The sequence below is a fragment of the Woronichinia naegeliana WA131 genome (genome assembly GCA_025370055.1).
Taxonomy (GTDB): Bacteria; Cyanobacteriota; Cyanobacteriia; order Cyanobacteriales; family Microcystaceae; genus Woronichinia; species Woronichinia naegeliana.
In genome coordinates, this window is record CP073041.1 from 2,133,847 (window position 1) to 2,364,532 (window position 230,686).

213 protein-coding genes, 1 tRNA gene, 35 pseudogenes and 1 riboswitch (2 of these 250 running past the window's edge) are annotated in these 230,686 nt (G+C 40.2%); of the genes and pseudogenes, 125 read left to right on the forward strand and 124 right to left on the reverse strand.

Going from position 1 to position 230,686, the window contains the following annotated elements:
• The 3 genes from psb28 to KA717_10920 all read left to right on the forward strand — a co-directional run.
• Nucleotides 1–335, forward strand: partial view of a photosystem II reaction center protein Psb28 gene (psb28, locus tag KA717_10910; protein UXE63122.1) — the 3' portion only. Its footprint begins 1 nt before the window's first position; only the last 335 of its 336 coding nucleotides appear in the window; only part of the start codon is in view: it crosses the left edge, with 2 bases visible at nucleotides 1–2; it ends in the stop codon at nucleotides 333–335.
• 153 nt (nucleotides 336–488) lie between these two features.
• Nucleotides 489–1,541, forward strand: coding sequence for a uroporphyrinogen decarboxylase (gene hemE / locus KA717_10915; GenBank protein UXE63123.1), 1,053 nt, complete (start codon nucleotides 489–491; stop codon nucleotides 1,539–1,541).
• A 330-nt stretch (nucleotides 1,542–1,871) separates the two neighbouring features.
• A complete protein-coding gene (locus tag KA717_10920) occupies nucleotides 1,872–2,411 on the forward strand; it encodes a hypothetical protein (protein UXE63124.1) in 540 nt (179 codons plus the stop codon).
• Between the two features lie 789 nt (nucleotides 2,412–3,200).
• On the opposite strand, the gene KA717_10925 is transcribed toward KA717_10920, so the two are convergent.
• Entirely contained in the window at nucleotides 3,201–3,383 is a 183-nt protein-coding gene (locus KA717_10925; GenBank protein ID UXE63125.1) for a ssl1498 family light-harvesting-like protein, read from the reverse strand.
• Nucleotides 3,384–3,889: 506 nt separating this feature from the next.
• Here KA717_10925 and rseP point away from each other — a divergent pair.
• Complete coding sequence (gene rseP / locus KA717_10930; GenBank protein UXE63126.1) at nucleotides 3,890–4,963, forward strand: RIP metalloprotease RseP; 1,074 nt, start codon at nucleotides 3,890–3,892, stop codon at nucleotides 4,961–4,963.
• A 2-nt stretch (nucleotides 4,964–4,965) separates the two neighbouring features.
• Entirely contained in the window at nucleotides 4,966–5,631 is a 666-nt protein-coding gene (gene nth / locus KA717_10935) for an endonuclease III (protein ID UXE63127.1), read from the forward strand.
• Between the two features lie 19 nt (nucleotides 5,632–5,650).
• Here nth and KA717_10940 read toward each other — a convergent pair.
• Nucleotides 5,651–6,932 (reverse strand): annotated as a pseudogene (locus tag KA717_10940) (ISKra4 family transposase).
• A 118-nt stretch (nucleotides 6,933–7,050) separates the two neighbouring features.
• On the reverse strand, nucleotides 7,051–7,491 hold the full coding sequence (locus tag KA717_10945; protein UXE63128.1) for a pentapeptide repeat-containing protein: 441 nt from the start codon (nucleotides 7,489–7,491) through the stop codon (nucleotides 7,051–7,053).
• Between the two features lie 410 nt (nucleotides 7,492–7,901).
• Here KA717_10945 and KA717_10950 point away from each other — a divergent pair, with 410 nt between their 5' ends.
• On the forward strand, nucleotides 7,902–9,170 hold the full coding sequence (locus KA717_10950; GenBank protein ID UXE63129.1) for an ammonium transporter: 1,269 nt from the start codon (nucleotides 7,902–7,904) through the stop codon (nucleotides 9,168–9,170).
• A gap of 159 nt (nucleotides 9,171–9,329) precedes the next feature.
• Here the strand turns inward: KA717_10950 and nrdR are convergent, their stop codons facing one another.
• Nucleotides 9,330–9,854: a transcriptional regulator NrdR gene (gene nrdR, locus KA717_10955; protein UXE63130.1), complete on the reverse strand. Its 525-nt coding sequence runs from the start codon at nucleotides 9,852–9,854 to the stop codon at nucleotides 9,330–9,332.
• Between the two features lie 202 nt (nucleotides 9,855–10,056).
• Entirely contained in the window at nucleotides 10,057–10,152 is a 96-nt protein-coding gene (locus KA717_10960) for a photosystem II reaction center protein T (GenBank protein ID UXE63131.1), read from the reverse strand.
• A 227-nt stretch (nucleotides 10,153–10,379) separates the two neighbouring features.
• Here KA717_10960 and purF point away from each other — a divergent pair, with 227 nt between their 5' ends.
• The 6 genes from purF (at nucleotide 10,380) to KA717_10990 (ending at nucleotide 15,731) form a co-directional block, all read left to right on the forward strand.
• Complete coding sequence (purF, locus tag KA717_10965) at nucleotides 10,380–11,870, forward strand: amidophosphoribosyltransferase (protein UXE63132.1); 1,491 nt, start codon at nucleotides 10,380–10,382, stop codon at nucleotides 11,868–11,870.
• Between the two features lie 153 nt (nucleotides 11,871–12,023).
• Complete coding sequence (locus tag KA717_10970; protein UXE63133.1) at nucleotides 12,024–12,653, forward strand: TIGR00266 family protein; 630 nt, start codon at nucleotides 12,024–12,026, stop codon at nucleotides 12,651–12,653.
• Nucleotides 12,654–12,662: 9 nt separating this feature from the next.
• A complete protein-coding gene (locus KA717_10975; GenBank protein UXE63134.1) occupies nucleotides 12,663–13,367 on the forward strand; it encodes a TIGR00266 family protein in 705 nt (234 codons plus the stop codon).
• A 27-nt stretch (nucleotides 13,368–13,394) separates the two neighbouring features.
• Nucleotides 13,395–14,177, forward strand: coding sequence for a TIGR00266 family protein (locus tag KA717_10980; protein ID UXE63135.1), 783 nt, complete (start codon nucleotides 13,395–13,397; stop codon nucleotides 14,175–14,177).
• Between the two features lie 210 nt (nucleotides 14,178–14,387).
• On the forward strand, nucleotides 14,388–14,963 hold the full coding sequence (locus tag KA717_10985) for an IS1634 family transposase (protein ID UXE63136.1): 576 nt from the start codon (nucleotides 14,388–14,390) through the stop codon (nucleotides 14,961–14,963).
• Between the two features lie 219 nt (nucleotides 14,964–15,182).
• Nucleotides 15,183–15,731 carry a phycobiliprotein lyase gene (locus tag KA717_10990; GenBank protein UXE63137.1) on the forward strand — a complete coding sequence of 183 codons (549 nt, stop codon included), beginning with the start codon at nucleotides 15,183–15,185 and terminating at the stop codon, nucleotides 15,729–15,731.
• A gap of 267 nt (nucleotides 15,732–15,998) precedes the next feature.
• Here KA717_10990 and KA717_10995 read toward each other — a convergent pair whose 3' ends face one another.
• The 6 genes from KA717_10995 to KA717_11020 all read right to left on the reverse strand — a co-directional run bounded on the left by KA717_10995 (nucleotide 15,999) and on the right by KA717_11020 (nucleotide 21,618).
• On the reverse strand, nucleotides 15,999–16,412 hold the full coding sequence (locus KA717_10995) for a F0F1 ATP synthase subunit epsilon (protein ID UXE63138.1): 414 nt from the start codon (nucleotides 16,410–16,412) through the stop codon (nucleotides 15,999–16,001).
• A gap of 163 nt (nucleotides 16,413–16,575) precedes the next feature.
• Entirely contained in the window at nucleotides 16,576–18,024 is a 1,449-nt protein-coding gene (atpD, locus tag KA717_11000) for a F0F1 ATP synthase subunit beta (GenBank protein ID UXE63139.1), read from the reverse strand.
• 250 nt (nucleotides 18,025–18,274) lie between these two features.
• The gene (locus KA717_11005) at nucleotides 18,275–19,039 is read right to left on the reverse strand and encodes a Stp1/IreP family PP2C-type Ser/Thr phosphatase (protein ID UXE63140.1); all 765 of its coding nucleotides are present in this window, start codon (nucleotides 19,037–19,039) and stop codon (nucleotides 18,275–18,277) included.
• Nucleotides 19,040–19,084: 45 nt separating this feature from the next.
• Nucleotides 19,085–20,848, reverse strand: a complete 1,764-nt coding sequence (locus KA717_11010; protein ID UXE63141.1) for an AarF/ABC1/UbiB kinase family protein — start codon at nucleotides 20,846–20,848, stop codon at nucleotides 19,085–19,087.
• 114 nt (nucleotides 20,849–20,962) lie between these two features.
• Nucleotides 20,963–21,280, reverse strand: a complete 318-nt coding sequence (locus KA717_11015; protein ID UXE63142.1) for a hypothetical protein — start codon at nucleotides 21,278–21,280, stop codon at nucleotides 20,963–20,965.
• Nucleotides 21,281–21,378: 98 nt separating this feature from the next.
• Nucleotides 21,379–21,618, reverse strand: a complete 240-nt coding sequence (locus KA717_11020; GenBank protein ID UXE63143.1) for a hypothetical protein — start codon at nucleotides 21,616–21,618, stop codon at nucleotides 21,379–21,381.
• 1,478 nt (nucleotides 21,619–23,096) lie between these two features.
• Here KA717_11020 and KA717_11025 point away from each other — a divergent pair.
• A pseudogene (locus KA717_11025) lies at nucleotides 23,097–24,434 on the forward strand (IS5 family transposase).
• A 310-nt stretch (nucleotides 24,435–24,744) separates the two neighbouring features.
• Nucleotides 24,745–25,035 (forward strand): transposase, encoded by a 291-nt coding sequence (locus KA717_11030; GenBank protein ID UXE64624.1) that lies wholly within the window; start codon nucleotides 24,745–24,747, stop codon nucleotides 25,033–25,035.
• Between the two features lie 724 nt (nucleotides 25,036–25,759).
• On the opposite strand, the gene KA717_11035 is transcribed toward KA717_11030, so the two are convergent.
• The 4 genes from KA717_11035 to KA717_11050 all read right to left on the reverse strand — a co-directional run bounded on the left by KA717_11035 (nucleotide 25,760) and on the right by KA717_11050 (nucleotide 28,768).
• Nucleotides 25,760–26,806: a DMT family transporter gene (locus tag KA717_11035; GenBank protein ID UXE63144.1), complete on the reverse strand. Its 1,047-nt coding sequence runs from the start codon at nucleotides 26,804–26,806 to the stop codon at nucleotides 25,760–25,762.
• 33 nt (nucleotides 26,807–26,839) lie between these two features.
• Nucleotides 26,840–27,544 carry a DUF4079 domain-containing protein gene (locus KA717_11040; protein UXE63145.1) on the reverse strand — a complete coding sequence of 235 codons (705 nt, stop codon included), beginning with the start codon at nucleotides 27,542–27,544 and terminating at the stop codon, nucleotides 26,840–26,842.
• A 50-nt stretch (nucleotides 27,545–27,594) separates the two neighbouring features.
• Nucleotides 27,595–28,251, reverse strand: coding sequence for an AhpC/TSA family protein (locus KA717_11045; protein UXE63146.1), 657 nt, complete (start codon nucleotides 28,249–28,251; stop codon nucleotides 27,595–27,597).
• A gap of 85 nt (nucleotides 28,252–28,336) precedes the next feature.
• Nucleotides 28,337–28,768, reverse strand: a complete 432-nt coding sequence (locus KA717_11050; protein UXE63147.1) for a hypothetical protein — start codon at nucleotides 28,766–28,768, stop codon at nucleotides 28,337–28,339.
• A 67-nt stretch (nucleotides 28,769–28,835) separates the two neighbouring features.
• Between KA717_11050 and KA717_11055 the strand changes: the two genes are divergently transcribed.
• From KA717_11055 to KA717_11075, 5 genes and pseudogenes are all read left to right on the forward strand, one after another.
• Complete coding sequence (locus KA717_11055) at nucleotides 28,836–29,642, forward strand: LysR family transcriptional regulator (GenBank protein ID UXE63148.1); 807 nt, start codon at nucleotides 28,836–28,838, stop codon at nucleotides 29,640–29,642.
• A gap of 112 nt (nucleotides 29,643–29,754) precedes the next feature.
• Nucleotides 29,755–31,092, forward strand: a pseudogene (locus KA717_11060) (IS5 family transposase).
• Nucleotides 31,093–31,703: 611 nt separating this feature from the next.
• Entirely contained in the window at nucleotides 31,704–32,117 is a 414-nt protein-coding gene (locus KA717_11065) for a hypothetical protein (GenBank protein ID UXE63149.1), read from the forward strand.
• A gap of 113 nt (nucleotides 32,118–32,230) precedes the next feature.
• Entirely contained in the window at nucleotides 32,231–32,482 is a 252-nt protein-coding gene (locus KA717_11070) for a hypothetical protein (protein ID UXE63150.1), read from the forward strand.
• A 14-nt stretch (nucleotides 32,483–32,496) separates the two neighbouring features.
• The gene (locus KA717_11075; protein ID UXE63151.1) at nucleotides 32,497–33,588 is read left to right on the forward strand and encodes an alpha/beta fold hydrolase; all 1,092 of its coding nucleotides are present in this window, start codon (nucleotides 32,497–32,499) and stop codon (nucleotides 33,586–33,588) included.
• 297 nt (nucleotides 33,589–33,885) lie between these two features.
• Here KA717_11075 and KA717_11080 read toward each other — a convergent pair whose 3' ends face one another.
• The 4 genes from KA717_11080 to KA717_11095 form a co-directional block, all read right to left on the reverse strand.
• The gene (locus KA717_11080; GenBank protein ID UXE63152.1) at nucleotides 33,886–34,848 is read right to left on the reverse strand and encodes a DUF3616 domain-containing protein; all 963 of its coding nucleotides are present in this window, start codon (nucleotides 34,846–34,848) and stop codon (nucleotides 33,886–33,888) included.
• Between the two features lie 35 nt (nucleotides 34,849–34,883).
• Entirely contained in the window at nucleotides 34,884–35,264 is a 381-nt protein-coding gene (locus tag KA717_11085; protein ID UXE63153.1) for a DUF1304 domain-containing protein, read from the reverse strand.
• Nucleotides 35,265–35,276: 12 nt separating this feature from the next.
• Nucleotides 35,277–35,558, reverse strand: a complete 282-nt coding sequence (locus KA717_11090; protein ID UXE63154.1) for a hypothetical protein — start codon at nucleotides 35,556–35,558, stop codon at nucleotides 35,277–35,279.
• A gap of 89 nt (nucleotides 35,559–35,647) precedes the next feature.
• Entirely contained in the window at nucleotides 35,648–35,833 is a 186-nt protein-coding gene (locus KA717_11095) for a hypothetical protein (GenBank protein ID UXE63155.1), read from the reverse strand.
• Nucleotides 35,834–36,127: 294 nt separating this feature from the next.
• On the opposite strand from KA717_11095, the gene KA717_11100 reads away from it, so the two are divergent.
• The 5 genes from KA717_11100 to KA717_11120 all read left to right on the forward strand — a co-directional run bounded on the left by KA717_11100 (nucleotide 36,128) and on the right by KA717_11120 (nucleotide 43,269).
• Complete coding sequence (locus tag KA717_11100; GenBank protein UXE63156.1) at nucleotides 36,128–36,943, forward strand: transglycosylase SLT domain-containing protein; 816 nt, start codon at nucleotides 36,128–36,130, stop codon at nucleotides 36,941–36,943.
• Nucleotides 36,944–37,018: 75 nt separating this feature from the next.
• Nucleotides 37,019–38,326 carry a family 10 glycosylhydrolase gene (locus tag KA717_11105; GenBank protein ID UXE63157.1) on the forward strand — a complete coding sequence of 436 codons (1,308 nt, stop codon included), beginning with the start codon at nucleotides 37,019–37,021 and terminating at the stop codon, nucleotides 38,324–38,326.
• Between the two features lie 33 nt (nucleotides 38,327–38,359).
• Nucleotides 38,360–39,157, forward strand: coding sequence for a DUF2272 domain-containing protein (locus KA717_11110; GenBank protein ID UXE63158.1), 798 nt, complete (start codon nucleotides 38,360–38,362; stop codon nucleotides 39,155–39,157).
• Between the two features lie 12 nt (nucleotides 39,158–39,169).
• Nucleotides 39,170–40,498, forward strand: a complete 1,329-nt coding sequence (locus KA717_11115) for a hypothetical protein (GenBank protein UXE63159.1) — start codon at nucleotides 39,170–39,172, stop codon at nucleotides 40,496–40,498.
• Nucleotides 40,499–40,527: 29 nt separating this feature from the next.
• On the forward strand, nucleotides 40,528–43,269 hold the full coding sequence (locus KA717_11120) for a bifunctional acetate--CoA ligase family protein/GNAT family N-acetyltransferase (GenBank protein ID UXE63160.1): 2,742 nt from the start codon (nucleotides 40,528–40,530) through the stop codon (nucleotides 43,267–43,269).
• 40 nt (nucleotides 43,270–43,309) lie between these two features.
• Here KA717_11120 and KA717_11125 read toward each other — a convergent pair whose 3' ends face one another.
• The 6 genes from KA717_11125 to KA717_11150 all read right to left on the reverse strand — a co-directional run bounded on the left by KA717_11125 (nucleotide 43,310) and on the right by KA717_11150 (nucleotide 49,790).
• Nucleotides 43,310–46,480, reverse strand: coding sequence for a hypothetical protein (locus tag KA717_11125; GenBank protein UXE63161.1), 3,171 nt, complete (start codon nucleotides 46,478–46,480; stop codon nucleotides 43,310–43,312).
• 80 nt (nucleotides 46,481–46,560) lie between these two features.
• Nucleotides 46,561–46,884 (reverse strand): hypothetical protein, encoded by a 324-nt coding sequence (locus KA717_11130; protein UXE63162.1) that lies wholly within the window; start codon nucleotides 46,882–46,884, stop codon nucleotides 46,561–46,563.
• 127 nt (nucleotides 46,885–47,011) lie between these two features.
• The gene (gene rpsD, locus KA717_11135) at nucleotides 47,012–47,620 is read right to left on the reverse strand and encodes a 30S ribosomal protein S4 (GenBank protein UXE63163.1); all 609 of its coding nucleotides are present in this window, start codon (nucleotides 47,618–47,620) and stop codon (nucleotides 47,012–47,014) included.
• Between the two features lie 62 nt (nucleotides 47,621–47,682).
• Nucleotides 47,683–48,456: an ABC transporter ATP-binding protein gene (locus KA717_11140; GenBank protein UXE64625.1), complete on the reverse strand. Its 774-nt coding sequence runs from the start codon at nucleotides 48,454–48,456 to the stop codon at nucleotides 47,683–47,685.
• A 424-nt stretch (nucleotides 48,457–48,880) separates the two neighbouring features.
• On the reverse strand, nucleotides 48,881–49,501 hold the full coding sequence (locus tag KA717_11145) for an AEC family transporter (GenBank protein ID UXE63164.1): 621 nt from the start codon (nucleotides 49,499–49,501) through the stop codon (nucleotides 48,881–48,883).
• Nucleotides 49,392–49,790, reverse strand: a complete 399-nt coding sequence (locus KA717_11150) for a hypothetical protein (protein ID UXE63165.1) — start codon at nucleotides 49,788–49,790, stop codon at nucleotides 49,392–49,394. The genes KA717_11145 and KA717_11150 overlap by 110 nt, the downstream gene beginning before the upstream one ends.
• A 100-nt stretch (nucleotides 49,791–49,890) precedes the next feature.
• Between KA717_11150 and purE the strand changes: the two genes are divergently transcribed.
• The 4 genes from purE to KA717_11170 all read left to right on the forward strand — a co-directional run bounded on the left by purE (nucleotide 49,891) and on the right by KA717_11170 (nucleotide 53,377).
• A complete protein-coding gene (purE, locus tag KA717_11155; GenBank protein UXE64626.1) occupies nucleotides 49,891–50,430 on the forward strand; it encodes a 5-(carboxyamino)imidazole ribonucleotide mutase in 540 nt (179 codons plus the stop codon).
• Between the two features lie 35 nt (nucleotides 50,431–50,465).
• On the forward strand, nucleotides 50,466–51,278 hold the full coding sequence (locus KA717_11160) for a tetratricopeptide repeat protein (GenBank protein UXE63166.1): 813 nt from the start codon (nucleotides 50,466–50,468) through the stop codon (nucleotides 51,276–51,278).
• Between the two features lie 79 nt (nucleotides 51,279–51,357).
• A complete protein-coding gene (locus KA717_11165) occupies nucleotides 51,358–51,909 on the forward strand; it encodes an NUDIX hydrolase (GenBank protein UXE63167.1) in 552 nt (183 codons plus the stop codon).
• A 19-nt stretch (nucleotides 51,910–51,928) separates the two neighbouring features.
• The gene (locus KA717_11170) at nucleotides 51,929–53,377 is read left to right on the forward strand and encodes a deoxyribodipyrimidine photo-lyase (protein UXE63168.1); all 1,449 of its coding nucleotides are present in this window, start codon (nucleotides 51,929–51,931) and stop codon (nucleotides 53,375–53,377) included.
• A gap of 597 nt (nucleotides 53,378–53,974) precedes the next feature.
• Here the strand turns inward: KA717_11170 and KA717_11175 are convergent.
• Nucleotides 53,975–54,235, reverse strand: coding sequence for a hypothetical protein (locus KA717_11175; GenBank protein UXE63169.1), 261 nt, complete (start codon nucleotides 54,233–54,235; stop codon nucleotides 53,975–53,977).
• Nucleotides 54,236–54,536: 301 nt separating this feature from the next.
• On the opposite strand from KA717_11175, the gene KA717_11180 reads away from it, so the two are divergent.
• The 11 genes and pseudogenes from KA717_11180 to KA717_11230 all read left to right on the forward strand — a co-directional run bounded on the left by KA717_11180 (nucleotide 54,537) and on the right by KA717_11230 (nucleotide 65,157).
• The gene (locus KA717_11180) at nucleotides 54,537–54,980 is read left to right on the forward strand and encodes an ostA-like family protein (GenBank protein UXE64627.1); all 444 of its coding nucleotides are present in this window, start codon (nucleotides 54,537–54,539) and stop codon (nucleotides 54,978–54,980) included.
• A 33-nt stretch (nucleotides 54,981–55,013) separates the two neighbouring features.
• Complete coding sequence (gene lptB / locus KA717_11185; GenBank protein ID UXE63170.1) at nucleotides 55,014–55,742, forward strand: LPS export ABC transporter ATP-binding protein; 729 nt, start codon at nucleotides 55,014–55,016, stop codon at nucleotides 55,740–55,742.
• 155 nt (nucleotides 55,743–55,897) lie between these two features.
• Entirely contained in the window at nucleotides 55,898–57,016 is a 1,119-nt protein-coding gene (locus tag KA717_11190) for an LptF/LptG family permease (GenBank protein ID UXE64628.1), read from the forward strand.
• A 347-nt stretch (nucleotides 57,017–57,363) separates the two neighbouring features.
• A pseudogene (locus KA717_11195) lies at nucleotides 57,364–58,377 on the forward strand (IS5 family transposase).
• Between the two features lie 75 nt (nucleotides 58,378–58,452).
• Nucleotides 58,453–59,741, forward strand: a pseudogene (locus KA717_11200) (ISKra4 family transposase).
• Between the two features lie 35 nt (nucleotides 59,742–59,776).
• A pseudogene (locus tag KA717_11205) lies at nucleotides 59,777–60,127 on the forward strand (transposase).
• Nucleotides 60,128–60,465: 338 nt separating this feature from the next.
• A complete protein-coding gene (locus tag KA717_11210) occupies nucleotides 60,466–60,618 on the forward strand; it encodes a hypothetical protein (protein UXE63171.1) in 153 nt (50 codons plus the stop codon).
• Nucleotides 60,619–61,074: 456 nt separating this feature from the next.
• Nucleotides 61,075–61,425: a translation initiation factor gene (locus tag KA717_11215; protein UXE63172.1), complete on the forward strand. Its 351-nt coding sequence runs from the start codon at nucleotides 61,075–61,077 to the stop codon at nucleotides 61,423–61,425.
• Between the two features lie 124 nt (nucleotides 61,426–61,549).
• Complete coding sequence (kaiC, locus tag KA717_11220) at nucleotides 61,550–63,070, forward strand: circadian clock protein KaiC (protein ID UXE63173.1); 1,521 nt, start codon at nucleotides 61,550–61,552, stop codon at nucleotides 63,068–63,070.
• 227 nt (nucleotides 63,071–63,297) lie between these two features.
• Nucleotides 63,298–63,735, forward strand: a complete 438-nt coding sequence (locus KA717_11225) for a DUF29 domain-containing protein (protein UXE64629.1) — start codon at nucleotides 63,298–63,300, stop codon at nucleotides 63,733–63,735.
• Between the two features lie 570 nt (nucleotides 63,736–64,305).
• Nucleotides 64,306–65,157 (forward strand): hypothetical protein, encoded by an 852-nt coding sequence (locus KA717_11230; GenBank protein ID UXE63174.1) that lies wholly within the window; start codon nucleotides 64,306–64,308, stop codon nucleotides 65,155–65,157.
• Nucleotides 65,158–65,232: 75 nt separating this feature from the next.
• On the opposite strand, the gene KA717_11235 is transcribed toward KA717_11230, so the two are convergent.
• A complete protein-coding gene (locus KA717_11235; GenBank protein ID UXE63175.1) occupies nucleotides 65,233–66,522 on the reverse strand; it encodes a glucose-1-phosphate adenylyltransferase in 1,290 nt (429 codons plus the stop codon).
• Nucleotides 66,523–66,754: 232 nt separating this feature from the next.
• On the opposite strand from KA717_11235, the gene KA717_11240 reads away from it, so the two are divergent.
• Nucleotides 66,755–68,314, forward strand: a complete 1,560-nt coding sequence (locus KA717_11240; GenBank protein ID UXE63176.1) for a collagen-like protein — start codon at nucleotides 66,755–66,757, stop codon at nucleotides 68,312–68,314.
• Between the two features lie 16 nt (nucleotides 68,315–68,330).
• Here KA717_11240 and KA717_11245 read toward each other — a convergent pair whose 3' ends face one another.
• Both KA717_11245 and KA717_11250 read right to left on the reverse strand, forming a co-directional pair.
• Nucleotides 68,331–69,551 (reverse strand): ABC transporter permease, encoded by a 1,221-nt coding sequence (locus KA717_11245; GenBank protein ID UXE63177.1) that lies wholly within the window; start codon nucleotides 69,549–69,551, stop codon nucleotides 68,331–68,333.
• Between the two features lie 43 nt (nucleotides 69,552–69,594).
• Complete coding sequence (locus KA717_11250) at nucleotides 69,595–71,073, reverse strand: efflux RND transporter periplasmic adaptor subunit (GenBank protein UXE63178.1); 1,479 nt, start codon at nucleotides 71,071–71,073, stop codon at nucleotides 69,595–69,597.
• Nucleotides 71,074–71,197: 124 nt separating this feature from the next.
• Here KA717_11250 and KA717_11255 point away from each other — a divergent pair, with 124 nt between their 5' ends.
• Both KA717_11255 and KA717_11260 read left to right on the forward strand, forming a co-directional pair.
• Nucleotides 71,198–72,661, forward strand: coding sequence for a folate/biopterin family MFS transporter (locus KA717_11255; GenBank protein ID UXE63179.1), 1,464 nt, complete (start codon nucleotides 71,198–71,200; stop codon nucleotides 72,659–72,661).
• Nucleotides 72,662–72,813: 152 nt separating this feature from the next.
• Nucleotides 72,814–74,181, forward strand: a complete 1,368-nt coding sequence (locus KA717_11260; protein ID UXE63180.1) for a 4Fe-4S dicluster domain-containing protein — start codon at nucleotides 72,814–72,816, stop codon at nucleotides 74,179–74,181.
• 331 nt (nucleotides 74,182–74,512) lie between these two features.
• Here KA717_11260 and KA717_11265 read toward each other — a convergent pair whose 3' ends face one another.
• On the reverse strand, nucleotides 74,513–75,097 hold the full coding sequence (locus KA717_11265; protein ID UXE63181.1) for a Uma2 family endonuclease: 585 nt from the start codon (nucleotides 75,095–75,097) through the stop codon (nucleotides 74,513–74,515).
• Between the two features lie 477 nt (nucleotides 75,098–75,574).
• Between KA717_11265 and KA717_11270 the strand changes: the two genes are divergently transcribed.
• A complete protein-coding gene (locus KA717_11270) occupies nucleotides 75,575–76,276 on the forward strand; it encodes an ion channel (protein ID UXE63182.1) in 702 nt (233 codons plus the stop codon).
• A gap of 111 nt (nucleotides 76,277–76,387) precedes the next feature.
• On the opposite strand, the gene KA717_11275 is transcribed toward KA717_11270, so the two are convergent.
• The 9 genes from KA717_11275 to thiC all read right to left on the reverse strand — a co-directional run bounded on the left by KA717_11275 (nucleotide 76,388) and on the right by thiC (nucleotide 83,447).
• Entirely contained in the window at nucleotides 76,388–77,248 is an 861-nt protein-coding gene (locus KA717_11275; protein ID UXE63183.1) for a DUF4435 domain-containing protein, read from the reverse strand.
• Nucleotides 77,220–78,572, reverse strand: a complete 1,353-nt coding sequence (locus KA717_11280) for an AAA family ATPase (GenBank protein ID UXE63184.1) — start codon at nucleotides 78,570–78,572, stop codon at nucleotides 77,220–77,222. The genes KA717_11275 and KA717_11280 overlap by 29 nt, the downstream gene beginning before the upstream one ends.
• A gap of 33 nt (nucleotides 78,573–78,605) precedes the next feature.
• The gene (locus KA717_11285; GenBank protein ID UXE63185.1) at nucleotides 78,606–78,947 is read right to left on the reverse strand and encodes a hypothetical protein; all 342 of its coding nucleotides are present in this window, start codon (nucleotides 78,945–78,947) and stop codon (nucleotides 78,606–78,608) included.
• Nucleotides 78,948–79,061: 114 nt separating this feature from the next.
• Nucleotides 79,062–79,394: a DUF5615 family PIN-like protein gene (locus tag KA717_11290; protein UXE63186.1), complete on the reverse strand. Its 333-nt coding sequence runs from the start codon at nucleotides 79,392–79,394 to the stop codon at nucleotides 79,062–79,064.
• Between the two features lie 18 nt (nucleotides 79,395–79,412).
• Nucleotides 79,413–79,724, reverse strand: coding sequence for a DUF433 domain-containing protein (locus KA717_11295; protein UXE63187.1), 312 nt, complete (start codon nucleotides 79,722–79,724; stop codon nucleotides 79,413–79,415).
• A 202-nt stretch (nucleotides 79,725–79,926) separates the two neighbouring features.
• The gene (locus KA717_11300) at nucleotides 79,927–81,282 is read right to left on the reverse strand and encodes a cold shock domain-containing protein (GenBank protein UXE63188.1); all 1,356 of its coding nucleotides are present in this window, start codon (nucleotides 81,280–81,282) and stop codon (nucleotides 79,927–79,929) included.
• A 213-nt stretch (nucleotides 81,283–81,495) separates the two neighbouring features.
• Nucleotides 81,496–81,795, reverse strand: a complete 300-nt coding sequence (locus tag KA717_11305; GenBank protein ID UXE63189.1) for a DUF2442 domain-containing protein — start codon at nucleotides 81,793–81,795, stop codon at nucleotides 81,496–81,498.
• Nucleotides 81,776–82,012, reverse strand: coding sequence for a DUF4160 domain-containing protein (locus tag KA717_11310; GenBank protein ID UXE63190.1), 237 nt, complete (start codon nucleotides 82,010–82,012; stop codon nucleotides 81,776–81,778). Before KA717_11310 ends, KA717_11305 begins: the two co-directional genes overlap by 20 nt.
• A gap of 55 nt (nucleotides 82,013–82,067) precedes the next feature.
• Nucleotides 82,068–83,447: a phosphomethylpyrimidine synthase gene (gene thiC / locus KA717_11315; GenBank protein UXE63191.1), complete on the reverse strand. Its 1,380-nt coding sequence runs from the start codon at nucleotides 83,445–83,447 to the stop codon at nucleotides 82,068–82,070.
• Nucleotides 83,448–83,455: 8 nt separating this feature from the next.
• A riboswitch (TPP riboswitch) is annotated at nucleotides 83,456–83,551 on the reverse strand.
• A gap of 219 nt (nucleotides 83,552–83,770) precedes the next feature.
• On the opposite strand from thiC, the gene KA717_11320 reads away from it, so the two are divergent.
• The 3 genes and pseudogenes from KA717_11320 (at nucleotide 83,771) to KA717_11330 (ending at nucleotide 85,855) form a co-directional block, all read left to right on the forward strand.
• Nucleotides 83,771–84,079 carry a hypothetical protein gene (locus tag KA717_11320; GenBank protein ID UXE63192.1) on the forward strand — a complete coding sequence of 103 codons (309 nt, stop codon included), beginning with the start codon at nucleotides 83,771–83,773 and terminating at the stop codon, nucleotides 84,077–84,079.
• 59 nt (nucleotides 84,080–84,138) lie between these two features.
• Nucleotides 84,139–85,420, forward strand: a pseudogene (locus tag KA717_11325) (ISKra4 family transposase).
• Nucleotides 85,421–85,474: 54 nt separating this feature from the next.
• On the forward strand, nucleotides 85,475–85,855 hold the full coding sequence (locus KA717_11330) for a hypothetical protein (protein UXE63193.1): 381 nt from the start codon (nucleotides 85,475–85,477) through the stop codon (nucleotides 85,853–85,855).
• Nucleotides 85,856–85,926: 71 nt separating this feature from the next.
• On the opposite strand, the gene KA717_11335 is transcribed toward KA717_11330, so the two are convergent.
• From KA717_11335 to KA717_11350, 4 genes are all read right to left on the reverse strand, one after another.
• Entirely contained in the window at nucleotides 85,927–86,409 is a 483-nt protein-coding gene (locus KA717_11335; GenBank protein ID UXE63194.1) for an MEKHLA domain-containing protein, read from the reverse strand.
• 80 nt (nucleotides 86,410–86,489) lie between these two features.
• Nucleotides 86,490–87,521, reverse strand: coding sequence for a tRNA dihydrouridine synthase DusB (gene dusB, locus KA717_11340; protein UXE63195.1), 1,032 nt, complete (start codon nucleotides 87,519–87,521; stop codon nucleotides 86,490–86,492).
• Between the two features lie 111 nt (nucleotides 87,522–87,632).
• The gene (locus KA717_11345) at nucleotides 87,633–88,379 is read right to left on the reverse strand and encodes a hypothetical protein (GenBank protein ID UXE63196.1); all 747 of its coding nucleotides are present in this window, start codon (nucleotides 88,377–88,379) and stop codon (nucleotides 87,633–87,635) included.
• 300 nt (nucleotides 88,380–88,679) lie between these two features.
• Entirely contained in the window at nucleotides 88,680–89,552 is an 873-nt protein-coding gene (locus KA717_11350; protein UXE63197.1) for a transposase, read from the reverse strand.
• Nucleotides 89,553–90,087: 535 nt separating this feature from the next.
• Here KA717_11350 and KA717_11355 point away from each other — a divergent pair.
• The 11 genes and pseudogenes from KA717_11355 to cofG all read left to right on the forward strand — a co-directional run bounded on the left by KA717_11355 (nucleotide 90,088) and on the right by cofG (nucleotide 99,265).
• Nucleotides 90,088–90,189 (forward strand): annotated as a pseudogene (locus KA717_11355) (IS5/IS1182 family transposase).
• Between the two features lie 147 nt (nucleotides 90,190–90,336).
• Nucleotides 90,337–91,332: an arsenosugar biosynthesis radical SAM protein ArsS gene (arsS, locus tag KA717_11360; GenBank protein UXE63198.1), complete on the forward strand. Its 996-nt coding sequence runs from the start codon at nucleotides 90,337–90,339 to the stop codon at nucleotides 91,330–91,332.
• A 49-nt stretch (nucleotides 91,333–91,381) separates the two neighbouring features.
• Nucleotides 91,382–92,014 (forward strand): TVP38/TMEM64 family protein, encoded by a 633-nt coding sequence (locus tag KA717_11365; protein UXE64630.1) that lies wholly within the window; start codon nucleotides 91,382–91,384, stop codon nucleotides 92,012–92,014.
• A 248-nt stretch (nucleotides 92,015–92,262) separates the two neighbouring features.
• Nucleotides 92,263–92,757 carry a transposase gene (locus KA717_11370; protein ID UXE63199.1) on the forward strand — a complete coding sequence of 165 codons (495 nt, stop codon included), beginning with the start codon at nucleotides 92,263–92,265 and terminating at the stop codon, nucleotides 92,755–92,757.
• 51 nt (nucleotides 92,758–92,808) lie between these two features.
• Nucleotides 92,809–93,852, forward strand: a pseudogene (locus KA717_11375) (IS630 family transposase).
• Between the two features lie 974 nt (nucleotides 93,853–94,826).
• Nucleotides 94,827–95,345: a phycocyanin subunit beta gene (locus KA717_11380; protein ID UXE63200.1), complete on the forward strand. Its 519-nt coding sequence runs from the start codon at nucleotides 94,827–94,829 to the stop codon at nucleotides 95,343–95,345.
• An 86-nt stretch (nucleotides 95,346–95,431) separates the two neighbouring features.
• Entirely contained in the window at nucleotides 95,432–95,923 is a 492-nt protein-coding gene (cpcA, locus tag KA717_11385) for a phycocyanin subunit alpha (protein UXE63201.1), read from the forward strand.
• A gap of 121 nt (nucleotides 95,924–96,044) precedes the next feature.
• On the forward strand, nucleotides 96,045–96,854 hold the full coding sequence (locus KA717_11390; protein UXE63202.1) for a phycobilisome linker polypeptide: 810 nt from the start codon (nucleotides 96,045–96,047) through the stop codon (nucleotides 96,852–96,854).
• Between the two features lie 47 nt (nucleotides 96,855–96,901).
• Nucleotides 96,902–97,777, forward strand: coding sequence for a phycobilisome linker polypeptide (locus KA717_11395; protein ID UXE63203.1), 876 nt, complete (start codon nucleotides 96,902–96,904; stop codon nucleotides 97,775–97,777).
• A 130-nt stretch (nucleotides 97,778–97,907) separates the two neighbouring features.
• Nucleotides 97,908–98,132: a phycobilisome linker polypeptide gene (locus KA717_11400; protein UXE63204.1), complete on the forward strand. Its 225-nt coding sequence runs from the start codon at nucleotides 97,908–97,910 to the stop codon at nucleotides 98,130–98,132.
• Between the two features lie 134 nt (nucleotides 98,133–98,266).
• Nucleotides 98,267–99,265 (forward strand): 7,8-didemethyl-8-hydroxy-5-deazariboflavin synthase subunit CofG, encoded by a 999-nt coding sequence (gene cofG, locus KA717_11405; GenBank protein UXE63205.1) that lies wholly within the window; start codon nucleotides 98,267–98,269, stop codon nucleotides 99,263–99,265.
• A gap of 21 nt (nucleotides 99,266–99,286) precedes the next feature.
• Here cofG and KA717_11410 read toward each other — a convergent pair whose 3' ends face one another.
• From KA717_11410 to KA717_11445, 8 genes are all read right to left on the reverse strand, one after another.
• The gene (locus tag KA717_11410) at nucleotides 99,287–101,422 is read right to left on the reverse strand and encodes a diguanylate cyclase (GenBank protein UXE63206.1); all 2,136 of its coding nucleotides are present in this window, start codon (nucleotides 101,420–101,422) and stop codon (nucleotides 99,287–99,289) included.
• 557 nt (nucleotides 101,423–101,979) lie between these two features.
• Complete coding sequence (locus tag KA717_11415) at nucleotides 101,980–102,201, reverse strand: hypothetical protein (protein ID UXE63207.1); 222 nt, start codon at nucleotides 102,199–102,201, stop codon at nucleotides 101,980–101,982.
• A gap of 166 nt (nucleotides 102,202–102,367) precedes the next feature.
• Entirely contained in the window at nucleotides 102,368–102,721 is a 354-nt protein-coding gene (locus KA717_11420) for a DUF5615 family PIN-like protein (GenBank protein UXE63208.1), read from the reverse strand.
• On the reverse strand, nucleotides 102,718–103,044 hold the full coding sequence (locus tag KA717_11425) for a DUF433 domain-containing protein (protein UXE63209.1): 327 nt from the start codon (nucleotides 103,042–103,044) through the stop codon (nucleotides 102,718–102,720). Before KA717_11425 ends, KA717_11420 begins: the two co-directional genes overlap by 4 nt.
• A gap of 175 nt (nucleotides 103,045–103,219) precedes the next feature.
• Nucleotides 103,220–103,459, reverse strand: a complete 240-nt coding sequence (locus KA717_11430; GenBank protein UXE63210.1) for a type II toxin-antitoxin system HicA family toxin — start codon at nucleotides 103,457–103,459, stop codon at nucleotides 103,220–103,222.
• On the reverse strand, nucleotides 103,459–103,680 hold the full coding sequence (locus KA717_11435; GenBank protein ID UXE63211.1) for a hypothetical protein: 222 nt from the start codon (nucleotides 103,678–103,680) through the stop codon (nucleotides 103,459–103,461). The genes KA717_11430 and KA717_11435 overlap by 1 nt, the downstream gene beginning before the upstream one ends.
• Nucleotides 103,681–103,895: 215 nt before the next feature.
• Nucleotides 103,896–104,846, reverse strand: a complete 951-nt coding sequence (locus KA717_11440; protein UXE63212.1) for a hypothetical protein — start codon at nucleotides 104,844–104,846, stop codon at nucleotides 103,896–103,898.
• Between the two features lie 69 nt (nucleotides 104,847–104,915).
• The gene (locus tag KA717_11445) at nucleotides 104,916–106,007 is read right to left on the reverse strand and encodes a DUF262 domain-containing protein (GenBank protein UXE63213.1); all 1,092 of its coding nucleotides are present in this window, start codon (nucleotides 106,005–106,007) and stop codon (nucleotides 104,916–104,918) included.
• 277 nt (nucleotides 106,008–106,284) lie between these two features.
• Here KA717_11445 and KA717_11450 point away from each other — a divergent pair, with 277 nt between their 5' ends.
• From KA717_11450 to KA717_11470, 5 genes are all read left to right on the forward strand, one after another.
• Nucleotides 106,285–110,316, forward strand: coding sequence for a magnesium chelatase subunit H (locus KA717_11450; protein UXE63214.1), 4,032 nt, complete (start codon nucleotides 106,285–106,287; stop codon nucleotides 110,314–110,316).
• Between the two features lie 119 nt (nucleotides 110,317–110,435).
• Complete coding sequence (locus KA717_11455) at nucleotides 110,436–110,753, forward strand: hypothetical protein (protein ID UXE63215.1); 318 nt, start codon at nucleotides 110,436–110,438, stop codon at nucleotides 110,751–110,753.
• A 319-nt stretch (nucleotides 110,754–111,072) separates the two neighbouring features.
• On the forward strand, nucleotides 111,073–112,209 hold the full coding sequence (locus tag KA717_11460; GenBank protein UXE63216.1) for a DUF262 domain-containing protein: 1,137 nt from the start codon (nucleotides 111,073–111,075) through the stop codon (nucleotides 112,207–112,209).
• Nucleotides 112,206–112,841 carry an MAE_28990/MAE_18760 family HEPN-like nuclease gene (locus KA717_11465; protein ID UXE63217.1) on the forward strand — a complete coding sequence of 212 codons (636 nt, stop codon included), beginning with the start codon at nucleotides 112,206–112,208 and terminating at the stop codon, nucleotides 112,839–112,841. Before KA717_11460 ends, KA717_11465 begins: the two co-directional genes overlap by 4 nt.
• A gap of 44 nt (nucleotides 112,842–112,885) precedes the next feature.
• Nucleotides 112,886–113,152 carry a hypothetical protein gene (locus KA717_11470; GenBank protein UXE63218.1) on the forward strand — a complete coding sequence of 89 codons (267 nt, stop codon included), beginning with the start codon at nucleotides 112,886–112,888 and terminating at the stop codon, nucleotides 113,150–113,152.
• 518 nt (nucleotides 113,153–113,670) lie between these two features.
• Here the strand turns inward: KA717_11470 and KA717_11475 are convergent.
• Nucleotides 113,671–115,074, reverse strand: a pseudogene (locus KA717_11475) (IS66 family transposase).
• 275 nt (nucleotides 115,075–115,349) lie between these two features.
• Here KA717_11475 and KA717_11480 point away from each other — a divergent pair.
• Nucleotides 115,350–115,556 carry a hypothetical protein gene (locus tag KA717_11480; protein ID UXE63219.1) on the forward strand — a complete coding sequence of 69 codons (207 nt, stop codon included), beginning with the start codon at nucleotides 115,350–115,352 and terminating at the stop codon, nucleotides 115,554–115,556.
• Between the two features lie 48 nt (nucleotides 115,557–115,604).
• Nucleotides 115,605–115,973 carry a PIN domain-containing protein gene (locus KA717_11485; GenBank protein ID UXE64631.1) on the forward strand — a complete coding sequence of 123 codons (369 nt, stop codon included), beginning with the start codon at nucleotides 115,605–115,607 and terminating at the stop codon, nucleotides 115,971–115,973.
• A gap of 90 nt (nucleotides 115,974–116,063) precedes the next feature.
• Here KA717_11485 and KA717_11490 read toward each other — a convergent pair whose 3' ends face one another.
• From KA717_11490 to KA717_11510, 5 genes are all read right to left on the reverse strand, one after another.
• The gene (locus tag KA717_11490; GenBank protein ID UXE63220.1) at nucleotides 116,064–116,384 is read right to left on the reverse strand and encodes a hypothetical protein; all 321 of its coding nucleotides are present in this window, start codon (nucleotides 116,382–116,384) and stop codon (nucleotides 116,064–116,066) included.
• Nucleotides 116,374–116,661 (reverse strand): hypothetical protein, encoded by a 288-nt coding sequence (locus tag KA717_11495; protein ID UXE63221.1) that lies wholly within the window; start codon nucleotides 116,659–116,661, stop codon nucleotides 116,374–116,376. Before KA717_11495 ends, KA717_11490 begins: the two co-directional genes overlap by 11 nt.
• A 190-nt stretch (nucleotides 116,662–116,851) precedes the next feature.
• Nucleotides 116,852–117,472 carry a DUF3782 domain-containing protein gene (locus KA717_11500; protein ID UXE63222.1) on the reverse strand — a complete coding sequence of 207 codons (621 nt, stop codon included), beginning with the start codon at nucleotides 117,470–117,472 and terminating at the stop codon, nucleotides 116,852–116,854.
• Between the two features lie 96 nt (nucleotides 117,473–117,568).
• Nucleotides 117,569–118,054 (reverse strand): hypothetical protein, encoded by a 486-nt coding sequence (locus KA717_11505; protein ID UXE63223.1) that lies wholly within the window; start codon nucleotides 118,052–118,054, stop codon nucleotides 117,569–117,571.
• Nucleotides 118,055–118,218: 164 nt separating this feature from the next.
• Nucleotides 118,219–118,458, reverse strand: coding sequence for a hypothetical protein (locus KA717_11510; protein UXE63224.1), 240 nt, complete (start codon nucleotides 118,456–118,458; stop codon nucleotides 118,219–118,221).
• 291 nt (nucleotides 118,459–118,749) lie between these two features.
• Between KA717_11510 and KA717_11515 the strand changes: the two are divergent.
• Nucleotides 118,750–119,627 (forward strand): annotated as a pseudogene (locus KA717_11515) (ISKra4 family transposase).
• Nucleotides 119,628–119,646: 19 nt separating this feature from the next.
• Here the strand turns inward: KA717_11515 and KA717_11520 are convergent.
• From KA717_11520 to KA717_11530, 3 genes are read right to left on the reverse strand one after another with little or no spacing between them, the layout of a single operon-like run.
• Nucleotides 119,647–120,819, reverse strand: a complete 1,173-nt coding sequence (locus KA717_11520) for an ISL3 family transposase (protein ID UXE63225.1) — start codon at nucleotides 120,817–120,819, stop codon at nucleotides 119,647–119,649.
• A 5-nt stretch (nucleotides 120,820–120,824) separates the two neighbouring features.
• Nucleotides 120,825–121,703, reverse strand: coding sequence for an ISKra4 family transposase (locus tag KA717_11525; protein UXE64632.1), 879 nt, complete (start codon nucleotides 121,701–121,703; stop codon nucleotides 120,825–120,827).
• Entirely contained in the window at nucleotides 121,691–121,933 is a 243-nt protein-coding gene (locus KA717_11530) for a hypothetical protein (protein ID UXE64946.1), read from the reverse strand. The genes KA717_11525 and KA717_11530 overlap by 13 nt, the downstream gene beginning before the upstream one ends.
• 119 nt (nucleotides 121,934–122,052) lie before the next feature.
• Here KA717_11530 and KA717_11535 point away from each other — a divergent pair.
• Nucleotides 122,053–122,253 (forward strand): annotated as a pseudogene (locus KA717_11535) (ISKra4 family transposase).
• Nucleotides 122,254–122,313: 60 nt separating this feature from the next.
• Nucleotides 122,314–122,931, forward strand: a pseudogene (locus KA717_11540) (transposase).
• On the opposite strand, the gene KA717_11545 reads toward KA717_11540, so the two are convergent.
• Both KA717_11545 and KA717_11550 read right to left on the reverse strand, forming a co-directional pair.
• The gene (locus KA717_11545) at nucleotides 122,898–123,989 is read right to left on the reverse strand and encodes an IS1 family transposase (GenBank protein UXE63226.1); all 1,092 of its coding nucleotides are present in this window, start codon (nucleotides 123,987–123,989) and stop codon (nucleotides 122,898–122,900) included. The pseudogene KA717_11540 and the gene KA717_11545 overlap by 34 nt on opposite strands.
• Before the next feature lie 147 nt (nucleotides 123,990–124,136).
• Nucleotides 124,137–124,985: pseudogene (locus tag KA717_11550) on the reverse strand (IS630 family transposase).
• A gap of 575 nt (nucleotides 124,986–125,560) precedes the next feature.
• On the opposite strand from KA717_11550, the gene KA717_11555 reads away from it, so the two are divergent.
• Nucleotides 125,561–126,493, forward strand: a complete 933-nt coding sequence (locus KA717_11555; GenBank protein UXE63227.1) for a hypothetical protein — start codon at nucleotides 125,561–125,563, stop codon at nucleotides 126,491–126,493.
• Nucleotides 126,494–126,773: 280 nt separating this feature from the next.
• Here KA717_11555 and KA717_11560 read toward each other — a convergent pair.
• Both KA717_11560 and wecB read right to left on the reverse strand, forming a co-directional pair.
• Nucleotides 126,774–126,847 (reverse strand) — tRNA-Val (locus tag KA717_11560).
• Between the two features lie 82 nt (nucleotides 126,848–126,929).
• Nucleotides 126,930–128,045, reverse strand: a complete 1,116-nt coding sequence (gene wecB, locus KA717_11565) for a UDP-N-acetylglucosamine 2-epimerase (non-hydrolyzing) (GenBank protein UXE63228.1) — start codon at nucleotides 128,043–128,045, stop codon at nucleotides 126,930–126,932.
• A 134-nt stretch (nucleotides 128,046–128,179) separates the two neighbouring features.
• Here wecB and KA717_11570 point away from each other — a divergent pair, with 134 nt between their 5' ends.
• The 3 genes from KA717_11570 to KA717_11580 all read left to right on the forward strand — a co-directional run bounded on the left by KA717_11570 (nucleotide 128,180) and on the right by KA717_11580 (nucleotide 131,125).
• Nucleotides 128,180–129,289, forward strand: coding sequence for a glycosyltransferase family 4 protein (locus KA717_11570; GenBank protein ID UXE63229.1), 1,110 nt, complete (start codon nucleotides 128,180–128,182; stop codon nucleotides 129,287–129,289).
• 44 nt (nucleotides 129,290–129,333) lie between these two features.
• Complete coding sequence (locus KA717_11575; GenBank protein UXE63230.1) at nucleotides 129,334–129,807, forward strand: TspO/MBR family protein; 474 nt, start codon at nucleotides 129,334–129,336, stop codon at nucleotides 129,805–129,807.
• Nucleotides 129,808–129,937: 130 nt separating this feature from the next.
• Complete coding sequence (locus KA717_11580; protein ID UXE63231.1) at nucleotides 129,938–131,125, forward strand: FtsW/RodA/SpoVE family cell cycle protein; 1,188 nt, start codon at nucleotides 129,938–129,940, stop codon at nucleotides 131,123–131,125.
• A gap of 65 nt (nucleotides 131,126–131,190) precedes the next feature.
• On the opposite strand, the pseudogene KA717_11585 reads toward KA717_11580, so the two are convergent.
• Nucleotides 131,191–131,613: pseudogene (locus KA717_11585) on the reverse strand (IS1595 family transposase).
• Nucleotides 131,586–131,876 (reverse strand): hypothetical protein, encoded by a 291-nt coding sequence (locus tag KA717_11590; protein UXE63232.1) that lies wholly within the window; start codon nucleotides 131,874–131,876, stop codon nucleotides 131,586–131,588. The pseudogene KA717_11585 and the gene KA717_11590 overlap by 28 nt, the downstream one beginning before the upstream one ends.
• Before the next feature lie 458 nt (nucleotides 131,877–132,334).
• On the opposite strand from KA717_11590, the gene KA717_11595 reads away from it, so the two are divergent.
• The 3 genes from KA717_11595 to lpxC all read left to right on the forward strand — a co-directional run bounded on the left by KA717_11595 (nucleotide 132,335) and on the right by lpxC (nucleotide 136,366).
• Entirely contained in the window at nucleotides 132,335–133,069 is a 735-nt protein-coding gene (locus KA717_11595; GenBank protein UXE63233.1) for a phosphoribosylaminoimidazolesuccinocarboxamide synthase, read from the forward strand.
• A 241-nt stretch (nucleotides 133,070–133,310) separates the two neighbouring features.
• Entirely contained in the window at nucleotides 133,311–135,524 is a 2,214-nt protein-coding gene (locus tag KA717_11600) for a BamA/TamA family outer membrane protein (protein ID UXE63234.1), read from the forward strand.
• 2 nt (nucleotides 135,525–135,526) lie between these two features.
• Nucleotides 135,527–136,366, forward strand: a complete 840-nt coding sequence (gene lpxC / locus KA717_11605) for a UDP-3-O-acyl-N-acetylglucosamine deacetylase (GenBank protein UXE63235.1) — start codon at nucleotides 135,527–135,529, stop codon at nucleotides 136,364–136,366.
• 29 nt (nucleotides 136,367–136,395) lie between these two features.
• Here lpxC and KA717_11610 read toward each other — a convergent pair whose 3' ends face one another.
• A complete protein-coding gene (locus KA717_11610) occupies nucleotides 136,396–137,727 on the reverse strand; it encodes an ATP-binding protein (protein UXE63236.1) in 1,332 nt (443 codons plus the stop codon).
• 346 nt (nucleotides 137,728–138,073) lie between these two features.
• On the opposite strand from KA717_11610, the gene KA717_11615 reads away from it, so the two are divergent.
• From KA717_11615 to KA717_11640, 6 genes are read left to right on the forward strand one after another with little or no spacing between them, the layout of a single operon-like run.
• Complete coding sequence (locus KA717_11615; GenBank protein ID UXE63237.1) at nucleotides 138,074–138,496, forward strand: hypothetical protein; 423 nt, start codon at nucleotides 138,074–138,076, stop codon at nucleotides 138,494–138,496.
• 31 nt (nucleotides 138,497–138,527) lie between these two features.
• On the forward strand, nucleotides 138,528–138,869 hold the full coding sequence (locus KA717_11620) for a hypothetical protein (GenBank protein UXE63238.1): 342 nt from the start codon (nucleotides 138,528–138,530) through the stop codon (nucleotides 138,867–138,869).
• 25 nt (nucleotides 138,870–138,894) lie between these two features.
• On the forward strand, nucleotides 138,895–139,527 hold the full coding sequence (locus KA717_11625) for a hypothetical protein (protein UXE63239.1): 633 nt from the start codon (nucleotides 138,895–138,897) through the stop codon (nucleotides 139,525–139,527).
• A gap of 18 nt (nucleotides 139,528–139,545) precedes the next feature.
• A complete protein-coding gene (locus tag KA717_11630; GenBank protein ID UXE63240.1) occupies nucleotides 139,546–139,983 on the forward strand; it encodes a hypothetical protein in 438 nt (145 codons plus the stop codon).
• A gap of 22 nt (nucleotides 139,984–140,005) precedes the next feature.
• A complete protein-coding gene (locus KA717_11635; protein UXE63241.1) occupies nucleotides 140,006–140,428 on the forward strand; it encodes a hypothetical protein in 423 nt (140 codons plus the stop codon).
• Nucleotides 140,422–141,486: an ATP-binding protein gene (locus KA717_11640; protein ID UXE63242.1), complete on the forward strand. Its 1,065-nt coding sequence runs from the start codon at nucleotides 140,422–140,424 to the stop codon at nucleotides 141,484–141,486. Before KA717_11635 ends, KA717_11640 begins: the two co-directional genes overlap by 7 nt.
• A 218-nt stretch (nucleotides 141,487–141,704) precedes the next feature.
• Here KA717_11640 and KA717_11645 read toward each other — a convergent pair whose 3' ends face one another.
• From KA717_11645 to KA717_11710, 14 genes are all read right to left on the reverse strand, one after another.
• Nucleotides 141,705–141,947, reverse strand: a complete 243-nt coding sequence (locus tag KA717_11645) for a type II toxin-antitoxin system HicB family antitoxin (GenBank protein UXE63243.1) — start codon at nucleotides 141,945–141,947, stop codon at nucleotides 141,705–141,707.
• The gene (locus tag KA717_11650; GenBank protein ID UXE63244.1) at nucleotides 141,947–142,183 is read right to left on the reverse strand and encodes a type II toxin-antitoxin system HicA family toxin; all 237 of its coding nucleotides are present in this window, start codon (nucleotides 142,181–142,183) and stop codon (nucleotides 141,947–141,949) included. The genes KA717_11645 and KA717_11650 overlap by 1 nt, the downstream gene beginning before the upstream one ends.
• Before the next feature lie 179 nt (nucleotides 142,184–142,362).
• Entirely contained in the window at nucleotides 142,363–142,785 is a 423-nt protein-coding gene (locus tag KA717_11655; protein ID UXE63245.1) for a putative toxin-antitoxin system toxin component, PIN family, read from the reverse strand.
• Nucleotides 142,785–143,063, reverse strand: a complete 279-nt coding sequence (locus KA717_11660; protein UXE63246.1) for a hypothetical protein — start codon at nucleotides 143,061–143,063, stop codon at nucleotides 142,785–142,787. Before KA717_11660 ends, KA717_11655 begins: the two co-directional genes overlap by 1 nt.
• Before the next feature lie 291 nt (nucleotides 143,064–143,354).
• Nucleotides 143,355–143,573, reverse strand: a complete 219-nt coding sequence (locus tag KA717_11665; GenBank protein UXE63247.1) for a hypothetical protein — start codon at nucleotides 143,571–143,573, stop codon at nucleotides 143,355–143,357.
• A 32-nt stretch (nucleotides 143,574–143,605) separates the two neighbouring features.
• Nucleotides 143,606–143,857, reverse strand: coding sequence for an AbrB/MazE/SpoVT family DNA-binding domain-containing protein (locus tag KA717_11670; GenBank protein UXE63248.1), 252 nt, complete (start codon nucleotides 143,855–143,857; stop codon nucleotides 143,606–143,608).
• A gap of 141 nt (nucleotides 143,858–143,998) precedes the next feature.
• Nucleotides 143,999–144,331, reverse strand: coding sequence for a DUF5615 family PIN-like protein (locus KA717_11675; protein UXE63249.1), 333 nt, complete (start codon nucleotides 144,329–144,331; stop codon nucleotides 143,999–144,001).
• Complete coding sequence (locus KA717_11680; GenBank protein UXE63250.1) at nucleotides 144,331–144,639, reverse strand: DUF433 domain-containing protein; 309 nt, start codon at nucleotides 144,637–144,639, stop codon at nucleotides 144,331–144,333. Before KA717_11680 ends, KA717_11675 begins: the two co-directional genes overlap by 1 nt.
• 170 nt (nucleotides 144,640–144,809) lie before the next feature.
• A complete protein-coding gene (locus KA717_11685; GenBank protein ID UXE63251.1) occupies nucleotides 144,810–145,235 on the reverse strand; it encodes a putative toxin-antitoxin system toxin component, PIN family in 426 nt (141 codons plus the stop codon).
• Nucleotides 145,236–145,315: 80 nt separating this feature from the next.
• Nucleotides 145,316–146,194 (reverse strand): ISKra4 family transposase, encoded by an 879-nt coding sequence (locus KA717_11690; protein ID UXE64633.1) that lies wholly within the window; start codon nucleotides 146,192–146,194, stop codon nucleotides 145,316–145,318.
• Complete coding sequence (locus KA717_11695) at nucleotides 146,182–146,424, reverse strand: hypothetical protein (GenBank protein UXE63252.1); 243 nt, start codon at nucleotides 146,422–146,424, stop codon at nucleotides 146,182–146,184. Before KA717_11695 ends, KA717_11690 begins: the two co-directional genes overlap by 13 nt.
• A 39-nt stretch (nucleotides 146,425–146,463) precedes the next feature.
• Nucleotides 146,464–146,652, reverse strand: a complete 189-nt coding sequence (locus KA717_11700) for a hypothetical protein (protein ID UXE63253.1) — start codon at nucleotides 146,650–146,652, stop codon at nucleotides 146,464–146,466.
• A 358-nt stretch (nucleotides 146,653–147,010) separates the two neighbouring features.
• On the reverse strand, nucleotides 147,011–147,547 hold the full coding sequence (locus tag KA717_11705; protein UXE63254.1) for a hypothetical protein: 537 nt from the start codon (nucleotides 147,545–147,547) through the stop codon (nucleotides 147,011–147,013).
• A 75-nt stretch (nucleotides 147,548–147,622) separates the two neighbouring features.
• On the reverse strand, nucleotides 147,623–147,859 hold the full coding sequence (locus KA717_11710) for a DUF4351 domain-containing protein (protein UXE63255.1): 237 nt from the start codon (nucleotides 147,857–147,859) through the stop codon (nucleotides 147,623–147,625).
• Nucleotides 147,860–147,975: 116 nt separating this feature from the next.
• Here KA717_11710 and KA717_11715 point away from each other — a divergent pair, with 116 nt between their 5' ends.
• Nucleotides 147,976–148,677, forward strand: coding sequence for a TMCO4 family protein (locus KA717_11715; protein ID UXE63256.1), 702 nt, complete (start codon nucleotides 147,976–147,978; stop codon nucleotides 148,675–148,677).
• A 142-nt stretch (nucleotides 148,678–148,819) separates the two neighbouring features.
• Here the strand turns inward: KA717_11715 and KA717_11720 are convergent, their stop codons facing one another.
• Both KA717_11720 and KA717_11725 read right to left on the reverse strand, forming a co-directional pair.
• The gene (locus KA717_11720) at nucleotides 148,820–149,044 is read right to left on the reverse strand and encodes a type II toxin-antitoxin system MqsA family antitoxin (protein ID UXE63257.1); all 225 of its coding nucleotides are present in this window, start codon (nucleotides 149,042–149,044) and stop codon (nucleotides 148,820–148,822) included.
• Between the two features lie 5 nt (nucleotides 149,045–149,049).
• The gene (locus KA717_11725) at nucleotides 149,050–149,331 is read right to left on the reverse strand and encodes a DUF4258 domain-containing protein (protein UXE63258.1); all 282 of its coding nucleotides are present in this window, start codon (nucleotides 149,329–149,331) and stop codon (nucleotides 149,050–149,052) included.
• Between the two features lie 265 nt (nucleotides 149,332–149,596).
• Here KA717_11725 and carB point away from each other — a divergent pair, with 265 nt between their 5' ends.
• Both carB and KA717_11735 read left to right on the forward strand, forming a co-directional pair.
• Nucleotides 149,597–152,839 (forward strand): carbamoyl-phosphate synthase large subunit, encoded by a 3,243-nt coding sequence (gene carB / locus KA717_11730; GenBank protein ID UXE63259.1) that lies wholly within the window; start codon nucleotides 149,597–149,599, stop codon nucleotides 152,837–152,839.
• A 747-nt stretch (nucleotides 152,840–153,586) separates the two neighbouring features.
• Nucleotides 153,587–154,204: a class I SAM-dependent methyltransferase gene (locus KA717_11735; protein UXE63260.1), complete on the forward strand. Its 618-nt coding sequence runs from the start codon at nucleotides 153,587–153,589 to the stop codon at nucleotides 154,202–154,204.
• Between the two features lie 32 nt (nucleotides 154,205–154,236).
• Here KA717_11735 and KA717_11740 read toward each other — a convergent pair whose 3' ends face one another.
• Nucleotides 154,237–155,316, reverse strand: coding sequence for an IS1 family transposase (locus KA717_11740; protein ID UXE63261.1), 1,080 nt, complete (start codon nucleotides 155,314–155,316; stop codon nucleotides 154,237–154,239).
• A gap of 296 nt (nucleotides 155,317–155,612) precedes the next feature.
• On the opposite strand from KA717_11740, the gene KA717_11745 reads away from it, so the two are divergent.
• Complete coding sequence (locus tag KA717_11745) at nucleotides 155,613–156,119, forward strand: alpha/beta fold hydrolase (GenBank protein UXE63262.1); 507 nt, start codon at nucleotides 155,613–155,615, stop codon at nucleotides 156,117–156,119.
• Here the strand turns inward: KA717_11745 and KA717_11750 are convergent.
• The gene (locus tag KA717_11750; protein ID UXE63263.1) at nucleotides 156,101–157,144 is read right to left on the reverse strand and encodes an IS630 family transposase; all 1,044 of its coding nucleotides are present in this window, start codon (nucleotides 157,142–157,144) and stop codon (nucleotides 156,101–156,103) included. The genes KA717_11745 and KA717_11750 overlap by 19 nt on opposite strands.
• 111 nt (nucleotides 157,145–157,255) lie before the next feature.
• Here KA717_11750 and KA717_11755 point away from each other — a divergent pair, with 111 nt between their 5' ends.
• The 4 genes and pseudogenes from KA717_11755 to KA717_11770 all read left to right on the forward strand — a co-directional run bounded on the left by KA717_11755 (nucleotide 157,256) and on the right by KA717_11770 (nucleotide 161,538).
• Nucleotides 157,256–157,588 (forward strand): alpha/beta hydrolase, encoded by a 333-nt coding sequence (locus tag KA717_11755; protein ID UXE63264.1) that lies wholly within the window; start codon nucleotides 157,256–157,258, stop codon nucleotides 157,586–157,588.
• Nucleotides 157,589–157,672: 84 nt separating this feature from the next.
• Nucleotides 157,673–158,404 (forward strand): caspase family protein, encoded by a 732-nt coding sequence (locus KA717_11760; protein UXE63265.1) that lies wholly within the window; start codon nucleotides 157,673–157,675, stop codon nucleotides 158,402–158,404.
• A 102-nt stretch (nucleotides 158,405–158,506) separates the two neighbouring features.
• Nucleotides 158,507–159,844: pseudogene (locus KA717_11765) on the forward strand (IS5 family transposase).
• Nucleotides 159,845–160,200: 356 nt separating this feature from the next.
• Nucleotides 160,201–161,538, forward strand: a pseudogene (locus tag KA717_11770) (IS5 family transposase).
• Between the two features lie 720 nt (nucleotides 161,539–162,258).
• Here the strand turns inward: KA717_11770 and KA717_11775 are convergent.
• From KA717_11775 to KA717_11785, 3 genes are read right to left on the reverse strand one after another with little or no spacing between them, the layout of a single operon-like run.
• Nucleotides 162,259–163,200, reverse strand: a complete 942-nt coding sequence (locus KA717_11775) for an IS1 family transposase (GenBank protein UXE63266.1) — start codon at nucleotides 163,198–163,200, stop codon at nucleotides 162,259–162,261.
• Nucleotides 163,197–164,351, reverse strand: coding sequence for an ISL3 family transposase (locus KA717_11780; protein ID UXE63267.1), 1,155 nt, complete (start codon nucleotides 164,349–164,351; stop codon nucleotides 163,197–163,199). The genes KA717_11775 and KA717_11780 overlap by 4 nt, the downstream gene beginning before the upstream one ends.
• Nucleotides 164,352–164,390: 39 nt before the next feature.
• Nucleotides 164,391–164,597, reverse strand: a complete 207-nt coding sequence (locus KA717_11785) for a hypothetical protein (protein ID UXE63268.1) — start codon at nucleotides 164,595–164,597, stop codon at nucleotides 164,391–164,393.
• 152 nt (nucleotides 164,598–164,749) lie between these two features.
• Between KA717_11785 and KA717_11790 the strand changes: the two genes are divergently transcribed.
• Nucleotides 164,750–165,373, forward strand: coding sequence for a hypothetical protein (locus tag KA717_11790; protein UXE63269.1), 624 nt, complete (start codon nucleotides 164,750–164,752; stop codon nucleotides 165,371–165,373).
• Here the strand turns inward: KA717_11790 and KA717_11795 are convergent.
• Nucleotides 165,309–166,377: pseudogene (locus tag KA717_11795) on the reverse strand (IS4 family transposase). The gene KA717_11790 and the pseudogene KA717_11795 overlap by 65 nt on opposite strands.
• Nucleotides 166,378–166,607: 230 nt before the next feature.
• Between KA717_11795 and KA717_11800 the strand changes: the two are divergent.
• The 5 genes and pseudogenes from KA717_11800 to KA717_11820 all read left to right on the forward strand — a co-directional run bounded on the left by KA717_11800 (nucleotide 166,608) and on the right by KA717_11820 (nucleotide 170,861).
• The gene (locus tag KA717_11800) at nucleotides 166,608–167,435 is read left to right on the forward strand and encodes a hypothetical protein (protein ID UXE63270.1); all 828 of its coding nucleotides are present in this window, start codon (nucleotides 166,608–166,610) and stop codon (nucleotides 167,433–167,435) included.
• Nucleotides 167,436–167,480: 45 nt separating this feature from the next.
• Nucleotides 167,481–167,837: a hypothetical protein gene (locus KA717_11805; protein UXE63271.1), complete on the forward strand. Its 357-nt coding sequence runs from the start codon at nucleotides 167,481–167,483 to the stop codon at nucleotides 167,835–167,837.
• Between the two features lie 222 nt (nucleotides 167,838–168,059).
• A pseudogene (locus KA717_11810) lies at nucleotides 168,060–169,016 on the forward strand (IS66 family transposase).
• An 89-nt stretch (nucleotides 169,017–169,105) separates the two neighbouring features.
• Nucleotides 169,106–170,387 (forward strand): annotated as a pseudogene (locus tag KA717_11815) (ISKra4 family transposase).
• Between the two features lie 15 nt (nucleotides 170,388–170,402).
• A pseudogene (locus KA717_11820) lies at nucleotides 170,403–170,861 on the forward strand (transposase).
• Here the strand turns inward: KA717_11820 and KA717_11825 are convergent.
• On the reverse strand, nucleotides 170,858–171,484 hold the full coding sequence (locus KA717_11825; protein UXE63272.1) for an IS630 family transposase: 627 nt from the start codon (nucleotides 171,482–171,484) through the stop codon (nucleotides 170,858–170,860). The pseudogene KA717_11820 and the gene KA717_11825 sit on opposite strands and share 4 nt — an antisense overlap.
• A gap of 218 nt (nucleotides 171,485–171,702) precedes the next feature.
• Nucleotides 171,703–172,605 (reverse strand): annotated as a pseudogene (locus KA717_11830) (IS5 family transposase).
• Nucleotides 172,606–172,722: 117 nt separating this feature from the next.
• On the opposite strand from KA717_11830, the gene KA717_11835 reads away from it, so the two are divergent.
• A complete protein-coding gene (locus KA717_11835) occupies nucleotides 172,723–174,048 on the forward strand; it encodes an IS4 family transposase (protein UXE64634.1) in 1,326 nt (441 codons plus the stop codon).
• Nucleotides 174,049–174,054: 6 nt separating this feature from the next.
• Here the strand turns inward: KA717_11835 and KA717_11840 are convergent.
• The 5 genes and pseudogenes from KA717_11840 to KA717_11860 all read right to left on the reverse strand — a co-directional run bounded on the left by KA717_11840 (nucleotide 174,055) and on the right by KA717_11860 (nucleotide 178,079).
• Nucleotides 174,055–174,519: pseudogene (locus KA717_11840) on the reverse strand (transposase).
• Nucleotides 174,520–175,494: 975 nt separating this feature from the next.
• Nucleotides 175,495–175,953 carry a hypothetical protein gene (locus KA717_11845; GenBank protein ID UXE63273.1) on the reverse strand — a complete coding sequence of 153 codons (459 nt, stop codon included), beginning with the start codon at nucleotides 175,951–175,953 and terminating at the stop codon, nucleotides 175,495–175,497.
• A 74-nt stretch (nucleotides 175,954–176,027) separates the two neighbouring features.
• Nucleotides 176,028–176,879, reverse strand: coding sequence for a KilA-N domain-containing protein (locus KA717_11850; GenBank protein ID UXE63274.1), 852 nt, complete (start codon nucleotides 176,877–176,879; stop codon nucleotides 176,028–176,030).
• A 3-nt stretch (nucleotides 176,880–176,882) separates the two neighbouring features.
• Nucleotides 176,883–177,200 carry a hypothetical protein gene (locus KA717_11855; GenBank protein ID UXE63275.1) on the reverse strand — a complete coding sequence of 106 codons (318 nt, stop codon included), beginning with the start codon at nucleotides 177,198–177,200 and terminating at the stop codon, nucleotides 176,883–176,885.
• Between the two features lie 252 nt (nucleotides 177,201–177,452).
• Nucleotides 177,453–178,079, reverse strand: coding sequence for a protein rep (locus tag KA717_11860; protein ID UXE63276.1), 627 nt, complete (start codon nucleotides 178,077–178,079; stop codon nucleotides 177,453–177,455).
• 164 nt (nucleotides 178,080–178,243) lie between these two features.
• Here KA717_11860 and KA717_11865 point away from each other — a divergent pair.
• Nucleotides 178,244–179,525, forward strand: a pseudogene (locus tag KA717_11865) (ISKra4 family transposase).
• 464 nt (nucleotides 179,526–179,989) lie between these two features.
• Here KA717_11865 and KA717_11870 read toward each other — a convergent pair.
• A pseudogene (locus KA717_11870) lies at nucleotides 179,990–181,327 on the reverse strand (IS5 family transposase).
• A 121-nt stretch (nucleotides 181,328–181,448) separates the two neighbouring features.
• A pseudogene (locus tag KA717_11875) lies at nucleotides 181,449–182,786 on the reverse strand (IS5 family transposase).
• Between the two features lie 132 nt (nucleotides 182,787–182,918).
• Here KA717_11875 and KA717_11880 point away from each other — a divergent pair.
• From KA717_11880 to KA717_11900, 5 genes are all read left to right on the forward strand, one after another.
• Nucleotides 182,919–183,134 (forward strand): hypothetical protein, encoded by a 216-nt coding sequence (locus tag KA717_11880; protein ID UXE63277.1) that lies wholly within the window; start codon nucleotides 182,919–182,921, stop codon nucleotides 183,132–183,134.
• Between the two features lie 143 nt (nucleotides 183,135–183,277).
• Nucleotides 183,278–183,754, forward strand: a complete 477-nt coding sequence (locus KA717_11885) for a hypothetical protein (protein ID UXE63278.1) — start codon at nucleotides 183,278–183,280, stop codon at nucleotides 183,752–183,754.
• 91 nt (nucleotides 183,755–183,845) lie between these two features.
• Nucleotides 183,846–185,126, forward strand: a complete 1,281-nt coding sequence (locus KA717_11890; GenBank protein UXE64635.1) for an ISKra4 family transposase — start codon at nucleotides 183,846–183,848, stop codon at nucleotides 185,124–185,126.
• Between the two features lie 165 nt (nucleotides 185,127–185,291).
• Nucleotides 185,292–186,335, forward strand: coding sequence for an IS630 family transposase (locus KA717_11895; GenBank protein UXE63279.1), 1,044 nt, complete (start codon nucleotides 185,292–185,294; stop codon nucleotides 186,333–186,335).
• Nucleotides 186,332–187,537 (forward strand): RNA-dependent DNA polymerase, encoded by a 1,206-nt coding sequence (locus tag KA717_11900; GenBank protein ID UXE63280.1) that lies wholly within the window; start codon nucleotides 186,332–186,334, stop codon nucleotides 187,535–187,537. Before KA717_11895 ends, KA717_11900 begins: the two co-directional genes overlap by 4 nt.
• A gap of 493 nt (nucleotides 187,538–188,030) precedes the next feature.
• Here KA717_11900 and KA717_11905 read toward each other — a convergent pair whose 3' ends face one another.
• The gene (locus KA717_11905; GenBank protein UXE63281.1) at nucleotides 188,031–188,591 is read right to left on the reverse strand and encodes a 5-formyltetrahydrofolate cyclo-ligase; all 561 of its coding nucleotides are present in this window, start codon (nucleotides 188,589–188,591) and stop codon (nucleotides 188,031–188,033) included.
• A gap of 88 nt (nucleotides 188,592–188,679) precedes the next feature.
• Between KA717_11905 and KA717_11910 the strand changes: the two genes are divergently transcribed.
• From KA717_11910 to KA717_11930, 5 genes are all read left to right on the forward strand, one after another.
• Nucleotides 188,680–189,318 carry a GerMN domain-containing protein gene (locus tag KA717_11910; protein ID UXE63282.1) on the forward strand — a complete coding sequence of 213 codons (639 nt, stop codon included), beginning with the start codon at nucleotides 188,680–188,682 and terminating at the stop codon, nucleotides 189,316–189,318.
• Nucleotides 189,319–189,650: 332 nt separating this feature from the next.
• Complete coding sequence (locus tag KA717_11915) at nucleotides 189,651–189,923, forward strand: muconolactone Delta-isomerase family protein (GenBank protein ID UXE63283.1); 273 nt, start codon at nucleotides 189,651–189,653, stop codon at nucleotides 189,921–189,923.
• A 234-nt stretch (nucleotides 189,924–190,157) separates the two neighbouring features.
• Nucleotides 190,158–191,051 (forward strand): IS110 family transposase, encoded by an 894-nt coding sequence (locus KA717_11920; protein UXE63284.1) that lies wholly within the window; start codon nucleotides 190,158–190,160, stop codon nucleotides 191,049–191,051.
• A gap of 76 nt (nucleotides 191,052–191,127) precedes the next feature.
• Nucleotides 191,128–192,255 carry an ISAs1 family transposase gene (locus tag KA717_11925; protein UXE63285.1) on the forward strand — a complete coding sequence of 376 codons (1,128 nt, stop codon included), beginning with the start codon at nucleotides 191,128–191,130 and terminating at the stop codon, nucleotides 192,253–192,255.
• Between the two features lie 525 nt (nucleotides 192,256–192,780).
• Nucleotides 192,781–194,250 carry an ATP-dependent DNA helicase gene (locus KA717_11930; GenBank protein UXE63286.1) on the forward strand — a complete coding sequence of 490 codons (1,470 nt, stop codon included), beginning with the start codon at nucleotides 192,781–192,783 and terminating at the stop codon, nucleotides 194,248–194,250.
• Nucleotides 194,251–195,315: 1,065 nt separating this feature from the next.
• On the opposite strand, the gene KA717_11935 is transcribed toward KA717_11930, so the two are convergent.
• The 8 genes and pseudogenes from KA717_11935 to KA717_11970 all read right to left on the reverse strand — a co-directional run bounded on the left by KA717_11935 (nucleotide 195,316) and on the right by KA717_11970 (nucleotide 203,327).
• Nucleotides 195,316–195,747, reverse strand: coding sequence for a hypothetical protein (locus tag KA717_11935; GenBank protein ID UXE63287.1), 432 nt, complete (start codon nucleotides 195,745–195,747; stop codon nucleotides 195,316–195,318).
• Nucleotides 195,748–195,842: 95 nt separating this feature from the next.
• Nucleotides 195,843–196,996, reverse strand: a pseudogene (locus KA717_11940) (ISL3 family transposase).
• A gap of 278 nt (nucleotides 196,997–197,274) precedes the next feature.
• On the reverse strand, nucleotides 197,275–198,084 hold the full coding sequence (locus KA717_11945) for an IS1 family transposase (GenBank protein UXE63288.1): 810 nt from the start codon (nucleotides 198,082–198,084) through the stop codon (nucleotides 197,275–197,277).
• 69 nt (nucleotides 198,085–198,153) lie between these two features.
• On the reverse strand, nucleotides 198,154–199,266 hold the full coding sequence (locus KA717_11950) for an IS630 family transposase (protein ID UXE64636.1): 1,113 nt from the start codon (nucleotides 199,264–199,266) through the stop codon (nucleotides 198,154–198,156).
• Between the two features lie 307 nt (nucleotides 199,267–199,573).
• Nucleotides 199,574–200,855: pseudogene (locus KA717_11955) on the reverse strand (ISKra4 family transposase).
• A 557-nt stretch (nucleotides 200,856–201,412) separates the two neighbouring features.
• Nucleotides 201,413–202,492 carry an IS1 family transposase gene (locus KA717_11960; GenBank protein UXE63289.1) on the reverse strand — a complete coding sequence of 360 codons (1,080 nt, stop codon included), beginning with the start codon at nucleotides 202,490–202,492 and terminating at the stop codon, nucleotides 201,413–201,415.
• An 86-nt stretch (nucleotides 202,493–202,578) separates the two neighbouring features.
• The gene (locus KA717_11965) at nucleotides 202,579–203,226 is read right to left on the reverse strand and encodes a hypothetical protein (GenBank protein UXE63290.1); all 648 of its coding nucleotides are present in this window, start codon (nucleotides 203,224–203,226) and stop codon (nucleotides 202,579–202,581) included.
• A complete protein-coding gene (locus KA717_11970; protein ID UXE63291.1) occupies nucleotides 203,193–203,327 on the reverse strand; it encodes a hypothetical protein in 135 nt (44 codons plus the stop codon). The genes KA717_11965 and KA717_11970 overlap by 34 nt, the downstream gene beginning before the upstream one ends.
• Before the next feature lie 151 nt (nucleotides 203,328–203,478).
• On the opposite strand from KA717_11970, the gene KA717_11975 reads away from it, so the two are divergent.
• The 3 genes and pseudogenes from KA717_11975 to KA717_11985 all read left to right on the forward strand — a co-directional run bounded on the left by KA717_11975 (nucleotide 203,479) and on the right by KA717_11985 (nucleotide 206,031).
• Nucleotides 203,479–203,595: a transposase family protein gene (locus KA717_11975; GenBank protein ID UXE63292.1), complete on the forward strand. Its 117-nt coding sequence runs from the start codon at nucleotides 203,479–203,481 to the stop codon at nucleotides 203,593–203,595.
• A 49-nt stretch (nucleotides 203,596–203,644) separates the two neighbouring features.
• A complete protein-coding gene (locus KA717_11980) occupies nucleotides 203,645–204,310 on the forward strand; it encodes a hypothetical protein (GenBank protein ID UXE63293.1) in 666 nt (221 codons plus the stop codon).
• Between the two features lie 383 nt (nucleotides 204,311–204,693).
• Nucleotides 204,694–206,031: pseudogene (locus tag KA717_11985) on the forward strand (IS5 family transposase).
• 228 nt (nucleotides 206,032–206,259) lie between these two features.
• On the opposite strand, the pseudogene KA717_11990 reads toward KA717_11985, so the two are convergent.
• Nucleotides 206,260–206,436, reverse strand: a pseudogene (locus KA717_11990) (ISAs1 family transposase).
• Nucleotides 206,437–206,497: 61 nt separating this feature from the next.
• On the opposite strand from KA717_11990, the gene KA717_11995 reads away from it, so the two are divergent.
• The 5 genes from KA717_11995 (at nucleotide 206,498) to KA717_12015 (ending at nucleotide 210,349) form a co-directional block, all read left to right on the forward strand.
• Nucleotides 206,498–206,740: a hypothetical protein gene (locus tag KA717_11995; protein ID UXE64947.1), complete on the forward strand. Its 243-nt coding sequence runs from the start codon at nucleotides 206,498–206,500 to the stop codon at nucleotides 206,738–206,740.
• Nucleotides 206,728–207,606: an ISKra4 family transposase gene (locus KA717_12000; GenBank protein UXE64637.1), complete on the forward strand. Its 879-nt coding sequence runs from the start codon at nucleotides 206,728–206,730 to the stop codon at nucleotides 207,604–207,606. Before KA717_11995 ends, KA717_12000 begins: the two co-directional genes overlap by 13 nt.
• Before the next feature lie 246 nt (nucleotides 207,607–207,852).
• Nucleotides 207,853–208,392 carry a hypothetical protein gene (locus KA717_12005; GenBank protein ID UXE63294.1) on the forward strand — a complete coding sequence of 180 codons (540 nt, stop codon included), beginning with the start codon at nucleotides 207,853–207,855 and terminating at the stop codon, nucleotides 208,390–208,392.
• Complete coding sequence (locus KA717_12010; GenBank protein ID UXE63295.1) at nucleotides 208,364–209,209, forward strand: hypothetical protein; 846 nt, start codon at nucleotides 208,364–208,366, stop codon at nucleotides 209,207–209,209. Before KA717_12005 ends, KA717_12010 begins: the two co-directional genes overlap by 29 nt.
• Before the next feature lie 96 nt (nucleotides 209,210–209,305).
• Entirely contained in the window at nucleotides 209,306–210,349 is a 1,044-nt protein-coding gene (locus KA717_12015) for an IS630 family transposase (protein ID UXE63296.1), read from the forward strand.
• Here the strand turns inward: KA717_12015 and KA717_12020 are convergent.
• Nucleotides 210,336–211,193 (reverse strand): ISAs1 family transposase, encoded by an 858-nt coding sequence (locus KA717_12020; GenBank protein ID UXE63297.1) that lies wholly within the window; start codon nucleotides 211,191–211,193, stop codon nucleotides 210,336–210,338. The two genes, KA717_12015 and KA717_12020, sit on opposite strands and share 14 nt — an antisense overlap.
• 121 nt (nucleotides 211,194–211,314) lie before the next feature.
• Nucleotides 211,315–212,316 (reverse strand): IS4 family transposase, encoded by a 1,002-nt coding sequence (locus KA717_12025; protein ID UXE63298.1) that lies wholly within the window; start codon nucleotides 212,314–212,316, stop codon nucleotides 211,315–211,317.
• On the opposite strand from KA717_12025, the pseudogene KA717_12030 reads away from it, so the two are divergent.
• Nucleotides 212,292–213,629, forward strand: a pseudogene (locus KA717_12030) (IS5 family transposase). The gene KA717_12025 and the pseudogene KA717_12030 sit on opposite strands and share 25 nt — an antisense overlap.
• A gap of 535 nt (nucleotides 213,630–214,164) precedes the next feature.
• On the opposite strand, the gene KA717_12035 reads toward KA717_12030, so the two are convergent.
• The 4 genes and pseudogenes from KA717_12035 to KA717_12050 form a co-directional block, all read right to left on the reverse strand.
• The gene (locus KA717_12035) at nucleotides 214,165–215,586 is read right to left on the reverse strand and encodes an IS1634 family transposase (protein UXE63299.1); all 1,422 of its coding nucleotides are present in this window, start codon (nucleotides 215,584–215,586) and stop codon (nucleotides 214,165–214,167) included.
• A gap of 216 nt (nucleotides 215,587–215,802) precedes the next feature.
• Nucleotides 215,803–217,084: pseudogene (locus KA717_12040) on the reverse strand (ISKra4 family transposase).
• A 264-nt stretch (nucleotides 217,085–217,348) separates the two neighbouring features.
• A pseudogene (locus KA717_12045) lies at nucleotides 217,349–217,492 on the reverse strand (ISAzo13 family transposase).
• A gap of 171 nt (nucleotides 217,493–217,663) precedes the next feature.
• Nucleotides 217,664–218,848: an NAD(P)H-quinone oxidoreductase subunit H gene (locus tag KA717_12050; GenBank protein ID UXE63300.1), complete on the reverse strand. Its 1,185-nt coding sequence runs from the start codon at nucleotides 218,846–218,848 to the stop codon at nucleotides 217,664–217,666.
• 204 nt (nucleotides 218,849–219,052) lie between these two features.
• Here KA717_12050 and KA717_12055 point away from each other — a divergent pair, with 204 nt between their 5' ends.
• From KA717_12055 to KA717_12070, 4 genes and pseudogenes are all read left to right on the forward strand, one after another.
• A complete protein-coding gene (locus tag KA717_12055; GenBank protein UXE63301.1) occupies nucleotides 219,053–220,264 on the forward strand; it encodes a M20 family metallopeptidase in 1,212 nt (403 codons plus the stop codon).
• Nucleotides 220,265–220,622: 358 nt separating this feature from the next.
• Nucleotides 220,623–221,960 (forward strand): annotated as a pseudogene (locus KA717_12060) (IS5 family transposase).
• A 237-nt stretch (nucleotides 221,961–222,197) separates the two neighbouring features.
• A pseudogene (locus tag KA717_12065) lies at nucleotides 222,198–222,347 on the forward strand (IS1 family transposase).
• Nucleotides 222,335–222,859, forward strand: coding sequence for a hypothetical protein (locus tag KA717_12070; protein ID UXE63302.1), 525 nt, complete (start codon nucleotides 222,335–222,337; stop codon nucleotides 222,857–222,859). The pseudogene KA717_12065 and the gene KA717_12070 overlap by 13 nt, the downstream one beginning before the upstream one ends.
• On the opposite strand, the gene KA717_12075 is transcribed toward KA717_12070, so the two are convergent.
• Complete coding sequence (locus KA717_12075; protein UXE63303.1) at nucleotides 222,843–223,127, reverse strand: hypothetical protein; 285 nt, start codon at nucleotides 223,125–223,127, stop codon at nucleotides 222,843–222,845. The two genes, KA717_12070 and KA717_12075, sit on opposite strands and share 17 nt — an antisense overlap.
• A 5-nt stretch (nucleotides 223,128–223,132) precedes the next feature.
• Here KA717_12075 and KA717_12080 point away from each other — a divergent pair, with 5 nt between their 5' ends.
• Entirely contained in the window at nucleotides 223,133–223,300 is a 168-nt protein-coding gene (locus tag KA717_12080; protein UXE63304.1) for a hypothetical protein, read from the forward strand.
• 47 nt (nucleotides 223,301–223,347) lie between these two features.
• Here the strand turns inward: KA717_12080 and KA717_12085 are convergent, their stop codons facing one another.
• The 4 genes from KA717_12085 to KA717_12100 all read right to left on the reverse strand — a co-directional run bounded on the left by KA717_12085 (nucleotide 223,348) and on the right by KA717_12100 (nucleotide 224,688).
• Nucleotides 223,348–223,773, reverse strand: a complete 426-nt coding sequence (locus KA717_12085) for a pilus assembly protein (GenBank protein ID UXE63305.1) — start codon at nucleotides 223,771–223,773, stop codon at nucleotides 223,348–223,350.
• Nucleotides 223,770–224,021, reverse strand: a complete 252-nt coding sequence (locus KA717_12090) for a DUF2281 domain-containing protein (GenBank protein UXE63306.1) — start codon at nucleotides 224,019–224,021, stop codon at nucleotides 223,770–223,772. The genes KA717_12085 and KA717_12090 overlap by 4 nt, the downstream gene beginning before the upstream one ends.
• Nucleotides 224,022–224,176: 155 nt before the next feature.
• On the reverse strand, nucleotides 224,177–224,437 hold the full coding sequence (locus KA717_12095; protein ID UXE63307.1) for a Txe/YoeB family addiction module toxin: 261 nt from the start codon (nucleotides 224,435–224,437) through the stop codon (nucleotides 224,177–224,179).
• Nucleotides 224,434–224,688 carry a type II toxin-antitoxin system prevent-host-death family antitoxin gene (locus KA717_12100; GenBank protein UXE63308.1) on the reverse strand — a complete coding sequence of 85 codons (255 nt, stop codon included), beginning with the start codon at nucleotides 224,686–224,688 and terminating at the stop codon, nucleotides 224,434–224,436. Before KA717_12100 ends, KA717_12095 begins: the two co-directional genes overlap by 4 nt.
• Before the next feature lie 275 nt (nucleotides 224,689–224,963).
• Here KA717_12100 and KA717_12105 point away from each other — a divergent pair, with 275 nt between their 5' ends.
• Both KA717_12105 and KA717_12110 read left to right on the forward strand, forming a co-directional pair.
• The gene (locus KA717_12105; GenBank protein UXE63309.1) at nucleotides 224,964–225,221 is read left to right on the forward strand and encodes a hypothetical protein; all 258 of its coding nucleotides are present in this window, start codon (nucleotides 224,964–224,966) and stop codon (nucleotides 225,219–225,221) included.
• On the forward strand, nucleotides 225,221–225,637 hold the full coding sequence (locus KA717_12110; GenBank protein UXE63310.1) for a PIN domain-containing protein: 417 nt from the start codon (nucleotides 225,221–225,223) through the stop codon (nucleotides 225,635–225,637). Before KA717_12105 ends, KA717_12110 begins: the two co-directional genes overlap by 1 nt.
• Before the next feature lie 68 nt (nucleotides 225,638–225,705).
• On the opposite strand, the gene KA717_12115 is transcribed toward KA717_12110, so the two are convergent.
• From KA717_12115 to KA717_12125, 3 genes are read right to left on the reverse strand one after another with little or no spacing between them, the layout of a single operon-like run.
• A complete protein-coding gene (locus KA717_12115) occupies nucleotides 225,706–226,038 on the reverse strand; it encodes a type II toxin-antitoxin system RelE/ParE family toxin (GenBank protein UXE63311.1) in 333 nt (110 codons plus the stop codon).
• Complete coding sequence (locus tag KA717_12120; protein UXE63312.1) at nucleotides 226,039–226,383, reverse strand: hypothetical protein; 345 nt, start codon at nucleotides 226,381–226,383, stop codon at nucleotides 226,039–226,041. It abuts the gene before it with no gap.
• Nucleotides 226,384–226,418: 35 nt separating this feature from the next.
• Nucleotides 226,419–226,577 (reverse strand): hypothetical protein, encoded by a 159-nt coding sequence (locus tag KA717_12125; GenBank protein UXE63313.1) that lies wholly within the window; start codon nucleotides 226,575–226,577, stop codon nucleotides 226,419–226,421.
• A 204-nt stretch (nucleotides 226,578–226,781) separates the two neighbouring features.
• Between KA717_12125 and KA717_12130 the strand changes: the two genes are divergently transcribed.
• The 3 genes from KA717_12130 (at nucleotide 226,782) to KA717_12140 (ending at nucleotide 228,613) form a co-directional block, all read left to right on the forward strand.
• Nucleotides 226,782–227,966 carry a hypothetical protein gene (locus KA717_12130; protein ID UXE63314.1) on the forward strand — a complete coding sequence of 395 codons (1,185 nt, stop codon included), beginning with the start codon at nucleotides 226,782–226,784 and terminating at the stop codon, nucleotides 227,964–227,966.
• Between the two features lie 73 nt (nucleotides 227,967–228,039).
• A complete protein-coding gene (locus KA717_12135) occupies nucleotides 228,040–228,261 on the forward strand; it encodes a hypothetical protein (GenBank protein UXE63315.1) in 222 nt (73 codons plus the stop codon).
• Nucleotides 228,254–228,613: a type II toxin-antitoxin system RelE/ParE family toxin gene (locus tag KA717_12140; protein UXE63316.1), complete on the forward strand. Its 360-nt coding sequence runs from the start codon at nucleotides 228,254–228,256 to the stop codon at nucleotides 228,611–228,613. Before KA717_12135 ends, KA717_12140 begins: the two co-directional genes overlap by 8 nt.
• 131 nt (nucleotides 228,614–228,744) lie before the next feature.
• Here the strand turns inward: KA717_12140 and KA717_12145 are convergent, their stop codons facing one another.
• Nucleotides 228,745–229,947 (reverse strand): transposase, encoded by a 1,203-nt coding sequence (locus KA717_12145; protein ID UXE63317.1) that lies wholly within the window; start codon nucleotides 229,945–229,947, stop codon nucleotides 228,745–228,747.
• A gap of 92 nt (nucleotides 229,948–230,039) precedes the next feature.
• Nucleotides 230,040–230,686 carry the 3' portion of an ISKra4 family transposase gene (locus KA717_12150; protein ID UXE63318.1) on the reverse strand. 268 nt of this gene lie beyond the right edge of the window, so only the last 647 of its 915 coding nucleotides appear in the window; its start codon lies beyond the right edge, outside the window — the gene reads right to left on this strand; it ends in the stop codon at nucleotides 230,040–230,042.

Genomic DNA, 230,686 nt, shown 5'->3' on the forward strand with positions numbered 1-230,686 from the left:
TGGCTGAAATTCAATTTTCTAAGGGGATTAAGGAAACCGTTGTTCCTGAAGTCCGTCTCACTCGCTCTCGTAATGGCCAAAGTGGCACAGCCCGTTTTTATTTTGATGCCCCTAAGATTCTTGACAGCGATCGCACCGATGAAATTACCGGCATCTATCTGATTGATGAAGAAGGGGAAATTGTCAGTCGGGAAGTTAAAGGAAAATTTATTAATGGTCGGGCCACTTCCATTGAAGCTATCCTCATCCTTAATTCTCAACCAGAATGGGATCGTTTTATGCGCTTTATGGAGCGTTATGGCCAGGAAAATGGACTGGAATTTACCCAAGCCTAGCGTTAATAGCGTTTAACTGTGGGTAGGGGCAACTTTTCTCTACTCACCCTGAAATTGAGGAAAGATCCAAAGAGTCAGATTTCTCAAATAGAGGGGAGAACGGCCAGATGATAAGCTTAAAAAAAGCATAATATACAACGATTTGGAGAGATAATGACCGACTCATCTCAAACCCCCTATCTTTTACGAGTAGCGCGTGGCGAAGTGGTAAAACGTCCTCCGGTTTGGATGATGCGCCAGGCAGGACGATACATGAAAGTTTATCGAGATTTACGGGATAAATACCCTAGTTTTCGGGAACGCTCCGAAAATCCCGAATTGGCCATCGAAATTTCCCTACAACCTTGGCGAGCTTTTCAGCCGGATGGGGTAATTATGTTCTCGGACATTCTAACGCCTTTGCCTGGAATTGGCATTCCTTTTGACATTATTGAGAGCAAAGGCCCGATTATTGATCCGCCTATTCGCAGTCAAGCACAGGTGGATAAACTCATTCCCTTTGATCCCGATCGCTCCTTACCCTTTATCAAAACCATTCTGAAAACCCTGCGTCAGGAAGTGGGTAATCAGTCAACGGTCTTAGGCTTTGTGGGTTCTCCCTGGACATTAGCTGCCTATGCGATCGAGGGCAAAAGTTCTAAAGATTATAAGGTCATCAAACAAATGGCCTTTTCTGAACCGGCTATTCTCCACAGTTTTCTGAGCAAAATTGCCGACGCGATCGCGGTTTATGTTCGTTATCAAATTGATTGTGGTGCTCAAGTAGTGCAACTATTTGATTCCTGGGCAGGTCAACTGAGTCCCCAGGATTATGATACTTTTGCCTTGCCCTATCAACAACAGGTCATTCGTCAAGTCAAAGCAACCCATCCCGACACACCGTTAATTCTCTATATCAGTGGCAGTGCCGGAGTTCTAGAAAGAATGGGTAAATCTGGTGTTGATATTGTCAGTGTGGATTGGACAGTGGATATGGCCGATGCTCGTCAACGGTTGGGCCAAGCCATGAAAGTTCAGGGCAATATTGATCCAGGTGTATTATTCGGTTCCCATGACTTTATTAAGGAACGGATTTTAGATACTATCCGTAAAGCAGGTACAGGCGGACATATTCTGAATCTAGGTCACGGTGTTTTAGTGGGTACACCAGAAGAGAATGTACGTTGCTTCTTTGAAACGGCCAAAAAAGCCGATCAATGGCTCTAAGGGACTTGTTCTTAAGTACTCACTCTATCCTGTACACACATCCACCTGTCACCCTTGTTTTGCCTCTCAGCCCTCCAACTTTGGAGATCAAGCCGGTAGTGTTCTGAATCTGTGGATAGATAGCTTTCTAATGGGCAAAGTGACTACGATTCAGAGGATCGATCCACAGGTTTATAACATCATCGAAAGCATCAACTAAACGAGTTTACGCCATTCCATGCTCCAACTCACATCAGGCATATTATGTTAATCGAGACTTTTTATCTTGCTTTTATATTGCAATCTTCTCACCCTCATTTTCCTTCTCCCAATTTTTTACCCTTAATATCGATGACGACCCAATCTCCCGCCCAGATTTCCTTTGAGGAAGCGATTAACCAAAGCCAAACTTTACTAGAACAAGTTGCTGATGGCCAGATCTCCGATGCCGACTTAACAGCCCAAATCACTGATTTAGTGCAAACTGAAAATGGAGCGAGGGGCTTTTTTGTAATATATTTAACCGCCGATCTCCCTTTAGCCGATCATCCTTCCCAAGGTTTAGTCAAAGCCCTACAATCCTCTCCTGATGTGGTGAGTGAGTTATTGGTTAAAAATTTGGCTATGTCCTCAGCAACAGCCATATCCCATGGTCGCAATCAAGATCAAGAGATGGCCGAGGGGTCTAAACAGGTTAGTCGTCGCACGATCGCCCTGATTCAAATGACGAATTTACCAGAGACAAGGGCTAAATTGCAGAGATTAAAAAGCACGATTCAAACAGGTCAAGGAGAATACCAAGCCTTTTTGGAACGTTGGGGTTACGATGCAGAACAAAAACAAGTCATTCTAGCGGCGATCGCGGCTTGTTCTGGCCCCAATCAAGATTAGAGTTTGCTAATATTGAACTAATTAAGTTGATCGTTGTTTTTCGACAGCTTTAAATAGGGCTTGCTGAATAAGTATAGAACCCTTGCCAGATAATGCTTTCAAGCATTTTAAAAACGATCAGGTGCAAGGTTATGGCCTTTGGAGGCTCAAAGCCCATGCACGTCGTTGGAAAACTGGGGGTTGAAATTGGAAACTACTCTCTGAAGTCACCATTTTTCGCCTCCTGTGGCATCTAGGTTAGTTTTGTGGACTTTTTCAGCAGACCCTACTTAGAAGTGAAAAACAGCAAAACAATGGAAACCATTCTTGTACAAGCCCAGACCCTAGTTTATACATTGCTAGGTTTGATGCCGACCTCCTATCAACCCATATTCCGTACCAATTAGAAGAAAATAAATAATTTAAAATTTACACGCTATATGCAGGCATCATTAGCCATCACAACACTAGATATAGACGGAGAAGGAAAGACTATAGTAGTGCGTTTATCCGTGCTTTTGTGCTACATAAAGAGGCGTACTTTTGTTGATCAGCAGATTGTGATTCCTGAAACCTTTGTGGGGAAGCACTTCTGCTAATCTAGACTTGTTCGTATTAATTAAAATTCTTGTTGCCAAGTACGGAATGTGGGTATCAACGCGATAGTTCTACCTGTAAATAATTCGTTGATAGATTATCCTGTGAAACGGTACGATAGGGCTTTCGAGCTCGCGTCAGATGTAATCAACGAAAATTTTACAGCAAGAAAAATTTGAGTGGAAATCGCATTGTCCCTAACCACTAACCGCTCTAGCTCACACTAGAACCCGATGCATAAAAGGCAACCACGATTAAACCACCCACCAACAAGAGGGTAATGACAGCCAGAATTAGATAATTGCGTTGTTCTTTTTGACTTAGAGGTTGGGCTTGGTAGATCTTGGGTTCTCTGGCAAAATTGTTCAACCGTCCATCGTCATCTTTATAAGACATCGATTAAAACTCCTGTTAATAAAAATTTATGATTGGCAGATATCGCCGCCTGAGTATTTTCGCTTATTCTGGATCGGATTGCAAACTGTTGTCCCAAGCCATTGACTGATTTAAGCTCGTTCTAAGCACAAGACTAGTACGGCTTTGCGATACAGTTCAAAAAAAGTACAGATAATTGAACAACACAAACAAAGAGGATGATCGCTGTTTAACTTTTCTAGATTGAGTCAGAGGCGATCACCTACGATTTGAGAATTGTGTAAAGAATTGTATATGCTTGTACTTTAATGTCAGATGTTTGGTGCTATGATTTTCAGGAGTCAGGCTTTTCTTTGAATAGATTAGTCATTGCTGTAAAATTTTCGTTGATTACATCTGACGCGAGCTCGAAAGCCTTATCGTACCGTTTCACAGGATAATCTATCAACGAATTATTTACAGGTAGAAATTTTTTGATAAATCCTACAATAGATCATCATTCCTTTAACGCTTCCCATCTTTAATCTATGTCAGTTTTAGCGGCGATCGCGGTTTTAGCTCTGTTAATTGTGGTTCATGAATTGGGGCATTTTGCCGCAGCCAGATTACAAAATATTCGGGTTAGTCGTTTTTCTCTCGGCTTTGGCCCCGTCTTGCTCAAATATCAGGGAGCAGAAACCGAATATGCGATTCGCGCCATTCCTCTGGGAGGCTACGTTGGTTTTCCCGATGATGATCCCGAAAGTGATCTACCCGCCGATGATCCTGATCTACTTCGCAACCGTCCCATTTTAGATCGGGCGATCGTGATTAGTGCCGGTGTCATTGCTAACCTGATTTTTGCTTACTTTTTGTTAGTGGGTCAGGTAACGACCGTTGGACTACAGGATTTACAACCCGGTTTACTCGTTCCCCATGTTGATCCCGCTTCAGCAGCGATCGCGGCAGGAATGAAACAGGGTGATATTATTCTCGGGCTAGAAGGTCAACCCCTACCACCCTATCCAGATGCCAGCAAGACCTTTGTGGAAACCATCAAAAATGCAGCCAATCAGCCTGTTAATTTAACCCTCAAACGGGACAATCAAGAAATTAACCTCACCCTAACCCCGATCGCCAGCGAAAATGGCCAGGGCAAAATTGGCGTTGCACTACTACCCAACCTTAAAATTCGTCGCGCTCAGAATATTGGAGAAGCTCTCGTGTATGGGGCTGATGCTTATCAGCGTATTGCCACTTTAACCGTTCAAGGCTTTTGGCAACTGATTAGTCACTTCCAAGAAAATGCCCAACAAGTGGCTGGCCCCATCAAAATTGTCGAATATGGAGCCACTATTGCCCGCAATGATCTCGGTAATCTTTTCCAATTTGCTGCCTTAATCAGTATCAATTTGGCCGTGATTAATATTTTGCCTTTACCAGCCCTAGATGGCGGTCAACTGGTCTTTTTATTGATTGAAGGACTTTTTGGCAAACCTCTACCCAATAAAATCCAAGAAGGCATTATGCAAACTGGATTAGTTCTACTTTTGGGTTTAGGAGTTGTGCTGATTGTTCGAGACACTCTTAATCTCGCCATTTTTCAGGAACTCTTCCAATAGCCATGGCCAGCCTTGTTCGTAAATTTGCCAGCCAGAAACAACGTACCTTAGAAATTCTCGTCATTCTGAAGCGACTCTATCCCAATGCCACCTGTAGCTTAAATTACGAAACTCCTGTTCAGCTTTTGGTGGCCACCATTCTTTCTGCCCAATGCACCGATGAGCGAGTAAATAAGGTGACACCAGAACTATTCAGACGTTTTCCTGATGCAGCAGCCCTAGCCTATGCTGATCGAGAAATTTTAGAAAGCCTAGTTCACTCAACAGGTTTTTATCGCAACAAAGCCAAGAATATTCAGGGAGCCTGTCGCAAAATTGTTGAGGAGTTTCAGGGAGAAGTCCCCCAACAAATGGAACTCCTTTTAACCTTGCCAGGGGTAGCTCGCAAAACAGCCAATGTCGTTCTAGCCCATGCCTTTGGCATCCTTCAGGGGGTAACTGTTGACACCCATGTCCGACGTTTAAGCCAACGATTAGGATTATCGGTCGAGACTGATCCTGTCAAAATTGAACGAGACCTAATGAAGCTTGTCCCCCAAGCGGATTGGGAAAATTTTTCCATCAGCATCATTTATCATGGTCGGGCGGTCTGCAATGCCCGTAACCCCAACTGTCCAGCCTGTTCTCTGAGCCACCTTTGTCCTTCTAAAAAAGGGTGCGACCTTTAGTTGATAAAAGCTGTTGTAATCAGGGTTCTACAGGGAACCCATATTGATCAAGTTTTGCCCAAAATTGACTCCATCGTTCCTTGGTCAATACCAAAGCTCGTAGGCTCAAAATAATTCCTGCTCCTTTTTCCTTCCATCGCATCCCTGAACAACATAATCGTTGTTTGACCAACGTCTTACAAGCTGCTTCCGTAACACCTGAACCAATCGGATACTTTTTCTCTATGTATTCAGCATAATCCATTTGATGCTGATGATTCTCGTAATAAGTAATCGCCGCTTGTAGTTTCTCGGTAAGATTCTTAGAATGACTTTTTTCTTCTTTGACTTCTTTCATCAGATTTAGCAGTTCTCCTGCTTTTCCTTTTTCATGCTTGAGTTCTCGACAATTTTCAGTCAACCATTCTTTTTGTTTTGACACGGTATTCGGATGCAACGCTTCTGCCAAGGCACCTAAGTAACCAGAGGCATGATAGAAATCTAATATCTGTTCTTCCGTTTGCTTTTCTAAAAACTTCCAATTTGATTCTGCCCCGTCTGCTATCCCGACCAATGTTGCCTCTGGATAACGGTTTTTCGCTCGCTCAATTTCTCTTTCTAATCTTTCTAGAAAACTCTTTTTTCCATACTCTGGTGCCGCACCTAGATAGATTGTATGTTGACGTTCGCCTTCACTATCGTATAGGGAAACGGTTCCCACCATTGCTTCACGGTAGCCATCCTCACACATCAGCATACAGGTTCCATCTAATCCTATTCCCACTGTTGCAATTTGGCTATCCTCCTTGGGCGGGGCATAACTCCACGCTTCTTCTTTTGCCTGTACCACACTTCCTACTGCTTCACTCAATCTTTGGATATAGGATAGCGCTACTTTTCTACCATGATTTTCTAATAAATCATTTTTCACCTCTTTGCCTGCCATCCCTGACATTTTTGAGGATACCTGTTTTGCCAATAATGGCGTTGATGTTATGATTATCCTTGCTTCTCTTTCTAAGGGGCAATACGTTTTTCCTCAAAGGTGAACGCTGATATACATGACGATTCACTATAACCTCACCATAAGGTGTTTGATATTCTTTCGGTTGCTCTCCCTTACTCTTCCAGATTTCTTCACCGATTTTTAAGGGTGAACCATCTGTATCTAAATATTTCAAGGCTTCTTTGCTGGCGATGCAACCTACTTCGTTTAAGCCTTTTTGAATATTTATTTCTGTATCCAACATTGAACGACTGAGTTCTAATGTTAGTTCTATTTTTATCTTTGAACCCTCTACATTAATTAGTTTTGCTGTCATCATTGTTTCCTCTTTGTCACTTTTCATCCCATGTTAACACTTTTCTTTTCCTTCATCAACTAAAGGTCACACCCCTAAAAAAGAAGCAAATTAGCGATTAGGACAATTAGAGTTGGGATTATTCTTCCTCGCCGCCACCAATGCCGATCCCTGTATTATAAACTTCCGCGTTTTTTATATTAATACCATCCATTAAGGCTCCTGTAACGTCAGCATCATACAGCTTGGCTTCTGCAAAATTCGCTTGTTTTAAGTTGGCTAAATTTAAACTGGCATTCGTTACCATCGCGCCCTGTAGATTTGCCTTTTGGAGATTTGCTCCAGTTAAATCGGCTCCTTCTAAATTAGCATTGGCTAAATCGGCCCCTTGTAATTTGGCATTACGTAAATCGGCCCCAATTAAGTGTGCGCCCCGTAGATTTGCCCCTTGGAGATCGCACCCCATACATTCTCCTGTCGTTAATAGCTGTTTCACCTGGGCGGGATTTTGAGCTTGAACGGTAGTTCCCCAAACTAAAGGGATAATGAGGATGAGACTAGCGATAAATGTAGATTTCATGACTTTCCTCCTCGCGCTCCTCACGCTTGCTAATTTCAGAATATCGGAAGAATAAGGGTTAGGACTTCACCCAACTGGGCTAACTTTTTTCATTACCTAGAAATTTCCGCACCTTCATCGTCCTTTGCGTTGCCAATTCTTTCCCTAAAAACGATGGGAAGTTAAGGCTTCTGTAGCACAAAACACAAAAAAACACCTTTGAATTTGTTGCAATGAAGTCTTTGCAAGCACTTATATTTCTTGACCTCAGATGGGGAGTGACAACTCGAATGAAAATATTTAAGCGGATAGGGATCTTGTGCTCTAGCTGCCTGGGGCTATATGTAGCATTGCCGATCGCCCAGGTTTTAGCAGAACCTACCATAGAAGAAAAATTAGCGAGTGCCCAGGTCGCAGCCGATACCTCATGGATGTTGATTTCTACGGCCTTAGTGTTATTAATGACGCCTGGTTTAGCTTTCTTCTACGGAGGCTTTGTTGCTAAACGTAATATGCTCAATACCCTAATGATGAGCTTTGTCATGATGGGGATTGTGGGTACAACCTGGGTACTTTGGGGCTATTCCCTTGCCTTTGATCCTGGCAATCCCATCATTGGTAGTTTTGATTGGGTCTTTCTGAATAATGTGGGGTTGGAAACAACAGATTACCTAAAAGGGTCGCTTCCAGAGGAAGTCTTAAGTTATGCACCCACTATTCCCCACGAAGCCTTCATGATGTTCCAGGGGATGTTTGCGATTATTACCCCGGCCTTGATTTCTGGGGCGATCGTTGAGCGAATTAGTTTTAAAGCTTTTGTTTTGTTTGTCACCATCTGGTCAACCTTTATTTATTCTCCCATGGCCCATATGGTTTGGGCAAAAGGGGGATTGTTAGGTCTGTTGGGTGGCATCAATGCCCTGGACTTTGCTGGCGGAACAGTTGTTCACATTGCCTCTGGCGTATCTGCCCTAGTAGCGGCGATTGTGGTTGGTCGTCGCAAAACCTATCCCGATCGCCTGTCCCCTCCCCACAATGTCCCCTTCATTCTCTTAGGAGTAGGTCTGCTCTGGTTTGGCTGGTTTGGTTTTAACGGTGGCAGTGCTTTGGCCTCTGGTGGCTTAGCTACGATCGCCTTTGTCACCACTAACACGTCTGCGGCTGCGGCAATGGTGATGTGGCTGATTCTAGAGCAGGTCTTAAGAGGGAAGCCTACAGCCGTTGGTGCGGGCACAGGAGCGGTTGCTGGCTTGGTAGGTATTACTCCTGCGGCTGGTTTTGTTACGCCAGTTTCTGCCATCCTCATTGGAGTGATTACCGCCACCTGTTGTTTCTTTGCTGTTAGCTATAAAGTCAAATTTGGTGTTGATGATAGTCTAGATACCTATCCCGTTCATGGTGTAGGGGGAACGGTTGGTGCCTTGTTAACTGGAGTTTTTGCCACAACGGCGGTTAATAGTGCTGGAAAAGACGGATTATTGTCTGGCAACCCTCAACAACTATTTATTCAATTAGCGGCGGTGCTGCTCACCTATGTTTTTGCGGGCGCGGGAACCTTTGTGATTCTCAAGATCGTTGACGCGCTGGTTGGTTTACGATTGAAACCAGAAGCGGAATTCCAAGGTATGGATATCAATGATCATGGAGAAGAGGCTTACGGAGAAGAATTTAGTGCCGGATTTGGTGGTGGCAGTCATTAATCATCTGCCTCTAGGCTACATTGTTCTCTAATCAGTTCTGCACTTTTAGCATTTTCCCTACCATGGAAATATCGAAGGTGCAGACTTTTTTTCTCTTAAGGAGTGGCGAAAATAGTTAAGACGATGAGTGTTAATGTCAAGACAAAAAACTGTCTTCTGTTAGGAAGAAAGAACCATTGAAGGCATTTCCTCCGTCCAGTCCTTGGACTCTTCTGAGATCTCTGCCACTTCTGGGATTTTTTGCAAGTGGTTCAAGGTTTCCATAAATTCAGCAATTCCCTGAAAACGCCCGTACACTGAAGCAAAACGAATATAGGCAACTTCATTTTCCTGGCGAAGATACTTTAAAACCAGTTTGCCAATTTCTTCACTAGTGGTTTCTCGTTTAGCACGTTGTTGGAGTTGGGCTTCAATTTCTTCCACGATCCGTTCTAAACGTTGGAGGGTGATGCCTGTTTTCTCACAAGCTCTAACCATGCCCCTTAAAAGTTTCGATTGGTCAAAAGATTCCCGTTTTCCATCCTGTTTAATCACAGTAATCGGGACAAATTCAACCCGTTCGTAGGTGGTGAATCGATGTTTACATTCTAGGCATTCACGACGACGGCGGATACTTTGTCCACCTTCACTAGAACGAGATTCTAGAACACGGCTGTTATGATGCTGACAGTAGGGGCATTGCATAATTCATATCCATAAAGGTTAGGATAGCCAATAGCAGCATTCCGATTTGAGTTATCTCCCAATACTGTCTAGGAGATTAAAAGATAACAAAAAAAGGAACTATACTGTGCATTTTAGCTTACTTTTGTTAAGTAAGTTACAACCAGATAGTCCTTTAATTGGGGGTTAATATTGGTTTTCTGAAAGGGGATTAACGCTGCGGCTATTTCTGAATCCGGGGAGGTTCCCGAAAAGCGATCGCAAAGAAGAGGACGGCTAAGGCCATCGTCAAGACCAGAATGTAAGCAACACTTTCCATGATTGAGAACGTCCTGAAAAAAATTACTCTAGAATTTCATATGTCCAGTCTATCAGACTATGGTGATCCCATTCAGCCGGAAATTGAGCAAAGTCAGTTTCGCTTTGCTGCTAAGATAGGTTAAAGAATTGTTAAGAAAACCTACTTCTGGTTTTAAAAAACTAAAAATTTACCCGTTTAGTCCTTTTAGCCCCCTATTCGCTTAACGAAGGAGTCCCATAACAAGGATGCTCGCCAATCAAACGGGAAACCCCGCCAGTCTGTTTGTTGACACTCTCGATCTCGATAAACCCGAAGAAGCCTGTGGTGTTTTTGGGATCTATGCCCCAGAAGAAGAAGTTGCAAAACTGACTTATTTTGGTCTTTATGCTCTCCAACATCGAGGACAGGAGTCTGCCGGTATTGCCGTTTTTGATCAAGAAGCGATTCATTGCCACAAGGATATGGGTTTGGTTTCCCAGGTATTTAAAGAAACTGTCCTGAAGGAGTTAGTCGGACAAATCGCGGTGGGTCATAATCGTTACTCCACCACTGGTTCTAGTCATCGAGTTAATGCTCAACCGGCCATTTTACAGACCAGATTAGGGGCTTTGGCCTTGGCCCATAATGGTAATCTGGTCAATACCGTCGAATTGCGAGCCGAATTAGTACGTCGGGGCTGTGATGATTTTATTACCACCACCGATTCAGAAATGATTGCGGTGGCGATCGCCCAGGAAGTGGATCAAGGAAATGATTGGCTAACGGCTGCTACCAATGCTTTTAAGCTCTGTTCTGGAGCCTATAGTTTAGTAATCGGTACATCGGTCGGTTTAATGGGAGCGAGGGATCCTAATGGTATTCGTCCGTTGGTGATTGGACAACTGATCAGCGAATCCGAAGAGGTTCCAGTGCGTTATGTTTTGGCTTCGGAAACCTGCGGGTTAGATATTATCGGAGCGGACTATGTGCGGGATGTGGAGCCAGGGGAACTAGTTTGGATTACGGAGCAGGGTTTAACGTCTCACATTTGGGCTGAAACACCGGCCAAAAAACTCTGCGTGTTTGAGATGATTTACTTTTCTCGTCCCGATAGCATCATGCATGATGAGACGCTATATACCTATCGGCTGCGGATTGGTCAGCAATTGGCCCAAGAATCTTTTGTAGATGCCGATCTGGTGATGGGGGTTCCTGATTCTGGTATTCCGGCGGCGATCGGTTTTTCCCAGGCTTCTGGTATTCCCTATGCAGAGGGTCTCATTAAAAATCGTTATGTGGGACGTACTTTTATTCAACCGACTCAGCACATGAGGGAATCGGGGATTCGGATGAAGCTTAACCCCTTAAAAGATGTGCTCAAGGGCAAACGAGTCATTATTGTCGATGATTCTATTGTACGAGGAACCACTAGCCGAAAAATCGTTAAGGCTCTGCGGGATGCAGGTGCTACCGAAGTCCATATGCGTATTTCTTCACCCCCTGTCACCCATCCCTGTTTCTATGGCATTGATACAGATAATCAAAATCAACTGATTGCTGCCACGAAATCAGTAGCCATGATTGCTCAACAAATTGGCGTTGACTCCCTAGCCTATCTTAGTCAAGAAGGTATGTTAAAAACGACGGGAGAAGATACCAGCCACTTCTGTTCAGCCTGTTTTAATGGACGTTATCCTATTACGATTCCAGATAATATCACGCGTTCTAAGTTAATCCTAGAAGAAGCCCCAGTGTAATTGAGGCGGTTTGGGGGGATTCTTTAAGAATCGTCGCAGCGGGGTTGGGATTTTGACAAAATTGTCGATAATAGAGCAGGATGACTTCCCTTATTCCTACTTTCCTCTAGATTCTTCGTGCAATATAAGGTTCGCTTTAGACCCGCCTTCTCCATGCTCTCGATCACTTTGCAGCCAGGTGAGAGAATAGCCACTGCGGTTGGCAACTTGGTAAGTATGGACGCGGGCATTGTCGTTAGTCAACAGATGGCAGGAGATCTGATTATTGCACTACTGCGCTGGTGTTTAGGCCCCAATCCGTTTTGGATGACGGTTTATCACAATCCCACCGAGGAGCCTTTAACCATCATCTTAAGTAAATCTTTGCCGGGTGACATTGTACGTCTAGATATCACCAAAAGTGCCCTCTGTTTACAACCCAATGTGCTTCTTGCCCATACTGGCGGCATTCGCCTGGGGATTCAGTGGCTTGGATGGTCTAGTTGGTTCGCTGGAGAAGGATTAGTGGGTCTAAAACTCTATGGCCGCGGTCGGGTTTTTATTGGTAGCTACGGTCGTTTTGCCCAATATCAAGTTTATCAACGTTTTATTGTTGAGCAGAGGCACTTGTTGGCCTATAGTTCTAAACTTCGTATTAAGGTCGATTTCCCCAAGGGATTGGTAGGTTCTAAACTCTCTGGAGAAGGAATAGTTAGTCAGTTACTAGGGGGAGGGATTGTCTATCTTCAATCTCACAGTCGCAGTGGCCTAACCCGATATTTGTTCACTAAATTTCGTTCCTAGGTTCTATCCATGAAAGTTGATATTTTACACCAACCCTCAATGGCGATCGCCCAGGTTTTCTTAAGCGAGGAAGAAGAACTTTTGGCTCAAGCAGGGGCCTTAATTGCCATCAAGGGAAATATTCAAATCCATACCATTTTACGTCGGGGAAGAGAAGGGAAGAGTGGAGAAAAAACAACATCGCGATCGCTATTTCTCAACAGTTTTAAAGCGGATGCCCAGGGAGGGGAATTATATCTGGCTCCATCCTTAATTGGTAGCTTAGGCATTTATACGATCTCTCAACATAAATTAGTGCTGCGTCTGAGTGCATATCTGGCCTCTAGCAAAACGTTAGAAATCTTTTTAGGTTTTCGAGATTTTAAAACGGATGCTAAGTCCAAATCTTCACTACAAACGGCTACTTGGTTAAATTTAGTCGGGGATGGAACCGTTATTGTGGCGGCCTTTGGCAAGATCTACGATATCGACTTGGAGGACGAGGGCGAATATATTATCAATATTGAACATATTGTTGCTTTTGAAAGTAGTCTTAAAGTTCGAGTTTTATCTCCACCCGTTCCTCTATGGCAATTCTGGCAACCAAAAGGTGAAATCCTTTGCCATTTCAAAGGCCAGGGAAAAATTATCTGTCAAAGTCATCGCCCCAGGGCCTTTGCCAAACAATTGGGGCAAGATTTGCATCTCAAAAATTTTAAGCTCTATCGTTCCTAATTTCTCTAGTTAATAAAAATTAAAATTATGGTAGATAATTTTGAAGAAAATTTAGTTAGAAATGTCAAAGAAAAACGAGAGAAAAAGCCAGAAATTCTCGAAGAATATGATATTGAATTCACGATTGATAATAGTTCTCTTTATGCTATTCTAGTAATTGGCTTAAAGCCCCATAAGACGGTTTTAGTAGAAGCCTCGGTACTGTCATCCATGGATGTACAAGTGACACTACTCACAAAACTTCAGGGGGGATTATTGCAGATTTTAGCGAATAGTTTGGGAACAGAACCTCTCTGCCTCAATCAATTTTCGGTAGATACCAAGCCCGGTCGGCTTTTTCTCTCTCCCAGTTTACCTGGAGATATTCACCACTATTATGTGACAGAAAAGCAAGGTATTCTCATCAAAGCTGCTTCTTTTCTTGCTTGTAAACCGACAGTACAAATTGATCCACGATTTCCGGGAATGCAAGATTTTTATAATGATGATTCTGATTTTCTTTTAAGGTTAGTAGGACAGGGAGATCTTTGGTTTAGTTGTTATGGGGGCTTTTTAGAGCTAACGATTACGGAAGATATAAGCCTTAATCCTGACTATATTGTTGCCTTTGAGGACACTTTACAATATGAGGTAAATGTCAATGAAGGGTTATCGACGGAAAAAATTAAGCTGGATTTTTGGGGCGGGCGCGGCCGACTCTGTCGTTTTAGAGGAGAAGGAAAAGTATGGATGCAGGCTCGTCAAGAAAATATGTTTCTCAATTTTATTCAACCGTTCCTACCCAATTTACGGGGTTTCCATATTAACTAATGGTTGTGGACAATATGAATAAAGAAACGGCGATTATCGGTAAGATAGTATATTTTATCACCTGTTAACTCATTAATTAGACTTAATTGAGAGCTAAAAGAACTAAGAAAATCTGATCAAAATGACCTGAAAATTCTCCCCCTATGAGGTATTTTACAATATATTGTCAGACATTATGCGCTTCAGAATTGAAGAGACCGTATCAGTCCAGTGGCGGTGCAGACCATTCCTTACTATGCAGGGGGAAGGCCGAAACAAGGAGCCGCCCCGCTCGGTTTTCACTACCGCTTAACGGGCCAATTAAGCCTTGATTCTTCTCGCCTTGAGGCAAGATCTCAACGGGCTGAAAGCTTTATTTTAGCTACTAATGTTCTTGATTCTCAGGCTTTGAGTCCCGACCAGATGTTGGCTGAATATAAGGCTCAACAAGTCATCGAGCGCGGCTTTCGCTTTCTTAAAAACCCTTTCTTTTTGGCCTCTGCTCTTTTTCTCAAGAATCCTCAACGCATTATGGCTTTGATGATGATTATGGTTGTCTCTTTATTGGTTTACACTTTGGTACAACGTCGCCTACGACTGGCTTTGGCTGCTTCCCATCAGACCATTCCTAATCAAAAAGACATATCTACCTCTACTCCCACTCTGCGTTGGGTCTTTCAGTCTTTTCTGTTTATCCGTTGGTTAGAGATTGATGGTATTCAGGCTATCGTTAATTTGACCTCTAACCACAAACATATTCTTTCTTTTCTTGGCTCTTCCTGTCAAAAATACTACTTTATCTCTTGAACTACCTGCGGAATGTGGGGTAAAGGTAGCGATCCTAACAGAATTCTTTGGCAATTCTTTCTAAAGTTTTGGCAATTTACTTCCCATGCTACCTTTTAGTACACAAGTTGCTGTCCATTATAATTTTCTATGCTACAGTAAACAAGGTGTAACAATTTGTTAAGTAAGCTTGACATTTTTAACTCAAAGTCCATTGCTGCAATTAAAATTGCCTACCCTATGAGCCTTAGTACTTTATCTATCTCATCTTTAGAGTCCTCAGCGATCGCCTTTTTTCGTCATAGTGTCGGATTCTGGCATTCTCAGCGACGTTATTACACCCTGAATCCCAAAATAGAAACCCAAACCGTAGAAAGCTTTATTCAAATTCAGTACTTAGAAGCCGGCTGTTCGGAATTACAGCATTTAGCCACCCTACACGAACTAGACGATGAACAAGCTTTGCTCGGCGGAACCTATGTCACCTGGGAAAGTGACTATACAGGAACTATTCGCAAACCTTCGGTCGGTTCTACCCTGTTTGGGATTAAAGACAATATTCTTTACCGCGATCGCGGCTTTGCAACGCCGAAACCCGTAACAGCGATCTACAATTTTACCAACCCCCAAACCATGCTCCTGAAAACAGAATATAGTGGCTCCGTTTTTGAAGAAGAACTCAAATTGATCGGCGACCAATACCGTACCCGCCAAACCCTTATTTCCCGTGCCGGTCAAGAACAAATGATTGGGCAATATCTAGAAAAACGCATTAGCGGAGTTAGCTAACTTTTTTAAACTGGCTTTCTTTGCCCCTCGTTGAACCGATCAAAATTGTGATATGACTTAGGCAAAATCAACACCAAAATAGTGAGGTTGACCATGACCCCTGACCAACTGTTAATGCTAATCGTTTTATTAGTTCCGGGTATCTTGCTTTCTGCCCTCGTCATGGGAAGTTTTGCCAAGGGAGGCTAATTCTCCTCCAATTTCCCCAAACGATAAAGGGGAGTTCAAATCTCCCCCTCGTGTCTTTGCTGCAATAACACAGTGAACTTAATTTGCAGAACCACCGGCGGCCTGCAAACGTGCCCTTGCCTTTTTAACAGACTGAGCCATTTGTAATTGTTTCGGTTTATCGCCACTGCGACCTGCCTCTTCAAACTTGGCTTGGGCTGCGCTGTATTCTGTCCGCGCCTTTTCTTGATCGATATTGTCTCCAATTTCTGCTGCATTGACGAGCACCTTGACTTCGTTGTTCTCAACTTCAGCAAAGCCACCCATAACAGCAATATTTTTCCAGTCTTTGCCTGGACGAACTCGCATCACACCAATATCTAACGCTGTTAGTAAAGGGGCGTGATTACTAAGAATTCCTAACTGTCCGGTAGTACTAGGTAGGATCACCTCTTGCACTACCTCGTCCCAAACCACTTTATCGGGGGCAATAACCCGTACTGTTAACGTCATTTTTCTATTAATGGATAATTGATAATTAACAATTAATAATTGATGAGCGATAATTGATAATTAACGAATGGATTTCTGACCATAACAAGAGTCCGACATAAACCCTATTTTTGTCAAATCAACTGTCAACTATCAACTATCAACTATCAACTATCAATTCAATCTAGCCTTTGAGTTTTTCAGCTTTGGCCTTAACTTCATCGATATTGCCAACCATATAGAAAGCCTGTTCAGGCAGACTATCTAATTCGCCAGCAAGAATCGATTTAAAACCATTGATCGTATCTGCCAAGGTGACATATTTACCAGGAGAACCGGTGAATACTTCCGCGACAAAGAAAGGTTGAGAAAGGAACCGTTCAATTTTCCGGGCCCGATCAACCGTTAAACGGTCTTCTTCAGACAATTCATCCAATCCTAAGATGGCGATGATATCCTGTAATTCCTTATAACGTTGCAGCGTAGATTGTACTGCACGAGCAATACCATAGTGCTCCCCTCCAACAATGCTGGGCTGAAGCATTGTACTGGTAGAATCTAGGGGATCAACGGCTGGATAGATCCCTTTGGCCGCTAAACCACGAGATAGCACTGTTGTTCCGTCTAGGTGAGCAAAGGTGGTGGCAGGAGCCGGATCAGTTAAGTCATCTGCTGGTACATAGACCGCTTGAATGGAGGTAATGGAACCTTCTTTCGTGGAGGTAATCCGCTCTTGTAAATCGCCAACGTCTGTACCCAGGGTGGGTTGGTATCCTACCGCAGAGGGCATCCGTCCTAATAGCGCAGATACTTCAGAACCCGCTTGTACAAAACGGAAAATATTATCAATGAAGAGTAATACGTCCTGTTTATTCACATCACGGAAATACTCTGCCATTGTTAGAGCCGATAAACCAACCCGCATTCTGGCTCCGGGGGGTTCGTTCATCTGACCATAAACGAGGGCAATTTTCGATTCTTCAGGATTTTCAGCGTTGATTACCTTGGATTCGATCATTTCGTTGTAGAGGTCATTTCCTTCACGGGTACGTTCCCCTACACCTCCAAATACCGAGACACCACCATGTTGAATGGCAATGTTATTGATCAATTCCATCATGATGACGGTTTTGCCCACACCTGCACCACCAAAGAGACCGATTTTGCCACCTTGACGATAGGGAGTTAACAGGTCAATTACCTTGATACCAGTTTCAAAAACTTTGGGTTTGGTTTCTAGATCTGTGAGTTTGGGAGCGGGGCGATGAATCGGGAAAGTTTCCGTGACATTCACAGGGCCCTTTTCATCAACGGGTTCACCGAGAACGTTGAAAATTCTGCCTAAAGTGGCTTTACCGACAGGAACGTTAATTGGTGCACCAGTGTCAACAATATCCATGCCTCGTACTAATCCGTCTGTAGTACTCATCGCTACGGCACGAACTTGATTGTCCCCTAAAAGCTGTTGTACTTCACAGGTGACGGAAACAGTCTGACCGGCGGAATTCTGGCCTTCAACTTTGAGGGCGTTATAAATGCGGGGCAGTTTACCACTGGGGAACCGGGCATCGACGACGGGCCCAATAATACGAGTAATTTTGCCAACGTTAGTTGCTTCTTGTACGGCTACCATGCTGATTGTCTAGGGAATTTACTTAAAATTAGACTACAGGACAACTGTTAAGTTTTAATGAAATTTGCCATCTAATAGATTACCATCTCTGGGGATCGGGATAGCGGTTAATCCTTGATTGTGAATAGTTAAGGTTATTAATCAAGACCACAATGACTTGATGGCTTAGGGATACAGCGCGATCGCTGTCGTTGAGACCCGACGGAAACCAAAATAAGTTAAGGTTGAAAAAACCTGCCTAGCAATCGTTCTAGCTTCCCTTTTCTGACCAAGGCCCATCCTGCGCGACGAGGACAATGGTGATATTGTCAGACCCACCTGCATTTTTGGCTTCTTCAATTAATTCGGCAGCGAGATCAGGGTGGGCTTTATCTAATTGTAAAATTTCAGCGATACTCTCATCGGAAACTTCTTCTGTTAAACCGTCGCTACAGAGCAAGAAAGTATCCTGGGGCTGAACCTCTAGGGGCGCAACTTCAACCTGATGCAGATCTCGTCTTCCTAAACATTGGAAAAGAACGTGCCGCCAGGGATGCACTTTAGCCTGTTCTCGATCAATATCTCCCATTTCCAAGGCCCTAGCAACCCAGGTGTGATCCTTTGTGACCTGGAAGAGTTTTTGATTCCGAAAACAATAGAGTCGAGAATCACCAACGTGGGCCCGCCAAGCACCATCGTGCCGAAAAGTAATCATCACAGCGGTTGTACCCATATCTCCCCGTTCAGGATGTTCTTCTTGATCAGCAATAATGGCCTTGTTAGCACTTAACAAAGCAGCTTCTAATAGTTCGGGGGAGGGAGTCTCTGATTCCCAATGCTCCTCTAAATAATCCTTAATAAATTCGGTGGCAATCTGACTGGCTTCCTGTCCCCCAGCATGACCGCCCATTCCATCCGCAACAATTAAAAAACGGGCTTCTGGCTCGTCAATATAAAAACTGTCCTGGTTAACAGAACGAACGAGTCCAACATCCGTCTGCCCGGTGAAACGACGGATGATCTTGGGTGAATTCACTTCCAACACTTGCTCAAATTAGGATTTTATTAGGGTGATTAGGCTCTAAAACATTCGGTCTTGACGTTCTATTCGTCTCATTAACTGCCAGAACGCCCAACCAGGCACTATTGCTATTAATAACACAACAACAGCAATCATGACATAGTGGTTTACAAACAATAGGGTTGCTGAAATCAGCAGGGTTGCAATCATAACCGTATAGTTGGTGCTTAATTGCATGGTGCTAATACGTCGCAGCAGACGTTCAGATTCACTAGAACGAACCCGAATGCGGAGATCACCTCGATCTAGTTTTTCAATGGTGTCTTCAATGCGTCGTGGTAGGCCAAAAGCCGTGCTACTGACTTGAACAGCTTGTCGTCCTAGCTCATCCATAAAGCTATTGGGGGAAGGGCCATTGGCATTGTTCATAATTTGTAGGGCAAAGGGTTGGGCAACCGCCATAAAATTAAAATCTGGGTCTAATCCTTTCCCGACTCCTTCGAGGGTAGAAAAGGCACGCATGACAAAGGTAAAGGTAGCTGGGAAACGAAAGGGTTGGCCATAGGCAATGTCGTAGAGATCCTCGCTGATTTGAGTGATGGATTGTTCCTCAAAGGGTTTATCCATGAAGTTATCCAGCAAAAACTGAATGGAGCGGCGAATGGGCCCCATGTCTTCTGATCGCACTAAGGCTCCTAGACCGACTAAGGACTCCATGATGCGATCGGCATTTTTTTCAGCGACCCCAAACAGGGTATCCATTAATTTTGTCTTAGTTTCAGGGGTAATCTCGCCCATCATGCCAAAGTCATAAAAAATCAGTGCCCCTTCCTCTGGACTCACGGCTAAGTTACCAGGGTGGGGATCGGCATGAAAAAAGCCACTGTTGAGGAGTTGATGGAGATAGGCCCTGGCTCCCAATTGGGCTAAGGTTTTACGGTCTAAGCCGGCCGCTTCTAAGGACTCGTAATGACTGATTTTAATGCCAGGTAAGTATTCTAATGTCAGAATTCGACTGGCGGTATATCGCCAATAAACCCTAGGCACTTTTACCCAATTTTCATTGCGAAAGTTACGACGAAAGGTATCGGCATTACGGCCTTCCCTCAGATAATCGGTTTCTTGCCAGAGGATTCGACAGCATTCTTCATAGATTCCTAGCCAATCGCGTCCTTTTCCCCATTTGGGGTGATTTTGGAAGTAATAGGCAATTTTTTTGAGGATGGCTAAATCGATCGTGAATAGTTTTTTTAATCCGGGACGTTGTACCTTGACCACCACTTCTTCGCCACTATGCAGTTGAGCTTTGTGGACTTGTCCTAAACTGGCGGCGGCGAGGGGAATGGGATCAAAGCTGTGAAAAAGGGTGTGTAGGGGTTTACCGAGTTCCTTTTCGATCAGGGCTGTGGTTTGTTCGTAACTAAAGGCTGGGACTTCATCTTGTAATTTGGAGAGTTCTGTAACGTATTCGGAGGGGAAGAGGTCGGAACGGGTAGAGAAAAGCTGACCGCATTTAATAAAGGTGGGCCCTAGGTTAAGTAAGCTTTCCCTAATCCAAATGGCTTGCTTTTGACGACGACGGGCTAATTTTTCTTCGCTATAGCCTCCTTCACGCTGATAACTCCATTGTTTACTGTTTAGCCAAAATTGGAATAGTAGGGTTAGAACAAACCGCCAAATGTCGAGGCGACGACGGGTGATGGAATAGTTTTCTTGATTCCAACGATATTGTTTTTCTGCTGCCAGGGAGGTTATACGTTTTGTTGACACAGTCGCAGAATGATAGGCAAGGGGTTGATCAACGTTACGAGATAGGGCAGACACAGGCTTTAGGGGATGAATTTTTTAGCAAGAAGGCGATCGCTGGGATGCGGTGATCGAGTCCGGCAATCTTTACAGTTAGTGCAGGAAGTCTTGGTACGGAGAATGAGGTTACGATTAGAGGATCGTTTCTCGGTAATTTTTCAATTCAGCTTTGAGACTGGCAATTTCGGCTCGTAATTTATCGAGGGTTTCTTGTAGGTCATCACTACTAACTAGACCATCCAGGGTGGCAATCATAGTACTACTCTGCTCTACCTCACGGGAGGCTCTTGCTTGCACTTCGACTATAAACTGACGGAGATGCTCCCGTTGCTCGGCATCAAACTTCCCCCATTCACTGAGGGCATTAGTCAAGTTGTCCTCAACTTTTTCCGTCAGAACTTCGGCAAAGGCTCGCCCTAAAAAAAAGGCATGAAGGACTGGATTCTGCATAACAGGAGACTTCTAAGTTTTTGTAACAAATTATAACGAAATTATAACTCGCTTCTAACCGGTTCTCATTAGATCGGGATGGATTGGGCTGGATTACTTTATGGGGCTGATGGCTTTTCGGGATTTGATCCAGGCCAATCGGGGCGGGGGGGAAAGGATTGTTCGGCGGGAATGGACTCTCCTTTGGCATTGACTGGTTGGGGCTGGCCAAAACGAATCGCGGCTCCAAAACCAATACCGGCAGAAAGGGCGATCGCACTAGTCATGAAGAGAAATTCGAGGAGCGATCGCAGAGACCGAAATTTTGATTGAGAACGGGCATTAGGTTTGGCAGTCATAGAAAAAATGGGTTTGAAACCCCGTCCTTCTAGGACGGCTTTACAAGGTGTTAGAATCGAGGTGCTGAATACGAAAACCAAGTGGTCGGCATCGCATCTTGAAAACTAGGCTTAGGGGGTTCTTGCTAGAAAGGCTTGGCAAGGTAAAAAGTCTAAGCAACAAGTACAAAAAGCATTTTGCTGAAACCATACTGTGGGACACACGGAATCGGGTTTCTGAAATGGGGTAAAAGTCTGTGGACTCTGTGTAAGACAGTACATGGTTTTTAAAACTGTGGTATGCGACGGTGAATGAAGCAGAAACCTAAATTGTGAGGTTTAGGAATCTTCGCCGTTCTACGGCGGAGAGGATGTCAAAGAAGACAGGGTAGTTCCCGCACCAGAAACGACAAGATTATCCTGAGAGTAGCCTAACTCCGTTGTCTTGCCAAGCCTTTCTCTCCAATAGCAGCAATTCTAAATTTGAAAACTAGGAAGAGTTGGCAGTGGGAAGAGGGTCAAACTGCTCAAGCATAAAATTAAGGAGGTGTTGCCAGGGCACTGGTATCGTCTGAGTAAATCCGCAAAAGGTTATAGTGTAAGGCTTAGAGGAAACGAAAAAATAATTAAAGATTGGACACAATCCCATTCTTATTATACTATTATTATTGTCATAATATCAAAGATAAGGGAAAAGAAAACAATGTCAACATTGAACAAAAGCTCGATGGAAGTCCTGAATAATCTAGGCTTATGCCCAGAGAAAGAAGAAGCCTTATTCCAGAAAAACTGTCCTCATTGCTAAGCGAAAAAGTAAAAATTCGGGTAGCAGCGTAAAATGGGACACCTTGCTCTGGGTCTTGCCTAGTGGAAATAGCTGTAAGGCTTACTCTATAGGACGAAAGCTAAAACCCTTTCAGGATAAGCTGTCCCGCCTTAAGTTGATACCCAAAAATTCATTTTCATTACCAAATCAAAGGTAACGGGGAACGTAAAATGTTTATCTGTCAGGAGTGTCGCTCCTATTTTGCTGAAACTCATGGTACGGTAATCGCAAGATTGAAAACTCCATTGAGTCAAATTATAAATGTATTAAAAGCTAGGATGGAGGGAATGGGGTTGAACGCCGCAGTTCGGGTACATGGCTATTCTAATCAAAATTTCCCCGCCGCAAGCGGGCGGGGTATGGAAGATGTTTTGCTCGTAAACCGACGGTTTCCAGTGCAACTTTAATTTTTTCGCTGCTTGCAGCGGGGAATTAAACCCAAGAGAGATTAAAGATATTCGTACCGACTTTTTGCATAAACTATCCACTCGGCTCATTCGTGAAAACCAAACGATTGTGCTAGAGGATTTAAACACATCGGGAATACTTAGGGCTTGCTGAAAAAAGCTGAAACCTTTACGGAGAAAAATAGTAGGCGAATTAAGAACCGCTAGAATGCACGAAAATAGGGTAGAATGCCTCAAAACCATTGCATTAAGAAGAGAGAAAGCAGATGTACCGAAAGCAACAGTACTCAATTGAAACACCAGAAAACTTGAAAAATCTGTTCGGCGGGCAGTTAGACGAAGAAAATCGTTGGATAGAAATGTCAAAAATGATTCTTTGGGAAGAATATGAGGAAGAATATGCAAAAAACTTCACAGAAAAAAAAGGAGCCCCAGCCAAATCATTTAGAATGGCATTAGGAGCATTAATTATCAAAGAAATTTCAGGAAAAAGTGACAGAGAAACAGTAGAACAAATAAAAGAGAACCCTTATTTACAGTACTTTATAGGAATGGAAAGCTATAGTAGCAAAGAAGCATTTAATGCGTCAATGATGGTTCATTTTCGTAAAAAAATAGGAATGGAATTAATAAATAAAATTAATAAAGAAATAGAAAAAAAAGCGACGGGTGTAGCGTCAGAAAAAAAAGAAAATGAAGGAAAGTTATTGTTAGATGCGACTTGTACACCAGCAGATATAAAATATCCAACGGATATAGGAATATTGAATGATGCCAGAGAAAAAACAGAAAAAATAATAGATAAGCTGTATGAAGAAATAAAAGAGAAAAGGAAAGAAAAGCCGAGGACTTATAGGGAAGTGGCAAGAAAAGAGTACTTAGCCATAGCAAAAAAACGTCGTGTGTCAAAAAAAGAAAGAAGAAAAGGAACAAAAAAACAACTAGGATATATAAAAAGAAACTTGTCTGATATAGAAAAAATGATAGAAGAGGGAGCAAAGTTAGAAAAACTAACGAAAAAAGAGCAAGAAGAGCTTGTAACGATAGGAAAAGTGTATGAGCAACAGTTAGAAATGTATGAAAAAAAGACAAATAAAGTAGAAAACAGAATTGTGAGTGTAAGCCAACCTCACGTGCGTCCAATAGTGCGTGGAAAAGCGGGAAAAGCAGTAGAGTTTGGAGCTAAAATATCGGCAAGTAATGTGAATGGCTTTGTCTTCTTAGACAAATTAAGTTGGGATAATTACAACGAATCGGGAGATTTACAAGCGCGAATAGAAGAATATAAAAGGGAAACAGGATGTTATCCGGAATCGGTTCATGTGGATAAAATCTATCGAACAAAAGCGAATCGAGCTTATTGTAAAGAAAGGGATATAAGAATGAGTGGTCCCCGATTGGGAAGACCGCCGAAAGAGGTGAGCAAAGAAAAAAAGAAAGAGGCACGCTCAGATGAAAGAGTGCGTAATGCCATTGAGGGTAAATTCGGACAGGGAAAGAGGAAATTTAGTCTTGGTCGAGTGATGGCCAAACTACCTGAGACCTCGGAAACGGTAATTGCGATGAACTTTTTGGTAATGAATCTTTCTACTCTACTTCAGAAGACAAAAAGTAAAAAGTTGTAGAGTCGTTTTTCTTGTGAAAAATGGTGTTAATTTTCCTCTCTTTTGTGAGGAGTAATTTGTGTTGACCTTTTTAGACAGAAAGGAACAATAGATTAAACAAAATCTGTATTTTGATTTGTTTCCATAAGGATAAGTTATCTATGCTTTTTCAGTCCATACTTCCCTAACCCACATTTCTTTCGTTTTTTGACTTTTTCAGCAAGCCCTACTTAAAAATCGCAAGTTATCTCGCGCTATTTCCGATTTAGGTTGGCGTAGTTTTAGGACTATGTTAGAAGCTAAGTCGGAAATGTATGGGCGTGATTTTAGGGTAATTTCTCGTTGGGAACCGACTTCACAACGCTGTTCAAGTTGTGGCCAAATTGGCGGAAAAAAAGAACTTTCTGTCAGGGAATGGACTTGTCTTTTTTGTGGGAAAACCCACGATAGAGATGTAAACGCCGCTAGAAACATCAAGGTCGCGGGAGGGCTTTCCGAGACTCAAAACGGACATGGAGGACGGCGTAAATCTAGTTTGCTAGTTGCTTCCGATGAAGTGTCAACCCACCTATTGCCTATTCAACTTAGTTTGTTTAGGTAGATAGGAATCTCCGTCGCTTCAGCGCGGTGAGGATGTCAACAAGTTTGCAAGAAACCTTGTTTTTATGCTTCGAGTGTTTTCCTCAAAACCCCTGAGAGGATTATGGCATTGACTTTCATTATGGCGTTGTGTTTGTTGGTGTACAGCTTGGGGCAACGTAAACTGAGACAGGCTCTGGCAGAGCAGGAGGAGACTGTGCCTAATCAGTTGGGAAAGCCGACTCAACCTCCGACTCTGCGTTGGATTTTTCAGACTTTGAGGGGGATTCATTGGGTTGTACTGGATAATTGTTCCCAAATTATCAATCTCACGCTTGAGCGAGAGAGGCTTTTCGGCTTTTTTGGGGCTACTACTTGTCAGTATTATCTTTTGTCATAGGTGCTTTTCTTATTTTCTTTGTTCTTCTTTTATGTACGGAATGTGGGTTTTAAGCATTTTCAAAAAGTTAAGCTCCAACCCGTTCAGAGTATAGCACTAGCTATCGATTTTCTTATATCAGCCAGTTTCGGACATAACGGCACTCTTTGGTATCGGATGTCCGATTTTCTTTTCTCCACTTACCCCCCTCGAGAACTTCCCACTGTCTAGTCATGAAAAGCAAGCTAAAAAACGGTTTCGCATATTATCAAAGTTCATAAATCCATAAGCTTGACGCTTGATTAGTTTAAGATAATTATTAATTCCTCAAAATTAATGCTCTCCAGAAAAAGCTTGATCTAATCAATTAAACCCCTCGAAATCCCATAAACATTTCCATTGCTTCACGGGGATTAATTTTTTCTAGCCTTGGAGTTTTATTAATTTGTGTTCGGTTGCCAATCAAACTTAAAATAAAGCCAATTAATAAAAAAATACCACCACAATATTGAGCAAAGGTGGGGATTTCTCTTAAAATCAAATAGGCCATAAAAATAGCCAGCATTGGGTTCAATAAATTGGCCATATTGAGTTCGGTAGAAGTTGCATTTTTTAGACCTGCTAACCAGCAAAGTTTACCCATAACGACAATCACGGCAGCATACAACAACATCCATTGCCAAAGAAAAGGGGATAACACATCCATAAAATGTTCTGGCCCGTATAGAATATTGGCTAATATAAAGAAAAGGATCGTGCCTAAAATATTTCTATAAATGGAGAAAATACCTAAGGGAATCGTTTGTAACTGCAATTTATTAGTAACACTAGAAATCGCACCAATCACAGCAGCGATCGCCACTAAAAGTTCTCCCGTTCCAATCTGAAAACCCGCGATCGCCGGATTTTGACCTAAACTTCCTAATAAAACCGTAACCACAATTCCAGCAAAGGAAATGAGAGACCCTGCCACTGTCCAATGATCAAGGCGAATTCCCAAAAACCAAACACTCAAAGCGAGGATTAAGAGGGGTTCAAGACGGCCAATTAAAACCACGTTAGTCACGTTTGCTTGTCCCAGGGCAGTAAACATTAATGCCGGAGCAATGCCCCCTGATAAAATACCTGTAACCGTTAAGCCAATCCAATCTTTACGAGGGATAGTTTTCAGTTTTTCGAGTTTCCAATCTTGATGAAAGATGAGAGACATTAATCCCAAAGCACAAAGATTTCCCACAAATAAAACATTGCAAAGGGAAATAGGATTTCTGCCATCAATCAAATGAGCTTGGCCAATTTCAACAATTTTACGGGTGAGGGAATTCGACGCTGCAAAGATCAAAACAGCAATACCAAGATAGGCTGGGTTGGGAAATTGCTTCAGAAATTCCTCTAGATGATTAGCAAATTTCATGATTTTTAATTTTTACCATCTCAAATAACAGATTTATTTAAATTGTAGACAGGTTTTATTAGTAGAATCACATTGATAAATATAATGCTCTTGCCAATGGAGCGGAATTTCTAATAAATCCCTAGAGCCGGTTATTCCTTGACCGATAAACAATAGTAAGGCAAAACAATTGAGAATAATATGGACAGTGCGCCAACGGTTTTGGCGATCTTGATAAATATCCTGAATAATTGCAACGGAAAAAACCATCAATAAAGCGGCAATCATGCCATAGTAAAAATGGGAAACAAACCATTCATTGTTTCGTCGATAAATCTCTGGCTGACTCCCTAAGAGAACGAGTCCCATTCCTGTTAGTGTAGCAAAAATGCCTCTTCCCAGTTTAGCTTTTGACTTAAACAAGAAGACAAAGGCAGTAATCGTTAATAGCAGAATAATGGTAACTCCCAAAACTCGCAGAGGTTCCGTTGTAAAAAGATCATGACTCCACATTTTGGAGAAGATGCCATAGGTCATACCGAGTAAAGCCACACCAACGACTGAACTGCTCAATAATTTACCGATCGCCACATGTTCGGAACCAACCATCGGCGGAATTTTACTTTTTTGACCCTCTTTAGTTTGCAAACGACGTTGACGAGTGAGAATCGCCCGATTGACCACAATCCCGATTAAAGGAAAGACCACTACAATAGCGATCGCCGGATGTAATAACGCCAAGATATCTTGCAATTCCATCTTAAAAATCCTTTAACTTATAACTAGGAGAAAATCAAACTAAATTTCCATTAATTTGCCACAAAAAGAGATAGCAAAATAGCGATCGCGTCAGTGGGTTCGTAGCGTTGAGTATAATCCACATTAATATAAGCTAGAGCAATATGACCCCGGCGATCGATGATAAAAGTGGCAGGAATTGGAAGTAGCCAATCGTCAGTCCCATTGTAATCAGGAAGGGCATGACCTAATTCGGTATAAAGTGACCGAAGAGAATCAGGAACCTCAAAAACAAGGCCATAATCACGGGCAATTTGACAGTTACGATCACTGAGAAGATCAAAGGTAATTGTATTTTTAAGGGCCGTTTTTTGGGAGGCCTCGGCAGTTTGAGGAGAAATCCCTAAAATTGAGCTTTCTAAGGCCTGAATTTTGACTAATAGTCCTTGATAGGCTCGCAATTCTAGATTGCAATAGGGACACCAATGACCAAAATAAAAGTTGAGAAGAACGGCTCCTTGATTTAACTGTTCAGAGAGACAGATCGATTGGCCTCTGGTATTGGAGAGGACAAAATCAGGGGCTTTATCCTCAACTCTTAAGATTCTTCGATTTTGAAAATCTCTGGCTAAATTCTGAGTTGCCTCTTGTAGGATCGCCACTTTTTCCGAAGGAAATTTTTTCCTAAATTCCCGTTGAAATTTATAAAGTTCAAGTTGTAAATTCACAAAACTTCCCGATAAAAGTTGGAAAATTTCCCCCTAAATTATCTTTGCAAAGGGGGATTTGTGACCAATAATATTGCAGGGAAAATTATTTAACTTCGTCGGCTGGAAACTTCACAACCTTTCCTTTTTTGACGGCAACAACCACATCATAGGTGGCACAATAGGAAAAGGTGACATCATTAGCTTTGTTGTAAAGATTAACGACCATTCCAGCACCACCAGGTTGTACCCCAAGCGGCTCTAAATCACCAAAGAAAAAGCGTCGTAATTGATCGCCATTGCCAATTTGTCCTTTATTTTTAGTGACGATTTCAATCTTTTCCTGAGCCGTCATCCCCGGAGTTCCCATTTCCATCGCGGCCACTGAGTTTTGAAATTGGGGAATAAAGCTATGAATGGCCACATCTCCCACGCTGATCATGGTCGCGATCGCGAAAGGTGCGAGTAAAGGACTGAGAGATTTGAGTTTTAACATCTTCGTGGTTGGGGTGAGAGCGGTTGATGAGATCATCATCATCTATTTCACTTTCGTTGAGAAGCAGGCAAAATAGAATAAGGTATATGCCATTTTGGAATAGGGACTTATGGATCGCATTGCCTGTATGCAGAGTTTTGTTCGGGCGATTGAAATGAATAGTTTTTCTGCCGTAGCGCGGGAACAACAGACAACCCAACCCACCATTAGTAAACAAATTGCTGCTTTAGAAAAATATTTAGGAGTACAATTACTGACTCGTTCTACCACTAATTTAAGCTTAACAGAGGAGGGAACAAAGTACTATCAATACTGTCAGCAAATTTTGGAAACCGTGGCGGAGGCAGAGGCCAGTTTAACCGGAAAAGAACGAGCAACGGGTATTTTGCGCTTGGGTTGTCCCGTGCTGTTTGGACAAATGCAGATTGTTCCTCGCCTAAAAGCCTTTATGAGTCGCTATCCTGATGTCAAGGTGGATCTGATGATGGCAGATTATTTTGTAGATATTGTTCAGGAAGGTTTAGATCTCTTAATTCGCATTGGTAATCGCCAGGATAATGCTTTGATCAGCGATCGCATCGGTACAACACGTCGAGTCACAGTGGCCACCACTGGTTATTTTGAGCAAGCAGGTGAACCCCAAACTCCCGAAGATTTAGTTCACCATAATTGCATCGTTTATACTCGTCTGGCAACGGTGAATGAGTGGCATTTTCAGACCAAAGAAGGACTGATTAAGGTGCTAGTGAAAGGCTGTTTTCAAACCAATAGTTCGGTTGCCATTCGTGCAGCAGTATTGTCGGGTTTAGGAATTGCGATCGCGCCGGTTTGGATGTTTGGCGATGAAATTTATCGAGGCGACCTTGAAGTTGTACTACAAGATTATCAACCTACACCTTTACCTAGGGCTTGCTGAAAAAAGCTGAAACCTTTACGGAGAAAAATAGTAGGCGAATTAAGAACCGCTAGAATGCACGAAAATAGGGTAGAATGCCTCAAAACCATTGCATTAAGAAGAGAGAAAGCAGATGTACCGAAAGCAACAGTACTCAATTGAAACACCAGAAAACTTGAAAAATCTGTTCGGCGGGCAGTTAGACGAAGAAAATCGTTGGATAGAAATGTCAAAAATGATTCTTTGGGAAGAATATGAGGAAGAATATGCAAAAAACTTCACAGAAAAAAAAGGAGCCCCAGCCAAATCATTTAGAATGGCATTAGGAGCATTAATTATCAAAGAAATTTCAGGAAAAAGTGACAGAGAAACAGTAGAACAAATAAAAGAGAACCCTTATTTACAGTACTTTATAGGAATGGAAAGCTATAGTAGCAAAGAAGCATTTAATGCGTCAATGATGGTTCATTTTCGTAAAAAAATAGGAATGGAATTAATAAATAAAATTAATAAAGAAATAGAAAAAAAAGCGACGGGTGTAGCGTCAGAAAAAAAAGAAAATGAAGGAAAGTTATTGTTAGATGCGACTTGTACACCAGCAGATATAAAATATCCAACGGATATAGGAATATTGAATGATGCCAGAGAAAAAACAGAAAAAATAATAGATAAGCTGTATGAAGAAATAAAAGAGAAAAGGAAAGAAAAGCCGAGGACTTATAGGGAAGTGGCAAGAAAAGAGTACTTAGCCATAGCAAAAAAACGTCGTGTGTCAAAAAAAGAAAGAAGAAAAGGAACAAAAAAACAACTAGGATATATAAAAAGAAACTTGTCTCATATAGAAAAAATGATAGAAGAGGGAGCAAAGTTAGAAAAACTAACGAAAAAAGAGCAAGAAGAGCTTGTAACGATAGGAAAAGTGTATGAGCAACAGTTAGAAATGTATGAAAAAAAGACAAATAAAGTAGAAAACAGAATTGTGAGTGTAAGCCAACCTCACGTGCGTCCAATAGTGCGTGGAAAAGCGGGAAAAGCAGTAGAGTTTGGAGCTAAAATATCGGCAAGTAATGTGAATGGCTTTGTCTTCTTAGACAAATTAAGTTGGGATAATTACAACGAATCGGGAGATTTACAAGCGCGAATAGAAGAATATAAAAGGGAAACAGGATGTTATCCGGAATCGGTTCATGTGGATAAAATCTATCGAACAAAAGCGAATCGAGCTTATTGTAAAGAAAGGGATATAAGAATGAGTGGTCCCCGATTGGGAAGACCGCCGAAAGAGGTGAGCAAAGAAAAAAAGAAAGAGGCACGCTCAGATGAAAGAGTGCGTAATGCCATTGAGGGTAAATTCGGACAGGGAAAGAGGAAATTTAGTCTTGGTCGAGTGATGGCCAAACTACCTGAGACCTCGGAAACGGTAATTGCGATGAACTTTTTGGTAATGAATCTTTCTACTCTACTTCAGAAGACAAAAAGTAAAAAGTTGTAGAGTCGTTTTTCTTGTGAAAAATGGTGTTAATTTTCCTCTCTTTTGTGAGGAGTGATTTGTGTTGACCTTTTTAGACAGAAAGGAACAATAGATTAAACAAAATCTGTATTTTGATTTGTTTCCATAAGGATAAGTTATCTATGCTTTTTCAGTCCATACTTCCCTAACCCACATTTCTTTCGTTTTTTGACTTTTTCAGCAAGCCCTACCTATTCATGCAGTTTATCGTCGCAGCCGTTTTTATCCTGCTAAAATCACATCTTTTATTGATTTTTTATCAGAAGAGTTTAAACTTGATCCTTGGGTTTCTAGTTACGGCACAATTGTATTTAATTAAGTTCATCAAATTAGTCGATTTAATCCAGAAGTGTTGAACGTCGAAAAAGGTGAATAAAATCAGCGTCTTGCTTTCAGCCTTTTTTCTTCATTATAGCTCTCCTTCTCTGGCACAAGAGAGATATTTGAGTAGAGTTGCTTATTGACGGAAGACACAGTATGATGAGCACAATTGCCAATCCCCCTCTTAGAGCAGTCCCTTTGTTCTAGTCTATCCGGCTATCTTTGAGCAATCATTAAACTTTGTCAATATTATGAAAAATATTACAACCCTGAACACCTTGGCCAACCACAAATTACCCTTAGCCTTATTATTCTTGATTGCGCTCAGTTCTGTTGGTAGTGGATTTTTAACTTTTAAACTAGGAGAAGAAGCGATCAAAGGAGTCGCTCAACCCGAAGTCAATCCAACTCAAAAACTGATTGATAAACCAGCTGTTAAAGCAGGAGAAAGTCGGCCTCAAGTTGCTTTTCAGCCCTTAAATATTAGTAAAGTTACGAAGGAAGTTAAAGCCTACATCGCCTCTCAACAAAAAACTACTAAGGCCAATGTTAAAGATTCCGCCCAGTCTAAGAATGCTAAAGCTAAAACCGAAAAAACCAAGTCATCAACCGCTACAGCTCAATCCCCTTCGACTGAGGGTCAGTCATCTGCAAAAAAAAACTAACGGATCAGTCCCTTAATGATGCTTTTCCCCTAACCACCCAATCCCAGGGAGTTAAACTGGTCATTGAACGGGCCCAATCCCAGGAAAGCTCTCTCATTCTTTCTGTGAAGTTGATGAATACGGGGAACAAACCTGTTGAATTTCTCTATAGCTTTTTGGAAGTCAAGGATAGCAATGGTCAATCTCTTAATGCGATCGCCGAAGATTTACCAGACACTTTACCGGCTGGTGGCAAACCCTATAGGGGGACAATTCAAATTCCTGCTAGTGTAATCACCGATAGTGATTTTATTTCGTTAAAATTATCGGATTATCCTCAACAAAAAGTGACCCTCGGTTTTGACAAAATTCCTATCGGTCAATAACTACTTCAAAATTTATGCTTGCGTCTTTTTTGCCGCCTTGGTATCTACGACAAGGTTTTGCGATGACCTTGTACTCAGCTTGGTATGCGAGTCGGACTTGGGAAAAAACGGTAATTGAAGCCGAACCGCCTTATCAATCCCGTATCTTTTGGGGTGCGGGGGGAGTGCCGATCTATGGTCAAATTGCCATTCCTCCCCAGGCGAAAGCAACCTTAGTGGCAACCTATGGGATTACCGGCGATCTAGACAATCAATGGTTTTTACGTTTATTGGGCAGAAAAGCCTATGCTCAAGGCTATGCAGTAGTTTTATTTGATTGGCGAGGCCATGGGAAAACAGCAGAATTATCGCCAACCCTAACTTCCGATGGCCTGTATGAAGGGGAGGATTTTGTGCGAATTGCTTCCCAGGCAAAGGCTCTTGGTTGTCCTACCCCTCTTTGGTTAGCGGGTTATTCTCTAGGAGGACAATTAGCCCTCTGGGGGGTCAAAATGGCTCAAACGGTGCAGACCTGGGGAAGAGATCTCAATTTAGAGGCAACCGATATTGGGGGGGGAGCGGTAATTTGTCCGAGCTTGGATTCAGAGCGATCGCTGCGCTATTTAATGGCCCATCCCTTGGGTAAATATGTGGAAAAGGCTATTACTAAAGAGTTAAATAAGTTAGCTTGGAAATTGCATCAATATCATCCCCAGGACATTGATCCTGATGCTATTCAACGAGCCACTAGTATCTGGGGCTTTGATCAAGAATTAGTCATTCCTCGCCTCGGTTTTGCTACTGTTTCAGATTATTATGCTGCCAGTAGTGCCTTACCCCTATTATCCCAACTGCGTAAACCCACTCTCATTCTCTACGCAGCCGATGATCCTCTCTTTGACCCGGCCTTAGTGACAGAGCTACAAGATTTAAGCGCAGACAATCCCCACATTGAACTAGCGTTAACTCGCTTTGGTGGCCATGTCGGTTATATCAGTGGTCAAAAAGGTCAACAGCTATCAGGAGACAGCGATCGCTGGTGGGCCTTAAATCGTCTTTTAGATTGGTTTAATCAGCAATCGGCTACCCTTCAGACTGTTAGTGCTCGACCTTTAACAGTGTTTTAAGCTTTTTTGCTAGTTCTGGTTTCTAGGCACTGGCGTAGTCTGATCAAAGCCGAAAAAATCTATGGTGTAAGGCTTGGAGGAAATGGAAAAATAGTTCTAGTTCCGCAGAAGTTTGTGGGGAGTAGAAAGTAGAGGATAGCGACCATTGAGAGTTGTGAGTTAGCCAAACCTAGTAATTTATAGCCTTTCTCCATTGACCCAGGGAATATTTCTGGATGTTTATTGGATTAAAATAATTAGCGATCGCATTCCTTGGTTTTTAATAAACGCGATCGCAATGAGACAATTTTTCTATTCTTAATCTAACTCGATCTGAACCCAAATACTCCGAAAGTATTTTTCTGGATTCTCACTATCTTTAATGTCCTTACACTCTTGACCATCTACCCGTCGAATTGTACCGTCATCACTTAAAATCTGAAAGTGATCGCTGAGGTGGGGATAAAATAAAACGGATTCTGGACGAAAATCGGTAGGAAGAGTTAAATCAATGAGTTCAGGATTTTCGTTAGGGTTGCCAGACCATAAATATAGGGCAAAGCGATCGCCGCCCCCCACTTCACCAGCAATAATAATATAGGCTTTAATGACTGACCAATACTCAATACTACGGACTCCAAATCCGTTTAAGTCTAATAAAATAGGCTCACCAAATTGCGCTTTAGTGTCGGTTTGAGTCACTAATGCTAAGGGATTTTTGAGGGGAACTAACAAAGCTTTATTGTCAGGAAGCGGACTACGAAAACCGATTAACAAGTCTCCTTCAGGGGTTGTAGTTAAACCTTCAATATTTAAACCTCCTTCTTTTGGGGCAATTTTTTCTGCTATTTTAAGATTAAATTGATTGAATAGAGGATTTTCTAAAATATCGGGTAAAACCAATTTCTGGTAAGGTCGCCCCGTAACCTCTAAAATTGCATCATTGTCAAAAAATTGAACAGCAAAGAACTGATGACGTTTTTCTTTGAAATTTCCTCTTTTACTCCGTCCATGGGAGGTAATCCAATAGGAAAAATCACCAAGAGTTGTCACCCCTTCAATATCAATTTCTTCGTCATCTTGAGGAGAAAAATGTTCATTAATGTTCACACTTTCAATAACTTTACCAGACTGATGAGAATCATACGATCTTAGTATATTATCTTCATCGTTCCCGACAAAAAAACGATCTTCTCCAAAAGGTACAGCCGCCGATGCGTCACAAATCCCAAAGTGTTTAAGGGGGTCAGCAGAAACAATGGAAAATTTTAAGCTAATCATGATTTAGGTTCCTCCTAATGGTTAGTAGAAAAGTCTTAATTTATCCAGACTAAAACAATAGCAATGGTAGCGGGTAAGGTTTGTAGAAACAAGGTTTTGATATTTCGAGGTTGGGTTGGGTCTTTGCTGGGAAGGGTTAAGGCTCCAAATATCCCTGCGATCGCCACACAAATCAGAAAAAAGAGTCGTAATTCAAAAGCATTTTCCTTGGCAAAAACTGACCAAAAGAGTCCTGCGGCAATAAAGCTGTTGTAAATTCCTGCGTTTTTGGCGATCGGGGCAGTTTTAATAGCATCTTCAGGGGAAAAGCCAAATAGTTCTTCTAACAGGCAAGTAGTGAAGAAAATCTCTCCCACTGCAAAACCAAAATGAATTAAGCCATTAAAAATGATCACGATTTGTGTTAGTAATGTCATTGAAATTAACTCCTATTCGATAGTAATAGTAATAGTAAAAGTTAAGTCTTTTAGAGGTTGGTTCTGAGAATTAAAAGGTTGCAAAGTAACAGGGCGATCTTTGCCTGGGTTACGAAAGGTTTGAGTAAATGTCCAAGTATTTGCTACGTCAGTCAGTTCGGCGATCGCAAAGGGGCCACCAGGGCCAATCGTCGCTTTAATTTTTGTTACTTCAGGTTTAGCCGTGCCAGAAAAAGTGACAGGTGTATTAAGCGAAAAAAGTTGTCCCGACGTAGGTTGATCCAATTTCAACACTGACTCGCTATTCGTTTTTAATTTTGCAAATCGTTTAGGGGCTTCTGATTGAATTTTAGCTAAAGCTTCGCCAATTCAAAAATGCTGATTTAGGCTAACTCTTCAGTTAAGATACGTCGAATAATTTCAGTGACAGCTACGGCCAAATTTGTATCTCGGCCATCAAAATTACCAGAAGACATAGGAGTTGGACACCTCAAAGTAAAGGCAAAAGTTCTTAATTTACCTGGTGTAAAACGGCGATCAACAAATTTCACAAAAGCGGTATAGGTCATTGAACCAGAAGTTGCTGATATACATTGGTGTCAACTTAAGCCAAAAGCCTTGCTAAATAAGGATCGTAGGATGGATTATGCGATGCTAACCCATCATCAATCAACGATTAATCAAGCGTTATAGTTTCTAATCCTCCGAAATAAGGCTCAACGGCTCGTCATCAAACGGTTCCAAAGCCTTAATTAGCAAGAGTTACACGTTAAGTTGACACGGATGAAGCCTTGCGCCCAAAAGTCGCAAATTGAACTTAAGCAATGAAGTCGTTCCAAATTTTAAGGAGATAAACACATTCTATGCAAACTTACACCGTTAAGTCGGGAGATACCCTCAGAGGGATTGCCCTCAGATTCTATGGGAACGCATCACAATTTCTTGTTATTCAGGAAGCAAATGATCTGAGTGATCCGAACCAAATTGCAGTCGGTCAAGTTCTCGAAATTCCTGATCTTGATGGCAGTGATGCTAATAATCCCTTGGCAGATTTCCATCGCGCTTTTAACAATGGGGTTCGTTGGCGATTAACAACCGATGGAGTTGAAATTGAAGGTAGCGGTATTGAAAGAACCAGTGGAACTCCCACTACTGCAACTACAATTTGGACAAATTTTAATAGTGACATTAACAAGTGGTCACAAGCCTTTAATGTTCCTGCGGTGATTATTATTGCGACGATTGCTACTGAATCGAGTGGCATAGTTGACGCAATTCGCAAAGAGCCTGACTATATTGATGATATCCGAACTCCGAATCAAATTAGTGTCGGTTTAATGCAAACCTTAATTTCTACTGCACGCGGAACTCTTCATGACAGAAAAATAGACCGAGGCGATCTTAAAAACTCAAATATTTCTATTAAAGCAGGAACCTCTTTTATTGCCGATCAACGTTCAAAGACATTATTAGACCCACCGAAAGTTGCTTGTGCTTATAATGCGGGTTCACTTATTGAAAACAGGAGTTCGAGTAATCGTTGGCGGATGCGTCAATTTCCTATCGGGACTTCAGCCCACTGCGATCGCTTTATTCAATTTTTTAATGATGCGGTCTTTGTGCTAAAAACGACTCCTCTGCCAGTGAGCGTTGATTATAAGGAGTTTTATTCACTGTAATCAATCTAATGGGGTGATGAAAACTCACCCTAATTTCTACTAAATTCCAATTCATTTCACCTTTACATTCTACAAATGCTTACTCTAAAAATCATCCAAGATACCTTTGCAAAATTATCCACAAAGCCAGCAAATACTCTATCAGATAGTCAAAAGCTCTTTATTAATGTTGGCAATGAAGGGAAAGATTTAGGCATTAAATCTTATATTAAACAGGGCAATCATATTCTGGTACAACTTCAAGAACCATTAGGAAGTCTAGGTAAGTCTATCTTTTTCTTTGCTGATCATATTCAAGTTGAGGAAATTCGAGGCGTTTGGTTGACTAGTATTGACAGTGATATTCTTTTCTCTAAAGACAATATTCAAACAGGTTTAACAAAACTAAAAGAATCTGGATTTAACACGCTTTACCCGGTTGTATGGAATAATGGTTTTGTCTTTTTTCGATCTACTGTTGCGGATAATACAGTCAATGCTGATGTGGCAAACTTACATTCCGCTAATCTTCAGCAATTATTAGCAGGACGAGATATTCTCGCAGAAATCATTGAGATTAACCAGGATTTAGGAAAACCGTTTCGGATTATTCCCTGGTTAGAATACGGCCTAATGGTTCCCCCTAATTCATCTTTAGCAAAAAATAAACCAGCATGGTTAATGGAAACTAATACTGGTGGAAAAATTGTCAATGGTAATGCTTGGCTGAACCCCACTCATCCTGAAGTACAAGGTTTCTTTAAAAGTTTAATTGGTGAACTTGTACAAGACTACGCAATTGATGGTATTCAACTCGATGATCATTTTGGTCTTCCTAAGGATATAGGATTTGATGATTTTACTATTGCACTTTTTAAGAGCAAAAATCCTGGTGCAGCAAATCCAATCAGTAATCCTAATTCTGAAAAATTTAAAGTTTGGCGAAAAAGCAAAGTTACCGAACTATTACGTTTAATTTTTAACACGGTTAAAGGAATCAAAAAAGACTGTATTGTTTCTGTTTCTCCAAACCCGCTTGCTTTTTCTATTGATAACTTCCTCGCTGATTGGCAAGCCTGGGAACAGGAAGGGATTGCAGAAGAGATCGTTCTTCAAGTTTATCGTCCTAGTCTTTCTGCTTTCAACGGTGAAATTATTAAAACAGAAGTAGAAATAGCCCGCAAGCATATACCAACCGTTATTGGTATTTTATCGGGTCTAAATGGAAAACGAGTTCATCTTGATCTTATTCGCAGTCAAACTCAATCAACCCGCGATCGCGACTTTGCGGGTTATTCTTATTTCTTCTATGGCAGTTTATTTGACTTAGGCGCTGATGGAGATACTCCTGAAAGCCGACAAGCTGAATTTGCCACTTTACTTGCCAGCGATCGCTTTGTTTAAACCAATCAACCTTATTTTTACGGAAAAATCATCATGGCTAACAAAACACTGACTGCTCTCGTTAACACGGTTATCAAGAAATCCCCTCAAGCTAGTAGTAGTCTCCCTGATTCTGAAAAATTCGCCTTGGCTAAGGGTGAAACTCTCGATATTATTCATTATCGTTCTGCTAGTAATGTTCATTGGGAAATTGAATTAGCAACTCCTAAAGATGGTGAAACAAAATGGTTTGGATTTATTCCTCATATTGATATTTCCTCTGATTCAAACTTCAAAACAAAGCTAAAAGATACTGCTGAAAGTGAATGGAACTTTTTTGAAAAGGGAACTAAAAAGGAACGGGAAGATGGCTTTTGGCAACGCATTGTTCAATACTGGAACGAAGCCCTTAGCAGAAGAGATATTGACAATCCGACTGATGTTGGCAATGTTCCCTGGTCAGCCGCGTTTATCTCTTGGGTGATGAAACAATCAGGGGCTGGTAATCAGTTTCAATATAATGCGAGTCATTCAGTTTATATTCGAGGTGCAATCAAAAAGCGTAAAGACCAAGCAAAAGATGCGGCTTTTATTGCTTTTAAAATTGATGAAATCTCCCCAGAAGTGGGTGATCTAGTTTGCGCTCCTCGTGAGAAAGGAATTACCTATGATACCACCAGTAATTATATTTCTCACTGTGATTTAGTCGTCGCTAAACGGTCAAATGAAATTGATATTATCGGTGGTAATGTTAGTGATTCTGTCACCCAAAAAACGCTTAAGCTAGATGCTAATGGTAAAGTTAAAGACGCGACTCGTCCTTGGTTTGTAGTCATCAAAAACTTATTCTAGGAGAAAATCATAATGGCAACACTTGAAGACATTATTACAACCAATATAGTTCTGACCCGATCTCAACTCAGAGCCGATAAAAAGTTAGTGATGGAAATTCAGTCTAAACTTGCTAATTTGGGTTTTTATCCTGGTGGCGGCTGGATTGACGGTGACATTGGCAATGATGGTCGGGATACCTTTACTTGGAAAGGATTGGGAACGTTTTGTCAGGCATTGGGTTTAACGGGTTTGCCGACCACCGCGATCGCCATTAATAAAGCTATTGCTCAGAAACTATTAAGTACAAAACAGGTTGATTCAGTCTTAAAAACGGCTACCCAAAGTTCAATTCTTGCCCGTTTGCAGGCTATTCAAAACAAATCACCAATTGTCAATGGCAATACTCCTGGTTCAGGTTTTGTTGCTCGAACTTTAGCAAAATCTCCTTTCCAATCTTTCGTTGCTGACTATCCCACTTTTTTGGCACAAAAGCCTGATGGAACTACAATTATTTCCTACGGTGACAGTTTCACTTTATCCACAGGGACAGTCGTTAACTTTAGTGATTATCCCGATTTAGGAGAAAAACCAACTATTGATAATAATGGTTTGAGCTTTCTTTCCAGTAATATCAGTCATGCTTGTCTTTGTATTGGTAGTTTTAGTGACGGTGGAAGCCAAATCAAAGCCCATTGGTTGGGAAAAAATGCCTTAAATTCTACTAATTTATGGTGGAGTACTAGTAAATTTATTGGTGTTTTAAACGCAGTTTGTCAAATTAATCAAAAATCAATTAACACCGACGTTGATGATTGTGTCATTATCAAATCAGCAAGCACCCGCTATCGTTTTCACGATTTAGTCAAAGATATGGTGAGTTATCAGGGTTTATCCTCCTCTAATGCGATCGGTGTTTTATTTAAAAGCTTTACCAAACGAGAAGTTTTAAGCAATTGGATTAAGCAATTAACAGGAAATAATACCCTAGATTTTCGAGGTTCCTATGCTTCCGATCCTTTAGTCAGTCCTGCTGAAGTTACTGATACTACTCTTAGAATGGGAAACCCTGTTTTATCTTCCACCGATCTGGGAGCTGCAACTGATACGAACTCCCTAGCGGCCTATGATTTAGTGCGTTTAATCTCTATGTTGGGATGGCATTTACATTTACCAGCAACGGCTAAACTTCCTTCTGCCCAATGGAAAAGTCTAGAAAGTGTTGTACGGGCAATGGGGCATGATACAGCGCGTTATGTAGATGTTGCTTTAGAAACCCTTGGTGTTGTCAACGTCATTGGTGAACCTGTGATTATTTCCAAAGTTGGTTGGGGGGATATATCAGCGACGAGATTCTCCTAGCCTGTTGTCTTTACACCTCTGGAGAAAAAATGTTTCAGTCTCTTGCTCAATTTGCGGCTGACCCGGCCTATGATATTTTGGGGTCTCAGCGTCAACCGCTCTCACCTATTTTTTCGCCCAAAACCGTTGCCGTCATTGGTGCCACCGATAAGCCCAATAGTGTGGGTCGTACCCTGATTTGGAATTTAGTCAGTAATCCTTTTGGGGGTAGTATTTTCCCCGTTAACCCTAAGCGTAGCAACGTGTTAGGCATTCCGGCCTATGCTTCCGTCAAAAAGATTCCCGTTCCCATTGATTTAGCCATTATTGCAACTCCAGCCCCAACCATTCCGGCTATCATTCAAGATTGCATTGATGTGGAAGTCAAGGGAGCCATTATTATTTCGGCGGGTTTTCGGGAAATTGGGGCAGCAGGTTTGGCCTTAGAGCAACAAATTCGAGCGATCGCCTTGGGAAAACTGCGAATTATCGGGCCCAACTGTTTAGGGTTAATGAATCCCCATAGCGGACTGAATGCCACTTTTGCTAGTAAGATGGCCCAACCTGGAAATTTAGGCTTTATTAGTCAAAGCGGGGCCCTCTGCACGGCGGTATTGGATTGGAGTTTTCCTGAACACGTTGGCTTTAGTGCCTTTGTCTCAGTTGGCTCGATGCTAGATGTGGATTGGGGAGATTTAATTTATTACCTAGGCGATGATCCCAGAACTAAAGCGATCGTCCTTTATATGGAATCCATCATTAATGCCCGTTCTTTTCTTTCGGCGGCGCGGGAAGTTGCTCTGACTAAACCGATTGTCGTTATTAAGGCGGGTCAAACTGAAGCCTCTGCCAAGGCGGCCACTTCCCACACAGGGGCCTTGGCTGGCAGTCAAGAAGTATTAGCAGCAGCGTTTCGTCGTTGTGGCGTTTTACAGGTTGAACGTATTTCCGAATTATTTGACCTAGCCGAAGTGTTTGCCAAGCAGCCTCGTCATCCCCAGGGGCCCAATTTAGGAATTATTACCAATGCTGGTGGGCCGGGGGTATTGGCGACCGATGCGTTAATTAAGACAGGGGGACAGTTAGCGGAATTAGAACCAGCAACCCTGGAGAAACTCAATCAGGTTTTACCATCCCATTGGAGTCATGGTAATCCCATTGATATTTTGGGAGATGCGGACAGCGATCGCTATGCGAAGGCCTTAGAGATTGTGCTAGAAGATGCCAATACAGACGGGCTTTTAGTGATTTTGACTCCCCAGGCCATGACCAATCCAACCCAAACGGCCCAACAATTAATTGCTTCAACCCTGGCTACCCAGAAACCGATTATTGCCAGTTGGATGGGAGGCGAGGAAGTCTCAGAAGGGGAATTAATTCTCAATAAAAACCATATTCCCACTTACCGTTATCCCGATGCAGCGGCCCGTTTGTTTAATGCGCTATGGCACTATAGCTATAATCTGAAGGGAATTTATGAAACCCCGACTTTACCGAGAGATGAGGATAACATTCCAGAACGCTCTCAGGTAACGGAAATGATCACGCAGGCTCTTAATAGCGGACGCACCCTACTAACAGAAGTAGAATCCAAAACCTTGTTGGCAGCCTATGGTCTGCCAGTGGTCAAAACAGGGATTGCCAAAACGGAGTCAGAGGCTCTGGCCCTGGCGGAAGAAATTGGTTATCCGGTGGTCTTGAAACTTTGGTCAGAAACCATTACCCATAAAACCGATGTGGGAGGGGTACAGCTTAATTTGACCAGTGCGAAGGCGGTGCAGTGGGCCTATCAAGAAATTCGGTCTTCGGTGACAAAACAAGTGGGCGCAGAGCATTTTCTGGGGGTGACAGTACAGCCGATGCTGAATCCCGATGGTAGCTATGAATTAATTATTGGTAGTAGTCTCGATCCGCAGTTTGGCCCGGTTTTATTGTTTGGTACAGGTGGCCAATTAGTCGAAATTTTCCAAGATCGGGCGATCGCCTTACCACCGCTTAACACCACACTGGCCCGTCGTTTGATGGAACAAACCAAGATCTATAAAGCCCTTCAGGGAATACGGGGACGAAAAGCGATCGATATTGCTGCCCTAGAGCATTTATTAGTGAAATTTAGTCAGTTAGTCGTAGAACAACCTCGGATCAAAGAAATTGACATCAATCCCTTATTGGTTTCCAATGAACGGATTACAGCCCTAGACGCTCGTATTATTCTCCATCCCGCTAGTCTAGCGGATAGTGATTTACCTAAATCCGCCATTCGTCCCTACCCACTTCAATACATTGCTCCTTATCAACTACGCAATGGTCAAACGGTGACAATCCGCCCCATTCGTCCCGAAGATGAACCTTTAATGGTCAAGTTCCATCAAACCCTTTCTGAGCAGAGTGTGTATTTCCGTTATTTCCATCTTTTGGCCCAGAGTTCTTTGATTGCTCACGAACGGCTCACCCGCATTTGTTTTATTGACTATGACCGAGAAATGGCCCTCGTTGCAGTCTTACTCAATCCTGAAACCCAGGAACCAGAGATTTTAGCAGTGGGACGCTTGACTCAATTACATGGTGTCAAAGAAGGTGAATTTGCTATGTTAGTCAGTGATCCTTGGCATGGTCAAGGTTTAGGCTCAGAATTACTGCGGCGTTTAGTGCAAATTGGTCGAGATGAAACACTAGAAACCATTCGGGCCGATATTCTGCTTCAAAACCGAGCCATGCAACGAGTTTGTGAAAAGGTTGGTTTTCAGTTACGACGAACCCCAAGCCTCGTCTATGCAGAACTTCAACTCTAGCAATTCCTATGTTACAGTTTTTAACTATTCGGAAATTAAACTACAGCTTAATGTAATGAATCCCTGTATATCTCAGAATTTGGCCCAGAGTTAAAATTCTTTGTATTTGATCATCATCAATCCATAACTCTGAATCAGGGCTTTCTAATGCAGTAAATTCATTATCGTAGTAGATATAAACTTGACCACCATCAGACGGACGTAAAACTAATTTAATAGAGCGTCCTTTTTTTGTTACACCATTAATAACTGTTTTTGACTCTTCACACCAATTTGTACAGTCATAATCGGGATGTTGACTAAGATATTTTTGAATATTCCGTTTTGCTCTGGCAATAATTGCTTGAACGTATTCAAAGTTATAACCTTTAGCAATACGAGCCAAACACCGCCCCATGTAAGAGCCACAGAATCTTGATTGAGCATTTTCTAGTTCTTCTGGGGAATCAATGGCTAAACTCAATAATAAGTTTTCTAAGTCTTCAGGCGATAGTTCATCAGGTGAATATGATTCTTGAGCTTTTGCCGCAGCTTTTTCCTGTCGAGACTTTTCAATAAACTCGTTGAACTCTTCTGGGGAAATATCTTCTGGTAAAACCGCTAATCGTTCTTTAGGGATATTGACTATTTTCAGAATTTCTTCCTCATTGTATCCATTAGAGTTACTGAGAATATCTGCTTTAAATTTCATATTGCTGATAATCTCTTCGTCAGTCTGTAAGCGATGACGTTTTTCGTAAAGCGGTAAGAAAAATTCCTTTGCTAAAGACTCGTGTTCATTAAACCAAATGAATAACTGGGCAAATATCTTTTTATGTTTTTCAGTTCTCGATTGACTTAATCCCTCATTCTGAAGGATTTTCTCGACTCTCTTGCTAATTTCACTAGCAATTTCACTGATATTCTTAGTCTTGATATTTAAAGACAAAATAACACTAGGAATTAACATTATTGAATTATCAATTAATTCACTACGGCAATTGTAACCAAGCTCTTCAAGAATATCTTTAAGAGTTTCATCAATATCTGAATCTATAAAGAGATCGTTAATTACCTGTAAGTTACCTTGTTGATCGGGGATAATTTTATCGTTGGTAACATTAACCAAAAAATCTTTCTCAACCACAAAATTAATCAAATTACTTAGCCATTGATAAGCATCCTGTTGAAGATGGTTATTCAATTCAGAAATAGTTTCTTTACTGGCAATATCTGTAAAAAGCTCCTGAACAAAATGCTTGTCACATTCCTGCCAAATTGCTTTGTCCCAATTTCCTAAATATTTTTGTTTGGGCGTTTCTGGATAAAAATCAGTCGCAAATTGCCAGAATTGTTTTCGCAGTTGACAAATCTCGTTTGTATTTTTACTTTCAGGCGGAGAGCAACTAAGTAAATGTAAAACAGCAGAATGAATATTGGGATTTTTGTTATCTCGAATAATCGGGTTAATGCGATTGACAATATCCGAAAGATTTTTAGTAACAGCTAAATTGGCAATTGTAATTTGACTATGCTTTAATTTGGTGCGCCAGTTATCACCTAAAAGTTCCAGAATATCTTTTAGTTGGTTAGGAATATTATCGTCTAACCACAGTTCTCCTTTTTTCTTGAAATCATTATACTGATTGGGAATAATTGCAAAATCATCTAATAACTTGCCATTATCTTGATTGACAAATTCAATAACATCTGTCAAATAGACAAGAGTTTCATTTTCGGGCTTGCTAATGCGATCGCAAAGTTGCTCAAGACTAGACAAGTTCGCAATATCGTTCGCTAAGTTTTTGATTCCATAACGGATCGAATCGGGCCAAGTTTTATCAATGATTTCAAACCAAAACTCCAAATGATCTTTTTGGGGTAAACGATCAAACCATAATAATTTAGCAAAATCCCACACCTTTAAAGCTTTGTTTAATGAGCTACTAAAGGGAAATAGAGCATCTTGCAATTTGATTTTAGGATTTTCTAAATCATCTGTATAGACAATTTCACTATTTAATAGATTGTTTCGCAAAACAGATTGTACATTATCTCGATACCAAGTTTGGGAAATCCAATCTTTCTCTTGTGGCAACTTCGTATTAGCTAAAAAATATAAATTTTGCCAACTATGATTACTAGCATATTCTAAAAGGCTAAGATAAAGTGAAACGGCTTCTTGTATAATTTCTTTGTTATGAATAACGTGTGATTCACTTTTATCAGTTAGAAAAATTCCATCTCTAGGTTCAGTCGGTTCTAAAAAAGGGTTATTGATAATCGCAGGAAAAGAAAAATTTTCAGTTCCGATTAGTGGAAAATCTAAAAATAATCGAGGTAAAGATTGATTAAAAGAAATAATTCCAATTTCATCATTATCTAAAGTAATTGGGATGGCAATAGTGGTCAAATTTTCAGATAAATAGATGTAATATAATTTGTCAAAAATGCCGTCATTGACTCTGTTAAATTCAATGAGTTTAATTTTTTCGGTTAGGTTTCGAGAACCGACTTTTTCATAAATAACGCTTTGTCCAGCTTGAGTTGTCTTGACTGAATTAATCCGATCAATAAAAATCAAAGTATAAGGCAAGGCATTTTCTAAATCTTGAAGTCCAATTTCAGCAATTTCTCGTCCTTGCTCATCTAATTTATAAGTAAAGATCGTGTTAAATTCTGAAAAAGCTGGCTCTGATATGCTTTCAGATTGACTTAAACTTTTTTCGGCACATTCAAAGGAATAGCTAATACTAGCAATTAACTCTTTTAAGTCTCTTCCACTACGATCTAAAGGAAAGCAGATTTTTGAAAAAGTTAAGTCCTCTTTTTGATAAATACCTTTAACTTCAACTTGTTCTGAGAGCAAATGAGTAGTAATAAAACCTGTACCAAAACGTCCTGTAGTCTGGGGTCTCACGTCCAGATTGGCATTATCTCGATCCTTATCTTCCGAACTAATTTGTTGAATTAAGCCTTCAACATTAGCAACCGTAAAATAGCCAAAGTTATGTTGAAATTCTAGCGATTCATTATAGTCAATAACAACTGAAACTTTCTCGTCGGAAAAGTCAATAGCGGCTTTATCTTTCGCATTTTGCAGTAATTCCCAAATCCAGCGACGTTTCGAGTTTTCTTCTGCCAACATCTGCAAGTTACGCATTTTTTCAAAAATCTTCTGCGCCGCTAAACGGTTTAATCTGTCAATCGCTTTTTGATTAAATTCTGACATGACTTTTCCCAAGGGTTTCTTCTGAAAATTTAATGAATATGAAAGAGCGAGAACCTTCGTGTAAAACACTCAAGCAAGGCTTAGGGATTAGGAATCGCTCGGATTAATAGTGTCACAACACTAGTCGTTACGGCTACCACAATTGGCACAATCAACGCCTTTACCCCCTTCAAATCAGACACATCCTTCACTAAGATTTTTTGCTCCGTTTCAATTGTTTCTAGACGTTGTTCCACATTATCCATACGTTCCTCTAATCGAGTCTGGGTTGCCTGTAAACGCTCCTCAAGACGAGCTTGCCCTATTTCCAAACGGTTAAGACGCTCATCCATTCGTTTCAGTGATTGATTGATTTCTCCTAAAACTTCCCTGAGATCAGTTTCTAGTATAAGTGGCACAGTCATCATCACCTCCTTAGAGTAAGGCGCAATTTTAGTTTACCTTGTAGGCTTTTCGGCATAAAAAAATGAATTAAGGGAGGTATAGGAACTGAGAACTGACGGCTCTTCCCAATTCCTCTTCCCAAAACCGTTAGGCCTTACGAGAGTAGTACTCAACGACCAACAATTCGTTAATTTGTAACGCCACCCATTCTCGTTCAATCACACTATTGACTTTGCCAACTAAGGAATTTTTGTCGAATTCTAGATGGGTCGGGAGGTTGGCTAAACCAGGGTATTCCATATTAGTTTGTACCAGTCTGCGAGAGGCATCCTTATTGCGGACACTAATCACTTCACCCGGACGACATTGGTAGCTAGGAATATCAACGACGCGGCCATTGACGGTAATGTGACCGTGATTGACTAATTGGCGAGCAGCCGGAATGGTTCCAGCCATCCCTAAACGGAAAACGGTATTATCCAAACGCATTTCTAACATTTGGAGTAAGGCTTGACCAGTAGAACCCGTGGCCCGACGTGCTTTTTTCACATAGCGGACTAATTGAGTTTCCGTAATACCGTAGTTGAGGCGGAGTTTTTGTTTTTCTTCGAGACGAATCGCGTACTCGGAGCGTTTTTTACGATTTTGGCCATGTTGACCAGGGGCATAGGCCCGACGGGGTGTTTTGCGGCTTAAACCGGGGAGTTCTCCCAGTCGTCGCACAATACGCAAGCGTGGCCCTCTATAACGAGACATATCAGGTATTATCTCCTGGTGAATTATTGATCCCAAAACTATGATTATAGCCGATTTGTTGTCTATTCGCCTAAATAGGCTTCCAGTACCCGTTGATTGTTTTGAATTTCCTGGGGAGTGCCATCGGCTAGGTTACTTCCTTCTGCTAGAACCCAGACGTGGTGACAGAGAGACATGATCACATCCATATTATGTTCAATGATCAAGAAGGTGATGCCTTGGCGATTCCAGTTCTGAATATGTTCGCAAATTTGGCCAATTAGGGTGGGATTGACACCGGCGGCGGGTTCATCAAGCAAAATCAGTTTGGGATTAGTCATCAAGGCTCTTGCCATTTCTAGCAATTTTCGTTGTCCTCCCGATAAAGCTCCTGCATAGTCCTGGGCTTTGGCCGCTAATCCGACGGATTCCAAAATTTCTAGGGCTTTTTCCCGATTCTGTCTTTCTTCCTGTCTGACTTTACCCTGATGGAAACAGGCTTTTAGGATGTTTTCCCCAGTTTGCTGTTGAGTGGCTAGTAACATATTTTCTAAAACCGTTAAACGGGATAATACTCTAGCGACTTGGAAGGTACGCACACAACCTTTGAGGGCAATTTTATGGGGATGGAGTTGTTGGATCGGGCTACCATCAAAAATGACTTCACCGCGATCGCAGCGAATAAAATTAGAGAGCAAGTTAAATAGGGTGGTTTTGCCTGCACCGTTGGGGCCAATTAAGCCTGTTATACTGTTTTTTTGTACGGTAATCCCCGCACTATTAACGGCTTTGAGACCACCAAAACTTTTACAGAGTCCCTGGGCGCAAAGAAGAGCGTTATCCGTTGTTGTCTTCATATCACTGACTACCAAATATCCTGCAAAGATTAGCACATCTTAGTGGTAATGAGCAGTGACAGAGCGATCATTCAAGATTAATGTTGCGGTAATATAGCAGAAAGAGATTGAGTAAAATCTAGACAACCAAGCTTTAGAGAGAACAACTATTTCAAGGAATCTAATACTTTCTGATGAGTGATCCCTTTTTCAGTCGAGAGAAATTGAAAAAATTTTGGCGTTTCTGAATCAAGCGATGAATGTTAATTTTGCACACATCTAAAAGTCAGTTTGAGTCTAGGTTTTAAAAATTCCATGCCAGAAGATTCATATCTCGAATCAGCAACGTCGACTTTTGCTACTTCTCTGCTTAGACTAACAAAAGAGAATCAGAGGATCAATAGAGCTTTTGAAAGCTTACATCACGATCGCACCTACAAGCCTGTTAATGAGCAACCATCTGAGTTGTGGCCCAGAGTAAAAAGGGAAGGGTTATTAAACTGGCTAGGGTAGAGGAGACGACGGTACGAGCAACCTTAATTGCATCTCCTCCAAATTCTGTTACTAACACCACTGTATTGACGGCGGTGGGCATAGCTGTTTGGAGAATTAAAACCTGAAGGTCGATCGCCTGAAGATGAAGCAATATTCCTACCCCATAGGCAATCAGAGGGGCTAAGAGCAGTTTGAGGGCCGTTGCCCCTAATTCATGACGACCTAGCCCAAAACGAGTACGAGTTAATTGGATCCCTAAAATAATTAAAGCGATGGGAATAGCCGCTTGTCCCAATTGATTAAGGGTAACTTCTAAATTGGCGGGTAATTTGAGATGCCAAACCTGAAGTCCTAGCCCTCCCGCGATCGCCCACATCAGGGGTAATTTGAGGGTGAGAGTTAAGCCGGAACGAACCGAATGGCCGGCTAAAAGGGCGGGAAGAATGCCAAAGAGGAGAATGCTAGAGCCGATCATGTAAATAATGGCCCGTTGTAAACCGTCTTCTCCCAGGGTAAAGGCCAGCAGGGGTAAGCCCAAATTGCCATTGTTGGGTAATAGCGTAGTAGCCAAAAGACTCTTGCGAGTTAAGGTTGGCAGCTTCAGTATTTGTCCTAATCCCCAAAGCACCAGATACCAGATAAAGAATCAAAGAAATTAGGGTAAAACCGGCCAGTAAACCGAAGGCACTGTGCAGAGATAGATGATTGCGATAGAGTCCGTCAGCCACTAGGGCGGGAGCCAAGATATAAACACTGAGTTGGGAGAGGGTGTGCACCTCTAAAGAAAGGGTTCGGCCAGCGATCGCGCCTAATAAGACCATTAAGGCAACGGAAATTAGGGCAGGGAAAAAGGCGGTCATGGGGTACGGGGTTAAAAAAGATCAGTCCAATGCAGAAGACGGACTCGGTTACAATCACATGAGATTATTGCTATTTTATGATTGGATTCAGTTAGATTTTATGACTTCTCCTTCTCCCCTTATCGGCATCATCATGGGCAGTGATTCCGATCTACCAACCATGCAAGCGGCGATCGCGGTGTGTGATGATTTTACGGTTGCCTGCGAAGTGGCCATTGTCTCGGCCCATCGTACCCCAGAAAGAATGGTGAACTATGCAAAAACCGCTAGGGAAAGAGGTTTAAAGGTCATTATTGCCGGAGCAGGTGGAGCCGCCCATTTACCTGGTATGGTGGCAGCCTTAACAACGTTACCCGTGATTGGTGTTCCGATTCAAACCAAAACCCTTCAAGGGATTGATTCTCTCTATTCCATTGTGCAAATGCCGGCGGGAATTCCTGTGGCCACAGTGGCGATCGGTAATGCTAAAAATGCGGGTTTGCTGGCCGTGCAAATTTTAGGAGCCTATGAACCCCGTCTTCAGCAACAACTTCAAGATTATCGTCAGGCTCTGCAAGATCTGGTTTTAGAAAAACAAGCTTTGCTAGAAGATGTTGGTTATCAGGCCTATCTCCAGGAGATGGGTAATAATGGGGTCTAATTGACAACAAACTTTACAAAATTAAGGAACCCCTGATGTTGCGTTGGTTTTGGACTGGATTAACCGTTTTGTGTCTTTGGCTGCTAGTCAGTTTTCCCCTCCAGGCGGCAGAACTTGACCTTCCCTCCTTCACAGAAGAACAATTACAGGCAGGGGAAGCGATCGCCCAACAAGCCTTTGAAGCCACCGAAAAGGGAGATTTTGCCCAGGCAGAAAGTTATTGGACAACTTTAATTACGGATTTTCCCACTAATCCGGCGGTCTGGAGCAACCGAGGTAATGCCAGGGTTAGCCAGCATAAAATAGCAGAAGCCATTGAGGATTTTAATCAAGCGATTCTCTTGGCCCCCGATCAGCCCGATTCCTATCTCAATCGCGGAGCCGCCCTCGAAGCCCAGGGCAATTTTCAAGCAGCGATCGCCGACTATAACCAGGTCTTAGCCATTGATCCCCAAGATCCCATGGCCTATAACAATCGTGGCAATGCGGAAGGGGGTTTAGGAAATTGGCAACAGGCCCTAACCGATTTTCAAAAAGCCTCAGAAATTGCCCCGAACTTTGCCTTTGCACGGGCCAATACAGCCTTAGCTCTCTACGAAATGGGGAAAAAAGCCGAAGCGATCAAAACCATGCGAGATCTGGTTCGTAAATATCCCATGTTTCCCGATATGCGAGCCGCTTTAACCGCAGCCCTCTGGACAGCCGGACAACAGGGAGAAGCCGAAAGTCATTGGGTAGCAGCCGTGGGCATGGATAGCCGTTATCAAAATTTAGATTGGGTCAAAGAAATTCGCCGTTGGCCACCGACCATGATTGCGGCTTTAGACAGTTTTCTCAACTTACAATAAGCTTAATTTTTCTTAGACAAATCTCATCTGATTGCCAGTTAATATTATTATCCTTTTTCATTTTGGGGTCTATTTTTCTATGACATCGAGTAACGAGCCGAGTCTTTTGTTAAAAGAACGTTTGCGATATCAAGGTCGTAAATTTGACTTTGAAGTTTGTCAGCGTCGCTTACCCAATGGAGTAGAAGGTGAGTGTGAATGTATTCGTCATCCAGGAGGAGCTTTAGCGGTTCCCTTAACTGCTGATGGTCGTCTGATTTTAGTGAATCAATATCGATTTGCTCTGCAAGGACGTTTATTAGAATTTCCGGCTGGAACCGTTGAACCGACCGAAGATCCGGCGGAAACCATTAAGCGTGAACTGGAGGAGGAAACAGGCTATCGAGCTTACCAATGGCGATCGCTGGGAAAATTTCCCTTAGCACCAGGCTATTCCGATGAATATATTTATGCCTATTTAGCCCAGGATTTAGAAAAGTTAGCCCAACCGCCTCAACAGGATGAGGATGAAGATATTGAAGTGGTTTTGATGACCTTTGCTGAATTTGAACAGGCAATTGTAGCGGGTCAAGCCATTGATGCCAAAACCATTACGAGCTATTTTCTCATGAAACTGAGCTTGGCAGCATAATTTTAGGTCGGTTAATGTTATGAATCCCTTAGTCCTTTTTTGGCATCGTCGTGATCTACGAATCAATGATAATTTAGGTTTGGCCAAGGCACGGGAAAAAAGTGCAAAAATTGTTGGTATTTTCTGTCTCGATCCCCAAATTTTAGCCGCCGATGATTTAGCTCCCGCTAGGGTTACTTATTTACTGGGTTGTTTAGCCGAATTACAGACAAGTTATCAGCAATTAGGCAGTCAACTGTTAATTTTTTCGGGTTCCCCTGCGGATATTTTATTGAATTTAGCTCAAGTCTTAGGGGCAAAAATTGTAGCCTGGAATCTAGACTGTGAACCCTATGCCCAAAAACGAGATCAATTAGTGGCTACGGCTCTACGTGACCAGGGCATTATGGTAGAAACGGGTTGGGATCAACTGCTACATTATCCAGGCGAAATTTTATCTCAAAATCAACAACCCTATACAGTTTATACCCCTTTTTGGAAAAACTGGTCTCAACAACCTAAAGCCCGCATTGCATCCACTCCTAATGGTTTAGACGGTTTGACCCCAACAGAATTAAATTTAGTAGAAAGTTTAGATGAAAATTTCAGATCTATTCCCTTACCCACTGCGACGGAATTAGGCTTTATTTGGCCCCAGACTTTACCCTTAGAACCTGGAGAAAAAGCAGCCCAAGCTCAATTAGATTGGTTTGTGGATCAGGCTCTCAGTGATTATCAAGAACAACGCAATTTTCCCGCGATCGCCGGAACTTCTCAACTTAGTGCGGCTTTAAAATTTGGCGCGATCGGCATTCGGACAATTTGGCAAAGAACCTTAGACGCGCTGGAAAACAGTCGTAGTGAAGAAACCAATGCCAGTATTAAAACCTGGCAACAGGAGTTAGCTTGGCGAGAATTTTATCAACATTGTCTTTACTTTTTTCCAGCTTTGACCACAGGAGCCTATCGAGATCTTTTTAAACAATTTCCCTGGGATAATAATCCTGATTATTTTCAAACCTGGTGTGACGGAAAAACGGGTTATCCGATTGTTGATGCGGCCATGCGACAGTTAAATGAAAAGGGATGGATGCACAATCGTTGTCGGATGATCGTGGCTAGTTTTTTAACCAAGGATTTGATTATTAATTGGCAATGGGGGGAAAAATATTTTATGCAAAAACTCTATGATGGCGATCTTGCTGCCAATAATGGCGGTTGGCAATGGAGTGCTTCTAGTGGTATGGATCCCCGTCCTTTACGGATTTTTAATCCGCTTACCCAGGCCCAAAAGTTTGATCCTGAAGCTGATTATATTCGTCAATGGTTGCCCGAACTGCGATCGCTGGAAACGTCGGCTTTATTAACGGGAAAAATTTCTCCCTTGGAACGTCGTGCCTTGGGATACTATGACCCCATTGTGGATCATCATCAACAGCAACAGGCCTTTAAGCAAAGGTACAATGCGGTTAAAGATAGCCAGATTTGACTAAGTTAAAGTTGCTAATTTGTTTACAAAGCTTAAATGTTCTGGCGAGTCTAAACCTTTTTGTAAGGTGACTAGAACCTGGGCTAAGTTACCCGTCAATAAGGCTTGATAGTTTAACTCTAAGCACAGGACAAAAGGCTTAAAAAGTCAGCAACAGGATTTACGCACTCTTACTACCTATTTTCTCTTTGATAGCTGGTAACACCTCCTTAATTTTATGCTTGAGCAGTTTGACCCTCTTCCCACTGCCAACTCTTCATAGTTTTTCAAATTTAGAATTGCTGAACCCGCTCATATAAAGCCGTCCTCCGCTATCGATAAAGGATGAGGTTTCTACCCATTTTTTCCGATGACAAAGGCGAAGACTGGCCTGGGGAGAAAGACGCAAAGCATCCAGGGTTTTCACAACAGGAGTGCAATCCTTTGAACAGTCTAAGGCAACCAGAATGGAATTAAACACAATTACCTATTCCTACCATCAGTCGTAACATCGGAAAACAAGAAAAAGCAGCAGAGTCAATTCCCCCTAGCGAACTATCCGGTACTTTCCCGATTAAAATTCCACACAGGCGATCGCGATTCAACCTTGACCAAACCTTATCGAACTTCAGTCTCCAGTTGTTTTACAGGTACAAAACACTCTCCAGGTAGCAAAATAGGCTTATTATTAAACATCAATTGACCGCGATGGGTTTCCTTGTGAATGGCAATCCCTAAGGGCCGCCGAGAGGAGCGGGGATGCAAAACGCAGTAGCTACGGTAAATACGCCGAGCCATCCGCAATAGTTTCGGATCTAACAATAGGGGAATATCTGAAAAATCCCCCTGCATTTCCATCTCATCAGGAATATATACCAAAATTTTATCCTCCTCACGCAGTACTTAAAATACAATAACCGTTTTGATGTTAATAATAACGAATGATTGTTGAGACGAAAACATTTGCGATCGGTGGCATAAGAAAAACTAATGATCGAGAACCAGGCTTTAGGGGAACTTTGGCTTTACCCGAAAATTCTCAGAATTGAGTAAACTGAGACTAGCTGCTCCTTACCTTTGCCTAAAACCCCGTATGAAGTTCCTTGCTGCCCCTATTCAGTCATCCCTAAAATTTTGGCAAAGCTCTATCCTACTGCTCATCACCTTAGCGGGAAGTTCGATGTTGCTGAGTAACGGCGCTCAAGGGGTTAAAGCCCAATCTCCAGCCCCAGCTAGTCCCATGACGGTTCGTTCAGACATTCAAGAGGCCAATTCTCAAACGGGGGTAGTGACAGCACGGGGAAACGTTCAAGTTTATTATCCGGCTCGACAGATGCAGGCCACCGCAGCCCAGGCTCAGTATTTTAGTCGAGAACGGCGATTAGTTCTCAGTGGCAATGTTTATGTATTGCAAGATGGCAATAGTATGCGGGCTGAAGTGATGACCTATCTAATTGATGAGGGGCGATTTGTGGCTAATCCCCAAACGAGTCAGCAGGTTGAATCCATTTATTTAGTCAAAGAAACCCAGGAAAATAACTCTAATGCCTCTGGCCCTGCTTCAACGGCCCCTGGTTTAGATGAATCATTACCCACCTTACCGCCCCTGAATGCTAATCCCTAGTCTTTTGAGCGACCTAGTTGAGCGAATTATATTGTGACCTTGGTTTTAGAGAATATCCATAAACTGTACGGCAAACGTTGTGTCGTCAATCGCGTTAATGTTCAAGTCGCGCCGGGGGAAATTGTGGGACTGTTGGGCCCCAATGGCGCAGGGAAAACGACCACTTTTTATATTGCAACGGGCTTGATTAAACCGAATACTGGGCGAGTTTGGTTACATCAGCGTGATATTACCAGTCTTCCCCTCAATCAACGGGCCAGACTGGGTTTAGGCTATTTAACCCAACAGGCTAGTATTTTTCGCCATCTCAGTGTCAAGGAAAATATTTTATTGGCCCTGGAACAGACAGGGGTCTCTTTTCCCCAACGCCAATATCGTCTTCAACAACTGCTCTCAGAGTTTCGCCTTGAAAAAGTTGCTAATACGAAAGGTTCCCAGGTCTCTGGTGGAGAGCGACGACGGACGGAATTGGCCAGAGCTTTAGCGGTGGGGATGGAAGGCCCCCAATTCTTGTTACTCGATGAACCCTTTGCTGGGGTTGATCCGATCGCCGTTGCCGAAATTCAGACGATGATTGCCCAATTACGGGAACGTCAGATGGGAATTTTAATCACTGATCATAATGTGCGGGAAACCCTAGCGATTACCAATCGGGGTTATATTATGCGGGATGGTCAAATTTTAGCGGCTGGTAGTGCAGAGGAACTTTATAGTAATCCCCTGGTGCGTCAATATTATTTGGGTGAAAAGTTCCAATTATAGAAGGGTTGCTGCTCATTTCCTTGGCTAAGGTAGAGGGCCACTGGTTCGCCGTTAGCTGAATTTGTACAGACTATTTACTTTGAGACCTTGGCATTCTGGTTATGAATAGCGATCGCCCTAAAAAATTGCCCATCAGATTACCGCGCCTATCGGTGATGGATCGCTATATTTTTATTGAATTACTCTTGCCCTTTTTGTTTGGCATGGGTTTATTTACCTCCCTTGCCCTATCCATTGGCACCCTATTTGATTTGGTACGACGGGTGACGGAATCTGGCTTACCGTTAATTATTGCCGTCAAGATTTTATTTTTAAAAATGCCTGCCTTTGTTGTGCTGGCCTTTCCCATGTCCATGCTGTTGTCCAGTTTGATGGCCTATAGTCGTCTTTCCAGTGACAGCGAAGTGATTGCTATGCGAAGTATTGGGGTGGGCATTTATCGCCTGATCGTTCCGGCTCTTTTATTTAGTATGGTGGTAACGGGTTGTGCTTTTATTTTTAATGATCAAGTCGCCCCCGCAGCTAATTATGAAGCCTTAATGACGATGGAACGGGCCATTAGTAGCGACCATCCTCCCACCCAGGAACGCAATATTATCTATCCTGAGTATGGTAAAGAAAGGCAACCCGATGGCAGTGAACAAACGATTTTAAAACGTCTTTTCTATGCAGAAGAATTTAATGGCGAAAAGATGAAAAGTTTGACGATTCTAGACCGTTCTCAAGCGGGAGTTAATCAGGTTTTAACCGCAGAATCGGCCAAGTGGAATATTATGGAAAATACCTGGGATTTTTATGATGGTACTGTTTACTTAATTGCCCCCGATGGTTCCTATCGTAATATTGTCCGTTTTAAGCATCAACAATTGGCTTTACCCCGTACCCCTTTGGATTTACTAAACCGCGATCGCGGCGATGGGGAAATGAGTATTGGTCAAGCCAAACGCTATTTAGAGATTATTAAACTGAGCGGAGATGATAAAAAAATTCGGAAACTTCAGGTGCGGATTCAGTCAAAAGTGTCTTTGCCCTTTGTTTGTTTTGTCTTCGGTATCATTGGGGCAGCGATCGGGATTCGTCCTCAAAATACTAATAAGGCAACGAGTTTTGGCATCTGTGTTGGCTTAATTTTTTCCTATTATTTGCTTTCATTTCTCAGTGAATCCATGGGCATTTGGGGCGTGTTAAGTCCAGTAATGGCGGCTTGGTTGCCAAATCTATTGGGATTTGGGGCCGGAATTTTGTTATTAATTCAATCAGCCCGTTTACGTTAAGTATAGCCATAGCCAGAAAGGTTAGGACGCAGCAGAGTGAAGAACAAACTCGTTAGTGTCTTTATTTATTCGTGCAGGTAGAAAATGGTATGAAAAGGTGTAAAACAAGAGAATAAAAAAGATTGGAAAGGATCTTGCTGTAAAATTTTCGTTGATTACATCTGACGCGAGCTCGAAAGCCCTATCGTACCGTTTCACAGGATAATCTATCAACGAATTATTTAGGGCTTGCTGAAAAAAGCTGAAACCTTTACGGAGAAAAATAGTAGGCGAATTAAGAACCGCTAGAATGCACGAAAATAGGGTAGAATGCCTCAAAACCATTGCATTAAGAAGAGAGAAAGCAGATGTACCGAAAGCAACAGTACTCAATTGAAACACCAGAAAACTTGAAAAATCTGTTCGGCGGGCAGTTAGACGAAGAAAATCGTTGGATAGAAATGTCAAAAATGATTCTTTGGGAAGAATATGAGGAAGAATATGCAAAAAACTTCACAGAAAAAAAAGGAGCCCCAGCCAAATCATTTAGAATGGCATTAGGAGCATTAATTATCAAAGAAATTTCAGGAAAAAGTGACAGAGAAACAGTAGAACAAATAAAAGAGAACCCTTATTTACAGTACTTTATAGGAATGGAAAGCTATAGTAGCAAAGAAGCATTTAATGCGTCAATGATGGTTCATTTTCGTAAAAAAATAGGAATGGAATTAATAAATAAAATTAATAAAGAAATAGAAAAAAAAGCGACGGGTGTAGCGTCAGAAAAAAAAGAAAATGAAGGAAAGTTATTGTTAGATGCGACTTGTACACCAGCAGATATAAAATATCCAACGGATATAGGAATATTGAATGATGCCAGAGAAAAAACAGAAAAAATAATAGATAAGCTGTATGAAGAAATAAAAGAGAAAAGGAAAGAAAAGCCGAGGACTTATAGGGAAGTGGCAAGAAAAGAGTACTTAGCCATAGCAAAAAAACGTCGTGTGTCAAAAAAAGAAAGAAGAAAAGGAACAAAAAAACAACTAGGATATATAAAAAGAAACTTGTCTGATATAGAAAAAATGATAGAAGAGGGAGCAAAGTTAGAAAAACTAACGAAAAAAGAGCAAGAAGAGCTTGTAACGATAGGAAAAGTGTATGAGCAACAGTTAGAAATGTATGAAAAAAAGACAAATAAAGTAGAAAACAGAATTGTGAGTGTAAGCCAACCTCACGTGCGTCCAATAGTGCGTGGAAAAGCGGGAAAAGCAGTAGAGTTTGGAGCTAAAATATCGGCAAGTAATGTGAATGGCTTTGTCTTCTTAGACAAATTAAGTTGGGATAATTACAACGAATCGGGAGATTTACAAGCGCGAATAGAAGGGGTGTGACCTTTAGTTGATGAAGGAAAAGAAAAGTGTTAACATGAGATGAAAAGTGACAAAGAGGAAACAATGATGACAGCAAAACTAATTAATGTAGAGGGTTCAAAGATAAAAATAGAACTAACATTAGAACTCAGTCGTTCAATGTTGGATACAGAAATAAATATTCAAAAAGGCTTAAACGAAGTAGGTTGCATCGCCAGCAAAGAAGCCTTGAAATATTTAGATACAGATGGTTCACCCTTAAAAATCGGTGAAGAAATCTGGAAGAGTAAGGGAGAGCAACCGAAAGAATATCAAACACCTTATGGTGAGGTTATAGTGAATCGTCATGTATATCAGCGTTCACCTTTGAGGAAAAACGTATTGCCCCTTAGAAAGAGAAGCAAGGATAATCATAACATCAACGCCATTATTGGCAAAACAGGTATCCTCAAAAATGTCAGGGATGGCAGGCAAAGAGGTGAAAAATGATTTATTAGAAAATCATGGTAGAAAAGTAGCGCTATCCTATATCCAAAGATTGAGTGAAGCAGTAGGAAGTGTGGTACAGGCAAAAGAAGAAGCGTGGAGTTATGCCCCGCCCAAGGAGGATAGCCAAATTGCAACAGTGGGAATAGGATTAGATGGAACCTGTATGCTGATGTGTGAGGATGGCTACCGTGAAGCAATGGTGGGAACCGTTAACCGTTTCCCTATACGATAGTGAGGGAGAACGTCAACAGACAATCTATCTAGGTGCGGCACCAGAGTACGGAAAAAAGAGTTTTCTAGAAAGATTGGAAAGAGAAATTGAGCGAGCGAAAAACCGTTATCCAGAGGCAAAATTTGTCGGTATAGCAGATGGTGCAGAATCAAATTGGAAGTTTTTAGAAAAGCAGACGGAAGAACAGATATTAGATTTCTATCATGCCTCTGGTTACTTAGGAGCGTTGGCAGAAGCGTTGCATCCGAATACCGTGTCAAAACAAAAAGAATGGTTGACTGAAAATTGTCGAGAACTCAAGCATGAAAAAGGAAAAGCAGGAGAACTGCTAAATCTGATGAAAGAAGCCAAAGAAGAAAAAAGTCATTCTAAGAATCTTACCGAGAAACTACAAGCGGCGATTACTTATTACGAGAATCATCAGCATCAAATGGATTATGCTGAATACTTAGAGAAAAAGTATCCGATTGGTTCAGGTGTTACGGAAGCAGCTTGTAAGACGTTGGTCAAACAACGATTATGTTGTTCAGGAATGCGATGGAAGGAAAAAGGAGCAGGAATTATTTTGAGCCTACGAGCTTTGGTATTGACCAAGGAACGATGGAGTCAATTTTGGGCAAAACTTGATCAATATGGGTTCCCTGTAGAACCCTGATTACAACAGCTTTTATCAACTAAAGGTCGCACCCAATAGAAGAATATAAAAGGGAAACAGGATGTTATCCGGAATCGGTTCATGTGGATAAAATCTATCGAACAAAAGCGAATCGAGCTTATTGTAAAGAAAGGGATATAAGAATGAGTGGTCCCCGATTGGGAAGACCGCCGAAAGAGGTGAGCAAAGAAAAAAAGAAAGAGGCACGCTCAGATGAAAGAGTGCGTAATGCCATTGAGGGTAAATTCGGACAGGGAAAGAGGAAATTTAGTCTTGGTCGAGTGATGGCCAAACTACCTGAGACCTCGGAAACGGTAATTGCGATGAACTTTTTGGTAATGAATCTTTCTACTCTACTTCAGAAGACAAAAAGTAAAAAGTTGTAGAGTCGTTTTTCTTGTGAAAAATGGTGTTAATTTTCCTCTCTTTTGTGAGGAGTGATTTGTGTTGACCTTTTTAGACAGAAAGGAACAATAGATTAAACAAAATCTGTATTTTGATTTGTTTCCATAAGGATAAGTTATCTATGCTTTTTCAGTCCATACTTCCCTAACCCACATTTCTTTCGTTTTTTGACTTTTTCAGCAAGCCCTATTTACAGGTAAAAAAAATTTGTAAGATGCGATCGCCTTGTCGTAAACTCTGAAAATATGAAACGCGATCGCCCCTACACGAAAAAAATTTGTAAGAGGCGATCGCCTCCTCAAATCCAAATCCTTACAAAATGCGATCGCTTCCCCAACATTTCTATCAACTGCGATCACTTCCCCAAATCTCATTAAATCTCATTTCTACAAACAGCGATCGCCTCCTCAATATTCCACAACTAGCGATCGCCCCTTTAAACCCATATTCCGTACTGGTTAAGAGGAAGTAAAAAATAAACTCAGAAATAGCGACGGAATAGCTATCTCTCTTGTGTTACTTTAGGAAATAATTTTAAATCTCAAATCCTACACCCATTCTTGCTCAACAAGGATTCTGTCGTTATTTCTGAGGATAAAATAAAATGTGTGTTTCCTCCTAACTTAATAGCTCAAAAGTCTTGCTATGGAAGGACTTTAGTCTTTGAGGTCTGAAAATGTCTTCCTAGTCTAACAGAAGAGAAATATCTTAACGGGCTGATGGTCAGCTAAGGGGGAGGACGGTAAGGCATTTACCCAGGAACCGTAACCGCGATCGCCCCTAAAACCAGGCCACTTTGCAAAACACAGAACCAAAATCGAGGCAAAAGTAACCGCAACATTCCAAAATCAAGCGACAATATTAACTATTCACCCTAACATCCCCTTTCTCAAATTTCGACTTTCTTTAGCATTACTTTGCTTTTTCTATGGCTGCCAAACCGAATCCACTCCACCGCGATCGCGTCATTTACCAAGAATTTGGGAATACTCCTGCTAATCCGGCCACAGAACGTGCTCAAAGCGATCTACCGCCCCAACAGCAAAACTTACGAGTCCAAGCTTCCCGCGCTGGCCGTAAAGGTAAAACCGTCACCACCATTACCGGCTTCCAATCCTCCTCTGCAACCCTAACCCAATTGCTCAAAAATCTGAAAAATCACTGTGGCAGTGGTGGAACTCTCAAAGAGAATAGTCTCGAAATTCAGGGCGATCATCGTCAAAAGATCCTCGATTACCTAGTGAAATTAGGCTATAAAGCCAAAATTAGCGGGGGTTAGCCAGGGATGACAGGAGAAACCGAGCCTTCTGGCCCAATAAACAGAAATTAATGACATAATAGCTAAGGCTATTCCTCGGCCCCAAGCGACTTTAGTTCTCTCCCAGACAGTTCAAGGCATACTGATGAGTCTAGATAACGATAAAGATTTTATTGAAAAATTGGAAACTGGAATCCCTGGATTTGATTTTCTTTCCCAGGGTGGCTTGCCTTTAGGGAGGGCGACATTAATAGCAGGGACAGCCGGAAGTTCTAAAACGGTTTTTGCTTGTCAGTTTCTCGTAGAAGGCATTAAATGTGGCGAAAATGGTGTATTTATCACCTTTGAAGAACCCCCCAAGGCACTACGAAAAAATATGCGGGGGTTTGGCTGGAATATTCGCGAATTAGAAGAGAAGGGTCAATGGGCCTTTGTGGATGCCTCTCCCCAACCAGGAGAACAGCCGGTTGTGGCCGGAGATTATGATTTGGGAGCCTTAATTGCTCGCATTGAACACGCTATCCGTAAATATAAAGCGAAACGGGTGTCCCTGGATTCCCTGGGGGCGATTTTTAGCCATCTTACCGATAGTGCCCAGGTTAGAAATGATCTGTTTCGATTGGCCTCTGCCCTGCGCGAACTGGAAGTGACGGCCATTATGACGGCAGAGAGAACCGAAGAGTATGGAGATATTAGTCGTTATGGTGTAGAGGAGTTTGTGGCTGATAATGTGGTCATTCTCCGTAATGTATTAGCCGATGAAAAGCGTCGTCGCACCATTGAAATTTTGAAATATCGGGGTACGGATCACCAAAAAGGCGAGTTTCCTTTTACCATTATTCCCCAACGAGGCGTGGTCATTATTCCTCTGTCGGCGATCGAACTTGAACAAAAATCCTCTAACATTCGCATCACCTCTGGCAGTAATGAATTAGATCGGATGTGTGGCGGCGGCTTCTTTCGAGATTCGATTATTCTGGTTTCTGGGGCAACAGGCACGGGTAAAACCCTGATGGTAACGGAATTTATGGCAGGGGGAGTATCCAATGGAGAACGCTGTCTCGTTTTTGCCTTTGAAGAAAGTCGAGAACAACTATTTCGCAATGCGACGGGTTGGGGCGTTGATTTTAAGCAAATGGAAAAGGATGGCAAATTAAAGGTGATTTGTCGCTATCCAGAAACCACTAACCTGGAAAATCATCTGATTATGATGAAGGATATTATCCAGGAATTTAAGCCTAATCGGGTGGCAGTAGATAGTTTATCTGCCTTGGAGCGAGTTTCAACCTTAAAAGGATTCCGAGAATTTATTATTGGTCTAACCTCTTTTATTAAACAACAGGAAATTGGGGGATTATTTACCTCAACAACTCCTACCCTGTTGGGCGGTTCTTCCATTACCGAAGCCCATATTTCTACCATTACCGACTCAATTATTCTCCTGCGTTACGTGGAAATGTATGGCGAAATGCGACGCGGTATTACGGTCTTAAAAATGCGTGGTTCTATGCACGATAAGGATATTCGAGAGTTCTCAATCGATTATCAGGGGATGCACATTGGTAAACCTTTCCGTAACGTCACTGGAATTTTAGCCGGAACACCGATGTACACAGCCCAAACGGAAGTAGAGCGTTTAAGTGGTCTCTTTGAAGATGGTGGCTAGCACTAGATTGGATCCTTCATGTGAATTCCTATAGCCAGAGGGTGTTTTTCTCTGCTAGTAAAATGACTTTTCCCCAGGATCGTATGGTTTTAGTTTTTCAAGGGGAAAGATTACCACTATATTATCAAAAGGAAGATTTGTTACCTGTTTTAGAATGCCTTCAAGACTGGCGATTTTCTATTAATAACTTATTTCAATTATTAAGCTTTTCTGGCTGAGGTAAAATGATGAAAAATCAACTTTATGATTTAGATTTTTATGCTTGGACTCAACAGCAAGCGGATTTATTATTAACAGGAAAATTAGAGTTTTTAGATCGGATTAATTTGGCAGAGGAAATTGAATCTTTGGGCAAGCAACAACGACAAGAACTCAGAAATCGTTTAGGTATTTTAATCGGTCATCTTTTAAAATGGGACTATCAGCCTGAACGACGGGGAAAAAGTTGGAAAGCGACCATTCGAGAACAACGTCGTCGCATTATTGAGCATTTAGCAGATAATCCGAGTTTGAAGCCCTATCTATTAACCGCGATCGCCTTAGCCTATCAAGATGCGATCGATTTAGTGGTTCGAGAAACGCCGTTAGATGACGATGATCTGCCTCAAGTTTGTCCCTATGAAGTGGAACAGATTTTTGATCTTACTTTTCCTTTTGAGTTATAGTTACAATGGGTGCGACCGTTAGTTGATGAAAAGGAGAAAGGTGTTAACATGAGACGAAAAGTGACAAAGAGAAAACAACGATGACAGCAAAACTAATTAATATAGAGGGTTCAAAGATAAAAATGGAACTAACACTAGAACTCAGTCGCTCAATGTTGGAGACAGAAGTAAATAATGCTCTGACAAGCTTTGTATTAGCTCTGATGCCTCTACCCTTCCATTTCCTAAAAAACGATAGAATCCTACTTGCTCGGCACGATTCCTTTTGCCTGTTTAGCGTGAATTAGTATCGGGTTGGTTATTTTTCAGTCCTCTTTTTTGGTTTTTTTCCCTTTTTTTAGTTTACACTTGACTTGTGTGTACACAGTAGCTTTTCCAAGGGGCTAGGGAATAAAGACTGAATCTTATCGATGGGCCAACCAGAATTGGGACGACACACAAAAACTTTTGATTCCTCAACCCACAATGAGATCCTTACCCAGTATTCGAGACAACTTAACCCATATAGAAACCCAAACCACGCAGCTTTGGCAAGAACTTAGGTATCTTTATCAACAACACCTAAACTTTTTGACACAAACTGTCAACCAGCAACTCATTTTTGCAGTTCATCAAATCTGTACCCAAATTTATCCCGAAATTTTCCTAACACTCAGTTTAAATCAACGGCAAAAGTTCCAGGCAAGAATTCGCCATATTGTTCGAGATTTCCAGCCCAAATTACTCACTCAACTAGCCTCTAAAGGCATTCTCTTAAGTCCAGTAACCTTAGAAGTCACTTCTCCTCTACTGGAAGAGACAGAAACAGTTCCTTTAGATAATCAGGAATTTGCCGCCCCTAAAGGTTTAGAAGCATTATTATCTCAGCCACCAAAACCCCATTTAATAGTTAACAGTCCTGAAGATTTAAACCATTGGTGCCGAGAATTGGAGCGGGAAATGAACCGACATTTAACGGATATTTCCCATGAGACAAATCTCTTGCTGCAAAAAGTAGAAATTTTGTCCCCTAAGCTACCTCCTCAAATTCTGGAAATGGCTCTGCAAGCAGAAGAAGGGGGGATGAATATGGGACAGGGTGGAATGCCTAATATTTTAAGTATTGTGGTAGAAACCCGCAGAGCAGAAGCTAAATCAGAAAAACCAGAGGATGAAGATCTAGAAACCAATGAAGACGAAGATGAAGAGGACAATCAGGAGGAAGAAATGGCTAAAAACTCTCAAATCTTGAAAATCGCAGCCATTCATTTACGGCTTTCTGAACTAGAATTTGCCGATGTTCATTTAAGTTTAACGCGTAAGCAATTACGCAATCTGGGAGAACAACTCAATAAGCTCCGCAAACAGTATCGTCAACTCAAACGAGAATACCTGCGATCAGAGGCAGAAATGGCTTGGCGAGCCAGTTGGACAGAAAATTAGACTTGCCCACAAAAATCCCCCTAAATTATCCGTTAAAAATTCAGGGGGATCAAAACAAAAGTTCAGTCATATTGACTAGATAATCATGCCATCGGGGATAGTAGCATTTTTAAACACCACCACAATGCCATTGCGAATATGGAAGCCTAAATCCTCTCGATTTGCTTCCTCAATGCCTTCTTTGTTGACAATCATCACATTTTTGCCAATACGAGCATTTTTATCAATAATGGCACGGCGAATCGTTGAACCGGCACCAATACCAATGGAAATAATCCCCGCGTCTTCATTAATAGAACGTTCAGGCCGAGATTCGTAATAGTCAGATCCCATTACCAAGGTATCTTCGACAACACAGTTAGATTCAATACGGCTGCGGATACCCAAAACAGAATGGTGAATCCGGCAATCTTTTAGCATACAACCTTCACCAATCATGGATTCTGTAACATTACAGTTCCACATTTTGGTAGGAGGTAGGTAACGACCACGGGTATAGATAGGTGCTTTTTCATCATAGAAACTAAAAGGCGGATAGGGCTGTTGAGTTAAGGCTAAATTCGCATCATAGAAAGCCTCAATGGTTCCAATATCTGCCCAATAGTCATCATAAAGATAGGCTTGTAAATTGTGATCATGAGAAGACGCGGGAATAATTTCCTTGCCAAAATCGGTCGCCGAGGGATAGGCAGCCAATAAATTTGTTAAAACTTCTTTTTTAAAGACATAAATTCCCATCGAAGCAATATAGGGATTCTCTTTGGCCTTATCGGCTGTCAGTCCCAACAAAGTCGTATCAACCTGCATCGCCTTGAGCGCATCACCTTTAGGCTTCTCGGAAAAGTCCACCACTCGACCAGCTTGATCGATTTTCATTAATCCCAACTCAGGGGCTTGTTTCTCATTGACAGGGACAACAGATAGGGTAATGTCCGCATTGGTTTCCCGATGCCGTTGGACAAATTTACTGTAATCCATGCGGTAGAGATGATCTCCTGACAAAATGAGATACTCATCTACATCCCATTCCTTAAATAGCCAAAGGTACTGACGCACCGCATCGGCTGTTCCCTGGAACCATTGGGGGTTATCTGCTGTTTGTTGGGCTGCCAAAACTTCCACAAAGCCTTCTTGAAAACCCGCAAAATTATAGGTACGGGTCAAGTGACGATTGAGGGAAGCAGAATTAAACTGGGTCAGAACATAAATTTTGACAATTTCCGAGTTAATACAATTACTCACAGGAATGTCAATTAATCGATATTTACCTGCTAGGGGAACGGCTGGTTTCGCTCTGAGTTTCGTCAAAGGATAAAGACGGGTACCCGCTCCACCGCCAAGAATAATCGCTAAAACTCGTTTCACAAGAAGACCTCACGACTGCCTATTACACCTCTCAAGTCAAGTTTAGGACTGTAGGGGACATCTGCAAAGTAACCAGAGCCGAAAAAGCGAAAAATCTTCTGTTGATGGCTTTAGGAAACAATTACTGATACCTCAGGGTCATCCCTAGGACTTCTTCCTATCTATCGGCTGTATCAATTGTCGCGTTTTGGCTATGCGTCCTTACGGTTATTTATCGTTTTTTTTAATCCCTTTGCTCTGTTCTCCCCTGAGAGCGATCGCGGCTCCAACTCACTCCCAGAATGATGATTGTTTTGTGGTGGCCCAGGGGACGGAAACCCAACGATTTGGCAGTAATGGTCAGAATGGCACCGTCGGGGAGGCTGGGAAGAATGCTTTAAATGCCGATAATTTAACGGTTTTTGCCGATGGTTCACCCTTAACCCTCAATTTGGCTGGGCGAGATGGGGAAAACGGTCAAAGGGGGGGGGATGCAACGGCGGCGGACTGCAAAAATCAACCGGAGCAAGTGAGTTATGATCTTCGCGCACCGGATGGGGCAAATGGAGCGAATGGTGGCAATGGCGGTGATGGGGGTAACGGGGGTTCTATTAGTATTTATTCGACTAATCCCAGTAATCTGCGGCAAATTTTTGTGAATGCGGCGGGGGGAAAAGGCGGGCAACCAGGGGCCGGGGGGCTAGGTAGTCAGGGCTGTAATTGTAGTAAACCCTATTGGACGGTGGAAACCTGTTCTGGGAATCCAGGGGATCCAGATTATCGATGCAGCACTAAAGAATTTCGCTGTTTCAATGGCCGTAGCGGCGTGAATGGCAACGCTGGCCTCTTAGGACGGGATGGCTTGCCAGGCAAATTAACCTTGATTAACTTGAATAAACCCTTGGAACCAGATAGGCCTTCCGCCGCTGTTACCATGGCGACCTTGAAGGATCAGGGTTTTACGCTTTCTAAAAATCGCTGGGAAACTCGTCAGGGAGCGATCGCCTTATTAGCCCCTGGTTCGGTTGTGGTCGATGAGTATTTAGCGTTAATCGAAAGAACAGAACGCTCTTTTCTGTTGATCTGGAATGCACCGCAGGCCTTTAGTAATTTTGCCGATCGAAATTTAACCTTGACCTTAAATGATCAACAGGAAATTAATGTAACCTTGCCCTCAGATATTTGGTGGGAGGGAACGACTCAAAAACGCAATGCGGTGACAGAATTTGTGGTTTATAATGCCATTTTAGCGGGGGATGCTACCCGTTTAGAGGAAGTGGCTTTGGCGGGTAATGGTAATGATCTCAAGTTGATTCTGGCAGACCGGGCCGATAAATCCAATCTCATTGCGACCAAATTTAAAGTTAAGTATAGTATTACCCAATCGGATCCTCGTTTTCGTCCCGTTTCAGATTATTCTACGAAATATACCGGCGATCTTCCCGATGATTTAGTCACCATTAATGGCGATCGCTTTACCTTAAATATTGGTCAATTACCCATTCCCGCCGAATATTTAAAGCCTGGCTTAGGGGTAGAAATCGAAGTCTTAGCGACACGGACATTCTCAGGCTATTCTGCTAATCAAAAATTAGTCGTCACTGATATTATTGGCCCTGCACGGGGAGTGCCCATGGCCCCCAGTGTACCTCAAACGCCCGCTCTACCTGCTACTGCACCCTTCCCCAGTAATGCTCCCACGGTTCCCCGCATACCAACCTCTCCCACCCTGCCCATTTCTCCCACAGTTCCCCGTATGCCAACCTCTCCTCCCTTACCAACTAATCCTTCTTCCTTGCCCATTCCCCGATAAGATTTGCAAGTCAAAATTAAGCGGTTCTCAAGGCAACAATGGGATCCAGTTTAGCGGCGCGTTGGGCCGGAACCACCCCAAAAAAGAGACCAATGCCACCAGATATGCCCAAGGAAAGGGCGATCGCATTGCCAGAAACAGTAGCGGATAGGGGAGAAATCAGACCGATCACGCCCACAATGCTACAACCGACGGCAATTCCGACCACGCCCCCCACCGCCGAAACAATGACGGCTTCGATTAAAAATTGAATCATAATGTCCTGACTGCCCGCTCCGATCGCCTTACGGAGTCCAATTTCCTGGGTACGTTCAGTGACCGAGACGAGCATAATATTCATCACCCCAATACCGCCCACAATCAGAGAAATGCCGGCGATCGCGGCCAACATAATGGTTAAACCGCCGGTAATCGTACCGACAATATCCAGCATTTGTTTAGCTGTTTCTACCCCGAAATCATCTTCATCATTTTGGATTTTGTGACGCAGACGGAGTAAATTCTCAATTTGAAATTGGGCCGCCCGAATATCTTCTGGTTTCTTCGCTTTGACGTTAATCCAACTCACTTCGATGCCATAGGGAGAAGTCCGACCCACAATTTGACTAATCATGGTATCGAGCGGAATAAAAACCGATTCATCTTGATTGCTGCCCATAAATGATCCCTTTGACTCCATCACCCCCACAATTTCAAAGCTAATATTGTTGACACGAATTTGTTGACCAATGGGATTTTGGGTCTTGAAAAAGCGATCGGCAATTTCAGTTCCAATGACCGCAATCCGTTTACTCCGTTCTAGATCCAGTTGATTGAGGAAACGCCCTTTGTTGACATAGTAACTGCGAATACTTTGATAGTCCGGCGTTGTGCCGATCACCATGCCATTAGTATTAATATTACGAAAGCTAATTAACATCCGTCGGTTTATTTCCGCCGCTACACCATCGACCGTTGGCACTTGGGCGGCGATCGCCTCTGCATCACTTAGAACCAGAGTTCGAGGTAAATCAAAGGTAGCATTGCGTGCTTTACGAGAACCTGGCAAGACAAACATCACATTCGGGCCCAAAGCCGATAATTTATCCGTTGCTAACTTTTGCGCCCCTTCCCCAATGCCAATCATGGCCACCACCGAGGCATTGCCAATAATAATTCCCAACATGGTTAAAGCACTGCGGAGCTTATTGGCCATGAGCATAGAGGAAGCCATTTTTAAACTTTCTACAAACTCCATAGTGTATCGAGGGTAAGGGACTGGAGAAATAGTGGTAATTATCTTACTTATCTTTATCGGATTGCGGATCTTGACTGCCTTCGGGAAGGTCAATAAAAACCCGTTGCCCACCATCTATACCTGACAGAATCTGGGTTTTGTCATCTAAGACCAGACCAATTTTAACGGATTGGAATTTGGGTTGATTATCTTTGCCCGGAATCATAACTCCCGTTTTGCCCGCTAAGGTGACGATCGCCACGGTGGGAACGGTCAAGGCATCCTTGAGGTTATCTCCCATAAAAATGACATCCGCATTCATTTTGGAGCGCAGTTTTTCCTGTCCGGTGATCAGCGCAACCGTTACCTCAAAGGAAGTCACATTATTTTCGACGATCGCTTCTGGGGCAATGCGAATGACCTTACCTTGAAAAACCTCATTGGGAAAGGCATCCGCCGTGATCTTCACCGTTTGACCCAGTTTAAGGGTCATAATATCCACCTCCGGCACTTTGGCCACGATTTCTAGACCCCTGGCCAGGGCTAAGATGGAAGTGGAAGTGGCAGAAGCCGTACTAGAAGCCGAGGTGGTAGGAGTCACAAAAGCCCCAACGGTGGCAAATTTTTGGGTAATCGTGCCAGCAAAGGGAGCCGTAACAAAAGTATCTTGGTACTGAATCTTCACCCGCTCTAGATCTGCCTGGGCCGCCGCCGCCACCGCCTTTAAAGAAGCCAGTTCGGACTTGGCCGTATATTGACGTTGTTCAAAGGCAGCAATTTGTCCTTTGAGGGCCTGTTCTGATTCAACCACCGCCGCCCGCAATTGTTGAATTTGCTGTTCAATTTGTCCTAATTCTGGATCGGCTGTATTTTTTGCCTGATCAAGTTTGCCCAGGGATTCAATTAAACCGGCTTTGGCACTGAGATAGTCGTTGGAAACTTCGTCAAAGCGATCGCGGGAAATCGCGCCTTCTTCAATTAAACTCTTATTGCGATTCATACGGTTTTCAGCTAACTGAAGCCGAGACTCGGACGCATTCAGTTGGGCGCGAAATTGATCGATATCCTTGGGAATTCTGGCCTGTACCTGGAGCAGTCTATCCTGGGCGATCGCCAATTGGGAGCGGGCTTGGGCTACTCTGGTTTGAGCCTGATTAACGTCGGCTTCCCGTTGCCGCAATTCCATCGGAATTTTAATTTGTAGTTCCTTAAAACGGGCAATAGTCTCTTCAAATTTAGCTTGGGACTGCATCCCCTCGGCAAACACTTCTCGGTTTTCCATCACGGCTAACCGTTGACCCCGATGCACGCGATCGCCTTGTTCTACAAATAACTGCATTAAACGACCAGGCGTTTTGGGACTAATATTCACTGTCTGAACAGGTTGAACAGTTCCACTGGCCTTAATTTCTACCGCTAAAGTTTCCTGGGTGGCCGTTACCGTATATTTTTCTAGGTCTAAAGTGCTGCCAGATGGCTGTACCATCCGAAAGGTCAGGAATCCAACCACTAGAAGGCCTGCTCCTAATGCCCCCAAGATCATAGGAAGAGGATTTTTCATTTTATCTAGCAGTGGAATTTGCATAGAACCTGATGACAAAAAAAACTCTCGAATGTTTCATCCATAGTAACGTTAAGATCAGCGTAATGAATCTTTACATTTAATTATGGTCGTTTCCTTATCTGCCCTGGAATCGTTTAAAAAGCGTTTAAAAACCGTTTTTTTGTTTGGAAATGAGCCGACACTGGAATTATTCGCTATTTTGAGCGTTTATTTTGTTCAGGGCATCTTAGGGTTAGCTCGCCTGGCCGTTAGTTTTTTCCTCAAAGATGATTTGGGCTTGAGTCCGGCCCAGATGGGAGCCTTAACCGGAATTGCTGCCATACCTTGGATTATTAAACCGCTTTTTGGTTTTTTGTCCGATGGTTTACCCTTGTTTGGCTACCGTCGGCGTTCCTATCTGATTCTATCGGGACTATTGGGAAGTCTATCCTGGTTGGTGTTAGCCACAATGGTTAATTCTGTTTGGGGAGTGACGCTGACTCTCTTGGTGACATCCTTATCGGTGGCAGTCAGTGATGTGATTGCGGATTCGGTGGTCGTAGAACGGGCCCAGCAGGAATCCCTCCGTAAAGCTGGTTCTCTGCAATCGCTCACCTGGGGAACGGCGGCCTTGGGAGGACTGATAACGGCCTATTTTAGTGGTTTACTGCTAGAACAAATTAGTACTAGAACTATCTTTGTCATTACGGCTTGTTTTCCTTTGCTGGTTTCCTTTTCGGCTTTTTTGATTGGGGAAGAAAAGCCCGCTTCGCCTTCTCTCAAGAATCCCCTTGCTAATACCAAAAACCAATTACAACAATTAGGACAAACGATTCGTCAGAAATCCATTTTATTACCCACAATTTTTATTTTTTTGTGGCAGGCAACCCCTAGCGCAGATTCAGCTTTTTTTTACTTTACTACCAATGAACTGGGGTTTGAGCCAGAATTTTTGGGACGGGTACGATTGGTGACGAGCTTGGCCGGTTTAATTGGTATTGGTTTATATCAAAAGTTTTTAAAAACGATTCCCTTTCGTCCCATGTTGGGCTGGTGCACAGTGATTTCCTGTTTACTCGGCTTTACTTCCCTGATCCTTGTCACCCATAGTAATCGGGCGATCGGCATTGACGATCATTGGTTTAGTCTGGGGGATAGTTTGGTTTTAACGGTTATTGGTCAAGTGGCTTTTATGCCCGTTTTAGTGCTTTCGGCGCGTCTTTGTCCCAAAGGAATTGAGGCCACTTTATTTGCGTTATTGATGTCGATCTGGAATTTAGCCGGATTAACGTCTCAAGAATTAGGGGCTTTGCTAACTCATTGGTTAGGGGTAACGGAAACTAATTTTGACTATTTAGCTCCCCTAATTATTATTACCAATTTAACCACACTATTACCTTTGCTACTATTGAATTGGTTGCCAGCCGGAGATCCCCAAGACTTTTCTCAAGTGGATGCGGATAATCGTTCTTTTCCATCGCCGGAATTATTTGAACCTCACCGTTTGGGAACCTTAGCGGATCAAAGTTTTTTACCAGAGTTTATGCCTGATTTAGGGACACCTGTTAAAGAAATAAAATCCCCTTAGCCTCAAAAGCGGCGATCGCTGATTTCTTTTTTTAATAAAACTTTGGTGAAATGTTTTATCGGATTCAACCTTTTTGAGACTTGACCTTAATGTTGTGTTAAGGCATTGTAGAAAAGGCTGTGCTATCGTCAGAGATAACCTTCTAAACCTCCATGAATACTACCGATCATCCTGCCAGTTTTGATTTTCAAACCCAGCTAGAAGAAACCGTAATTGGTTTTGATCTCCAAAATCCTCCCTCCCAAAAGGTGATCGATAGCTGTGTTCACTGTGGTTTTTGTCTGTCAACTTGTCCCAGTTATCGCATTATCGGCAAAGAAATGGATTCTCCGAGGGGACGCATTTACTTGATGAATGCTATTAACCAAGGGCAAGCCTCCTTAGATAGCACGACAAGTCAACATTTTGATAGTTGTCTCGGTTGTTTGGCCTGTGTGAGTACCTGTCCTTCTGGTGTGCAGTACGATCAACTGATTAGCGCGACCCGTTCTCAAGTGGAACGCAATCAACCTCGCTCCCTCGGCGATCGCCTAATTCGATGGCTCATTTTTAATCTTTTTCCCTATCCCCAACGTTTACAAATTCTATTACCTTTCTTCTGGATTTATCAAAATCTAGGCTTACAAAAACTGGTACGAGCGAGTGGTTTATTAGAAAAATTCTTTCCTCGTTTAGCGGCAATGGAAGCGATTTTACCGAGAATTACCCGTCAATCTTTTTCGGGAAATTATCCTGATTGTATTCCAGCCCAAGGAACACAACGTTATCGGGTAGGGATGGTTCTGGGCTGTGTGCAACGACTCTTTTTTTCTAATGTTAATGAGGCAACGGCACGGGTATTAACTGCCAACGGTTGTGAAGTGGTGATTCCCAAAACCCAAGGATGTTGTGCTGCCCTACCGGCTCACCAGGGACAGGAAGCTCAGGCTCAGGCATTAGCTCGTCAGATGATTGATAGTTTTGCGGATAGTAATGTGGATTTTATTATTATTAATGCGGCGGGTTGTGGTCATACGCTCAAGGAATATCATCATATTTTGGCGAATGATCCAGACTATGCAGAAAAGGCCCAGCGATTTGTGGCGAAAGTTAGGGATGTCCAGGAGTTTTTAGCAGAAGTAGGTTTAGTAACGCCTTTAATGCCCATTAGCGATGAAATGTTAACGGTGGTTTATCAGGATGCTTGCCATTTATTACATGGTCAAAAAATCAGTTTACAACCCCGACAATTATTGATGCAAATCCCTAATCTCAATCTCAAGGAAGCGATCGATGCGGCTCTTTGTTGCGGTAGTGCAGGGGTCTATAATATGTTACAACCGCAAGTTGCCGATGCTCTGGGGCAACAAAAAGTAACGAATTTATTGAATACGGGAGCCAAGCTAATTGCTTCGGCCAATCCAGGCTGTTCTCTGCAAATTCAGAAACATCTTCAAAAGCAAGGTAAGTCATTTCCTTTGATGCACCCAATAGAATTATTAGATCAGGCGATTCGAGGAATTAAATTAACGCTTTACTAAATACTCTAGATGATGTTATAAACCTGTGGATCGATCCTCTGAATCGTAGTCACTTTGCCCATTAGAAAGCTATCTATCCACAGATTCAGAACACTACCTTATTTTGGTCCCAGTCAAACGTTAATTTTCTCATCTCATAAGGAAATACGTAATTAAGCTGAGAATTTCTCTCCTATTTTAACAGATTATTGTTGAGCTACAGAAGAAGTAACTTTTGTAGCTAACCAACGCTTAAAAGAGCGATCGCTTTCCCCGCTAGATTTACCTGCCAATAACCCTTCAATACCAATATGTTCATCGGGATCATCCCAGGCGATCGCGTAACCATTCCCTAAAATCTCCCAGTTTTATCTCCTAACAGGAAACTCACCCGACAAGTAAATTCAGGTAACAAGGTCGAATAAATCTCATCTTGATCCATTAATGTTGCTGTTAAAGTGAGTTGATTTTGTTCTCGACGATAAATCTCCATTTGTTTTTTAAAGCGATCAATAATCCAATATTCCTGGACTCCTTGAATCGAATACAATTTTAACTTAGTTTCTTTGTCCCGTCTTTCATTATCCTTACCTGAAGATAATACTTCAATCACTAATTCGGGAGAACCTGTTAAATGGCCTGACTGATCTTCAATTTGGGCCAAACGACCATGACTCACCCAAACCACATCGGGAATCACACTATCAATATCTGAATAAATTAAACCTGGATTAATAATGGTTAAACCCAACCCCGTTTTTTCTGACCACATCTCTAGGGCAGCCGCTACCCGTGAGCAAATATGTTGATGACGATAATGGGGAGTACGGGTCACTAATAAATCTCCTGCAATAAGCTCATACTGAATAGCAGGGTTCTCAGGTAAAACCTCTACATCATAAATTGTCCAAGTTAATTTTGCTGGAGCTTGTACCATAAAAGTGTTTCCCTGGGTTACGCTTTCATTATAACTATATGAAGAAGTAACTCTTGCTGTTAATTAATGCTCAAAAGAGCGATCGCTTTCTCCACTAGATTTACCTTCTCCATTTAAAAGGGATATACTCAACCACATTTATCCAATCATCTGGGGCTGAGGCTTTAGCAATAAATTCTAAATCTTTCACGAATTGACCAAATGTACCACCAAGCTAATGACCAAAAATTAAACCTGAAAAAAATTTTTCCTCTTATTACCATGTTTATACTAAAACTCGAAAACGAATATCCTGGGTAAAAAGAACTCGATTCTGTTCTGTTGCCCTTGCTAATCATGCCGAAGTTGTACAATAATAGCTTGGGGAATATGTACATCCATATAAAAGGCGATCGCCTAAAACAAGTTCAGCCTTAACTTCAGATTTATTCATATTTCTAAACAAATTTTATTTATAACAGTCAACTGTAACAAAAAATGAAATCTCAAAATTGGTATGACAGACTTTCTCGATCCTGGCAACGATTTCTGGTCAATCCCTATCAGCATTTATTTTGGTCATTGATTCTGTTTTTTTTGGTTTTTATTGTTGTAGATGAAAACAATATTATCGGACGAATTAGTTTAATCATCCTATTTTTAGTAACGGTTTTATTTGTCATTGAAACCTTTAAAATACAACGAAAATTTTTAAATATTTTTAGAGCGATCGCAGTTTTATCTTTTATTTTTAGTTTAGTGGCAATTATTTTAGATTATAGAAATAACAAGATACTTTATTTTTTGGGTCAAGTAATTGATTTAATTTTTATCGTGACTGCGGTTTTTCTTATTGTCCAAAAAATATTTTCTGACACCAAAGTAACAGGAGATACCCTGCGCGGGGGAATTAGTGTTTATTTAATGTTAGGAATTGTCTGGTATCTAATTTATCAAATCATTTTGACAATTATTCCTCAAGCCTTTGTGGGAGACTTTAAGGGAGATATCAGTAGTTGTCAAATCTTTTATTTTAGTTTTGTAACTTTAACAACGGTCGGTTATGGAGATATTTTACCCGCTCATAAAGCAACCATGATTATGTCAAATTTAGAGGCGATCGTCGGTCAACTTTATCCAGCCGTTATTATTGCGAGACTCGTGAGTTCATATACTGTCGAAAATTCTAATAATAAGTAAATTCTAAATACGGCAGAAATCAATCAGTTTATGGCTAATCAGAATAATTAGAAATTTAGATAATCATTTATCGGAGATCAAATTTTTAATAGAGAAATATTATCACAATTTTTATTCTGATGCGATCGCATTTAGGACTTGATAAGGGACATTTGTATTTTGCCAGTTTTGAATTAGAAAATAAAGTTGAGTCTGATAAAAATAGGATCTTTCATAAGCTAACCTGAGATCTCTTTCCAAATTCTCGGCTTTGACATCTGTTGGCTTACAAGTTCCCCAAGCTTTACAGAGTGCTAATGATAAAATCTGCATAATATCGTGACCACAACAAACTTGCGAGGGATCGTGTTCTTTATTCCTAAGTATTTCAATCTTTTCTTCAATTTCTTGATTAACTAATGATTGTTTTTGAGAATGATCTTTAATGGTTTTTATAAGATCTGAGTAATCGATTTCTAATGTATCTTTTTTGATAAATTTACCAAAATCTAAACCTTCAAATCGTAAAGACAAATTGTTTTTCTGAGATATCCAACGTAAATAACCAATTTCTTGACCTATTTTTAACAAAATTTCTCTAATATTGTTGTCTTTGGTTTTTTCTTCACTGCCTCTTTCTTTAATTACTTTTTCTAATGCAGGTGTTTTTAGTATCATCACTTCTAAATCATGATCATCCGTTAATAAAATGTTGGGACTTTCAGGAAGATTATTTTCTAGGCGATCAAAATCAGCATCAACAACAGCGAATACTCCTGTAAATTTATCATTGTCCAAAATTTTTATCGTATTAAGTGCTTGTTCTTTACCATCGGAGATCACAAATTCACAAGTTTCAGAATTCACAAAATTACTGTACACTAATTTATCACTGTGGCCTTCAACAATAAGAAATACTCCAGCAAAAGCATCCCTTCGTAATCGAATTTGATCCGCCCATCTATTAGGATTTTGTTGAATGTACTCTCTCATTACTTAATCCCTTTAATTCAATAGTTAAATCCCAGCGTCCATTAATAATATCAGGAGAGTGGGTTGCCAATAAAATGTCAATATCGGCTAATTTTACAATTTCTTGTAAGTCTTCTAAGAATTTGACTTGCCAACCAACATGAAGAGATATTTCAGGTTCATCAATAAAAATTAGAGAACCAGGCTTAACTTTAAATAATAATTCATAAAGCATGACTAACTCATGTTGTTCTCCTGAAGATAAATCTGTAGGAGATAAAACTTCATCTTGGCTAGTTTTTAAAATAAAACCTTTGTCTTGATCAATAACTAAAGTCTTATGAGTAAATCGTTGGTTAATGATTCTTTGAAAAACCTCTAATCTATAGGCAAAATCACTAAAAACATTCAGTTTTTTTTCTGTATCTTCAACATATAAAGATAGTAATTTACGAGTTGATTCATCAAGATTATCAGTGATTGGAAAATTGGAATCTTCTGTTTTTTCTAGAAGACCAACATTAATTAATTGGTGACGCTTTGTTTCTAAGTAAACAAGTTTTTGCCTTAATTGTTTTTCTGTTAGATCATTGGAGGCTTTTTTTTGTATGACTCTGATAGGAAACGTTCTGTCTAATGACTGCGAAAGCTTACCATATTCAGTATTTTGTGTTTGAATTTTATTAGTCAAATCAAAAGCATAGTGAATAACAATGTTATCGGTTAAAGTATTAGATTTATTATTAATAAGACGTTGGCATTCTATAAAATATAAAAAAATTGATTTCTGAATTATTTCCAATTTACTTTTCCCTATCTTTTTAAGTTCTTTTTCTTTAAGCTCAACTAACTTTATAAGTTCCAGCGATTGAATTTTATTTAGACTTAAAGTTCCCACAAAGTCACTATCTGCATTTTCTGTTATTTTGCGCAAATCGTCTAATTTCAATAATGTGTAATTAGAATTTTTAATATCTGATTGAATTATTAAATTATCAAGATAAAGCCATTCGCTGTTTTCGTTATTTTCTTCTATCTTATAAACCACTTCTCTGATAATGGATTTAAACCCTAATTCATCAGTTATTGAGTTTGAAAAAGTCTTGGCGTTTTGTTTTAAACAAATTGAAGTATTAAAGTCAAAATCAATTTTTATTTCTTGGAATGGAATGATAAGTAGTTCTGAATATTGACCATTAAATAATCCATTTATTAATCTTAAAATTGAAGTTTTTCCAACACCATTAATTCCATGAATAATTGTTATTCTTTCATCTAAATTGAGAGGAATTACATGGTCAAAAATGCCAAATAGTTTTGTAATTGAAATCTGTTTAATTCTCATAAATTTAATGTAATTGTGAAAAGGCGATCGCCGTTAGGGATTAGATGATTTAGCCAAATAGGTAATCAACGCACCGATTAATGCTCCTGATAAAGTCAAACCAATTTGCTTCCAATTTTTAAGTTCTCCCACTCTTTCCGCTAGATCAGGAATTTTTTGAACATAGGGCTGCTGACCAAGTAAAGTACCCTCTATTCTACTCATACGGCTTTCCAAGTTACTCATTTTTTCTTCTACTCTTTCCGTACTTACTTTAAGATTGACTATATCTGATTGAATAACGGCTAATTGTCCAGATTGAACCCTTAACTGATCAGATTGAGCCAGTATTAAATCTTTAAGTTCCTTTAATTCACTTTTTGTCGCTGTTGACATAAAAACCTCTCAAATTTTTCAATTACGAAAATTTTTACTCCTGTGCTGACTACTCTAAGTTTAGTTTACATTGTTGTCGAACGCAATCCTGTGGATAGAGACTGTTTTTTATTTCTATTTAAAAGGGATATACTCAACCATATTTACCCAATCTTCTAGGTCTGAGGCTTTAGCAATAAATTCTAAATCTTTGACAAATTGACCAATTGTACCGCCAAGCTGATGACCAAAAATTAAACCCGAAAAAATCTTTCCCTCTTGCTGCCAGGTTTGTGCCAACACTCGAAAACGGATATCCTGAGTAAATAAAACTCGATTCAGTTCTGTCACTCTTGTTAATAATTCGGAATCAGGCAACTTTTGAGTGTCATCGTCAAAAGCAGTCAAAACATCAACTTTTCGCCGCCGAAGTTGTACGGTAATAGCTTGGGGAATATGTACATCCATATAAAAAGCGATCGCCATTTATAATAAACCTCTAGCTTTCATCCGAACATAAAAAGGAGAAGACACCGATTGATTCATTTCTAGTTGGGTTTGCTCCCACTCCTCCCGAATTTCAGTATCAATTTCTTCTTGATGGTCGAAGTAATAAGCCATGGCCGCATGGGCTTCTGCAAGGGAAAGATAGGGATGCTGGTGACACATTTCTTCTACTGACCAACCGTAGGCAAGATAATCCATCACAATTTGTGCGACGCGAATACGGGGAAAACGTTCTAAACAAGCGGAGGAATTTTTGAGTTTAGTGATATGGGGATAGTTAACAGTTAACATAGTAGATTTTGGGTTAATGCAGATAGAATTTGGGAATTAATGATAAATTGATATTTCAAAACGAGATTGCTTTGATAAATTGTCGAAAAAAACTATTTTTCAAAAATCATAGTAATCTTTTTAGGAAACTTAATAACAACAGTAAGCTCAAGTTGTATATTTACATTTCCAAAAAACAGAAAAATATAGATGAGTAAAAGTTTTAATTAGATTTCTTAAAATCAATTTTTTCTAAACAGGACAAAAAATTTGATGACAAATCTTCCTCTTCAATAATGTTGCTACGAAGCCGAATGTTAAAGAGCCAAATTAAATCATTGACTCCTATTTCCTTAACTTTAACATTTCCATAATCACTAATTTCTCTTGATTTTCCCTTGGTAATAATCCATACCTGACGATTTTTTCCAGCAATCTTAACTGTCTTCGTGTATGTAGAACCATTAGGTTTTTTAAGCTCAAAAGTGATTTGAGATTGATCAATTTTATTGACATAATTTTCAATCTGATCTTTTTTGAAATCTTCAAATTGTTCTCTTAATGTACAATCATACATAACAGCTAAATTGCCAATAATAAAAAATCCATCACCTCTCCCAGCCTGGTTTTTAGAGTCATATTGATATAGTGAATGAATACCTATACATCTTAACAAAAGAAAAACACCATTTTCAAATTCAAAAGGATTAGTAATCTGTTGAATATTAGAAAAAACCTGAATAATCTGTTGAGAGATCAGATCTAATACAGGATCAATCTCAATTTTTTCTATTAATGGCTCAGTTAAGTTTTCAAAAACATTGTTATCATTGTCATTGGATATAAGTGAAATTTTATTCGCGAATTTTTTACCATCATGGCTAAGACCAATATTAAAAGCAACTTTATCATTGACCCTAATATCTTTATACTCTATGTTTTTTAATTGCGTGGAAACAAAATAAATATCTTCATTTTGCTCTTTTAAAAAAATCCAACCAGATTGTTTTTCCTCTATAATGTTTTTTACATAACCTTCATACCTTGAATTTGAAGTTATAGGAGTAAAGTTTCTATTACTTTCCTGTTCATCTTCACTAGAGTCAATGACAATTATTTTATTTGCAAATCTAGCATTTTGCTTTGATATTCTTTCAATAAAACTTACCCGTTCACCAATTTTCAAGTCTGCAAATTCTCTATTTGTTAACTCTTGTGCTTTAAAGTAGCGATCTGCATTGTTATCATCAACCTTAATAAAGCCATAGTTTTGATCTTCAAAAATACGACTTATACGCCCAATTAATCTCTCGTCTTTATGAACAATTGGCTTCGACAAAATAATTTTATTTGCGAAACTTAAGTCTCTATCAGGACTATGGTAGGGAATAAACTGTACTTGATCCCCAACAGAAAGATGCTCAAAAATAATGCCAATTAGTTGACTTTTGACAAAGTAGAAGTCCTGATTCTCGTGCACTACTTTTATCCAGCCCGCCTTTCTCTCTGGAATAAGCTTGATAACTATCCCTTCTATTCGAGCATCTAAATATTTATCTTTATCAATGTGATAGGACATAGAAGACACCCTAGTTCACTGGTACTCTGTTGTCGGGAGAATTAATCCCAGAATTTGACTTGCCCCAATTTTACCTGATTATAGTTGAGCAAGTACCTATTTGTCTTTAATTTAGTTTCTGTGTCTCGTCTGTCATTATTCTTACCCGAAGACGACACTTTAAGTATAAATTTAGAATCTTTGTTTTGCAAGTGTTTAAAAACTAATTTTCGTTTAAGAAATTTGGCGTGTTATCAACCAACGCTTAAAAGAGCGATCGCTTTCCCCACTAGATTTACCTGCCAATAAACCGTCAATGCCAATATGTTCATCAAGATCATCCCAGGCGATCGCGTAACCATCTCCCAAAATTTCCCAGTTTTCTCTTTCTTTTTGAGTTGCATGAAGTAGGCGAGGATACCAAGATAAAGGAATAATTAAACTGCGCCCATCTACCAAATTTACGATTAACTTTTCATCGGTGACTTCAATTTGGGTAGCGAGGGGGTCAGTTTCAAGCATCAAAGTAGTCATGCCAAGCCTCCAATAATGTTTGTTCGTAAGTTTCTACCAATTGTAAAATATCATTTAGTTCATGATCTTTAAAACCTCGATTTTTGGATAAAGAAATAGGTTGAAGCCAGAATTTGACTAATTGGCGATCGCGTCTAACATGAATATGGGGTGGTTCACCTTTATCAGAACTAAAAAAGATAAAATTGTAAGGGCCGACTTGACAAACGGTAGGCATTTTTTTCAATAATTATTGCCAAGGTGGGAATTTCACCCACCTTCATTTTAACCCATTAACTTTGAGCGACTAATTCCTTATCCTTTGCTAGAAAGACCTCTAATTCCTCTAACATATCCGCATCCACTTTAGTTTGCATCGGACAGAACTTCGGCCCACACATCGAGCAGAATTCCGCCGTTTTATAAATGTCAGCCGGTAAGGTTTCATCATGGTATTCTTTAGCCCGTTCGGGGTCTAACGCTAACTCAAATTGACGATTCCAATCAAAGTTATAACGAGCTTTTGATAATTCATCATCGCGATCGCGGGCATTAGGACGATGACGAGCAATATCGGCAGCGTGGGCGGCAATCTTATAGGCAATTAAGCCATTTCGCACATCTTCGGCGTTAGGCAAACCTAAATGCTCTTTCGGGGTTACATAACACAACATCGCCGTACCATGCCAACCCGCGATCGCCGCTCCAATGGCCGAAGTAATGTGGTCATAACCAGGTGCAATATCGGTGACTAATGGGCCAAGCACATAGAAAGGAGCCTCACTACACTCCTCCATCTGTTTACGCACATTAAACTCAATTTGATCAATGGGGACATGGCCAGGCCCTTCCACCATAACCTGTACATCATGCTCCCAAGCACGACGAGTTAATTTTCCTAAAGTTTTTAACTCTGACAATTGGGCATCATCCGAAGCATCATGGGTACAACCAGGACGCAAAGAATCACCTAAACTAAAAGAAACATCGTACTTTTTAAAAATCTCGATAATTTCATCGAAATGGGTATAAAGGGGATTTTGTTTATGGTGGTGCAACATCCACTTAGCAATAATACCGCCGCCACGAGACACAATCCCTGTAATTCGGGTTTTAACTAAAGGCAAATATTCAATTAATAAACCCGCATGAATTGTCATATAATCCACACCTTGCTGGGCGTGTTTTTCGATAATATGCAGAAAATCATCGGGGGTTAAATTTTCGATGCTACCATGTACACTTTCCAGAACTTGATAAATGGGAACAGTGCCAATGGGAACAGGAGACGCTTTAATAATAGCCGTGCGAATCACGTCTAAATCGCCACCGCCGGTGGATAAATCCATCACTGTATCGGCTCCGTACTTAACCGCCAGTTTTAGTTTTGCCACCTCTTCATCAATATTAGAAGAATTGGGCGAGGCTCCAATATTGGCATTCACCTTACACTTAGAGGCAATCCCGATCGCCATCGGCTCAAGATTGGTATGGTTGATATTGGCGGGGATAATCATGCGCCCCCTTGCTACCTCTTCCCGGATCAAATCCGCCGGTAAATTTTCCCGTTGGGCAACATAATTCATTTCCTCAGTGATTAAACCCTGACGAGCATAGTGCATCTGGGAAACATTACTGTCACCCTGGCGTTTAGCAACCCATTCTGTACGCATATGTGAAATCCTCGAATAAACAGCTTCCCTACGCTGGTATTACCCAGTCTCAGGTTCTAAGGGTTTTTCTCAGCCTAAATTTCTAGACACCCCTAGCTTAAGGAGAAATTGTAGCATTATTTTGGGGTTTGTCGAAGGGATGGTTAGATTAGTTAAAATTTACAGATTTTTTTCTATGAGTCGTGTAGGGTATAAGGTTATGAATCACGTTAGCTCTCTTGAAATTGTCTCCTTCGTTAAATCATCAAAGAGGTTAAATCCTGCTAAAATAGCTTGAGTGACGTTAACTAAATTGCATTGTTGCTCAATTTTAATTAATATTTATGACTATTAAAAATTTACAGTTTATTGTCAAGCTTTGTCTCAAAAAACCTGCTCAATGTCGATATTTATGGCGATGGTTTAAGAGCTTACCAGACAATTATTTAATTGAAAATCAATTGCCTTGGTTAGTATTTGCTGCCATTGATTTTTTAGAAGATTTAGACTTAAAAGGTAAAAAAGTATTTGAATATGGCAGTGGTGGCTCAACTCTATTTTGGCTTCGCAAAGGGGCTAATTGCGTTTCCTTAGAGCATGATCGCAGCTGGTATGAAAAAATGAAACCCCTTTTAGAGGGGTGTGACCTTTAGTTGATGAAGGAAAAGAAAAGTGTTAACATGGGATGAAAAGTGACAAAGAGGAAACAATGATGACAGCAAAACTAATTAATGTAGAGGGTTCAAAGATAAAAATAGAACTAACATTAGAACTCAGTCGTTCAATGTTGGATACAGAAATAAATATTCAAAAAGGCTTAAACGAAGTAGGTTGCATCGCCAGCAAAGAAGCCTTGAAATATTTAGATACAGATGGTTCACCCTTAAAAATCGGTGAAGAAATCTGGAAGAGTAAGGGAGAGCAACCGAAAGAATATCAAACACCTTATGGTGAGGTTATAGTGAATCGTCATGTATATCAGCGTTCACCTTTGAGGAAAAACGTATTGCCCCTTAGAAAGAGAAGCAAGGATAATCATAACATCAACGCCATTATTGGCAAAACAGGTATCCTCAAAAATGTCAGGGATGGCAGGCAAAGAGGTGAAAAATGATTTATTAGAAAATCATGGTAGAAAAGTAGCGCTATCCTATATCCAAAGATTGAGTGAAGCAGTAGGAAGTGTGGTACAGGCAAAAGAAGAAGCGTGGAGTTATGCCCCGCCCAAGGAGGATAGCCAAATTGCAACAGTGGGAATAGGATTAGATGGAACCTGTATGCTGATGTGTGAGGATGGCTACCGTGAAGCAATGGTGGGAACCGTTTCCCTATACGATAGTGAAGGCGAACGTCAACCTACAATCTATCTAGGTGCGGCACCAGAGTATGGAAAAAAGAGTTTTCTAGAAAGATTAGAAAGAGAAATTGAGCGAGCGAAAAACCGTTATCCAGAGGCAAAATTTGTCGGTATAGCAGATGGTGCAGAATCAAATTGGAAGTTTTTAGAAAAGCAGACGGAAGAACAGATATTAGATTTCTATCATGCCTCTGGTTACTTAGGTGCCTTGGCAGAAGCGTTGCATCCGAATACCGTGTCAAAACAAAAAGAATGGTTGACTGAAAATTGTCGAGAACTCAAGCATGAAAAAGGAAAAGCAGGAGAACTGCTAAATCTGATGAAAGAAGTCAAAGAAGAAAAAAGTCATTCTAAGAATCTTACCGAGAAACTACAAGCGGCGATTACTTATTACGAGAATCATCAGCATCAAATGGATTATGCTGAATACTTAGAGAAAAAGTATCCGATTGGTTCAGGTGTTACGGAAGCAGCTTGTAAGACGTTGGTCAAACAACGATTATGTTGTTCAGGGATGCGATGGAAGGAAAAAGGAGCAGGAATTATTTTGAGCCTACGAGCTTTGGTATTGACGAAGGAACGATGGAGTCAATTTTGGGCAAAACTTGATCAATATGGGTTCCCTGTAGAACCCTGATTACAACAGCTTTTATCAACTAAAGGTCGCACCCTTTTAGAGCAGCAAGATTCTGTGGATTATCGATTGGCAGAACCGGAATTATTAGAAAAACAAAGTCCAAAAGAGGACTATACGAATCCTGATACCTACAGGTCTGGAAGTCCTGATTTTACCCACCATTCCTTTCAGGCCTATATTCGCCAGATCGATTCCTTTCCCGATCATTTCTTTGATGTGATTCTTGTGGATGGTAGAGCTAGACCAGCAGCGATCGCCCATAGCATTAAAAAATTGGCCATGCAAGGCATATTAATTGTTGATAATTCAGATAGAGACTACTATTTTACCCAAACGATGACTTCCTTAAAAACCTTTAAACATCAATCCTTTGCTGGATTGGGCCCCACCGTTCCAGTGGTGTGGAAAACTGATATTTTTACCCATCAATATTGAAAAGGATAAGCAGTTTAATCTTGAAACTTCTATGGGAGAAATATTTAAATTTTGTAGAAATTAATTCTGGTTTAGGGAGAGCTTAGGTATTGCCAACGACTAAACATTGCAGCTTGACCATGATACTTTTTTTGCTCATCAATCAAATTCCAAACCGTTGCTTCTTGAACCATAAAGCGACGACCAGTTTTAGAAATACGTACTCCTGCATAATTTTCGATATAACCCTGGCGAGTAACGGTTGCTAGTAGATTAGCCCGTTCTTCTTGATTAGGAAGTTCTGCCGATCGCCGAGAGGGCAAGGTGGTAAGTTCTGACCAGTCCATTTCAAAAAGAGTTTGAGCTGTTAGATTGGCATAGGTAAAAATCGGATCGGAACGAGTGTCATGGGAAAGGACGACGAAGGGAGCTTCAAAAATGGCTTTTGCTAGATCTTTTCCTTGCAACCCTAGATTACCGATCTCTTTGCCCGTCAATTTTCTATAACTACTTTGCAGTAAAACAATATGGTCTAAGAGATAGTTATTGTTAGCATGAGGCTCAGGAAAAGTCATAAATTAAGCTGTCAGGTGGCCATGGTTTGAAAATAACAGGATATATTGAGCAGTGGAGTCTTGATCCCGTTGAGTTATATTTAACCGCAATTGGGATGATTTTGTAGAGTTGCGATCGCCCGATCAAGCAAATTTTCCCCTTCGGCGACAGACCGGATCTGAAAAACCTGTTCCCGTAACTCGGTTGCTCCTACAAAGCCTTTGCAATACCAAGCTAAATGCTTACGAGACTGGAAAATACCCCGTTCTCCCTTATATTCCCAAAGATGATGTAAATGGTCTTTAGCACATTGCAAACGTTGAATCGGAGATTTTGTAGGTAGAGTTTCCCCTGTTTTTAAAAAATATTCAATTTCTCCGACTAAAAAAGGATAGCCCAGGGTTCCCCGTGAACACATAATGCCATCTGCCCCTGTTTCCGCTAAACAGGCGATCGCGGCTTCCACTGAAAAAATATCACCATTGGCAATGACTGGAATCGTCAGAACCGCCTTAACCCGTCGAATCCAATCCCAGCAAGCCGAGCCATTATAGCCCTGGGCGCGAGTTCGTCCATGTACCGTCACCATCGCCGCACCAGCATCCTCTAGCCCCTTCGCAAAATCTAAAATATTAATTTCTTGCTCGTTCCACCCCAAACGAGTTTTCACTGTCACTGGAACCGATACTGCCTCTACAACGGTTTTAACAATCGCTTGGGCGATCACAGGCTGACGGAGTAAGGAAGAACCGCCCCCCTTTTTCGTAATTTTATTGACAGGACAGCCCATATTAATATCAATGGTTTTGGCTCCCTCTGCCACTGCTTTTTGAGCCGCTTCGGCCATAAAATCGGGACGGCAATCAAACAATTGAATACTAATCGGTTGTTCTTGAGGTTCAATTTCCATCACCTGGGGAAGTTGCTGAAGATGATGAATTTCCGTAGCACTTACCATCTCGGTATAAAGCATTGATTCGGGGGCATAGCGTCGCACCAAACTCCGAAAGACCAAATCGGTTACGCCAGATAGAGGAGATTGAAAAACGCGGCTGTTAAGGGTGATATTGCCAATTTTCAAGGGGGCAGCTAGTTTTTGCTGTTGCTCAGAAGAAAGTTGCATTAGGATCATAGCCCATAAAAATAGGAGATAACCCTAACATTAAAGGCTATCTCCGTCGATGATCGAAGTGTTTTCTCAGAAAAGAATCACTAGGCTACAAAGTTCTATCTATCGATAAAATTAGGATTTCGTTGCCTGGTTTTGACGACGCTTTTGCCAGGTCATCACGACAGCCGTTCCACCTAGCAAGACTAAGGGGATAGCAGGATTAGATTCGGGAACCGCGATCGCCTTAACAGCCGTAAAGTTAGCTCCTGCAACCGTGTTAAAGGTAAAATTCAGATTGTTGAGCTTACTGAAATCCACACCAGCAAACTTATCGAAGCTCACACTAGCTGAGTTACCACTCACTGGCAAGGAAAGGGCAGACAACGTCGCACTATTTCCTAAACTATCACTTGCCGTAATATTGTAGTCATAGTTAAAGGGATTACCCAGATCAGCAATTTGCATCGCCAGTCCGGTAAACCTCCCCCCCGCCGTTAAATCGAAAACCTCCGAACTGTTCAAGTACTGTAAAGCAGCCGTTCCTTGGGTACCAGTTTGGGAAACCACATTAAAGTTATTAGCTATCCCACCATTAGCGACATCATTAACCGTTGCGGTAATACTGTTAGGCCCACTAACGCGAGTTGCGGTTAGAGTACGAGACGTGCCGATAAACGAATCACTAGCATTGTCAAAAACAACACTAGAAGTAGGAATGGAAATTGATCCAGGATCTTTGGCGGCTTGGGTAACAGTAAAATCGTCAATGGTTCCTGTTGAATTAAAGTTTGCTGCCGATGCTTGGCCTGCGCTTAAAACAGCCAAACCGGAAACAGCGAGGCTTCCCAAAATAGGCAGTAGAGATTTAAAGTGACTCATCTTAATCAATTGGCCCTAATTTCAATAAAACTTTCCGAGGAAAAACGTAACTGTAACTTTTCAGGAGACAAAATCATAGAATGACTTAAGTCTAACTTGATTAAAGCAAGACTTCTCAAAAAAGTCAAGAGCCATCAGGCTGGTTCAGCAATTCCAAATTCAGAATGTAGCTAAAGATACAAAATCCTTTAAGTGCTTACGGTCAAGGGGTTTAGGGTAGTGTTCTGAATCTGTGGATAGATAGCTTTCTAATGGGCAAAGTGACTACGATTCAGAGGATCGATCCACAGGTTTATAACATCATCCCCAGTGGAACTCAAAGCACTGATAAGAAACGGAGACTTGTTGACCATAGAGCCAGACTTTAGCGGTGGGAAAATCCTCCACAAGAGCAAACAGGCTTTCTAGTTTTATTGAACTCCCCCAAAGCCGTGGTCGTCCTTTCCCCCTCAAGGTCGGAACGGAAGAAAAGGGAGCATATGCCACTGTAGAGCAACGCACTCGGGTGATGAGATGCAAGGCATTTTGGCGAAAACTTTTGAGCACTGCTCCACAAGCGAAGTAAGCATCCAAAATCACATAGCTTCCCGCCTCTGCGTAGGTAGTGCAAAGCTCCCCCATTTTCGTGACTAGAGTAGTCTTCTCTTTTTTGCTGCCTTTTTTCCCTTCCTTTGCCGTTGCTTTGGACTTGATGCCATCGTCTAGCCGCAACACTAAGGGCAAGGCAAAGCAGGCTTTTCCTGCTCCCACCAAAACACTCAAGGCATTGAAGTAATGCCCCCTTATCCATTCTGGCTTCGCCACATTTCCGGATTCTTGGTGTAGTCGTTTTACCCCTGGCATCTTGCGCCCTTCTTTCCCCACTTTGATTCCATCCCCCACATACACTCGTTTTTCCTTGATTCGATATAGATTTTCATGCTGACTTACCCACTTCGACCATCCCAAGGTCAGTCCTTTGACGTTAAATGCCTTGGATTCAAACCAATGTAGTGCCTGATGGTAGTAGCTCTCTGTTAACCCTAAGGCATTGACATAGCTTGTTATTGCGCTCGGTTGGCTGTTGAGCACTACTCCCCAGGCTAATAGGATAAACCATTGGTACGTTGCTTCTCGGCTAAAGGCGGGACGGAGATTCTCTAGGATTTGCTCTAGTCGCTGACATAGTTGCATAATTGATAGATAGCACTGGCTATCGATTTTCTATATCAGCCAGTTTCGGACATAACGGCACTCTTGGGTATCGCATGTCCGATTTTCTTTTCTCACTTACCCTGCTCGAGAACTTCCCACTGTCCAGTTAGATAGAATCAACAGTAAAAATGAATAACCTAAATAGGGTCTGCTGAAAAAGTCCACAAAACGAACCTAGATGCCACAGGAGGCGAAAAATGGTGACTTCAGAGAGTTGTTTCCAATTTCAACCCCCAGTTTTCCAACGACGTGCATGGGCTTTGAGCCTCCAAAGGCCATAACCTTGCACCTGATCGTTTTTAAAATGATTGAAAGCATTATCCGGCAAGGGTTCTATACTTATTCAGCAAGCCCTAAGTAGTTATGCAAAATGAATTACCCTTTAGATAAATCCGAAAGCCTTGCTACACAAGGATCGCTATGTATAAATAATTTTACCTAAGCACTTACTCTTTTTTCCTCTCTTTTGACCCTTTCCGCCAATCGTTCTTTTGTTCTGCTGCAAGATGTAAGTATGACAAGGCGTTATGCGTTACGGGATGACCAATGGGAAAGAATCAAAGAGCTATTGCCTGGAAAAGAGGGAGATGTGGGAGTAACGGCTAAAGATAATCGTTATGAGGTATCGTATAATACATATTCAGACATTATGTACTTCAAAATTGAATAGGCCGCGCGATCGCCCTTTAGCCGTGTTCTAAATTGGTAACAACAAGTTTCAATGAGACAACCATCTTCTTATCAGACTTTTCGCCAAATCACTATGCCATCTCAATGTACCTCGACTTTCATTCCTTTTGAAAAAAAATTAAAAACTCCCCTCACTAAACAGAAAATTACTGTTCTGCAAATTAATTTAGGTAAACGCTGCAATCAAACCTGTAATCATTGTCATGTGGAAGCTAGTCCCCAACGGAGGGAAGAAATTTCGCCAGAGGTTTGTGAGCAATTGATTACTCTCATTCAACAATTCCCACAAATTAAAGTTGTTGATCTAACGGGAGGTGCCCCTGAAATGCTCTATGGTTTTAAAGCCTTAGTAGAAATAGCCAGAAAGAAAGAAAAACAGGTAATTGTTCGATCTAATTTAACCATTTATTTTGAAACAGGATTTACCGATATTCCCGAATTTTGTGCTCAAAATCAAGTCAAAATTGTGGCTTCTCTTCCCTGTTATTTAGCTGATAATGTTGATAAAATGCGGGGCCAAGGGGTTTATCAAAAATCAATTCAAGCGTTACAATGGTTAAATCGGTTAAGCTATAGTCACGACACCAATCTAGTTCTTGATCTAGTGTATAACCCTCCGATTCCTGAAGGAGAGAATTTTTCTCTAACCCCTGATCAGAAAAGTCTAGAGCAAGATTACAAAATCTATTTAAAAAAGCAGTTTAATATCCAATTTAATCATCTTTTGACTATTACCAATTTACCCATTGGCCGCACCCGCTTTTTCTTGGAAAATCGTCGTCTTTACCAGTCTTATCTCCAATTTTTAGCGGCTAACTTTAATGACCATACCCTAGAGCATTTAATGTGTCGTCAAGAACTTTCTATTGATCATCTTGGCAATATTTATGACTGTGATTTTAACCAAATGGAAAATTTAGCGGCGAAGCAATCCAATGGTCAATCTTTAACGGTTGAGGATCTTCTTAACGCCGGAACCCTAGATCTCATTGAGGAAATTCGCACGGCTCCCTTTTGCTATGGTTGTACGGCGGGAAGTGGATCGAGTTGTGGTGGTGCTCTACTATAAAAATTACCGAAAAATGACTGACGGTAACAATCAATGGGGAAAAGTACAAATGTCCAACATACAAAATTTGCTGCACCAAGCCCTGGTCTGGATAGAGAACCTTGGCCTCTGGGGCGCGATCGCCTTTATTGTACTGTATGGAATCGCAACGGTTAGTTTTTTTCCTGGGACAATTCTCACCTTGGGAGCCGGAGCCGTTTTTGGTGTTGTTTTGGGCTCAATCTATGTCTTTCTGGGAGCCTTATTGGGTAGTACTGCGGCCTTTTTAATTGGGCGTTATTTAGCGAGGGATTGGGTTGCTCGTAAAATTGCCAAAAATCCTAAGTTTCAAGTGATTGATCAGTCTGTTGGCAGGGCTGGTCTAAAAATTGTCTTATTAACCCGACTTTCTCCTCTTTTTCCCTTTATTTTGCTGAACTATGCTTACGGGATTACCCAGGTTTCTCTCAAAGATTATGCGATCGGCTCAATCGGCATGATTCCAGGCACGATTACTTACGTTTATCTAGGTTCTTTGGCAGGTAGCCTAGCTCAAATTGGGACTTCGGAACAGCCGACAAATTTTTGGCTGCAATGGGGAATACGTCTAATAGGGTTAGGTGCTACGATCGCCGTTACTGTTTATTTAACGAAAATTGCCCGTCGAGCCTTAAGCGTAGAAAATACGGATCTGAGTCAATAATTCGACATTTTTAAACTCTGTCTAACTCGAAACTCATAGTTCTTGATCTCCTAAGTCGATCCCCCTTGTATCTTAAAGGAAGAGTGGTAGACCGATTCCCCCTTGGTTATAAAAGCCGAGATTTAGTCTAGGTCGCCACTCATCAATCCTTCAAAAACTCGAAAAATCGAAAAATCGAGAGGGTCTCGAACCCGTAGTGAACAAGGTCGAGTAATGAAGATAAAAACTCAAAGTAAAGAGGTAAAAGCATGGAAACTCAAGTAGCAAGCCAATGGGTTGGCATAGATGTCAGCAAAGCCAAGTTGGACATAGCTTTACGTCCAGCGAATAAGGTTTTGCAAGTAACCAATCAAGAGTCAGGCTGGCAGGAATTAAGCGAACAACTCAAAAAATACAAAATTGAGTTAATCATCATCGAATCAACAGGAGGAATGGAAAGAGGAGTAGCTCAAAAGCTGCAAAAAGAAGAATTCAAGGTAGCAGTGATTAATCCCAAAAGAGCCAGGGATTTTGCCAAGGCATCAGGTCGTCTAGCGAAAACGGACAAAATAGATGCCGAGGTATTAGCCCATTTTGGAGAAGCCTTTCAACCAAGCCCAAAACCGTTAGCCTCAGAATCTCAAGTAGCTTTATCCGATTTGGTCAATCGTCGTAGTCAGTTAGTGGAAATGCTAAACAGTGAACAAAAACGAGCGCACAGTGTTCGTAGTATACTGAACACGGTCACAAGTTGCGAATTTTAAAAATAAGAGATAATATAGTAAAAATAGAAAAAGTAGTCAAGAGGCTGAGAAATGATTAAGTTAGAATTTACGGAAGAAGACAAAAGACTGTTGTCTTACGGTCGGTTTAATCACCCGCATCCTAGAGTACAGCTAAAGATGGAAGTTTTATGGTTAAAAAGTCAGAGATTATCTCATCAAAGAATTGCTCAATTCGCAGGAGTTTCAGTAAATACGGTGACAAGCTATATCCGTGATTATCAAGAGGGCGGGATAGAAAAACTAAAAGAAATAAAATTTAATCGCCCGAAAAGCGAGTTAACAGAGCATCAAGGGACAATTGAGGCATATTTTGAGTCAAATCCACCAGCAACAATAAATGAAGCAGTAAAAAGAATAGAAGAATTAACGGGAATAAAAAGAAGTCCAACGCAAGTCAGAAAATTTTTAAAGTGAATAGGAATGAGGTGTCTAAAGGTGGGAACAATTCCATCAAAAGCAGATGTAGAAGCTCAGGATAGCTATAGAGAAAAAGAGCTAGAACCAAGGCTAGAAGAGGCAAAAGCAGGAAAAAGGGCAGTTTTCTTTGTAGATGCCTCTCATTTTGTAATGGGAGCATTTGTAAATTTTATATGGTGCTTCAAGAGGATTTTTATTAAGTCACCATCAGGGAGAAAACGTTTTAATGTGTTAGGAGCATTAAATGCAATTACCCATGAAGTAATTATGGTAACGAACAGTTCTTATATTACGGGAACTCAGGTTTGTGAACTCCTAGAAAAGATAGCAGAATTAGGACTATTAATACCGATTACGTTGGTATTAGACAATGCTCGTTATCAAAAATGCCGAATTGTGCAGGAGTTGGCAGAATCATTAGGAATAGAGTTACTGTACTTACCTCCTTATTCTCCTAACTTGAATTTAATTGAAAGACTGTGGAAGTTTGTGAAGAAGAAGTGTTTATACGCAAAATATTATGAAGATTTTACGCAGTTTTCTGCAGCAATTTCAGGATGTCTTGAAGATGCTAACGTAAAATATAAGGAGGAGCTTGATTCTTTGCTCACCTTACGATTTCAACGCTTTGATAAATCTCAGATTATGAACGTTTGAAGTATAGCACGGCGAAAGCTGACATCGAGACGAATATTCCTGATTCCGCAAGAGTTTGTGTCTGAGGTAAAATAAAGGAAGATGCGACCTCTAGTTGATATTAAATAAGGTTTTTAAAAAGTTTACTGGACATCGATTTTTCAATCAATCGTGACATACGATGTTCTGAAGTATCTACCGGCAAAGGGACTCATTAAACAAGGATTTATCAATTAGAGGTCACGCCCGATTGCTGATTGCTTCCTCTCTCAATGGTCGTCGTCCCCTCTCTTCTCATAGACACAAACCCCTGCGGAACTAGTTCTATTCAACTCACGCATAAACAGAATTTGATTTTGCCGTTCCTGGGTTCCTCTTCTCAGCAATATTATTTTTTGTCTTAAATAACCTGCTGAATGTGGGATCAAGAATAAACGGCTACGCGCTGGTTGGGACGAGGACTATCTTCTTAAGGTCTTACTCGGATAAGATGCGTTTGCCCTGTCCTAAGGTAGTAAAATTTTGGCAAAATAACTTGCAGGGAGAGATATTTTAAGTATATTTACTCAGACTGCCATGCTGAATGTAGGATAAAGCAGTCCTAGAGGACGGGGTTTTAAACCCATTTCTCTGACAAATACCTATCCATGGCTGCCCTAAGTGATCTTACTACCCCCATTAATATTTCGTTACAAAAAAGCGGGAAAAAACTTAACAAGATGTAACAGACAGATGGGGCCACCCCATTGTATAAAAGTTAATTAAGGGAACTTTCAAGACGAACAAGGTTTATCCTGTGAGTTTTTTGAGCTACCCTTCGGTTTATGAGACAAGGATAAAATTTTCTCAGAATTTCTAAGTTTCTGAGAGGGTGTCCAAGATAAAACTCTGTCTTAAACCATTTTTCGGTTCTTGCAACCGTTGATAAACCCTAAATTTTAGGGAATCCACTTTATAAATTCCAACTCAACCAAGTCAAGTAGGAGATTCATTCAATGTTTGACGTATTCACACGGGTTGTTTCCCAAGCTGATGCTCGCGGCGAGTATCTATCCAATAGCCAAATTGATGCTTTAAGTGCAACCGTTGCTGATGGTCTGAAACGTATTGATGCCGTTAACCGTTTGACAGGTAGTGCTTCTGCTATCGTCGCTAACGCTGCTCGTTCTTTATTTGCAGACCAACCCCAACTCATCCAACCCGGTGGAAACGCTTACACTCATCGTCGTATGGCTGCTTGCTTACGTGACATGGACATCATCCTTCGTTATGTAACCTATGCAACCTTCACTGGTGATGCTTCCGTTCTCGAAGATCGTTGCTTAAATGGTCTCCGTGAAACCTATGTTGCTTTAGGTGTTCCTGGTGCTTCTGTTGCTGCTGGCGTTCAAAAAATGAAAGAAGCTGCTATTGCGATTGTTAGCGATACCAATGGTATTACCCGTGGCGATTGCAACTCTTTATATGCTGAAATCAGCGGCTACTTTGATCGCGCTGCTGCTGCTGTTGCTTAATTGTTGCCCTTAGTTCTAGCAAATTAAGTTACTGCATTTTACCTATCTAGGAAACCTTTACACAATAACCGGGAGATACCAGAAAAATGTCTAAAACCCCTTTAACCGAAGCCGTAGCTGCTGCTGATTCCCAAGGTCGCTACTTAAGCCCCAGCGAATTGCAAGTTGCTTTTGGTCGTCTGCGTCAAGCTAATTCTGGTTTGGCTGCTGCTAAAGCTTTGAGTGCTAATGCTAGCGGTTTAGTAAGCGGTGCTGCTCAAGCTGTTTATAACAAATTCCCCTACACCACCCAAACCCAAGGCAACAACTTTGCTGCTGACCAACGTGGTAAAGACAAGTGTGCTCGTGATATCGGTTACTATGTCCGTATCATCACCTATTGCTTAGTTGCTGGTGGTACTGGCCCCTTAGATGATTACCTCATCGCTGGCTTGGCTGAAATCAACCAAACCTTTGAACTTTCTCCTAGCTGGTATGTAGAAGCTCTTAAGTACATCCGTGCAAACCATGGTTTGACTGGTGATGGTGCTTCCGAAGCTAATGGCTACATTGACTATGCGATCAATGCCCTAAGCTAGTCATCTCGATTTAACAACGACCTGGAAAGGCGGAGGGCTGTTGACAATTTGTTAGCAATCTTCCGACTCTCCAGGTCTTGGTGTATCTATGTTGATCTATAACAAGAAGGAGATTTAACTAGTGGGAATTACCGTTGCAGCTTCCAGGCTGGGTGTTGAACCCTATAGCAATACGAATCCGATTGAACTGCGCCCCGATTTTAGCCAAGATGATGCTAATGCGGTTATCCGTGCAGTTTATCGCCAGGTATTGGGCAATGATTATGTGATGGAATCAGAACGGCTGAAAGGTGCAGAATCTTTACTCCGCAATGGTTCGATCAGTGTGCGGGATTTTGTGCGTAGCGTTGCTCAATCTGAACTCTATAAGGGAAAGTTTTTCTATAACAATTTCCAAACCAGAGTGATTGAACTGAATTACAAACATCTCCTCGGTCGCGCTCCCTACGATGAGTCGGAAGTGATTTTTCATTTAGACCTTTACGAAAATGAAGGGTTTGATGCTGAGATCGATTCCTATATTGATTCGGTGGAATATCAAGAAAATTTTGGGGAAAATATTGTTCCCTACTACCGTTTTAATAATCAAGTTGGCGATCGCACCGTTGGTTTTACCCGTATATTCGGTTTGTATCGTGGTTATGCGACTAGCGATCGCGCTCATGGCAAGGCCAAATTAACCAGGGAGTTAGCACAGAACAGTGTTTCTCCTATTTATATTGGTTCAACGGGTGAATCTTTACACGGGACCTCGGCTGGCAGTCGGAATCAATTTTATCGTCTGCGGGTGATTCAAGGGGCGGCTCCTGGACGGACGACTCGTGTACGTCGCAGCAGTGCGGAGGTGATTGTCTCCTATGAGCAATTATCCAATCAGTTGCAACAAATCAACCGTCAGGGTGGTACTGTCACCAGTATTACGTTGGCCTAGTTGCAGACTCCCGTATTGAACTTATAATGGCAAGGAGAATTTAAACAGTGGCAGTTACAGTTGCAGCTTCTCGATTAGGGGTAGCTCCCTACAATGGAGCGGAACCAGTTGAGTTACGTCCCGATTTTAGTCAAGATGATGCTAATGCGGTTATCCGTGCAGTTTATCGTCAGGTGTTGGGCAACGATTATGTGATGGAATCGGAACGCCTCAAAGGTGCAGAATCTTTGTTGCGGAATGGTTCGATCAATGTACGTGAGTTTGTTCGTACTGCTGCCAAGTCCGAACTCTATAAAGGAAAGTTTTTCTATAACAATTTCCAAACCAGAGTGATCGAATTAAACTATAAGCATCTGCTCGGTCGTGCTCCCTTTGATGAGTCGGAAGTGGTCTTTCATTTAGATCTCTACGAAAACGAAGGGTTTAATGCTGAGATCGATTCCTATATTGATTCGGTGGAATATCAAGAAAATTTTGGGGAAAATGTTGTTCCCTACTACCGTTTTAATAATCAAATTGGCGATCGCGGGGTTGCTTTTCCCCGTTTGTTCCGTCTTTATCGCGGTTATGCCAATAGCGATCGTTCCCAGTTAGAGCGGAGTAATACTCGTTTAGCAACGGAATTAGGTCAAGGTTCAGTATCAGCGATTGTTGGCCCCAGTGGTGCTAACAGTGGTTGGGCCTATCGTCCTTCTAAAGCTGGCGTAACCCCCAGTAAAGCGTTGGGCGGTTCTGTTCCCTTCGGACAAGTCGGTAAATTGTTCCGCGTCGAAATTGCCGGGATGAAGTCCCAGGGCTATCCTAAGGTTCGTCGTAGCAATAAGGCGATTATTGTTCCCTTTGAACAACTGAACAATACTTTAGAGCAAATTTATCGTTCTGGTGGCAAGGTTGCCAGCATTACGCCGGCCAGCCTGAATTAATGAGATGGGGAAAAGGTAGAAAAGGCTCTTTATTTAGTATTTTTTCTAGGTAGGGAAGCATAATCACTCCTTTTCCTTATGTCTTGATTTTTTGCTTAGAAATTTTCAGTTTAGGAGCGAACAAAAGCTTATGTTAGGTCAATTAGCTGGTGCGGCAAGTAATCGGTTATTCGTTTATGAAGTTAGTGGCCTGCGTCAAACGGAAGAGAGCGGTAATAACGCTTATGATTTCCGTCGCAGTGGCAGTGTCTTCATGAAGGTGCCCTATGCCCGTATGAACGAAGAAATGCGCCGTATTACCCGTTTAGGCGGCACGATCGTCAGCATTAAACCCTATACGGCTGAAGAGGCCTAATTAGTCCCTTTTTGGGGCTTGTTTCAAATAAAAGTCAGGATTTAAGAGGACATCAGTGGGTTTTCCCGTTGGTGTTTTTTATTGTTGTTTTTCGGTTAAGTTTGTTTTAATTTGTTAATATCCATGCTGTGTATATGGGATTAGACTTGATTACATCTAAACCTTCTATTCTTGGCCGCATTACTTATAGTCCGGCTTATACTTTGGTACCCACCTATGAATGCTTTAATCGCTGTGAATATTGCAATTTCCGTGTTGATCCAGGGCAAGATTCTTGGTTGTCCTTAGAGAATGCCGATCAAAAATTGCGATCGCTGCAAAATCGAGGCATTACCGAAATTCTAATTTTGAGTGGGGAAGTTCATCCGCGATCGCCCCGTCGAGAAGAGTGGTTTCAGCACATTTATCATTTATGTGAATTAGCATTATCACTCGGCTTTTTTCCCCATACCAATGTAGGCCCCTTAAGCTATCAAGAAATGGAACGTCTTAAGCAGGTCAATGTATCGATGGGATTAATGATTGAACAAGTCACACCGAGATTATTAGAGACTGTTCACCGTCAGGCTCCGAGTAAACTGCCGGAACTCCGTTTACAACAATTACGATGGGCCGGAGAATTAAAGATTCCCTTTACAACGGGTATTTTATTAGGAATTGGGGAACGGGAAGAAGATTGGTGGGAAAGTTTAACCGCGATCGCCGCAGTGCAGGAACAATACGGTCATATCCAAGAAGTGATTATTCAGCCCCAAAGTTTAGGACAAAAACAGGGTTTACAAATAAGTTCCTTTTCTCTAGCGAAACTTCCGCAGATTATTACTAAAGCTAAGGCCATACTACCTCAGAGCATTACCCTACAAATTCCACCTAATTTAATTGTTGATCAACACATTTTATTAGCTTGCCTGGAGGCTGGAGTTAGAGATTTAGGAGGTATTAGCCCCATTGATGAAGTTAATCCCAGTTATCCCCATCAAGACTATCAAGAACTCAGCAAAATACTTCAGCGATCGGGTTGGGAATTGGTTTCCCGTTTACCTGTCTATCCAGCTTATTATTCCTGGCTTGATCCGATACTTCAGGAAAAGATCAATAAAACTGTAACAAAAAGTCAAGAAAACTATCCTTGAGTACAATGTTGATTTTTGCTATTATACAAATTCTAAATAATTCATGCTAACAATGCGATCGCGCCCTTCTGATTTAGCCTTGAATAACGCCTGATCAGTCCGACGAATAAAATCGGCCATCTCCATCATTGTGTTGGGAATGATGGTCATAATCCCCATACTCAGGGTAATATATTTGGACACAGAAGAACTTTTGTGATGAATCGTTTGATGGGCGATGGCCGCTTTAATGCGCTGGGCCACTTTTTGAGCACCGCATTGAGAGGTGTTAGGCAGTACTAAAACAAACTCTTCTCCCCCATAACGAGCTGCTAAATCAGTCGCTCTCTGACTCATTTTTTGAAGAATTTCTGCAATTTTCTTCAGACAGTCATCCCCCAGCAAATGTCCATAGGTATCATTATAGTTTTTAAAATAATCCACATCAATTAAAATTAACGACAGTGGATGTTGCTCTCTTATTGCCCGTTGCCATTCAGTCATAATATATTCATCAAAACGACGACGATTGGCAATTCCCGTTAAACCATCCAACGATGCTAATAGGGATAACTGATGATTGGCTTTGAGCAGGGCCGCCTGAGAAAATTCTAGAGCCGCTAACATGAGAGTCGTTCTCAATTCCTTAGCTGCCTCCATTTCGAGTATTTGCCAAGGTAGAGAAGTTGCTTTTACGATCTCTTTCCAGGTTTCAAAGGAGCCTTGGGGAGAAAGACGGGGAGTTTCTTTGGAATTGTCGGGTAATGTCTCATGGGGATCTCTTCCCCAATTAACAGTTTGAATAATTTCGGGACGAAACCAGAGTAAATGGTAAGAAGTCTGATTCAGAAAAATGGAAATACCTAACAGGCCACTAGCCACATTTTTAAAGGCGATCGCCTCGGGGTAAACCTTGGAGAGACTATTGGTAGCAAAAACTTCCTGTTTAGAAAAGCCTAAAAACCAAGCAAGTAATTTCTGTACCTGTTGGCGATCGGGGGTTTCTCCTAGCAAAGTCAATTCACTGTCAAAATAAGCCACGGCTCCTTGGGCATTCACCAAATCTAGAATATTATGGGAATATTTTTTTAAAATCTGACTAACCCCAATACTCTGGAGTGGCATTAAATCCTTGAGAGTTTCTTGTAAATAGGTTTGAATATTTTTAATCTCTGCCCAATAACGTTTGGCTTCTTTTTCCTGACGTTTAATTAACTCTAAGGACATCATCTGTCCCAACAATTCACAGTATTTCCGCTTTTCATAGGAGACAAAATTAGGGGAACCGTGATGGCACACAATTAATCCCCAAAGTTGATGTTCATTAATTAGGGAAATACAGAGAGTAGCTGCCACATCCATATTCCGTAAATATTCTAGATGGCAGTCTGGCACACTGCGTAAAATGGAGAAGCTTAGATCCGTTCTTCTGTGGGTCTGGGGATGGTTGGCGGGAATAATCGGGACTGACTGGCGATTAACATCTACAATTGTACGAAGCCAATTTTCATAATAAAGTTTACGGCAATTCTCTGGAATATCAACGGCGGGATAGTGCAAATCCAGATAGGATTCCCAATCTTCTCGTTTATTTTCCGCAATCACAACCCCTGTATTATCCAAGTCTAAACGGTAAACCATGACCCGATCAAAACCTGTAATGTGGCGAACTTCGGCAGCGATCGCATCTAGAGTGGCTTGGAAACTGGAAGCTCGCTTAATTCTGAGGAGTGAAGTCTTAATTAAGCTATAAAAATCATTTTCCTCTCTATTGTCGAGAGTCGCCTGGGATTCTAAAATTTCAATTTCTAAAATAAGTGTCTGTTGATTGCGATGGACAAATCCCCTAAATTCTTGTCCATAATTTTTGACAATACTGGTAAAGGTAAAGGCACTCAACGTTTCAATCGCTTGATCCTGAAGATTTTGATAGAGATTCTTTATCTCAGCCTTGGCAAATAGGGTAGAGAGAGGTTTCCCTAATAAACTGCTGGCTGTTATGCCAAAAATGGCTTCTGTATTATCACTAATTTGTAAGATAATAAAGTTTGGTTCTTCTAAAACAAAGAAAACACCATGCGGCTGAATAAAATGAGTGAGATGAACTCGATTCGGATCATCCTTTTCGTCATCGCAGTTATCTCCAATCTCTAACGTATTCTGAGTGGGCGAATCCATCAGCTTTTCTACGTCTTGATTAGATAGAGCAACTGAGTGATTTTTTTTATTTTTAATCATTGGCTATCAATTTTTATTATGTTTTAATATCTGTGAATTAAGAGTAAGAATCTGAATTCCGTTTATTCTAAAATATATCTTCAAAGATTTTCCGTTTTCTTAAAAGAGACCGTTGTTCAATCGCAACTCTGTTCCGGCGCGTATCGCAAAACATCAATGCGTTAACTACTTTTCTACTCTCAGTAGGGTACACCTAACGATGACGAAAGTCTTAGTTTCGTAATATTCCTTAATATTCCTTAATATTTCTTAGCATTGCTGAGGAGGTAATTATGGGGATGAGCCAGTAGCTCTGGAAATACCAATTTGTGTACAAATTGACCTTAAAGTTCCACTTTTTATCAAGGAGTGATTACACATAACTAGAGGTGTTTCAGTTTCGTCCTCATTCACTCGTCTCATTACGATATGTTCTCTTTCACGCATAATTTCAAAGCCCAGTAGCTCAAAGGTTTTAATTACTCTTTTTTTCGGGGCATCGTTGGAAAATTTGGGCATTAGATAGCAACTCCTGCCTCAGAAATAAATACTTCAATTGCGGGAATGTCCTCCAACATTTCTTTGCCAAATATTTCTGCGTAACAAGCGATCGCAGATTTAACATCGGCAAGAGCTTCTTCATAGGTATCGCCCTGACCAACAATTGCTCCAACAATACCGATAGGATAAGCAACATAGCGATCGGAATGTTTTTCTACAATAATTTTGAGGTGTTGCATTTTTGATAAAGAAAAATTTTTGCTGTTGTTCTTCCCATATTAACAGAAGTTCTAAAAAGCGATCTCCTCTCTCCAATTCTCCCTTTCAAAAAGCGATCACCCCTCTCTAATCCCTTTCTTTCAAAAAGCGATCGCCTGTCACCACGTCCTTCTTTCAAAAAGCGTTCTATAAAGGAATAGACATTATTTGATTTATCCATTCTTCTATCGTTGTTACTTCCCAGATCAAAATCAGGGTATCAATAACCTCATTAATTGCAATGGATTGAGAGACGATTAATACACCATAGCTCGTTTTTGTCATCACAAACCTTCCAAATTCTATCGGCATGGTTTTACGATCATGGGTGACAAGAATTCGCTGCTCTTTGGCCGCGATCGCTAATACTTCAGGGTCTTTTATCCCTTCGAGTCTAGACTCATTAGCTGATCGAAAATTGAGCTTAGGTTGACGACGAGTAACACCGATTACAATGGCTTGTTTAAGATCAGCGTCTGCTTGAAATTGAACTTTCGTCATTGTTTTTTCTGAGATTGGGCTAACTTTAATTTCTGATATAATGAAGAATTATTTTTTTGGAAGGATTTTTGTATCTGTTCAAATTCAATTTGACCCTCTGCTAAATAGGTATCAATCATTTCTTGATTGGCCAAATAAAAGGCGATCGCCCCATAAACCTGCTCTAGGGAAAGTAACGGAAAGTTTTGAGCAATAGTTTCGGGAGATTCTCCATTCAAAAAGGCATAAATCACGGAATCAAGAGAGATGCGTGTTTCTTGAATCCAATAGCCGTTTTCTCGTTTTTGAATATATTGTTTGGTTTTTGGTAATGCTAGGATCATAACGAAGACCTAAGTTGTATTTTTTATTAGATTCTAGCATAAATTGTTTGGGATGATTTAAGGCAATCACCAAATAGTTGATAGTTAATAGTTAATAATTATCCATTGTCAATTATCCATTAAAAAAGCGATCGCCTCTCTCTAATTGCCTCCTTTAAAAGAGAGCTTTAACATTTTACTGTTTCTCATAAGCCCGTAAAAATTCGGCTCTGGAAATACCAATTTGTGTACAAATTGACCTTAAAGTTCCACTTTTTATTGAGGAGTGATTGGGCATAACTAGAGGCGTTTCAGTTCCGTCTTCATTCACTCGTCTCATTACGATATGTTCTCTTTCACGCATAATCTCAAAGCCCAGTAGCTCAAAGGTTTTAATTACTCTTTTTTTCGGGACATCGTTGGGAAATTTGGGCATTAGACAGCAACTCCTGCCTCAGAAATAAATACTTCAATTGCGGGAATATCCTCTAACATTTCTTTGCCAAATACTTCTGCATAACAGGCGATCGCAGATTTAACATCGGCAAGAGCTTCTTCATAGGTATCGCCTTGACCAACAATTGCGCCAACAATACCGATAGGATAAGCAACGTAACCATCGGAATGTTTTTCTACAATAATTTTGAGATGTTGCATTTTTGATAAAGAAAAATTTTTGCTGTTATTCTTCCCATATTAACAGAAGTTCTAAAAAGCGATCGCTCTCTCTCCAATTCCCTTCTCTAAAAAGCGATCGCCCCTTTCCACTTCTCCCTTTCAAAAAATGATTGCCTCTTTCCAATTCCTAATTAATAAAAAAGCGATCGCCTTTCTCTAATTCTCCCCTTCCAAAAAGTGCTTGCTTCTCCCCCTTAAAGTGAATATAATTCCCAGTCAATAATATCATTCCGTTCATTTTTTATGATAATAATTTCATCTTTTCCAGTCTGTCTTGTTCTAAAACTAGAGACCAATTCTTGATAATCAGATGATGAATTAATAGCTTCTCCTTGCAATATATCAAAACGCTTCCATTGTCCATTATTATAAATAATAAATCTTATTTTAAGATTACCAGCTTTAATATAGTTTTTGTTGTTTTGTAAATAACCTTCATCTTGTTGGGATACGAAATATAAACTTTTCGTAATTAAAGCATCAAAAGAAAACGCAATGGCAGTTGCTTCCTTAATATAGTTTAATAAATCATCATAAGGAGAATCAGCATCCGCATCATGGGCAGCCTTATTTCGTCTTAGGTATGCGTTTTTAAAACTTTCCTGTGGAGCAAGTAGTGTGACACCAGCCAAACTTGTAACTTGTTGAATTGCGTTCCATCCTCCATCAATGCCGAATGTAACAAGAGAGTCTCTTATATTTTCCTGCGTTACATTAGCTTGAGTCCATCCCATAGAAAAAGGTGATAACTCATAGGAATTTGATTGAGTACTAGCAATTTTATTTGTCTGTTCTTGAACAAAAGAAATTGGGTTTTCTATATCCTTTTTATTAGTTTTAATATAAGCAGCAAGTCCCTGTAAAGCATCAAAGATAGAAGCATCTTTTAACGCTTGAGGTAATCTTTCAAATGGTATATTTTCATTTCCTACCGAACCAACTTGGTTAAGAACTTCTCCTGTCCTAGTTTTCAAAAAATCTTCCAAGATTGTATAACCAATTATCGCTAATCCATTTCTTAATATTCTAGCTCGTTTATTGTGATCAGTCTCAGCTAAACCTTCAGAGATTACAATTTCTGAATCAAGGGCGTTTCTAAATGTTGCGATTCTATCAAGAAATTTATGGCGTGCTGTCGTATCCATAGAAGAAAAAAATAAATTTCAGAAAAATAGTTATAAATAAGAAATTTCACAAATACAAAATGAGTAAAATTAGATATTTACATTCAATACCTTGCTTAAAATTTCATTCATTTTTTTAATTCTATATTCCACATTTTCTGGATTAGAAGTGAATTTTCTGATAGAATCCTCAAACTTCTTATCTGCTTCATATTCTTTTGTAAATTCATCTCGAATTTGCTTACTCTTGTTATCATCAATAATATTTTTGTGCTTAAGAAAAAGCGACACTGAAACCATCTGGAGATCATAAAAGGCTTGAACAACTAAATTGCGTACAGACTTGCCGCTTGGTCTCATAAAGGCTTGTTTACCCCATATTTGAGAACAAAGACTAATACTTTCTTCAAAAATCTCTTTTAATTCTTGGCATTTTTGAGCGTCTGCATTTTGATTATCTTCCATGAATTTATCCATTGCTACCTGAAAGTTTCCCCCAAAATTTTTCCATGTTTCTCTCAACGTAAAAAATCTTAAGACATATTCAACATCAACCATTTCTCGGTAAAGTTTATTCTCTTTTTTATTTTTTTCATCGATTTTTAATTGCTGATGTAAAATCGAATTTTCAGATAAGTTAATAATGAGGTCATTTAATAAACCTCGATAAAGAACATTTCTCAATTCTTGAGCAAGTAATATATCTCCCCCTGTATTTAGTCTTTTAAAAACTTCATATTTAAGGTTTGGATTAGATTGTTTTAATAGCGTTATAACCCTTAAATAACATCTAATAGTTAGTATGTTTTGCATTTCAGTCGGAAGTTGATTAAATGTTATTCCCTCAAGGGCTGTAAAATCTTCTAAGCTAGATAGCTTCATTCCTTGCGACATGAATTCATAAATTGATGTAATTCTTTGTTTTCCATCAATGATTGAATACTTGCCATATTCATCTTCTGCAAGATAAATGGGAGGGACTGGAATATTCAATAAGAAAGATTCAATTAAAGCAGATTTTTTATGTTCATTCCATCTTTCACGGCGTTGATAAGGGGAAGCTATTTCTATTGCTCCAGATTTAACCATAGAAGAAATAGAACCCAGTGACAAATCAGAAGATTGAATGACTAACTGGTTTTGTGCATTTAGAAATTTGTCTAGGATACTTTTGTTATTCATAATTATTTCTCTTTCATGCAATGATGCTATAGTAGGTGATTCACTTGATGTTGGGAATTTTAAGTCTTAAGTCAATGATCACAAGAAGCCTTTTCGCAATTGTAACTGTCCTGTGCAATTTATACAAAAATTGATCGCCGCTTTAACCCCCAAACCTTCCCCTGTCTAACAAATTGTGTCGGAATGCAGCCAAAGTCCCCACAGAGCCGCATTTTTTGGTAAAAATACTTATAAGTGCCTTAAAAACTGACCCTTATCCTAGGAGAACACGGAAATTATGTTCACTCACGTCAAGTCCACCATTCGCCGCATCGTTCCTGAAGATATAAAGGGGCGTTCCCTTGTTAAGGTGGTCTATGTCGTGCTGGAGTCGCAGTATCAGAGTGCGTTATCGGCAGCCATCCACAAGATTAACCGCAACCATGACCAGGTAGCCATTCAAGTCAGTGGGTATCTCATCGAAGAACTCAGAGACCCGCAGAATTACGCCGAATTTCAGAAAGATGTGGCCGAAGCCAATCTGTTTATCGCCTCCTTGATCTTTATTGAAGATTTAGCTGATAAGGTCGTCTCGGCTGTGGAACCCCATCGAGACCACCTCGACGCAGCAGTGGTCTTTCCTTCCATGCCCCAGGTGATGCGCCTCAATAAGTTGGGAACCTTTTCCATGGCCCAACTCGGCCAGTCGAAAAGCGCGATCGCCCAATTTATGAAGAAAAAGAAAGAGAGCGGGGGGGCAAGCTTTCAGGATGCAATGTTGAAACTATTGAGGACATTGCCGCAGGTCTTGAAATATCTGCCGATGGATAAAGCCCAGGATGCGCGTAACTTCATGTTGAGCTTTCAATATTGGTTGGGCGGATCATCGGATAACCTGGAAAACTTCCTGTTGATGCTGACCGATAAATACGTTTATCCAGAGCGCAACTTAGGGAAAGAGAGCAACTATCAAGAACCAGTGGTTTATCTGGATATGGGGATATGGCATCCCTTGGCCACCAGTGCAGAACGCACCGTACCGATGTTTGCCGATGTAAAAAGCTATTATCAGTGGTACAACAGCCGTAATGATATTTCTGAAGACCTGAAAGACCCCCTGGCTCCCTGTGTGGGCTTGATTTTACAGCGTACCCATTTAGTGACGGGGGATGATGCCCATTATGTGGCGATGGTACAGGAATTAGAGGCTTTGGGAACGCGGGTGATTCCCGTCTTTTCGGGCGGGCTGGACTTTTCTAAACCTGTGGATGAGTATTTCTGGGATAAGACCGTCAAGGGCGTGGAACCGTTGCCGATTGTGGATGCAGTGGTATCGTTAACGGGGTTTGCGTTGGTGGGTGGCCCTGCGCGTCAGGATCATCCCAAGGCCATTGACTCCTTGAAACGGTTGAATCGTCCCTATATGTGTGCGTTGCCGTTAGTCTTCCAAACCACAGAAGAATGGGAAGAAAGTGATCTGGGCTTGCATCCGATTCAGGTGGCGTTACAGATTGCCATACCAGAGTTGGACGGAGCGATAGAGCCGATTATTTTGTCGGGACGGGACGGCAATACGGGACGAGCGATCGCCCTACAGGATCGGATCGAAGCGATCGCCCAACGGGTATTGAAATGGGTGAACCTGCGGAAAAAGCCGAAACTGGAGAAAAAAGTGGCGATTACGGTGTTTAGTTTCCCGCCCGATAAGGGCAATGTGGGGACGGCGGCCTATTTGGACGTATTTGGCTCCATTTTTGAGGTGATGCAGGCTTTGAAGGGCAATGGCTATGACCTGGAGGAGTTACCCGCGACGGCTAAGGAGTTAATGGAGGCGGTGATCCATGATGCTCAGGCTCAGTACAACAGTCCACAGTTGAATATTGCCTATCGGATGGGGGTAGAGGAGTATGAACGCTTAACGCCCTACTCGGAACGGTTAGAGGAGAACTGGGGTAAACCGCCTGGGCATTTGAATAGTGATGGTCAAAATCTGTTGATCTACGGTAAGGCGTTTGGCAATGTCTTTATTGGGGTGCAACCGACTTTTGGCTATGAGGGCGATCCGATGCGGTTGTTGTTCTCCCGTTCTGCCAGTCCCCATCATGGTTTTGCGGCGTACTATACCTATCTGGAACGGATTTGGGGGGCGGATGCGGTGTTACATTTTGGCACGCACGGCTCTTTGGAGTTTATGCCTGGTAAGCAGATGGGGATGTCGGGGGATTGTTACCCTGATAATTTGATTGGTAGCATTCCAAATTTGTACTATTATGCTGCCAATAATCCTTCGGAGGCGACGATCGCTAAACGACGGAGTTATGCGGCGACGATTTCCTATTTGACTCCGCCAGCCGAAAATGCGGGGTTGTATAAGGGTTTGAAGGAGTTGAGTGAGTTGATTGGCTCCTATCAAACTTTGAAGGAGACGGGACGCGGGGCGGCGATCGTCAATACGATTATGGATAAGGCACGGCTCTGTAATTTGGAGCAGGATATTGTGCTGCCAGAGGGGGATGCTAAGGATTTGGACGGTGAGGCACGGGACAATATTGTCGGTGCGGTCTATCAAAAGTTGATGGAGATTGAGTCGCGGCTGTTGCCCTGTGGTCTGCACGTTGTGGGTAAACCCCCGACGGCGGAGGAGGCGATCGCTACGTTGGTGAATATTGCAGCGTTGGATCGGGAGGAGGACGGTTTGCAATCGTTGCCGAGGATTATTGCTAGTAGTCTGGGGCGGGAGATTGAAGAACTGTACAAAAACAGCGATGCCTTCGGCACGCCTGGCGCACGGGGCGTGTTGGCCGAGGTGGAGTTGTTGCAGGAGATTACTTTGGCTACGCGGGCGGCGGTGACGGCGTTGGTGCAGGCCCAGATTGATAGTGAGGGACGGGTGGCTAAGATTAGCAAGCTGAACTTCTTTAATTTGGGTAAGAAGGCTCCCTGGGTGGAAACGTTGCACGGGTTGGGGTACGGCAAGGTGGATGTTGACTTGCTGAAGCCGTTGTTTGAGTATCTGGAGTTCTGTTTGGAACAGGTCTGTGCCGATAACGAGTTGGGGGCTTTGCTGAAGGCTTTGGAAGGGGAGTATCTGCTGCCTGGGCCTGGGGGTGATCCGATTCGTAACCCTGATGTGTTACCGACGGGTAAGAATATCCACGCCCTGGATCCGCAGTCTATTCCCACAGAGGCGGCGGTGCGATCGGCCAAGGTGGTGGTGGATCGGCTGATTGAGCGGCAACGGTTGGATAACGGGGGGCAGTATCCAGAGACGATCGCCTGTGTGCTGTGGGGTACGGACAACATCAAGACCTACGGGGAGTCCTTGGCGCAAATTATGTGGATGGTGGGGGTGAAACCTGTGCCTGATGCGTTGGGTCGGGTGAACAAGTTGGAGTTGCTGTCCTTGGCAGAGTTGGGTCGGCCCCGCATTGATGTGGTGGTGAACTGTTCGGGGGTGTTCCGCGATCTGTTTATTAACCAGATGAATTTGTTAGACCAGGCGGTGAAGATGGCGGCGGAGGCGGAGGAACCGCTTGAGATGAACTTTATCCGTAAGCATTGCCTGGAGCAGGCGGCAGAGATGGGGATGGGGGTGCGACAGGCGGCGACGCGGATTTTCTCGAATGCGTCGGGTTCCTATTCGTCGAATGTGAATTTGGCGGTGGAGAATAGCACCTGGGAAGAGGAGGCGGAGTTACAGGAGATGTATCTGAGCCGTAAGTCCTTTGCCTTTGATTCGGATAATCCTGGGATGATGGCGGAGAGTCGGGGCCTGTTTGAGCGGGCCTTGAAAACGGCGGATGCGACTTTCCAAAATCTGGACTCGTCGGAAATCAGTTTGACGGATGTTTCCCACTATTTCGACAGTGATCCGACTAAGTTGATTGGGACTTTGCGGGGGGATGGTAAGCAACCATCGGCCTATATTGCCGATACGACGACAGCCAATGCCCAGGTGCGTAGCTTGTCGGAAACGGTGCGGCTGGATGCGAGGACGAAACTGCTGAATCCGAAATGGTATGAGGGGATGCTCTCTCATGGTTATGAAGGGGTACGGGAACTGTCCAAGCGTCTAGTCAATACGATGGGCTGGAGTGCAACGGCGGGGGCCGTAGATAACTGGGTTTACGAGGATGTAAACACCACCTTTATTGATGATCCAGAAATGTGTAAGCGTTTGATGGATTTGAATCCCAACTCTTTCCGTAAGATGGTAGGGACATTATTAGAGGTGAATGGTCGCGGTTATTGGGAAACTTCTCAAGAAAATTTAGACCGTTTACAACAGTTGTATCAGGAGGTTGAGGATCGAATTGAGGGTGTAGAATAATTGCTACAGTTGCGGGGTCATTAATTGGCCCCCAATTGTTCCTACAATATTGAAAATCAACATTCACTAAAAAAAGTTGATTGAGTTTTTAACTGTAAGATTCAGTAATCGTATTAAAAATGTTTTCGATTACAAAATCGTCAAGTAATGGTCGGATTGGAAACATCACTTATCAAGGGCAAAGCTTTTCTACTCCTTTGCTGTTCCCAGTCGTTTGTTTAATTACAGGTTCAACACCAAGAGGAGGCGGTTTATGGAAGTATATTCTACAAGCTGATGAATCTAACGGTTTGTTACGCCGTAACTTACCAGTAATGTCTCAAGTGCTTCATTTTCTTGATTTTTTACACCATAAACATAATGGAATAATTAACTGGCGTAAACCGTATGAAGTTGTACCTGATGAATACGAACACCACGAAGCCATTATGAGCTAAGACTTTAGATTGGATTCTCTAAATACATCACAAATTTCTTTATTAGTGAATCGCTCTACCGAGTACCTTTTATGCTATAATAATTGTTATCAAGCTTTTGTGAGTTATTCTACGAGCGCAGCTTATCGCAAAGCACTAGAAATGTACCCGTGAATTTTAAGGGTTTACAGATATTGCCGATTAAACCTAAACAGCGCAAATTAACTGAGTTTTTTCGTAAGGACAATGTTGATAAGTTGATTAGTAACATCAGCTTAATTTTTGACTCTATTTAACATTTGACTCTATTTAACAATATAAATTATAGGAGAAAGTTTACATGAGTAGCTTAGAGGAAATTATTGATCAAAAAATTGGAGAGGTGCGAACTGAGACCTTTGACCTTAGTTTCGGCGAAATTATTAGCTTACATTCAAATAACGAGTTGATTATTCAACCTGCTTATCAGCGTCTTTTTCGATGGAGTGATGAAAAAAAATCTCGCTTAATTGAATCTATTTTATTAGAACTTCCTATTCCTCAAATTTTTGTTATTGAGAACTCACAAGGAGTATTTGAGTTGATAGATGGACTTCAAAGAGTCTGTTCTGTGATTCAATTTATTGATTCTTCGGTATTAAATTTTAGAGCAGAGAATTTGGACTTGCAGGAAGAAAATATTATTATTTTACCGCATTTGAAATTACAAGATTGCAATCTTGTCAAGGAGCTTAATGGCAAAGAGTTCAACGATTTATCCCTATCTTTAAAACTAAAAATAAAAAGATCACCTATTAGAACCGTTATTATTAAAAAGCAAAGTAGAGATTTTTTGAAATATCATATGTTTCAAAGGTTACATACAGGAGAGGAACAACTAAGTGCTCAAGAAATCCGAAACTGTTCAGCAAGAATGGTCGGTCATAATGGTATTGAGTTTTATGAATTTTTAAGAAAGAAAGCATCCTCAAATGACTTCAAGCAATGTATCGCTACCTTGTCCCAGGAATTAAAAGATAGAAAAATGGATGAAGAATTGGTTTTGAGATTTTTTGCAGCCAAAAATTCACCTGATCTATTTTCTGGAAATGTTACCGACTGGCTAGATGATTACATGAACAAAATTCTGCTACAGGAAGAAGAATTTAAGTTTGAACTTGAAGACAAACAATTCGACAAATTATTTAGTTTTCTAGCTGCAACATTAGGAGAATATTCTTTTTTATCTTACAGAAATGGTAAGCCATCAGGTTCGCTTAAACCAGCTTACTACGAAGCTATTTCTGTTGGGGTTTGTAGAGTTCTTGGACAGATAGAAAATATCCCAGATATAAACTCTCAAGCAAGAGAAGCTATAATTTCTGCTATACAAAGCGAAGATTTCAAGATTTATACTGGTTATAGTTCCAACAAAAGAATTTCACTTAAACAAAGAATTAGTATTATTCAAAATTGTTTATTAGGATTATTACGATGAATGATTGGTCTAACCAACTAGAACAAGATTTAATATGGCGTGAGAAAGAATTGGCCTCTTTAAAAGCTTACGTTATCTCAATAGATAAAAATTCTGTGCGCTACCAAGCTTTACTTCGAGCAATGTGGCTGCTCTTATATGCTCATTATGAAGGTTTTTGTAAATTTACATGGGACTTATACTTGGAAGAATTAGAAAATTTACAAATCCAAAGAAAAAAGTGTAAAGATGAGTTTGTGAAGTTATCATTAACAGACTCATTTAAAAGGTTTAGAGGAGATATATCTGATGATAATATTTGGAAGTTTTCTTCTATGGATTTTCATCTTTTACTTGAAAAAGAACTTAAGTTTTCAGTTAAACTTGAAACTGATTCAAATTTATGGCCTAACTTATTAAAAGATAACTCTTTAAAAGTAGGTCTTGATTGTCAATTGATAGATATTCACCGTGCAAAACTGAGAAATTTAGTAGGTCGGCGTAATGAAATTGCTCATGGGAAGAAAAACATTATTAAAAATATAGAAGAATATCAGCCATACGAACAAGCTGCGTTAGAAGTTATGCACGAACTAGCTGTTTTAGTTGTTGATTGTCTAGACAAAAGGCTTTATTTAAAAGAATCTAGTTGATTCAATAAAGTTTTTAGCAACATTAATTCAAACACACCTAAAAAATGTTCAATAAAATCCAAGCCAAATGTGAAATTTTTAAAGAAGGCGATCTCTATGTTGCCCTTTGTCCTGAACTTGATGTCTCCAGTTTCGGCGAAACCATTTCAGAAGCCAAAGCATCCCTAGAAGAAGCCCTACTTGCATTTTTAGAAGAATGCGAAAGAATGAATACCCTAGAAATTGTCCTTGAAGAAGCAGGATTTAAACGCCAAAATAATCAATGGCACTTACGAGAACCGCTTATTTCTGAACTAGTTGCTATTAGTTAAAATCATGGGAAAAGAACAAAAAATAGTCTCCATTCACTATCACAAGTTAGTCAAAATTTTTGAGCTAGAAGGTTTTGCAGTTAGTCGCTAAAAAGATGAGCATTTAATCTTGACTAAACCAGGCGTTATTTGACCTGTTGTAATCAAAACTAGCCCCCATAAAGTTGCTGTTACCCATATTATGACCAATTTACGAACAGCAGGCATCAGTCGAGAACGTTATTTTGAATTATTAGACAAAATTTAATTGTAATTAGGGCTTGCTGAATAAGGATGAAATCCTTGCTAGACAATACTTTCAGGCATTTTACAAACGATCAGATGCAAGTTTATGGCATTTGGAGGCTCAAAATCCATGCACTTTGCTGGAAAAATGTGAGGTAAAACTGGAAACTGAGCTCTGAAGTCACCATTTTTCGCGCCCTGTGGCATCTAGGTTCGATTTGCAGACTTATTCAGCAAGCCCTAATTAGTCACAGCAATAAGTGGGGCTTAATTCTCATTAAGCCCCAAAAATACTAGAGAGGAAGAAAGTCATCAATGGAAGGAGGAGAAAGACCAGAGGAAGATAAAATAAGAGATAACTGTTCGACCGCACTTTTACCTTGAAGTCTCATGGTTTCAAGAAAACTAAACATCATGGCAACAAGTTGTCCGCCCCAATGACTTCTAGCACCGCCACTAACCTTACGATGAATAACAACAGGACGCAAGGCTCTCTCGGCATCATTGTTATCAGGTTTAACTTCAGGAAAAGTAAGAAAAGTAAACCAATCATGCCAATAACGTCGAAAGCGATTAGATAACAATTGGGAATCACTTGCCCATCCCGTGGGCGGCGGATTATCCAGAACCTCTTGAAGTTGAGCTTCTACTAGGGGTCGCTGTTGTTGTAAAGCTTCTAAGCTCAGTTTGCCTTGATGATAATCTCGATGGGATTGACGAGCTTGCTCTAGAATAGGAAAAACTCTCTGAGCAAAAAGTTTATTTTCAGAAAAGTGGGAAGTTTCCAAGGCCTTCAATTCCCGCCCAATATGAGCCAGACATTTCTGTTTATGCTGGGCATTTTGGCGATGGTAAGCCCCCCAACAGTCCGTACTGAGAAGCCCATGAAAATCTTTACCTAATAGGGAATGAACCTCATCGGAACTCCGGCTGGGAGCCAGAAACAAAACACAAACAGAGGAGGAAGTAGCCACCCACATCCAATAGTTAACCCCATTGACGCGATAGCTGGTTTCGTCCACACAACGGACTCCAGGCTCCTGTATGTAAGTCCACCACTGTTCATAACTAGGATACAAGCTTTCGCAAAACCATCGGTGCATTTTAGCTAAACTCCCTTGAGACAGAGGAATGCCAAAGACCGTTTCTACCAAGTATCGTTGTTTTAGCCAAGTCAAATTTCCCCCATATCCCAGCCATCCCACTAAGCTGGATAAGGTTGCACCGTAGCTAAAATCTTCACGACATCCCAAAGGAAGTGGGGCATAACCTTCCCAATCACATTTTGAGCATTGATACTTTTCCCTAACATATTCCCTTACCTCTACTGGTTTACTGACTAATTCAGCTATTTGATTTTTTTTGATGATAGTCTCCTTTTGCTTTTCCACTGACGCACCACATTTTGGGCATTTTTCCATCCTTAAATCTACTATTTCATCTACCCGACCAAACCCGTTTCTGGTTTTACCCACATGGTCGTACTTTGGACCTCTTTTTTTTCCTTTTTGACCGAAGGTTTTGGCGACTTTCTTTTTGTAACCGTCACTGCTTGGGGGCTGAGAGCTATTTTCACTCGTTCTTTGGTTAAGCTTTTTCAGCTTTTCTTTCAACTTTTCTATCTCTTTCTTTAACTCTACCAATTCTTTTCTCAGCTTTTCGTTCTCTTCTTTTTCTTTCTGATAATCTTCATACCAATCTTTTGCCACTTCTTTTTGCCATGGCATTTTCACTTCTTCTTGGTTTAAGTCTGGAACTGGGTCTAGTTTTTTCATAGTCTCCCTATTCTAACCTATCTCTTTAACCGCCTTTCCTTTCTTCATTATTCTTTACTTTTTTCATTTGCTTCTCATTCTCAATAATTTCCTTCTTTATTGCGGTGACTAATTACCAAGCCAAATTGTGAAATTTTTAAAGACAGCGATTAATTTCTCACTTTCTAAACCCCGAAAAACCATTAGGAAACTTCACTATGAACACCAAACAATTAATCCTTGAAGAACTTAATAAACTTGAAGAAGACAGCCTTCAAGAACTGTATGGACTCATCAAAAATTTTGCTAACAACAAAACCAGTGAAAAAAAGCAAGGAGCCTTAACCAAACTCAAAAAAATAAAAATTCAAGCTCCCGTTGACTTTGCGGCTAATATTGACCTCTATCTCAAGGTCGAAAAATAAATTGGCAATACCAAAGCATTTCTTAATACAGGCTTCGTTATTGCCCTAATTAATGAAAGAGATCAATATCATCAACAAGCTTTAAACTTAGCTGATTTATATGAGCAGTATCTCTTGGTAATTACCGATGCTGTTTTTCTAGAAATTGCTAATGCCTTAGCTCGAAATTATAAACAAGAAGCAATACAGGTTATCGAAGACTTAACCTCATCAGAAAACGTTGAAATTGTAAGATTAACACCTGAACTTTTTGAACGTGCCTTCGACTTATACAAAAAACGTCAAGATAAAAGCTGGGGCTTAGTTGACTGTCTTTCATTTATTATTATGCAAGATAAAAACATAAATTTTGCACTCAGCTTTGATCAACACTTTATTCAAGCAGGTTTTCAACTTCCGACTTCTCCTAATAGATAACCAAAAAGTATTACGCTAACTTCATCCAAGCCAAATGTGAAATTTTTAAGAAATGCGATCGCGGTTTTAAGTTTTGATTTAGGTCGATCATCAAGAAACTCTTTGTTGAGCTTTTTCATAAGCAGGATCATGAACATCAAAGCTAATAACTTTTACTCTTTTAGGAATAGGTTTATCATAAATTCGATAGACTAATCTATACTGTTGATTGTTATACGTTATTTCTAAGGAGTGATAGCCTTTAAGTCTACCTTTTAACTTGTGACAATTTAAAATACCACCATTATTGGGAGATATTTGTAAAATTGGTTTGAACAGCCTTTCAAAATCAGATTGAAGTTCTTTCGGTAAAGTGGGTAAATCTTCAGAAAAAACAAGAGGATGTACTTGCAGCAAATATTTAGCCCGCATAACCACGTTCTTTAAGGTCTTGATTAATCTGTTCTAAATTAAAAGTTTCATCAAGGTTTCCCATTGTTATCCATTCCTCTTCTTGAATGGGATTGATCATTCTGGAAATAGCCTTTGATTCAGCAGAATTAACCGTTAACTGATTTTCTCGTTGTAACTTTTCGGTGATCGCCTCCTGAATCCAGGCATCTCGACGATGTGAAGGTAACTGATTAAAAATATCACTATTTAAAGAGACCGTAACACGATTAATGGCTTCCTTGGCTTTTATTTTCATATTATTTTCTTAATCCTTGATTAGATTTATCCTCCCTATTTTATCTTAAAGATGAGATAATAGAGGCAAACACTCTGAACAGAAACTAATTAAAGCCAAGCAAAGGTGAGATAAGAAAGTGATCGCGGTTTTAAGTTTTGATTTAGAGCGATCGCCGCTTCCTAAGTTTGCTTGACAAAAAGAAACCAAACTAATAACGTTGGGGTTGAAAATTTTCAGGAATATCCAGTTCAAAAACTTCGTCGTGAATATGAGCAACATAAAATCCCTCTTGTAGCGTTTTTTCTCGTAAATCGGGAGACATATCAACAGCCGCCAAAATCCCATAGAGTTGTTTATCTTTGTGTTCAGGAAAAAAAGCACGAAAACGTTGCAAAATACTTTTTAATTGAGTAATCGAATCTTCCCTAGCATGACTTTTAACCTCGACAATATAGGCAGTATTTAGCTCACCATTAGCATAAGCAAGGACATCAATTTCTATGTGTTGTCCACCTTTACTAACTCGTACACTAGGACTGGTCGTTTCCATGCCAAACCTTTGTCTGAGAATTTTCTCCATTGAGGGAAGAGCAAGACCTTCCGTAAAGCTACCAAATTTTGCACCGAGTCCCCCAATTTGCTTACCCAATTCCTTGAGTTGGCGATCGGTTTGTTTACCCAATTCCTTGAGTTGGCGATCAGTCTCCTTTTGTTGGCGATCGGTTTCCTTCTGTGCCTGACTAACTTCCTTAAGTTGTAGATCAGTTTCCTTTTGGGCAGTCGTTAATTCAGCGAGGAGTCGCCATACGTCATCTGCGGTGGTTGCCATAGATTATTTACCTTTGTTATTCTTGATTTCCTCTATTTTAATGGATTATCTGCGATCACTGTTTTATCGTAACGATTTGGAAAGGCGATCGCCTTTCTACTCACCATATTCTGACAAAAATACTAGAAAATCCCTCAAGGCTGCTCTGGTGTTTGGTGAACTTTCGAGTTGATGTTGTATTTGGAGAATAATCCATCTATTTTGGATTCGAGTATGGCGAGTTGCTCGTTCTCTTTCCTCGTTTGCAAGAGCATCCCGTCTAGCCTCTCGTTCTCTTGCCTCGTTTGCAAGAGCATCCCGTCTAGCCTCTCGTTCTCTTGCTGTAAGGTTTTCATCCTCAATTCGTGTTCTTGCTGCTGCCGCTTCCCTTCTGCTTTGATTTCCAGCGTGCCACTCAAGGCCGAGATTAACCACCAGAGACCCTGACCCCAGAACAAAGACCAGAAAGCTCCACTCGATCGTGGTGAAGGGGAAGAATGAGAAGAGGATGGTGTCTGAGTTTCCATAAAATCTTAATAAAGCCGCCACTGCATACAAAAATGTCGTCAGTGACTTTGGTAACAGTTTGAGTAACTCTATCATAAAGGTATTTTATCGGCGATCGCAGTTTTTTATCCTGTTTTAAAGAGCGATCGCGTTTTCAATGGACAATTATCAACTATTCACTATCAATTAATCGGCGTTTTCAATGGAGAATGGATAAGCGATCGCCGCTTTGTAGGTTGGCTTGACAAAAGGAAACCAAACTAATAACTTTGGGGTTGAAAATTTTCAGGAATATCGAGTTCAAAAACTTGGTCGTGAATACGAGCAACATAAAATCCTTCTTGCAGCGTTTTTTCTCGTAAATCGAGAGACATATCAACAGCAACTAAAATACCATAGAGTTGTTTATCTTTATGTTCAGGGAAAAAGGTACGAAAACGTTGCAAAATACTTTTTAATTGAGTAATAGATTCCTCTCTTGCATGACTTTTAACCTCCACAATATAGGCAGTAAGCTGTCATCAGTTTAACTTGCGAGAATACTTGATCCCTTGTTTTTGATTTTGCGCCCCCAACGGATTGTCAATCCGCCTTCATTAAGAAGTTTTTTGATGAGAGATTCTAATTCCTCAAGGGAAGCATCTCACTTATGCAATAAGTATTAATACTTATGGGCAGAAAAATAAGACTTTGAACTTTATCGAACTTTATCAAAAAAAGAAATGAGAGTATAATAGTCGAGACCCACTTTCCAAAATCTATCCCAATTGAGGAACAATCTCATGTTATCAGTGTTATCAGAAAATGAAAAAAGGATTCAAGAGTTATGTCAAGAGTTGGGAGAATGTCTCTATCAACAATCTCAAGTTAAAACATTTAATAATTTGGGCGAAATAGAGGAGACTGTCAGAGACTTAATGATTCAGTATGTCAACCCAGAAATAGGTATTTTTTTGTCAAAACAAGTACCGAGGAAACCACAGGTCGGATACGAACAGTAAAAAGTATTTTGGGGGAATTGCCCATTACAGAAAAACAAGCGAAGAAATTAGAACTAAAGCCTCGAACTCAGATGAGTCCAATGTTAGAGAAGAACTGTTTGCTACTGAGTGGCGATGAGTCTTATGAAAAAGCAGCTAAGAAAATCCAATCATTGACGGGAATTGCTGTTTCTCACAGTACGCAACAACGCCTTGTACATCGCTATCATTTTGAAGAATTACCCTCTAACACAGAAGTCGAAGAAATTAGCATAGATGGTGGGAAGGTACGACTCAGAACTCCCAAGGGAGAACCCTTAATTTGGCGTGATTATAAAGGAGTCAGTTTTCATCAATTGGGGGTAGCTGCCTTTTTTCAAGATAACTCGGCTTTATTAGATTTGGTTAATTCTCAAATTTTGGCTAAGCCTTTAATTTGTTTGGGAGATGGACATGATGGTATCTGGAACTTATTTCGTGAGATAGGACAGAAACATGAGCGAATTGAAATTTTGGACTGGTATCACTTAATTGAAAACCTCTATAAAGTTGGGGGGTCATTCCAGCGAATTGAGGAGGTCAAGTCTTTTCTTTGGACGGGTGAAGTGGATGCCGCTATCTCCTGTTTTGAGGGATGGTCAGAGCCTCAAGCTGAGAATTTTATCATTTATTTGGTTCTCCTGAACAAAGAGTGATAATTAAAGCTTATCATGAAAAGCAAGCTAAAAAACGATTTCGCATATTATCAAAGTTCATAAATCCATAAGCTTGACGCTTGATTAGTTTAAGACGATTATTAATTCCTTCCATTGCCCCATTCGTCGTTCGACTCAAAAAGTAGTTACAAATAGAGTCTAAATTCCTACGAATTGTGCTAATTACATCTGTATAAATGCTCTTAGCATTCTCTAACCATTCTGTAAATTTTAATCGCCCTTCTTCCTTCTCATTTACTTTTTCATATATTTCTCTAAATGACTCTTTATACTCATACGCCTTACGCAGACGAGCAGATTGCTTTAACACCAATTCTAATTTTTCTAACTCCTCCTCTTTTAGGTCTTCTTTATTTTTTAATAATAGCCATTTTTCTCCCTTAATTTTTACATTCAACCTTGTCTGTTTACGGATTTTATTTAATTCTTCATTCACCGCCCTCATTACATGAAATCTATCCGTTACAATTACTGCATTCGGAAATACTTTTTCTATCACCTTCGGAAATCCTCCCCACATATCTACACTCACTTGTTCTACTCCTTCCCTCACCTCTAATTCTTTCTCCATCAGCACTTCGATGATTTTATCTTGTTGATGACTATCTATCACTTCTATTAATTCTCCTTTCTCTATATCTCCTAACACTGTTACAAAATTCTGATGACCTTTTCGTTTCGCTATTTCATCCATCCCGAGGTGTTTTACTCCTTGCCAATCTTTTTTTTTAGCTTCACATTGACGTTGGTAAATTCCATTCACTTGATCCCATGATAGAGATTCCTCTCTACCTACTTGTTCCACACTGCTCACATTTACTCGTCCATAAATATATTCTTCATACCTCACTGTGTATTTCCTACGGGCTTCCATAAATTCTAGATTTTCTGTAAAAAACCTTTGACAATCTTTACAGTAAAATTTACGACGAGGGACTTTCAGGTATACCATTTGACCAGATATAGACAAATCCCTTACCAGTACATTGTTCGTCTGATGTAATTCATCTGTTAAGCTACCACAATAATTACATTTGACTTCTTCCTCTTGACAACTCAGTATTAAAAATGCCTGTTTCCCTTCTTGAATAACATTTCTTATGTTTACTTTTGGTAAATTCAGAAGATTTTCCAGAAAAAATAACATTGATGTCGTCGGGTGCATCCCACTTAAGATAATACATTGACACTCAAAAGAGGAGAGTGATTGAGATAAGCACATCGTAGCCGAAGAATACGAGAAACATTATGAAGATGCCAACGTGCTCCCGACAATTTAACCCTAGCTCCCACCTGTTTAATCTTAGACTCCACATCACCAGAACCAATCACAATACCAAGCTGTTGATAGTATTGGTAATCAGGGATACGCTGATAATGCTTCGTCAAATAGGCTTGAAAATTCTTTGCCCTCTTGCTTTTGACTCCATCAAACGCATCTATTGCCTTGTTCACAAAACCCCGCCACAGTAAATGCTCCACTGCTTCTAGCCGTTTGAGAGAGCCACCCACTTTGAACAGATTCTCCTTGAGATGATACCAATCCAACACCTCTCGTCGTATCAGCCACGATTGAGTGGCGAAACTCTCTACCGCATTCCAGATTGCGGGATGACCATCTCCCAAAAAGGTCACTATTGGGGACAAAGGTTGAACATTGCTCCAATTCTTTAAGCCCTCTGGGTCTTGGAAAAAGGCTTCACAGACATTGCCATGAAGACTCACCAGTTTATAATCTCGCCACTGTCCCCCTTCCTTCTCCTCGCCCCGCAGACAAATCTTTCCCCCATCTATACTGACCCCCGCACTCTCTGACTGAGCTTGAGCTAAGGGCAGTTCTGTCCGTTCTACCAAGCGATGTAAACTGCTATGTCCTACTTTTATCCCCATCAACTCCTCTATATCTTCTTCTGCTTGTTGGTAGGATGTTTTCGCACTGGCTCTTAGACAGCATTTCTCTAAACCTGGACTTAAGACGATTTTTGGCGACACCTTTAGTTTTCTGGCTTGTTTTTGGCTTATTTCCACTTCTCCGACTAGGGTTTTGATTTTTCGCTTGTTTCCAGACCGTTTTTTTCCCCCTTCTGAAAAAAAAACTCCCCCATTGTTGGCCCCACAATTTCTAACATCTGAGTTCTGACTTCTACTTCGATGCTTCCAAAGTCCTTCTGTTTCTCTGGTTCCGTATATTTGCGCAGGATACGGGCTGATTCGGTGAGATGCTGTTTTAACAGTGCTTTTTCTTCTGGGGGAATCGGTAACATACTTTTTTCGCTCATCAGTTTTTTTCCATTTTACCCCAGATTCTATGTACTGCTTTATCCGGGATGTACCCGATGTCGTCCTCATATAGTGTATCTTATTATACATCTTCTACCGCAAAGCCAGAAGAACCATTTATTTAAACAAGCATAAACATCGGATTGTCAATTATGGTTATTTGCAGGCAGAGGGCATTTCTATTGGCTCTGGCTCTGTCGAATCTCAAGTTAAACAAATTGGTCATCGTCTTAAAATTACTGGTGCGAGTTGGAATTCTGACAATGTACCACAAGTCCTTCGTCATCGCTGTTCCTATTTAAATGATTACCTTTTTTGACTCTTTCATTTACCTCGTTAAGTATTTCTACTTATTGCAAAGGTGAGATGCTCCCAGTTAACAGAAGCTAAAAAGTTTTTTCTAACCAGATTTAGAGCGGGTACATCTTACAAAACCAAACAAGTATTGTCTCAAGGTAGTCATTACAGAGATGAGATTATCATTATGGGAAATTACCGTTCTAATCCTTGCAAGCATCCGGTGAGATTAGTCTCAGTATTATGGGGAACAATCTGGTATCAGTATTTAACAAATGTGTTGTCTCCCGAACAACTGTCCGCCGAAGAGGTCTGTGATTTATATCGAAGACGATGGACAATCGAAGAAGCCTTTTTATTAACGAAAAGACTTTTAGGACTAGCCTATTTATGGGTAGGGAATAAGAATGGTGTCCAAATCCAGATTATTTGCACTTTGATTTTCTATACGGTCTTAAATCAATTGGTAGGGGAAGTGGCGATTGCTCTAAATCAACCGAAAGAAAAAATCTCAGTAGAGATGGTGTTTCGGAGTCTATACTATGTAGCGAAGGCTATTGCTAGAGGAGAAAAGCCTGATACAGTAACCTATCTGGCTGAACGTGCTAAGTTATTTGGTTTGGTCAAAGCTGAGAGAAAGCGACATCGAGAAAAGGCCGCTCTCAATCAACAAATTTGGGAACCCATTCCTTTAAGTTGACACGGATGCTCCCAAGTTAACCCTTTTTCAATTATACCGAGAGCTACAGCAGGAACTTCTCTAGTAGTAAAATGGCTGCGAACAAAGTTATGAACCATCCAGAAAATATCTAGGACTCGCTGTAATCCCACAACAGATTTAGCATAAGTATTTGTACGACGACGAAAGGCGGCTAAATAGCGTCGGATAGCACTATTAAATGCCTCAACGTGGTTGGCATGGACGTCCTTTTCTTCTGGTTTTTCTGTTGTCTCTGGATGTTCTGGTTTCGGAGTTTCTACTTTCTCTAGTTTACCCTCAGAATCTCGACGTTTACTACTCTTATTTTTTAGTCTTACTACAAGACCCTTCGGTAATACTTTGGTGGGACGACCTCGCTTTCCAGTCCTTAATACTTCGTGACAAATATTAAATAGCAGTTGACTATATCGCTTTTCTCCATCTGTAAATAACTGGAGAAATTCTGCACTCCTTTCAAATAATTCCGCTACCGTCATCATTGCTTCTAGAAATAATTTCTGCTCTTTTCGACCACATTTTAAATGCCAAATAAAGCGGCTAGCCCTGTCCATGAGCACGATTGTCCACCCCTCAGAGGCACTTGCTTCTTTATTTTTTCTAACTTTTGTGTATAGTTCATCCCCTTCTATTACTAATTTAACAAATTCATTCACTAAGGCGTATAAAAATAATGTCTCTTGTAATCCTGATAATTTCTTTTCCCAATTCAATATTGTTGTTTTCGCGTAGCCAAATACTCGGGCTGCTGCATTCAATCCTATTCCTTCCATTCTGGCTTTTAATACTTTTACAATTTCACTTAATGGGGTTTCTAAGCCAGCGATTACGCTACCATAAGTCTCAGCAAAACAAGAACTACATTCTTGACAAATGAACATTTTACGTTCCCCGTTACCTTTCGTTTGATAATGAGAATGTATTTTTACGTTTTCACTATAGCAATGAGGACAGTTTTTCTTGAATAAGGCATCCTCTTTCTCTTGGCACAAGCCAACATCATTCAGGATTTCCATAGAGCTTTTCTTTAATATTGACATTGTTTTCTGTTTCCTTCTTCTTTGGTATAATGACAATAATAATAGTATAATAAAAACGGGCCGATGTCTAGTCTTAAACTATTTTTCTATTTTCTCAAAGCCTTACACCATAACTTTTTCCAACTTTGATCAGACGATACCAGTTCCGTAAGGTGGTAAAAACTCCAAAATAATGTTTGGCATTTCTTCCCTAATCTCGTCTAGAATTTCTTGCTTTTTGTGAAAGCTTGCATTGTCTAAAATGATCACAATTTTCGGACCATTTTTATGAAAATCCTCCTCTTTATTTCCTTGCTCTATCCATTCTCTTTGTATGTCTTTGTAAAATATCAATAACACACTCTTAAAGTTTTGAGAGTTACCAGTTGTAATAAAATCAACCCACCGTTTTTTGTCAGAATATCTAACGCCGCCCATTACATTGACTCTTCCTTTTCGTCTATCTCCTCTAACTTTTTTTTGCTTTCCTTTTTTTGTCCATTGTTTTCTGCGTATTACTCTTAAACTAAAGCCACTTTCGTCCCAAAACCATATCTGGATTGACTCCGGCTTTTCTCTCACAAGCTTTTTATACTCATCAAATTTCTTTTTAAACTTCTCTCTTGCTTGCTCATCTTGTTTATCTTCTAGACTATACTTTGCCCAAATATAGACAAATTTCTTTTTTTTTAGAATATTTCTCAGTTGTGTATTGCCTAGTAATATACCTGTTTCTTTTTCCATATGTGTTGCTAATCTTGCTACTGTCCAACGCCCAAATTCATAACCGAACTCTTCCGGCTCTTTGATTATTATTTCGGTCAATTTCTCTATATATTCTTCTGTTACTTTCCTATGATTTCCTTTCTTTCTTTTGTCTCTCAAGCTTTCTATATCTTTTGGATTTCCATTGTTGCACCAGTACCAGACTTGTCTTTTACAACATCCTAGTAATTCTGATATTTCATCATATTTTTTCCCTTCATTCCTCAGTAATAGAATTAATATTCTTTCTCTTGTAATCCATATTCCGTACCAATTAGAAGAAAATAAATAATTTAAAATTTACACTCTATATGCAGGCATCATTAGCCATCACAACACTAGATATAGACGGAGAAGGAAAGACTATAGTAGTGCGTTTATCAGTGCTTTTGTGCTGCATAAAGAGGCGTACTTTTGTTGATCAGCAGATTGTGATTCCTGAAACCTTTGTGGGGAAGCACTTCTGCTAATCTAGACTTATTCGTATTAATTAAAATTCTTGTTGCCAAGTACGGAATGTGGGTTTTTACATCACTGATTAATCCTAGTAGTAAATATTTGAAATATTCATAGGCTCTCACTTCTGGAAATAAGTCTTTGTACAATTCACCGTAGCTATTCATGAAATGTACTACTGGCTTTGCGGCTCTTGGCTTTGTCATATACCCCACCTTGCCTCTAGCCTTTTTTCTTCATTATAGCTCTCTTGCTCTGACAAAAGAGAGTTGCCTAGACTTAACCCATTTCCGAACAATACTCATTCAGACTAATTCAAACCGCCAAAGAACGTTAAAATTAGCTAGGCTTGGGGTTTTAGGAAGTCAAGGATGGCGATTGATTGGGTAAAAAGGCGGAACTGGTTTGCGATCGCCCTTCAGTGGCGAGGCTCTGTTATTCCAGCAATTTTACCGCGCACTTTGCTTTGTGTGGCTTTTTCCCTATTGGTGTTATTAGTTTACAAACGAGGGTTTTCAATTGGTCTGGCACCAACGGCCAGCGTACTACTTAACTTGGTTTTGGGGCTACTTTTAGTCTTTCGGACAAATACCGCTTATGAACGATTTTGGGAAGGTCGTCGGCTTTGGGGTAATCTGATTAACAACATTCGCAATCTGGCCAGACATATTTGGGTAATTATCTTAGAAAAGGAAGAAAGCGATCGCCAAGAAAAGGAAGCCACGTTGGACTTATTAGCGGCTTTTGCAGTAGCCATGAAAACTCATTTACGTCAGGAAGTCTTAGATGAAGAAATTGCCGTTTTATTATCGCCAACTTGTTATGCTAAATTGCACCAAATGAACAATCCTTCCTTGGAGATTGCGCTTTGGATTCAGGATTATTTACAGCATCAGTATCATCGTCGTTGTGTTAATTTGCATCAGTTATCGGATATGCAGCAGCTTTTGAATAACATGGTAGATACGCTGGGTGGTTGCGAGCGTATTCTCAGAACCCCTATCCCCTTAGCCTATGCGATTCATCTCAGACAACTCCTTTTAATTTATTGTTTGCTTTTACCCTTTCAATTTGTGAGAGAATTTGGTTGGTACACTATTGTTTTTGTGGCAATTCTCAGCTTTACCCTATTTGGGGTTGAGGAAATTGGCATTGAAATCGAAAATCCTTTTGGCAGAGATCCTAATGATTTAAAGCTAGATAACTTTTGTGCCACTATCTGCACTAATGTCAATGACCTCAAAAAAGTAGAGCCTCTGAGTGCAAAGTTTCCTCCCTTTTCTGATGTTTCATCATTTGTTTAGTTAAGGGAAGCTAAGAATGGAAGTGTTAGAGATTTTTGAACAATCTTTGATTTTTACGCTGGCCATTGCTATACCTAGCACGGTGATAATTTGCATTTTTAAGTTTAGCCCGCCAACTTTGGGGGATTTGGGGGGCGAAAATCTCAATCTATGACCACGCAAAGATAGTTACAGTGATACTTAATTTGTTACGATTACACTAATGTATTGCCGATAACAAACAATTAGCTAATGTACACAGTTGTAACAGATGTGTGGGACTAAAAATTTAATTTTGTTATGGACGTAACTGGATTCGAACCAGTGACCCCATCGATGTCAACGATGTACTCTAACCAACTGAGCTATACGTCCGTGTGGGAAACCACTATAACATAGATTCAACTTATTAGACAAGGGTTTTGAGCCTGTAATTTGGGATCATGGTCGGGGATTTCTAGATGCGAAAATAATGACTGACGATTTTGACAATACGATCGCTGGCCTTTCCGTCTCCAAAGGGATTAATGGCATTGGCCATCTGTTGATAGGCAGTTGGACTACTCAATAATTCCCGTGCTGCATTAACTACCGTATCAGGCTCTGTTCCCACTAACTTGGCTGTTCCGGCTGCGATCGCCTCTGGTCGTTCAGTCGTTTCCCGTAACACTAACACCGGTTTGCCTAAACTAGGAGCTTCTTCTTGCAGTCCGCCGGAATCGGTTAGTAGTAAATAGGAGCGTTGAATAGCCCCGACCAGTTGACCATAATCCAATGGTTCAGTTAAAAAGACTTTGGGATGTTCCCCTAAGCGTTGCTGAATAGGTTCTCTGACCGTAGGATTGCGATGTAGGGGGAGTAATAGGGCGGTATCTGGAAATTCTGCTAAAATACGCTCAAAACTGGTGATAATGTCCTTTAACGGCTCTCCCCAATTTTCTCGACGGTGAACTGTTGCCAATAGGACTCGATAGCGATCCCACTCTAGTCCAGCAATGGGACAAGCTGGTTCTTGACTAGCCACCGTTAACAAGGCATCAATGACCGTATTGCCCGTTAAATGAACCTCTCCTGTTACTCCAGAACGTCCTAAGTTTTCGAGGGCCAATTGAGTAGGCGCGAAGTGTAATTGGGTTAATTGAGAAATCAGGCGACGATTAGCTTCTTCAGGATAGGGATTATAAATATTGTCGGTTCTTAGTCCGGCTTCCACATGACCAACGGGAATTTGCTGATAAAAGGCGGCGAGGGTGGCGGCAAAGGCAGTGGTCGTGTCTCCCTGTACAATCACCAGTTGCGGCGATCGCGCTTTGAATAATTGTTCTAAACCCTGCAAACTGCGACAGGTAATCTCGGTTAGCGTTTGTTTCGGCTGCATAATTTTTAAGTCTTCATCGGCCGTTAAGTGAAATAGTTCCATCACTTGCTCTACCATTTCCCGATGTTGTCCTGTCAAAATTACTTGGGTTTCAAAGGCGGGATGCTTCTGGAATTGTTGGATAACAGGGGCTAACTTAATGGCTTCGGGACGTGTCCCTAGGGTAATACAGACAGAGAGACGAGAAGAGGTCATGAAAAATTAATAATTTTGGCCAGAGGACTACATTTTTCCCATTGTACGCAAGATGGTTTCTTTCTCGGCTAAGAATTCTACTGTCAGGGAATTTTTCTTGATATATTAATGCCTTATCCTGTCTGCTCTCTGCCATGTCCCTAGAGGTTGCTCCGTCTCATCCCTTATTAGTTAATCTTTCCTTTCTATTAGCAGAAGCCACTGGTATTAGTATCTATGCCGCCAATATTTTCCCCTATTTAAAATCTCTTGAGCCGACGCTATTAACGAGTCATTCCTATCCTCATTTTAACTGTTATTCTATCCCTCCTAACTTAACTCCTGCCCAGGGTAGAAAAGGTCATTTTGATCGTCTAGGCTGGACACAATTTCAGTTACCGAAAATCTATCAAACACTACAGGCAGAATTATTATTTTCCCCTGTTCCTGAAGCTCCTCTCTTTTCTCAATGCCGCTCGGTGGTGATGCTCCATGATCTGATTCCTTTGCGGTTTCCGAAATGGACTTCTCCACTTATGCCCTATTTTCACTTTTATATTCCGGCCGTTTTACGGCAAGCTGAACATATTCTCTGCAATTCCCAGGCAACGGCTGATGATGCTATTAATTTTTTAGGTATTCCTGCCCGTAAAATTACACCTATTTTATTAGGATATGATCAACAACATTTCCGCCCTTTGGAGCTTTCAAGCAAGGTAAAAACGTCTTCTCAGCCTTATTTTCTTTATCTGGGTCGTCATGATCCCCATAAAAATGTTTCTCGTTTAATTACGGCTTTTTCCCAGTTAGCTTCACCCCAGGATTATCAACTTTGGCTGGCTGGCCCTCGCGATCGCCGTTATACCCCCAAATTATTAGCTCAAGCGCGGGAGTTAGGCATTGAACAACAGGTAAAGTGCCTGGATTATGTTCCCTATCACCAATTACCGATATTAATGAATCAGGCTCTAGGAATGGTTTTTCCCTCTCTGTGGGAAGGTTTTGGCTTTCCTGTGTTAGAAGGGATGGCCTGTGGAACCCCAGTGATTACTTCTAATTTGTCTTCTTTACCCGAAGTTGCCGGAGAGGCGGCCTTATTAGTCAATCCCTACAATGTTCAAGAACTTGCCCAGGCGATGCAACAATTGTGTGATGATTCCGATCTGCGATCGCAGTTAAGACAACGGGGTTTAGAACGGGCCAAAACCTTTAGTTGGCAAAAGACCGGTCAAGCTACCGTAGCGGTTTTACGTCAGTTAAGATAGTTGTTATGTTCTTTTAAGATCGAGCCTGATCGGGAATAGAGTCTATGCTGCCGTCTTGGCTTTATATTGGTGGGATTACCTTTGCGATCGCCTTTGGGCTAAACCGTCTTTCACCGAGGGATTTGCGCTGGTTTAACCGTTTGCGTCGTCCAGCCTGGTTAATCTTTGAGTGGGCCATTCCCTGGATTTGGATCAGTATTTTTATCTGTGGTGCCTGGTCTGCCACCGTTCTTTGGGAAACGGCTCCCCATCAATCCCTGACCTGGGCAATGTTAGCGGGCTATCTCGTCCTAGAAGTCGTGATTATGGCCTACACCCCCGTGATGTGTAAGTTGCGAAGTCTGCGGGTCGGAACGGCGATCGGTGCCACTGGCTTTTTTCTCGGCTTAGGATTAGCGGTTTGGGTATTTCCCGTTTCAGCAGTCGCGGGTGGTCTATTAATTCCCTATTTACTCTGGAGTCCCATCGGAACCTATGTTACCTGGGCTATGATTCCTTTAAATTTGGGAGAATTGTAGAGAGAAAAATGAGCATCAACGCTGGTGGCCTAAGGAACAAATTTAAGCATCTTGACTTCCTAAAGACCTAAACTCTAATCTAGATCCAGATCCCCCTGAAGTGTAGTCAAAGAGAAGGTTTAACGCAAAATTGTCTATTAAAGAGTCTATCGTTCGCTATCTTATCCCCTTTTATGATCCCAGTGTCTCTTCCTGGTCGGGAGAAGCTCGACTATTGCGCTGGTTTACCCTGGCTTGGCTATTAATGGGATTAATTGTTCTGTTTTCGGCTTCCTATCCTGAAGGGGTTGCGAACTATGACGATGGGCTTTATATCATCAAGCGTCAATTACTGTTTACCTGGCTAGGGTTGATCTGTTTTAACTTCATTGTGCGATCGCCCCTCACCAATATCCTAAAGATCACACCTTGGATGATCTTGGTTTTTCTGGGTTTAATCTTCTTGACCTTGCTGGGATTGGGGACTGAGGTTAATGGTGCTACTCGTTGGATTGCCCTGGGCCCTTTTCTGTTACAACCCTCTGAATTCATGAAGCCTTTTTTGGTACTTCAGAGTGCCTATCTGTTTGGCAATTGGCCACGATTACCTTGGCGAGTTCGTCTGCTTTGGCTGGCAATGTTTGGACTCATTTTAGGCGGTATTTTACTTCAGCCGAATCTAAGTACCACTGCCCTTTGTGGCATGACGATCTGGTTAATTGCCCTAGCCTCTGGCTTGCCCTTTATTTATCTGGGAACGACTTCCGTTCTAGGCGTTTTAACGGCTGTGGCCAGTGTTAGCTTTCGGGAATATCAACGTAAACGGATTACCTCTTTTATGGATCCCTGGGCCGATCCGATGGGCAATGGCTATCAATTAGTGCAAAGTCTCTATGCTGTTGGTTCTGGGGGATTAACGGGAACGGGCTATGGGATGTCCCAACAAAAGTTATTCTATCTTCCCATTCAATATACGGATTTTATTTTTTCTGTCTTTGCCGAGGAATTTGGGTTTATTGGCGGCATCGGCTTACTCTTCTTTTTACTGCTTTATGCCACCTTAGGACTACGGGTTGCCATGCGTTGTCGTCATCGGGTCAAACGATTGGTGGCGATCGGAGTAGTCATTGTTTTAATTGGTCAATCTCTCCTCAATATCGGCGTGGCAACTGGGGCCTTACCCACGACAGGTTTACCCTTTCCCCTATTTAGCTATGGAGGCAGTTCTAGTTTAGCCAGCTTAATTCTCGCGGCTTTAATTATTCGGGTCGCACGGGAGAGCAACGAGGCAGATGTGGTTTCTCTTAATCAATCTAGCAAGCCCTCTTTCTCCGCTTAGACAAATTCAGGAATCTGGTTATCTGCCCAGCCTAATTCGCTTGGCTCAATAGGTGTTTTGGGGAGTTAAGCAAGTAGATTTTGTAGTAAAGAACTCAAAAGGGCTTTGCCACGTTTTTTGGAATTATGGACAAACTCAAAGAAACCCAGATATAAAGGCAGTTTTTCCTGAGAAATCCCCCGATGGGGACGTAACCAAGAGCGCAAAAGCGACCAAAATCCTTCCATCGTGTTGACATGGACTTCGCAAAAGCCATCGCCATCTTCGTCACGAGCATATTCTCCTGCTCCATGACACACTGTTTTATGGGGATAACCCCACTCAGTCAAGGCATTGTAAATGGCATACTCATCAGTATAAACTTGGCTACCTAGCATAATTGTTGCTTTAATAAGAGGTTCAATCGTGGTTCGTTGGACGTTGTCAAGCATCCGAATGACAACTTCTCCCCCTCGCTCAATCATGCCGAAAATTGGCGGTTTTTCTTTCTCAAGCGTACCTCGACCTCGACTTCCTTTGAGGCGGTTAGTCCGTCCCTGTCGTCCTTTTTTTTGACCGCATCAGGATTACCTTTGTGTCCTGCTGTTACATAGACTTCATCGCATTCTACTTCCCCAGACAATTGCACTTCACCTTTGCCATCCACAATTCCTTGCCGTAATTGAGTCGTCATTTTTTGCACATCATCCTTATCTAGTCCCAGTTCCTTTGCAATCTGACCATTTGATAAGTTCAAACCCATTAAATACAAACACAGTATCCACACTCGCAACGGTTGATGGTGTCCAGCAAAAATTGTATCGGTAAGTCATCAAAATTTACTCCACACCCTTTACACTGATAGCGTTGCCGCTCTACTTGGGTTTCATCCTTGCCTCGTTTAATGATACTTAAACTGTTACATTTGGGACAGCAGATCGCCGACAGCCATCGCATTTTTCTGACAGTTTCATAGCACTTGGCATCATCGAGCAGATGGATTAGGTTGATTTCTAGCATTCAGCGTCAGAGAGAATCATTTATAGCCTTTATCCTACCAGCCTTCTATACCTCCCCGAAACACCTATTGAGCCTTTAAAATAACCTTCCAAGTCCTGTGTATCGATGGGAATATTGTGGGTAAGGTTTATTAGACGGATTAGCTTGCGAGGCAGATGATCTGGGGTTAGGGTAAGATAATGCCAAAATAAACTGTTTCTAGCAGAACACATGGAAAAATTGTACGAAGGTAAAGCCAAGATTCTCTATCCCACCGATGATCCAGGGATCCTGCTCACCATCTTTAAAGATGATGCCACCGCCTTCAATGCCCAAAAACGGGGACAAATTCAGGGCAAGGGAGAAATTAACTGTGCAATTTCGGCGGCCCTCTTTCAATGGTTAGCGTCTTTAGGCATTCCCACCCACTACCTAGATCAACCCACTGCCAACCAAATGCGGGTCAAAGCAGTCAAAATTGTTCCCTTAGAAGTAGTAGTACGAAATATTGCGGCGGGAAGTCTCTGTAAACAAACAGGATTACCAGAAGGCAAAGTGTTGCCCTTTCCCCTGGTGGAATTCTATTTAAAAGATGATGCTCTGGGGGATCCCCTGCTGACACGCGATCGCATTTTGGTGCTAGAAATTGCCACTGAGCCGGAATTACAACAACTTCAAGCCTTAGCCCTAACCATTAATCAACACTTAATAGCCTTCTTTAATCGCTGTCATATCACCCTAGTAGATTTTAAATTGGAATTTGGGATAGACTCTCAAGGTGAACTGCTATTAGCCGACGAAATTAGTCCAGATACTTGCCGATTGTGGGATCAGTCCCAAAGTGATCCGCAAGCCAGGGTTTTAGATAAAGATCGCTTTCGTCGAGACCTGGGACAAATCGAATCCGCTTATCAAACCGTGCAACAACGGGTACTAGCAGAGCTTTCCTCACGGCTCCAGACTTGAGACTCAGAATACATTCAGGAACATTCTGAAGGCAGAAAAGTCAAGATGCAAGGCGAAAACAGTCTATTATCTGACTTGTCCTAGGGAAATTTGGCCATTATAATCAGCCAAAAATAGCACGATTCTGAAAACGATTTATTTATTCACTATTTATTGCTTGATTGGGTGTTTGGACGTGTCAAAAGAGATTAAAATCGCGCATTACTCCCCTCTTTTCAGTCTTCTACTGACGACAATGGGGATGTTGGTTTATCCTGCGATCACAACTACGCCGCAGGCGATCGCGAAAGGCGCGACGATTACCCCTTTTCGGACTCCTGAATCTGGCCCGAACTGGGCTTTTCCTTACCAGCCTCAACTGGTCAATGCCAAGACAATTTTTAAAACTCAGTCTCTTCAATCGGGCCCGTCTTTCCTTGCCCAAGACCCAACCCCCGAAGCCGCACCCTCCCCAGCAACACCGGCCACTGAAACCCCACCTCCTCAACCAGAGACTGAGCCAAAAGAACAGCCCAAGGAACAGCCGGCTACTCCCACCAGTACTGAACCCAAGCCCAGTGAAAATATTCCCACTTTTCAGCCTCCAGCCCCCGGAAGTGCTAATCCCAGTGTTAGTGAACCCAGTCCTCCTACTACGGGCAATGAACCTCGTGTATTAGTCAGTGAAGTGGCAATCGTAGGCGGTAATCCTGAACTAGAACAATTAGTTTATAACGTCATTCGCACTAAACCTGGCCGCACCACCACGCGCTCCCAACTTCAGGAAGATGTCAATGCCATTTATGCGACGGGCTTTTTTGGCAACGTCAAAGTCTCCCCAGAAGATACACCATTAGGGGTTAAGGTTACTTTTCAGGTACAACCCAACCCCACATTTAAAACCGTTGCTATTGACACCGTACCAGCCAGTGACAAGGCCCGTATTCTGCCGGATAAGGTAGTTCAAGAGACCTTTGGAGAACAATACGGCAAAATTCTCAATCTCAGAGATTTGCAAGAAGGCATCAAAAAAATTAATGAATGGTATTCCAGTAATGGCTATGACCTAGCTCAGATTGTTGGCTCTCCCAAAATTGGAGAAGATGGTACTGTCACCCTGGTGATTGCGGAAGGGATTGTTCAAAATATTCAAATCCGCTTTTTTAACGCGGAAGATGAACCCGCCGAAGGTCGTACCCGTGATTTTATCGTCACTCGCGAAATGCAGCTTAAGCCAGGAGATGTTTTTAATCGCAACTTAGCCCAAACGGATTTGCAACGGATCTATGGTTTAGGTCTATTTGAAGATGCCCGCCTGTCCTTTACACCAGGGACTGATCCCAGGGAAGTGATTGTCAATGTGGATGTGGTAGAAGGCAATACGGGATCGATCGCTGCCGGTGCCGGTATTAGCAGTACCAGTGGTCTATTTGGAACCTTGAGTTATCAGGAGAAAAACCTCGGTGGCAATGCCCAAACCCTGGGAACAGAATTTCAATTGGGGGAACGGGAACTGCTCTTTGATGTTAGTTTTACCGATCCTTGGATTGCTGGCGATCCTTACCGAACCTCCTATTCTGTCAATGGCTTCCGTCGTCGTACTATCTCTTTGGTCTATGATGGTAATAACTCTTCGATTAGAACCCTGAACGGTTTTGATAGTCCCAGGGTTGTTCGTACCGGATTAGGGGTGAATTTCTCCCGTCCGTTAGCGAAAGATGTGTTTTCCATCCCTGATTGGCGATTATCAACCGGTTTTCTCTATCAACATGTTGTCCTTGAAAACTCTAGTGGTGATGTGTCTTCCTTATCGGCTCCGATTAACGGCTTTGGAGAACAGCTACTGGCCTTCAATCAGGGGGGGATTGACGATCTCTTTATTCTCTCTTTTGGTGCTTCTCAGGATAACCGTAATAGTCCTTTGCAACCCACCAGTGGTTCTGTCACTCGCATCAATATGGAGCAGTCAGTTCCTTTGAGTTCTAATGGCATTATCTTTAACCGTGTCCGAGGCAGTTACAGCTACTATATTCCGGTAGATTGGTTGAATTTAACGAGTTTTGGTTTTACGGAGTCCACTCAGCCCCAAACGATCGCCTTTAATATTCAGGGAGGAACAGTCTTTGGTGATTTACCCCCCTATGAAGCCTATATTGTTGGGGGAAGTAACTCAGTTCGGGGCTATGCAGAAGGAGAATTGGGGAACGGTCGGAGTTATGTGCAGGCCACAGCAGAATATCGTTTTCCCATTATTTCGGCGGTGGGGGGTGCGCTCTTCTTTGACTATGGTTCAACCTTAGGTTCAGACTACGCAGTACCAGGGATTCCTTCGGTGATTCGGGGTTTACCGGGTCAAGGTTACGGTTATGGCATTGGGGTACGGATTCAATCGCCAGTGGGCCCCATTCGGATTGACTATGGTATCAATGAGCAGGGGGGATCACGGGTGAACTTTGGGATTGGAGAGAAATTCTAAGTATGCCCAGAACTCTAAAAGCCAGTTTTGCGATCGCGGGGGTGGGGCTACATTCGGGGATTACCACCCAGGTAAGGGTTTTACCTTCTCAGACTGGGCAAGGACGTTATTTTGTGCGGGTAGATTTGCCAGATCGCCCTCGGATTCCGGCCAGTTTGGGGATTGTGCGGGAGGCAATGCTGTCAACGGAATTGGGAGAAAGTCCGGCTACGGTTCGTACGGTAGAACATTTGTTGGCAGCTCTCGTGGCCAGTGGGGTGGATGAAGCTTGTATTGAAATTGATGGCTCGGAAGTGCCGCTTTTGGATGGTTCTGCCCAGGTTTGGGTGGAGGCGATCGCTGAGGTTGGGGTAACTTCTCTTGCAATGGATGATCCGAGCCGATCAGTAATCCATGAACCAATTTGGTATCAGGAAGGAGATGCCTTTGTAGCAGCCTTGCCCTGTTCAGAGTTACGGTTTAGTTACGGTGTAGATTATCCCTATGCCATCATTGGTCGTCAATGGTTTACCTGGCTTCCCGATCTCGAACCCTTTGCAACCGCGATCGCCCCAGCCCGTACCTTTGGTTTTGCCGATCAAATTGAACAGTTACAACAGGCCGGTTTAATTAAAGGCGGTAGTTTGGAGAATGCTTTGGTCTGCGATCAGGAAAAATGGCTTAATCCGCCTCTGCGCTTTGTTGATGAACCTGTGCGCCATAAGTTACTGGATCTGATTGGTGATTTAAGTTTGTTGGGAAATATTCCCCAAGCCCATTTTCTGGCCTATAAGGCCAGTCATAAATTGCATACTCAATTAGCCAAGCGCGTTGCTGAACAGTTAGGACTTTTCTCTGCATAAACGGCGAAAGTTTACTTCAAAAAGATTTGTTATTGATGATTATTGACTAAGTTTGTGACATATTCTGTAAACAAAGGACACAAATAAAATAGGGTCTTGTTTTCTTTTTTTCGGTTAACTAAAGAACGTTTCTGTAAAGATTGCAAAGCGTTAATCAGTTCTGTTGATGGCAGATCGAGACTTTCTTTCAAGTCTTCTCTTGATGTGGGTTTTCCTAGCTTACTCAAGACTAAAACCATTTCTTTTTCTACCTTCGATAACCGCTCAAACAAAAGTTTAAACTGCGATCGCATCCTATTGGAGAGAATTAGAGCTTCTTCTGCCAAAAAGTCGGCAACACTATCATCAAAAAAGTCTTTGATTAAGGTGGCAATCTCCTGTAAATACTGAGGATTCCCCCGATATAAATCTATTAAGCTTGACCAACTATCTTGATCTTTTAGTTGTCTATATTCTAAAATTTCTGTGCTATCTAGTCCTGATAATTCTAGCATTTTTATGTGATACAGTTCTTCATCTAGGCAGTGCATTTCGGGACATTGTTCTTGGCTAATTAAAATAACGCTGCTCTGATGTTGGCTTTCTGTAAGGGTTTTAAACCAGTTTTGATAGTCAAGGTATTGAGTTTGATATTGTCCCGCTAATTCACCACTAATGAATAAGTTTTGTAGGTCATCTAAAATGATTAGGGATTTTTTCTCGGTTAATAGTGCCGAAACTTGTTTGAGTTTACCACTAATGTTATCTTGAGGTTCCTGTTGGCAAGTCGTCAATATTTCATCAAATAAAGATTCTAAGGGTTTGGGAAATTTGAGATTTTTCCAAATAATAATTTCAAAGTTTTCGAGGTTTAGATCAACAAATTTTTTAACGAGGGTTGTTTTACCAATGCCAAATATACCTAAAACAGAAATTAAGCTAATATTTTGATTAATTATCCAGTTAGAGAGAGTTTCGAGTTCAGTTTTTCTATTATAAAAGTTGATTATTGGAGGGGCAAAAGTTAAATCTTGATATATTCTATTTTTTCTAGTTTCTGGGAATTGAGACTTGGCTTTATCAGGATAATTATAAACATTAAAACTATGATCATTTGTGCTGTGATTTTGTATAATTACTGGCCAGTCAGTAAATCTTAATCTTTCAAGAGTTGAACGAAAATTAGTTTTTTTAACCTCTTCTCCTAAAACTTCCGATAACAATTGCCATAAACCAGCCCCCACATCTCCCACATAATTTTTATTAAAACTGGCCTGTTTTGCCATATCACCATAGGTTTGTTTTTGCCAGGTTCCCTCAATTACGGCCTTTTGAACGTCGTCCAGGTGTTTACCCGTGTGTTCCAGCACTAACCGATCCATAAATTGTAACACTTCGTTTACATCCATTAGAACTATGTAGGATAAGGATTTGGCGTATTATAGCTGATTTTGATCCCATTTTTTCTAATCTTTTCTGCTTTTTTCTGAAGTTCACAGTAAATACAACTGACGTAAAAATCTGTTTTTTACTAGTTCCCAAACCTCTATAGTTTTTGCTAAGGTACAGAAAATCTAATAAAACCAGTAAGAGCATTCGCTATCTATGCGATCTATTTAGTTTAGAATTTGGAACTTAATCCGTTAAAGGTATTGTTATGCCAAAGTTTGTTTTAGATAGTTACGCGCTTGATGCTAAAAAATCAATGCAAGCTAAAGCGAGTTAAGCATGTGGGACTTAGTATTCCAGGCTGCTGCTGCCCTTCTAGTAGGTGCAGCCGTTGGTTATGGTGTGGCAGCGATTATTGATGCTCTATCAAAAGCTTTTGCTGAACTATGGAAAAACATGGTCGCAGAAGCCAAAGCAATCTTTGGTTACATCAGTGAAGCTACGCAGCACTATCTAGCCTTAATAGCTCAATTTCTAGACACTAATTGGTCAGATATTGGAGCCTATTTACGCGCGGAGTTGGGTTACTCCTCTGATTGGCTAGTGGCAGTTTTTCAACAGGGTCAAGAAGTTTTTCTTGCCTTTGCAAACCCTCAAACTTATCAAGAGCAATCCCGAACAATTTCTGTGGGAATTGCCGAGGATCAAGCTCAATTACCTGGTGAACAAAATCCGATTATAACCCGATTAAAACTAGCTTAAAATTTTATCTATAAAACGTAAGGAGAATTACATGGGCTTTTTCTCATGGTTAGGAAGTTTAGTTGATCAACTTTTAGAGTGGCTTGGTCAGATATTTGCTGCCTTTATTAATGCACTAGTTAATCTACTACAGTTAATCTGGGAAACGGCAGTTGCGACTGTTTTAATCGCGGCTTTTGGTTTGGTTTCCATCCTATATGTTATGTTTTATGCAGGTGCAGTTTTGGGTGAAACCATTATGGAGATTTGGGATCCAGCCTCCTATACAACAAAACCATCCCAGGTATTTGCTTTAGAACAAGCCCCTCAAGATTCACCACTACCGACCAATCGTTCGGAAGCTAAACGATTAAAGTTACAAAACTGGTCTTAATTTAATTTAATGAGGACTTAAATCCATGTCAGACTCTTCCAATAATAAAAACGTTTTCTTGAGAATTGGTTTTGAATCTTCATCGGATCAGGGAACATTAAAAAAAATTGAATTGTTTGGTGTGCCTGGCAAATCATCAGCAAATAATCAGCTTGCCATCAGTCCAAATATACGAAGTTTTTTTGATGACTTAATTGCCAGAGTTATTTTTCGGAAAGCTTGTCTTGTTCGCGAGTGTGATTTTCAATCTCTTAAAATTTGGCTCTATGATACACAAACAAAAAATCGAGATAGAGGCTATCAGATTCCTTCCTTAGATGAACACGATTTAGAAATTGCTTCTAATGTATCATCTTCTAAATTAGAAAAAATTTATGTGCTAGATAATCAACTGACGGAAAAAGAGTATGAACAATGGGCAAAAATTGCAAACGACATATTTTTACCTTTGTTTCTCAAATTTAGCTCACCACCCGAAATGCCAACAGAATTAGCCAATCATCCGTTGGTTAAGTTGATAGAGTCAAGTCCCTTAGTTCAATTAATAGAGTCTAGTCCTTTTGGTAGAGCATTCGGAACAGTTGGCCAAACTTTAAATCCCTATAGTGAAATGAAGCAAAAGCTATTTTTTAATGCACTAATTATCCAAATTGATTAAAATAGCATTTTAAAATTTATGCGAAAAACCAACAATCAATCAACAAGACAATCTCACAACATAATTGATTGTATTAGTCAGTTTATACAGAACTTATTCTCCCAGAGTAATAAAAATTATTCCACCTCTCCAGAGAACCAAACAGACAGTCTGACGGAAATTCCCGCGTTCCTACGAACTGCTCTTATAACAATATGGGATAGCAATATTGCCCCTATTTTGACTACTGAATTTGGTTCAGAAACTGAAGTTTTATACGTCATCTTTTATCAAGGTGATAATGAGTCTGGAGCTATTATGGAGATTTGGGATCCTAATTATGTTGAGACAAAACCTTCTCAGGTCTTTGCACTTGAGTGTGGTATTTCTGAAAATACAGAAACTCTTGCTAAAAATCGTTCAGAAGCTAAACGTCTTAAACTACAAAACTGGTCTTCATTTTCAACTTCAAGCTAAAAAAGTATAAGGAGTTTAAACAATGCCACGAGTTGATCCAATTCCCCCCAAACGTGATAGCGTACCAAATTTTCAAGATAGTGCGGATAATGATGCCGCCCATACCAGTAAACGGCGAGGTTTTGTCCGTTTTAGTGAAATTGTTAGAAGACAACAGAGAAATTCTAAGGCGTTTCCCGAATTTATCTTAGAAAAATTGGAGCCAATTTGGGAAGAAGAAATTGAACCCGTTTTAATTTCAGAATTTGGTCGTCGTAGTACCTTGTATATTATCTTTTTTCTTAAACAAGAACAGAATCAGGTTGTGATGGAAATTTGGGATCCTAACTATGTTGAGACCAAGCCTTCTCAAGTTTTTAGAATTGATAATGTACCCAAATCTATTACTAACTATCTCCCTGTAAGTCGCTCACAGGCAGAAATAGGAATTTTAACAGATTGGTAAGCTTAACTAAAAAAAGAGGTAAAACTATGCCCAGACTAGACGATTTTCTTCGAGCTGCGGGTGAAACCGTTAAAGTTGATGATGAAAAAGAGAATTCTAAATCAACTGCTGATGATCCTGAAAATGCTCAAAATAAAGATGAAGATTCTCAATCTAATATTGATTTTGATTTTTATCTAAGAGAGGGAAAATATACATTAGATGATGTCATTTTGCCAGATCAAACCAAACGTCAAGTTGATTTAATCTTGGCAGAAATGGAGTATCAGGAATTGATCTATCAAGAGTGGGGCATGGCAGACAAACACAAATTAGATAAATCTCTATCTATTAATTTTTCTGGCCCACCAGGAACGGGAAAAACTTTGACGGCGGAGGCTCTTGCTCTGTCCCTAAATCTTAAAATTCTTGATGTTCCTTATGAGCAACTAGAATCTAAATATGTTGGAGAAACGCCTAAAAATATTCAGAGAGCTTTTGAATTTGCCACACAAAATAATGCGGTTTTGTTTTTTGATGAAGCTGATTCTTTCTTAGGCAAACGATTAGAAAATGTTACTCAAGCAACAGATACAGCCGTTAACTTGACTCGCAGTGTGATGATTAAGCAATTGTCAATATATGCAGGAATTGTTGTTTTTGCTACTAATTTAGTTCGTAACTATGATCCTGCTTTTGTTAGCCGAATACGCTGGAAAGTGCAGTTCGACTTACCGAATGAAGAAGCAAGGCAGAAAATTTGGCAAGTGCAAATTCCAAGCCAACTTCCTTTGGATAGTTCTGTTAATTTCACTGAATTGGCTAAAGAATTTGATGAAATTTCAGGCAGAGATATTAAAAATGCTGTTTTTCAAGGTGTAGTTGCTGCGGCTAGAGAGGATAAATTAAAAGCAGAAAAATGTGTTACTCAAACTCACTTTAGCGAGGCAATTACCGAAATTATCAAAGCCAATAAAGCCTCTTTAAAACCGCAATTAACTTTGACTCCTGTTGAAGGTGATATTCCTTTACCTGATGCTCCTAGTAGTTTAACCGATTCTGAAATATCTGAACAATAGTGCGATCGTCTAAAATCAGTGCGATCGCCGCTCACCTGAATTTGGTTAACGAAAGGAAACCCAACATTTCCACACAAACAATATGCCCTGCCACAATTAATTAATACCATGATCATTTAATTTGTTAAGTTGTGTTCCTTAACCCGACTTACCGTTATTTATGGTGCGATCAGCGATTACTGTGGCTTAAACTTGTTTATTTTTAGCTTTGATTCTGATCATTTTGGTACATCAACTAAAATCTTCTCACGCTTCGGAGGAATAGGGATAGAAAGACCTTGAGAAAGATAGTATTCTTTGGTTAATTCCCAGGCAGTTTTCAACTCCTCCAAAGCCTCTTGAGGCGTATCACCAAAGGCAGAAATATTAGGCATCTCTTGAAAATATGCCAACCAATCCTCTTGCTCATCCATGTATAAACTAATGGTAAAATTATCAAAATTATAGTTTGTTAAAGACATTAGCCTTTTTCCTCCTGATAAATAAAAAATTGTTGAATTTGATAAGGTTTCGCTTTACCATCTTTACGCGGCTGAATTGGTAATATTTGCCCTTTTGGGGAAATCCATAAACGATGACTTCCCTTTTGTCGTTCTAATGTCCAATTACTTTGACGTAGAAGTGTTTCAAACTCATCAAAACTTAAATTTTGAGGGCTTTCTTTTGCTTTTTGCCAAAGTTTATTTCTTTTTGTCATCTCTAAAATAAAACCGTAATGCGATCGCTGCTTTTGTCAGGTACATTACTTAACGCGCCTTTTTACTTTTAATTATAATGCGTTACTCCACATTAACACATTCTACCGCTTGTAGTGCGATCGCATTTTAGCATTTGAAGGGCGATCGCAAAATCAAGTTAACAATTTAGATGTTAACGCTATGAAGTCCGCAAAAATAAACCTAACGTTAAAATTTGTGTACCATGATAAAACTTTAAAGATAATAAATGATTGTCAAGAGAAACTAAATAATCAGCCTTTGCCTCATAGGCGGCTGCCAGAAACATATTATCATCAGGATCTATATTATCTAAAATAGTCGCCTCATAAACCCCTTCAATTTGGATCGCTAAGGTTTCAATAATTGTCACTAAATTCTCTACCAATTCTAACCTAACTCCTTTTCGCAAAAGAACAATAACTAATTCCTCTTGTAGTTGAGGAGAAATAACCAAAGTAAAGTCGCCCTGTTGCCATTTCTGTAAAATTTTATTAGGTGCAGATTCAGCATTTGTACTGAGGATAGCCGCAGTAAAAACAGAAGAATCTAAAACAACTTTTAGCATTGAGCTAGGTTCCATTAATTTCCTGATATTTCTGAATGTCTTTCATACTCTTCAGCAATAGTATCTTTCATTTGATTAAAATCATCCCATAACTGCGATGCTGGTTTCTGAGGATTAGCTAATGCCCGCTGTCTAGCCCCATCTAGAATCTCCCTCGCTTGTGTAACTTCTATAAGCGTTGGTTTGTCAGATAAATCTTGTTGAATGAGATCTAAAAACTGTAAAACATCTTCTTGCTTTTCGACAGAAAGATTACGGAACCTGTTAATCACCACTTGCTCAAGATTAGTCATTATCTATTAATCCTCAGTCTAATTTTCAGATTTATTAATATTATATTATATACAACTCCACACAAGCAATATTTCCTTCCAAAATTAATTAACACCATTATCATTTAATTTGTCGGGTTGCGTTCCTTAAACCAAGCAACAATTACTAATTTATAAATCAGGCTTTTTCACAGTTGAACTAGATAAATCTTGAGACTTTTTAATAAATTTCTCATCAAAAGTATAAAACTCTAAACAATGATGACTAGACGCTAAATGAAAAGCATCAGCAAAATAAAGTCCATTTTCATATCATTCAATAACTTGTAACATTAATCTTTCATTAGTCAAATCCATATTCGGTAAACCAAAAACTTTTCTAAAAGCCTGACAAATTTCAACAGACTTAAACTTATAGGCAAATCGCAATACCCATTCAGTTTCTAAAATTACTGTGTCAGCAATAAAAATATTCTGATTCTGGAATACTTTTAAACTTTTTTGATATTGCTCATCATCATCACTTGTCATTAATCTAACAAGAATATTTGTATTGATAGCAATCATTGATGACCTAATTCTTGTATCCCTTGAGCAATTGCTTGATCCATTTCTTCAATAGTTTTTACCTTCCCTTGATAGTTTAAACAACCCGCAAGTTCATCTAATCTAGTTTCCGAGAAAAGTTTTTTAGGCTTTACTAAAACTCCATCCCCTATATTAATTAGGATTAATTCTTGACCCTCTTCCCACTGCTCTCGTAACGACTGAGGAACAGTCACTTGACCCTGACTAGATAGTTTTGTAGTTTCCATTACCAGAATCTTAAAAAAGTTTTTCTATTTGAGTCTAACATAAAATGAGCAGTGCGATCGCATTTTAGCATTTGAAGTAATTAGCGCGATCGCCGTTTCCATCGTTGATCAACAAATAAAATATAACTTAATTTTAAATTTTCATAAAAACTCAACATTTTTATAGATGTAATCAGGTTCTAAACATTCCCAAATCAAGACTAAATTGCTGATAATTTTTCCAATAGACTGACGTTGATGCGAATAAATAATACCACAATGTTCTAATTCCATTGCAGACAAAACCAGAAAATCATCATCAAAGGTGAAAATGACTCTCCCTTGCGATAAAGCATAAGCTAATTGCTCCTCATCAGAAGCCCCAATTAATCCCTCATCTGGAGAAGTTGTAACATCAATCCCTCGCATCCTTAAACCTTGGGCGATCGCATTAGAAACACTTTCATCAAGATGAAACTTAAGCTTATTTGTCATTATTTCCCCTTTAAAATTTTTTCAACCAAGGAAGGTTTATCCCCTTGTAACTGTTTAGCAAAATTTTCACTGGATTCAATATCTTGACGAATTTCTTCTCGATGATCATGATAATAAGCTAAAGCCGCATAAATGTCAGCTAAAGTAATAGTTGGATAATTATAAACAATTTCATCGGGAGACATTGCCATTTTTTCATGCCAAATAACAATATCTTGCACTTTAATACGATGGCCAGTGATGCGAGGTTTTCCCCCACAAATACCAGGCGTGACTTCAATATGTTGTGTAAGAACTAAAGATGACATAATACTAATTTAATTTACTTATACGGATTATAGCATTTTTTCTTGATAAATGGCGATCTCCACTCTCGTCGGTTGTTTTGACGTAAGGAAGCCCACCACTTCCACACAAATAATATTCCCTTCCAAATTTAATTAACACCATTATCATTTAATTTGTTGGGTTGCGTTCTTTAACCCAAACTACGATTACTCTCTTTGACAAAATCCGATGGACTTAAAATTGGCAATATTTCACGATAAAGATGAAGAATTAATAAATCTTGATCTCCTGTAATTAAGACACTTGCTAAACCATTAATTGCTACATCTAAGTATTTGTTATCCTTTGTATCTCGACAATCATTGATTAACTCCAAAATCGAGACTAACTCGGCGGCAGCCCTAAATTCTGCTAAAAATCTTTGACGACGTACTAAAGAAAGATAACGATCAAATTTAGGACGAAATATTACATTTTCGCACTCAGTGAAAGTTTCAATCGAAATTAATAAGATGCCAGTGTCAAGAGCTTTTTGATAAGCTAAATTAGCAGTAAAATTAGGAGATAAAACAGCACTAGCTAAGACATTAGCATCCAAAACATAGCGATTAAGCATCACTGTTAAGTATCTCGTCTAATAGTTCTGATGGGGTGCATCCCACTTAAGATAATACATTGACACTCAAAAGAGGAGACTTAAGATAATACATTGACACTCAAAAGAGGAGAGTGATTGAGATAAGCACATCGTAGCCGAAGAATACGAGAAACATTATGAAGATGCCAACGTGCTCCCGACAATTTAACCCTAGCTCCCACCTGTTTAATCTTAGACTCCACATCACCAGAACCAATCACAATACCAAGCTGTTGATAGTATTGGTAATCAGGGATACGCTGATAATGCTTCGTCAAATAGGCTTGAAAATTCTTTGCCCTCTTGCTTTTGACTCCATCAAACGCATCTATTGCCTTGTTCACAAAACCCCGCCACAGTAAATGCTCCACTGCTTCTAGCCGTTTGAGAGAGCCACCCACTTTGAACAGATTCTCCTTGAGATGATACCAATCCAACACCTCTCGTCGTATCAGCCACGATTGAGTGGCGAAACTCTCTACCGCATTCCAGATTCCGGGATGACCATCTCCCAAAAAGGTCACTATTGGGGACAAAGGTTGAACATTGCTCCAATTCTTTAAGCCCTCTGGGTCTTGGAAAAAGGCTTCACAGACATTGCCATGAAGACTCACCAGTTTATAATCTCGCCACTGTCCCCCTTCCTTCTCCTCGCCCCGCAGACAAATCTTTCCCCCATCTATACTGACCCCCGCACTCTCTGACTGAGCTTGAGCTAAGGGCAGTTCTGTCCGTTCTACCAAGCGATGTAAACTGCTATGTCCTACTTTTATCCCCATCAACTCCTCTATATCTTCTTCTGCTTGTTGGTAGGATGTTTTCGCACTGGCTCTTAGACAGCATTTCTCTAAACCTGGACTTAAGACGATTTTTGGCGACACCTTTAGTTTTCTGGCTTGTTTTTGGCTTATTTCCACTTCTCCGACTAGGGTTTTGATTTTTCGCTTGTTTCCAGACCGTTTTTTTCCCCCTTCTGAAAAAAAAACTCCCCCATTGTTGGCCCCACAATTTCTAACATCTGGGTTCTGACTTCTACTTCGATGCTTCCAAAGTCCTTCTGTTTCTCTGGTTCCGTATATTTGCGCAAGATACGGGCTGATTCGGTGAGATGCTGTTTTAACAGTGCTTTTTCTTCTGGGGGAATCGGTAACATACTTTTTTCGCTCATCAGTTTTTTTCCATTTTACCCCAGATTCTATGTACTACTTTATCCGGGATGTACCCGTTCTGATGTTAGTCCATTTGCCTGAGCTTCCGCCCCTAAATCCGCCGATATTTTTTTTAAACGAAGATTTTTTATCCTTACCAAATCCTCATAATCATTCATCGAAATAATAGCCACATAATTGCGGTCATGTTCCTTAACAAGAATAGGTTCTTGCTGGGCAGTAGCCATAATGTAAGCAAAATCTTCCTTGACTTCTGAAACTGAAACTTGTCGCATTTTGTTTGAGATATAAATGCGGTTACTGTAACATACTCCATAGTGCGATCGCTAGGTTGTAGCCGATCGCGTCAGGGCGAACGCATCAAAATTCTAGACCCTTTATTTGACAAGTCTTTTAGCATTTCATAAAAAATCAATAATGATTGCTGAAACCTTTACCTAGCCTATCGTTCAAAAATAAGATGCGTTTGCCCTGCTTGTAGTGCGATCACAGTTTCGTTATTTGTAATTGAATAGTGGCGATCGCTGACATCAATTTTTAATTCCAATGCGATCGCCTGCCTTTGATAACTAAAATCTTATTCCTTTACTCCTCATTTTCGATTTTTGCCATTGCATCAAAATGGTCTTGTGCAAATCGTTCCTTAAGTTCGGAAAAAGAAGAAATCATCTCTACTCTTGGCATTTCTTTCTTACCAAATAATTGTTTTTCATTAAAAAACACAATAGCATAAGTTTCGTCATCATCAAGATCAAATTGAATGATTATATCTCGACTATCTTCTCGTCGGCAAGATGGGAAAACCTTCTTTTTATAAAGTGGATGACCTGGCCCAATCTGCTTTTGAAGATATTCGATATAATGATCGGCTGCCTCAAGAGGTAACATCGTCCAAGGCCACTCAACCTTAAGCGTTAATTCCTCTTTTCTTTTCTTCACAAATATCTTGGCTGCTTCAAAAGCGGCTTCGGGATCGGCGTAACCAGAATGATCACTTTCTTCATCGCCCCCATAGACAGAGCGACATTGAAACCAATATTCCCCATCGCCTTCAAGAACTTCAAGAAGGTAATCTTGATATATGCCTTGTTTGAGAATAATATTTTCATGGAAGTCTTGCATAGGTCAGAAGTCAATTTAGCTAGAGTCAATGACAATATTATATTAGACTGTTGCGAATACAGATTCTTTTTTGAGTTATTCTGCAACACGAGACTTTAGCCAATTATCTAGTTCAGCAACATTGTCAAAATCTAGCAAGGCTTCCCCCAAATCCTCTAACTGCTCCAGAGAAAGTTGATTAATTGCTTGAATACAACGGCTGCCCATCGCCCCAAACCGCTTTGATAAAAGACTCAACAGTAATTGTGTCTCTCCTTCCTGCTTTGCCTCTTGATAGACTCGCGTTTGTTTGATGTCTGTTAATAAAAACATAGACTGAATCTCCTCTTAGCTTAATTGATCGCTGATATTAATTTTCAATTCCAATGCGATCGCACTCCCTCTGCGTTTACAGTATAATCCATCTATTGTCTAATTGTTTAAAGTTTATGGAAAATCCTGTTATTCGCAGAATTCAATCCTATCAAGGCAGTAACGAAGCTCTTGTGTTTTTTAATGGGTATCAAATGAAAGATCATGATAAGGCCCAATTATGGTGTCATTATTTGCGTAAGGCTGGATGGCAAGGAGCCATTTATCAGTTTTGGTGGGATTCGAGTAGTTCCTTCGGTAGAAAATATAAAATGTCACCATTAGGAAACATCCCTATTGTTAATGAATTAGTTCATAGCTATCCTCATTGGCAATTGGTTTTAAAACGAGCAAAAATTACAGGTCTTCACCATTTTCCTCAAATTTTATCAGAACTACCTGAGTTAAGCATTTCTTTCATTGGCTATTCTTTGGGGTGTCGCGTTATTTACTATGGGTTGCAATCTTCAAAATTTAGTTTAATTCAAAGCCAAGTAAAGAATGTTATTTTATTAGCTGGAGCGATTAGAGTTATTGGTTGGGAAAATTCGGCAGAGAAAATAAGTGGTAAAATTTTTAATTGTTATAATGAACAAGACAGTATTTTAAATAACGAATTTAGACATTGGGGCTTTTATGAACACAAGCCTTGTGGTATTATTCCTATTAGGTCTAAGCACAAAAAAATAATCAACTTAAATATAACAAAATTAATTAATAGCGATTCTCATAATTTAGAAAAATATCTCAAAAACTTATCTAAATTACACCTTTTTTGAGTGAGTAAATACATGGTTTACAGTGATCAATATTTTTCCTGTGGAATCATTATTACCTTTCTACCATCCCAAAAGTTAATAAACCTAGATATGGAAAGAAGGGCGATCGCTTTCATAGACCGTTGGCATCACCGTTATTACTTCAAGCGGCATAACGAAGAATCTCAACCTCAGCCCCTTTATTAACAGCTTCTTCTGCGCGATTTAATACATATTCTGTAACGGATTCACTTAGATAATATTCTCCACAATTCTCACAAATATCCGCAGGAACTCGCTTTAAGACAATCAAACAATCATCCCTTTCCAAGGTAACAGAGACCAAACCTGGCTTTGTTTTTCCATGTTTACAAATTACACATTCCATCAGACTTACCTACGCTTTCTAAAATTATCTATCCATAATTGCGGATCAGGAATATAGGCTGTTACAACATAGCCTGTATCATTCTTTTGATCATAGGAAAACACAACATGAATCGGTTTATTCTTGACAAAATCTAAAATTAAATAGCTAGAAAAGGGAGTATCATCAGGTTTTTCTTCGATAACTTCCCCGTAATTAATTGCAGTCTTGACATCCTCCTTACTAATTCTTCTAAAAAACATTTGTTGAATAGCATGACTAGAGAAAACCAATTTTTGACAATTCAATATTGCGGCTCCTCAGACATTACAATAAGATTAATAAAAAATATTTATTAGTCTAATTATATCCTAACGAGAAGAAGTATTCGCAATTTCTCAAAAATTTTTCACTGTAGGTTTAATACTACTCGATCGTTCTTGTTTATGTTAATCTCACCCCAAAAGTCAATAAACCTAGATATGGGAAAGAAGCGCGATCGCCCCCGATCATCTCTAGAGCCTATACAATGGTTGGGATCAAAATTGCAGTCACCTTGTAGGGATACCGTTTATGCCACGCCGCAACGACTTAAAGAAAATCTTGATTTTAGGAGCAGGGCCGATCGTCATCGGTCAAGCCTGTGAATTTGACTACTCTGGAACCCAAGCCTGTAAAGCCCTGAAAGAGGAAGGCTATGAAGTGGTCTTAATCAACTCTAATCCAGCTTCGATTATGACTGACCCAGAGTTGGCCCATCGCACCTATATTGAGCCGTTGTTGCCTGAAATTGTGGAAAAGGTGATCGAAAAGGAACGTCCTGACGCGTTGTTGCCGACGATGGGGGGACAAACCGCGTTAAACCTAGCTGTTACTCTGGCAAAAACAGGGGTATTAGAAAAGTACGGTGTGGAGTTGATCGGGGCCAAATTGGCGGCGATCGAGATGGGGGAAGATCGGGAATTATTTAAGGAAGCAATGGCTCGGATCGGCGTTCCAGTCTGTCCTTCGGGCATTGCCACCAGTTTGGAAGATGCGCGACGGGTTGCTCACGAAATTGGCTCCTATCCTCTGATTATTCGACCTGCTTTTACCCTGGCTGGTACAGGGGGCGGTATTGCCTACAACCAGGAAGAGTACGAAGAAATGGCGGCCTACGGTTTAGAACAGTCGCCCACCACTCAGATTCTGGTGGAAAAATCCCTTTTGGGTTGGAAGGAGTACGAGTTAGAAGTAATGCGAGATTTGGCGGATAACGTGGTGATTATCTGTTCCATTGAAAACTTTGATCCGATGGGAGTACATACAGGGGATTCGATTACCGTTGCTCCAGCCCAAACTCTGACAGATAAAGAATATCAACGTTTGCGCGATTATTCGATGGCAATTATCCGAGAAATTGGGGTAGAAACGGGGGGGTCTAATATTCAATTTTCGGTCAATCCTGCTAATGGAGATGTGATTGTTATTGAAATGAATCCGCGTGTTTCTCGGTCTTCGGCTTTAGCTTCTAAGGCAACGGGTTTTCCGATCGCCAAATTTGCGGCTAAGTTAGCGGTGGGTTATACGTTGAATGAAATTTCTAATGATATTACCAAGAAAACCCCAGCTTCGTTTGAGCCAACCATTGATTATGTGGTCACAAAAATTCCTCGTTTTACCTTCGAGAAATTCCCAGGTTCAGAACCGATTTTAACTACGCAAATGAAATCTGTTGGGGAAGCGATGGCCATCGGTCGTACTTTCCAAGAATCTTTCCAAAAAGCACTGCGATCGCTGGAAACAGGACGGGCGGGTTTTGGTTGCGATAAAAATGAAACTTTGCCGACCATTCCCCATGTTCGTTCCCAATTGCGGACTCCTAATCCCGATCGCGTTTTTGCCATTTATCAGGCTTTTAAATTAGGATTAACGGCGGAAGAAATCCACGAATTAACTGCGATTGATCTCTGGTTTTTAGACAAATTACAGGAACTCGTTGAAACAGAAAAAGAGATTAAAAAACAACCGCTCAAGGCGATTACTGCTGATCAAATGCGAGGTATTAAACAACAGGGATTCAGCGATCGCCAAATTGCCTTTGCTACGAAAACAACGGAAGATGAAGTTCGCACCCATCGTAAAGGTTTGGGGATTATTCCCGTTTATAAAGTGGTGGATACCTGCGCGGCAGAATTTGAAGCCTTTACCCCCTATTATTACTCCACTTACGAACCCGATGAAACGGAAATTTTGCCCTGTGATAAACCCAAAGTAATGATTCTCGGTGGCGGGCCAAACCGTATTGGTCAGGGGATCGAATTTGACTATTGTTGTTGTCATGCGGCTTTTTCTTTGAGTGATGCGGGCTATGAAACAATCATGGTTAATTCCAATCCTGAAACCGTTTCTACTGACTACGACACCAGCGATCGCCTTTATTTTGAACCGCTTACGAAAGAAGATGTTTTAAACATTATGGAAGCGGAAAATCCCGTCGGGGTAATTGTGCAGTTTGGTGGTCAAACGCCGTTAAAACTAGCGGTTCCGTTACAGAAATACTTAAACAGTCCTAACTGTCCCGTACAGACTAAAATTTGGGGAACTTCTCCCGATTCCATTGATACTGCCGAAGACCGCGAACGTTTCGAGAAAATTCTGCACAAGTTAGATATTAACCAGCCGCCTAACGGTATTGCCCGTGATTATGAAGAGTCCCGCGTCGTAGCCAATCGGATTAGTTATCCTGTAGTGGTACGGCCTTCCTATGTATTAGGTGGTCGGGCGATGGAGATTGTTTATTCCGATGAAGAGTTGGAACGCTACATGACCTATGCAGTACAGATTGAACCCGATCACCCCATTCTGATTGATAAGTTTCTCGAAAATGCGATCGAGGTAGATGTGGATTCGCTCACCGACCATACAGGCAAAGTTGTCATCGGCAGCATTATGGAACACATCGAGGAGGCGGGTATTCACTCTGGGGATTCAGCCTGTTCTATTCCCTATACCAGTCTTTCGGAACCCGTTTTAGCCACCATTCGCCAATGGACAGAGCAGTTAGCCAAGGCTCTTAACGTTATCGGTTTAATGAATATTCAGTACGCTGTACAGGGTGAGCAGGTTTATATTCTGGAAGCGAATCCTCGTGCCTCCCGTACTGTTCCCTACGTTTCCAAAGCCACAGGACGACCTTTAGCGAAAATTGCTTCGTTAGTAATGTCGGGCAAAACGTTAACTGAATTGGGTATTACCGAGGAATTAATTCCCAAGCACGTTGCGGTCAAAGAAGCGGTTTTACCCTTTGCTAAGTTCCCTGGTGCGGATACGTTGCTTGGCCCTGAAATGCGTTCTACGGGGGAAGTAATGGGTATTGATAGTGATTTTGGAAAAGCCTTTGCCAAAGCAGAATTAGCGGCAGGAGTTGATCTGGCTACTTCGGGAACAGTCTTTATTTCTATGAGCGATCGCACTAAGCAAGCGTCAGTGACCGTAGTTAAAGATTTAATGGGTTTAGGCTTTAAGGTGGTGGCTACGGCGGGAACCCAAAAAGTGCTTAAGGAGAATGGTATTGAGGGGGTAGAAGTGGTCTTAAAACTCCATGAAGGTCGTCCCCATGTGATTGATTGGATCAAGAATAATTGGATTCAATTTATTATTAATACGCCGAGTGGGGAGGAGTCCCAATTAGATGGGCGCACCATTCGTCGGGCGGCTTTGGATTATAAGTTACCGATTATCACAACCTTAGCAGGGGCGCGGGCAACGGTAGCCGCGATTCGCAGTTTACAGGAGCATCCTTTGGAGGTGAAGGCTTTACAGGATTATTTGTAGAGTTGTGTTATGACTGGGATGGGTTAAACTTCAGGTTTAGCCTGTCTCATCGCTTACCTCTCTTTTGTCAGTCTCGGATATTTTGACGAAATCACAACGTTCTAGCCAACGAGAGATCAAGGTTTTAACCCAGTTTGACAGAAGAGAGTTACACTTAAGGTTATACGGAGTTTTCGTTGACTCTTTTGAAGCTGAACTCATTTTGTCAACTTTGCGTTAGGCAAATTGGGAGAATCTTCAAAAAAACGGGCGAGTAGTTGGCTTTGTTTGACTATTGGCTCGCCCACTCAGTTCTTTTGCGATGGTTTAGTTTGGCATGGTTAAAGACTCCTTTAAGAAGTACAGCTCCTTATTATACCAGCAATTCCAAATTCAAACGGGAACATAGAATACAAATATGACTCATTTTTATGTAAACAAGAGATATTAAGCTAATTTCTGAGGTTTTTGGCATTCCCTCCTCGAATCTTAGTCTCTTAGAGAGTCAGTAACCTGAAAACAAACTTGATTAATCACTAAATAAAGCATTACGTTGATTCCGCACATTGGGATGAACCCCCGTTCCAGCAAGCATTTCAGGCTTTTGTATCTTTAGCTATATTCTGAATTTGGAATTGCTGTTATTATTCACTCTAATCAGCTAAGAGTTGGGAGTTCGTCGAACATTCTTATTGTTTAAATAAAAAATCTCTTCACTAAAAATACACGAAGGTTCTAATGAGAAATAAGACAGTTATCAATGACCAGATGTTAGCGATACAATCTAAAATTTGCTTTCCGTTTGAGAGGATTTTATATCAAAATAAGGTGTGGGAGAAATCCAGTACTGTTTTAGACTTTGGGTGTGGAAACGCCTCATACACATCCTTACTAGCTCATAAATTTCCAGACAAAAATTTTTACTGCTTTGACGTAAATAATGAGATGCTCGATAGAGTTGCGTACAGGTACAAAGAGACAGATAATATTCACTTTGTAAATGAAGAGACTCTTCAATCTCTTGAATCTGCTGACTTTTTGCTGTCTAGATTCGTCATCCATCATTTGAAAGATCGCTCAGTCTTTTATGAGCTTTTGAATCCTGAGACAAGAACGAAACCTAATGGTGTTCTTATTATTGATGCTGATGATGAATTTTTCTTGGTCAAAGGTGGGCTTACAAAATTTCTTAAGTCGTTAAATCGCCTTCGTACACAAGATAATCAAGATCGTAATATTAGAGGAAAAATAACGAGAGAGATGTCCGATCTGAAGTATTCTATTTTAGAATCACACCGCATAATGGTGAATAGTGATTTTCCAATGTTAAAGGAGGCATTCTCTATTTATATGCTACTAACAGCAGAGGGCACTGGTATCGTCTAGCTAGAAGCTACAAACGTTGCAATACGAGAGGTTCAAGAAATCAGGCGAATTTGGAGTAAGTCCTCCCAAGTTAACCCTTTTTCAATTATACCGAGAGCTACAGCAGGAACTTTTTTCGTCGTAAAATGGCTGCGAACAAAGTTATGAACCATCCAGAAAATATCTAGGACTCGCTGTAATCCCACAACAGATTTAGCATAAGTATTTGTACGACGACGAAAGGCGGCTAAATAGCGTCGGATAGCACTATTAAATGCCTCAACGTGGTTGGCATGGACGTCCTTTTCTTCTGGTTTTTCTGTTGTCTCTGGATGTTCTGGTTTCGGAGTTTCTACTTTCTTTAGTTTACCCTCAGAATCTCGACGTTTACTACTCTTATTTTTTAGTCTTACTACAAGACCCTTCGGTAATACTTTGGTGGGACGACCTCGCTTTCCAGTCCTTAATACTTCGTGACAAATATTAAATAGCAGTTGACTATATCGCTTTTCTCCATCTGTAAATAACTGGAGAGATTCTGCACTCCTTTCAAATAATTCCGCTACCGTCATCATTGCTTCTAGAAATAATTTCTGCTCTTTTCGACCACATTTTAAATGCCAAATAAAGCGGCTAGCCCTGTCCATGAGCACGATTGTCCACCCCTCAGAGGCACTTGCTTCTTTATTTTTTCCAACTTTTGTGTATAGTTCATCCCCTTCTATTACTAATTTAACAAATTCATTCACTAAGGCGTATAAAAATAATGTCTCTTGTAATCCTGATAATTTCTTTTCCCAATTCAATATTGTTGTTTTCGCGTAGCCGAATGCTCGAGCTGCTGCATTTAATCCTATTCCTTCCATTCTGGCTTTTAATACTTTTACAATTTCACTTAATGGGGTTTCTAAGCCAGCGATTACGCTACCATAAGTCTCAGCAAAACAAGAACTACATTCTTGACAAATGAACATTTTACGTTCCCCGTTACCTTTCGTTTGATAATGAGAATGTATTTTTACGTTTTCACTATAGCAATGAGGACAGTTTTTCTTGAATAAGGCATCCTCTTTTTCTTGGCACAAGCCAACATCATTCAGGATTTTCATAGAGCTTTTCTTTAATATTGACATTGTTTTCTGTTTCCTTTTTCTTTGATATAATGACAATAATAATAGTATAATAAAAACGGGCCGATGTCTAGTCTTAAACTATTTTTCTATTTTCTCAAAGCCTTACACCATAACTTTTTCCAACTTTGATCAGACGATACCAGTTCCCAGCAGAGCTTGTCGCTGAGAATGCAATCTTTAGTGATATACTGGATGAAGTCTTGACATGGAGTGTAAGTGATAAGTCCTACGCTCAGTTTGGGATGTTCGGATCAGTTTTTTCTTATGAAACCTAAAATACAGGGAGGAAAAGAAAATTGAATTTCAAAAAATTCGCCGAAGGAGGCTATCTTGAGACGGAAATTGGCTCCGTTTTCTTGCGGGCAATTGGTAGTGGGCCACCTCTGATTGTCATTCATGGTGGGCCTGGATTGGATCACACCTATTTACTTCCTTTAAGGAGAATTGCGAGAAATAGGACGCTGATTTTTTATGATCAATTGGGTTGTGGGAGGGATAAGACAGGGAGTGATGAGGTGAGTGCAGATTCACTAATTGATCAGCTTGTTTTTTTAGTTCAAGAGATTGGTGCTAGTGGAGATGTTGGGTTCCTAGCCCACTCATGGGGTTCTTATGTTGCTTTATCTTTTTTAGAAAGAAGTCATATTAAGCTTCACCCAAACTTTGTCATATTGTCTAACCCTTGCCCAATAAATAGAGTAAAGTATGACGAAGTAGGAGGGCGACTCTTGAAGCGCATTCCCGCCGAGGTAATGTCTAAGATTGGAGACGTTTTAAGTATACTTCAAACGTTCATAATCTGAGATTTATCAAAGCGTTGAAATCGTAAGGTGAGCAGAGAATCAAGCTCCTCCTTATATTTTACGTTAGCATCCTCAAGACATCCTGAAATTGCTGCAGAAAACTGCGTAAAATCTTCATAATATTTTGCGTATAAACACTTCTTCTTCACAAACTTCCACAGTCTTTCAATTAAATTCAAGTTAGGAGAATAAGGAGGTAAGTACAGTAACTCTATTCCTAATGATTCTGCCAACTCCTGTACAATTCGGCATTTTTGATAACGAGCATTGTCTAATACCAACGTAATCGGTATTAATAGTCCTAATTCTGCTATCTTTTCTAGGAGTTCACAAACCTGAGTTCCCGTAATATAAGAACTGTTCGTTACCATAATTACTTCATGGGTAATTGCATTTAATGCTCCTAACACATTAAAACGTTTTCTCCCTGATGGTGACTTAATAAAAATCCTCTTGAAGCACCATATAAAATTTACAAATGCTCCCATTACAAAATGAGAGGCATCTACAAAGAAAACTGCCCTTTTTCCTGCTTTTGCCTCTTCTAGCCTTGGTTCTAGTTCTTTTTCTCTATAGCTATCCTGAGCTTCTACATCTGCTTTTGATGGAATTGTTCCCACCTTTAGACACCTCATTCCTATTGACTTTAAAAATTTTCTGACTTGCGTCGGACTTCTTTTTATTCCTGTTAATTCTTCTATTCTTTTTACTGCTTCATTTATTGCTGCTGGTGGATTTGACTCAAAATATGCCTCAATTGTCCCTTGATGCTCTGTTAACTCGCTTTTCGGGCGATTAAATTTTATTTCTTTTAGTTTTTCTATCCCGCCCTCTTGATAATCACGGATATAGCTTGTCACCGTATTTACTGAAACTCCTGCGAATTGAGCAATTTTTTGATGAGACAATCCCTGACTTTTTAGCCATAAAACTTCCATCTTTAGCTGCACTCTAGGATGCGGGTGATTAAACCGACCGTAAGACAACAGTCTTTTGTCTTCTTCTGTAAATTCTAACTTAATCATTTCTCAGCCTCTTGACTAATTTTTCTATTTTTATTATATTATCTCTTATTTTTAGAATTCGCAACCTGTGACCGTGTTTAGTATAGTAGCGATCCAGACAAAGGCTCAAAAATGATGGATATTGCACTGCCCTATTATTGTGGTCACGACAAAGACTTACCTAGTTTGTCGTTCAACTACTCGGAGAATACATATAATGCGGTAACTAAATCTTTGGGGAATTTCAACTTGGCTAGAGCGGTTGAACTTCTTCCCAGAGCTACCTTGCTAATCTATGCGGAACGAGATTACATCAAACCATCCGACACAATAGAACTACATCGCTACGCTTTAAAAATTGAAAATCTCAAAGATGCGGGTCATTTCGCCTTTGCAGAACAACCCGACTCATTCAACAGTTTAGTTGTATCGTTTCTTCTTGATATTGTCTCTGGTATTGCCTAATTCATGGATTTGAGTCAAGGTTCTAAAAATTGGAGCTTTAGAGATAGAGATTCATAACAATCAGTTCTCATAAGTCTCACTCTGATGGTGGAAACGTTAGCTGTTATTGTAGGTATCGGTAAGTATAAGGAGCATAATTTCTATCCTGAAATCCCTGGTGCAATTGCAGATGCTCGGTGGGTGAAACGTGTTCTAATCGAAATTGGGCTATCAGAACAAAATACCAAACTACTTTTGGAAGAAAATGCAACAAGGGGAGAAATACTAAGAGCATTAAGAGTTTGGCCCATTCAGATGACGACTAAACCTCTCAGAATCTTAATTTTTTTTTCATGTCATGGTTGTAAAGTGGAAGAACGAGGAGTACCCCCTTGTTCTGTGTTGTTGCCCTACGATAGTGATCCACAAGACCGATTAGGTTCAGGATTAAAATTATCTGAAGTGATTGCGGCTCTTCAACGACTTAATTTAGTTGAAGCCTATCTCTTCATAGATGCTTGCTATCAGTCATTAAATACTTTAGATAACGTAATAAATGTTACTCCATTACAAAACTTAGAAGGAAAATTGCCAGATGAAGACATTTTGAGTGCATCTGGTGCTCAGTGTTTCGTTTGTATGGTAGCCTCTGGTAATATGCCTGCTTATGAAAATGAAAGAGGCCTCTTTACGACAACAATTCTGAGTAAAATGAAAACTCTTAATCAAACCAACACTCCAACTATTGTTCAACTTGCAACTGAAGTTGAACAAGAACTCAAAATAAAGGGATTACCCTTGCCTACAACTTACTTAGGGCTTGCTGAAAAAAGCTGAAACCTTTACGGAGAAAAATAGTAGGCGAATTAAGAACCGCTAGAATGCACGAAAATAGGGTAGAATGCCTCAAAACCATTGCATTAAGAAGAGAGAAAGCAGATGTACCGAAAGCAACAGTACTCAATTGAAACACCAGAAAACTTGAAAAATCTGTTCGGCGGGCAGTTAGACGAAGAAAATCGTTGGATAGAAATGTCAAAAATGATTCTTTGGGAAGAATATGAGGAAGAATATGCAAAAAACTTCACAGAAAAAAAAGGAGCCCCAGCCAAATCATTTAGAATGGCATTAGGAGCATTAATTATCAAAGAAATTTCAGGAAAAAGTGACAGAGAAACAGTAGAACAAATAAAAGAGAACCCTTATTTACAGTACTTTATAGGAATGGAAAGCTATAGTAGCAAAGAAGCATTTAATGCGTCAATGATGGTTCATTTTCGTAAAAAAATAGGAATGGAATTAATAAATAAAATTAATAAAGAAATAGAAAAAAAAGCGACGGGTGTAGCGTCAGAAAAAAAAGAAAATGAAGGAAAGTTATTGTTAGATGCGACTTGTACACCAGCAGATATAAAATATCCAACGGATATAGGAATATTGAATGATGCCAGAGAAAAAACAGAAAAAATAATAGATAAGCTGTATGAAGAAATAAAAGAGAAAAGGAAAGAAAAGCCGAGGACTTATAGGGAAGTGGCAAGAAAAGAGTACTTAGCCATAGCAAAAAAACGTCGTGTGTCAAAAAAAGAAAGAAGAAAAGGAACAAAAAAACAACTAGGATATATAAAAAGAAACTTGTCTGATATAGAAAAAATGATAGAAGAGGGAGCAAAGTTAGAAAAACTAACGAAAAAAGAGCAAGAAGAGCTTGTAACGATAGGAAAAGTGTATGAGCAACAGTTAGAAATGTATGAAAAAAAGACAAATAAAGTAGAAAACAGAATTGTGAGTGTAAGCCAACCTCACGTGCGTCCAATAGTGCGTGGAAAAGCGGGAAAAGCAGTAGAGTTTGGAGCTAAAATATCGGCAAGTAATGTGAATGGCTTTGTCTTCTTAGACAAATTAAGTTGGGATAATTACAACGAATCGGGAGATTTACAAGCGCGAATAGAAGAATATAAAAGGGAAACAGGATGTTATCCGGAATCGGTTCATGTGGATAAAATCTATCGAACAAAAGCGAATCGAGCTTATTGTAAAGAAAGGGATATAAGAATGAGTGGTCCCCGATTGGGAAGACCGCCGAAAGAGGTGAGCAAAGAAAAAAAGAAAGAGGCACGCTCAGATGAAAGAGTGCGTAATGCCATTGAGGGTAAATTCGGACAGGGAAAGAGGAAATTTAGTCTTGGTCGAGTGATGGCCAAACTACCTGAGACCTCGGAAACGGTAATTGCGATGAACTTTTTGGTAATGAATCTTTCTACTCTACTTCAGAAGACAAAAAGTAAAAAGTTGTAGAGTCGTTTTTCTTCTGAAAAATGGTGTTAATTTTCTTCTCTTTTGTGAGGAGTGACTTTTGCTGACCTTTTTAGAAATAAAGGGACAATAGATTAAACAAAATCTGTATTTTGACTTCTTTCTATAAGGATAAGTTATCTGTGCTTTTTCAGTCCATACTTCCCTAACCCACATTTCCTTCGTTTTTTGACTTTTTCAGCAAGCCCTACTTAGGGCTTGCTGAAAAAAGCTGAAACCTTTACGGAGAAAAATAGTAGGCGAATTAAGAACCGCTAGAATGCACGAAAATAGGGTAGAATGCCTCAAAACCATTGCATTAAGAAGAGAGAAAGCAGATGTACCGAAAGCAACAGTACTCAATTGAAACACCAGAAAACTTGAAAAATCTGTTCGGCGGGCAGTTAGACGAAGAAAATCGTTGGATAGAAATGTCAAAAATGATTCTTTGGGAAGAATATGAGGAAGAATATGCAAAAAACTTCACAGAAAAAAAAGGAGCCCCAGCCAAATCATTTAGAATGGCATTAGGAGCATTAATTATCAAAGAAATTTCAGGAAAAAGTGACAGAGAAACAGTAGAACAAATAAAAGAGAACCCTTATTTACAGTACTTTATAGGAATGGAAAGCTATAGTAGCAAAGAAGCATTTAATGCGTCAATGATGGTTCATTTTCGTAAAAAAATAGGAATGGAATTAATAAATAAAATTAATAAAGAAATAGAAAAAAAAGCGACGGGTGTAGCGTCAGAAAAAAAAGAAAATGAAGGAAAGTTATTGTTAGATGCGACTTGTACACCAGCAGATATAAAATATCCAACGGATATAGGAATATTGAATGATGCCAGAGAAAAAACAGAAAAAATAATAGATAAGCTGTATGAAGAAATAAAAGAGAAAAGGAAAGAAAAGCCGAGGACTTATAGGGAAGTGGCAAGAAAAGAGTACTTAGCCATAGCAAAAAAACGTCGTGTGTCAAAAAAAGAAAGAAGAAAAGGAACAAAAAAACAACTAGGATATATAAAAAGAAACTTGTCTGATATAGAAAAAATGATAGAAGAGGGAGCAAAGTTAGAAAAACTAACGAAAAAAGAGCAAGAAGAGCTTGTAACGATAGGAAAAGTGTATGAGCAACAGTTAGAAATGTATGAAAAAAAGACAAATAAAGTAGAAAACAGAATTGTGAGTGTAAGCCAACCTCACGTGCGTCCAATAGTGCGTGGAAAAGCGGGAAAAGCAGTAGAGTTTGGAGCTAAAATATCGGCAAGTAATGTGAATGGCTTTGTCTTCTTAGACAAATTAAGTTGGGATAATTACAACGAATCGGGAGATTTACAAGCGCGAATAGAAGAATATAAAAGGGAAACAGGATGTTATCCGGAATCGGTTCATGTGGATAAAATCTATCGAACAAAAGCGAATCGAGCTTATTGTAAAGAAAGGGATATAAGAATGAGTGGTCCCCGATTGGGAAGACCGCCGAAAGAGGTGAGCAAAGAAAAAAAGAAAGAGGCACGCTCAGATGAAAGAGTGCGTAATGCCATTGAGGGTAAATTCGGACAGGGAAAGAGGAAATTTAGTCTTGGTCGAGTGATGGCCAAACTACCTGAGACCTCGGAAACGGTAATTGCGATGAACTTTTTGGTAATGAATCTTTCTACTCTACTTCAGAAGACAAAAAGTAAAAAGTTGTAGAGTCGTTTTTCTTGTGAAAAATGGTGTTAATTTTCCTCTCTTTTGTGAGGAGTGATTTGTGTTGACCTTTTTAGACAGAAAGGAACAATAGATTAAACAAAATCTGTATTTTGATTTGTTTCCATAAGGATAAGTTATCTATGCTTTTTCAGTCCATACTTCCCTAACCCACATTTCTTTCGTTTTTTGACTTATTCAGCAAGCCCTATGTAGGGCTTGCTGAATAAGTATAGAACCTTTGCCGGATAATGCTTTCAAGCATTTTAAAAACGATCAGGTGCAAGGTTATGGCCTTTGGAGGCTCAAAGCCCATGCACGTCGTTGGAAAACTGGGGGTTGAAATTGGAAACAACTCTCTGAAGTCACCATTTTTCGCGTCCTGTGGCATCTAGGTTCGTTTTGTGGACTTTTTCAGCAGACCCTATGTATGGCCTTTTGATGACATAGAAGCTAATGAGAATATGCTTAATATTAAAAAAAAGGCTTATAGAGGAGTGCATCGCACGGAGCTATTAAATAGTTTAAAACTTACGTTGAGAAATTCTTTTCCTAAACCTATACTTTTGTGGGGTGAAAGTGGAATAGGCAAAACTTTCGTGCTTAATCAACTGGTTGACGAAATGCCTGATTCTGTATACATTTCTATTTTGGCACTGGTATCGTCTAGCTAGAAGCTATAAACGTTGCAATACAAGAGGTTCAACAAATCAGGCAAATTTGGAGTAAGTCCTCCCAAGTTAACCCTTTTTGAATTATACCGAGAGCTACCGCAGGAACTTTTTTCGTCGTAAAATGGCTGCGAACAAAGTTATGAACCATCCAGAAAATATCTAGCACTCGCTGTAATCCCACAACAGATTTAGCATAAGTATTTGTTCGACGACGAAAGGCGGCTAAATAGCGTCGTAGAGAACTATTAAATGCCTCAACGTGGTTGGCATGAACATCCTTGTCTTCTGGTTTTTCTGTTGTCTCAGGATGTTCAGTTTTCGGAGTTTCTACTTTCTCTAGTTTACCCTCAGAATCTCGACGTTTACTACTCTTATTTTTTAATCTTACCACCATACCCTTCGGTAATACTTTGGTGGGACGACCTCGCTTCCCAGTCCTTAATACTTCGTGACAAATATTAAATAGCAGTTGACTATATCGCTTTTCTCCATCTGTAAATAACTGGAGAGATTCTGCACTCCTTTCAAATAATTCCGCTACCGTCATCATTGCTTCTAGAAATAATTTCTGCTCTTTTTTACCACATTTTAAATGCCAAATAAAGCGGCTAGCCCTGTCCATGAGCACGATTGTCCACCCCTCAGAGGCACTTGCTTCTTTATTTTTTCCAACTTTTGTGTATAGTTCATCCCCTTCTATTACTAATTTAACAAATTCATTCACTAAGGCGTATAAAAATAATGTCTCTTGTAATCCTGATAATTTCTTTTCCCAATTCAATATTGTTGTTTTTGCGTAGCCGAATACTCGGGCTGCTGCATTTAATCCTATTCCTTCCATTCTGGCTTTTAATACTTTTACAATTTCACTTAATGGGGTTTCTAAGCCAGCGATTACGCTACCATAAGTCTCAGCAAAACAAGAACCACAGGTTCTCCTGAACAAAGAGTGATAATTAAAGCTTATCATGAAAAGCAAGCTAAAAAACGATTTCGCATATTATCAAAGTTCATAAATCCATAAGCTTGACGCTTGATTAGTTTAAGACGATTATTGATGCCTTCCATTGCCCCATTCGTCGTTCGACTCAAAAAGTAGTTACAAATAGAGTCCAAATTCCTACGAATTGTGCTAATTACATCTGTATAAATGCTCTTTGCATTCTCTAACCATTCTGTAAATTTTAATCTTCCTTCTTCCTTATCATTTACTTTTTCATATATCTCTCTAAATGACTCTTTATATTCATACGCTTTACGCAAACGAGCAGATTGCTTTAACACCAATTCTAGTTTTTCTAACTCTTCCTCTTTTAGGTCTTTTTTATTTTTTAATAATAGCCACTTTTCTCCCTTGATTTTTACATTCAATTTTGTCTGTTTACGGATTTTATTCAATTCTTCATTCAACGCCTTCATTACATGAAATCTATCTGTTACAATTACTGCATTCGGAAATACTTTTTCTATTACTTTAGGAAATCCTCCCCACATATCTACACTCACTTGTTCTACTCCTTCCCTCACCTCTAATTCTTTCTCCATCAGCACTTCGATGATTTTATCTTGTTGATGACTATCTATCACTTCTATTAATTCTCCTTTCTCTATATCTCCTAACACTGTTACAAAATTCTGATGACCTTTTCGTTTCGCTATTTCATCCATCCCGAGGTGTTTTACTCCTTGCCAATCTTTTTTTTTAGCTTCACATTGACGTTGGTAAATTCCATTCACTTGATCCCATGATAGAGATTCCTCTCTACCTACTTGTTCCACACTGCTCACATTTACTCGTCCATAAATATATTCTTCATACCTCACTGTGTATTTCCTACGGGCTTCCATAAATTCTAGATTTTCTGTAAAAAACCTTTGACAATCTTTACAGTAAAATTTACGACGAGGGACTTTCAGATATACCATTTGACCAGAGATAGACAAGTCCCTTACTAATACACTGTTCGTCTGATGTAATTCATCCGTTAAGCTACCACAATAATTACATTTGACTTCTTCCTCTTGACAACTCAGTATTAAAAACGCTTGTTTTCCCTCTTGAATCACATTTCTTATGTTTACCTTTGGCAAATCTACCAGATTTTCTAGAAAAAATAACATTGATGCCATCCTCATATAGTGTATCTTATTATACATCTTCTACCGCAAAGCCAGAAGAACCGAACCACATTCTTGACAGATGAACATTTTACGTTCCCCGTTACCTTTCGTTTGGTAATGAGAATGTATTTTTACTTTTTCACTATAGCAATGAGGGCAGTTTTTCTGAAATAAGGCTTCCTCTTTCTCTTGAGGTAAGCCAATATCACTTAGGAGGTCAATTGAGCTTTTATTCAATGTTGACATTGCTTTCCGTTTTCCCTTTCTTTAATATAATGACAATAATAATTGTATAACAAAAACGGGAATATGTCCAGTCGTAAGTTATTTTCTATTTTCTCAAACTCTTACACCATAACTTTTTCTAGCTTTGATCACACGATACCAGTACCTCTATTTTGCCCGAAGGAGTAAAGTCATTAGAGACTCTGGAAAATCAGGTTGCTACTGCTGTTGCGGATCAGATAGTATCACTATTTCCATCTGGAAATCCATTAAGTTCTCCTCAAAAAACATTTGAATATATTGGAAGCAAAGCAAGGGGATTTATTGTCATAATTGATCACGGGGAAAGAATTTCAGATAGCATTTTAAGTTTACTAATTGAAAAAATTAAAAAATTTGGAGTTCAATTATTAATTGCAAGTAGATACAATACAAAAATGACTAAAGATTTAATTCTGTTTAAAAGTCTATCTCTTTCTTTACAAGAAACTCAAGATTTTATTGAGTATGAGACTTCAAAAGATTTAATTGATCCCATAAATTTCATAGATGCTTTTGCAAAAACGGGTGGGAACCCCCTAAAATTATGTCAGTTAATATTGAACAAAGACTCTGAATATGTTGCGTATAATTCAAAATATTCAAAGTTACTTAAAGCACTATCTGCATCTTTTGGATTTATTGACATAGATATTTTCTCTGAAACATTTAATATTGACAGAAATGATATATCTAAGTACAGGACAAAAAATGTAGGGAGTCGAGAAAAAGAGAAAAATTGGGTAGAGAAGGATTAAGAACAAGATGACGAAGATGGTCAAAACCAAGACGAAAAAGACTCTGCGCTAGGCGACCATGTTTCTTGAGGGGAATGGGATGAAGATGATGAATTGCTAGACCAGTTTTGAGAGACCAAGCCAAAGCTAAAGTCAGTAAAGCCAAAAGCTTACGAAGACGCTTGGGGTCAGTAAAGTGAGTAGATTCCAAGCAAAAGCCACGAGTCTTAAAGATGCCAAAAAGGGTTTCAATGCCCCAACGCAGGGCATAATCGTGAATAAGACCTTGGGAATCGGGATGTCCAATGACGATGAGTAGAGAATTATCAGGCAAGCGAAGAGCCTCTACAGAAACAGGATATCCCCAAACCCGACAACTCCCTTGAAGACGTTGAGATTCACTCTTTTGCAAGATGGGCAAAAATGACTTTGGCGGCCAAAAGCTTGCCATTGTGCTCAATCTTGTCCGTAGCCCGAATTCTCAGACAGAAAGCCAGTAGCGGTTCGAGCAGAAGATAGCGAAGCCAAGCCTGACCAATAAACTCACGGTCGCCACATAAACAACGAATCAGGGCGGTGGGAAAAATCTTGAGCATCTCCTCGATAAAACGCATTCGTTCATCACTGTTAGAATTGCCCTTTTTCTTGCTAAGCATCCACCACAAGATGGGAATGGCTACTCCTTCATGGACAATGCCGACAGTGAGGATATTATAACCATGACTGCCAAACTCCCAGGTTGTGCGGTCAATACTTAATACCCAAGGTTGAGGGATATCCAGCCAACTGACTACAATACGGGCAATGTGATGGTAATCCAGCTCAAATCCTGAGAAAAAGCGTTGTAAGCGTTTGTAATGAGAATCCACCAATGCCCGACCTTCAAAACCCAGGGCCAATTCTTTAAGGTTAACCGTTTTCACTTTGAGGAGGGCGAGTAAGAACAAGGCTAGGAAGGAGAGTCTGGCACCATGCCATCCCAAATGGGGTTTTAGGGCTTGTTTCAATGCGTTATATTGGTTCATGGGTTTTCTTACATTACGTTCATCTTCCATGAAACCCCTTTCTCTTATACTTTTCAAGCCTTTTGTCCTGTACTTAGGATATATATGAGCTCCAAGAGCAAGGCTTAATTCAAAACCATGATTACAATTTTGTTCCTCATGACACTATTTTGCAAGGTATTTCGTGTGAATATGATGACCTTATGTGTGCTCAAAAATATTGGTCACTTCAAATGCTCGTAACGAGAAAAATGATATATCCTGCAAGAAGGTTAGCTTCGTGCATTATTCGTACAAAAGTAATTGGTGAGATTGAAGATCGTGCTTTAGAGTGGGCACTTGAGGAAATTTGGCGGGCAAAAGAATGGACACTTCTTCAAGAATTGTCTCAAGTTATCCGCCATAATTTGTCTAATATTGAGAGGAGTATATTTAAAATTTCTGAGATATTGGTGGAACAAGGAAACGTGAGTAATACAGAGGACTTAATATTGAATCTTTTGAATAGAAATCTACAGGAAAGTAGTAAGACAAAATGCTATTTGTTAAAAGCTAGATATGGCTGGTGGTTCGGAGACTATAAAGAAACCATAGAGTTAACAGCCAGCATTATTTCCAATTTAAATACATCCGAACATCATTTACAAGCTCACCTTGAAAAAGGTATTGCACATTTCTTTTTGGGTGAATGGGATATAGCAAAGTTTCATTTGAAGTTAGCTGACAATCCACACACTGCCGAACCAAGAACTTTAGGTTGGGCACGTTTAATCCTTGGTACAATTGACGGCATTCGTGGAGTAAATCTTTTAGAAGGTAAGCAAAAATTAGAATCATCAATCAGGATTTTACAACAGATAGGAGATTATTTCGGTCTTTGTGTAGCTTATGGTAATTTGGGTGAAGTTACTTGGAAATCAGGCGAGCCAGGAAAAGCGTGGGAACAGCTTCAGCAAGGCTTACAATATGCGTTTGATGTAGGTAATGAAACTAACCAGTTAGAAAATAAACGCAATCAATTACACGTACTGATGAGACTTGAGGGAGTTGACACAGCAAGGTTTAATAAGTTACTATAAGAAATATTATCTCTTGATTTTACTAAATATGGTAGAATGGAGCGCATGCAAATCTACAACTCTTTGGCCACTGTTTTTGCATACAAGGGACAAACGAAACAATGCTTGGAGTATATTAACTTGGCTTCTGAAATTACAAAAGGTAATGAAGAATATGAGATTTATACTCTTGCAAATGAAGCTCTCTACTATTTGTTGACAAATAACAAAGATAAATGTTTAGACTCAGCTAGTAAAGCAGTTAATTTAGCTATTAAAGGGCAGAACTATCTTGCCGTTCAGCAGATCAAGGATGATGCTGAATATGTTGCTCAAATTAATAATCGAGCAGATATATTTTCTGATCTATTAGAGTTTTTGTCAAGTAAATATAATAGCCTACCAACAATTTCACATAAATAGATAGTATAATGTATGTAATTGTTTTTTAGTAATTAGTCACCGCAATAAAGAAGGAAATTATTGAGAATGAGAAGCAAATGAAAAAAGTAAAGAATAATGAAGAAAGAAAAGGCGGTTAAAGAGATAGGTTAGAATAGGGAGACTATGAAAAAACTAGACCCAGTTCCAGACTTAAACCAAGAAGAAGTGAAAATGCCATGGCAAAAAGAAGTGGCAAAAGATTGGTATGAAGATTATCAGAAAGAAAAAGAAGAGAACGAAAAGCTGAGAAAAGAATTGGTAGAGTTAAAGAAAGAGATAGAAAAGTTGAAAGAAAAGCTGAAAAAGCTTAACCAAAGAACGAGTGAAAATAGCTCTCAGCCCCCAAGCAGTGACGGTTACAAAAAGAAAGTCGCCAAAACCTTCGGTCAAAAAGGAAAAAAAAGAGGTCCAAAGTACGACCATGTGGGTAAAACCAGAAACGGGTTTGGTCGGGTAGATGAAATAGTAGATTTAAGGATGGAAAAATGCCCAAAATGTGGTGCGTCAGTGGAAAAGCAAAAGGAGACTATCATCAAAAAAAATCAAATAGCTGAATTAGTCAGTAAACCAGTAGAGGTAAGGGAATATGTTAGGGAAAAGTATCAATGCTCAAAATGTGATTGGGAAGGTTATGCCCCACTTCCTTTGGGATGTCGTGAAGATTTTAGCTACGGTGCAACCTTATCCAGCTTAGTGGGATGGCTGGGATATGGGGGAAATTTGACTTGGCTAAAACAACGATACTTGGTAGAAACGGTCTTTGGCATTCCTCTGTCTCAAGGGAGTTTAGCTAAAATGCACCGATGGTTTTGCGAAAGCTTGTATCCTAGTTATGAACAGTGGTGGACTTACATACAGGAGCCTGGAGTCCGTTGTGTGGACGAAACCAGCTATCGCGTCAATGGGGTTAACTATTGGATGTGGGTGGCTACTTCCTCCTCTGTTTGTGTTTTGTTTCTGGCTCCCAGCCGGAGTTCCGATGAGGTTCATTCCCTATTAGGTAAAGATTTTCATGGGCTTCTCAGTACGGACTGTTGGGGGGCTTACCATCGCCAAAATGCCCAGCATAAACAGAAATGTCTGGCTCATATTGGGCGGGAATTGAAGGCCTTGGAAACTTCCCACTTTTCTGAAAATAAACTTTTTGCTCAGAGAGTTTTTCCTATTCTAGAGGGGTGTGACCTTTAGTTGATGAAGGAAAAGAAAAGTGTTAACATGGGATGAAAAGTGACAAAGAGGAAACAATGATGACAGCAAAACTAATTAATGTAGAGGGTTCAAAGATAAAAATAGAACTAACATTAGAACTCAGTCGTTCAATGTTGGATACAGAAATAAATATTCAAAAAGGCTTAAACGAAGTAGGTTGCATCGCCAGCAAAGAAGCCTTGAAATATTTAGATACAGATGGTTCACCCTTAAAAATCGGTGAAGAAATCTGGAAGAGTAAGGGAGAGCAACCGAAAGAATATCAAACACCTTATGGTGAGGTTATAGTGAATCGTCATGTATATCAGCGTTCACCTTTGAGGAAAAACGTATTGCCCCTTAGAAAGAGAAGCAAGGATAATCATAACATCAACGCCATTATTGGCAAAACAGGTATCCTCAAAAATGTCAGGGATGGCAGGCAAAGAGGTGAAAAATGATTTATTAGAAAATCATGGTAGAAAAGTAGCGCTATCCTATATCCAAAGATTGAGTGAAGCAGTAGGAAGTGTGGTACAGGCAAAAGAAGAAGCGTGGAGTTATGCCCCGCCCAAGGAGGATAGCCAAATTGCAACAGTGGGAATAGGATTAGATGGAACCTGTATGCTGATGTGTGAGGATGGCTACCGTGAAGCAATGGTGGGAACCGTTTCCCTATACGATAGTGAAGGCGAACGTCAACATACAATCTATCTAGGTGCGGCACCAGAGTATGGAAAAAAGAGTTTTCTAGAAAGATTAGAAAGAGAAATTGAGCGAGCGAAAAACCGTTATCCAGAGGCAACATTGGTCGGGATAGCAGACGGGGCAGAATCAAATTGGAAGTTTTTAGAAAAGCAAACGGAAGAACAGATATTAGATTTCTATCATGCCTCTGGTTACTTAGGTGCCTTGGCAGAAGCGTTGCATCCGAATACCGTGTCAAAACAAAAAGAATGGTTGACTGAAAATTGTCGAGAACTCAAGCATGAAAAAGGAAAAGCAGGAGAACTGCTAAATCTGATGAAAGAAGTCAAAGAAGAAAAAAGTCATTCTAAGAATCTTACCGAGAAACTACAAGCGGCGATTACTTATTACGAGAATCATCAGCATCAAATGGATTATGCTGAATACATAGAGAAAAAGTATCCGATTGGTTCAGGTGTTACGGAAGCAGCTTGTAAGACGTTGGTCAAACAACGATTATGTTGTTCAGGGATGCGATGGAAGGAAAAAGGAGCAGGAATTATTTTGAGCCTACGAGCTTTGGTATTGACCAAGGAACGATGGAGTCAATTTTGGGCAAAACTTGATCAATATGGGTTCCCTGTAGAACCCTGATTACAACAGCTTTTATCAACTAAAGGTCGCACCCTTCTAGAGCAAGCTCGTCAATCCCATCGAGATTATCATCAAGGCAAACTGAGCTTAGAAGCTTTACAACAACAGCGACCCCTAGTTGAAGCTCAACTTCAAGAGATTCTGGATAATCCGCCGCCCACGGGATGGGCAAGTGATTCCCAATTGTTATCTAATCGCTTTCGACGTTATTGGCATGATTGGTTTACTTTTCTTACTTTTCCTGAAGTTAAACCTGATAACAATGATGCCGAGAGAGCCTTGCGTCCTGTTGTTATTCATCGTAAGGTTAGTGGCGGTGCTAGAAGTCATTGGGGCGGACAACTTGTTGCCATGATGTTTAGTTTTCTTGAAACCATGAGACTTCAAGGTAAAAGTGCGGTCGAACAGTTATCTCTTATTTTATCTTCCTCTGGTCTTTCTCCTCCTTCCATTGATGACTTTCTTCCTCTCTAGTATTTTTGGGGCTTAATGAGAATTAAGCCCCACTTATTGCTGTGACTAATTACGTCTAAAATAATCACAATCTTCGGACCATTCTTTTCAAAGTCTTCTTTTTTATTTCCTTGCTCTATCCATTCTCTTTGTATATCTTTGTAAAATATCAATAATACACTCTTAAAGTTTTGAGAGTTACCACTGGGAATCAAATCAACCCACCGTTTTTTGTCAGTATATCTAATACCACCCATTACATTGACTCTTCCTTTTCTTCTATCTCCCCTCACTTTTTTACGCTTTCCTTTTTTTGTCCAATGTTTTCTCCGTATTACTCTTAAGCTGAAGCCACTTTCATCCCAAAACCATATCTGGATTGATTCTGGCTTTTCTTTCAAAAGCTTCTTGTACTCTTCAACTTTCTTTCTAAATTCCTCTCTTTTTTGCTCATCTTGTTTATCTTCTAGACTATATTTTGCCCAGATGTAGACAAATCGCTTTTTTTTAAGCATATTTCTAAGTTGTGTATTTCCTAACAATATACCCGTTTCTTTTTCCATATGAGTTGATAGTCTTGCTACTGTCCAACGTCCAAATTCATATCCAAACTCTTCAGGCTCTTTGATTATTATCTCCGTCAATTTCTCTATGTAGGGCTTGCTGAAAAAGTCAAAAAACGAAAGAAATGTGGGTTAGGGAAGTATGGACTGAAAAAGCATAGATAACTTATCCTTATGGAAACAAATCAAAATACAGATTTTGTTTAATCTATTGTTCCTTTCTGTCTAAAAAGGTCAACACAAATCACTCCTCACAAAAGAGAGGAAAATTAACACCATTTTTCACAAGAAAAACGACTCTACAACTTTTTACTTTTTGTCTTCTGAAGTAGAGTAGAAAGATTCATTACCAAAAAGTTCATCGCAATTACCGTTTCCGAGGTCTCAGGTAGTTTGGCCATCACTCGACCAAGACTAAATTTCCTCTTTCCCTGTCCGAATTTACCCTCAATGGCATTACGCACTCTTTCATCTGAGCGTGCCTCTTTCTTTTTTTCTTTGCTCACCTCTTTCGGCGGTCTTCCCAATCGGGGACCACTCATTCTTATATCCCTTTCTTTACAATAAGCTCGATTCGCTTTTGTTCGATAGATTTTATCCACATGAACCGATTCCGGATAACATCCTGTTTCCCTTTTATATTCTTCTATTCGCGCTTGTAAATCTCCCGATTCGTTGTAATTATCCCAACTTAATTTGTCTAAGAAGACAAAGCCATTCACATTACTTGCCGATATTTTAGCTCCAAACTCTACTGCTTTTCCCGCTTTTCCACGCACTATTGGACGCACGTGAGGTTGGCTTACACTCACAATTCTGTTTTCTACTTTATTTGTCTTTTTTTCATACATTTCTAACTGTTGCTCATACACTTTTCCTATCGTTACAAGCTCTTCTTGCTCTTTTTTCGTTAGTTTTTCTAACTTTGCTCCCTCTTCTATCATTTTTTCTATATCAGACAAGTTTCTTTTTATATATCCTAGTTGTTTTTTTGTTCCTTTTCTTCTTTCTTTTTTTGACACACGACGTTTTTTTGCTATGGCTAAGTACTCTTTTCTTGCCACTTCCCTATAAGTCCTCGGCTTTTCTTTCCTTTTCTCTTTTATTTCTTCATACAGCTTATCTATTATTTTTTCTGTTTTTTCTCTGGCATCATTCAATATTCCTATATCCGTTGGATATTTTATATCTGCTGGTGTACAAGCATTGGTGTCAACTTAAGCCAAAATGCCTACTCACAAAAGATTAGCCTAAAAGCAGGCGGAAGTAAGAGTAGGCTGAAAAAAAGGTTAGTATATAAAAAAGTGAGCAAAAAACAAATGGCAAGACAACATCCTCGGAGAAAAGGAAACCCAGACTTACGTCGTAAGACAAATCAGCCAGGGGTAGAAATCCCTGAAATAACAAAAGAGTTGTTTGAATTACTAGAACCCACAATGTTTACACCATTAAAATATTTACAGGGAACTCATGAGAAAATGATGAGAGATAGGGTATTAAATTTACCAGTAATGGTGGCATTAGTGTTAAGTATAGTGTATCGTCAAATAGCGGGTATAAGTGAAGCGGTAAGACTGTTAGAGGAAGAGGGATTGCTATGGGTAGCATCATTAAAAGTAAGCAAACAGGCAGTATCAAAAAGAATGATGAATGTGCCAGCCGAAATATTTGCAATATTACTAAAAGAAGTGTTAGAAAAAGCAGCCGAAAAAGGGAAGAAGCTCCAAGTAGGAGAAAAATGGGAAAAAATAAGAGAAAAGTTTAGTGCAGTGTGGATAGCAGATGGCTCAACGCTAGAGCAGATAAGGAAAAATATGAAAATAAGTAAAGAAGAAAAGAGTAAATTGGGGGGTAAAATAATGATGGTAGTGGAAGCCTTTACCCAAAGACCCGTTACTTTATGGTACACAGAAAATGATAAATCAAATGATAAAATATGGTGTGAAGAATTGGCAGCTAAATTACCAGAAAATGGTTTAATTCTCGTAGATATGGGATTTTTTAGCTTTGTGTGGTTTGATTTGTTAACAGAAGCTAAAAAGTTTTTTCTAACCAGATTTAGAGCGGGTACATCTTACAAAACCAAACAAGTATTGTCTCAAGGTAGTCATTACAGAGATGAGATTATCATTATGGGAAATTACCGTTCTAATCCTTGCAAGCATCCGGTGAGATTAGTCTCAGTATTATGGGGAACAATCTGGTATCAGTATTTAACAAATGTGTTGTCTCCCGAACAACTGTCCGCCGAAGAGGTCTGTGATTTATATCGAAGACGATGGACAATCGAAGAAGCCTTTTTATTAACGAAAAGACTTTTAGGACTAGCCTATTTATGGGTAGGGAATAAGAATGGTGTCCAAATCCAGATTATTTGCACTTTGATTTTCTATACGGTCTTAAATCAATTGGTAGGGGAAGTGGCGATTGCTCTAAATCAACCGAAAGAAAAAATCTCAGTAGAGATGGTGTTTCGGAGTCTATACTATGTAGCGAAGGCTATTGCTAGAGGAGAAAAGCCTGATACAGTAACCTATCTGGCTGAACGTGCTAAGTTATTTGGTTTGGTCAAAGCTGAGAGAAAGCGACATCGAGAAAAGGCCGCTCTCAATCAACAAATTTGGGAACCCATTCCTTTAAGTTGACACGGATGGTGTACAAGTCGCATCTAACAATAACTTTCCTTCATTTTCTTTTTTTTCTGACGCTACACCCGTCGCTTTTTTTTCTATTTCTTTATTAATTTTATTTATTAATTCCATTCCTATTTTTTTACGAAAATGAACCATCATTGACGCATTAAATGCTTCTTTGCTACTATAGCTTTCCATTCCTATAAAGTACTGTAAATAAGGGTTCTCTTTTATTTGTTCTACTGTTTCTCTGTCACTTTTTCCTGAAATTTCTTTGATAATTAATGCTCCTAATGCCATTCTAAATGATTTGGCTGGGGCTCCTTTTTTTTCTGTGAAGTTTTTTGCATATTCTTCCTCATATTCTTCCCAAAGAATCATTTTTGACATTTCTATCCAACGATTTTCTTCGTCTAACTGCCCGCCGAACAGATTTTTCAAGTTTTCTGGTGTTTCAATTGAGTACTGTTGCTTTCGGTACATCTGCTTTCTCTCTTCTTAATGCAATGGTTTTGAGGCATTCTACCCTATTTTCGTGCATTCTAGCGGTTCTTAATTCGCCTACTATTTTTCTCCGTAAAGGTTTCAGCTTTTTTCAGCAAGCCCTAACTACCTTTGGTAGATTCTCGTAGGCTTTTGCCTTCCAACGGAGCGATCGTCTCCACTGACAGATCGGACAATGGCGAACCCGACAGAATTTAGCAGAAGCCAACTTTAACCTCTGTTGACCTGTCTTATTATCGGGAACCAGTTTGAATTCTAGTAATTGAGAGCAAAGGGAAACCCTCTCGGCGTGAGAATCCATTCCCCCTTGCTTGTAATAATTAGAGATGATGTCGGCATTTTTCCGATGCTTATCCCAAGGCTTATCTTTTTCAGAGAGGGATTCTAAGAATGTATATCCATCTTGATGAATAAAAGATACAATGGGAACATTAGATTTTTGACCGATATTGAGTTGGTCAGGCACAAAAACTCCGAGTATTTGGTTGGCGTAAGATACCTTCTAGGATACTGGAGTTTTTTGCTATTTGAGATTAATTATTTTGAAGTGCAGGGGATACGGGCAAAACCTCGATCAACGTTATCCCTTAATGATTAATGATTTTAATGATTAATGATTAGATGATTCTAGTCGCGCTGACGCGCTAAAGGCCGCCAAATGCGGTGTAAATTTGGCGGTAAAGAAGCAAATATTGACAAGCCTCCTGCCGAGTGGCTACGGACTATGGAGGCTCTATGTCGGTTCCTACGTTGGTCTCCACCAGAGCGTATTGTCCTGATTATCGCAGATTCCTGAATGAGTTTTCCAACCGACATATCGGGGGAAGTACAGAGCTTGGCGACTACCAGAATAGACTTTTGAAGGTCTAGGACTTCACTACAACACTCCCTTGACTACGAGAAACGAACTACTTAAACAGGTCTCGATCCGCATCAAAGAGACATGGCAAAAGGCTAGAGTTCTTTCAACAGGAGGCTAATAAACTTATTAAGCACCTTTACGGTCTCCTTGTAATACTTGGATTGTTCCCCAACCGACAAAATCTTCATCCCAAGAACCCGATCTCGAAGCTGATGTAGCAGATCACGATCAAGTTGCTTAATACCTGAAAACATATCTAGTTGTTGAGGATTTCCATGATTAGAGAAAGAAGTCTTACCCTCCATGTCTGATAGCTGAAGTCGCAATACTGCCATCTCGTCTTTCAGTTTCTCGTTTTCTTTTTCCAAACTCTCATGTAATACATGGTTTAATGCAAAATGTTCAATCAAATCTGCCCTTGTAATACGCTGTTTGTCGGCTATATTTCCTAGCATTTCCCATGTTGAATCTGTCGCCCGAATGCTTCTGACAGGACGAAGCTCATTAGACTTTTGAATAAATTTACCGTTGTCACCACGAATGCGGGTCATACCGAGTAATACATGAAAGTCAGAGGATTGATTACCGAAAGGATAGCACTATCCATGTATTACTTGATTATTTATTATTTTTCATCTTCAAGATAGAACCGTCCTCGTCTAGCTTGCTCTAAGCGATACCTTGCAAAACTTATTTTTTCAGTAAAGTCAATTGGATTTGGAACATGGTTCGGAGGCAAAACTTGCTTGGCGGCCATTTTTATGGCGTTTATGGGGTGCATCCCGTTTTCTATGTTGTTTGCTGCTGTCTGACAAATCGCAGCATAATCAGCCAAATCAGTAATAGGAAAATAATCACGAAGTAATTCATTTTCACTAACAGGCTTACCTAAAGAAGACTCCAGCCTTTGCCTCATGTCAGAAGCCTTCTCTCCTGTAAGAACAAGATTGACTTCGTTGTGGACTCGTCCAAAGAATATCCCTGTTTCTTTAGAACGTGGGTTGTATTGGTTGGATGCCTCTAAAAACGACTTTACCTGATCTGTCAGTGCTGTCCTGCTAGAATTTTTCAATTTATCACGCATAGCAATCCTGTCTATATCTGCTTCCATCTGAGCAGGAGTATAGCCAGAACCCAACCAAGAATGAATCCAGTCTTCTACGAACAAAGAAAAATCATCGTTGACCCACATCGTAAAACGAACAGCAAGACGGGGATGTATCCATGTCCCCTGATATTTGCCACCTTGCTTTACCTCTATTAATTCCGTTACAGGAATTCCTGTAACGAGAGAAAGCTTATTGATGGCGGACTGTGCCATTTTTGTTTGTAGCCAATTGGACGTATCTTTTCTCTCTCCCGTTATCTCCAGATGTGCCTTACATATCTGGGTTGCATTGACATATCCATCTGTTTCTCGCTGATATATGGCAATTCCCTCAATTTTGCGCTCTATAGTCTTAATTCTAGTGTTCATACTCTAAATTCCTTTGATTAACTGGTCTTTATAAGCTTCAGAGATAATTCTTTCCGTTAATTTATCTGGCTTAATCTCATAACCCAAAAATAGTAGATCACTGAGAAATATACAGGACTTGCCATTCTTTGTGAAAACTGACACCCCTGACAAATCAATGATTTTTGTCTCTGTAACACAATCATAGTCGCTTGCGTCTAATCGCCTAGCGAACTCCAAAATATCATTAGCGAGTGAATCGGGAACCCTGATAACTCTTGTTTTCCCGTGATTCCACTTAAACTTTCCTCCTGCGCCAACACGCTTACCACCTCTAGGCATTTTCTTTCTCCTATATTGACTATGTTACACCATCATTATCATAAGTAATGGAAAATGTCATGTAATACATGGTAAAGTATAGCAAAAATTATCCATGAAATACATGGATAAAGCCAGTGTTATACTCTGAACGGGTTAGAACTTAACTTTTTCAAAATGGCTAAAAGCCTTATTAGCAATGGATTTTAGTCCTTTTTTATAAGTCCATTTTTTAGCCGTTTAGAGTATAGAAAGAGTCATGTTTTAGTGGTGTTAGGTGGTGTCGTCATATCCCTTTTCGGGAATCTTACAGACAATCCCTATCGCGGTCGCCGTAACCATGACATATTTTTTGATTTTCCTATTCCATCGAAAATAGAGAGACGGGCCTTCAGTCTCTTCCGTTGATTCCTCATCATGGCCAATTAAATCCTCTGGCTCCTCTTCTAATTCTCTGAAATAGTCCCGAAGAACACCGCCAACCCCGACTGCTCTTGTACCATGTACCTGTTTAACATACTCCAAAAACCAATCACAATCAGCCACAAGGTCACTTTCCTTGCACTGGTACTTTAAGATTTCCGCAATCAACCCCACTGGTGAACTTTCAGCCTGAACAGCTTTTACGTCCAGAATTGGAGAATAATCAACTCGAAGGCATTGCTTCCATAAAGCGATCCAATCAGTCTTGGATAGATAATCTTCCTTGTAATAGCTATCCTTCAACAGGATTAGACAATGGAGATGAGGATGTGCTGATTGCCCATCGCGTCCCCTTGTAATCTCAACCGACTTTATCCAACCTATCCCAGGGAATGCCTTCAACTGGGTTAACCGTCTAAAAGACTGATTAAGATGATGCAATGTCTCTCTTAAATCGGTCAACTCACAATTTTTCATGGTCAACGTCAGAAAAATCCAACGCCCATCAGGATAATCAGTAACTAGGGCTTGCTGAAAAAGTCAAAAAACGAAAGAAATGTGGGTTAGGGGTGCGACCTTTAGTTGATGAAGGAAAAGAAAAGTGTTAACATGAGATGAAAAGTGACAAAGAGGAAACAATGATGACAGCAAAACTAATTAATGTAGAGGGTTCAAAGATAAAAATAGAACTAACATTAGAACTCAGTCGTTCAATGTTGGATACAGAAATAAATATTCAAAAAGGCTTAAACGAAGTAGGTTGCATCGCCAGCAAAGAAGCCTTGAAATATTTAGATACAGATGGTTCACCCTTAAAAATCGGTGAAGAAATCTGGAAGAGTAAGGGAGAGCAACCGAAAGAATATCAAACACCTTATGGTGAGGTTATAGTGAATCGTCATGTATATCAGCGTTCACCTTTGAGGAAAAACGTATTGCCCCTTAGAAAGAGAAGCAAGGATAATCATAACATCAACGCCATTATTGGCAAAACAGGTATCCTCAAAAATGTCAGGGATGGCAGGCAAAGAGGTGAAAAATGATTTATTAGAAAATCATGGTAGAAAAGTAGCGCTATCCTATATCCAAAGATTGAGTGAAGCAGTAGGAAGTGTGGTACAGGCAAAAGAAGAAGCGTGGAGTTATGCCCCGCCCAAGGAGGATAGCCAAATTGCAACAGTGGGAATAGGATTAGATGGAACCTGTATGCTGATGTGTGAGGATGGCTACCGTGAAGCAATGGTGGGAACCGTTTCCCTATACGATAGTGAAGGCGAACGTCAACATACAATCTATCTAGGTGCGGCACCAGAGTATGGAAAAAAGAGTTTTCTAGAAAGATTAGAAAGAGAAATTGAGCGAGCGAAAAACCGTTATCCAGAGGCAACATTGGTCGGGATAGCAGACGGGGCAGAATCAAATTGGAAGTTTTTAGAAAAGCAAACGGAAGAACAGATATTAGATTTCTATCATGCCTCTGGTTACTTAGGTGCCTTGGCAGAAGCGTTGCATCCGAATACCGTGTCAAAACAAAAAGAATGGTTGACTGAAAATTGTCGAGAACTCAAGCATGAAAAAGGAAAAGCAGGAGAACTGCTAAATCTGATGAAAGAAGTCAAAGAAGAAAAAAGTCATTCTAAGAATCTTACCGAGAAACTACAAGCGGCGATTACTTATTACGAGAATCATCAGCATCAAATGGATTATGCTGAATACATAGAGAAAAAGTATCCGATTGGTTCAGGTGTTACGGAAGCAGCTTGTAAGACGTTGGTCAAACAACGATTATGTTGTTCAGGGATGCGATGGAAGGAAAAAGGAGCAGGAATTATTTTGAGCCTACGAGCTTTGGTATTGACCAAGGAACGATGGAGTCAATTTTGGGCAAAACTTGATCAATATGGGTTCCCTGTAGAACCCTGATTACAACAGCTTTTATCAACTAAAGGTCGCACCCTGGGTTAGGGAAGTATGGACTGAAAAAGCATAGATAACTTATCCTTATGGAAACAAATCAAAATACAGATTTTGTTTAATCTATTGTTCCTTTCTGTCTAAAAAGGTCAACACAAATCACTCCTCACAAAAGAGAGGAAAATTAACACCATTTTTCACAAGAAAAACGACTCTACAACTTTTTACTTTTTGTCTTCTGAAGTAGGGCTTGCTGAAAAAGTCAAAAAACGAAAGAAATGTGGGTTAGGGAAGTATGGACTGAAAAAGCATAGATAACTTATCCTTATGGAAACAAATCAAAATACAGATTTTGTTTAATCTATTGTTCCTTTCTGTCTAAAAAGGTCAACACAAATCACTCCTCACAAAAGAGAGGAAAATTAACACCATTTTTCACAAGAAAAACGACTCTACAACTTTTTACTTTTTGTCTTCTGAAGTAGAGTAGAAAGATTCATTACCAAAAAGTTCATCGCAATTACCGTTTCCGAGGTCTCAGGTAGTTTGGCCATCACTCGACCAAGACTAAATTTCCTCTTTCCCTGTCCGAATTTACCCTCAATGGCATTACGCACTCTTTCATCTGAGCGTGCCTCTTTCTTTTTTTCTTTGCTCACCTCTTTCGGCGGTCTTCCCAATCGGGGACCACTCATTCTTATATCCCTTTCTTTACAATAAGCTCGATTCGCTTTTGTTCGATAGATTTTATCCACATGAACCGATTCCGGATAACATCCTGTTTCCCTTTTATATTCTTCTATTCGCGCTTGTAAATCTCCCGATTCGTTGTAATTATCCCAACTTAATTTGTCTAAGAAGACAAAGCCATTCACATTACTTGCCGATATTTTAGCTCCAAACTCTACTGCTTTTCCCGCTTTTCCACGCACTATTGGACGCACGTGAGGTTGGCTTACACTCACAATTCTGTTTTCTACTTTATTTGTCTTTTTTTCATACATTTCTAACTGTTGCTCATACACTTTTCCTATCGTTACAAGCTCTTCTTGCTCTTTTTTCGTTAGTTTTTCTAACTTTGCTCCCTCTTCTATCATTTTTTCTATATCAGACAAGTTTCTTTTTATATATCCTAGTTGTTTTTTTGTTCCTTTTCTTCTTTCTTTTTTTGACACACGACGTTTTTTTGCTATGGCTAAGTACTCTTTTCTTGCCACTTCCCTATAAGTCCTCGGCTTTTCTTTCCTTTTCTCTTTTATTTCTTCATACAGCTTATCTATTATTTTTTCTGTTTTTTCTCTGGCATCATTCAATATTCCTATATCCGTTGGATATTTTATATCTGCTGGTGTACAAGTCGCATCTAACAATAACTTTCCTTCATTTTCTTTTTTTTCTGACGCTACACCCGTCGCTTTTTTTTCTATTTCTTTATTAATTTTATTTATTAATTCCATTCCTATTTTTTTACGAAAATGAACCATCATTGACGCATTAAATGCTTCTTTGCTACTATAGCTTTCCATTCCTATAAAGTACTGTAAATAAGGGTTCTCTTTTATTTGTTCTACTGTTTCTCTGTCACTTTTTCCTGAAATTTCTTTGATAATTAATGCTCCTAATGCCATTCTAAATGATTTGGCTGGGGCTCCTTTTTTTTCTGTGAAGTTTTTTGCATATTCTTCCTCATATTCTTCCCAAAGAATCATTTTTGACATTTCTATCCAACGATTTTCTTCGTCTAACTGCCCGCCGAACAGATTTTTCAAGTTTTCTGGTGTTTCAATTGAGTACTGTTGCTTTCGGTACATCTGCTTTCTCTCTTCTTAATGCAATGGTTTTGAGGCATTCTACCCTATTTTCGTGCATTCTAGCGGTTCTTAATTCGCCTACTATTTTTCTCCGTAAAGGTCTCAGCTTTTTTCAGCAAGCCCGAAGTAGAGTAGAAAGATTCATTACCAAAAAGTTCATCGCAATTACCGTTTCCGAGGTCTCAGGTAGTTTGGCCATCACTCGACCAAGACTAAATTTCCTCTTTCCCTGTCCGAATTTACCCTCAATGGCATTACGCACTCTTTCATCTGAGCGTGCCTCTTTCTTTTTTTCTTTGCTCACCTCTTTCGGCGGTCTTCCCAATCGGAAACCACTCATTCTTATATCCCTTTCTTTACAATAAGCTCGATTCGCTTTTGTTCGATAGATTTTATCCACATGAACCGATTCCGGATAACATCCTGTTTCCCTTTTATATTCTTCTATTCGCGCTTGTAAATCTCCCGATTCGTTGTAATTATCCCAACTTAATTTGTCTAAGAAGACAAAGCCATTCACATTACTTGCCGATATTTTAGCTCCAAACTCTACTGCTTTTCCCGCTTTTCCACGCACTATTGGACGCACGTGAGGTTGGCTTACACTCACAATTCTGTTTTCTACTTTATTTGTCTTTTTTTCATACATTTCTAACTGTTGCTCATACACTTTTCCTATCGTTACAAGCTCTTCTTGCTCTTTTTTCGTTAGTTTTTCTAACTTTGCTCCCTCTTCTATCATTTTTTCTATATGAGACAAGTTTCTTTTTATATATCCTAGTTGTTTTTTTGTTCCTTTTCTTCTTTCTTTTTTTGACACACGACGTTTTTTTGCTATGGCTAAGTACTCTTTTCTTGCCACTTCCCTATAAGTCCTCGGCTTTTCTTTCCTTTTCTCTTTTATTTCTTCATACAGCTTATCTATTATTTTTTCTGTTTTTTCTCTGGCATCATTCAATATTCCTATATCCGTTGGATATTTTATATCTGCTGGTGTACAAGTCGCATCTAACAATAACTTTCCTTCATTTTCTTTTTTTCTGACGCTACACCCGTCGCTTTTTTTTCTATTTCTTTATTAATTTTATTTATTTATTAATTCCATTCCTATTTTTTTACGAAAATGAACCATCATTGACGCATTAAATGCTTCTTTGCTACTATAGCTTTCCATTCCTATAAAGTACTGTAAATAAGGGTTCTCTTTTATTTGTTCTACTGTTTCTCTGTCACTTTTTCCTGAAATTTCTTTGATAATTAATGCTCCTAATGCCATTCTAAATGATTTGGCTGGGGCTCCTTTTTTTTCTGTGAAGTTTTTTGCATATTCTTCCTCATATTCTTCCCAGGGAATCATTTTTGACATTTCTATCCAACGATTTTCTTCGTCTAACTGCCCGCCGAACAGATTTTTCAAGTTTTCTGGTGTTTCAATTGAGTACTGTTGCTTTCGGTACATCTGCTTTCTCTCTTCTTAATGCAATGGTTTTGAGGCATTCTACCCTATTTTCGTGCATTCTAGCGGTTCTTAATTCGCCTACTATTTTTCTCCGTAAAGGTTTCAGCTTTTTTCAGCAAGCCCTATGTAATTTTGGATGCTTATTTTGCTTGCGAACCAGTGCTCAAAAGTTTTCGCCAGAACGCCTTGCATCTAATCACAAGAGTGCGTTGCTCCACCGTCGCCTATGCCCCCTTTTGTTCCGTGCCGACGCTGACGGGGAGAGGACGACCACGGATTTGGGGGAGTTCGATAAAAGATAAAACTAGAAAAGCTGTTCGCTCTGGCGGCGGACTTTCCGACAGCTAAAGTCTGGCTCTATGGTCAACAAGTCACGGTTTCTTATCAGTGCTTTGAGTTCCACTGGGATAGTCCCCATCAGCTCGTCAAGTTTGTTCTGACCCAATTGCCTAACGGACGACGACTGAATTCTGCTTTCTACTGATCTCTGTTTGACTGGACCTGAGATTATTGCCGCTTACGGTCTCCGATTTAAGATTGAAGTCACTTTTCGTCAATTAGTCCATCTTTTGGGCAGCTTTGCCTATCGTTTTTGGCTTAAGAGTCTTCCTACTTTACCTACCTGGCCCAGCAATCTTATCCTCAGTGACTATCCACAAGCTGTTCAGACTCAGATTTTAAACAAGGTAGAAGCCTTTGAGCGTTTTGTTAACCTTAATGCCATTGCTTTAGGGCTACTTCAAATTCTCGCCTTAGAGTTACCCCAGGGGATTTGGGCTAATTTTCCTCGATGGTTTCGGACATTACCATCCCATGGCTACCCTAGTGAACGGATTGCTCAACTAGCCCTTCAACATCAAGCCCAAATGATTTTTCCTCAAAGTCCACCCAGTCTGCTTTTGCCTAAATTCCTTACCGCTAAACTTGCCTCTTCCCCAAGCCCTGATATGCTTACTTTCGTCGCATAGTCATTACCTTATCTGGCGGGTGTGACCTTTAGTTGATGAAGGAAAAGACAAGTGTTAACATGAGATGAAAAGTGACAAAGAGGAAACAATGATGACAGCAAAACTAATTAATGTAGAGGGTTCAAAGATAAAAATAGAACTAACATTAGAACTCAGTCGTTCAATGTTGGATACAGAAATAAATATTCAAAAAGGCTTAAACGAAGTAGGTTGCATCGCCAGCAAAGAAGCCTTGAAATATTTAGATACAGATGGTTCACCCTTAAAAATCGGTGAAGAAATCTGGAAGAGTAAGGGAGAGCAACCGAAAGAATATCAAACACCTTATGGTGAGGTTATAGTGAATCGTCATGTATATCAGCGTTCAGTAGGAGGAAAAACGTATTGCCCCTTAGAAAGAGAAGCAAGGATAATCATAACATCAACGCCATTATTGGCAAAACAGGTATCCTCAAAAATGTCAGGGATGGCAGGCAAAGAGGCGAAAAATGATTTATTAGAAAATCATGGTAGAAAAGTAGCGCTATCCTATATCCAAAGATTGAGTGAAGCAGTAGGAAGTGTGGTACAGGCAAAAGAAGAAGCGTGGAGTTATGCCCCGCCCAAGGAGGATAGCCAAATTGCAACAGTGGGAATAGGATTAGATGGAACCTGTATGCTGATGTGTGAGGATGGCTACCGTGAAGCAATGGTGGGAACCGTTTCCCTATACGATAGTGAAGGCGAACGTCAACCTACAATCTATCTAGGTGCGGCACCAGAGTATGGAAAAAAGAGTTTTCTAGAAAGATTAGAAAGAGAAATTGAGCGAGCGAAAAACCGTTATCCAGAGGCAACATTGGTCGGGATAGCAGACGGGGCAGAATCAAATTGGAAGTTTTTAGAAAAGCAAACGGAAGAACAGATATTAGATTTCTATCATGCCTCTGGTTACTTAGGTGCCTTGGCAGAAGCGTTGCATCCGAATACCGTGTCAAAACAAAAAGAATGGTTGACTGAAAATTGTCGAGAACTCAAGCATGAAAAAGGAAAAGCAGGAGAACTGCTAAATCTGATGAAAGAAGTCAAAGAAGAAAAAAGTCATTCTAAGAATCTTACCGAGAAACTACTAGCGGCGATTACTTATTACGAGAATCATCAGCATCAAATGGATTATGCTGAATACATAGAGAAAAAGTATCCGATTGGTTCAGGTGTTATGGAAGCAGCTTGTAAGACGTTGGTCAAACAACGATTATGTTGTTCAGGGATGCGATGGAAGGAAAAAGGAGCAGGAATTATTTTGAGCCTACGAGCTTTGGTATTGACCAAGGAACGATGGAGTCAATTTTGGGCAAAACTTGATCAATATGGGTTCCCTGTAGAACCCTGATTACAACAGCTTTTATCAACTAAAGGTCGCACCCTATCTGGCATCCATAAACTTCCCACTGTCCAGTAATAATAGTATCTTATACTAAACACGGTCACAGGTTGCGAATTCTAAAAATAAGAGATAATATAATAAAAATAGAAAAATTAGTCAAGAGGCTGAGAAATGATTAAGTTAGAATTTACAGAAGAAGACAAAAGACTGTTGTCTTACGGTCGGTTTAATCACCCGCATCCTAGAGTGCAGCTAAAGATGGAAGTTTTATGGCTAAAAAGTCAGGGATTGTCTCATCAAAAAATTGCTCAATTCGCAGGAGTTTCAGTAAATACGGTGACAAGCTATATCCGTGATTATCAAGAGGGCGGGATAGAAAAACTAAAAGAAATAAAATTTAATCGCCCGAAAAGCGAGTTAACAGAGCATCAAGGGACAATTGAGGCATATTTTGAGTCAAATCCACCAGCAGCAATAAATGAAGCAGTAAAAAGAATAGAAGAATTAACAGGAATAAAAAGAAGTCCGACGCAAGTCAGAAAATTTTTAAAGTCAATAGGAATGAGGTGTCTAAAGGTGGGAACAATTCCATCAAAAGCAGATGTAGAAGCTCAGGATAGCTATAGAGAAAAAGAACTAGAACCAAGGCTAGAAGAGGCAAAAGCAGGAAAAAGGGCAGTTTTCTTTGTAGATGCCTCTCATTTTGTAATGGGAGCATTTGTAAATTTTATATGGTGCTTCAAGAGGATTTTTATTAAGTCACCATCAGGGAGAAAACGTTTTAATGTGTTAGGAGCATTAAATGCAATTACCCATGAAGTAATTATGGTAACGAACAGTTCTTATATTACGGGAACTCAGGTTTGTGAACTCCTAGAAAAGATAGCAGAATTAGGACTATTAATACCGATTACGTTGGTATTAGACAATGCTCGTTATCAAAAATGCCGAATTGTACAGGAGTTGGCAGAATCATTAGGAATAGAGTTACTGTACTTACCTCCTTATTCTCCTAACTTGAATTTAATTGAAAGACTGTGGAAGTTTGTGAAGAAGAAGTGTTTATACGCAAAATATTATGAAGATTTTACGCAGTTTTCTGCAGCAATTTCAGGATGTCTTGAGGATGCTAACGTAAAATATAAGGAGGAGCTTGATTCTCTGCTCACCTTACGATTTCAACGCTTTGATAAATCTCAGATTATGAACGTTTGAAGTATAACTTACGCCTTAGACTACTAGCCGACGCTCTCCACCAAAAAGGACTGAAATGGGAACATCAAGGATTAAGGAAAATAAACATCCCCAAACCAGATGGAACCAAAAGAAGCCTACATATCCCTACCCTTGGGGATAGAGCGTACCAATACCTGTTGAAATATGCCCTTGAACCCGCCCACGAAGACACCTTCTTGGCTCAAAGTCATGGTTTTCGTCTAGGAAGAAGTGTCCACGAAGCCCTACAAAACATCGCAGGATGTATAGTCAGTGGAAAAACAGACACATGGATATTAGACGGAGACATAGAAAAGTGCTTTGACCGCATCAATCATCAGTATCTTCTCAATAACCTCATCTGCGATAAAACAGTTTATAGAGCAATAAAACAGGTACTAAAGGCAGGCGTAGAACCTGAGTTTACGTCAACCCAAACAGGAACCCCACAGGGAGGAGTCATTAGTCCTCTCCTTGCGAATATTGCTCTACACGGAATTGAAGGTAAACGCCTTTATCGATATAAAAATGACAGGAAACAAATCTGTCGAGCCTCGATAATTCGCTATGCTGACGACTTCGTGGTCATCTGCAAAGACTTAACCAAATTGGGAGAAATCAAAGCAGAAATAGAGGCAAAACTGGCAGAACGAGGACTTAAACTTAACGAGGGAAAAACGCGATTGGTAAAAGCCTCTGAGGGATTTGATTTTCTAGGACATCATTGTCAACTTTATCCTGACAAAGTTTTTCGTATGAAACCGTCAAAAGAAAGCATCACGCGACTTTTGAGAAAAGTCAAGAATATTGTTAGAAAATCCCGCCATCTAAGCTGGGAAACTCTGATAAGTAAGCTCAATCCCCTTTTAAGAGGCTGGTGGAATTTCTATAAGTTCTGTGGTAATCGCTCTTTGAGTGACTCGCGAGTGAGGAAAACCCTTCTCTATATTATCCGTAAATGGTTTTTAAGAAAACGGGGCAAAACTGTTAAGGATTTTGTTCAGTTCTACAAAACTGAGGGGCAAAAATTAGTATCTACTGGTAATTGTCCCACCGAAAAATGGATTAAGGTTCAGGGAGAAAAATCTTATTTTGACGGTGATTTGAACTATTGGACGAAAAGAGAGAAACCTTTCTATAACTCAATTTATTCAAAGAAGCTGACGAGCGCAAAAGTTCCAGTGTTGTCATTGTGGACTTAACCTAATCTCTGAAGTAGAATCTTTAGAACTACATCATGTTGATGGAAACCACAATAATTGGAAGTTATCGAATTTACAGATACTTCACCGCAGTTGTCATCAACAACAGACCATACACCAAGAGAGAATTAAACAGGGCAAAAGGGAAACTAACACTAAGTTGAGAAAACAAGGTTGCGGTCAAACTCATATCGAACCTGAATGTTCTAAATTGGATTTTCTGGCGTTGCTTAATCAGGGTATGAAATAGAATTTTGCATACATCTAGAAACCAGTGTGAGTCAATGTTTTAAAAATTGCATCTTTAGAGATTCATACCTCAAGTCAGCAACGCCGATTTTCTATGGTGACATTCCAAACGGAGACTACAGTAGGAGCCGTGTGATGGAGAAATCTGTCTCGCACGGATTCTGTGGAACGCTGGAGTGAGGTGACTTACTCCTTCGATTCCGATTTGACGATGGAATCAAGCCATCCCGTTACGAAGACAAAACTAAGTGCGCTCCTTAAACCAGAAAGCAGAAAATTCAGTACAAGCTCCTGATAAAGGAATATCCCAGGGATCCGCCGGAAGTTCTGAAAAATAACCAAAGTCAAAAATAATGCCAATCGTCGGAATCTTTGCCCAGATAGGTTGGGCCAATAAACGATCATAGTAACCACCGCCGTAACCCAGTCGATATCCTCGGCGATCGCAGGCCAGGGCTGGAACCAGAATTAAATCAACTGAGTGAGGGTCAATTAAAGGAGCATCAGCAGTAGGTTCGAGAATACCATAGGCTCCCTTTTGTAACGGCATTTGAGGTTGCCAAAGATGCCAAATCAGATCTTGATTAATACAGCGAGATAGACCCCATTGCTTATTCAGAGTAAATAGAGAATGCAGATCAGGTTCTTGGCGAATACTGCTATAACTCAAAACAGTTTGGGCTGATTGAAACAGAGGCATCTGGATTAACTGTTGACAAAGTTGTTGACTTTTTTCGCGCCATACTGACTTGGTTAATTGCTGGCGTTGTAGTAACAATTGACGACGTAAATTTTGTTTATTCATCTTTAAGGAGAATGCCACGCTTCACTTTTAACCCTTCCATTAAAAGATGAAAACGCTAAACTAGACCTATTGGGTTAGGCAATACATCATGGCTAGATATAAACAGTCTCGATCCCTTAGTTGGTTTTTAGGAACAGCGATCGCGGTCTTAGTGGCAGGAACTGGAGCGGCTTGGTGGGCTGTTTCTAGCCTTAAACCAAAACCCGAATCCACTACCGTTTTCCCAACTCCCTCCTCCGTTAATCAATCCTCTTCCCAAGCTGTCCCGAAATCTTCCCTAGGGCAACCAAGTCACGCCCAAGTCTATTGGCTCGTGGCTCAGGGAGACAAAACCGCCTTGATTGCAAGTCCTATCACCCTTGCCAAATCTCTCGACAAAAGCCAAAGTTTACAAACTGCCTTAGAACAATTACTTACCCAAACCCCACCGTCATCCCAAAGTAGTGCCATTCCCCCTGGCACTCAGTTATTAAGCGTCAAAAATGATGCCCAAGGAATTCACGTCAATCTCTCCCAAACCTTTACCCAGGGAGGGGGTAGCGAGTCCATGACAGGACGATTAGGGCAACTCATCTACACTGCCACCAGTTTAAATCCCCAGTCCCCCGTCTGGATTGAGGTAGAAGGTAAACCCTTAGAAACCCTCGGCGGTGAAGGACTAATGATTGATCAGCCCATGACTCGCCAACAGTTTGACGAAAACTTCCACGACTCAACCCATCCCTAAATTACCTCCCAGTTCTTCCAATCCTCCCCCTCTCCCAGTCTCCCAGTCCTCCCAGTCCCCCACTCACTCCTCCCCAGTCAATGCGATCGCCACGGGATTCAACTGGTAGTGTTCTGAATCTGTGGATAAGATAAGTCATAATGAATAGACTGACTACGTTCTAGAAATACGCTCCACTGGTCTAGAACATTACCTGAGCTTTGATCACATCTTTTGTTAAGATAGTTTTAGAAATATTCATCCGTTTAAATTTTGAATAAGGAGCTAACAAGGTGCTTTTCTTATTCAAGGTGCTTTTCTTATTAGATTTTCAAGTCGAATATAGCGCGACCATGTCCCAACAGGACTTATTTCAGATTTGGACAGAGGAAGCGGATGCGGCTCTTAATGCTAAACAAGCTGGTGTGGTGGTCGATCTCTGGAAATGTTTCGGGGAACGGCGGGTGATTGCCATTGTTCAGATTGACTCCGTTGATACCCTGGATCAAATTTTATTTACCCTACCCATTATGCAAAAAATGGGGCAACACGTACAGATAAAAGTGACTGCCTTACGACGCTATGAAGATTTCACGGCGGATCTTAAAACCTGGATAGAAAAATAAGATCTAAACCTCATCTAACTTGAAACCCATAGTTTTTTGATTTCCCAAGACAATCCCCCTTGTATCTTAAAGGAAGAGTGGTAGACCGATTCCCCCTTGGTTATAAAAGCCGAGATTTAGTCTAGGTCGCCACTCATCAATCCTTCAAAAACTCGAAAAATCGAGAGGGTCTCGAACCCGTAGTGAACAAGGTCGAGTAATGAAGATAAAAACTCAAAGTAAAGGGGTAAAAGCATGGAAACTCAAGTAGCAAGCCAATGGGTTGGTATAGACGTCAGCAAAGCCAAGTTGGACATAGCTTTACGTCCAGCGAATAAGGTTTTGCAAGTAACCAATCAAGAGTCAGGCTGGCAGGAATTAAGCGAACAACTCAAAAAATACAAAATTGAGTTAATCATCATCGAATCAACAGGAGGAATGGAAAGAGGAGTGGCTCACAAGCTGCAAAAAGAGGAATTCAAGGTAGCAGTGATTAATCCCAAAAGAGCCAGAGATTTTGCCAAGGCATCAGGTCGTCTAGCGAAAACGGACAAAATAGATGCCGAGGTATTAGCCCATTTTGGAGAAGCCTTGCAACCAAGCCCAAAACCGTTAGCATCAGAATCTCAAGTAGCTTTATCCGATTTGGTCAATCGTCGTAGTCAGTTAGTGGAAATGCTAAACAGTGAACAAAAACGAGCGCACAGTGTTCGTAGTAGCACGGCGAAAGCTGACATTGAGACTAATATTCAATGGCTCAAACAAAGGATAAAAGGAATGGATGAGCAGATAGACCAACTGCGGCAAGACAACGAAGAGAGTAAAAAGCAGTATGAGCTATTAACCAGTGTACCTGGAGTGGGCAGAGTAACGGCCGTGACCTTGCTATCAATGTTGCCAGAATTAGGAGAGCTACCATTGAAGAAACTGTCGAGTCTAGTGGGAATTGCTCCCATGAACTGTGACAGTGGGCAAATGCGAGGAAAACGACGTATTATCGGTGGACGAGCAAGGGTGCGTGCCGTGCTGTATATGTCAGCCCTAGTGGCAATACAACACAATCCGGTAATTAAGGCGTTTTATCAAAAATTGCTCCAGGCAGGTAAGGCCAAAAAAGTAGCTTTAATTGCCCAGGGCGAACGCATCTAAAAATGATACAGATACAAGAACATTATAGAGGGATGGATAAGGGAAAATAAGGGAAAGTGCATAGAAAACAAAAGCGATGAAACTCCGACCCAAATATAGACTGGTAGAACACTTTGCCGAAATAGATGACCCTCGCATCGAACGAACAAAACGGCATAAACTCATTGATATTCTAACGATTGCCATCTTAGCCGTCATTTGTGGAGCAGAAGGTTGGGTAGCCATGGAAAGTTTCGGCAAGGCTAAACATCAATGGCTAAAAAAAATTTTGGAATTGCCGAATGGCATCCCCTCCGACGATACGTTTGCGCGTGTATTTGCTAGTCTGAATCCAGAGCAATTTCAAGACTGTTTTCTGCATTGGGTCAAAAGTATAGCGGAGGTAAGTGAAGGAGAAGTGATAGCGATTGACGGCAAAACCCTTCGCCACTCCTATGACAATGCCAACGGAAAGGGCGCAATTCAGATGGTAAGTGCATGGGCAACAGCAAATCGTCTAGTACTAGGACAGTGCAAGGTGGAAAGCAAATCGAATGAAATCACGGCGATTCCTAAACTCCTGAAAATGCTAGAGGTCAAAGGTTGTATCGTAACGATTGATGCCATGGGAACTCAGACAAAGATTGCCCAACAGATAGTAGGGCGAGGGGGAGATTATGTTTTGGCATTGAAAGGCAATCAAGGTAATTTATGTGAGGATGTTGAACAATTATTTGCTCATGCTCAATCGGTTAATTTTGTGGGAATTAAGCATGATTTTCATCAAACAATAGACAAGGGACATGGACGGATTGAAATTCGCCGTTGCTGGACGATGGAACAAACAGAATTTTTGCTGGGTGCGGAGAAATGGGCAAAGTTGACGAGCATCTGTATGATTAAAGCGGAGAGACGATTGAAAGACAAAACAGAGTATGAGACTCGCTACTATATCAGTAGCCTGCCGAGTAATGCTCAAAAATTATCCCAATCTGTTCGTAGTCATTGGTTGATAGAAAACTCTTTACATTGGGTTCTAGACTTGGCCTTCAACGAGGATGCTTGTCGCATTCGTAAGGATTTTGCTCCTGAGAATTTAGCCGTCTTACGCCATATCGCTCTTAACTTGCTCACAAAGGAAAATACTCTGAAACTTGGTATCAAGAATAAACGGCTACGCGCTGGTTGGAACGAGGACTATCTCCTTAAGGTTTTACTCGGATAAGATGCGTTTGCCCTGTTTAATTGCCTGCGCTCATAAGCTATTGGGATTTCTTCATGCTATAGTCAAGAGTCAAAAACCTTGGCGATGTCCTGAAAATATAGAGACAAAGGAGGAAAAACTGCAAGCGTGCTAATTCTCTGATATTGGTTGAAAGAGTTAACATAACTCATTCTCTGACGAGTTGTATGAGGATGAGTTGTTTGTTTTGACTAATTTTATTTGATAGCGATCCTATCAAGGCCTTGACAAACAAGATAATCGCTAAATCTCCCAATTCTGGGGGACTTTGAACCGAGAAAGATACCGATTTCCCCCCAAGTTTGGGGGGCAGGGGGCAAAACAAGGTTAACGGGTAGATGTGTGTACACGGCAGCCTTAAAAAGGGGAACCTGTTCCCAGGATATCTCTAAAAAAACTACAGTTACCAAAATGGATGGAGTTTATTATTTTTTGTAACCTTAAGTCTAACAAAAATGAGTCAATTTTAGGAGTTTCCCCATTCTAAAAATTATACAGTTTTAACTTGTGACAGAAATTTCTCCCACTCCTAGCCTACGAGATCTCGAAAATTTACTCCAACAAATTTGGGGTTATTCGTCCTTTCGTTTTCCCCAGGCAGAAGTGATTCAATCTCTTTTAAACGCTCAGGATGCGGTTGTTGTGATGCCAACGGGCGGCGGAAAGTCGATTTGTTTCCAATTACCCGCCGTTCTTCAAGAGGGATTAACCATTGTCGTTTCTCCTCTTATTGCCCTCATGGAAAATCAAGTGCAGGAATTACGCGATCGCCGTTTATCGGCCGCTTGTTTACACAATGAATTATCTCGTTATCACCGCCGCCAAGTGCTGCAATCCTTAGCACAGGGTCAACTAAGCTTATTGTATGTCGCGCCTGAAACCCTACTTAGTCCTAACCTTTGGACGATTCTCTGTCAGCCCCAGATCAAGATTCGGGGTTTGATGTTGGACGAAGCCCATTGCCTAGTACAGTGGGGAGATAGCTTTCGGCCAGTTTATCGTCGTTTGGGGAGTTTTCGTCAGGCTCTCCTCCGGCAAAATCCCCAGGCGAAACCCTTTGGCATTGCCGCTTTTACGGCTACGGCAACCCCCGAAACGCAACAGGATATCGCCACTAGTTTACAGTTAAAAAAACCTCGTATTTTTGCCCTCAGTCCCTACCGTTCCCATTTACGATTGATGGTAAAAATTGCCTGGAGTAATCGTTGTCGGCGAGATTTGATGCTCAATTTTATTAATCTTCATCCTGGCCAGAGTGGCTTAATTTATGTGCGATCGCGGCGGGAAAGTGAACTTTTGAGCCAAGCATTACGCTTATTAAAATATGAAACAATTGCCTATCATGGTGGCTTAGGATCTCAACAAAGACGGGAAATTGAACAACAATGGTTAAGGGGAGAATTGCCCTTTGTGGTTTGTACAAATGCCTTTGGGCTAGGGATTAATAAACCCGATATTCGTTGGATTTTGCACTATCATCCTCCCGCTTTATTATCGGAATATCTTCAGGAAATTGGTCGAGGGGGACGGGATCAATTACCGGCAAATTGTTTGACCCTGATTAGTGAACCAACGGGCTGGCTTGATCCCAGCGATCGCCAACGTCAAGGCTTTTTTCAACAGCAATTAGAGCAACAATACCGTCAAGCCACTGCGATCGCTCGTCAAATTCCTCGCCAAGGAGAAATCCAAGCAATTAAGGCCACCTTTCCCGATCTAGAATTATCCCTTTCTCTGCTTCACTGTCTAGGACAACTGGAATGGTTAGATCCCTTTCATTATCGTTTGCTCAATGACCGTCACTCACCTCATTTTTCCCCTATCAATGCCATAGCAGTCCAATCTGTTCAACCTTACCTAAGAACTCGCCGATGTCGTTGGCAATTTTTGCTTCAGGCCTTTGGTTGGTTATCGGAGGCAAAAAATTTGGCCTGTGGTCAATGTGATAATTGTCGTCGCTTTAAGTTCAAACTTTAAATTAAGACTTCGCATCACCCGGAGGTTCTTCTGGCTTTGCGGTAGAAGATGTATAATATAATAAGATACAGTATATGAGGATGGCATCAATGTTATTTTTTCTGGAAAATCTCCTGAATTTGCCAAAGGTAAGCATAAGAAATGTTATTCAAGAACAGCAATTCTAAATTTGCGCTGTAGCAAGGGTTTCAGGTTTTAGTTCGCGTAATACGGGGTAAAATTTAACGGGATTAACAAGTTCATTTTACGAGTCTTCAAGCTTTTAGGCAAAATAGTACATCTAGGGTTGCCCCAAAAACCCCCTTTAAAATGTTCTTTAAATCCCTAAAAGGCTTGCTGTGTCTAAAACTGAGAATTGCTGATTCAACCCACATTCCGTACTTGGCAACAAGAATTTTAATTAATACGAACAAGTCTAGATTAGCAGAAGTGCTTCCCCACAAAGGTTTCAGGAATCACAATCTGCTGATCAACAAAAGTACGCCTCTTTATGCAGCACAAAAGCACTGATAAACGCACTACTATAGTCTTTCCTTCTCCGTCTATATCTAGTGTTGTGATGGCTAATGATGCCTGCATATAGCGTGTAAATTTTAAATTATTTATTTTCTTCTAATTGGTACGGAATATGGATTTAAACGCGATCGCAGACCTCATTTTAATTCTGTCCTCAAGAGCGATCATTTTTACATTTGAAATATTAGGTTTGCTCGTCACAATCGGAATCGAAGGAGTAAGTCACCTCACTCCAGCGTTCCACAGAATCTGTGCGAGACAGATTTCTCCATCACACGGCTCCTACTGTAGTCTCCGTTTGGAATGTCACCATAGAAAATCCAATTTAGAACATTCAGGTTCGATAGGGGTTTGACCGCAACCTTGTTTTCTAGACTTAGTTTTGGTTTCCCTTTTGCCCTGTTTAATTCTCTCTTGGTGTATGGTCTGTTGTTGATGACAACTGCGGTGAAGTATCTGTAAATTCGATAACTTCCAATTATTGTGTTTTCCATCAACATGATGTAGTTCTAAAGATTCTACTTCAGAGATTAGGTTAAGTCCACAATGTCAACACTGGAACTTTTGCTGAGTAAGTTTCTTTGAATAAATTGAGTTATAGAAAGGTTTCTCTCTTTTCGTCCAATAATTCAAATCACCATCAAAATAAGATTTTTCTCCCTGAACTTTAATCCATTTTCTTGTAGGACAATTACCAGTAGATACCAATTTTTGTCCCTCAGTTTTGTAGAACTTGACAAAATCTTTAACTGTTTTGCCTCGTTTTCTCAAAAACCATTTACGGATGATATGGAGAAGGGTTTTTCTCACTCGCGAGTCACTCAAAGAGCGATTACCACAGAACTTATAGAAATTCCACCAGCCTCTTAAAAGGGGATTTAGCTTATTTATCAGAGTTTCCCAGCTTAGATGGCGGGATTTTCTAACAATATGCTTGACTTTCCTTAAAAGTTGCGTGATGCTTTCTTTTGACGGTTTCATACGAAACACTTTGTCAGGATAAAGTTGACAATGATGTCCTAGAAAATCAAATCCCTCGGAGGCTGGCTCTCCCCTTGTCTGTGTGTAATGTTATGTTACGAGTTAAAGCAAGCTAACAATTTAAGCCGTAGATGCTCAAATTAGCAAATCCATAACTTTTCCTTTTTATTAATTTAATTTTTGTATTCATCCCTTCCGTTAATCCATTAGTTGTATGGTTTTCAAAATAATTGCATATACCTGTCAAATGAGTTTTCAGCATACCCACACTTTTTTTATAGAATAGGCACGCTGTTCTCATCCATTTTTCAAATTTTCTCCTTGCACCATTTGTCGTTCTTGAATGCTCATAAATATCTCTAATCTCTTCCTTCATTTCATACGCTATTCCTAAACAAGGATACATTTTCAATATCTCTTCTAACTCTTCTCTTTTTTCTTTTTTTAACTCTTCTTTATTTTTCCATAATAGGTATGTTAAACCCTTTTTATGGATATTCATTTTCTTTCTCAATTTATTCAATTCTTCATTTATATTTTTCATTACATGAAATCTATCATAGACGATTTTAGCATTTACAAATAACTCCTTTATTGCTGACGTAAATCCCTCCCACATATCCACACTTACTTCCTTTACATTCTCTCTAACCCTTGCTGGCTGCACCTTTAGGGCTTCTATTATCTCTTCTTTTTTGTGTCCTTTTATTACTTCTAACAATTCCTTTTTATTTATATCTATCACTGTTGTAATAAAGTCTTTTTTTCCTTTTCTATTACTAAATTCGTCTAAACTTATCTTTTCTGGTAATTCCCATTCCTTCTTTTCTGCCTGCTTTGCATACTCTTCAAATATTGATTCCAATGTTCCCCAACTTATTTCTTCTTCTTGCCTTACCTCTTCTACATTTTTCTTCTTTACTTGCTCATAAATCTTTTCTTCATAACGAATTGTATAATGTTTTCTTAGCCGCATAAAGTCCAGTCTTTCTGTTATGTATTTCTGACATTTTTCACAATGGAACTGGCGGCGGGGCACTTCCAGATATACTTTCTTTCCCAATAGGGATAAATCCCGAACCAAATTATACTCTATTTGATTTATATCTTCCAATTCTTTATGACAATTTGGACATTCCATTACTTCGTTTTTCATTTTTAATTTTAAGAACAAAGCACCATCTATTTCTCGATAGTTTACGACTGTTACCTTTGGCAAACCTAGTAGCTCATCCAAGTTTATCCACATACTCCACCTCCTACTGTGGTATTACTGTTATACACTTTCCACACAGTTGGGGGAAGAGCCGGAGGCTTTTACCAATCGAGTTTTTCCCTCGTTAAGTCTGAGTCCTCGTTCTGCCAGTTTTGTCTCTATTTCTGCTTTGATTTCTCCCATTTTGGTTAAGTCTTTGCAGATAACCACGAAGTCGTCAGCATAGCGAATTATCGAGGCTCGACAGATTTGTTTCCTGTCATTTTTATATCGATAAAGGCGGGTAGTGATTCGATAGTAGTGGTGGCGGCTTAAGCCTTTGCTAATTGGGCATTGTAGTCGTGTATAAAGTACCAAATTGCCCCAATATGATTTTCCACATTTTTGGAAAAAGAGAGGCTTTTTCGCACCAGTCGAGAGATTCTTTGTCGAAAGGTATTATTTAATCTTTCAACATGATTAGTTTGTCCCGTCTCTTTACCGACTGCTCGATGACGTTTACTGGGAATAACTTTCTCATAAGATACCCAAAAATCCGTGTAAGCAACGGCACATTGTCGGTAAACAGCAGGCAAACTTGCCCAAAGTTTTTTGGCTGATGCACGGCTTCTGTCCCCAATATAACAACCAACAATGTCTCTTGTTGTTCTGTCTATAGCTAACCAGACATAAAACTTATTTTCTTTGGAGAAAACAAATGACCAAAGCTCATCACATTCGATAGTCAATTTTCCTCGCGCTTTTTCTGAAACGCTTATCTGACGAGGTACCGCAGCAAATTTATCATTAACATAATTCTGTAACCATGACCAACTTACTCCTGTGACTCTTTCAATTCCCCGTAGAGAAATTCGCTCTAATAGGAGCCTATCAATTAATTGTTTTGTCTGTTCTGAAACTCTCTTCTGACTAGAGTTAATAACAAACTGGCGACCACAGTCTTTACATAGATTTTTGGGCTTACCATTATGGGCGGAACCATTCTTAATAGTGTGATAAGAGCCACAACTTGGGCAAGGCTGTTTAAAATTAGTCTTTGAGGGACAATATTTCTCTGCCAATTGCTGTTCTACTGTCAATTGATTTAAGACAAAAAATAATAGCGCAAAAATGTTAGCCATAAAAACGTTGATTTAGGGGATAGATTTGAGAAAAATTTATATTAGTTGATATTCTAAGCTGTCATCAGTTTAACTTGCAATAATACTTGAGCCCTTGTTTTTGATTTTACGTCCCCAACATATTGTCAATCCACCTTCATTAAGAAGTTTATGGATGAGAGATTCTAATTCTTCAATTGATTTGAATAATTTATTTGCAATATATTCTTTGGCTGAATGCCATACCAATTCCATTAAATTATAATCGGGACTATAGGGGGGTAAAAACTCCAAAATAATGTTTGGCATTTCTTCCGTGCTCTCGTCTAGAATTTCTTGCTTTTTGTGGAAGCTCGCATTATCTAAAATAATCACAATCTTCGGACCATTCTTTTCAAAGTCTTCTTTTTTATTTCCTTGTTCTATCCATTCTCTTTGTATGTCTTTGTAAAATTTTAATAATACACTCTTGAAGTTCTGAGAGTTACCAGTGGGAATCAAATCAACCCACCGTTTTTTGTCAGTATATCTAATACCACCCATTACATTGACTCTTCCTTTTCTTCTATCTCCCCTCACTTTTTTACGCTTTCCTTTTTTTGTCCAATGTTTTCTCCGTATTACTCTTAAGCTGAAGCCACTTTCATCCCAAAACCATATCTGGATTGATTCTGGCTTTTCTTTCAAAAGCTTCTTGTACTCTTCAACTTTCTTTCTAAATTCCTCTCTTTTTTGCTCATCTTGTTTATCTTCTAGACTATATTTTGCCCAGATGTAGACAAATCGCTTTTTTTTAAGCATATTTCTAAGTTGTGTATTTCCTAACAATATACCCGTTTCTTTTTCCATATGAGTTGATAGTCTTGCTACTGTCCAACGTCCAAATTCATATCCAAACTCTTCAGGCTCTTTGATTATTATCTCCGTCAATTTCTCTATGTATTCTTCTGTTACTTTCCTGTGATTTCCTTTTTTTCTTTTGTCTCTTAAGCTTTCTATCTCTTTCGGATTTCCATTATTGCACCAGTACCACACTTGTCGTTTACAACATCCTAATAATCCTGATATTTCATCATACGTTTTTCCTTCATTTCTCAGTAACATAATCAATATTCTCTCTCTTGTAACTGCGTGCTCTTCCGTTTTAAGGGCTTTTTGTAGCTCTTTCTTGGTCTTTTGGTCTAAGAAGTTTAACGTCAGCATAGTCATACAAAAAAGTAAGTCTATATATTCTACCTTATATCCACTTAGAGTGATGACAGCTTACATCATCCCTGCCATATAAGCTATTTAGACCACCACTACTATCGAATCACTACCAAAGGCGTTTACCTTCAATTCCGTGTAGAGCAATATTCGCAAGGAGAGGACTAATGACTCCTCCCTGTGGGGTTCCTGTTTGGGTTGACGTAAACTCAGGTTCTACGCCTGCCTTTAGTACCTGTTTTATTGCTCTATAAACTGTTTTATCGCAGAGGGTGCGACCTTTAGTTGATAAAAGCTGTTGTAATCAGGGTTCTACAGGGAACCCATATTGATCAAGTTTTGCCCAAAATTGACTCCATCGTTCCTTGGTCAATACCAAAGCTCGTAGGCTCAAAATAATTCCTGCTCCTTTTTCCTTCCATCGCATCCCTGAACAACATAATCGTTGTTTGACCAACGTCTTACAAGCTGCTTCCGTAACACCTGAACCAATCGGATACTTTTTCTCTAAGTATTCAGCATAATCCATTTGATGCTGATGATTCTCGTAATAAGTAATCGCCGCTTGTAGTTTCTCGGTAAGATTCTTAGAATGACTTTTTTCTTCTTTGACTTCTTTCATCAGATTTAGCAGTTCTCCTGCTTTTCCTTTTTCATGCTTGAGTTCTCGACAATTTTCAGTCAACCATTCTTTTTGTTTTGACACGGTATTCGGATGCAACGCTTCTGCCAAGGCACCTAAGTAACCAGAGGCATGATAGAAATCTAATATCTGTTCTTCCGTTTGCTTTTCTAAAAACTTCCAATTTGATTCTGCCCCGTCTGCTATCCCGACCAATGTTGCCTCTGGATAACGGTTTTTCGCTCGCTCAATTTCTCTTTCTAATCTTTCTAGAAAACTCTTTTTTCCATACTCTGGTGCCGCACCTAGATAGATTGTAGGTTGACGTTCGCCTTCACTATCGTATAGGGAAACGGTTCCCACCATTGCTTCACGGTAGCCATCCTCACACATCAGCATACAGGTTCCATCTAATCCTATTCCCACTGTTGCAATTTGGCTATCCTCCTTGGGCGGGGCATAACTCCACGCTTCTTCTTTTGCCTGTACCACACTTCCTACTGCTTCACTCAATCTTTGGATATAGGATAGCGCTACTTTTCTACCATGATTTTCTAATAAATCATTTTTCACCTCTTTGCCTGCCATCCCTGACATTTTTGAGGATACCTGTTTTGCCAATAATGGCGTTGATGTTATGATTATCCTTGCTTCTCTTTCTAAGGGGCAATACGTTTTTCCTCAAAGGTGAACGCTGATATACATGACGATTCACTATAACCTCACCATAAGGTGTTTGATATTCTTTCGGTTGCTCTCCCTTACTCTTCCAGATTTCTTCACCGATTTTTAAGGGTGAACCATCTGTATCTAAATATTTCAAGGCTTCTTTGCTGGCGATGCAACCTACTTCGTTTAAGCCTTTTTGAATATTTATTTCTGTATCCAACATTGAACGACTGAGTTCTAATGTTAGTTCTATTTTTATCTTTGAACCCTCTACATTAATTAGTTTTGCTGTCATCATTGTTTCCTCTTTGTCACTTTTCATCCCATGTTAACACTTTTCTTTTCCTTCATCAACTAAAGGTCACACCCATCGCAGATAAGGTGATTGAGAAGATACTGATGATTGATGCGGTCAAAGCACTTTTCTATGTCTCCGTCTAATAGGGAGCATCTCACCTTTGCAATAAGTAGAAATACTTAACGAGGTAAATGAAAGAGTCAAAAAAGGTAATCATTTAAATAGGGCTTGCTGAATAAGTATAGAACCCTTGCCAGATAATGCTTTCAAGCATTTTAAAAACGATCAGGTGCAAGGTTATGGCCTTTGGAGGCTCAAAGCCCATGCACGTCGTTGGAAAACTGGGGGTTGAAATTGGAAACTACTCTCTGAAGTCACCATTTTTCGCCTCCTGTGGCATCTAGGTTCGTTTTGTGGACTTTTTCAGCAGACCCTAAATAGGAACAGCGATGACGAAGGACTTGTGGTACATTGTCAGAATTCCAACTCGCACCAGTAATTTTAGGCACTGGTATCGTCTAGCTAGAAGCTACAAACGTTGCAATACGGGAGGTTCAAAAAATCAGGCGAATTTGGAGTAAGTCCTCCCAAGTTAACCCTTTTTCAATTATACCGAGAGCTACAGCAGGAACTTCTCTAGTAGTAAAATGGCTGCGAACAAAGTTATGAACCATCCAGAAAATATCTAGGACTCGCTGTAATCCCACAACAGATTTAGCATAAGTATTTGTACGACGACGAAAGGCGGCTAAATAGCGTCGGATAGCACTATTAAATGCCTCAACGTGGTTGGCATGGACGTCCTTTTCTTCTGGTTTTTCTGTTGTCTCTGGATGTTCTGGTTTCGGAGTTTCTACTTTCTCTAATTTACCCGCAGAATCTCGACGTTTACTACTCTTATTTTTTAGTCTTACCACAAGACCCTTCGGTAATACTTTGGTGGGACGACCTCGCTTTCCAGTCCTTAATACTTCGTGACAAATATCAAATAGCAGTTGACTATATCGCTTTTCTCCATCTGTAAATAACTGGAGAGATTCTGCACTCCTTTCAAATAATTCCGCTACCGTCATCATTGCTTCTAGAAATAATTTCTGCTCTTTTCGACCACATTTTAAATGCCAAATAAAGCGGCTAGCCCTGTCCATGAGCACGATTGTCCACCCCTCAGAGGCACTTGCTTCTTTATTTTTTCCAACTTTTGTGTATAGTTCATCCCCTTCTATTACTAATTTAACAAATTCATTCACTAAGGCGTATAAAAATAATGTCTCTTGTAATCCTGATAATTTCTTTTCCCAATTCAATATTGTTGTTTTCGCGTAGCCGAATACTCGGGCTGCTGCATTTAATCCTATTCCTTCCATTCTGGCTTTTAATACTTTTACAATTTCACTTAATGGGGTTTCTAAGCCAGCGATTACGCTATCATAAGTCTCAGCAAAACAAGAACTACATTCTTGACAAATGAACATTTTACGTTCCCCGTTACCTTTCGTTTGATAATGAGAATGTATTTTTACGTTTTCACTATAGCAATGAGGACAGTTTTTCTTGAATAAGGCATCCTCTTTCTCTTGGCACAAGCCAACATCATTCAGGATTTCCATAGAGCTTTTCTTTAATATTGACATTGTTTTCTGTTTCCTTCTTCTTTGATATAATGACAATAATAATAGTATAATAAAAACGGGACGATGTCTAGTCTTAAACTATTTTTCTATTTTCTCAAAGCCTTACACCATAACTTTTTCCAACTTTGATCAGACGATACCAGGTCCGGTAAAAGGGTAATAGCTTGACCAATCGCGCTGTAGTTAGCTGTGTCTGTTCCAACCCCGCCGTTGATAGTGTCATTGCCTGTACTACCAATTGTAGTGTCGTTGGATTGGATTTCGATGATGCCTCGAAGTTGAGCACTCGCACTTCCGTCATCCCATTGCCCAGGACTCACAAAGTTAATGTAAGCATAGTCTTGAGCACCAAAACCATCGTCTGGTTGTCCAGGACTCCAATTTGTATAGGTGACAGCTTCTCCATTTACCCATTTAAACTGTCCTTCAACAACTTCATCCGTCAAACCAATCCACAACTGTTCAGTACCACCAAAGCTATTAACAAGAAATTGATTTTCTGCCGCGTCGTTAACCGTTACTAAATTCCCCCCGAAACTTACGGCTTGGGCTTGGGCTTGTTTCCAAGTTCCTGCACTACTTAAAAGATAAGATTTACCGTTGTAGTTAAAAGTGGGTGAAGTTGAATTAATGTCCCCAAAAATTTGGTCATTACCGCCGCCACCATTGAGAGAATACCAGAAAAAAGATGATCCAATGATTATAGCGGTTTGGCAAAGATTTCCACAAACCATTTTTTGAGGCTAGGAAGGCGATTAATCCGTGCTTCAACCTTTTCCATCCCAGCCTTGCTCAGCTTCACTCCTGTCTCATAAACTTTTTCTATCAGTTTCACTACAGGATTTTGACCCCTGAATGTTAGCGTTTTAGCAAAATTAAGCACGGTTTCAACCAGGGCGAACGCATCTAAAAATGATACAGATACAAGAACATTATAGAGGGATGGATAAGGGAAAATAAGGAAAAGTGCATAGAAAACAAAAGCGATGAAACTCCGACCCAAATATAGACTGGTAGAACACTTTGCCGAAATAGATGACCCTCGCATCGAACGAACAAAACGGCATAAACTCATTGATATTCTAGAGATAGCCATAAAATAAATGATCCGATAGAATAGCAAAAGACAGTTTTAACAAAAAGGTAAATTGTATGCTGAAAAAATCAGTAACGGAAATCAGTGAAGACCTAAAATCGCTGTACATCGAAACAGCCAAAAAACTAAAAGGTAGCGACAGGAGACAATTCATGGCACAGGTTGTACAAGGTTTGGGAATAGGGGGACAAACCTTCGCAGAACGCGAATTAGGGTGGAATAGACGAACAATCCGCAAAGGAACAGAAGAATTAACGAGTGGTCAAGCATTCATAGATGGTCGCAGCCGTAGTGGGCGCAAAAAAAAAGAAACAAAATTACCGAATATCTTAGAAGATATAAAGTCGATAGTGGAGCCGAAAAGTCAAACAGACCCAAGTTTTAAAAGTACGCGATTATATACGAGAATAACAAGTGAAGAGGTGCGTAGGCAACTGATTGTACAATCAGGTTATCAAGAGGAAGAACTACCATCATCGGAAACAATCAGAAGAAAATTGAATGATTTGGGGTATAGCTTAAAAAGAGTATTAAAAAGCAAACCGAAAAAAAAGATAGCAGAAACGGAAGCTATTTTTGAACAAATCGAAAAAATCAACAGGGAAGCAGATGAAGACCCAAAGACATTGCGTATATCGCTAGATGGCAAGGTAGGGGTCAAAGTGGGAGAATTTGACAGGGGTGGAAAAACGCGGGTAAAAACAGAGGCATTCTTACCATGACTTTGGAGCAGAAGTTACTCTAATTCCTTACGGAATTTTTCTACCTGAACAGAATGAATTATCTTTATTTTTTGTGTCGTCCAAATTAACAGCAGATTGCATTGGTGACATATTAGAAAGTTGGTGGGAAAGTGTAAAGCATCGCTTTAGTCATATTGAGAAATTGGTGATAAATCAGGATAATGGACCTGAAAATCATTCGCGTCGTAGTCAATTCATGCGGCGTATGATTGATTTTACAGAATCGTCAAAGCTAGATAGGGCTTGCTGAAAAAAGCTGAAACCTTTACGGAGAAAAATAGTAGGCGAATTAAGAACCGCTAGAATGCACGAAAATAGGGTAGAATGCCTCAAAACCATTGCATTAAGAAGAGAGAAAGCAGATGTACCGAAAGCAACAGTACTCAATTGAAACACCAGAAAACTTGAAAAATCTGTTCGGCGGGCAGTTAGACGAAGAAAATCGTTGGATAGAAATGTCAAAAATGATTCTTTGGGAAGAATATGAGGAAGAATATGCAAAAAACTTCACAGAAAAAAAAGGAGCCCCAGCCAAATCATTTAGAATGGCATTAGGAGCATTAATTATCAAAGAAATTTCAGGAAAAAGTGACAGAGAAACAGTAGAACAAATAAAAGAGAACCCTTATTTACAGTACTTTATAGGAATGGAAAGCTATAGTAGCAAAGAAGCATTTAATGCGTCAATGATGGTTCATTTTCGTAAAAAAATAGGAATGGAATTAATAAATAAAATTAATAAAGAAATAGAAAAAAAAGCGACGGGTGTAGCGTCAGAAAAAAAAGAAAATGAAGGAAAGTTATTGTTAGATGCGACTTGTACACCAGCAGATATAAAATATCCAACGGATATAGGAATATTGAATGATGCCAGAGAAAAAACAGAAAAAATAATAGATAAGCTGTATGAAGAAATAAAAGAGAAAAGGAAAGAAAAGCCGAGGACTTATAGGGAAGTGGCAAGAAAAGAGTACTTAGCCATAGCAAAAAAACGTCGTGTGTCAAAAAAAGAAAGAAGAAAAGGAACAAAAAAACAACTAGGATATATAAAAAGAAACTTGTCTCATATAGAAAAAATGATAGAAGAGGGAGCAAAGTTAGAAAAACTAACGAAAAAAGAGCAAGAAGAGCTTGTAACGATAGGAAAAGTGTATGAGCAACAGTTAGAAATGTATGAAAAAAAGACAAATAAAGTAGAAAACAGAATTGTGAGTGTAAGCCAACCTCACGTGCGTCCAATAGTGCGTGGAAAAGCGGGAAAAGCAGTAGAGTTTGGAGCTAAAATATCGGCAAGTAATGTGAATGGCTTTGTCTTCTTAGACAAATTAAGTTGGGATAATTACAACGAATCGGGAGATTTACAAGCGCGAATAGAAGAATATAAAAGGGAAACAGGATGTTATCCGGAATCGGTTCATGTGGATAAAATCTATCGAACAAAAGCGAATCGAGCTTATTGTAAAGAAAGGGATATAAGAATGAGTGGTCCCCGATTGGGAAGACCGCCGAAAGAGGTGAGCAAAGAAAAAAAGAAAGAGGCACGCTCAGATGAAAGAGTGCGTAATGCCATTGAGGGTAAATTCGGACAGGGAAAGAGGAAATTTAGTCTTGGTCGAGTGATGGCCAAACTACCTGAGACCTCGGAAACGGTAATTGCGATGAACTTTTTGGTAATGAATCTTTCTACTCTACTTCAGAAGACAAAAAGTAAAAAGTTGTAGAGTCGTTTTTCTTGTGAAAAATGGTGTTAATTTTCCTCTCTTTTGTGAGGAGTGATTTGTGTTGACCTTTTTAGACAGAAAGGAACAATAGATTAAACAAAATCTGTATTTTGATTTGTTTCCATAAGGATAAGTTATCTATGCTTTTTCAGTCCATACTTCCCTAACCCACATTTCTTTCGTTTTTTGACTTTTTCAGCAAGCCCTACTTAAACGACGGAGCAAGCCCAAATTATCAGCCGCATTACCTTGACGCACTCGACTCGCATCCTCATTAAAAGTGACATCTAAAACCCAATGCAGACTATTTTCAATACTCCAGTGAGAACGAATCACATGGCTATGACGTTCGGCATCCGTAGGAAGACTGCTAATATAATAGCGAAACGGGGTACATCCCGGATAAAGTAGTACATAGAATCTGGGGTAAAATGGAAAAAAACTGATGAGCGAAAAAAGTATGTTACCGATTCCCCCAGAAGAAAAAGCACTGTTAAAACAGCATCTCACCGAATCAGCCCGTATCTTGCGCAAATATACGGAACCAGAGAAACAGAAGGACTTTGGAAGCATCGAAGTAGAAGTCAGAACCCAGATGTTAGAAATTGTGGGGCCAACAATGGGGGAGTTTTTTTTTCAGAAGGGGGAAAAAAACGGTCTGGAAACAAGCGAAAAATCAAAACCCTAGTCGGAGAAGTGGAAATAAGCCAAAAACAAGCCAGAAAACTAAAGGTGTCGCCAAAAATCGTCTTAAGTCCAGGTTTAGAGAAATGCTGTCTAAGAGCCAGTGCGAAAACATCCTACCAACAAGCAGAAGAAGATATAGAGGAGTTGATGGGGATAAAAGTAGGACATAGCAGTTTACATCGCTTGGTAGAACGGACAGAACTGCCCTTAGCTCAAGCTCAGTCAGAGAGTGCGGGGGTCAGTATAGATGGGGGAAAGATTTGTCTGCGGGGCGAGGAGAAGGAAGGGGGACAGTGGCGAGATTATAAACTGGTGAGTCTTCATGGCAATGTCTGTGAAGCCTTTTTCCAAGACCCAGAGGGCTTAAAGAATTGGAGCAATGTTCAACCTTTGTCCCCAATAGTGACCTTTTTGGGAGATGGTCATCCCGGAATCTGGAATGCGGTAGAGAGTTTCGCCACTCAATCGTGGCTGATACGACGAGAGGTGTTGGATTGGTATCATCTCAAGGAGAATCTGTTCAAAGTGGGTGGCTCTCTCAAACGGCTAGAAGCAGTGGAGCATTTACTGTGGCGGGGTTTTGTGAACAAGGCAATAGATGCGTTTGATGGAGTCAAAAGCAAGAGGGCAAAGAATTTTCAAGCCTATTTGACGAAGCATTATCAGCGTATCCCTGATTACCAATACTATCAACAGCTTGGTATTGTGATTGGTTCTGGTGATGTGGAGTCTAAGATTAAACAGGTGGGAGCTAGGGTTAAATTGTCGGGAGCACGTTGGCATCTTCATAATGTTTCTCGTATTCTTCGGCTACGATGTGCTTATCTCAATCACTCTCCTCTTTTGAGTGTCAATGTATTATCTTAAGTGGGATGCACCCAGCGAAACGTCTCTGTTGTTTTATGACCGAATTGAGTTTTACTTTTAACCATCACAACAGTTGCTATACTAAACACGGTCACAGGTTGCGAATTCTAAAAATAAGAGATAATATAATAAAAATAGAAAAATTAGTCAAGAGGCTGAGAAATGATTACAGCAATTCCAAATTCAAATGGTATAAATAGAGACAGAAAAACTTTGACCTATAGGAAGTTATGAATAAAGAGAAAAGTGTCTACTGATTTTGCAGAGAGAAAGATGGAAGTAAACGACCTAAGTTTTGACGGAATCGTTCACTGTTTAAACGAGGTCATTGGGAAGATAGATGACCCCCGTTCGGTTAGTAATGCAACGAAATATAGTCTAAGAGAGGCGATACTGGGGGCATTTGCCGCCTTTTTTATGCAAAATGAGTCATTTTTAGAGTACCAACGTCAGCTTAACAGCCGTTGTGGGCGAGATAATGCTCAGAGCTTGTTTGGACTAGAAAAAATACCAACAGTAGAACAGATTCGCAACATTGTGGATGGGGTAGCAGCGAGTAGGCTATTCCCTTTGTTTGGGTTAATTTACCAAGCATTGAGGAGCATGGGATTCTTGAAAGCCTATGAAATATTGAGGGGAAATCTTCTAGTAGCAATGGATGGGACAAATTACTACAGTTCGGAAAAAGTAAATTGTCCATGCTGTTCAACCAAAACGTCAAAACAGGGAAAAGTCACCTACTTCCATTACTGCATTATTGCCCGTGATTGTTTCCCCAGACCATGAATCAGTTTTTTCCTTACCCCCTGAATTTATCACCCCTCAAGACGGTTCTGAAAAGCAAGATTGTGAGCAAAATGCGGCGAAACGTTGGATAAGTAACCATGCTAGTTTGTTTGCGGGACAGAAGATAACTCTGCTAGGGGATGACTTGTACAGTCGTCAGCCCACTTGTCAGCACTGTCTCGACCACGATTTCAACTTTATCTTCGTCTGTTTACCGACTTCTCATCCCACACTCTATGAATGGTTAAACTATTTAGAAGCTAATGGAGAAGTCAAAACCACTCAACACCGACGTTGGAATGGGAAGTATTTCGAGATTTGGCACTGCCGTTATCTCAATCAGATTCCCCTGCGAGACCAACAGCCTGCTTTGTTGGTTAACTGGTGTGAGCTAAAAATCCACCGCGAATCCGATGCTCAACTTCTTTATCACAATAGTTGGATTACCAATCATTTTCTCACCCCTCACATCGTTCTTGATGTCTGTCGTGCTGGACGGACTCGTTGGCGTACTGAGAACGAGAATCACAATATTCTCAAAAATCGAGGCTATCACTTAGAGCATAATTTTGGGCATGGTAAACAACACCTCGCCTCTGTTTTGCTTACCCTGAATTTGCTGGCTTTTCTCTTGCACACGGTTTTAGGTTTGGTTGATGAACGTTACCAGAGAATTCGCGTCCAACGCGGCACTCGTAAGGGATTCTTTCAAGATATTCTCTCTTTGACCAAATATCTGTTCTTTGAAAGCTGGCATCATCTTTTAGATTTTATGCTTGATGACTCAGTTTCTCTCGCTGTCTCGAATTCTTCCTAGTTGATTAATTGGCAATTTTCATAGCAAAACCCTTGCCAGTAAATACATTGAGCCTTTTGTATCTTTGACTACATTCTGAATTTGGAATTGCTGGAAATGATTAAGTTAGAATTTACAGAAGAAGACAAAAGACTGTTGTCTTACGGTCGGTTTAATCACCCGCATCCTAGAGTGCAGCTAAAGATGGAAGTTTTATGGCTAAAAAGTCAGGGATTGTCTCATCAAAAAATTGCTCAATTCGCAGGAGTTTCAGTAAATACGGTGACAAGCTATATCCGTGATTATCAAGAGGGCGGGATAGAAAAACTAAAAGAAATAAAATTTAATCGCCCGAAAAGCGAGTTAACAGAGCATCAAGGGACAATTGAGGCATATTTTGAGTCAAATCCACCAGCAACAATAAATGAAGCAGTAAAAAGAATAGAAGAATTAACAGGAATAAAAAGAAGTCCGACGCAAGTCAGAAAATTTTTAAAGTCAATAGGAATGAGGTGTCTAAAGGTGGGAACAATTCCATCAAAAGCAGATGTAGAAGCTCAGGATAGCTATAGAGAAAAAGAGCTAGAACCAAGGCTAGAAGAGGCAAAAGCAGGAAAAAGGGCAGTTTTCTTTGTAGATGCCTCTCATTTTGTAATGGGAGCATTTGTAAATTTTATATGGTGCTTCAAGAGGATTTTTATTAAGTCACCATCAGGGAGAAAACGTTTTAATGTGTTAGGAGCATTAAATGCAATTACCCATGAAGTAATTATGGTAACGAACAGTTCTTATATTACGGGAACTCAGGTTTGTGAACTCCTAGAAAAGATAGCAGAATTAGGACTATTAATACCGATTACGTTGGTATTAGACAATGCTCGTTATCAAAAATGCCGAATTGTACAGGAGTTGGCAGAATCATTAGGAATAGAGTTACTGTACTTACCTCCTTATTCTCCTAACTTGAATTTAATTGAAAGACTGTGGAAGTTTGTGAAGAAGAAGTGTTTATACGCAAAATATTATGAAGATTTTACGCAGTTTTCTGCAGCAATTTCAGGATGTCTTGAGGATGCTAACGTAAAATATAAGGAGGAGCTTGATTCTCTGCTCACCTTACGATTTCAACGCTTTGATAAATCTCAGATTATGAACGTTTGAAGTATAAACCGACCCACTGATTTTGGCGATGCAATGCGGAAAGCTGATTGATTGACACTGTCCAGACTTGACGAGTTTCTAAACGGTAATGTCCTTTTTCTGTCTTCTCATGATAACTGTATTCAATTCCTTGCCAGTTCTGAGCGACCGCTTGTTTAAACCAATCCCTAACTTGTTTATTAAGTTTGCCCTGATTTCCTTTGAGAGCCAATACATAGTCACCTTCACCTTGCTTTATTTGTTTTGCGATTTCTGTCTGCGTTCCCATTGCATCTAGGGTTACTACTGCCCCCTTGATGTTAAGTAACTTCAGTAACAAGGGGACTGCTTTTATTTCATTAGATTTACTATCTACTTTCTTTTGCGCTAACATCAGTCCCCGCTCACTACTCCACGCACTTATGCTGTGTAACGCATTTAGTCCTTTTTCCCTATCATAAGAACCTCTTTTCGTTTTTCCATCTATCTGTATCAGCTCTATGTCCATTTTCTCCGTTAGACTGCTTATCCAGCTCAGAAAACTTTTTTCTAGTTCTTCTGTTTCCAACATTCCAAATACTCTTCCAAAGGTATCGTGAGAGGGAATTCCCTTTGGTAACTCTAGAAACATTTCTAGCCATTCTCGTTTGGCTTTGCCATAGGCTTCAATTGCTACGAAGCCATCTGCCCCTGACAATACTGCCAATATTCCTATGGTGACAATTGCTGTTAAGTTATGGTCTTGCCTTCTCCCTGTTCTCGGTTCTTTTAGGCACTGAAAATGTTTCAGTATGCTTCTTTTGATAATTTTGACTTCTTTTTCTTGTTGTGGGGTTAGAACTCTTGCGCCGAAGCCTTTTGCCATCTTTGACCTCACTCACTTACTTTTTTTAAATAATAGCCTTTTCTTCTCTTAGATGACTGCTTCTTTTTTACACTATATTTCTCTCTTTTTGTCTGTATTTTTTGTAACAAATAAGATGCGATTACCCTGGCCGTAGTCCCAGCCACAAATGGAGGTGTTGACCTACATAAAAGCTACTGTGACGACGTTTACTCGTTCTTTTCGATTCTGGTCTGACCACATATTTTTGAATTCCTTTTTCCTTGACCATTTGACCTTGTAGAATTGCACTCGTATGGGCAATCGCTGCCACAATTAATAGCTTTGATAGTCGTTCTGCCTCTAGATTTGTTCCCTCTAGATTATAGCCTCCAGACTTCAAATCCCTAAACATTTCCTCGATACCAAATCTTTTTTGATACGATTTAATTGCCTCCTCTAGGCTTCCTAAATTTGTCAAGATAAACCAAGGCTCTTTTGTCTTAAATCCGCCGTAGGTCTTTTTCCATTTACAGGCTAAATTAAATCCTCCAAATCCTTTCATTTTGGTAACGTTTACTTCGTTAAAAAATAGACTTGTTCCCGGGGATAATCCCAACGCTCTCATTTCTTGGTAAAGCTGCTCATCTTCCGACACATTTGTCGTCTTTTTCTGTCTCAAACAAAAGTATAGACCCTTCTTTCCTAGCCACTTTCCCAGTGTGACTGAACAGAATTCTCTGTCCCCTAATATCACTATTTTGTATTCTGAGAATAGGCTTATTGCCTTCTCTAATACCCTTTTTTGAGCCGTTAAATTACTATTTCCTTTTTTGTCTAAAAATTCCCAATATACTAGCACCGCTCTTTTCTCATAAATTAAGCTTACTGTCAGGATGTTTATTACACCCCAATTTGTTCTATCTATTGCTAGATATACACAACCATTTTTAACACATTTTTCTGGCTTCTTTATTAACTCTTTTACACAGGGAAACCAGATTTTCTCTATACTTAGGGCTTGCTGAAAAAAGCTGAGACCTTTACGGAGAAAAATAGTAGGCGAATTAAGAACCGCTAGAATGCACGAAAATAGGGTAGAATGCCTCAAAACCATTGCATTAAGAAGAGAGAAAGCAGATGTACCGAAAGCAACAGTACTCAATTGAAACACCAGAAAACTTGAAAAATCTGTTCGGCGGGCAGTTAGACGAAGAAAATCGTTGGATAGAAATGTCAAAAATGATTCCCTGGGAAGAATATGAGGAAGAATATGCAAAAAACTTCACAGAAAAAAAAGGAGCCCCAGCCAAATCATTTAGAATGGCATTAGGAGCATTAATTATCAAAGAAATTTCAGGAAAAAGTGACAGAGAAACAGTAGAACAAATAAAAGAGAACCCTTATTTACAGTACTTTATAGGAATGGAAAGCTATAGTAGCAAAGAAGCATTTAATGCGTCAATGATGGTTCATTTTCGTAAAAAAATAGGAATGGAATTAATAAATAAAATTAATAAAGAAATAGAAAAAAAAGCGACGGGTGTAGCGTCAGAAAAAAAAGAAAATGAAGGAAAGTTATTGTTAGATGCGACTTGTACACCAGCAGATATAAAATATCCAACGGATATAGGAATATTGAATGATGCCAGAGAAAAAACAGAAAAAATAATAGATAAGCTGTATGAAGAAATAAAAGAGAAAAGGAAAGAAAAGCCGAGGACTTATAGGGAAGTGGCAAGAAAAGAGTACTTAGCCATAGCAAAAAAACGTCGTGTGTCAAAAAAAGAAAGAAGAAAAGGAACAAAAAAACAACTAGGATATATAAAAAGAAACTTGTCTCATATAGAAAAAATGATAGAAGAGGGAGCAAAGTTAGAAAAACTAACGAAAAAAGAGCAAGAAGAGCTTGTAACGATAGGAAAAGTGTATGAGCAACAGTTAGAAATGTATGAAAAAAAGACAAATAAAGTAGAAAACAGAATTGTGAGTGTAAGCCAACCTCACGTGCGTCCAATAGTGCGTGGAAAAGCGGGAAAAGCAGTAGAGTTTGGAGCTAAAATATCGGCAAGTAATGTGAATGGCTTTGTCTTCTTAGACAAATTAAGTTGGGATAATTACAACGAATCGGGAGATTTACAAGCGCGAATAGAAGAATATAAAAGGGAAACAGGATGTTATCCGGAATCGGTTCATGTGGATAAAATCTATCGAACAAAAGCGAATCGAGCTTATTGTAAAGAAAGGGATATAAGAATGAGTGGTCCCCGATTGGGAAGACCGCCGAAAGAGGTGAGCAAAGAAAAAAAGAAAGAGGCACGCTCAGATGAAAGAGTGCGTAATGCCATTGAGGGTAAATTCGGACAGGGAAAGAGGAAATTTAGTCTTGGTCGAGTGATGGCCAAACTACCTGAGACCTCGGAAACGGTAATTGCGATGAACTTTTTGGTAATGAATCTTTCTACTCTACTTCAGAAGACAAAAAGTAAAAAGTTGTAGAGTCGTTTTTCTTGTGAAAAATGGTGTTAATTTTCCTCTCTTTTGTGAGGAGTGATTTGTGTTGACCTTTTTAGACAGAAAGGAACAATAGATTAAACAAAATCTGTATTTTGATTTGTTTCCATAAGGATAAGTTATCTATGCTTTTTCAGTCCATACTTCCCTAACCCACATTTCTTTCGTTTTTTGACTTTTTCAGCAAGCCCTACTTAGTTTTTCCAGATTTAAAAATCTCTGTATTTTTCTCCTTCTACTTTCCATTAAGATGGGAATTGGTAGAGCTTCCGCTATTCTTTCTAACCTCATATCTTGTAATATTTGCAAGCATCCTACTACTACAAATAGGAATAAGTATTCGGCTCGACTTAGATTCTCTTGTAGAGTGGCTTCATATTCTTTTGCTATCATGTTTTCCTTTTGGGGTTATTGTACTCTTTTATAGAGTATCTTGTCTTGTTTCTTTCTACTGTAATCCTTGCTACACAGGACTTTTACCCTACATTCCGCAGGTAAGTCAAGAGACAAAGTAGTACTTTTGACATGAAGAGCCAAGAAAGGAAAGAATATGTTTGTGTTTGGAGGTCAAATTAACGATAGTTTGAATGCCGTCAATCTCTAACCAACGGATAAACAGAAAAGACTGAAAGACCCAAAGCAGAGTGGGAATGGCGGTCGGTTTACCCTTTTGATTAGGAATAGTCTGATGGGCAAGAGCCAAAGCCTGTCGTAGGCGACGTTGTGCCAAAGTATAAACCAATAAAGAGACAACCATAATCATCATCAAAGCCATAATGCGTTGAGGATTCTTGAGAAAAAGAGCAGAGGCAAAAAAGAAAGGGTCTTTGAGAAAGCGAAAGCCGCGCTCGGTGTTTTGTTGAGCCTTATATTCAGCCAACATCTGGTCGGGACTCAAAACCTGAGAATCAAGAACATTAGTAGCTAAAATAAAACGTCCAGCCCGTTTAGATGCGACTTCCAAGCAAGAGGAATCAAGGCTTAATTGCCCAGTTAAGCGGTAATGAAAACCGAGAGGGGTAGCCCCTTGTTTCGGTCTTCCTCCCTTGGCATAGTAAGGAATAGTCTGAACCTCAACTTGACTGAGTTGATGATAAGTCAAGGTTTTTGGCCAGAGTTGAGCCTCAGTAAGAGCATCGGCCTCACAAGCAAAATTCTGTCCACAAAGTTTCTGCCATTCTTTTTTGACAACTTTATCGGCTTTCTCAATTTTTTGACTTATAGCTTTATTATCGGACTGGAGACGTTGAGCACTTTCGACCACAAGCCATCGTTGCTGTTCACCCCCATATTCCGAAGCCCTCACTTGCCAACGATAACCGTCCTGTTCACCCTGCTGCCATTGGTCTTCTGATATATTTGCCAAAGTCTCAGTGGCTTCTTTCAGAGGGACACGACTTAACCATTGAATTGACCTCGCCATGCCCACATTTTCCGCCGTATAAAAAGCTCCATCCATCACCGATAAACCTTCCATATTCAACCTTTCTTGACAGTCTTTGATTATCTGGGGAAACACCTTTTTATCCGATTCATTGCCATCTCCTAATTGCATAAAGAGAGGGACACCACCATCTCCACTACATATCATATTTAACATAAACTGTTTTAGGTCTGGTCGTTTATCTCTGGAATAACCAAATTTTATTTTTATGGCTTTTGTCTGCTCGTCTTCCTCATCTTCTATCCTTTCCTTATACTTCCCTTGTACAGACATTGAGGTTGAGTCTAAATGCTTTGACTTTTGTTCTATTCCAAAGATTGCTGCCGCTTTTAGGACTATTTTCGTGAACCGGTTTTTTACCCCCACTCCAAATACCTTATCCAATGACCTTCCTAGCTTGTCATCATTTAAATCTTCTGCTTTTATTCCTTCTCCTAATAGGTGTTCTAATGCTTTTCCTTTAAAAAACTCACTCAACAAATATAACGGAGCATTGATACATCCTAAGCAGTTTAATATCATTGCTTTTACTTTTTACTATTGTACCTACACTGAGCTTTTCTTGAGGATGAGTTCCCACTTCCTCATCGATAATTTCTACTAAACCCATTTCATCTATAATTCCCGCTACGATTCCTAAGTGGTCGAGGTCTTTAATAGGGTGCGACCTTTAGTTGATAAAAGCTGTTGTAATCAGGGTTCTACAGGGAACCCATATTGATCAAGTTTTGCCCAAAATTGACTCCATCGTTCCTTGGTCAATACCAAAGCTCGTAGGCTCAAAATAATTCCTGCTCCTTTTTCCTTCCATCGCATCCCTGAACAACATAATCGTTGTTTGACCAACGTCTTACAAGCTGCTTCCATAACACCTGAACCAATCGGATACTTTTTCTCTATGTATTCAGCATAATCCATTTGATGCTGATGATTCTCGTAATAAGTAATCGCCGCTTGTAGTTTCTCGGTAAGATTCTTAGAATGACTTTTTTCTTCTTTGACTTCTTTCATCAGATTTAGCAGTTCTCCTGCTTTTCCTTTTTCATGCTTGAGTTCTCGACAATTTTCAGTCAACCATTCTTTTTGTTTTGACACGGTATTCGGATGCAACGCTTCTGCCAAGGCACCTAAGTAACCAGAGGCATGATAGAAATCTAATATCTGTTCTTCCGTTTGCTTTTCTAAAAACTTCCAATTTGATTCTGCCCCGTCTGCTATCCCGACCAATGTTGCCTCTGGATAACGGTTTTTCGCTCGCTCAATTTCTCTTTCTAATCTTTCTAGAAAACTCTTTTTTCCATACTCTGGTGCCGCACCTAGATAGATTGTATGTTGACGTTCGCCTTCACTATCGTATAGGGAAACGGTTCCCACCATTGCTTCACGGTAGCCATCCTCACACATCAGCATACAGGTTCCATCTAATCCTATTCCCACTGTTGCAATTTGGCTATCCTCCTTGGGCGGGGCATAACTCCACGCTTCTTCTTTTGCCTGTACCACACTTCCTACTGCTTCACTCAATCTTTGGATATAGGATAGCGCTACTTTTCTACCATGATTTTCTAATAAATCATTTTTCACCTCTTTGCCTGCCATCCCTGACATTTTTGAGGATACCTGTTTTGCCAATAATGGCGTTGATGTTATGATTATCCTTGCTTCTCTTTCTAAGGGGCAATACGTTTTTCCTCAAAGGTGAACGCTGATATACATGACGATTCACTATAACCTCACCATAAGGTGTTTGATATTCTTTCGGTTGCTCTCCCTTACTCTTCCAGATTTCTTCACCGATTTTTAAGGGTGAACCATCTGTATCTAAATATTTCAAGGCTTCTTTGCTGGCGATGCAACCTACTTCGTTTAAGCCTTTTTGAATATTTATTTCTGTATCCAACATTGAACGACTGAGTTCTAATGTTAGTTCTATTTTTATCTTTGAACCCTCTACATTAATTAGTTTTGCTGTCATCATTGTTTCCTCTTTGTCACTTTTCATCCCATGTTAACACTTTTCTTTTCCTTCATCAACTAAAGGTCACACCCCTTTAATATTTAGGTTATTCATTTTTACTGTTGATTCTATCTAAGACAAGACTCCATTTTAGAACTTTATTGACATTTTTTATCCTTGCCCGAAATCAATGCACAAGTACCGATACTAGCTCGCGTGAACTAGTGCTCCTCTTCGACAACCTGCGGAATGTGGGTTTTACCTACTCTTGTCGCCCCACCAGTCTTCTGTTCCTTTGCGGATTGTTCGTCTATTCCACCCTAATTCGCGTTCTGCGAAGGTTTGTCCCCCTATTCCCAAACCTTGTACAACCTGTGCCATGAATTGTCTCCTGTCGCTACCTTTTAGTTTTTTGGCTGGTTTCGATGTACAGCGATTTGGTAATGTTCTAGACCAGTGGAGCGTATTTCTAGAACGTAGTCAGTCTATTCATTATGACTTATCTTATCCACAGCTTCAGAATAGTACTGAATAAAAAAGGGCAGCATTAACTACCCTAAGAATCATAAAAAGTATTGAAAGCAACAATCGACAATATTATCGATCAACAGACCCCATAATTACGTCAATACTTCCCAAAATTGCCATAATATCTGCAACTTTCATTCCTTTTAATAAATGGGGGAGAATCTGTAAATTGTTAAAATCAGGGGCGCGAATTTTAAAACGCCAGGGGAAGACATCATCATTACCAATAATAAAGACTCCTAACTCCCCTTTGCCGCTTTCTAAACGGACATAATGCTCACCCTTGGGAATTTTGAAGGTAGGCGCGACTTTTTTGGCAATGTATTGGTATTGGAAATCATTCCATTCCGATTTTTTACCTTCCTGTAAGCGTTTTGCCTCCAAATTTTCGTAGGGCCCGCCTGGAATACCCTTGAGAGCTTGATAAATAATCTTGATCGACTCGCGCATTTCCCGTATCCGAACTAAATAACGAGCATAACAATCTCCGGCTGTTTCATATTGAACATCCCAATCAAAGTCGTCATAGCATTCATAGCGATCGACCTTGCGTAAATCCCATTTCACCCCTGAGCCGCGTAACATTGGGCCCGATAGTCCCCAGTTGATCGCTTCATCTCTGGTGATGGTGCCAATTCCTTCTACTCGACGACGGAAAATGGGGTTATTGGTAATTAACTTTTCGTATTCATCTACTTTAGGTAGGAAATAATCACAGAAATCTTGGCATTTATCAATCCAACCGTAGGGTAAGTCCACGGATACCCCACCAATCCGAAAATAGTTGTTATTGATCAAGCGCATTCCTGAAGCAGCTTCCCACAGATCATAGATCATTTCCCGTTCACGGAAAATATAGAAGAATGGGGTTTGCGCTCCCACATCAGCCAAAAAGGGGCCAAGCCAGAGTAGGTGGTTGGCAATGCGATTCAATTCCAACATGATTACCCGAATATACTGGGCACGTTTGGGAACCTCAATATCCGCTAACTTTTCGGGTGCATTAACGGTGATCGCTTCATTGAACATTCCCGCCGCGTAATCCCAACGACTGACGTAGGGGACGTACATTATACTGGTGCGATTTTCCGCGATCTTTTCCATGCCCCGATGTAGATAACCAATGACAGGTTCACAGTCAACCACATCTTCCCCATCCAAGGTGACAATGAGACGCAAAACGCCGTGCATTGAGGGATGGTGAGGCCCCATGTTCAGGATCATGGGTTCGGTTCTGGTTTCAATTTTGGACATACTAAGGGCAATTACCGCCTCAAGGACTTTCGACTTACCACACAGATCATAGAATATGCTCAGACCTTAAGCAAGGTTAGGCTCGGAGAGTACTGTTCTGAATCTATGGATTAAGTTAAGTCATAATGAATAGACTGACTACGTTCTAGAAATACGATCCGCTGGTCTAGAACATCACCTCTTTTTTCTGGCTTTATTGCTGTTATGTTATCAACGCTTCCTCACACCTCTAGTCTTAACCTGAGTCAAATTCGTCTAGAAATTCGGGCAATGCAAGCTCGCTTAAGTCAATGGCGACGACAGTTCCATCAATATCCTGAATTGGGTTTTCAAGAACATCTGACCGCAGACTTCATTTCCCAGAGATTAACGGAGATGGGAATTACTCATCAAACAGGAGTTGCTCAGACGGGGATTGTCGCCATGATTGAGAGTGATTTTCCGGGGCCTGTTTTAGCGATTCGTGCTGATATCGATGCCTTACCTGTTACTGAAAAAAATGACGTTCCCTATCGTTCTCAGCATTTAGGTCGGATGCACGCTTGTGGCCATGATGGCCATGCCGCGATCGCCCTGGGCACAGCCCAATATCTCTGCCAACACCGTCAAGACTTTAAGGGAACCGTTAAAATTCTCTTTCAACCGGCGGAAGAAGGGCCAGGGGGAGCCAAACCGATGATTGAAGCAGGCGTGCTTAAAAATCCTGATGTGGATGCAATTATCGGACTCCATCTTTGGAATAACTTGCCCGTTGGCACTGTGGGAGTGCGTTCTGGGGCACTCATGGCCGCCGTAGAATGCTTTCAATGTACTTTACTCGGTCGGGGAGGTCATGGAGCCATGCCCCATCAAACTGTTGACACCATCGTTCTTGCCGCTCAGATCGTTAATGTACTGCAAACCATTGTCGCCCGCAATGTTAACCCCATTGATTCTGCCGTTGTCACCATTGGTGAACTGCAAGCGGGTACGGCTCAAAACGTCATTGCGGATACGGCTAGAATGCGGGGAACCGTCCGTTATTTCAATCCTCAATTTGAAGGCTTTTTCCCAGCCAGAATGGAAGCCATTATTAAAGGTCTTTGTGAGGCCCAGGGCGCAAGTTATGAATTTGACTATTGTCGCTTGTATCCTCCCGTTATCAATGATCCCAACATGGCAGCGTTAGTCCGTTCTGTCGCGATCGATGTCCTAGAAACGCCTGCCGGTATTGTTCCTGAATGTCACACAATGGGAGGTGAAGATATGTCCTTTTTCCTCCAAGAAGTACCTGGTTGTTATTTCTTTCTTGGTTCTGCTAATGCTGCGAAGGGATTAGATTATCCGCACCATCATCCTTGTTTTGATTTCGATGAAAGTGTTCTAAGCATGGGCGTTGAACTGTTTGTACGCTGTGTTGAAAAATTCCTTGGTTAAGGATTAGGAATATGTGTATTAATCTCCTCGGTCGTGTTCTAAACCTGTGGAAAAGAGTAATAATAAATAAATGTAAATCTTAAAATTGGTGTGCCATGCTATTCAAAGCAATTGTTTGCCCAAGTTGTCAAAGTACGGATATTGTGAAACACGGCCCCTCTGGGGAGGGGAAAGAGCGTTACAGATGTCGTAATACAGAATGTAAGCGTTGCACATTTATCTTAAACTATACTTAGGGCTTGCTGAAAAAAGCTGAAACCTTTACGGAGAAAAATAGTAGGCGAATTAAGAACCGCTAGAATGCACGAAAATAGGGTAGAATGCCTCAAAACCATTGCATTAAGAAGAGAGAAAGCAGATGTACCGAAAGCAACAGTACTCAATTGAAACACCAGAAAACTTGAAAAATCTGTTCGGCGGGCAGTTAGACGAAGAAAATCGTTGGATAGAAATGTCAAAAATGATTCTTTGGGAAGAATATGAGGAAGAATATGCAAAAAACTTCACAGAAAAAAAAGGAGCCCCAGCCAAATCATTTAGAATGGCATTAGGAGCATTAATTATCAAAGAAATTTCAGGAAAAAGTGACAGAGAAACAGTAGAACAAATAAAAGAGAACCCTTATTTACAGTACTTTATAGGAATGGAAAGCTATAGTAGCAAAGAAGCATTTAATGCGTCAATGATGGTTCATTTTCGTAAAAAAATAGGAATGGAATTAATAAATAAAATTAATAAAGAAATAGAAAAAAAAGCGACGGGTGTAGCGTCAGAAAAAAAAGAAAATGAAGGAAAGTTATTGTTAGATGCGACTTGTACACCAGCAGATATAAAATATCCAACGGATATAGGAATATTGAATGATGCCAGAGAAAAAACAGAAAAAATAATAGATAAGCTGTATGAAGAAATAAAAGAGAAAAGGAAAGAAAAGCCGAGGACTTATAGGGAAGTGGCAAGAAAAGAGTACTTAGCCATAGCAAAAAAACGTCGTGTGTCAAAAAAAGAAAGAAGAAAAGGAACAAAAAAACAACTAGGATATATAAAAAGAAACTTGTCTCATATAGAAAAAATGATAGAAGAGGGAGCAAAGTTAGAAAAACTAACGAAAAAAGAGCAAGAAGAGCTTGTAACGATAGGAAAAGTGTATGAGCAACAGTTAGAAATGTATGAAAAAAAGACAAATAAAGTAGAAAACAGAATTGTGAGTGTAAGCCAACCTCACGTGCGTCCAATAGTGCGTGGAAAAGCGGGAAAAGCAGTAGAGTTTGGAGCTAAAATATCGGCAAGTAATGTGAATGGCTTTGTCTTCTTAGACAAATTAAGTTGGGATAATTACAACGAATCGGGAGATTTACAAGCGCGAATAGAAGAATATAAAAGGGAAACAGGATGTTATCCGGAATCGGTTCATGTGGATAAAATCTATCGAACAAAAGCGAATCGAGCTTATTGTAAAGAAAGGGATATAAGAATGAGTGGTCCCCGATTGGGAAGACCGCCGAAAGAGGTGAGCAAAGAAAAAAAGAAAGAGGCACGCTCAGATGAAAGAGTGCGTAATGCCATTGAGGGTAAATTCGGACAGGGAAAGAGGAAATTTAGTCTTGGTCGAGTGATGGCCAAACTACCTGAGACCTCGGAAACGGTAATTGCGATGAACTTTTTGGTAATGAATCTTTCTACTCTACTTCAGAAGACAAAAAGTAAAAAGTTGTAGAGTCGTTTTTCTTGTGAAAAATGGTGTTAATTTTCCTCTCTTTTGTGAGGAGTGATTTGTGTTGACCTTTTTAGACAGAAAGGAACAATAGATTAAACAAAATCTGTATTTTGATTTGTTTCCATAAGGATAAGTTATCTATGCTTTTTCAGTCCATACTTCCCTAACCCACATTTCTTTCGTTTTTTGACTTTTTCAGCAAGCCCTAAGTATAATACTCAAAAAATCGAACGAAAGCACTTGACATTGAGAACTCGAATAAAGAGATTAGCGAGAAAAACGATTTGTTTCTCCAAATCTATTGTGATGCACGATATTGTCCTTGGATTATTTATCAATCGCTTTGAATTTGGATGTCTTATTTAGATGTGCTTCCACAGATTCAGAACACTACCCTCTGTTTGACTGGACCTGAGATTATTGCCGCTTACGGTCTCCGATTTAAGATTGAAGTCACTTTTCGTCAATTAATCCATCTTTTGGGCGGCTTTGCCTATCGTTTTTGGCTTAAGGCTCTTCCTACTTTACCGACCTGGCCTAGCAATCTTATCCTCCCTGACTATCCCCAAACTGTTCAGACTCAGATTTTAAACAAAGTAGAAGCCTTTGAGCGTTTTGTTAATCTTCATGTCATTGTTCTCGGCTTACTTCAAATTCTTTCCTTAGAGTTACCCCAGGGGATTTGGGCTAATTTCCCTCGCTGGTTTCGGACTCTACCCTCCCATGGCTATCCTAGTGAACGCATTGCTCAACTAGCCATCCAACATCAAGCCCCAATGATTTTTCCTCAAAGTCCACCTAGTCTGCTTTTGCCTAAATTCCTTGCCGCTAAACTTGACCCTTTTCCAAGTCCTGATAGACTTACTTTGGCCGCATAGTCATTACCTTCTCTGCCATCCATAAACTTCCCACTGTCCAGTGAATAATTTGTTGCCAAATTTCCATTGGAACAAGAACATCGGTTGTTTTGCCCTCTGAGTTGGTGACGTAACGGATGAAATTTAGAGATTGTGCGATCGCCATCAGTTTATTTGTGGTAATGATCTGAATTTTACGATCATAGAACATTTCTCTGAGAACCGCGATCGCCTTTTTTCTTAAATTACTCATGGGGACTGCGATCGCCTTTTTTCCTAGATTACTCATGGGAAATGCGATCGCCTTTTTTCCTATCTTACTATTTAGGTCAGCGATCGCCATTTTTCCTAGATTACTCGTCGGGACTGCGATCGCCTTTTATTCCTAGATTATTTGTCGGGACTGCGATCGCCATTTTTCCTAAATTACTCGTCAGGACAGCGATCGCCTTTTATTCCTGATTTCTATTTTCTCAACTTTTGTAATATATTAAATTTTTATTTGCCAACTATTCAGAATAAAATGGAGCAATTAAAGGAATTAAATTATGGCGATCGCGGCGATAAATTAGAAAATCTTGATCTAAAGTAAAAACTGCACTGTTAACCCATTTTTCTGACATTCTGACCAAACAAGCATCAGCAAAAGACATCGGCACCGACTCATAACGCTTCATCAATAATCTCAAATTCACCACTTCTTTTTGCAAATTAAAATCAATGGCGATCGCCTGAGCTTCAATCAACTCAAAAATTCCCCTTTGAATATGAGGAGAATCGCGCAATAGAAAACAAGCCTCTGAAATAACTGCATCACAGGTTAAGACGGGTAAATTTACCTGAGACCATTGTGCGATCGCCCATTGATGAAATTGATCTGATTTTCTAAAATAGGCAACCAGGGGGCCAGTATCGAGAATGACAGTTTGTTTCATGCCTGACCGTAGCCTTCCATATATTTAGGATTTGTCGAAAGATCGGCTGGGCCATCCTCCATAATTCCAGCCCATTTATTCAGAACATCACGAGCAGAGATACTTTCTTTTTCTATATTGTTGGGGATCATCTCAGTCGATTCCGTACCTGATTTTGAGGCTAGAAACTCAATAAAATCTAAGACCTCTTGCTGTTTTTGTTGAGGTAAATATTGCATTTTCTGCATTGCAATTTCCAGAACAGTCATAAATCACTCCTGTGTATTAATAAAAATGAATATGATTTAGAGATTACGCGATCGCAAAATCGCCATCAGTTTGTTTGTGGTAATGACCTGAATTTTCTTATCATAGAAGAACATTTCTTAGAAAACCGCGATCGCTTTTCTTTAACATCCGATTTTTATAGAGTATAATTAAATCTACAAGCAATGATAATAATATCATCAGATGTAATGCCATAGATTAATCTATGCTCTGAGGTAATTCGTCTTGACCAATAGCCTGATAAGTTGGCTTTTAATAATTCGGGTTTGCCAATACCTTCGGTTGGATTTCTGAGTATATCTTTAATTAATAGGTTGACCCGTTTCAATAACTTTTGGTCGTTATCTTGCAACCAAAGATAATCGTCCCAGGCTACCTCTGTAAAAGTAACTTTCATAATTCAATAAGTTCTTTTACAACAATTTTATCTGAGTTGGCTTGTTCAATAGATTGTCGTAAATGTTCCGCATTAGCAGGGTTTGATAATAAATAGAGGGTTTCTTGCCAAGCATTAAATTCATCTAAAGATAGTAAAACAGCTTGTTTTCCCTGGTCATTGCAAACAATGGTAGGTTCAGCATTAAGAATGACTCTTTCAATTAATTCATCAAGTTGGTGTTTGGCTTGATTACTGGTAATGGCTTCCATAGGGAGTACTCGGTCAAATTGGCTAGTTTACAGGGGAAAATTAGAATGCTTTCGGGTTTTAACGTTTATACGATCATAGCGAGTCTCTTCGCTTTTTGCTTAAGGGCGATCGCTTTTTATTCCTGTATATGGTTCGGCGATCGCTGATTTGTCCACTAGTTTTAATAATCGAGACTTTGACATCGCTGATTTACGTTAGCATTTCGAGAATTTAAGCTTGTGCTTTATAGTGGAGATGTTACAATAGTGTCAATTGAGTCAGAGAGGTTCGTATTATGTCGCAGGTCGTTACTCAACAACAATCAACAATTTTAGACGATTTACAATTGCTTAATTTGGAAGATCAGCAAAAGGTTTTAGATTTTATTCATTTTTTAACGAGTAAATATCAAGCGAAAACTATTGAAAGCTTGTTAGATCAACCGAGAGAAATTTCCTTTTATGAAGCAACAAAAGCGTTTGCGGGCAGTCTTGATTGGGGGTCTGGAGATTTGGCAACAAATAAGCAATATTTGCAAGGTTTGGGAGAATAATGAGAAAAAATATCGTTATTGATACTGGGGTTTTAGTTGCCTATTTGAATCGTCGTGAGCAATGGCATGATTGGGCTAAAATTCAGTTAGCTCAGATTCAGTCGCCATTATTAACTTGTGAAGCTGTAATTGTAGAAACTTGTTTTTTGTTAAAAAATTGCTATGGAGCTAAAGATTTGATTTTTGCTTTGATCAAATCGGGCAATTTGGTTATAATTTTTAGTCTGGAAAAGGAAATTTCTCAAATTGAGTTCTTAATGAAACGGTATGAAAATGTACCTATGTCGTTGGCGGATGCTTGCTTGGTGAGGATGAGTGAGTTAATTTTAGGAAGTTGTATATTAACTTTGGATAGTGATTTTCAGATTTATCGCAAAAATAATGATCAGGTTATTGACTTAATTACTATCGTATAAGTCGTCCTAAACCGCGATCGCCTTTTATTCCCGTATCTCGTTAAGCGATCGCCATTAATTTACAAGAATTATTCCTCAGGTTTGTTGATAGCCGCTTGAATTTCGCTGATACTAACATCAGCTTGATCTGACTTTGCATAAATCAATAAAAGTAAAATTAGTTGGTGAGAAACAACTTGATAGATCACTCGATAACCACCACTTTTACCGATGGGAATATCGCTGTTTTTTGCTCTAACTTTAAAAATGGCGGAATCTAAACCAGAAATTTGATCCCCAACGAAGTTACCCATCTGTAACTGTTCAATAATGGGTTGAATATCTGATTGAATTTTTCGGTAGCGTTTAGTTAAGGCTTTTAAACGGCGTAAGAAAGGTAACGTAAAACGCACTTCAATCATTTAGTGTTTAACCTCTTCCCATAATTGAGAAATAGGAAAAGTTTCAGCTTTTGCTCCTAACTCTAATGATTCTTGCAGATCAGCTAATACTTGAGTATTGGGTTCTTGCTCATCAATCCAAGCTAAACCACTGGACTCATCTGTATTAATCGCATGAATAATTTGTTGCCAAACCTCCATTGGAACAAGAACATCGGTTGTTTTGCCTTCTGCATTGGTGACGTAACGGATGGAATTTAGAGATTGTGCGATCGCCATCAGTTTGTTTGTGGTAATGATCTGAATTTTATGATCATAGAACATTTCTCTGAGAACTGCGATCGCCATCTTTTCTAGATTACTCATGGGGACAGCGATCGCCTTTTTTCCTAGATTACTTGTCAGGAATGCGATCGCCGTTTATTCCTGATTGTTATCCCGTTAGGTGATCGCCAATGATAGAACATTTCTCTGAGAACTGCGATCGCCATCTTTTCTAGATTACTCATGGGGACAGCGATCGCCTTTTTTCCTAGATTACTTGTCAGGAATGCGATCACTGGTTGTCATTTTTGTCTTTGTTTAAGGGGAGATCACTCATTTGTCCATTATTGTTTTTTACTCTTTTTGCTAAAATTTAGCTAACTGATTTATAATTAGTGTGTAAGACATTCCCTAAGAAACAAATGAGAGCTAGTTACGAAAGAATATCCATTTTTGCCCAGAAGCGATTAAGTGATTATCTTGAACAAAGAAAATCATCGGTGATTAATTCAATTCAGAATGAAGATGAAAACTATTTACTTAATGTTAATGAAGATGACTATGTTACATATAAGTTATCTTTGGCTTATGTCGAGCCATTAGAAATTTACGATGATAAAGTTGAGGTATCTTCTACGGAAAGAGATATTCCACTAGAAACAATGTATCAAAATTCTTCTACTTTTGCATTTATGCCCCATGTACTCAGGAAAAGTAGCTATAAAAAGCCAGTATTAAAGTTTCACGTTCCCTTTTCTGGCTCTGTTGAGCTTATTAAGTGTACGCCTAATAATCAGCTTGTATGGTCAATGGAGATTGAATTGCATGATCAAGAGTTCTGTTTTGAAATTATTAATTTTGATGACAATACGGAAAGTATTCAACAACAAAAAGATGAAAACTTAAAAAAAATAATGAAGCAATTACAGAATATTAATTCTGAAGTTAAACAATACAATATAAGATTAGAGTCTGAAATTAAGCAGGTTTTTAATACAAGAAAGAAAAGGATATTAGCAAATAGTGGTGTCTTGGCATCATTAGGAATTCCGATTAAAAAAGCAAACAATGTTTCTTCTACTTTTGCGATTCCCACACCTCAAATTAGAAAAAAGATTGTTGTTAGTAAACCAACTGTGAAGGATATAGTTTTTAAGCCAGAACCAACTATAGATGAAAAAATTTATTATGAAATACTCAAGTCAATCCATGATGTTGGTAAACAATTTGAACGTTTACCTAGTCTTTATGCAAATAAACAAGAAGAACCTCTTCGAGATCATTTGTTAATGATGCTGGAACCAAACTTTGAAGGTTCGGCGACTGGTGAAACATTTAATAAGAAAGGAGATGCCGATATTCTTCTTCGCTATGAAGGAAAAAATGTGTTTATTGCTGAATGTAAATTTTGGGATGGGAAAGTGAGTTTTCTAAAAGCAATTTCTCAGTTATTAGGTTATTTAACATGGAGAGACTCGAAGGTGGCTGTAATTATGTTTGTGGACAACCAAGATTTTACTTCAGTGCTTGAAACTGCAAAAAAATCTATCGGAGAACACCCTAATTATTTAGATTATGTAGGAGAAACTGATGAAACATGGTTTAACTACATATTTCATTTGAATGATGATCGTAATAGAAAGATATATCTTGCAGTAATGTTTTATCACCTACCAAAACAATAATTGAGTTAGTGAAAATGAATACTTTTTTGCAACATTTTTTAATAGGGTAAGCAAAATGAGAGCTTTTAAAACAATGGCAACAATCAATGAGCAAGGACAACCGACCCTAGATAATCCTCTACTAACTAATCAAAATAGCCGTGTAGAAGTAATCGTTCTTATTCCCGAAAATGATGACCTTGATGAACCTTCTAAAGCAGAAATTCTAGCTGATTTTCGTCAAGCTTGGCACGAAGCAATGACAGGACAAACGATTCCCATTTCTCAACTTTGGGATGGAATTGAATGTGAATAAAAATTCCTTAATTCAAATTGAAATTTCGTCAACCTTCAAACGAAATTTACGCAACTTGGCCAAAAAATATCGCAGTATTCGTAAAGATATACAACCTGTTATTGAACAACTGGAACAGGGTGAACAACCTGGTGATCAAATATCAGGGGTTGGTTATGCCGTTTTTAAAGTGAGAGTTCGTAATAGTGATAACCAAAAAGGAAAAAGTGGCGGCTATCGTCTAATTTATTATCTAGAGACGACAACAGGAATTATTTTACTGACAATTTACTCGAAATCTGAACAGGTTGATATTGAGGCCGATGAGCTTCGGAAAATTATTACTGACTATGACTCAAGCATCGAACCTTAAGAGATCGCAAAGTGTGTCTGTACGATCACCATATTTTAAGATTTTTAAATTTTAAGGATTAGAAAGAAATAACTTTGCCGTAATGCCTAACTGGACAGTGGGAAGTTTATGGATGGCAGAGAAGGTAATGACTATGCGGCCAAAGTAAGTCTATCAGGACTTGGAAAAGGGTCAAGTTTAGCGGCAAGGAATTTAGGCAAAAGCAGACTAGGTGGACTTTGAGGAAAAATCATTGGGGCTTGATGTTGGATGGCTAGTTGAGCAATGCGTTCACTAGGATAGCCATGGGAGGGTAGAGTCCGAAACCAGCGAGGGAAATTAGCCCAAATCCCCTGGGGTAACTCTAAGGAAAGAATTTGAAGTAAGCCGAGAACAATGACATGAAGATTAACAAAACGCTCAAAGGCTTCTACTTTGTTTAAAATCTGAGTCTGAACAGTTTGGGGATAGTCAGGGAGGATAAGATTGCTAGGCCAGGTCGGTAAAGTAGGAAGAGCCTTAAGCCAAAAACGATAGGCAAAGCCGCCCAAAAGATGGATTAATTGACGAAAAGTGACTTCAATCTTAAATCGGAGACCGTAAGCGGCAATAATCTCAGGTCCAGTCAAACAGAGGTCAGTAGAAAGCAGAATCAGTCTTTGTCCGTTGGGCAATTGGGTGAGGACAAACTTAACGAGCTGATGGGGACTATCCCAGTGGAACTCAAAGCACTGATAAGAAACGGAGACTTGTTGACCATAGAGCCAGACTTTAGCGGTGGGAAAATCCTCCACAAGAGCAAACAGGCTTTCTAGTTTTATTGAACTCCCCCAAAGCCGTGGTCGTCCTTTCCCCCTCAAGGTCGGAACGGAAGAAAAGGGAGCATATGCCACTGTAGAGCAACGCACTCGGGTGATGAGATGCAAGGCATTTTGGCGAAAACTTTTGAGCACTGCTCCACAAGCGAAGTAAGCATCCAAAATCACATAGCTTCCCGCCTCTGCGTAGGTAGTGCAAAGCTCCCCCATTTTCGTGACTAGAGTAGTCTTCTCTTTTTTGCTGCCTTTTTTCCCTTCCTTTGCCGTTGCTTTGGACTTGATGCCATCGTCTAGCCGCAACACTAAGGGCAAGGCAAAGCAGGCTTTTCCTGCTCCCACCAAAACACTCAAGGCATTGAAGTAATGCCCCCTTATCCATTCTGGCTTCGCCACATTTCCGGATTCTTGGTGTAGTCGTTTTACCCCTGGCATCTTGCGCCCTTCTTTCCCCACTTTGATTCCATCCCCCACATACACTCGTTTTTCCTTGATTCGATATAGATTTTCATGCTGACTTACCCACTTCGACCATCCCAAGGTCAGTCCTTTGACGTTAAATGCCTTGGATTCAAACCAATGTAGTGCCTGATGGTAGGGGTGCGACCTTTAGTTGATAAAAGCTGTTGTAATCAGGGTTCTACAGGGAACCCATATTGATCAAGTTTTGCCCAAAATTGACTCCATCGTTCCTTGGTCAATACCAAAGCTCGTAGGCTCAAAATAATTCCTGCTCCTTTTTCCTTCCATCGCATCCCTGAACAACATAATCGTTGTTTGACCAACGTCTTACAAGCTGCTTCCGTAACACCTGAACCAATCGGATACTTTTTCTCTATGTATTCAGCATAATCCATTTGATGCTGATGATTCTCGTAATAAGTAATCGCCGCTTGTAGTTTCTCGGTAAGATTCTTAGAATGACTTTTTTCTTCTTTGACTTCTTTCATCAGATTTAGCAGTTCTCCTGCTTTTCCTTTTTCATGCTTGAGTTCTCGACAATTTTCAGTCAACCATTCTTTTTGTTTTGACACTGTATTCGGATGCAACGCTTCTGCCAAGGCACCTAAGTAACCAGAGGCATGATAGAAATCTAATATCTGTTCTTCCGTTTGCTTTTCTAAAAACTTCCAATTTGATTCTGCCCCGTCTGCTATCCCGACCAATGTTGCCTCTGGATAACGTTTTTTCGCTCGCTCAATTTCTCTTTCTAATCTTTCTAGAAAACTCTTTTTTCCATACTCTGGTGCCGCACCTAGATAGATTGTATGTTGACGTT

Excerpts from the sequence above, each read along its gene's own strand:
- hemE (UXE63123.1), top strand. The coding sequence starts at position 489 with ATGACCGACTCATCTCAAACCCCCTATCTTTTACGAGTAGCGCGTGGC.
- KA717_10920 (UXE63124.1), top strand. The coding sequence starts at position 1,872 with ATGACGACCCAATCTCCCGCCCAGATTTCCTTTGAGGAAGCGATTAAC.
- KA717_10925 (UXE63125.1), bottom strand. The coding sequence starts at position 3,383 with ATGTCTTATAAAGATGACGATGGACGGTTGAACAATTTTGCCAGAGAA.
- rseP (UXE63126.1), top strand. The coding sequence starts at position 3,890 with ATGTCAGTTTTAGCGGCGATCGCGGTTTTAGCTCTGTTAATTGTGGTT.
- nth (UXE63127.1), top strand. The coding sequence starts at position 4,966 with ATGGCCAGCCTTGTTCGTAAATTTGCCAGCCAGAAACAACGTACCTTA.
- KA717_10945 (UXE63128.1), bottom strand. The coding sequence starts at position 7,491 with ATGAAATCTACATTTATCGCTAGTCTCATCCTCATTATCCCTTTAGTT.
- KA717_10950 (UXE63129.1), top strand. The coding sequence starts at position 7,902 with ATGTTGATTTCTACGGCCTTAGTGTTATTAATGACGCCTGGTTTAGCT.
- nrdR (UXE63130.1), bottom strand. The coding sequence starts at position 9,854 with ATGCAATGCCCCTACTGTCAGCATCATAACAGCCGTGTTCTAGAATCT.
- KA717_10960 (UXE63131.1), bottom strand. The coding sequence starts at position 10,152 with ATGGAAAGTGTTGCTTACATTCTGGTCTTGACGATGGCCTTAGCCGTC.
- purF (UXE63132.1), top strand. The coding sequence starts at position 10,380 with ATGCTCGCCAATCAAACGGGAAACCCCGCCAGTCTGTTTGTTGACACT.
- KA717_10970 (UXE63133.1), top strand. The coding sequence starts at position 12,024 with ATGCTCTCGATCACTTTGCAGCCAGGTGAGAGAATAGCCACTGCGGTT.
- KA717_10975 (UXE63134.1), top strand. The coding sequence starts at position 12,663 with ATGAAAGTTGATATTTTACACCAACCCTCAATGGCGATCGCCCAGGTT.
- KA717_10980 (UXE63135.1), top strand. The coding sequence starts at position 13,395 with ATGGTAGATAATTTTGAAGAAAATTTAGTTAGAAATGTCAAAGAAAAA.
- KA717_10990 (UXE63137.1), top strand. The coding sequence starts at position 15,183 with ATGAGCCTTAGTACTTTATCTATCTCATCTTTAGAGTCCTCAGCGATC.
- KA717_10995 (UXE63138.1), bottom strand. The coding sequence starts at position 16,412 with ATGACGTTAACAGTACGGGTTATTGCCCCCGATAAAGTGGTTTGGGAC.
- atpD (UXE63139.1), bottom strand. The coding sequence starts at position 18,024 with ATGGTAGCCGTACAAGAAGCAACTAACGTTGGCAAAATTACTCGTATT.
- KA717_11015 (UXE63142.1), bottom strand. The coding sequence starts at position 21,280 with ATGCAGAATCCAGTCCTTCATGCCTTTTTTTTAGGGCGAGCCTTTGCC.
- KA717_11020 (UXE63143.1), bottom strand. The coding sequence starts at position 21,618 with ATGACTGCCAAACCTAATGCCCGTTCTCAATCAAAATTTCGGTCTCTG.
- KA717_11030 (UXE64624.1), top strand. The coding sequence starts at position 24,745 with ATGTATGGGCGTGATTTTAGGGTAATTTCTCGTTGGGAACCGACTTCA.
- KA717_11035 (UXE63144.1), bottom strand. The coding sequence starts at position 26,806 with ATGAAATTTGCTAATCATCTAGAGGAATTTCTGAAGCAATTTCCCAAC.
- KA717_11040 (UXE63145.1), bottom strand. The coding sequence starts at position 27,544 with ATGGAATTGCAAGATATCTTGGCGTTATTACATCCGGCGATCGCTATT.
- KA717_11050 (UXE63147.1), bottom strand. The coding sequence starts at position 28,768 with ATGATGATGATCTCATCAACCGCTCTCACCCCAACCACGAAGATGTTA.
- KA717_11055 (UXE63148.1), top strand. The coding sequence starts at position 28,836 with ATGGATCGCATTGCCTGTATGCAGAGTTTTGTTCGGGCGATTGAAATG.
- KA717_11065 (UXE63149.1), top strand. The coding sequence starts at position 31,704 with ATGAAAAATATTACAACCCTGAACACCTTGGCCAACCACAAATTACCC.
- KA717_11070 (UXE63150.1), top strand. The coding sequence starts at position 32,231 with ATGAATACGGGGAACAAACCTGTTGAATTTCTCTATAGCTTTTTGGAA.
- KA717_11075 (UXE63151.1), top strand. The coding sequence starts at position 32,497 with ATGCTTGCGTCTTTTTTGCCGCCTTGGTATCTACGACAAGGTTTTGCG.
- KA717_11080 (UXE63152.1), bottom strand. The coding sequence starts at position 34,848 with ATGATTAGCTTAAAATTTTCCATTGTTTCTGCTGACCCCCTTAAACAC.
- KA717_11085 (UXE63153.1), bottom strand. The coding sequence starts at position 35,264 with ATGACATTACTAACACAAATCGTGATCATTTTTAATGGCTTAATTCAT.
- KA717_11095 (UXE63155.1), bottom strand. The coding sequence starts at position 35,833 with ATGACCTATACCGCTTTTGTGAAATTTGTTGATCGCCGTTTTACACCA.
- KA717_11100 (UXE63156.1), top strand. The coding sequence starts at position 36,128 with ATGCAAACTTACACCGTTAAGTCGGGAGATACCCTCAGAGGGATTGCC.
- KA717_11105 (UXE63157.1), top strand. The coding sequence starts at position 37,019 with ATGCTTACTCTAAAAATCATCCAAGATACCTTTGCAAAATTATCCACA.
- KA717_11110 (UXE63158.1), top strand. The coding sequence starts at position 38,360 with ATGGCTAACAAAACACTGACTGCTCTCGTTAACACGGTTATCAAGAAA.
- KA717_11115 (UXE63159.1), top strand. The coding sequence starts at position 39,170 with ATGGCAACACTTGAAGACATTATTACAACCAATATAGTTCTGACCCGA.
- KA717_11120 (UXE63160.1), top strand. The coding sequence starts at position 40,528 with ATGTTTCAGTCTCTTGCTCAATTTGCGGCTGACCCGGCCTATGATATT.
- KA717_11125 (UXE63161.1), bottom strand. The coding sequence starts at position 46,480 with ATGTCAGAATTTAATCAAAAAGCGATTGACAGATTAAACCGTTTAGCG.
- KA717_11130 (UXE63162.1), bottom strand. The coding sequence starts at position 46,884 with ATGACTGTGCCACTTATACTAGAAACTGATCTCAGGGAAGTTTTAGGA.
- rpsD (UXE63163.1), bottom strand. The coding sequence starts at position 47,620 with ATGTCTCGTTATAGAGGGCCACGCTTGCGTATTGTGCGACGACTGGGA.
- KA717_11140 (UXE64625.1), bottom strand. The coding sequence starts at position 48,456 with ATGAAGACAACAACGGATAACGCTCTTCTTTGCGCCCAGGGACTCTGT.
- KA717_11150 (UXE63165.1), bottom strand. The coding sequence starts at position 49,790 with ATGACCGCCTTTTTCCCTGCCCTAATTTCCGTTGCCTTAATGGTCTTA.
- purE (UXE64626.1), top strand. The coding sequence starts at position 49,891 with ATGACTTCTCCTTCTCCCCTTATCGGCATCATCATGGGCAGTGATTCC.
- KA717_11160 (UXE63166.1), top strand. The coding sequence starts at position 50,466 with ATGTTGCGTTGGTTTTGGACTGGATTAACCGTTTTGTGTCTTTGGCTG.
- KA717_11165 (UXE63167.1), top strand. The coding sequence starts at position 51,358 with ATGACATCGAGTAACGAGCCGAGTCTTTTGTTAAAAGAACGTTTGCGA.
- KA717_11170 (UXE63168.1), top strand. The coding sequence starts at position 51,929 with ATGAATCCCTTAGTCCTTTTTTGGCATCGTCGTGATCTACGAATCAAT.
- KA717_11180 (UXE64627.1), top strand. The coding sequence starts at position 54,537 with ATGTTGCTGAGTAACGGCGCTCAAGGGGTTAAAGCCCAATCTCCAGCC.
- KA717_11190 (UXE64628.1), top strand. The coding sequence starts at position 55,898 with ATGGATCGCTATATTTTTATTGAATTACTCTTGCCCTTTTTGTTTGGC.
- KA717_11210 (UXE63171.1), top strand. The coding sequence starts at position 60,466 with ATGCGATCGCTTCCCCAACATTTCTATCAACTGCGATCACTTCCCCAA.
- KA717_11215 (UXE63172.1), top strand. The coding sequence starts at position 61,075 with ATGGCTGCCAAACCGAATCCACTCCACCGCGATCGCGTCATTTACCAA.
- kaiC (UXE63173.1), top strand. The coding sequence starts at position 61,550 with ATGAGTCTAGATAACGATAAAGATTTTATTGAAAAATTGGAAACTGGA.
- KA717_11225 (UXE64629.1), top strand. The coding sequence starts at position 63,298 with ATGAAAAATCAACTTTATGATTTAGATTTTTATGCTTGGACTCAACAG.
- KA717_11245 (UXE63177.1), bottom strand. The coding sequence starts at position 69,551 with ATGGAGTTTGTAGAAAGTTTAAAAATGGCTTCCTCTATGCTCATGGCC.
- KA717_11250 (UXE63178.1), bottom strand. The coding sequence starts at position 71,073 with ATGATCTTGGGGGCATTAGGAGCAGGCCTTCTAGTGGTTGGATTCCTG.
- KA717_11255 (UXE63179.1), top strand. The coding sequence starts at position 71,198 with ATGGTCGTTTCCTTATCTGCCCTGGAATCGTTTAAAAAGCGTTTAAAA.
- KA717_11260 (UXE63180.1), top strand. The coding sequence starts at position 72,814 with ATGAATACTACCGATCATCCTGCCAGTTTTGATTTTCAAACCCAGCTA.
- KA717_11265 (UXE63181.1), bottom strand. The coding sequence starts at position 75,097 with ATGGTACAAGCTCCAGCAAAATTAACTTGGACAATTTATGATGTAGAG.
- KA717_11270 (UXE63182.1), top strand. The coding sequence starts at position 75,575 with ATGAAATCTCAAAATTGGTATGACAGACTTTCTCGATCCTGGCAACGA.
- KA717_11275 (UXE63183.1), bottom strand. The coding sequence starts at position 77,248 with ATGAGAGAGTACATTCAACAAAATCCTAATAGATGGGCGGATCAAATT.
- KA717_11280 (UXE63184.1), bottom strand. The coding sequence starts at position 78,572 with ATGAGAATTAAACAGATTTCAATTACAAAACTATTTGGCATTTTTGAC.
- KA717_11285 (UXE63185.1), bottom strand. The coding sequence starts at position 78,947 with ATGTCAACAGCGACAAAAAGTGAATTAAAGGAACTTAAAGATTTAATA.
- KA717_11290 (UXE63186.1), bottom strand. The coding sequence starts at position 79,394 with ATGGATGTACATATTCCCCAAGCTATTACCGTACAACTTCGGCGGCGA.
- KA717_11295 (UXE63187.1), bottom strand. The coding sequence starts at position 79,724 with ATGTTAACTGTTAACTATCCCCATATCACTAAACTCAAAAATTCCTCC.
- KA717_11300 (UXE63188.1), bottom strand. The coding sequence starts at position 81,282 with ATGTCCTATCACATTGATAAAGATAAATATTTAGATGCTCGAATAGAA.
- KA717_11305 (UXE63189.1), bottom strand. The coding sequence starts at position 81,795 with ATGACTACTTTGATGCTTGAAACTGACCCCCTCGCTACCCAAATTGAA.
- KA717_11310 (UXE63190.1), bottom strand. The coding sequence starts at position 82,012 with ATGCCTACCGTTTGTCAAGTCGGCCCTTACAATTTTATCTTTTTTAGT.
- thiC (UXE63191.1), bottom strand. The coding sequence starts at position 83,447 with ATGCGTACAGAATGGGTTGCTAAACGCCAGGGTGACAGTAATGTTTCC.
- KA717_11320 (UXE63192.1), top strand. The coding sequence starts at position 83,771 with ATGACTATTAAAAATTTACAGTTTATTGTCAAGCTTTGTCTCAAAAAA.
- KA717_11335 (UXE63194.1), bottom strand. The coding sequence starts at position 86,409 with ATGACTTTTCCTGAGCCTCATGCTAACAATAACTATCTCTTAGACCAT.
- dusB (UXE63195.1), bottom strand. The coding sequence starts at position 87,521 with ATGATCCTAATGCAACTTTCTTCTGAGCAACAGCAAAAACTAGCTGCC.
- KA717_11345 (UXE63196.1), bottom strand. The coding sequence starts at position 88,379 with ATGAGTCACTTTAAATCTCTACTGCCTATTTTGGGAAGCCTCGCTGTT.
- KA717_11350 (UXE63197.1), bottom strand. The coding sequence starts at position 89,552 with ATGCAACTATGTCAGCGACTAGAGCAAATCCTAGAGAATCTCCGTCCC.
- arsS (UXE63198.1), top strand. The coding sequence starts at position 90,337 with ATGCCATCTCAATGTACCTCGACTTTCATTCCTTTTGAAAAAAAATTA.
- KA717_11365 (UXE64630.1), top strand. The coding sequence starts at position 91,382 with ATGTCCAACATACAAAATTTGCTGCACCAAGCCCTGGTCTGGATAGAG.
- KA717_11370 (UXE63199.1), top strand. The coding sequence starts at position 92,263 with ATGGAAACTCAAGTAGCAAGCCAATGGGTTGGCATAGATGTCAGCAAA.
- KA717_11380 (UXE63200.1), top strand. The coding sequence starts at position 94,827 with ATGTTTGACGTATTCACACGGGTTGTTTCCCAAGCTGATGCTCGCGGC.
- cpcA (UXE63201.1), top strand. The coding sequence starts at position 95,432 with ATGTCTAAAACCCCTTTAACCGAAGCCGTAGCTGCTGCTGATTCCCAA.
- KA717_11400 (UXE63204.1), top strand. The coding sequence starts at position 97,908 with ATGTTAGGTCAATTAGCTGGTGCGGCAAGTAATCGGTTATTCGTTTAT.
- cofG (UXE63205.1), top strand. The coding sequence starts at position 98,267 with ATGGGATTAGACTTGATTACATCTAAACCTTCTATTCTTGGCCGCATT.
- KA717_11410 (UXE63206.1), bottom strand. The coding sequence starts at position 101,422 with ATGGATTCGCCCACTCAGAATACGTTAGAGATTGGAGATAACTGCGAT.
- KA717_11415 (UXE63207.1), bottom strand. The coding sequence starts at position 102,201 with ATGCAACACCTCAAAATTATTGTAGAAAAACATTCCGATCGCTATGTT.
- KA717_11420 (UXE63208.1), bottom strand. The coding sequence starts at position 102,721 with ATGACGAAAGTTCAATTTCAAGCAGACGCTGATCTTAAACAAGCCATT.
- KA717_11425 (UXE63209.1), bottom strand. The coding sequence starts at position 103,044 with ATGATCCTAGCATTACCAAAAACCAAACAATATATTCAAAAACGAGAA.
- KA717_11430 (UXE63210.1), bottom strand. The coding sequence starts at position 103,459 with ATGCCCAAATTTCCCAACGATGTCCCGAAAAAAAGAGTAATTAAAACC.
- KA717_11435 (UXE63211.1), bottom strand. The coding sequence starts at position 103,680 with ATGCAACATCTCAAAATTATTGTAGAAAAACATTCCGATGGTTACGTT.
- KA717_11440 (UXE63212.1), bottom strand. The coding sequence starts at position 104,846 with ATGGATACGACAGCACGCCATAAATTTCTTGATAGAATCGCAACATTT.
- KA717_11445 (UXE63213.1), bottom strand. The coding sequence starts at position 106,007 with ATGAATAACAAAAGTATCCTAGACAAATTTCTAAATGCACAAAACCAG.
- KA717_11450 (UXE63214.1), top strand. The coding sequence starts at position 106,285 with ATGTTCACTCACGTCAAGTCCACCATTCGCCGCATCGTTCCTGAAGAT.
- KA717_11455 (UXE63215.1), top strand. The coding sequence starts at position 110,436 with ATGTTTTCGATTACAAAATCGTCAAGTAATGGTCGGATTGGAAACATC.
- KA717_11460 (UXE63216.1), top strand. The coding sequence starts at position 111,073 with ATGAGTAGCTTAGAGGAAATTATTGATCAAAAAATTGGAGAGGTGCGA.
- KA717_11465 (UXE63217.1), top strand. The coding sequence starts at position 112,206 with ATGAATGATTGGTCTAACCAACTAGAACAAGATTTAATATGGCGTGAG.
- KA717_11470 (UXE63218.1), top strand. The coding sequence starts at position 112,886 with ATGTTCAATAAAATCCAAGCCAAATGTGAAATTTTTAAAGAAGGCGAT.
- KA717_11480 (UXE63219.1), top strand. The coding sequence starts at position 115,350 with ATGAACACCAAACAATTAATCCTTGAAGAACTTAATAAACTTGAAGAA.
- KA717_11490 (UXE63220.1), bottom strand. The coding sequence starts at position 116,384 with ATGCGGGCTAAATATTTGCTGCAAGTACATCCTCTTGTTTTTTCTGAA.
- KA717_11495 (UXE63221.1), bottom strand. The coding sequence starts at position 116,661 with ATGAAAATAAAAGCCAAGGAAGCCATTAATCGTGTTACGGTCTCTTTA.
- KA717_11500 (UXE63222.1), bottom strand. The coding sequence starts at position 117,472 with ATGGCAACCACCGCAGATGACGTATGGCGACTCCTCGCTGAATTAACG.
- KA717_11505 (UXE63223.1), bottom strand. The coding sequence starts at position 118,054 with ATGATAGAGTTACTCAAACTGTTACCAAAGTCACTGACGACATTTTTG.
- KA717_11520 (UXE63225.1), bottom strand. The coding sequence starts at position 120,819 with ATGCACCCGACGACATCAATGTTATTTTTTCTGGAAAATCTTCTGAAT.
- KA717_11530 (UXE64946.1), bottom strand. The coding sequence starts at position 121,933 with ATGAGCGAAAAAAGTATGTTACCGATTCCCCCAGAAGAAAAAGCACTG.
- KA717_11545 (UXE63226.1), bottom strand. The coding sequence starts at position 123,989 with ATGTCAATATTAAAGAAAAGCTCTATGGAAATCCTGAATGATGTTGGC.
- KA717_11555 (UXE63227.1), top strand. The coding sequence starts at position 125,561 with ATGGCGATTGATTGGGTAAAAAGGCGGAACTGGTTTGCGATCGCCCTT.
- wecB (UXE63228.1), bottom strand. The coding sequence starts at position 128,045 with ATGACCTCTTCTCGTCTCTCTGTCTGTATTACCCTAGGGACACGTCCC.
- KA717_11570 (UXE63229.1), top strand. The coding sequence starts at position 128,180 with ATGTCCCTAGAGGTTGCTCCGTCTCATCCCTTATTAGTTAATCTTTCC.
- KA717_11575 (UXE63230.1), top strand. The coding sequence starts at position 129,334 with ATGCTGCCGTCTTGGCTTTATATTGGTGGGATTACCTTTGCGATCGCC.
- KA717_11595 (UXE63233.1), top strand. The coding sequence starts at position 132,335 with ATGGAAAAATTGTACGAAGGTAAAGCCAAGATTCTCTATCCCACCGAT.
- KA717_11600 (UXE63234.1), top strand. The coding sequence starts at position 133,311 with ATGTTGGTTTATCCTGCGATCACAACTACGCCGCAGGCGATCGCGAAA.
- lpxC (UXE63235.1), top strand. The coding sequence starts at position 135,527 with ATGCCCAGAACTCTAAAAGCCAGTTTTGCGATCGCGGGGGTGGGGCTA.
- KA717_11610 (UXE63236.1), bottom strand. The coding sequence starts at position 137,727 with ATGGATCGGTTAGTGCTGGAACACACGGGTAAACACCTGGACGACGTT.
- KA717_11615 (UXE63237.1), top strand. The coding sequence starts at position 138,074 with ATGTGGGACTTAGTATTCCAGGCTGCTGCTGCCCTTCTAGTAGGTGCA.
- KA717_11620 (UXE63238.1), top strand. The coding sequence starts at position 138,528 with ATGGGCTTTTTCTCATGGTTAGGAAGTTTAGTTGATCAACTTTTAGAG.
- KA717_11625 (UXE63239.1), top strand. The coding sequence starts at position 138,895 with ATGTCAGACTCTTCCAATAATAAAAACGTTTTCTTGAGAATTGGTTTT.
- KA717_11630 (UXE63240.1), top strand. The coding sequence starts at position 139,546 with ATGCGAAAAACCAACAATCAATCAACAAGACAATCTCACAACATAATT.
- KA717_11635 (UXE63241.1), top strand. The coding sequence starts at position 140,006 with ATGCCACGAGTTGATCCAATTCCCCCCAAACGTGATAGCGTACCAAAT.
- KA717_11645 (UXE63243.1), bottom strand. The coding sequence starts at position 141,947 with ATGTCTTTAACAAACTATAATTTTGATAATTTTACCATTAGTTTATAC.
- KA717_11650 (UXE63244.1), bottom strand. The coding sequence starts at position 142,183 with ATGACAAAAAGAAATAAACTTTGGCAAAAAGCAAAAGAAAGCCCTCAA.
- KA717_11655 (UXE63245.1), bottom strand. The coding sequence starts at position 142,785 with ATGGAACCTAGCTCAATGCTAAAAGTTGTTTTAGATTCTTCTGTTTTT.
- KA717_11660 (UXE63246.1), bottom strand. The coding sequence starts at position 143,063 with ATGACTAATCTTGAGCAAGTGGTGATTAACAGGTTCCGTAATCTTTCT.
- KA717_11665 (UXE63247.1), bottom strand. The coding sequence starts at position 143,573 with ATGACAAGTGATGATGATGAGCAATATCAAAAAAGTTTAAAAGTATTC.
- KA717_11670 (UXE63248.1), bottom strand. The coding sequence starts at position 143,857 with ATGGAAACTACAAAACTATCTAGTCAGGGTCAAGTGACTGTTCCTCAG.
- KA717_11675 (UXE63249.1), bottom strand. The coding sequence starts at position 144,331 with ATGACAAATAAGCTTAAGTTTCATCTTGATGAAAGTGTTTCTAATGCG.
- KA717_11680 (UXE63250.1), bottom strand. The coding sequence starts at position 144,639 with ATGTCATCTTTAGTTCTTACACAACATATTGAAGTCACGCCTGGTATT.
- KA717_11685 (UXE63251.1), bottom strand. The coding sequence starts at position 145,235 with ATGCTTAATCGCTATGTTTTGGATGCTAATGTCTTAGCTAGTGCTGTT.
- KA717_11695 (UXE63252.1), bottom strand. The coding sequence starts at position 146,424 with ATGAGCGAAAAAAGTATGTTACCGATTCCCCCAGAAGAAAAAGCACTG.
- KA717_11700 (UXE63253.1), bottom strand. The coding sequence starts at position 146,652 with ATGGCTACTGCCCAGCAAGAACCTATTCTTGTTAAGGAACATGACCGC.
- KA717_11705 (UXE63254.1), bottom strand. The coding sequence starts at position 147,547 with ATGCAAGACTTCCATGAAAATATTATTCTCAAACAAGGCATATATCAA.
- KA717_11710 (UXE63255.1), bottom strand. The coding sequence starts at position 147,859 with ATGTTTTTATTAACAGACATCAAACAAACGCGAGTCTATCAAGAGGCA.
- KA717_11715 (UXE63256.1), top strand. The coding sequence starts at position 147,976 with ATGGAAAATCCTGTTATTCGCAGAATTCAATCCTATCAAGGCAGTAAC.
- KA717_11720 (UXE63257.1), bottom strand. The coding sequence starts at position 149,044 with ATGGAATGTGTAATTTGTAAACATGGAAAAACAAAGCCAGGTTTGGTC.
- carB (UXE63259.1), top strand. The coding sequence starts at position 149,597 with ATGCCACGCCGCAACGACTTAAAGAAAATCTTGATTTTAGGAGCAGGG.
- KA717_11735 (UXE63260.1), top strand. The coding sequence starts at position 153,587 with ATGTTAGCGATACAATCTAAAATTTGCTTTCCGTTTGAGAGGATTTTA.
- KA717_11740 (UXE63261.1), bottom strand. The coding sequence starts at position 155,316 with ATGTCAATATTAAAGAAAAGCTCTATGAAAATCCTGAATGATGTTGGC.
- KA717_11750 (UXE63263.1), bottom strand. The coding sequence starts at position 157,144 with ATGATTAAGTTAGAATTTACAGAAGAAGACAAAAGACTGTTGTCTTAC.
- KA717_11755 (UXE63264.1), top strand. The coding sequence starts at position 157,256 with ATGATGGATATTGCACTGCCCTATTATTGTGGTCACGACAAAGACTTA.
- KA717_11760 (UXE63265.1), top strand. The coding sequence starts at position 157,673 with ATGGTGGAAACGTTAGCTGTTATTGTAGGTATCGGTAAGTATAAGGAG.
- KA717_11775 (UXE63266.1), bottom strand. The coding sequence starts at position 163,200 with ATGATAAGCTTTAATTATCACTCTTTGTTCAGGAGAACCTGTGGTTCT.
- KA717_11780 (UXE63267.1), bottom strand. The coding sequence starts at position 164,351 with ATGTTATTTTTTCTAGAAAATCTGGTAGATTTGCCAAAGGTAAACATA.
- KA717_11785 (UXE63268.1), bottom strand. The coding sequence starts at position 164,597 with ATGTCAACATTGAATAAAAGCTCAATTGACCTCCTAAGTGATATTGGC.
- KA717_11800 (UXE63270.1), top strand. The coding sequence starts at position 166,608 with ATGATATATCCTGCAAGAAGGTTAGCTTCGTGCATTATTCGTACAAAA.
- KA717_11805 (UXE63271.1), top strand. The coding sequence starts at position 167,481 with ATGCAAATCTACAACTCTTTGGCCACTGTTTTTGCATACAAGGGACAA.
- KA717_11835 (UXE64634.1), top strand. The coding sequence starts at position 172,723 with ATGGCAAGACAACATCCTCGGAGAAAAGGAAACCCAGACTTACGTCGT.
- KA717_11845 (UXE63273.1), bottom strand. The coding sequence starts at position 175,953 with ATGACCCGCATTCGTGGTGACAACGGTAAATTTATTCAAAAGTCTAAT.
- KA717_11850 (UXE63274.1), bottom strand. The coding sequence starts at position 176,879 with ATGAACACTAGAATTAAGACTATAGAGCGCAAAATTGAGGGAATTGCC.
- KA717_11855 (UXE63275.1), bottom strand. The coding sequence starts at position 177,200 with ATGCCTAGAGGTGGTAAGCGTGTTGGCGCAGGAGGAAAGTTTAAGTGG.
- KA717_11860 (UXE63276.1), bottom strand. The coding sequence starts at position 178,079 with ATGAAAAATTGTGAGTTGACCGATTTAAGAGAGACATTGCATCATCTT.
- KA717_11890 (UXE64635.1), top strand. The coding sequence starts at position 183,846 with ATGACAGCAAAACTAATTAATGTAGAGGGTTCAAAGATAAAAATAGAA.
- KA717_11895 (UXE63279.1), top strand. The coding sequence starts at position 185,292 with ATGATTAAGTTAGAATTTACAGAAGAAGACAAAAGACTGTTGTCTTAC.
- KA717_11905 (UXE63281.1), bottom strand. The coding sequence starts at position 188,591 with ATGAATAAACAAAATTTACGTCGTCAATTGTTACTACAACGCCAGCAA.
- KA717_11910 (UXE63282.1), top strand. The coding sequence starts at position 188,680 with ATGGCTAGATATAAACAGTCTCGATCCCTTAGTTGGTTTTTAGGAACA.
- KA717_11915 (UXE63283.1), top strand. The coding sequence starts at position 189,651 with ATGTCCCAACAGGACTTATTTCAGATTTGGACAGAGGAAGCGGATGCG.
- KA717_11920 (UXE63284.1), top strand. The coding sequence starts at position 190,158 with ATGGAAACTCAAGTAGCAAGCCAATGGGTTGGTATAGACGTCAGCAAA.
- KA717_11925 (UXE63285.1), top strand. The coding sequence starts at position 191,128 with ATGAAACTCCGACCCAAATATAGACTGGTAGAACACTTTGCCGAAATA.
- KA717_11935 (UXE63287.1), bottom strand. The coding sequence starts at position 195,747 with ATGAAACCGTCAAAAGAAAGCATCACGCAACTTTTAAGGAAAGTCAAG.
- KA717_11945 (UXE63288.1), bottom strand. The coding sequence starts at position 198,084 with ATGGCTAACATTTTTGCGCTATTATTTTTTGTCTTAAATCAATTGACA.
- KA717_11950 (UXE64636.1), bottom strand. The coding sequence starts at position 199,266 with ATGCTGACGTTAAACTTCTTAGACCAAAAGACCAAGAAAGAGCTACAA.
- KA717_11960 (UXE63289.1), bottom strand. The coding sequence starts at position 202,492 with ATGTCAATATTAAAGAAAAGCTCTATGGAAATCCTGAATGATGTTGGC.
- KA717_11965 (UXE63290.1), bottom strand. The coding sequence starts at position 203,226 with ATGGTTTGTGGAAATCTTTGCCAAACCGCTATAATCATTGGATCATCT.
- KA717_11975 (UXE63292.1), top strand. The coding sequence starts at position 203,479 with ATGAAACTCCGACCCAAATATAGACTGGTAGAACACTTTGCCGAAATA.
- KA717_11980 (UXE63293.1), top strand. The coding sequence starts at position 203,645 with ATGCTGAAAAAATCAGTAACGGAAATCAGTGAAGACCTAAAATCGCTG.
- KA717_11995 (UXE64947.1), top strand. The coding sequence starts at position 206,498 with ATGAGCGAAAAAAGTATGTTACCGATTCCCCCAGAAGAAAAAGCACTG.
- KA717_12015 (UXE63296.1), top strand. The coding sequence starts at position 209,306 with ATGATTAAGTTAGAATTTACAGAAGAAGACAAAAGACTGTTGTCTTAC.
- KA717_12020 (UXE63297.1), bottom strand. The coding sequence starts at position 211,193 with ATGGCAAAAGGCTTCGGCGCAAGAGTTCTAACCCCACAACAAGAAAAA.
- KA717_12050 (UXE63300.1), bottom strand. The coding sequence starts at position 218,848 with ATGTCCAAAATTGAAACCAGAACCGAACCCATGATCCTGAACATGGGG.
- KA717_12055 (UXE63301.1), top strand. The coding sequence starts at position 219,053 with ATGTTATCAACGCTTCCTCACACCTCTAGTCTTAACCTGAGTCAAATT.
- KA717_12070 (UXE63302.1), top strand. The coding sequence starts at position 222,335 with ATGTCTTATTTAGATGTGCTTCCACAGATTCAGAACACTACCCTCTGT.
- KA717_12075 (UXE63303.1), bottom strand. The coding sequence starts at position 223,127 with ATGAGTAATCTAGGAAAAAAGGCGATCGCAGTCCCCATGAGTAATTTA.
- KA717_12080 (UXE63304.1), top strand. The coding sequence starts at position 223,133 with ATGCGATCGCCTTTTTTCCTATCTTACTATTTAGGTCAGCGATCGCCA.
- KA717_12085 (UXE63305.1), bottom strand. The coding sequence starts at position 223,773 with ATGAAACAAACTGTCATTCTCGATACTGGCCCCCTGGTTGCCTATTTT.
- KA717_12090 (UXE63306.1), bottom strand. The coding sequence starts at position 224,021 with ATGACTGTTCTGGAAATTGCAATGCAGAAAATGCAATATTTACCTCAA.
- KA717_12095 (UXE63307.1), bottom strand. The coding sequence starts at position 224,437 with ATGAAAGTTACTTTTACAGAGGTAGCCTGGGACGATTATCTTTGGTTG.
- KA717_12100 (UXE63308.1), bottom strand. The coding sequence starts at position 224,688 with ATGGAAGCCATTACCAGTAATCAAGCCAAACACCAACTTGATGAATTA.
- KA717_12105 (UXE63309.1), top strand. The coding sequence starts at position 224,964 with ATGTCGCAGGTCGTTACTCAACAACAATCAACAATTTTAGACGATTTA.
- KA717_12110 (UXE63310.1), top strand. The coding sequence starts at position 225,221 with ATGAGAAAAAATATCGTTATTGATACTGGGGTTTTAGTTGCCTATTTG.
- KA717_12115 (UXE63311.1), bottom strand. The coding sequence starts at position 226,038 with ATGATTGAAGTGCGTTTTACGTTACCTTTCTTACGCCGTTTAAAAGCC.
- KA717_12120 (UXE63312.1), bottom strand. The coding sequence starts at position 226,383 with ATGAGTAATCTAGAAAAGATGGCGATCGCAGTTCTCAGAGAAATGTTC.
- KA717_12135 (UXE63315.1), top strand. The coding sequence starts at position 228,040 with ATGGCAACAATCAATGAGCAAGGACAACCGACCCTAGATAATCCTCTA.